Annotated in this window: 205 protein-coding genes, 2 tRNA genes and 1 pseudogene (2 of these 208 running past the window's edge); 118 read left to right on the forward strand and 90 right to left on the reverse strand. The window is 65.2% G+C overall.

The window, feature by feature from the left end:
* Window positions 1-404 carry the end of a serine hydrolase gene (locus FHR22_RS01525; RefSeq protein WP_166938215.1) on the forward strand. The gene continues 1,162 nt to the left of window position 1, outside the view, so the window shows 404 of its 1,566 coding nt (coding positions 1,163-1,566); its start codon lies beyond the left edge, outside the window; it ends in the stop codon at window positions 402-404.
* Window positions 405-432: 28 nt separating this feature from the next.
* On the opposite strand, the gene FHR22_RS01530 is transcribed toward FHR22_RS01525, so the two are convergent.
* From FHR22_RS01530 to FHR22_RS01540, 3 genes are read right to left on the reverse strand one after another with little or no spacing between them, the layout of a single operon-like run.
* On the reverse strand, window positions 433-1,815 hold the full coding sequence (locus FHR22_RS01530; protein WP_166938217.1) for an efflux transporter outer membrane subunit: 1,383 nt from the start codon (window positions 1,813-1,815) through the stop codon (window positions 433-435).
* Window positions 1,808-4,885 (reverse strand): efflux RND transporter permease subunit, encoded by a 3,078-nt coding sequence (locus FHR22_RS01535; RefSeq protein WP_166938219.1) that lies wholly within the window; start codon window positions 4,883-4,885, stop codon window positions 1,808-1,810. The genes FHR22_RS01530 and FHR22_RS01535 overlap by 8 nt, the downstream gene beginning before the upstream one ends.
* A gap of 1 nt (window position 4,886) precedes the next feature.
* Window positions 4,887-6,026 (reverse strand): efflux RND transporter periplasmic adaptor subunit, encoded by a 1,140-nt coding sequence (locus FHR22_RS01540; protein WP_341786528.1) that lies wholly within the window; start codon window positions 6,024-6,026, stop codon window positions 4,887-4,889.
* 114 nt (window positions 6,027-6,140) lie between these two features.
* Here FHR22_RS01540 and FHR22_RS01545 point away from each other — a divergent pair, with 114 nt between their 5' ends.
* Window positions 6,141-6,800 carry a TetR/AcrR family transcriptional regulator gene (locus FHR22_RS01545; protein ID WP_279588390.1) on the forward strand — a complete coding sequence of 220 codons (660 nt, stop codon included), beginning with the start codon at window positions 6,141-6,143 and terminating at the stop codon, window positions 6,798-6,800.
* Between the two features lie 153 nt (window positions 6,801-6,953).
* Here FHR22_RS01545 and FHR22_RS01550 read toward each other — a convergent pair whose 3' ends face one another.
* On the reverse strand, window positions 6,954-7,718 hold the full coding sequence (locus tag FHR22_RS01550; RefSeq protein ID WP_166938223.1) for a sulfite exporter TauE/SafE family protein: 765 nt from the start codon (window positions 7,716-7,718) through the stop codon (window positions 6,954-6,956).
* A 283-nt stretch (window positions 7,719-8,001) separates the two neighbouring features.
* Here FHR22_RS01550 and FHR22_RS01555 point away from each other — a divergent pair, with 283 nt between their 5' ends.
* Window positions 8,002-11,166 carry a CHAT domain-containing tetratricopeptide repeat protein gene (locus FHR22_RS01555; protein WP_166938225.1) on the forward strand — a complete coding sequence of 1,055 codons (3,165 nt, stop codon included), beginning with the start codon at window positions 8,002-8,004 and terminating at the stop codon, window positions 11,164-11,166.
* A 119-nt stretch (window positions 11,167-11,285) separates the two neighbouring features.
* On the opposite strand, the gene FHR22_RS01560 is transcribed toward FHR22_RS01555, so the two are convergent.
* Together FHR22_RS01560 and FHR22_RS01565 are read right to left on the reverse strand one after the other, a co-directional pair.
* A complete protein-coding gene (locus FHR22_RS01560; protein WP_166938227.1) occupies window positions 11,286-12,224 on the reverse strand; it encodes a hypothetical protein in 939 nt (312 codons plus the stop codon).
* Window positions 12,225-12,317: 93 nt separating this feature from the next.
* Window positions 12,318-13,589, reverse strand: coding sequence for a S8 family serine peptidase (locus tag FHR22_RS01565; RefSeq protein ID WP_243853411.1), 1,272 nt, complete (start codon window positions 13,587-13,589; stop codon window positions 12,318-12,320).
* 100 nt (window positions 13,590-13,689) lie between these two features.
* Here FHR22_RS01565 and FHR22_RS01570 point away from each other — a divergent pair, with 100 nt between their 5' ends.
* Window positions 13,690-14,178, forward strand: coding sequence for an RNA polymerase sigma factor (locus FHR22_RS01570; protein ID WP_166938230.1), 489 nt, complete (start codon window positions 13,690-13,692; stop codon window positions 14,176-14,178).
* On the forward strand, window positions 14,175-14,870 hold the full coding sequence (locus FHR22_RS01575) for an anti-sigma factor family protein (RefSeq protein WP_166938232.1): 696 nt from the start codon (window positions 14,175-14,177) through the stop codon (window positions 14,868-14,870). The genes FHR22_RS01570 and FHR22_RS01575 overlap by 4 nt, the downstream gene beginning before the upstream one ends.
* 21 nt (window positions 14,871-14,891) lie before the next feature.
* Here FHR22_RS01575 and FHR22_RS01580 read toward each other — a convergent pair.
* A tRNA-Thr gene (locus FHR22_RS01580) sits at window positions 14,892-14,967 on the reverse strand.
* 140 nt (window positions 14,968-15,107) lie between these two features.
* Complete coding sequence (locus tag FHR22_RS01585; protein WP_166938234.1) at window positions 15,108-15,980, reverse strand: hypothetical protein; 873 nt, start codon at window positions 15,978-15,980, stop codon at window positions 15,108-15,110.
* A 78-nt stretch (window positions 15,981-16,058) separates the two neighbouring features.
* On the opposite strand from FHR22_RS01585, the gene FHR22_RS01590 reads away from it, so the two are divergent.
* The 9 genes from FHR22_RS01590 to FHR22_RS01630 all read left to right on the forward strand — a co-directional run bounded on the left by FHR22_RS01590 (window position 16,059) and on the right by FHR22_RS01630 (window position 22,749).
* The gene (locus FHR22_RS01590; RefSeq protein WP_166938236.1) at window positions 16,059-16,634 is read left to right on the forward strand and encodes a NifU family protein; all 576 of its coding nucleotides are present in this window, start codon (window positions 16,059-16,061) and stop codon (window positions 16,632-16,634) included.
* Window positions 16,635-16,670: 36 nt separating this feature from the next.
* Complete coding sequence (locus tag FHR22_RS01595; protein WP_166938238.1) at window positions 16,671-17,264, forward strand: malonic semialdehyde reductase; 594 nt, start codon at window positions 16,671-16,673, stop codon at window positions 17,262-17,264.
* A gap of 22 nt (window positions 17,265-17,286) precedes the next feature.
* The gene (gene tsaB, locus FHR22_RS01600; protein WP_166938240.1) at window positions 17,287-17,904 is read left to right on the forward strand and encodes a tRNA (adenosine(37)-N6)-threonylcarbamoyltransferase complex dimerization subunit type 1 TsaB; all 618 of its coding nucleotides are present in this window, start codon (window positions 17,287-17,289) and stop codon (window positions 17,902-17,904) included.
* Window positions 17,901-18,371 carry a GNAT family N-acetyltransferase gene (locus FHR22_RS01605; protein WP_243853412.1) on the forward strand — a complete coding sequence of 157 codons (471 nt, stop codon included), beginning with the start codon at window positions 17,901-17,903 and terminating at the stop codon, window positions 18,369-18,371. The genes tsaB and FHR22_RS01605 overlap by 4 nt, the downstream gene beginning before the upstream one ends.
* Before the next feature lie 116 nt (window positions 18,372-18,487).
* Window positions 18,488-18,925 carry a Ros/MucR family transcriptional regulator gene (locus tag FHR22_RS01610; protein WP_166938243.1) on the forward strand — a complete coding sequence of 146 codons (438 nt, stop codon included), beginning with the start codon at window positions 18,488-18,490 and terminating at the stop codon, window positions 18,923-18,925.
* Window positions 18,926-19,054: 129 nt separating this feature from the next.
* On the forward strand, window positions 19,055-19,480 hold the full coding sequence (locus tag FHR22_RS01615) for a Fur family transcriptional regulator (protein WP_054586989.1): 426 nt from the start codon (window positions 19,055-19,057) through the stop codon (window positions 19,478-19,480).
* The gene (locus FHR22_RS01620) at window positions 19,452-20,246 is read left to right on the forward strand and encodes a 1-acyl-sn-glycerol-3-phosphate acyltransferase (RefSeq protein ID WP_166938245.1); all 795 of its coding nucleotides are present in this window, start codon (window positions 19,452-19,454) and stop codon (window positions 20,244-20,246) included. The genes FHR22_RS01615 and FHR22_RS01620 overlap by 29 nt, the downstream gene beginning before the upstream one ends.
* A gap of 7 nt (window positions 20,247-20,253) precedes the next feature.
* Window positions 20,254-21,603, forward strand: coding sequence for a tRNA (N6-isopentenyl adenosine(37)-C2)-methylthiotransferase MiaB (gene miaB, locus FHR22_RS01625; protein WP_166938247.1), 1,350 nt, complete (start codon window positions 20,254-20,256; stop codon window positions 21,601-21,603).
* Between the two features lie 135 nt (window positions 21,604-21,738).
* On the forward strand, window positions 21,739-22,749 hold the full coding sequence (locus FHR22_RS01630; RefSeq protein ID WP_166938249.1) for a PhoH family protein: 1,011 nt from the start codon (window positions 21,739-21,741) through the stop codon (window positions 22,747-22,749).
* Between the two features lie 148 nt (window positions 22,750-22,897).
* On the opposite strand, the gene FHR22_RS01635 is transcribed toward FHR22_RS01630, so the two are convergent.
* From FHR22_RS01635 to FHR22_RS01645, 3 genes are read right to left on the reverse strand one after another with little or no spacing between them, the layout of a single operon-like run.
* Window positions 22,898-23,758: a hypothetical protein gene (locus FHR22_RS01635; RefSeq protein ID WP_166938250.1), complete on the reverse strand. Its 861-nt coding sequence runs from the start codon at window positions 23,756-23,758 to the stop codon at window positions 22,898-22,900.
* A gap of 2 nt (window positions 23,759-23,760) precedes the next feature.
* Window positions 23,761-24,723: a hypothetical protein gene (locus FHR22_RS01640; protein ID WP_166938252.1), complete on the reverse strand. Its 963-nt coding sequence runs from the start codon at window positions 24,721-24,723 to the stop codon at window positions 23,761-23,763.
* Window positions 24,724-25,704, reverse strand: coding sequence for a toll/interleukin-1 receptor domain-containing protein (locus tag FHR22_RS01645; RefSeq protein ID WP_166938254.1), 981 nt, complete (start codon window positions 25,702-25,704; stop codon window positions 24,724-24,726).
* Window positions 25,705-26,232: 528 nt separating this feature from the next.
* On the opposite strand from FHR22_RS01645, the gene FHR22_RS01650 reads away from it, so the two are divergent.
* From FHR22_RS01650 to FHR22_RS01660, 3 genes are all read left to right on the forward strand, one after another.
* On the forward strand, window positions 26,233-28,494 hold the full coding sequence (locus tag FHR22_RS01650; RefSeq protein WP_166940634.1) for a TonB-dependent hemoglobin/transferrin/lactoferrin family receptor: 2,262 nt from the start codon (window positions 26,233-26,235) through the stop codon (window positions 28,492-28,494).
* A 20-nt stretch (window positions 28,495-28,514) separates the two neighbouring features.
* A complete protein-coding gene (locus FHR22_RS01655) occupies window positions 28,515-29,492 on the forward strand; it encodes a DUF6607 family protein (RefSeq protein WP_166938256.1) in 978 nt (325 codons plus the stop codon).
* 361 nt (window positions 29,493-29,853) lie between these two features.
* Window positions 29,854-31,344, forward strand: a complete 1,491-nt coding sequence (locus FHR22_RS01660) for a GGDEF domain-containing protein (RefSeq protein WP_166938258.1) — start codon at window positions 29,854-29,856, stop codon at window positions 31,342-31,344.
* 31 nt (window positions 31,345-31,375) lie between these two features.
* Here FHR22_RS01660 and FHR22_RS01665 read toward each other — a convergent pair whose 3' ends face one another.
* Window positions 31,376-31,756, reverse strand: a complete 381-nt coding sequence (locus FHR22_RS01665; RefSeq protein ID WP_166938260.1) for a DoxX family protein — start codon at window positions 31,754-31,756, stop codon at window positions 31,376-31,378.
* Between the two features lie 206 nt (window positions 31,757-31,962).
* Here FHR22_RS01665 and FHR22_RS01670 point away from each other — a divergent pair, with 206 nt between their 5' ends.
* The 7 genes from FHR22_RS01670 to FHR22_RS01700 all read left to right on the forward strand — a co-directional run bounded on the left by FHR22_RS01670 (window position 31,963) and on the right by FHR22_RS01700 (window position 38,161).
* Window positions 31,963-32,421 carry a carboxymuconolactone decarboxylase family protein gene (locus FHR22_RS01670; RefSeq protein WP_166938262.1) on the forward strand — a complete coding sequence of 153 codons (459 nt, stop codon included), beginning with the start codon at window positions 31,963-31,965 and terminating at the stop codon, window positions 32,419-32,421.
* Window positions 32,421-33,296 carry a sigma-70 family RNA polymerase sigma factor gene (locus tag FHR22_RS01675; RefSeq protein ID WP_166938264.1) on the forward strand — a complete coding sequence of 292 codons (876 nt, stop codon included), beginning with the start codon at window positions 32,421-32,423 and terminating at the stop codon, window positions 33,294-33,296. The genes FHR22_RS01670 and FHR22_RS01675 overlap by 1 nt, the downstream gene beginning before the upstream one ends.
* Window positions 33,297-33,612: 316 nt before the next feature.
* Entirely contained in the window at window positions 33,613-34,134 is a 522-nt protein-coding gene (ybeY, locus tag FHR22_RS01680) for an rRNA maturation RNase YbeY (protein WP_166938266.1), read from the forward strand.
* Between the two features lie 20 nt (window positions 34,135-34,154).
* The gene (locus tag FHR22_RS01685) at window positions 34,155-35,096 is read left to right on the forward strand and encodes a hemolysin family protein (protein ID WP_166938269.1); all 942 of its coding nucleotides are present in this window, start codon (window positions 34,155-34,157) and stop codon (window positions 35,094-35,096) included.
* A 227-nt stretch (window positions 35,097-35,323) separates the two neighbouring features.
* The gene (locus tag FHR22_RS01690) at window positions 35,324-36,481 is read left to right on the forward strand and encodes a glycosyltransferase family 4 protein (RefSeq protein WP_166938271.1); all 1,158 of its coding nucleotides are present in this window, start codon (window positions 35,324-35,326) and stop codon (window positions 36,479-36,481) included.
* 7 nt (window positions 36,482-36,488) lie between these two features.
* Entirely contained in the window at window positions 36,489-37,808 is a 1,320-nt protein-coding gene (locus FHR22_RS01695) for a replication-associated recombination protein A (protein ID WP_166938273.1), read from the forward strand.
* Window positions 37,808-38,161 carry an MmcQ/YjbR family DNA-binding protein gene (locus FHR22_RS01700; protein ID WP_166938275.1) on the forward strand — a complete coding sequence of 118 codons (354 nt, stop codon included), beginning with the start codon at window positions 37,808-37,810 and terminating at the stop codon, window positions 38,159-38,161. Before FHR22_RS01695 ends, FHR22_RS01700 begins: the two co-directional genes overlap by 1 nt.
* 277 nt (window positions 38,162-38,438) lie before the next feature.
* On the opposite strand, the gene FHR22_RS01705 is transcribed toward FHR22_RS01700, so the two are convergent.
* The 4 genes from FHR22_RS01705 to FHR22_RS01720 all read right to left on the reverse strand — a co-directional run bounded on the left by FHR22_RS01705 (window position 38,439) and on the right by FHR22_RS01720 (window position 43,098).
* Window positions 38,439-38,849, reverse strand: a complete 411-nt coding sequence (locus FHR22_RS01705) for a GFA family protein (RefSeq protein WP_166938277.1) — start codon at window positions 38,847-38,849, stop codon at window positions 38,439-38,441.
* A gap of 79 nt (window positions 38,850-38,928) precedes the next feature.
* Window positions 38,929-41,226, reverse strand: coding sequence for a phosphoenolpyruvate--protein phosphotransferase (gene ptsP, locus FHR22_RS01710; RefSeq protein ID WP_166938279.1), 2,298 nt, complete (start codon window positions 41,224-41,226; stop codon window positions 38,929-38,931).
* A gap of 91 nt (window positions 41,227-41,317) precedes the next feature.
* On the reverse strand, window positions 41,318-42,061 hold the full coding sequence (locus FHR22_RS01715) for a hypothetical protein (protein WP_166938281.1): 744 nt from the start codon (window positions 42,059-42,061) through the stop codon (window positions 41,318-41,320).
* Window positions 42,062-42,093: 32 nt separating this feature from the next.
* The gene (locus FHR22_RS01720) at window positions 42,094-43,098 is read right to left on the reverse strand and encodes an NAD(P)H-dependent flavin oxidoreductase (protein ID WP_166938283.1); all 1,005 of its coding nucleotides are present in this window, start codon (window positions 43,096-43,098) and stop codon (window positions 42,094-42,096) included.
* 189 nt (window positions 43,099-43,287) lie between these two features.
* On the opposite strand from FHR22_RS01720, the gene FHR22_RS01725 reads away from it, so the two are divergent.
* Window positions 43,288-43,458 carry a YezD family protein gene (locus tag FHR22_RS01725; protein ID WP_166938285.1) on the forward strand — a complete coding sequence of 57 codons (171 nt, stop codon included), beginning with the start codon at window positions 43,288-43,290 and terminating at the stop codon, window positions 43,456-43,458.
* Window positions 43,459-43,560: 102 nt separating this feature from the next.
* A complete protein-coding gene (locus FHR22_RS01730; protein WP_243853413.1) occupies window positions 43,561-46,095 on the forward strand; it encodes a TonB-dependent receptor in 2,535 nt (844 codons plus the stop codon).
* A gap of 119 nt (window positions 46,096-46,214) precedes the next feature.
* Here the strand turns inward: FHR22_RS01730 and FHR22_RS01735 are convergent, their stop codons facing one another.
* On the reverse strand, window positions 46,215-46,370 hold the full coding sequence (locus FHR22_RS01735) for a hypothetical protein (RefSeq protein ID WP_166938287.1): 156 nt from the start codon (window positions 46,368-46,370) through the stop codon (window positions 46,215-46,217).
* A gap of 352 nt (window positions 46,371-46,722) precedes the next feature.
* On the opposite strand from FHR22_RS01735, the gene katG reads away from it, so the two are divergent.
* The gene (gene katG, locus FHR22_RS01740) at window positions 46,723-48,912 is read left to right on the forward strand and encodes a catalase/peroxidase HPI (protein WP_166938289.1); all 2,190 of its coding nucleotides are present in this window, start codon (window positions 46,723-46,725) and stop codon (window positions 48,910-48,912) included.
* A gap of 116 nt (window positions 48,913-49,028) precedes the next feature.
* Here the strand turns inward: katG and FHR22_RS01745 are convergent, their stop codons facing one another.
* Window positions 49,029-50,663 (reverse strand): DHA2 family efflux MFS transporter permease subunit, encoded by a 1,635-nt coding sequence (locus FHR22_RS01745; protein WP_208417441.1) that lies wholly within the window; start codon window positions 50,661-50,663, stop codon window positions 49,029-49,031.
* Window positions 50,664-50,718: 55 nt separating this feature from the next.
* Here FHR22_RS01745 and FHR22_RS01750 point away from each other — a divergent pair, with 55 nt between their 5' ends.
* From FHR22_RS01750 to FHR22_RS01760, 3 genes are read left to right on the forward strand one after another with little or no spacing between them, the layout of a single operon-like run.
* Window positions 50,719-51,312 carry a TetR family transcriptional regulator gene (locus tag FHR22_RS01750; protein ID WP_166938291.1) on the forward strand — a complete coding sequence of 198 codons (594 nt, stop codon included), beginning with the start codon at window positions 50,719-50,721 and terminating at the stop codon, window positions 51,310-51,312.
* Complete coding sequence (locus FHR22_RS01755; RefSeq protein ID WP_166938293.1) at window positions 51,309-51,725, forward strand: PaaI family thioesterase; 417 nt, start codon at window positions 51,309-51,311, stop codon at window positions 51,723-51,725. The genes FHR22_RS01750 and FHR22_RS01755 overlap by 4 nt, the downstream gene beginning before the upstream one ends.
* Window positions 51,722-52,831: an HlyD family secretion protein gene (locus tag FHR22_RS01760; protein WP_341786529.1), complete on the forward strand. Its 1,110-nt coding sequence runs from the start codon at window positions 51,722-51,724 to the stop codon at window positions 52,829-52,831. Before FHR22_RS01755 ends, FHR22_RS01760 begins: the two co-directional genes overlap by 4 nt.
* 319 nt (window positions 52,832-53,150) lie before the next feature.
* Here FHR22_RS01760 and FHR22_RS01765 read toward each other — a convergent pair whose 3' ends face one another.
* From FHR22_RS01765 to FHR22_RS01795, 7 genes are all read right to left on the reverse strand, one after another.
* Window positions 53,151-54,956, reverse strand: a complete 1,806-nt coding sequence (locus tag FHR22_RS01765) for a CocE/NonD family hydrolase (RefSeq protein ID WP_166938295.1) — start codon at window positions 54,954-54,956, stop codon at window positions 53,151-53,153.
* A gap of 265 nt (window positions 54,957-55,221) precedes the next feature.
* On the reverse strand, window positions 55,222-55,629 hold the full coding sequence (locus FHR22_RS01770) for an RcnB family protein (protein WP_166938297.1): 408 nt from the start codon (window positions 55,627-55,629) through the stop codon (window positions 55,222-55,224).
* Between the two features lie 66 nt (window positions 55,630-55,695).
* Window positions 55,696-56,349 carry an outer membrane protein gene (locus FHR22_RS01775; RefSeq protein WP_166938299.1) on the reverse strand — a complete coding sequence of 218 codons (654 nt, stop codon included), beginning with the start codon at window positions 56,347-56,349 and terminating at the stop codon, window positions 55,696-55,698.
* A 72-nt stretch (window positions 56,350-56,421) separates the two neighbouring features.
* A complete protein-coding gene (locus tag FHR22_RS01780) occupies window positions 56,422-56,715 on the reverse strand; it encodes a hypothetical protein (RefSeq protein ID WP_166938301.1) in 294 nt (97 codons plus the stop codon).
* A gap of 210 nt (window positions 56,716-56,925) precedes the next feature.
* On the reverse strand, window positions 56,926-59,283 hold the full coding sequence (locus tag FHR22_RS01785) for a TonB-dependent receptor domain-containing protein (protein ID WP_166938303.1): 2,358 nt from the start codon (window positions 59,281-59,283) through the stop codon (window positions 56,926-56,928).
* On the reverse strand, window positions 59,270-60,235 hold the full coding sequence (locus FHR22_RS01790; RefSeq protein ID WP_166938305.1) for a FecR family protein: 966 nt from the start codon (window positions 60,233-60,235) through the stop codon (window positions 59,270-59,272). The genes FHR22_RS01785 and FHR22_RS01790 overlap by 14 nt, the downstream gene beginning before the upstream one ends.
* Window positions 60,225-60,791: an RNA polymerase sigma factor gene (locus FHR22_RS01795; protein ID WP_208417442.1), complete on the reverse strand. Its 567-nt coding sequence runs from the start codon at window positions 60,789-60,791 to the stop codon at window positions 60,225-60,227. Before FHR22_RS01795 ends, FHR22_RS01790 begins: the two co-directional genes overlap by 11 nt.
* A gap of 846 nt (window positions 60,792-61,637) precedes the next feature.
* Here FHR22_RS01795 and FHR22_RS22730 point away from each other — a divergent pair.
* The 13 genes and pseudogenes from FHR22_RS22730 to FHR22_RS01860 all read left to right on the forward strand — a co-directional run.
* Window positions 61,638-61,898: pseudogene (locus FHR22_RS22730) on the forward strand (BapA/Bap/LapF family prefix-like domain-containing protein); the annotation flags it as partial.
* Between the two features lie 166 nt (window positions 61,899-62,064).
* The gene (locus FHR22_RS22615) at window positions 62,065-64,185 is read left to right on the forward strand and encodes a hypothetical protein (protein WP_341786530.1); all 2,121 of its coding nucleotides are present in this window, start codon (window positions 62,065-62,067) and stop codon (window positions 64,183-64,185) included.
* Window positions 64,182-66,782 carry a BapA/Bap/LapF family large adhesin gene (locus tag FHR22_RS22620; RefSeq protein ID WP_166937677.1) on the forward strand — a complete coding sequence of 867 codons (2,601 nt, stop codon included), beginning with the start codon at window positions 64,182-64,184 and terminating at the stop codon, window positions 66,780-66,782. Before FHR22_RS22615 ends, FHR22_RS22620 begins: the two co-directional genes overlap by 4 nt.
* A 210-nt stretch (window positions 66,783-66,992) precedes the next feature.
* Window positions 66,993-68,201 carry a TolC family protein gene (locus FHR22_RS01815; protein ID WP_243853415.1) on the forward strand — a complete coding sequence of 403 codons (1,209 nt, stop codon included), beginning with the start codon at window positions 66,993-66,995 and terminating at the stop codon, window positions 68,199-68,201.
* A complete protein-coding gene (locus FHR22_RS01820; protein ID WP_341786531.1) occupies window positions 68,198-70,342 on the forward strand; it encodes a type I secretion system permease/ATPase in 2,145 nt (714 codons plus the stop codon). The genes FHR22_RS01815 and FHR22_RS01820 overlap by 4 nt, the downstream gene beginning before the upstream one ends.
* Window positions 70,339-71,526 carry an HlyD family type I secretion periplasmic adaptor subunit gene (locus FHR22_RS01825; protein ID WP_166938311.1) on the forward strand — a complete coding sequence of 396 codons (1,188 nt, stop codon included), beginning with the start codon at window positions 70,339-70,341 and terminating at the stop codon, window positions 71,524-71,526. Before FHR22_RS01820 ends, FHR22_RS01825 begins: the two co-directional genes overlap by 4 nt.
* The gene (locus FHR22_RS01830; RefSeq protein WP_208417444.1) at window positions 71,523-74,633 is read left to right on the forward strand and encodes a UDP-N-acetylmuramoyl-tripeptide--D-alanyl-D-alanine ligase; all 3,111 of its coding nucleotides are present in this window, start codon (window positions 71,523-71,525) and stop codon (window positions 74,631-74,633) included. The genes FHR22_RS01825 and FHR22_RS01830 overlap by 4 nt, the downstream gene beginning before the upstream one ends.
* 69 nt (window positions 74,634-74,702) lie before the next feature.
* Entirely contained in the window at window positions 74,703-75,197 is a 495-nt protein-coding gene (locus tag FHR22_RS01835; protein WP_166938313.1) for a MarR family transcriptional regulator, read from the forward strand.
* A gap of 233 nt (window positions 75,198-75,430) precedes the next feature.
* Window positions 75,431-76,015, forward strand: a complete 585-nt coding sequence (locus FHR22_RS01840) for a helix-turn-helix domain-containing protein (RefSeq protein ID WP_166938316.1) — start codon at window positions 75,431-75,433, stop codon at window positions 76,013-76,015.
* A 35-nt stretch (window positions 76,016-76,050) separates the two neighbouring features.
* Window positions 76,051-76,422 (forward strand): hypothetical protein, encoded by a 372-nt coding sequence (locus FHR22_RS01845; protein ID WP_166938318.1) that lies wholly within the window; start codon window positions 76,051-76,053, stop codon window positions 76,420-76,422.
* Window positions 76,423-76,464: 42 nt separating this feature from the next.
* A complete protein-coding gene (locus FHR22_RS01850) occupies window positions 76,465-76,917 on the forward strand; it encodes a hypothetical protein (protein WP_166938320.1) in 453 nt (150 codons plus the stop codon).
* A 106-nt stretch (window positions 76,918-77,023) separates the two neighbouring features.
* Entirely contained in the window at window positions 77,024-77,434 is a 411-nt protein-coding gene (locus FHR22_RS01855; RefSeq protein ID WP_166938322.1) for a winged helix DNA-binding protein, read from the forward strand.
* Window positions 77,435-77,572: 138 nt separating this feature from the next.
* Window positions 77,573-78,172, forward strand: a complete 600-nt coding sequence (locus tag FHR22_RS01860) for a septation protein IspZ (RefSeq protein WP_166938324.1) — start codon at window positions 77,573-77,575, stop codon at window positions 78,170-78,172.
* Window positions 78,173-78,178: 6 nt separating this feature from the next.
* Here FHR22_RS01860 and FHR22_RS01865 read toward each other — a convergent pair whose 3' ends face one another.
* Window positions 78,179-79,426, reverse strand: coding sequence for an aspartate kinase (locus FHR22_RS01865; RefSeq protein WP_166938326.1), 1,248 nt, complete (start codon window positions 79,424-79,426; stop codon window positions 78,179-78,181).
* Between the two features lie 221 nt (window positions 79,427-79,647).
* On the opposite strand from FHR22_RS01865, the gene ubiG reads away from it, so the two are divergent.
* Genes ubiG through FHR22_RS22225 form a run of 3 tightly spaced genes read left to right on the forward strand, consistent with a single transcriptional unit; the run spans window position 79,648 to window position 80,962 of the window.
* Window positions 79,648-80,373 carry a bifunctional 2-polyprenyl-6-hydroxyphenol methylase/3-demethylubiquinol 3-O-methyltransferase UbiG gene (ubiG, locus tag FHR22_RS01870; protein WP_208417445.1) on the forward strand — a complete coding sequence of 242 codons (726 nt, stop codon included), beginning with the start codon at window positions 79,648-79,650 and terminating at the stop codon, window positions 80,371-80,373.
* A complete protein-coding gene (locus FHR22_RS22220; RefSeq protein WP_341786532.1) occupies window positions 80,361-80,786 on the forward strand; it encodes a DUF1801 domain-containing protein in 426 nt (141 codons plus the stop codon). The genes ubiG and FHR22_RS22220 overlap by 13 nt, the downstream gene beginning before the upstream one ends.
* Window positions 80,783-80,962 (forward strand): YdeI/OmpD-associated family protein, encoded by a 180-nt coding sequence (locus tag FHR22_RS22225; protein WP_243853417.1) that lies wholly within the window; start codon window positions 80,783-80,785, stop codon window positions 80,960-80,962. The genes FHR22_RS22220 and FHR22_RS22225 overlap by 4 nt, the downstream gene beginning before the upstream one ends.
* A 141-nt stretch (window positions 80,963-81,103) precedes the next feature.
* On the opposite strand, the gene FHR22_RS01880 is transcribed toward FHR22_RS22225, so the two are convergent.
* The 7 genes from FHR22_RS01880 to FHR22_RS01910 all read right to left on the reverse strand — a co-directional run bounded on the left by FHR22_RS01880 (window position 81,104) and on the right by FHR22_RS01910 (window position 91,500).
* On the reverse strand, window positions 81,104-81,775 hold the full coding sequence (locus tag FHR22_RS01880) for a glutathione S-transferase family protein (RefSeq protein WP_166938328.1): 672 nt from the start codon (window positions 81,773-81,775) through the stop codon (window positions 81,104-81,106).
* Between the two features lie 70 nt (window positions 81,776-81,845).
* Entirely contained in the window at window positions 81,846-82,280 is a 435-nt protein-coding gene (locus tag FHR22_RS01885) for a hypothetical protein (RefSeq protein ID WP_166938330.1), read from the reverse strand.
* Between the two features lie 166 nt (window positions 82,281-82,446).
* Window positions 82,447-87,006 carry a glutamate synthase large subunit gene (gene gltB, locus FHR22_RS01890; protein WP_166938332.1) on the reverse strand — a complete coding sequence of 1,520 codons (4,560 nt, stop codon included), beginning with the start codon at window positions 87,004-87,006 and terminating at the stop codon, window positions 82,447-82,449.
* A 62-nt stretch (window positions 87,007-87,068) separates the two neighbouring features.
* A complete protein-coding gene (locus tag FHR22_RS01895; RefSeq protein ID WP_243853419.1) occupies window positions 87,069-88,301 on the reverse strand; it encodes a DUF2059 domain-containing protein in 1,233 nt (410 codons plus the stop codon).
* Between the two features lie 25 nt (window positions 88,302-88,326).
* Window positions 88,327-89,769: an NAD(P)-dependent oxidoreductase gene (locus FHR22_RS01900; protein WP_166938336.1), complete on the reverse strand. Its 1,443-nt coding sequence runs from the start codon at window positions 89,767-89,769 to the stop codon at window positions 88,327-88,329.
* A 159-nt stretch (window positions 89,770-89,928) separates the two neighbouring features.
* Window positions 89,929-90,729 carry an undecaprenyl-diphosphate phosphatase gene (locus tag FHR22_RS01905; protein WP_166938338.1) on the reverse strand — a complete coding sequence of 267 codons (801 nt, stop codon included), beginning with the start codon at window positions 90,727-90,729 and terminating at the stop codon, window positions 89,929-89,931.
* Between the two features lie 390 nt (window positions 90,730-91,119).
* Window positions 91,120-91,500: a MerC domain-containing protein gene (locus FHR22_RS01910; RefSeq protein WP_166938340.1), complete on the reverse strand. Its 381-nt coding sequence runs from the start codon at window positions 91,498-91,500 to the stop codon at window positions 91,120-91,122.
* Between the two features lie 207 nt (window positions 91,501-91,707).
* On the opposite strand from FHR22_RS01910, the gene thrS reads away from it, so the two are divergent.
* From thrS to FHR22_RS01925, 3 genes are read left to right on the forward strand one after another with little or no spacing between them, the layout of a single operon-like run.
* Entirely contained in the window at window positions 91,708-93,726 is a 2,019-nt protein-coding gene (thrS, locus tag FHR22_RS01915; protein ID WP_166938342.1) for a threonine--tRNA ligase, read from the forward strand.
* Window positions 93,723-94,580 carry a metallophosphoesterase gene (locus tag FHR22_RS01920; protein WP_243853420.1) on the forward strand — a complete coding sequence of 286 codons (858 nt, stop codon included), beginning with the start codon at window positions 93,723-93,725 and terminating at the stop codon, window positions 94,578-94,580. Before thrS ends, FHR22_RS01920 begins: the two co-directional genes overlap by 4 nt.
* Entirely contained in the window at window positions 94,577-95,335 is a 759-nt protein-coding gene (locus FHR22_RS01925) for a sulfite exporter TauE/SafE family protein (RefSeq protein ID WP_166938344.1), read from the forward strand. Before FHR22_RS01920 ends, FHR22_RS01925 begins: the two co-directional genes overlap by 4 nt.
* Before the next feature lie 135 nt (window positions 95,336-95,470).
* On the opposite strand, the gene FHR22_RS01930 is transcribed toward FHR22_RS01925, so the two are convergent.
* Together FHR22_RS01930 and FHR22_RS01935 are read right to left on the reverse strand one after the other, a co-directional pair.
* Entirely contained in the window at window positions 95,471-97,972 is a 2,502-nt protein-coding gene (locus FHR22_RS01930; RefSeq protein WP_166938346.1) for an ABC transporter permease, read from the reverse strand.
* Window positions 97,972-98,661, reverse strand: a complete 690-nt coding sequence (locus FHR22_RS01935; protein WP_166940650.1) for an ABC transporter ATP-binding protein — start codon at window positions 98,659-98,661, stop codon at window positions 97,972-97,974. Before FHR22_RS01935 ends, FHR22_RS01930 begins: the two co-directional genes overlap by 1 nt.
* A gap of 41 nt (window positions 98,662-98,702) precedes the next feature.
* Here FHR22_RS01935 and FHR22_RS01940 point away from each other — a divergent pair, with 41 nt between their 5' ends.
* Complete coding sequence (locus FHR22_RS01940) at window positions 98,703-99,416, forward strand: arylesterase (protein WP_166940652.1); 714 nt, start codon at window positions 98,703-98,705, stop codon at window positions 99,414-99,416.
* Between the two features lie 28 nt (window positions 99,417-99,444).
* Here FHR22_RS01940 and FHR22_RS01945 read toward each other — a convergent pair whose 3' ends face one another.
* The 6 genes from FHR22_RS01945 to FHR22_RS01970 all read right to left on the reverse strand — a co-directional run bounded on the left by FHR22_RS01945 (window position 99,445) and on the right by FHR22_RS01970 (window position 104,048).
* Complete coding sequence (locus tag FHR22_RS01945) at window positions 99,445-100,089, reverse strand: MOSC domain-containing protein (protein ID WP_166938348.1); 645 nt, start codon at window positions 100,087-100,089, stop codon at window positions 99,445-99,447.
* A complete protein-coding gene (locus FHR22_RS01950; RefSeq protein ID WP_166938350.1) occupies window positions 100,086-100,415 on the reverse strand; it encodes a YnfA family protein in 330 nt (109 codons plus the stop codon). Before FHR22_RS01950 ends, FHR22_RS01945 begins: the two co-directional genes overlap by 4 nt.
* A gap of 376 nt (window positions 100,416-100,791) precedes the next feature.
* Entirely contained in the window at window positions 100,792-101,250 is a 459-nt protein-coding gene (locus tag FHR22_RS01955) for an outer membrane protein (RefSeq protein WP_166938352.1), read from the reverse strand.
* A gap of 215 nt (window positions 101,251-101,465) precedes the next feature.
* On the reverse strand, window positions 101,466-102,710 hold the full coding sequence (gene rlmN, locus FHR22_RS01960) for a dual-specificity RNA methyltransferase RlmN (protein WP_208417446.1): 1,245 nt from the start codon (window positions 102,708-102,710) through the stop codon (window positions 101,466-101,468).
* Window positions 102,711-102,783: 73 nt separating this feature from the next.
* Window positions 102,784-103,128: a hypothetical protein gene (locus FHR22_RS01965; RefSeq protein ID WP_166938354.1), complete on the reverse strand. Its 345-nt coding sequence runs from the start codon at window positions 103,126-103,128 to the stop codon at window positions 102,784-102,786.
* Window positions 103,129-103,304: 176 nt separating this feature from the next.
* Complete coding sequence (locus FHR22_RS01970) at window positions 103,305-104,048, reverse strand: SDR family oxidoreductase (RefSeq protein WP_166938356.1); 744 nt, start codon at window positions 104,046-104,048, stop codon at window positions 103,305-103,307.
* 115 nt (window positions 104,049-104,163) lie between these two features.
* Here FHR22_RS01970 and FHR22_RS01975 point away from each other — a divergent pair, with 115 nt between their 5' ends.
* From FHR22_RS01975 to FHR22_RS01985, 3 genes are all read left to right on the forward strand, one after another.
* Window positions 104,164-104,568, forward strand: coding sequence for a winged helix-turn-helix transcriptional regulator (locus tag FHR22_RS01975; RefSeq protein WP_166938358.1), 405 nt, complete (start codon window positions 104,164-104,166; stop codon window positions 104,566-104,568).
* Window positions 104,569-104,644: 76 nt separating this feature from the next.
* On the forward strand, window positions 104,645-105,376 hold the full coding sequence (locus tag FHR22_RS01980) for a hypothetical protein (RefSeq protein WP_166938360.1): 732 nt from the start codon (window positions 104,645-104,647) through the stop codon (window positions 105,374-105,376).
* Window positions 105,377-105,447: 71 nt separating this feature from the next.
* Complete coding sequence (locus tag FHR22_RS01985; RefSeq protein WP_208417447.1) at window positions 105,448-106,149, forward strand: methyltransferase family protein; 702 nt, start codon at window positions 105,448-105,450, stop codon at window positions 106,147-106,149.
* Between the two features lie 17 nt (window positions 106,150-106,166).
* Here the strand turns inward: FHR22_RS01985 and FHR22_RS01990 are convergent, their stop codons facing one another.
* Window positions 106,167-106,496, reverse strand: a complete 330-nt coding sequence (locus tag FHR22_RS01990; RefSeq protein ID WP_166938362.1) for a UrcA family protein — start codon at window positions 106,494-106,496, stop codon at window positions 106,167-106,169.
* A 157-nt stretch (window positions 106,497-106,653) separates the two neighbouring features.
* On the opposite strand from FHR22_RS01990, the gene FHR22_RS01995 reads away from it, so the two are divergent.
* The gene (locus tag FHR22_RS01995) at window positions 106,654-107,535 is read left to right on the forward strand and encodes a LysR family transcriptional regulator (protein ID WP_166938364.1); all 882 of its coding nucleotides are present in this window, start codon (window positions 106,654-106,656) and stop codon (window positions 107,533-107,535) included.
* Window positions 107,536-107,714: 179 nt separating this feature from the next.
* Window positions 107,715-108,266, forward strand: a complete 552-nt coding sequence (locus tag FHR22_RS02000; protein ID WP_166938366.1) for a DUF4189 domain-containing protein — start codon at window positions 107,715-107,717, stop codon at window positions 108,264-108,266.
* Between the two features lie 499 nt (window positions 108,267-108,765).
* Here the strand turns inward: FHR22_RS02000 and FHR22_RS02005 are convergent, their stop codons facing one another.
* Window positions 108,766-109,263, reverse strand: coding sequence for a hypothetical protein (locus FHR22_RS02005; RefSeq protein WP_166938368.1), 498 nt, complete (start codon window positions 109,261-109,263; stop codon window positions 108,766-108,768).
* 172 nt (window positions 109,264-109,435) lie between these two features.
* Between FHR22_RS02005 and dnaN the strand changes: the two genes are divergently transcribed.
* Window positions 109,436-110,551, forward strand: a complete 1,116-nt coding sequence (gene dnaN / locus FHR22_RS02010; protein ID WP_166938370.1) for a DNA polymerase III subunit beta — start codon at window positions 109,436-109,438, stop codon at window positions 110,549-110,551.
* 112 nt (window positions 110,552-110,663) lie between these two features.
* Here the strand turns inward: dnaN and FHR22_RS02015 are convergent, their stop codons facing one another.
* Entirely contained in the window at window positions 110,664-112,004 is a 1,341-nt protein-coding gene (locus FHR22_RS02015; RefSeq protein ID WP_166938372.1) for a PQQ-dependent sugar dehydrogenase, read from the reverse strand.
* Between the two features lie 180 nt (window positions 112,005-112,184).
* Between FHR22_RS02015 and FHR22_RS02020 the strand changes: the two genes are divergently transcribed.
* Entirely contained in the window at window positions 112,185-112,400 is a 216-nt protein-coding gene (locus tag FHR22_RS02020; RefSeq protein WP_166938374.1) for a hypothetical protein, read from the forward strand.
* 18 nt (window positions 112,401-112,418) lie between these two features.
* Here the strand turns inward: FHR22_RS02020 and argC are convergent, their stop codons facing one another.
* The 3 genes from argC to FHR22_RS02035 form a co-directional block, all read right to left on the reverse strand.
* Window positions 112,419-113,345 (reverse strand): N-acetyl-gamma-glutamyl-phosphate reductase, encoded by a 927-nt coding sequence (gene argC / locus FHR22_RS02025; RefSeq protein WP_166938376.1) that lies wholly within the window; start codon window positions 113,343-113,345, stop codon window positions 112,419-112,421.
* A 3-nt stretch (window positions 113,346-113,348) separates the two neighbouring features.
* Window positions 113,349-114,293 (reverse strand): C40 family peptidase, encoded by a 945-nt coding sequence (locus FHR22_RS02030; protein WP_341786533.1) that lies wholly within the window; start codon window positions 114,291-114,293, stop codon window positions 113,349-113,351.
* 75 nt (window positions 114,294-114,368) lie between these two features.
* Window positions 114,369-115,793 carry a leucyl aminopeptidase family protein gene (locus FHR22_RS02035; RefSeq protein ID WP_166938378.1) on the reverse strand — a complete coding sequence of 475 codons (1,425 nt, stop codon included), beginning with the start codon at window positions 115,791-115,793 and terminating at the stop codon, window positions 114,369-114,371.
* Window positions 115,794-116,118: 325 nt separating this feature from the next.
* Between FHR22_RS02035 and FHR22_RS02040 the strand changes: the two genes are divergently transcribed.
* From FHR22_RS02040 to FHR22_RS02055, 4 genes are all read left to right on the forward strand, one after another.
* Window positions 116,119-116,952: a DUF3298 and DUF4163 domain-containing protein gene (locus FHR22_RS02040; protein ID WP_166938380.1), complete on the forward strand. Its 834-nt coding sequence runs from the start codon at window positions 116,119-116,121 to the stop codon at window positions 116,950-116,952.
* A gap of 13 nt (window positions 116,953-116,965) precedes the next feature.
* A complete protein-coding gene (locus FHR22_RS02045; RefSeq protein ID WP_166938382.1) occupies window positions 116,966-117,901 on the forward strand; it encodes an SDR family oxidoreductase in 936 nt (311 codons plus the stop codon).
* Between the two features lie 23 nt (window positions 117,902-117,924).
* Window positions 117,925-118,107: a DUF3008 family protein gene (locus FHR22_RS02050; protein WP_166938385.1), complete on the forward strand. Its 183-nt coding sequence runs from the start codon at window positions 117,925-117,927 to the stop codon at window positions 118,105-118,107.
* Window positions 118,108-118,209: 102 nt separating this feature from the next.
* Window positions 118,210-118,746: a hypothetical protein gene (locus tag FHR22_RS02055; protein ID WP_208417448.1), complete on the forward strand. Its 537-nt coding sequence runs from the start codon at window positions 118,210-118,212 to the stop codon at window positions 118,744-118,746.
* Between the two features lie 3 nt (window positions 118,747-118,749).
* Here FHR22_RS02055 and FHR22_RS02060 read toward each other — a convergent pair whose 3' ends face one another.
* Window positions 118,750-120,294, reverse strand: coding sequence for a flavin-containing monooxygenase (locus tag FHR22_RS02060; RefSeq protein ID WP_425057404.1), 1,545 nt, complete (start codon window positions 120,292-120,294; stop codon window positions 118,750-118,752).
* Window positions 120,295-120,479: 185 nt separating this feature from the next.
* Here FHR22_RS02060 and FHR22_RS02065 point away from each other — a divergent pair, with 185 nt between their 5' ends.
* From FHR22_RS02065 to FHR22_RS02075, 3 genes are all read left to right on the forward strand, one after another.
* A complete protein-coding gene (locus FHR22_RS02065) occupies window positions 120,480-121,604 on the forward strand; it encodes a DUF47 family protein (RefSeq protein WP_166938389.1) in 1,125 nt (374 codons plus the stop codon).
* A 15-nt stretch (window positions 121,605-121,619) separates the two neighbouring features.
* Window positions 121,620-122,633, forward strand: a complete 1,014-nt coding sequence (locus FHR22_RS02070) for an inorganic phosphate transporter (protein WP_166938391.1) — start codon at window positions 121,620-121,622, stop codon at window positions 122,631-122,633.
* A gap of 72 nt (window positions 122,634-122,705) precedes the next feature.
* Complete coding sequence (locus FHR22_RS02075; RefSeq protein ID WP_166938393.1) at window positions 122,706-123,170, forward strand: DUF1579 domain-containing protein; 465 nt, start codon at window positions 122,706-122,708, stop codon at window positions 123,168-123,170.
* 9 nt (window positions 123,171-123,179) lie between these two features.
* Here the strand turns inward: FHR22_RS02075 and FHR22_RS02080 are convergent, their stop codons facing one another.
* The 3 genes from FHR22_RS02080 to rimO form a co-directional block, all read right to left on the reverse strand.
* Window positions 123,180-124,658: a DUF4403 family protein gene (locus FHR22_RS02080; protein ID WP_166938395.1), complete on the reverse strand. Its 1,479-nt coding sequence runs from the start codon at window positions 124,656-124,658 to the stop codon at window positions 123,180-123,182.
* Between the two features lie 656 nt (window positions 124,659-125,314).
* Window positions 125,315-125,755, reverse strand: a complete 441-nt coding sequence (locus FHR22_RS02085; RefSeq protein WP_208417449.1) for a SecDF P1 head subdomain-containing protein — start codon at window positions 125,753-125,755, stop codon at window positions 125,315-125,317.
* 120 nt (window positions 125,756-125,875) lie between these two features.
* Window positions 125,876-127,246 carry a 30S ribosomal protein S12 methylthiotransferase RimO gene (gene rimO / locus FHR22_RS02090; RefSeq protein WP_166938398.1) on the reverse strand — a complete coding sequence of 457 codons (1,371 nt, stop codon included), beginning with the start codon at window positions 127,244-127,246 and terminating at the stop codon, window positions 125,876-125,878.
* A gap of 183 nt (window positions 127,247-127,429) precedes the next feature.
* Between rimO and FHR22_RS02095 the strand changes: the two genes are divergently transcribed.
* A complete protein-coding gene (locus FHR22_RS02095; protein ID WP_166938400.1) occupies window positions 127,430-127,756 on the forward strand; it encodes a DUF423 domain-containing protein in 327 nt (108 codons plus the stop codon).
* A gap of 193 nt (window positions 127,757-127,949) precedes the next feature.
* Here the strand turns inward: FHR22_RS02095 and FHR22_RS02100 are convergent, their stop codons facing one another.
* From FHR22_RS02100 to FHR22_RS02125, 6 genes are all read right to left on the reverse strand, one after another.
* Window positions 127,950-129,005 carry a potassium channel family protein gene (locus FHR22_RS02100; RefSeq protein ID WP_166938402.1) on the reverse strand — a complete coding sequence of 352 codons (1,056 nt, stop codon included), beginning with the start codon at window positions 129,003-129,005 and terminating at the stop codon, window positions 127,950-127,952.
* A 5-nt stretch (window positions 129,006-129,010) separates the two neighbouring features.
* Window positions 129,011-130,084 (reverse strand): M23 family metallopeptidase, encoded by a 1,074-nt coding sequence (locus FHR22_RS02105; RefSeq protein WP_166938404.1) that lies wholly within the window; start codon window positions 130,082-130,084, stop codon window positions 129,011-129,013.
* A 79-nt stretch (window positions 130,085-130,163) separates the two neighbouring features.
* Complete coding sequence (surE, locus tag FHR22_RS02110) at window positions 130,164-130,928, reverse strand: 5'/3'-nucleotidase SurE (RefSeq protein WP_166938406.1); 765 nt, start codon at window positions 130,926-130,928, stop codon at window positions 130,164-130,166.
* 129 nt (window positions 130,929-131,057) lie between these two features.
* Window positions 131,058-132,341, reverse strand: a complete 1,284-nt coding sequence (gene serS / locus FHR22_RS02115) for a serine--tRNA ligase (RefSeq protein ID WP_166938408.1) — start codon at window positions 132,339-132,341, stop codon at window positions 131,058-131,060.
* Between the two features lie 42 nt (window positions 132,342-132,383).
* Window positions 132,384-132,848, reverse strand: a complete 465-nt coding sequence (locus FHR22_RS02120; RefSeq protein WP_166938410.1) for an SRPBCC domain-containing protein — start codon at window positions 132,846-132,848, stop codon at window positions 132,384-132,386.
* 16 nt (window positions 132,849-132,864) lie between these two features.
* Window positions 132,865-133,203 carry an ArsR/SmtB family transcription factor gene (locus tag FHR22_RS02125; protein ID WP_166938412.1) on the reverse strand — a complete coding sequence of 113 codons (339 nt, stop codon included), beginning with the start codon at window positions 133,201-133,203 and terminating at the stop codon, window positions 132,865-132,867.
* Between the two features lie 291 nt (window positions 133,204-133,494).
* Here FHR22_RS02125 and FHR22_RS02130 point away from each other — a divergent pair, with 291 nt between their 5' ends.
* The 3 genes from FHR22_RS02130 (at window position 133,495) to FHR22_RS02140 (ending at window position 136,101) form a co-directional block, all read left to right on the forward strand.
* Window positions 133,495-134,418: a hypothetical protein gene (locus FHR22_RS02130; protein ID WP_208417451.1), complete on the forward strand. Its 924-nt coding sequence runs from the start codon at window positions 133,495-133,497 to the stop codon at window positions 134,416-134,418.
* Window positions 134,419-135,129: 711 nt separating this feature from the next.
* Window positions 135,130-135,591, forward strand: a complete 462-nt coding sequence (dksA, locus tag FHR22_RS02135) for an RNA polymerase-binding protein DksA (protein WP_166938414.1) — start codon at window positions 135,130-135,132, stop codon at window positions 135,589-135,591.
* 111 nt (window positions 135,592-135,702) lie between these two features.
* The gene (locus FHR22_RS02140; protein WP_166938416.1) at window positions 135,703-136,101 is read left to right on the forward strand and encodes a PilZ domain-containing protein; all 399 of its coding nucleotides are present in this window, start codon (window positions 135,703-135,705) and stop codon (window positions 136,099-136,101) included.
* Between the two features lie 35 nt (window positions 136,102-136,136).
* Here the strand turns inward: FHR22_RS02140 and FHR22_RS02145 are convergent, their stop codons facing one another.
* Window positions 136,137-136,295, reverse strand: coding sequence for a YdcH family protein (locus FHR22_RS02145; protein WP_166938418.1), 159 nt, complete (start codon window positions 136,293-136,295; stop codon window positions 136,137-136,139).
* Window positions 136,296-136,453: 158 nt separating this feature from the next.
* Between FHR22_RS02145 and FHR22_RS02150 the strand changes: the two genes are divergently transcribed.
* Complete coding sequence (locus tag FHR22_RS02150) at window positions 136,454-136,618, forward strand: YdcH family protein (RefSeq protein WP_208417524.1); 165 nt, start codon at window positions 136,454-136,456, stop codon at window positions 136,616-136,618.
* A 292-nt stretch (window positions 136,619-136,910) separates the two neighbouring features.
* Window positions 136,911-137,375 carry a DUF1465 family protein gene (locus FHR22_RS02155; RefSeq protein WP_243853422.1) on the forward strand — a complete coding sequence of 155 codons (465 nt, stop codon included), beginning with the start codon at window positions 136,911-136,913 and terminating at the stop codon, window positions 137,373-137,375.
* Here the strand turns inward: FHR22_RS02155 and FHR22_RS02160 are convergent, their stop codons facing one another.
* Both FHR22_RS02160 and FHR22_RS02165 read right to left on the reverse strand, forming a co-directional pair.
* Window positions 137,376-138,446: an alpha/beta hydrolase family protein gene (locus FHR22_RS02160; RefSeq protein WP_166938423.1), complete on the reverse strand. Its 1,071-nt coding sequence runs from the start codon at window positions 138,444-138,446 to the stop codon at window positions 137,376-137,378.
* 13 nt (window positions 138,447-138,459) lie between these two features.
* Window positions 138,460-139,545, reverse strand: coding sequence for a DUF2332 domain-containing protein (locus FHR22_RS02165; protein WP_166938425.1), 1,086 nt, complete (start codon window positions 139,543-139,545; stop codon window positions 138,460-138,462).
* Window positions 139,546-139,584: 39 nt separating this feature from the next.
* On the opposite strand from FHR22_RS02165, the gene hisG reads away from it, so the two are divergent.
* From hisG to FHR22_RS02195, 6 genes are all read left to right on the forward strand, one after another.
* Window positions 139,585-140,274, forward strand: a complete 690-nt coding sequence (hisG, locus tag FHR22_RS02170; protein WP_166938427.1) for an ATP phosphoribosyltransferase — start codon at window positions 139,585-139,587, stop codon at window positions 140,272-140,274.
* Complete coding sequence (gene hisD, locus FHR22_RS02175; protein WP_166940666.1) at window positions 140,261-141,553, forward strand: histidinol dehydrogenase; 1,293 nt, start codon at window positions 140,261-140,263, stop codon at window positions 141,551-141,553. The genes hisG and hisD overlap by 14 nt, the downstream gene beginning before the upstream one ends.
* A gap of 7 nt (window positions 141,554-141,560) precedes the next feature.
* Complete coding sequence (gene nusB, locus FHR22_RS02180) at window positions 141,561-142,007, forward strand: transcription antitermination factor NusB (protein WP_166938430.1); 447 nt, start codon at window positions 141,561-141,563, stop codon at window positions 142,005-142,007.
* 149 nt (window positions 142,008-142,156) lie between these two features.
* On the forward strand, window positions 142,157-143,086 hold the full coding sequence (gene thiL / locus FHR22_RS02185) for a thiamine-phosphate kinase (RefSeq protein ID WP_166938432.1): 930 nt from the start codon (window positions 142,157-142,159) through the stop codon (window positions 143,084-143,086).
* A gap of 398 nt (window positions 143,087-143,484) precedes the next feature.
* Window positions 143,485-144,558 carry a tetratricopeptide repeat protein gene (locus FHR22_RS02190; protein ID WP_166938435.1) on the forward strand — a complete coding sequence of 358 codons (1,074 nt, stop codon included), beginning with the start codon at window positions 143,485-143,487 and terminating at the stop codon, window positions 144,556-144,558.
* A 187-nt stretch (window positions 144,559-144,745) separates the two neighbouring features.
* Entirely contained in the window at window positions 144,746-146,863 is a 2,118-nt protein-coding gene (locus FHR22_RS02195) for a sodium-translocating pyrophosphatase (RefSeq protein WP_166938437.1), read from the forward strand.
* A gap of 356 nt (window positions 146,864-147,219) precedes the next feature.
* Here FHR22_RS02195 and FHR22_RS02200 read toward each other — a convergent pair whose 3' ends face one another.
* Window positions 147,220-148,038, reverse strand: coding sequence for an SDR family NAD(P)-dependent oxidoreductase (locus FHR22_RS02200; RefSeq protein WP_166938439.1), 819 nt, complete (start codon window positions 148,036-148,038; stop codon window positions 147,220-147,222).
* Between the two features lie 315 nt (window positions 148,039-148,353).
* Between FHR22_RS02200 and FHR22_RS02205 the strand changes: the two genes are divergently transcribed.
* On the forward strand, window positions 148,354-148,884 hold the full coding sequence (locus FHR22_RS02205; protein ID WP_166938442.1) for a CarD family transcriptional regulator: 531 nt from the start codon (window positions 148,354-148,356) through the stop codon (window positions 148,882-148,884).
* Between the two features lie 472 nt (window positions 148,885-149,356).
* Here FHR22_RS02205 and truA read toward each other — a convergent pair whose 3' ends face one another.
* Both truA and fmt read right to left on the reverse strand, forming a co-directional pair.
* Window positions 149,357-150,097, reverse strand: coding sequence for a tRNA pseudouridine(38-40) synthase TruA (truA, locus tag FHR22_RS02210; protein WP_166938444.1), 741 nt, complete (start codon window positions 150,095-150,097; stop codon window positions 149,357-149,359).
* A 114-nt stretch (window positions 150,098-150,211) separates the two neighbouring features.
* A complete protein-coding gene (gene fmt / locus FHR22_RS02215; RefSeq protein WP_166938446.1) occupies window positions 150,212-151,132 on the reverse strand; it encodes a methionyl-tRNA formyltransferase in 921 nt (306 codons plus the stop codon).
* Window positions 151,133-151,305: 173 nt separating this feature from the next.
* On the opposite strand from fmt, the gene recR reads away from it, so the two are divergent.
* Together recR and def are read left to right on the forward strand one after the other, a co-directional pair.
* The gene (gene recR, locus FHR22_RS02220) at window positions 151,306-151,902 is read left to right on the forward strand and encodes a recombination mediator RecR (protein WP_166940668.1); all 597 of its coding nucleotides are present in this window, start codon (window positions 151,306-151,308) and stop codon (window positions 151,900-151,902) included.
* 31 nt (window positions 151,903-151,933) lie between these two features.
* A complete protein-coding gene (gene def, locus FHR22_RS02225; RefSeq protein WP_166938449.1) occupies window positions 151,934-152,467 on the forward strand; it encodes a peptide deformylase in 534 nt (177 codons plus the stop codon).
* A gap of 168 nt (window positions 152,468-152,635) precedes the next feature.
* Here the strand turns inward: def and grpE are convergent, their stop codons facing one another.
* Both grpE and hrcA read right to left on the reverse strand, forming a co-directional pair.
* Window positions 152,636-153,196: a nucleotide exchange factor GrpE gene (grpE, locus tag FHR22_RS02230; RefSeq protein ID WP_166938451.1), complete on the reverse strand. Its 561-nt coding sequence runs from the start codon at window positions 153,194-153,196 to the stop codon at window positions 152,636-152,638.
* Between the two features lie 4 nt (window positions 153,197-153,200).
* The gene (hrcA, locus tag FHR22_RS02235) at window positions 153,201-154,244 is read right to left on the reverse strand and encodes a heat-inducible transcriptional repressor HrcA (protein WP_166938454.1); all 1,044 of its coding nucleotides are present in this window, start codon (window positions 154,242-154,244) and stop codon (window positions 153,201-153,203) included.
* A gap of 90 nt (window positions 154,245-154,334) precedes the next feature.
* Between hrcA and FHR22_RS02240 the strand changes: the two genes are divergently transcribed.
* The 7 genes from FHR22_RS02240 (at window position 154,335) to FHR22_RS02270 (ending at window position 159,775) form a co-directional block, all read left to right on the forward strand.
* A complete protein-coding gene (locus FHR22_RS02240; protein WP_166938456.1) occupies window positions 154,335-155,135 on the forward strand; it encodes a dienelactone hydrolase family protein in 801 nt (266 codons plus the stop codon).
* A 47-nt stretch (window positions 155,136-155,182) separates the two neighbouring features.
* Window positions 155,183-155,902: a ribonuclease PH gene (rph, locus tag FHR22_RS02245; protein ID WP_166938459.1), complete on the forward strand. Its 720-nt coding sequence runs from the start codon at window positions 155,183-155,185 to the stop codon at window positions 155,900-155,902.
* Between the two features lie 70 nt (window positions 155,903-155,972).
* Complete coding sequence (locus FHR22_RS02250; RefSeq protein ID WP_166938462.1) at window positions 155,973-156,374, forward strand: DUF559 domain-containing protein; 402 nt, start codon at window positions 155,973-155,975, stop codon at window positions 156,372-156,374.
* The gene (rdgB, locus tag FHR22_RS02255; protein WP_166938464.1) at window positions 156,371-156,997 is read left to right on the forward strand and encodes an RdgB/HAM1 family non-canonical purine NTP pyrophosphatase; all 627 of its coding nucleotides are present in this window, start codon (window positions 156,371-156,373) and stop codon (window positions 156,995-156,997) included. The genes FHR22_RS02250 and rdgB overlap by 4 nt, the downstream gene beginning before the upstream one ends.
* Before the next feature lie 57 nt (window positions 156,998-157,054).
* Window positions 157,055-157,570 (forward strand): DUF2239 family protein, encoded by a 516-nt coding sequence (locus FHR22_RS02260; protein WP_166938466.1) that lies wholly within the window; start codon window positions 157,055-157,057, stop codon window positions 157,568-157,570.
* Window positions 157,571-157,629: 59 nt separating this feature from the next.
* Entirely contained in the window at window positions 157,630-158,775 is a 1,146-nt protein-coding gene (gene hemW, locus FHR22_RS02265) for a radical SAM family heme chaperone HemW (RefSeq protein WP_166938468.1), read from the forward strand.
* Between the two features lie 106 nt (window positions 158,776-158,881).
* On the forward strand, window positions 158,882-159,775 hold the full coding sequence (locus FHR22_RS02270) for a tyrosine-type recombinase/integrase (protein WP_166938470.1): 894 nt from the start codon (window positions 158,882-158,884) through the stop codon (window positions 159,773-159,775).
* Window positions 159,776-160,032: 257 nt separating this feature from the next.
* On the opposite strand, the gene FHR22_RS02275 is transcribed toward FHR22_RS02270, so the two are convergent.
* The 4 genes from FHR22_RS02275 to rsmI are packed head-to-tail and all read right to left on the reverse strand — an operon-like array spanning window position 160,033 to window position 162,834.
* Window positions 160,033-160,641 (reverse strand): DedA family protein, encoded by a 609-nt coding sequence (locus tag FHR22_RS02275; RefSeq protein WP_166938472.1) that lies wholly within the window; start codon window positions 160,639-160,641, stop codon window positions 160,033-160,035.
* A gap of 24 nt (window positions 160,642-160,665) precedes the next feature.
* Entirely contained in the window at window positions 160,666-161,616 is a 951-nt protein-coding gene (gene gshB / locus FHR22_RS02280) for a glutathione synthase (RefSeq protein WP_166938475.1), read from the reverse strand.
* Window positions 161,617-161,626: 10 nt separating this feature from the next.
* Window positions 161,627-161,977 (reverse strand): YraN family protein, encoded by a 351-nt coding sequence (locus FHR22_RS02285; RefSeq protein ID WP_166938478.1) that lies wholly within the window; start codon window positions 161,975-161,977, stop codon window positions 161,627-161,629.
* Complete coding sequence (gene rsmI / locus FHR22_RS02290; protein WP_166938480.1) at window positions 161,974-162,834, reverse strand: 16S rRNA (cytidine(1402)-2'-O)-methyltransferase; 861 nt, start codon at window positions 162,832-162,834, stop codon at window positions 161,974-161,976. The genes FHR22_RS02285 and rsmI overlap by 4 nt, the downstream gene beginning before the upstream one ends.
* 10 nt (window positions 162,835-162,844) lie before the next feature.
* Between rsmI and FHR22_RS02295 the strand changes: the two genes are divergently transcribed.
* Together FHR22_RS02295 and infC are read left to right on the forward strand one after the other, a co-directional pair.
* On the forward strand, window positions 162,845-164,032 hold the full coding sequence (locus tag FHR22_RS02295) for a penicillin-binding protein activator (RefSeq protein ID WP_341786535.1): 1,188 nt from the start codon (window positions 162,845-162,847) through the stop codon (window positions 164,030-164,032).
* Window positions 164,033-164,202: 170 nt separating this feature from the next.
* On the forward strand, window positions 164,203-164,739 hold the full coding sequence (gene infC, locus FHR22_RS02300) for a translation initiation factor IF-3 (RefSeq protein WP_166938482.1): 537 nt from the start codon (window positions 164,203-164,205) through the stop codon (window positions 164,737-164,739).
* Window positions 164,740-164,787: 48 nt separating this feature from the next.
* Here infC and FHR22_RS02305 read toward each other — a convergent pair whose 3' ends face one another.
* Window positions 164,788-165,489 (reverse strand): NRDE family protein, encoded by a 702-nt coding sequence (locus tag FHR22_RS02305; protein WP_166938484.1) that lies wholly within the window; start codon window positions 165,487-165,489, stop codon window positions 164,788-164,790.
* A 140-nt stretch (window positions 165,490-165,629) separates the two neighbouring features.
* Between FHR22_RS02305 and FHR22_RS02310 the strand changes: the two genes are divergently transcribed.
* Window positions 165,630-166,067, forward strand: a complete 438-nt coding sequence (locus tag FHR22_RS02310) for a hypothetical protein (RefSeq protein WP_166938486.1) — start codon at window positions 165,630-165,632, stop codon at window positions 166,065-166,067.
* A gap of 180 nt (window positions 166,068-166,247) precedes the next feature.
* On the opposite strand, the gene FHR22_RS02315 is transcribed toward FHR22_RS02310, so the two are convergent.
* The 4 genes from FHR22_RS02315 to uvrB all read right to left on the reverse strand — a co-directional run bounded on the left by FHR22_RS02315 (window position 166,248) and on the right by uvrB (window position 170,786).
* Window positions 166,248-167,768: a S10 family peptidase gene (locus FHR22_RS02315; protein WP_166938488.1), complete on the reverse strand. Its 1,521-nt coding sequence runs from the start codon at window positions 167,766-167,768 to the stop codon at window positions 166,248-166,250.
* Window positions 167,769-167,864: 96 nt separating this feature from the next.
* Entirely contained in the window at window positions 167,865-168,158 is a 294-nt protein-coding gene (locus FHR22_RS02320; protein WP_208417453.1) for an addiction module antidote protein, read from the reverse strand.
* Window positions 168,133-168,498 carry a type II toxin-antitoxin system RelE/ParE family toxin gene (locus FHR22_RS02325; RefSeq protein ID WP_166938493.1) on the reverse strand — a complete coding sequence of 122 codons (366 nt, stop codon included), beginning with the start codon at window positions 168,496-168,498 and terminating at the stop codon, window positions 168,133-168,135. Before FHR22_RS02325 ends, FHR22_RS02320 begins: the two co-directional genes overlap by 26 nt.
* 101 nt (window positions 168,499-168,599) lie before the next feature.
* A complete protein-coding gene (gene uvrB, locus FHR22_RS02330; protein ID WP_166938495.1) occupies window positions 168,600-170,786 on the reverse strand; it encodes an excinuclease ABC subunit UvrB in 2,187 nt (728 codons plus the stop codon).
* Between the two features lie 91 nt (window positions 170,787-170,877).
* Between uvrB and FHR22_RS02335 the strand changes: the two genes are divergently transcribed.
* The 9 genes from FHR22_RS02335 to FHR22_RS02375 all read left to right on the forward strand — a co-directional run bounded on the left by FHR22_RS02335 (window position 170,878) and on the right by FHR22_RS02375 (window position 179,188).
* On the forward strand, window positions 170,878-171,396 hold the full coding sequence (locus FHR22_RS02335; RefSeq protein WP_166938497.1) for a DUF3617 domain-containing protein: 519 nt from the start codon (window positions 170,878-170,880) through the stop codon (window positions 171,394-171,396).
* A gap of 172 nt (window positions 171,397-171,568) precedes the next feature.
* Complete coding sequence (locus tag FHR22_RS02340) at window positions 171,569-172,108, forward strand: DUF3617 domain-containing protein (RefSeq protein WP_166938500.1); 540 nt, start codon at window positions 171,569-171,571, stop codon at window positions 172,106-172,108.
* An 846-nt stretch (window positions 172,109-172,954) separates the two neighbouring features.
* Complete coding sequence (locus FHR22_RS02345) at window positions 172,955-174,715, forward strand: tetratricopeptide repeat protein (protein WP_166938502.1); 1,761 nt, start codon at window positions 172,955-172,957, stop codon at window positions 174,713-174,715.
* Between the two features lie 138 nt (window positions 174,716-174,853).
* Window positions 174,854-175,090, forward strand: a complete 237-nt coding sequence (locus FHR22_RS02350) for an acyl carrier protein (RefSeq protein ID WP_003039428.1) — start codon at window positions 174,854-174,856, stop codon at window positions 175,088-175,090.
* A 169-nt stretch (window positions 175,091-175,259) separates the two neighbouring features.
* The gene (gene fabF, locus FHR22_RS02355; protein WP_166938505.1) at window positions 175,260-176,522 is read left to right on the forward strand and encodes a beta-ketoacyl-ACP synthase II; all 1,263 of its coding nucleotides are present in this window, start codon (window positions 175,260-175,262) and stop codon (window positions 176,520-176,522) included.
* Window positions 176,523-176,678: 156 nt separating this feature from the next.
* Entirely contained in the window at window positions 176,679-177,620 is a 942-nt protein-coding gene (mltG, locus tag FHR22_RS02360) for an endolytic transglycosylase MltG (RefSeq protein WP_166938508.1), read from the forward strand.
* A gap of 26 nt (window positions 177,621-177,646) precedes the next feature.
* Window positions 177,647-178,399 carry an alpha/beta fold hydrolase gene (locus FHR22_RS02365; protein WP_166938510.1) on the forward strand — a complete coding sequence of 251 codons (753 nt, stop codon included), beginning with the start codon at window positions 177,647-177,649 and terminating at the stop codon, window positions 178,397-178,399.
* A gap of 166 nt (window positions 178,400-178,565) precedes the next feature.
* Entirely contained in the window at window positions 178,566-179,051 is a 486-nt protein-coding gene (locus FHR22_RS02370; protein WP_166940672.1) for a 2'-5' RNA ligase family protein, read from the forward strand.
* A gap of 60 nt (window positions 179,052-179,111) precedes the next feature.
* Window positions 179,112-179,188, forward strand: a tRNA-Met gene (locus tag FHR22_RS02375).
* 176 nt (window positions 179,189-179,364) lie between these two features.
* Here the strand turns inward: FHR22_RS02375 and FHR22_RS02380 are convergent.
* From FHR22_RS02380 to FHR22_RS02395, 4 genes are all read right to left on the reverse strand, one after another.
* The gene (locus tag FHR22_RS02380; RefSeq protein WP_166938512.1) at window positions 179,365-181,266 is read right to left on the reverse strand and encodes a M61 family metallopeptidase; all 1,902 of its coding nucleotides are present in this window, start codon (window positions 181,264-181,266) and stop codon (window positions 179,365-179,367) included.
* 57 nt (window positions 181,267-181,323) lie between these two features.
* Window positions 181,324-182,874 (reverse strand): amidase, encoded by a 1,551-nt coding sequence (locus FHR22_RS02385; protein ID WP_208417454.1) that lies wholly within the window; start codon window positions 182,872-182,874, stop codon window positions 181,324-181,326.
* Window positions 182,875-182,889: 15 nt separating this feature from the next.
* Entirely contained in the window at window positions 182,890-184,932 is a 2,043-nt protein-coding gene (locus FHR22_RS02390) for a S9 family peptidase (RefSeq protein WP_166938514.1), read from the reverse strand.
* Window positions 184,933-185,067: 135 nt separating this feature from the next.
* Window positions 185,068-187,785 (reverse strand): TonB-dependent receptor domain-containing protein, encoded by a 2,718-nt coding sequence (locus tag FHR22_RS02395; RefSeq protein ID WP_166938517.1) that lies wholly within the window; start codon window positions 187,783-187,785, stop codon window positions 185,068-185,070.
* A 303-nt stretch (window positions 187,786-188,088) separates the two neighbouring features.
* On the opposite strand from FHR22_RS02395, the gene FHR22_RS02400 reads away from it, so the two are divergent.
* The gene (locus FHR22_RS02400; protein ID WP_166938519.1) at window positions 188,089-188,775 is read left to right on the forward strand and encodes a GntR family transcriptional regulator; all 687 of its coding nucleotides are present in this window, start codon (window positions 188,089-188,091) and stop codon (window positions 188,773-188,775) included.
* A 368-nt stretch (window positions 188,776-189,143) separates the two neighbouring features.
* On the opposite strand, the gene FHR22_RS02405 is transcribed toward FHR22_RS02400, so the two are convergent.
* Both FHR22_RS02405 and FHR22_RS02410 read right to left on the reverse strand, forming a co-directional pair.
* Window positions 189,144-189,743, reverse strand: a complete 600-nt coding sequence (locus tag FHR22_RS02405; RefSeq protein ID WP_166938522.1) for an FMN-binding negative transcriptional regulator — start codon at window positions 189,741-189,743, stop codon at window positions 189,144-189,146.
* Window positions 189,744-189,765: 22 nt separating this feature from the next.
* Window positions 189,766-191,004 carry an SLC13 family permease gene (locus tag FHR22_RS02410; protein ID WP_166938524.1) on the reverse strand — a complete coding sequence of 413 codons (1,239 nt, stop codon included), beginning with the start codon at window positions 191,002-191,004 and terminating at the stop codon, window positions 189,766-189,768.
* 328 nt (window positions 191,005-191,332) lie between these two features.
* Here FHR22_RS02410 and FHR22_RS02415 point away from each other — a divergent pair, with 328 nt between their 5' ends.
* Window positions 191,333-192,658 (forward strand): malonyl-CoA decarboxylase, encoded by a 1,326-nt coding sequence (locus tag FHR22_RS02415; protein WP_208417455.1) that lies wholly within the window; start codon window positions 191,333-191,335, stop codon window positions 192,656-192,658.
* A complete protein-coding gene (locus tag FHR22_RS02420; protein WP_166938529.1) occupies window positions 192,655-194,172 on the forward strand; it encodes a malonate--CoA ligase in 1,518 nt (505 codons plus the stop codon). Before FHR22_RS02415 ends, FHR22_RS02420 begins: the two co-directional genes overlap by 4 nt.
* 83 nt (window positions 194,173-194,255) lie before the next feature.
* Here the strand turns inward: FHR22_RS02420 and FHR22_RS02425 are convergent, their stop codons facing one another.
* Entirely contained in the window at window positions 194,256-195,164 is a 909-nt protein-coding gene (locus FHR22_RS02425) for a LysR substrate-binding domain-containing protein (protein ID WP_166938531.1), read from the reverse strand.
* A 124-nt stretch (window positions 195,165-195,288) separates the two neighbouring features.
* On the opposite strand from FHR22_RS02425, the gene FHR22_RS02430 reads away from it, so the two are divergent.
* Together FHR22_RS02430 and amaB are read left to right on the forward strand one after the other, a co-directional pair.
* Window positions 195,289-196,587 (forward strand): NAD(P)/FAD-dependent oxidoreductase, encoded by a 1,299-nt coding sequence (locus FHR22_RS02430; RefSeq protein WP_166938533.1) that lies wholly within the window; start codon window positions 195,289-195,291, stop codon window positions 196,585-196,587.
* Between the two features lie 22 nt (window positions 196,588-196,609).
* Complete coding sequence (gene amaB, locus FHR22_RS02435; RefSeq protein ID WP_166938536.1) at window positions 196,610-198,145, forward strand: L-piperidine-6-carboxylate dehydrogenase; 1,536 nt, start codon at window positions 196,610-196,612, stop codon at window positions 198,143-198,145.
* Here the strand turns inward: amaB and FHR22_RS02440 are convergent.
* Window positions 198,111-199,130, reverse strand: a complete 1,020-nt coding sequence (locus FHR22_RS02440; protein WP_341786537.1) for a helix-turn-helix transcriptional regulator — start codon at window positions 199,128-199,130, stop codon at window positions 198,111-198,113. The genes amaB and FHR22_RS02440 overlap by 35 nt on opposite strands.
* A gap of 354 nt (window positions 199,131-199,484) precedes the next feature.
* Between FHR22_RS02440 and FHR22_RS02445 the strand changes: the two genes are divergently transcribed.
* The 4 genes from FHR22_RS02445 to FHR22_RS02460 all read left to right on the forward strand — a co-directional run bounded on the left by FHR22_RS02445 (window position 199,485) and on the right by FHR22_RS02460 (window position 205,564).
* Window positions 199,485-201,743: a TonB-dependent receptor gene (locus FHR22_RS02445; protein ID WP_166938538.1), complete on the forward strand. Its 2,259-nt coding sequence runs from the start codon at window positions 199,485-199,487 to the stop codon at window positions 201,741-201,743.
* Window positions 201,744-201,832: 89 nt separating this feature from the next.
* Complete coding sequence (locus FHR22_RS02450; RefSeq protein WP_166938540.1) at window positions 201,833-202,876, forward strand: alpha/beta hydrolase; 1,044 nt, start codon at window positions 201,833-201,835, stop codon at window positions 202,874-202,876.
* A gap of 32 nt (window positions 202,877-202,908) precedes the next feature.
* Complete coding sequence (locus FHR22_RS02455; RefSeq protein WP_166938542.1) at window positions 202,909-204,147, forward strand: metal-dependent hydrolase family protein; 1,239 nt, start codon at window positions 202,909-202,911, stop codon at window positions 204,145-204,147.
* Window positions 204,148-204,160: 13 nt separating this feature from the next.
* Complete coding sequence (locus tag FHR22_RS02460) at window positions 204,161-205,564, forward strand: FAD-binding oxidoreductase (RefSeq protein ID WP_166938544.1); 1,404 nt, start codon at window positions 204,161-204,163, stop codon at window positions 205,562-205,564.
* Between the two features lie 27 nt (window positions 205,565-205,591).
* On the opposite strand, the gene FHR22_RS02465 is transcribed toward FHR22_RS02460, so the two are convergent.
* Window positions 205,592-206,833 carry an MFS transporter gene (locus tag FHR22_RS02465; protein WP_166938547.1) on the reverse strand — a complete coding sequence of 414 codons (1,242 nt, stop codon included), beginning with the start codon at window positions 206,831-206,833 and terminating at the stop codon, window positions 205,592-205,594.
* Between the two features lie 90 nt (window positions 206,834-206,923).
* On the opposite strand from FHR22_RS02465, the gene FHR22_RS02470 reads away from it, so the two are divergent.
* On the forward strand, window positions 206,924-207,691 hold the full coding sequence (locus tag FHR22_RS02470) for an AraC family transcriptional regulator (protein ID WP_166938549.1): 768 nt from the start codon (window positions 206,924-206,926) through the stop codon (window positions 207,689-207,691).
* A 24-nt stretch (window positions 207,692-207,715) separates the two neighbouring features.
* On the opposite strand, the gene FHR22_RS02475 is transcribed toward FHR22_RS02470, so the two are convergent.
* Complete coding sequence (locus tag FHR22_RS02475) at window positions 207,716-209,041, reverse strand: MFS transporter (protein WP_166938552.1); 1,326 nt, start codon at window positions 209,039-209,041, stop codon at window positions 207,716-207,718.
* Between the two features lie 175 nt (window positions 209,042-209,216).
* Here FHR22_RS02475 and cyoA point away from each other — a divergent pair, with 175 nt between their 5' ends.
* From cyoA to FHR22_RS02510, 7 genes are read left to right on the forward strand one after another with little or no spacing between them, the layout of a single operon-like run.
* Entirely contained in the window at window positions 209,217-210,398 is a 1,182-nt protein-coding gene (gene cyoA, locus FHR22_RS02480) for a ubiquinol oxidase subunit II (RefSeq protein ID WP_166938554.1), read from the forward strand.
* A 16-nt stretch (window positions 210,399-210,414) separates the two neighbouring features.
* Window positions 210,415-212,421: a cytochrome o ubiquinol oxidase subunit I gene (gene cyoB, locus FHR22_RS02485; RefSeq protein ID WP_166938556.1), complete on the forward strand. Its 2,007-nt coding sequence runs from the start codon at window positions 210,415-210,417 to the stop codon at window positions 212,419-212,421.
* A 3-nt stretch (window positions 212,422-212,424) separates the two neighbouring features.
* Entirely contained in the window at window positions 212,425-213,066 is a 642-nt protein-coding gene (gene cyoC, locus FHR22_RS02490; protein ID WP_166938558.1) for a cytochrome o ubiquinol oxidase subunit III, read from the forward strand.
* Window positions 213,063-213,437 (forward strand): cytochrome o ubiquinol oxidase subunit IV, encoded by a 375-nt coding sequence (cyoD, locus tag FHR22_RS02495; protein ID WP_166938560.1) that lies wholly within the window; start codon window positions 213,063-213,065, stop codon window positions 213,435-213,437. The genes cyoC and cyoD overlap by 4 nt, the downstream gene beginning before the upstream one ends.
* On the forward strand, window positions 213,434-214,159 hold the full coding sequence (locus FHR22_RS02500) for an SURF1 family cytochrome oxidase biogenesis protein (protein WP_166938562.1): 726 nt from the start codon (window positions 213,434-213,436) through the stop codon (window positions 214,157-214,159). Before cyoD ends, FHR22_RS02500 begins: the two co-directional genes overlap by 4 nt.
* Window positions 214,156-215,463: an ATP-binding protein gene (locus FHR22_RS02505; protein WP_166938564.1), complete on the forward strand. Its 1,308-nt coding sequence runs from the start codon at window positions 214,156-214,158 to the stop codon at window positions 215,461-215,463. The genes FHR22_RS02500 and FHR22_RS02505 overlap by 4 nt, the downstream gene beginning before the upstream one ends.
* Complete coding sequence (locus tag FHR22_RS02510) at window positions 215,460-215,993, forward strand: response regulator transcription factor (RefSeq protein WP_166938566.1); 534 nt, start codon at window positions 215,460-215,462, stop codon at window positions 215,991-215,993. The genes FHR22_RS02505 and FHR22_RS02510 overlap by 4 nt, the downstream gene beginning before the upstream one ends.
* 15 nt (window positions 215,994-216,008) lie before the next feature.
* Here the strand turns inward: FHR22_RS02510 and FHR22_RS02515 are convergent, their stop codons facing one another.
* The 5 genes from FHR22_RS02515 to FHR22_RS02535 all read right to left on the reverse strand — a co-directional run bounded on the left by FHR22_RS02515 (window position 216,009) and on the right by FHR22_RS02535 (window position 221,266).
* Complete coding sequence (locus FHR22_RS02515) at window positions 216,009-216,632, reverse strand: FMN-dependent NADH-azoreductase (protein WP_166938568.1); 624 nt, start codon at window positions 216,630-216,632, stop codon at window positions 216,009-216,011.
* Window positions 216,632-217,111, reverse strand: coding sequence for a MarR family transcriptional regulator (locus FHR22_RS02520; protein WP_166938571.1), 480 nt, complete (start codon window positions 217,109-217,111; stop codon window positions 216,632-216,634). The genes FHR22_RS02515 and FHR22_RS02520 overlap by 1 nt, the downstream gene beginning before the upstream one ends.
* Before the next feature lie 7 nt (window positions 217,112-217,118).
* Window positions 217,119-219,341, reverse strand: coding sequence for a TonB-dependent receptor (locus FHR22_RS02525; RefSeq protein ID WP_166938573.1), 2,223 nt, complete (start codon window positions 219,339-219,341; stop codon window positions 217,119-217,121).
* 136 nt (window positions 219,342-219,477) lie between these two features.
* Window positions 219,478-220,743 (reverse strand): acyl-CoA dehydrogenase family protein, encoded by a 1,266-nt coding sequence (locus tag FHR22_RS22625; RefSeq protein WP_166938575.1) that lies wholly within the window; start codon window positions 220,741-220,743, stop codon window positions 219,478-219,480.
* Window positions 220,744-220,807: 64 nt separating this feature from the next.
* The gene (locus tag FHR22_RS02535; RefSeq protein ID WP_166938578.1) at window positions 220,808-221,266 is read right to left on the reverse strand and encodes a MarR family winged helix-turn-helix transcriptional regulator; all 459 of its coding nucleotides are present in this window, start codon (window positions 221,264-221,266) and stop codon (window positions 220,808-220,810) included.
* A 194-nt stretch (window positions 221,267-221,460) separates the two neighbouring features.
* On the opposite strand from FHR22_RS02535, the gene FHR22_RS02540 reads away from it, so the two are divergent.
* The gene (locus tag FHR22_RS02540; RefSeq protein WP_166938580.1) at window positions 221,461-223,011 is read left to right on the forward strand and encodes a putative bifunctional diguanylate cyclase/phosphodiesterase; all 1,551 of its coding nucleotides are present in this window, start codon (window positions 221,461-221,463) and stop codon (window positions 223,009-223,011) included.
* A 189-nt stretch (window positions 223,012-223,200) separates the two neighbouring features.
* Here the strand turns inward: FHR22_RS02540 and FHR22_RS02545 are convergent, their stop codons facing one another.
* Window positions 223,201-225,480: a TonB-dependent receptor gene (locus FHR22_RS02545; protein ID WP_166938583.1), complete on the reverse strand. Its 2,280-nt coding sequence runs from the start codon at window positions 225,478-225,480 to the stop codon at window positions 223,201-223,203.
* Window positions 225,481-225,852: 372 nt separating this feature from the next.
* Between FHR22_RS02545 and FHR22_RS02550 the strand changes: the two genes are divergently transcribed.
* The gene (locus tag FHR22_RS02550) at window positions 225,853-227,370 is read left to right on the forward strand and encodes a carboxylesterase/lipase family protein (protein WP_166938585.1); all 1,518 of its coding nucleotides are present in this window, start codon (window positions 225,853-225,855) and stop codon (window positions 227,368-227,370) included.
* A 28-nt stretch (window positions 227,371-227,398) separates the two neighbouring features.
* A protein-coding gene (locus FHR22_RS02555) for a glycoside hydrolase family 1 protein (protein WP_166938588.1) crosses the window boundary here: on the forward strand, window positions 227,399-228,103 show its 5' portion. It continues 642 nt past the right edge of the window; only the first 705 of its 1,347 coding nucleotides appear in the window; it begins with the start codon at window positions 227,399-227,401; the stop codon falls past the right edge of the window.

Raw genomic sequence — 228,103 nt, forward strand, 5'->3', positions numbered from 1 at the left:
ACGCCTTTATCGGCGGCCCCGCCACCGATCACAGCGCGGTGATGAAGCAGGCGCTGGAAGATACGGCGCGGACCGCACAGGAAAAGGCGGCGGCTGCGGCACCATCATCGGCGGCGGCGGCGCCCGCGCGGCTGCCGCTCGATCGCTATGCGGGCACCTATTCGAGCGAGCTGCTCGGCGACGTCGTCATCACGCTGGCGAACGGCAAGCTGATGCTCGCGCGGCCCCAGGCCACCGCGGTGCTCGAACATGAGCGGAGCGACATGTTCAAGGCGCAGTGGAGCAGCCTCGCCCAGAAGAGCATTTTCGGCGAGACCCCGGCGGGGTTCACCTTCGGCGCGGATGGTGCGATTGCGACGCTCGACCTCGGCGGCGACACGTACGCGCGCAAGCACGGTCAGTAATGGGCGGCCAGATAGGCGGTCGCTGGCTTTAACTCCAGCCGCCGCCCAAGGCCTTGAACAAATCGATCCGCGTCGAACCCAGCTGCTGTTCCGATGCGGCGAGCGTCGCGCGCGCCTCGATCAGCGATTGCTGCGCGATGACGGTGTCGAGCAGCGACACCGATCCGGCGCGATAGCGGGCCTGCGCGAGGTCATAGGCGGTCTGCGCCCGGTCGCGTGCTTCGGTCAGCGCGGCGTTGCGCCGTTGTCCGGCATCGTAGCGTGCCAGCGCCTGCTCGACCTCCTTGAGCGCGCCGATCACCTTGCCGTCGAACGTCGCGAGCGAAGCATCGCCCTGCGCTTCGGCCTGCCGGACGCGCGAACGGGCGACCGCCATATTGGGGAAGCTCCACGACAGCAGCGGCCCGAGCGAGAAGCTGAAGCTATCGCTTCCCTTCACATCGTCATTGCGCAGGAAGTTGCCGCCCGCGCCCAGCCGGATCTGCGGATAGAGATCGGCGGTCGCCACCCCGATCCGCGCCGTGTCGGCGGCCAGGCGGCGTTCGGCTTCGCGCAGATCGGGGCGGCGGCGGAGCAGCGCATTGCCTTCGCCGACCGGCAGCGCGGCGACCGGCGCGGGGATCCGGGTGCAGCTTTGGGCCGCGGCGGGAACGTCGCCCGGCTGGCCGCCGAGCAGCGCCGCGAGTTCGAGCAGCGCGACGCGGCGCCGGCCCTCGACCTCGGGAATTGCGGCGCGCGCCGTGGCAACATCGCCCGCCGCGCGTTCGACTTCCAGCCGCCCGACCGATCCGGCTTTTTGCTGGGCGGTGACGATGCGCAGGCTTTCCTCTGCCGTTTCGAGCGACGTGACCGCGATCGCGGTCGAGGCGCCAAAGGCACAGGCGTCGCCATAGGCGCGCGCGGTTTCGGCCGCGACGGTGACGCGCACCGCATCGCGCACCGCTTCGACCGCTTCGGCGTCGGCGCGCGCCGCGCCGATCACGCGGCCGACGCGTCCGGACAGATCGACTTCCCACGACAGGGCCAGCCCGCCGCTATGCGTCCATTGCCGCCCGCCCGCGGGTTGCGCGATGCCCCCGGCAGCGTCGCCATAGCTGGTGCCGCCGCTGAGTTCGGTGGCCGGCAGCCGCCCGGCGCGGGCTTCGCCGAGTACGGCATCGGCCTTGGCGAGATTGGCGTTGGCGACGCGCAGGTCGGTATTGGCGGCGAGCGCGCGCGCGATCAGGCCGTCGAGAACGGGGTCGTCGTAGAGCCGCCACCAATGATCGGGCAGGTCGGCGGCGCCATCGATGCCCAGCGCGGCGGTTGTATAGCCGCCGGCCGATTTCACCACCGGCTGCGGCGGTTCATAATGGGGGCCGACCGCGCAGCCGGTGGTGCAGAGCAGGATGAGGGAAAGCAGTTTACGCATATGCGACCTCCGCCTGTGCGAGTTCGGTTTCGCGCGCGCTGTGCGACGCCGCGCGATGATCCCTGGCGATCAGGCTGTAGATGGTGGGAAGAACGAAGAGAGTGAACAGCGTGCCGACCAGCATACCCATCACCACCACGATGCCGATGGCGAAGCGGCTGGATGCCCCGGCGCCGTTGGCGAACAGCAGCGGAACGAGCCCCGCGACCATCGCCGCGGTGGTCATCAGCACCGGCCGCATGCGCACCGCCGCCGATTTGCGGATCGCGGCGATCCGGTCGAGCCCCTCCTGCTTCTGGATCTGGTTGGCGAAGGACACCATCAATATGCCATGTTTCGAAATCAGCCCGATCAGCGTCACCAGCCCGATCTGGGTATAGATGTTGAGCGTCGTGTAACCGAGCCACAGCGGCACCAGCGCGCCGCAGATGGCAAGCGGGACGGTGACGAGGATGACCAGCGGATCGCGGAAGCTTTCGAATTGCGCCGCGAGCACCAGGAAGATCACGATCAGCGCAAAGCCGAACGATATCGTCAGCCGGTCGCCCTCGGTCACATATTGGCGGCTGTCCGACAGCCAGTCGACGCTGGTGCCCGCGGGCAGCGGCTGGCTGTTGAGGAAATCGACCGCCTGTCCCATCGTCACCCCGGGGGCGAGGATCGCCGACAGCGTCGCCGAGTTCATCTGGTTGAACTGCGACAGCCGGTTCGCTTCGGGGCGCACCTCCACTTTGGTCACCGTCGACAGCGGTACCAGCGTGCCCGACGCGGTCTTGACATAATATTGGCCCAGATTGTCGGGGGTCAGCCGCTGCGCGGCGGGAACCTGCGCGATGACGTCGTACGACCGGTCGTGCCAGTTGAAGCGGTTGACGTAATTTTCGCCCACCATCGTCGCCAGCGTATCGGCGACGGCTTCCATGGTGATCCCCATTTCGCCGGCCTTGGCGCGGTCGATGCTGATCCGCGCTTCGGGGCTGTCGAAGGCGAGGTCGCTGTCGACGAAGGCGAACAGCCCGCTTTTCCAGGCGGCGCCCTTTACCTTTTCCAGCGCTGCATAGAGCGTGGTGAAATCGTCGGACGAGCGGATGACCATCTGTACCGGCAGCCCGCCGCTCGACGCAGGGAGGGCGGGCGCCTGAAAGGCGGCGGCATAGACGCCGGTGATCCCGGCGCCCTTGGCGTTGAGTTCGGCCTGGACCGCATCGGCACCGCGTTCGCGATCGTCCCATTCCTTCAGGATGACGCCGCCGAATCCGTTGTTCAGGCCGTCGGTGCCATTGTCGAACCAGCTGCTGACATATTCGGGCAGCCCGCGAAACATCCGCTCGACCTCGTGCGCGTAGCGCGCGGTATAGTCGACATTGGCATATTGCGGTGCCTTGGTCTGGACGAAGACATAGCCCTGGTCCTCCTGCGGCGCGAGTTCGCGCTGCGCGCCGGTGAACAGGATGACGATCGCGCCCAGCACCACCGCGCCGACCAGCATCACCGCCGGCCGCGCCGCGAGCGTCGCGCCAAGCAGGCGGCCGTAGCTTTGCGTCGCGCGCTGCATATTATGCTCGATCGCGCGCGACAATTTGCCCTCGTTCATCTGGCTGTTGAGCAACAGGCTGCTCATCATCGGCGACAGCGTCAGCGCGACGACCCCCGACACGACGACCGATCCGGCGAGCGTGAAGGCGAATTCGCGGAACAGCGCCCCGGTCAGCCCGCCCATCAGGCCGATCGGCGCATAGACGGCGGCAAGCGTCAGGGTCATGCCGACGACCGGCCCCACAATCTCGCGCGCGCCGAGCAGCGCGGCGCGGACCGGCGACAGGCCCTCCTCGATATGACGGTGGATATTCTCGACGACGACGATCGCGTCGTCGACGACGAGCCCGATCGCCAAAACCATCGCGAGCAAGGTCAGAAGGTTCAGCGAAAAGCCGAAAGCCAGCATCAGTGCCGCGGTGCCGACCAGCGACAGCGGGATCGTCACCACCGGGATCAGCACCGCGCGCAGCGAGCCGAGGAACAGGAAGATCACGATGACGACGATCACGATTGCCTCGACCAGCGTATGGCTGACCTCGTCGATCGAGGCATTGACGAAATGCGCGACGTCGAACTGGCTGATCACCTCGACACCCGGCGGCGCGACGCGCTGCATGTCGGGGACGAGCGTCTTGACCGCCTTGACGATTTCGAGCGGATTGCCGTCGGGGGTCGGCGTGATGGCGATGGTGACCGACCGGCGGCCCGAGGTCATCGCGCTGCTGTCATAATTTTGCCCGCCGATCTCGACCGTCGCGACGTCGCCCAGCCTGACGATGCCGCCGTCGACGCGCTTCACCACCATCTGGCGGAAGGCATCGAGGTCGCGCAGGTCGGTGCCGGCGGTGATATTGATCGCGGTATCACTGCCCTTCAGGCGGCCCGGCGCGGCCTGGACATTGTTCGCACGCAGCGCGGCGGCAATATCGCTCGCCGACAGGCCGCGCGCCGCGAGGCGTACCGGATCGACCCAGACGCGCATCGCCAGCGTCTGGCCGCCACTGATTTCAGCCGATGCGACGCCCGGAACCGCGGTGATCAGCGGCTGCGCGATGCGGCTGGCGAAATCGGTGATCTGCGGGACGGGCAGGGTGTCGCTGACGAAGGCGAGATATTGCACCGCCGACGCCCCGTCGGTCATCTTGGTGATGACCGGATCATTGGCGCCCGCGGGCAGGCGAAATTTCACCTGCTGCACCTTGGCCAATATCTCGGTCATCGCGCGGTCGGCGTCGGCATTGAGCACCAGCTTGGCCTTCACCTGGCTCTTGCCGAGGGTCGAGGTCGACGTGAGATAATCGATGCCGTTCGCGGTCGCGATCGCCTGCGCGATCGGGGTGGTGACAAAGCCCTGCATCACGTCCTGCGTCGCGCCGGGATAGCCGGTGTCGACGACGATCGTCGCGCTTTCCATGTTCGGATATTCGCGTACCGGAAGCGAAAACAGCGCGGCGCCGCCGACGAGCAGGATCAGCAGGCTGACGACCACCGCCAGGATCGGGCGGCGGATGAAAATGTCGGTGAAGGCCATCTCAGCGACCCCCCTTGGCCGGCGCCGGACGCGCCGGTGCCAGCGTGACCGGGGCGCCGGGCTGGACGCGCAGCTGGCCGTTGATCACGACGATGTCGCCGGGGCGAAGCCCGCTGGTCACCACGACCTTGTCGCCGAAGCGGCGGCCCGTGGTGACGGGGATTACCTCCGCGATGCCGTCCCGGCCGGTCTTGCCCGGCTTGACGCGCGTCATGCTGTCGCCCGAGGCCGAGGTCTGGATTGCGGTCGCGGGAACGACCAGCGCCCCGGCGATCGGCGGCAGCGCCAGCCGGGCGGTGACATACATGCCGGGGCGCAGCGCCAGGCCCGGATTGGGCAAGGTCGCCTGGACCATGATATTGCGCGTATCCTTGCCGACCTGCGGTTCGATCGCGGTGACGCGCGCGGTGAAGCGGCGGTCGGGCCAGGCGTCGGAGACGACGTCGACCGTGGCGCCCGGCTGCAATCGGGCGAAATCCTGCTGCGGCAGCGCAAAGTCGACATAGAGGCTGTCGAGCGCGGTCAGCGTCGCCACCGCATCGCCCGGATTGAGATATTGGCCGAGGTTGACCTGCCGGACGCCCAGCGTGCCCGCAAAGGGCGCTCGAAGCTGTTTCTGGACGATCCGGGCGTCGATCTGCCGGACCGCAGCATTCGCCTGTGCATGCTCGGCGCGCCGCTGTTCCAGCAATTCACGCGGTTCGGCGCCCGATGGCGCCAATTCTTGCGAACGGGTCAATTGCAGCCCGGCGAAATCGGCCTTTGCCCTGGCCGCGGCGCGGTCCGCGCGCTCGGGCGCGTCGAACAATTGCACGAGCAACTGGCCGGCGCCGACCCGCTCGCCCGCGGCAAAGCGGATCGCGGTCACGCGGCCGGCCACTTCGGGCGCGAGCACGACCTCGCGCACCGCGCGCAGCGAGCCGACCGCCTCCAGTGCGGCGGGGACTTCGGTCGGCGTAACGACGATCGTCGTCACCGGCACCGGCGGCATCTGGCCGGGCGCCGTCTCGCCGGTTCGGGCGGAACGCCAAGCATAGAGGCCGCCCGCGAGCAGGAGCAGCACGCCGCCGACGAGGAGCAGCGAACGCCAGCGCAGCGCGCGAGGGGGCGTGATTTCGAGGGGAGAGTCGGAGGGGGACACGGAGGACCTTTCAGAATTCGACTATGAGTCGATATTATTGCGAATGATTATTAATAATGCGAGCGGCCGTCAAGAGGGTCGCATTCGCGGCGCGGAAGCTGCTAGGCTGCCTGGATGTCAGGAAGAGCATTCATCCGCGGCAAAAGACCGTCGGCGCGGCCCGTTCGCCGACCCCCAAGGCCGCGTGCAACCGGCCCGCTTCCGCCGAGCAAGGCCGATCTGCGCCGCGCCCAGCTGGTCCAGGCGGCGATTGCGTTGATGGTCGACGAGGGGCTGCCGGAAAGTTCGATCGACGACATTGCCGCGCGGGCGGGCGTCGCCAAGGGAACATTCTACCATTATTTCGTGAGCAAGGCGGCGCTGATCGACGCGTTGCGCAGCCATTTCAGCGATGCCTTTCAGGCGAGCGTGGTTGCGGCTGTCGATGCCCGCCCGCCCGGCGACTGGGACGGCCGGTTCGAGGCATGGATCGTTACGGCGACAGAGGCCTATTTCGATATGCACGCCCTGCATGATCTGGTTTTCCACGGGCCGGCGATGCCGCAGCGTCAGGCACTCGATGACACCGACATCGTCCGGCATCTCGCGGCGCTGGTGGCCGAGGGGCAGGCGAGCGGCGCGTGGCATCTGGGCGGGGAGGAACCGGCCAGGGTTGCCGCGCTCATCTTCCACGCGATGCATGGCATGGCCGATGACGCGCTGGCGGCGGGCCGATCGGCGGGCCAGCTCGGCCCGCTGATCGCGCGGCTTTCGAAGCGCATGCTGGCGGGCTGAAGAGCCCATATTTCCATGCTGTGCGTGCAAGACATGCTCCCGTTCGCGAATCGTGGAGCACCTCCATAAAAGCTCAACCTAAGTTAAGGTAAAGCAATAAATCGCCGGTGGTATGGATCTCCGGTCGCACGGCCTCGCCGCCGCGCCCATTCCCTATCCGCTATAGGCGCGAACGAAAAATATGACCGTGGTGGCGCCGGTCACCAGCAGCGTCCAGATGCGCACGGCGCGATGACTGAGCCGTTTGCCGATCACCGCGCCCAGCCAGCCGCCGACGATCGAGCCCACCAGCATCGGCAGGCAGGCCCACCACCACACCATCGCAAAGCCGATGAAGACGAACGCCGCCGCGAGGTTGGCCACCCCGAGCATCATGGTCCGGATCGCAAAAAGTTCGCGCGGGCGGATGTTGGCGAGCAGGCCATAGAGCGCGGTCGTGATCAATCCCACCCCGCCGCCGAAATAGCCGCCATAGACGCCGAGCAGCGCCTGAACCGCGAGCAAAGTCGGCCTGCCGATGGTGACGCGCGCATGAAGCCAGTCGGCGGCGCGCTTGCCGAACACCATCACCGCGAAGGCGAAGAGCAGCAGCCACGGGATGATGATGTCGAACGTCTCGGTCGGGGTCAGGACGAGCAGCAGGCTGCCGATCAGCCCGAAGGAAAAGGTCAGCGCTGCGAGCAGCCGGACCGAAATGCCCGCAACCGGGCCAAGTTCATGGCGATACGCCCAGGCGCTGGTTCCCGCCCCGGGGAGCAAGGCGACATTCGATGTGGCGTTGGCGATATTCGCCGGCAGCCCGAGCGCGATCAATACAGGGAGCGTCGCGAAGGTGCCGCCGCCAGCCAGCGCGTTCATGGCGCCGCCCAGAATACCCGCACCGGCGGCGATGAATATCGTCGATGGATCGATCACCATGTCACTCCGCCCCGGCCATCATCGACCGGCTGAACGCGCCTTTCGCCGGGATGGCAATAGCGGTCAAGGCGCCGTCATCGCTAGGGTCAGGACCTGGTCGCGCGATTGCGGGTCGGGGAAGCCCGCGCCGATCGCGGTCGTGTATATGATCGGCCGGCATGGCGCCCTTGAGATGTCGAACAAAATGCGGTGCGTGTCACGGCGACCCTGAGTTTACTCCGATATGGTCCGGCGCTAACATCGTGCCATGGTCGGACGCCGCCTTATGCCGTGGCTTGCGCTGTTGGCAGCGACGAGCGCTTCATCGTCCGCCGCCCAATTCATCCCGCGTCCTGCGATGATCCCGGGCGAGATCGCTGCCCGGCGCGTGGCTGCCGATCAGTCCGGTCCTACTCCGGCCCAGCTCGACCAGATACTGGCTCTGGAGCGCGAGGCCCGGATCGACCAGCCGTGCAACACGGCCTCCGAAAAGATCCTGGAAACCCCCCGCCGCACCCTGCTGCGCCTATATGAAGAAACCTACGGTCCCGGGCATCCGGCGACGGCGCGGCCATTGCTGTCGCTGCTTTGCCATCTTTCCTACAATGGCAAAACGGCCGCCGGCCTCGCCGAACGCGAACAATTCATCGCCCGGCTCGTCGCCATCGGCCGGGACAGGGCGCAGCCGGCCACGCTGTTCGCCGGTCTCGACGCGCGGTCACAGCTCCGGATCGAAGGCGGGAATTTCGATGGAGCGATCGAAGATGCGACCGAAGCCCTTGGTCTCGCACGTCGCCTGTTCGCGGACTGGCCCGAGATCGGCGCGTCGAGCGCGGGCCTGCTCGCCTCGGCGTTCGAGGGTGCGGGCCGGACGACCGAAGCCGAGCCGCTGCGGCAGGAACAGGTCAATTTGCTGCAGCCGATCAAGGGCGGCGACCGCTTCGCGCTGGCCGCCGCCTATGAACAACTCGCCAATAATTTCGTGAAGCAGATGCGGATGGCGGACGCCAAAATCTGGTTCTCCCGCGAACTGGATCTGTTCGAAGCCGAATTGCCCGACGCCGATGACAGGCAGTTGACCAACGTCGTTCTCTATTCACAAAAGCTGTTCTGGACCGACCCCGCGCGCGTCGAGGCGTTGTACCGCGCGGTGCTGGAACGGCAGGAGGCGGCGCCGGCGAGCGACGACAAGCGCAACTGGATGACGATATGGAACCTCGCCAAGTCGGCGCGGGTTCGCGGCGACCCTGACAGCGCGATCGGCTACCAGCGCCGCGTGATCGCGGCCATGGGGCCGGGGGTCGGTCAGGGTTTCGCGCTGGAACTGGCCGCCATGCTGTCGGATCGCCGCGAGACCGCTGCCGAGGCGGCGGGCATTTATCATCGGGCGCTGGAACAGGATCCCGACAATCCCGCGCTGATCGAGAGTTATGGCAGCAGCTTGTGGATGCTCGGCCGGTTCGCAGAAGCCCTGCCGATGCGCAAACGGGCGATCGGGATCGCCAGCGCCCGTTATGGACCGGGCCATCGTGAGACGTTGCGGCTCGTCCAGAATCTCGGCGTCGCCTTGTGGATCGAAAAACGGCCTGCCGAGGCGCGGCCCTATTATGAAGACGTCCTCGCCGGATACCGGTCCGAGCTTTCGGCCCTCCCGGAAACGGCGAACGCCGAATATCGCCGTAACCTCAGCGGCTTCATCAGCAGCAAGGCGAGCGACCTGCTGAAACTTTATTGGACCGACCGCGCGAACCCGGGGCAGGGCGGCGATGCTGCCAGTCGCGCACGGGGATTCGCGGTCGCGCAGCTGGCGCACCCGTCGGTTTCGAGCGCCGCGATCAGCGAGACCGCGGCGCGCTCGCTCGCGGCGCGCGCCGGCAAGGGGGAGATTTTCGCGCGATGGGCGGCGGCGCGCGATCGCGTCGTCGCGCTCGATCAGGCCATCACCCAGGCCGCGCAGCGTGGCACCGGCGGCGACGACGACCGGGTCCGGTTGCTGGGCGAGCGCGCCGCCGCCGGCCAGTCGCTGGCTGTCGCGGCCGCCGTGCTCACCGGCGAACTGCCCGATATCTTTGCCACCCTGCGGCCTGAACCGGTACCGCTGGCCGAGGTAACGGGGGGTGGGCGCCGCCCCCCGCTTCTCCGCAAGAACGAAGCGCTCGTCCTGCTTTATCCGGGGATGCCGGATGCGCGCGGCGAGATGAGCCGCGGCGTCGTCTTTGCCGTCACCCGCGAAGGGTCGGCGTGGGCCGAAATTCCCGTCGATGGTGCCGACCTCGCCCGGACGGTCGGCGACCTCGACGGCCAACTGGGCGACGGCCAGTTCTCCGGGGCGACCGCGCTGGGTACCGCGGAGGATCCGGCCGGCTTCCTGCGCTACGATCGCGGTGCCGCGCATCGCGTGTATCGGGCGCTGTTCGGCGATCCATCGATCGCCGGGCTGCTCGACGGCAAGGATCGCTGGATCGTGGTGCCGGAAGGGCCGCTGCTTTCGCTCAACTTTTCGGCGCTCGTGTCGGGCTCCCCCGAGGGCGGTGCGGCCGGCGATATCGATCCGGCGATGCTGCGGGCAACGAAGTGGCTTGGTCTCGAGCGGATCATATCGGTCATCCCGTCTGTCGATGCGCTGCGCACGGCCCGCCGGAGCGCCACGGGAGCATGGTCTGCCGGTACCTTCTTCGGCCTCGGAGACCCGGCATTTCGTGGCATCGCCGACCCGGCGCCGAAGCCGGTGCCTGCGCGCACCCGTGGCGGTCCGATCGGTTCTTTGACGACAAAGGGCGTCGCGCATCTTTCGCGCGAGCGATTATACCGCGACGGCATCGCTGATCCGGCCATGCTCGGAAAGCTTCCGCGGCTCGACTATAGCGCTGCCGAAGTGCGCGAGATTGCCAGGCTTTTGGGGGCGTCATCCGATCGGCAAATCCTTCAACTCGACGCGACACAGGCGCGGGTCCAGCGCGGCAGTTCGGACGGAACGCTTCGCGACAGCTCGGTTGTCCTGTTCGCCACCCACGCCCTTCTCGGCGGCGATTTCAATGGCGCGCTGTCAGAGCCTGCCCTCGCGCTGACGCCGGGGGCACAGGTCGGAGGAAAGCTCGACGCGGGCAATGATGGGCTCCTCACGGCCTCCGAGGTGGCGCAGCTGCGGTTCAATTCTGCGCTCATCATCCTTTCGGCTTGCGATACGGCGGCCGGTTCCAACGGCGGCGACGGGTTTAGCGGGCTGACGCGATCTTTCCTTCTCGCCGGCGCGCGGGCGGTGCTGGCAACCTATTCGCCCGTCGTGGACGAGGTCGGCGAGCGAATGACAACGACCGCCATAGCAGGTCTGAGGGGCAGAAACGATCTTGCCGGGGCGTTGCGCGACGCGATGCGCGAGGTTGCCGCGGATCGCTCCTTCGACGCGCGGGGGGCCTCGCTCGCGCACCCCGCCGCATGGGCCGTCTATGTGGCGATCGACCCTTCTTAGAATCAAGATCCGCGGTGGGCCGCTCGCCATGCCGACAGTTGGCCGACAGCAATTGGCCGGGTTCAGAAAAAATGCGTCGGCGCTATGGCCGACGCATTCCGTCCCTTCGGGTGGGCGCTTTAATCGTTGCGCGCATGGCCGCGTTCGGCACGGCTCCGCTTCTGCGATGCCTGCGGGGCGGGCTCGCCGGCGGGCCGGGCAGCGGATGCACTGCCTGCGCCCTCCTGTTGCTCGGCGCTCTCTTTCAGCTGGCCTTTGGTCATGCCGGTGACCAGCACATCGCCCGACCCGGCAAAGTTCGCCGCGGGAAGCGTCGCGACGCGGTTGCCGACCTCGACCGCCACCGCCTGCACGACCCCGCGGCCCGTCTGGCGCAGTTCCTGAACATGGCCGATCACCTTCCCGCGCGCGTCGGTCACCGCCATGCCGGGTTCGACTGCGAACATGCCGGTGCCGCTCGCTGCGCCGCTGCCCGCGGCCGCCAGTTGTCCAAGGCTGCCCTGAAAGCTGCCCGCCGCTGAACCGGCGGCGCTTGCGGTGCCCGGCACGCCCGGCAGCGCGCCGCCGGCCTGATCGCGGACATGGCCCGCCGCGCCGCGTGCGGTGCCGGTCAAGGTCGAGGCCGCGCCCTGGCTGGAGCTGACGGCACCGTGCGCGGTCTGGCCGATATAATCGGTGCCGACCGCCTGCGCATCGAGGCTGCCATTACCCGAAGCGCTGCCCGAGCCGTCGGCATTGCCGCGGACCGGATTGCCGAGCAGATTGCCATTGCCATCCGCCGACCCCTTGCCGTTCGCACCGGCATTGCCCTTGCCTTGGACGCGGCCCGAGCGGCGGTCGATATGGGTTTCGCCGCGACCCGAGCCGGTCAGCTCGCCAGTCGAACCGATCGTGCCACCGATAGGGCCGGTCGGGTTGGCAAGCGTCCCGCCAAGCGTGCCGCCGAGGTTGCCGCCCAGGCCGCCGCTGCCACCGAGCAGCTGCGCCGAGGCCGGCGCGGAAAAGGCCATTGCCGACGCGGCCAGCGCGATAGCGGAGATGAAGATATGTTTTGCCATTGTTCTACTCCCGAGATTGCGGCCCGGAGGGGTCGGGCCCGAGGAAAGAACGATGGCGGGTTCGATCTTCTTCCAAAAAAATTCAGGATATGATCAGCGACCGCCGCAGCTGCCGCAAATCAGCCCATGACCATAGATCTTGTCGCGCCCGGGCTTCCCCATGTCGCGCGCTTCCATGACCAGCGACGAGATCGCCGGGGCGATGCGGTCGATCGCGGGCGCGGGATAAAGCAGCGCTAGCCGGCCGGCCACCAGCGGTGCGGCAAAGGAGGTTCCGCGCAGCCGGTCGGTACTAGCCACCCCCGTCGCCGCCAGCACGGCATCGCCGGGCGCCGCGAAATCGACATGAAGCGCACGGCCCGCCTCGGGCAGGGCGCGCCCCTTCGCATCGACGCCGGTTACGGCTAATACCCCGCGATACGAAGCCGGATAGGCTGGCGGCGCGGCGGGGCCGTCGTTGCCGACCGCGGCGACGATCAACATCCCGCGCTGCTGCGCGCGCGCGATCGCCGCGGCCAATAATTTATTGTCGGGTCCGACGAGGCTGATCGTCGTCACCGCGATCCCCTTCTGCACGAGCCAGCCGAGCGCGCGGGCAATGGCGCTGGCATTGCCGCCCGCGGGATCGGTGCCATAGACGTCGGCCGAAACGATGTGCTGACCGGCGGCCGCACCCCGAACCGTCCCGGTGCCGGCCAGCAGCGAAGCGACCGCGGTACCGTGGCGGCTGGCCGCGGGCGCTCCACGGGCGAAGCCACGCTGTTCGACCCGCCCTGCGACCGAGGGATGCGCGGCCACGCCGCCGTCGATCAGGCCGAGGCTTGCCGTGGCGGCGGGCGCAGCGGCGGCTAGCGCGCTCTGCGGCAACGCCCCGCCGGGCCCGCTCACGAAATAGATATTGTCGACATCGACCTCGGCATCGGGAAGCAGTTTCGCAAGCTGTTTGCGCGCCCGGGCGAGGTTCCGCCCCTCGGGGACATGAAATCGCGCGATGTCGAGATCGAGCCCCTCGATCCGTTCGCGGTCGATGAGCGCGAAGCCGTCCTTTGCCGCGCGCGCGATCATCGCGGAGTCGACGCCGTTCGCAACCAGGACCCCTCGCACCGCGGGCTCGCCGCGTTCGTCGAGTTCGATGCTGTCGCGATTACGCCGGACAAGCGAGGCGATCCGGTCGAGCCGGACCCCGGGCAACCGGTCGCCCGCCGAAATCAGCGGCTGCGTATCGATATCGGGCAGCGATGGCACCGTCCGTATTGCGCCAGGGAGCTGGACCTGCGGCAAGGCGACCTGCGCGGCCACCCGCTGGTCCGCCCCGCCGGCCATGACGCAGACCGCCGCCAGCAATATCGTCGCAAATCGCATCATCAATCTCGCGTCCGTTGTTCTTTGACGGAAAAATTTAGCAGGATGCGGAAGAAACGATAGAAGGTCGTCGTTTCTTCCTCGAACAATCGAAAAGGCGACAATGCGCTTCGAAGAGGAACTGGTCGAACTGCTGCCACGGCTGCGCCGTTTTGCGCGCGGGCTGGCGCGTGATGTCAGCGACGCGGACGATTTATGTCAGGCTGCGATCGAACGCGCGCTGAAGTCGCGGGAACAATGGCAACAAGGAACGAGACTGGATAGCTGGATGTACCGCATCACGCGTAATCTCTGGATCGATGAGCGCCGCGCCGCGGGCCGCCGCGGTATTCACGCGCCGATCGATGACGCCGTCACGCAGGTCGCGGGCGAGGGCGCCTCCGAGGTCGAGGCGGGCGCGCTGCGCGGCGATGTCGACGGCGCGATGGCGCACCTGCCCGACGAGCAGCGCGAGGTGGTGATGCTCGTCCTTGTCGAGGGCTATGCCTATCGCGAGGCGGCAGAATTGCTGGAGATACCGATCGGCACGATCACCTCGCGCCTGGCGCGCGGGCGCGAGACCTTGATGCATTTGCTGGGAGAAGCGGCATGAGTTTCGACTCGACCATGGTCGCGGCCTTCGTCGACGGCGAGCTGGACGATCTCACCGCGCGGCGTATCGAGCGTGAAGCCGAAAGCGACATGGCGCTCGCCGCCGAAATCGCGCGCCATCGCGTCCTGAAAACGAAGCTCAAGGCTCATTTTGCGCCGGTGGTCGAAGAGGCGGTTCCAGAGCGTTTGCGGGCGCTGCTCATCGAACCAAAGATCAGCAACAGCCTGTCCTCGCGCCGCGAGGCAAGGCGGGCGCGTTTCGCTCCGATCCACTGGGGTGCCATCGCGGCAGCGCTGGTGCTGGGACTGACGATCGGCCTCAAGCCCTGGATGCCCGTCGCCGATGTCGGCGACGCGAACGGTGCGCTCGTCGCGTCGGGCGCGCTTGCCACCGCACTCGACACACAGCTCGCATCGAACCAGCGCGCGGGCGCCGCGGTGCGCATCGGACTGAGCTTCCGCGACAAGCAGGGGCGCACGTGCCGCAGCTTCGAAGGCCGCAAACTTTCGGGTATCGGATGCCGCGACCAGGGCCGCTGGGCGCTCGAACGCACGCTGACCGGTCAAGCCGGCAACGACTATCGCCAAGCTTCATCGGGTGCGCTTGCGGCCGATGCTGCAGCGATGATGGCAGGAGACCCTTTTGATGCCGCCACGGAACGGGCGGCGCGCGATAGAGGCTGGAGCGACTGACCGGAACGCCGCGTCCCGGACTGGTGCCGGCTGTCAGACTCGAACTGACGACCTACCGCTTACAAGGCGGTTGCTCTACCAACTGAGCTAAGCCGGCGCGACGTTTGCGCCCCTAGAGCATTTTCCGGCCCGATGGAAACATCTGACGGTCAGAAAATTCGACCAAAGCGGAAAATGCAGACTTTCCGGCCCGAAGCAAATGAACCGGCGGCAAAAAATCGTAACATCGAGTCCGGTTCAGACGATGCCGAAGGTCCAGCCCTCGGTGCGCGCGAGATCGCCGGTCAGCGGAGCGGGCGACCAGCGGGCCGGATCGCCGGCGATCGTGCGGAGCCAAGCGGCGGCGAGCAAGGCGTCGCTCGCGTGGTCGCTCACCGGGCCATCGATGCCCGCAGGCGGAGAACTGAGCACCGCGAGCGCGGCGTCGAGTGCGCTGCCGTCGCGAATCTTGCTGCGCCCCGGCGCCATTCCCGCGGCGCGCGCGGCGAGGCTGGTGTAAATTTCGACAAGCAGTGGCCCGCGCGCGGGCACGGGATCGAGCGGCCAGAGCGGAATCCGGCCCCGCAGCCGGTGGAGCAGCCGCATTCCCGCCAGGCTGGCCTTGCCGACCTGCGCCGCGCCGACGAGATTGAAATTGCTGACGCTCGCCGCCTGCTTCGTCACGCGCTGATGCTGTTCGACCACCCGCAGCCGTCCCGCGCCGGGCTCGAACAGGTCGCCGGTGTCGCCCCGGCCGTGGCGAAAATGGCGGCGCGCGTCGGGATGGGCGAGGAAGGCGGCGATCTCATAATGCGGATCCCCGGCGGCGAGGCGTTCGACCAGCGCCCATAATCCGGGCAAATCGACGGGGCTTTCGCCCCATTCGGGAAAATAGGCGCCCCGGTCGGCAAAGGCGAAGGCGGCGGAAAAGTCGAAACCGATCAGCATATTCTCGCCCGCTGCAGCGACCGCTTCGAGCCAGCCCAATATTTCGGCCCGCGACCAGACATGGGCCGGACGCACCAGCGCGGGCGCATCGCCGCCGCTCGCCACCGCCAGCGCGATCCCCGGTTGCCGCGGCCCGCGAGCGCCCGACCAGTCGAGGGCGGCGAAATGGGTGAAGCGGCGCATTCCTGACCCTAGCGCATCTATAGGGTGGCGCATCTATGTTATCTTGCACAAAGCGCCGCCGCGTCCCACATGCAGCCCATGCTGATCGAAACCGAATCGACGCCCAACCCCGCGACGCTCAAATTCCTGCCCGGCCAGGCGGTGATGGCGACGGGAACGCGCGACTTTGCGAGCCCCGAAGAGGCCGAAGCATCGCCGCTTGCGCGCGCGCTATTCACCCTCGGCGATGTCACCGGCGTCTTCTTCGGCCGCGACTTCGTGTCGGTGACCATCGCGCCGGGCAGCGAGTGGGCCGATGTGAAACCCGACGTGCTCGGCATCGTGATGGATCATTTTCTTGGCGGTTTGCCGCTGTTTCACCCGGCGGCAGCCGGCTTTTCGGTCCCTGCGGAAGAAGAGGCCGGCTTTGCCGACGATCCCGCCGACGCCGACATCATCGAGCAGATCAAGGAACTCATCGAAACGCGGGTTCGTCCCGCGGTCGCGAACGACGGCGGCGACATCGTCTATCGCGGTTTCGACAAGGGCAATGTCTATCTGAAGATGCAGGGCGCCTGCGCCGGCTGTCCGTCGTCGACCGCGACGCTGAAGAACGGCATCGAATCCCTGCTCAAACATTATGTTCCCGAAGTCACGGCGGTCCACGCCGTCTGACGGGATCTGCCCAACCCACCGACAGGAGAATGCCCGATGAGCGAGCCGCTTTCCGATAGCGCCCTCGACCAGCTGTTTCGTACCGCGCGCACCTATAACGGCTATGTCGACAAGCCGGTGTCGGAAGACCAGTTGCACGCGATCTGGGACCTGGTGAAATTCGGCCCGACGAGCGCCAACAGCCTGCCGGCGCGGATCGTCTGGTGCGTGTCCGACGAAGCGAAGCAAAAGCTGGCCGCGCTGGCGATGCCCGCCAATGGCGAAAAAATCCTCCAGGCTCCGGTCACCGCGATCATCGCCATGGACCATGAATTTTACGAAAATCTTCCAGACCTCTTTCCTCACACCGACGCGCGCAGCTGGTTCGCCGGCAACGAGGCGCTTGCGCAGACGACGGCCTTTCGCAATGCCAGCCTGCAGGGCGCCTATTTCATTCTTGCGGCGCGCGCGCTCGGCCTCGACACCGGGCCCATGTCGGGTTTCGACAATGCGGCGGTCGACGACGCCTTCTTCGCCGGCCAGCCCAGCGTGAAGAGCAATTTCATCTCGACCCTCGGCTATGGCGATCCGGCGAGCATCTTCGAACGTAGCCCGCGGCCCGATTTCGGCCGCTTCAACCGCGTCGTCTGAGCGGGCCTCCGCGCGTCTTTCCATGCGGCAACTGGTCATCGATTCGGCAAGCGAGGCCTGTTCGGTGGCGTTGCTCGATGCGGGGGTGGTCGTCGACCGTCGTCACGAGGTCATTGGCCGTGGCCATGCCGAACGGCTGGTCCCGCTGATCGCCGAACTGGATGGTGGCGGCCGTGCAGACACGCTCTTTGTCGGGTGCGGTCCCGGCAGCTTCGCCGGCGTACGGATCGGGGTTGCCGCGGCGCGCGGGCTGGCGCTGGGCTGGCGGATCCCGGTGCGCGGCTTTTCGACCCTCGCGCTCGTCGCGGCGGGGGCGGCGGAAGAGGCCGCCGCTGCGGGCGGCGCGCTCGTCGTGATGGAGGGCGGGCATGGCCAATGGTTCGTCCAGCCCTTCGCTGCCGACCTGACGCCGCGATCGGCGGTGCGCTCATTGCTTCCCGACGATGCGATCCTGATCGACGATGCCCTCGTCGTCGGCAATCGTGCCGAAGCCTTCGTCGCGCGGCGCGGCGCGGGGCGTGCATTGCCGTTGCTGCCCGACGCGCGCGCCTTTTCCCTCCTGCCCGGTGGCGCGCTGTTCGACGATCCCAGCCCGATCTATGGCCGCGCGCCCGACGCCAAGCCGATGGGGACCGCATGACCGGGTTTCGCCTCGCCACCGCGCGCGTCGCCGATCTGTCGGCGGTGATGCGCGTGATGGATGGCGCCTTCGATCCCGTTTATGGCGAGGCATGGAGCGCCGCGCAGTTGCTGACGCTTTTCGCCTTGCCGTCGGCGCGCGTCTGCCTTGCCTGGGACGCCGACCTGCCGTGCGGCTTTTCGGCGGCGCGCATCGCCGGGCCGGAAAGTGAATTGTTGCTGCTCGCCGTCGACCCCGATGCGCGGGGACGGGGCGTTGGCAAGCTGCTGATGGACGATTGGCAGCAATGGGCGGCGTCTGCGGGTGCCGACGACTATTTCCTTGAAATGCGTGCCGACAATGATGCCGTTCATCTTTACGAAGCTGTGGGCTTTTCGGAATGCGGGCGCCGGCCTGCCTATTACCGCGGCGGCGACGGCATCCTTCGCGACGCGATTACCATGCGGCGTGCTCCCCGACTGATATAACTTAGTATTCTACCGTTGCGGCTTTGCCGCCAATCTGGCATGAATATCGGCGGGTCGAAGAAGAATCCTAATATTCGCAACCCTATTCTTCTGGGAAATAGCAAGGAAACGCTCTTATGTCGGATCAAACCGATACATCTGAAATGCTCGTGACGCTGACGGCCGATATTGTCGCCGCGCACGTCAGCAACAATAGCGTCGCGATCTCCGATCTCGCGGTGCTGATCAATAATGTCCACGCCGCGCTCTCTAATCTTGGGCATCAGGAAGTTCCTGAAGAAAAGCCCGTGCCGGCTGTTTCGATCCGCTCTTCGGTAAAGCCCGACCATATCGTGTGTCTCGAGGATGGCAAAAAGCTGAAGATGCTGCGGCGCCACCTGATGACGCACTATGGCATGACCCCCGACGATTATCGGGCCAAATGGGGCCTGCCCGCCGACTATCCGATGGTTGCACCGAACTACGCCGAGCGGCGACGCGTGCTGGCCAAGGAAATCGGCCTCGGTACCAAGGGCCGCGGCGGCGGACGCAAGCCCAAGGCCAAGCGCGGCTAAACGCTGGCGACAAGCTTATAATGGCAAATGGGGCGGCGCCATATCGGCGCCGCCCTTGTCCTATCGGCGGCGCGACCCTATACAGATTTCAGAACAAAGATACGGCTGCATATTGCAGGAAAGGCCCGCATGACCGGTTCCATCGACCTTGAAGCCTTGTGCCACGAAAAGGGGCTGCGCATCACCGAGCAGCGCCGCATCATCGCCCGTGTGATCTCCGATTCCGAAGATCATCCGGACGTCGAGACGCTTTATGAACGCGCGTCGAAGATCGACAGTGGCATCTCGATCGCCACCGTTTACCGCACCGTCCGCCTGTTCGAAGAAGCGGGCATCCTCGATCGCCATGATTTCGGCGACGGCCGCTCACGATATGAAGCCGCGCCCGAGGCGCATCACGACCATCTGATCGACGTCGAAACGGGCAAGGTGATCGAATTCGTCGATCCCGAACTCGAGGCGCTGCAAAAGGTGATCGCCGAACGACTGGGCTTCCGCCTCGTCGACCATCGCATGGAGCTTTACGGTGTCTCGCTCGATCGCAAGCGCGACTGACCGCGCGTCGGTCAACTGGCGATCGATCGTCCGCCTCACCTTGATGGTGCTGGCGCTGCTGTTCCTGATCGTGCCGCATCTTTGCTACCGCGCCGTCGGGCGCCCGTCGCCAATGGTGATGGCGTTCCTGAACGCCGCCGGCTGGATCGCGGGACTGCGCGTCCGGACCACCGGCACGCGGCTGCGGCGCAATGTCCTTTTCGCGGCCAATCATTTGAGCTGGCTCGACATATTGGCGCTCGGCGGCGCAGCGCGATCGGCCTTTGTGTCAAAGGCCGAGGTCGAAGGCGTGCCGCTTGTTGGCTGGCTCGCCGACCAGAACGGCACCATCTATGTCCAGCGCGAGGCGCGGCGCGAAATCCAGGCGCAGACCGACAGCCTGCGCGGCGCCCTCACGCGCGGCCGCCCGGTGACCTTGTTTCCCGAAGGAACGACCGGGCCGGGCGACGGGCTGCTGCCTTTCCGCGGTTCGCTGTTCCAGGCGGTGATACCGCCGCCGCCGAACCTGCGCATCCAGCCGGTGTTTCTCGATTATGGCGACGAGGCGACGGGCATTGCTTGGCAGGATCCCGAATCCGGGCTCGACAATTTCAAGCGGCTGATCGCGCGCAAGCGCCCGATCCCGCTGACCATCCATTATCTCGACCCGCTGCCGGCCGAGGTAACGCACGACCGCAAGGCGATCAGCGAAGCGGCGCGCGCGGCGATCGCTCGCCGGATGGCCGAGGTCGGCCGCCCTTCCGCCGCGGCGCTCCATCGCCTATAGCGCGCCGATGAAATCCGACTCTTCCCAAAACCCTGCCAAGACCTTCCACGTCAAATCCTTCGGTTGTCAGATGAACGTCTATGACGGCGAGCGCATGGCCGAGATGCTGGGCGCCGAGGGTTATGTCGCCGCAGCCGAGGGCGCCGACGCCGATCTCGTCGTGCTCAACACCTGCCACATTCGCGAAAAGGCCGCCGAAAAAGTCTATTCGGATATCGGCCGGCTGAAGCGGGCCGACGGCAGCCGCCCGACGATCGCCGTCGCCGGCTGCGTCGCGCAGGCCGAGGGTGCCGAGATTGCGCGCCGTGCACCTTCGGTCGATGTGGTCGTCGGTCCGCAGGCCTATCACCGGCTGCCAGACCTGATCGCCCGCGCCGCGCGCGGCGAAAAGGCGGTCGATCTCGACATGCCCGCCGACAGCAAATTCGGCGCGCTGCCAGCGCGTGCCGGCGGCCAGCGCCCGACCGCCTTCCTGACGGTGCAGGAAGGCTGCGACAAATTCTGCACCTATTGCGTCGTGCCCTATACCCGCGGCGCCGAGATCAGCCGGCCGTTCGCCGATCTGATCGCCGAAGCGCGCGCGCTCGTCGCGGGCGGCGTGCGCGAAATCACCCTGCTCGGCCAGAACGTCAACGCATGGGACGGCCAAGATGACAAGGGCAGGGCGATCGGCCTCGACGGGCTGATCCGCACCCTCGCGAAAGAGGATGGGCTCGAACGTATCCGTTATACGACCAGCCATCCCAACGACATGACCGAGGGGCTGATCGCCGCGCATGGCGAAGTCGAGAAGCTGATGCCCTTCCTCCACCTGCCGGTGCAGGCGGGCAGCGACCGCATCCTCGCCGCGATGAACCGCAGCCACAGCATCGACAGCTATCTGGGGATCATCGAGCGCGTCCGTACGGTGCGCCCCGACATCGCGATTTCGGGCGACTTCATCGTCGGTTTCCCTGGCGAGAGCGACGCCGATTTCGAAGCGACGCTCGCTATCGTCCGCGCCACCAACTATGCGATGGCGTACAGCTTCAAATATTCGCGCCGCCCCGGCACGCCGGCCGCGACGATGGCCGGCCAGATCGACGAAGCCGTCCTGAACGACCGTCTTCAGCGCTTGCAGGCCTTGCTCAACGAACAACAGCGCGCGTTCAACGAGGCGACCGTCGGCCGGACGACGCGCCTGCTCCTCGAACGCAAGGGCAAGCTCGAAGGTCAATTGATCGGCAAGTCGCCCTGGCTCCAGTCGGTGCATGTCATCGCGCCGGGGCTCAAGATCGGCGACATGGTCGACGTGCGCATCACCTCGGCCGGCGCCAACAGCGTCGGCGCCGAAGCGCTCACGGAAGAGGTCGCCTAGTGCCGGCTCGGAATTTGTGTGTCCCCGCGAAGGCGGGGACACATCTCCTTCCGTCGCATTCCGACACCACAGGAGATGGACTCCCGCTTTCGCGGGAGTACACAGTTATTGCACCAAGCTAGGAGCCTTGCCCATATGTCCAAACGCCCGCTGACCGCCTCCACCCCCGCCGAACCCGGCGACCGCGTCCGACTGACCGCGGAATTCGAGCGAACGCAGCTTTTGGGCATTCTCTTCGGCGAATTCGACCGCAACCTCGTTGCCATCGAAAACCGCCTTGGCGTATACATCTCCGCGCGCGGCAACCGCGTGCAGATCGAGGGCGAAGCCGAAGCCGCGGCGCGCGCGCGCGACGTGCTGACCGAACTTTATAACCGCATCGAACAGGGGCAGGAGGTTGACGCGGGGCTCGTCGACGGGGTGATTGCCATGTCCGCGCAGCCCACGCTGGCCGGCATCATCCGCCATGACAAGGACGAAGCGGCGCCCGTGGTGATGATCCGCACGCGCAAGAAGACGATCGTCCCGCGTGCGCCGTCGCAGGTCCCCTATATGCAGGCGCTCGCGCGCGATGAGATCATCTTCGCGCTGGGTCCGGCGGGCACCGGCAAGACCTATCTCGCGGTCGCGCAGGCGGTCGCGCAGCTCATCACCGGCAGCGTCCAGCGGCTGATCCTCTCGCGCCCTGCGGTCGAGGCGGGCGAAAAGCTCGGCTTCCTTCCCGGCGACATGAAGGAAAAGGTCGATCCCTACCTGCGCCCGCTTTACGACGCGCTTCACGACTGCCTGCCCGCCGAACAGGTCGAGCGCCGCATCGCGTCGGGCGAGATCGAGATCGCGCCGCTCGCCTTCATGCGCGGGCGCACGCTGGCCGATGCCTTCATCATCCTCGACGAAGCGCAGAATACGACGATCCCGCAGATGAAGATGTTCCTGACCCGCTTCGGGATGAACAGCCGCATGGTGATCTGCGGCGACCCCAAGCAGGTCGATCTGCCGCTTCCGGCAAGCTCGGGCCTCGCCGACGCGGTCGGCCGGCTCGAAGGGGTCGAGGGCATCAACGTCAGCTATTTCACCAGCGCCGACGTCGTCCGCCACCCGATCGTCGGGCGCATCGTCGATGCCTATGAGGGGCCGGGCGCGTAGAGCGGGTGGCCTTGGAATAAGCTGCGTGCTCCCGCGAAGGTGGGAGCCCATCTCCGGTCAGTGCTATTTTATACCCACCGGAGATGGGTCCCCGCCTTCGCGGGGACACATGACACTTCTACGGCGCTTTACTCAATGGCGATCTGCCTCAACTCCCGACCTTTTTGAACGTCACTGGCGTCGATCCGCCCGCCGGCACGATCTCTCGCGTCCCCTTGCGCACCGTCCCGTCGGGCCAGCGGACCTGATAGACGAAGCGGCCCGACATGCTCCGGGTGACGCCGGTTTCGACCTCATTCCATTTACAGGCAAAGCGGTCCCACGGATCGGGCTGCTTGCGCACGCAGACCTTGAAGGCGAAGGCGCTGATCATCCACAATTCGCCGGCCGTTGGCTCGGTGCGGAATTTTACGCCGGGCGCTGGGCTCGGGCGAACCGCGCTCGGCCGTCCGGGGCTGTTCGGCGCTGCCATCGGCGGCGGCGAGCATTCGCGATATTCGAAGACCGGCGACAGCGGCGCCTTGGCGTCCGCGCGTGCGGCCTCGAGCGCATCGGCCAGCACGGTATAGGGATCGCCGTTCGTCGCCCTCTCATCGGCCCTGGCGATCGATTCGCGTTCGAAAGCCAGCAGCGGTTCGGCATAGATGCTGGCCGGGTAGTGAATCCGCTGAAGTTCGGTGCGCAGCCGGGCGGTTTCCAGCGCGACATAGCCATATCGTGCGAGCAGCGGATCGGAGCCTTCGGCCCGCGGTCGCTCGGTATCGCACGCGACCAGATTATAGGATTGCTCGGGTGTCGCGGGCAGCACCCCGGCTGGCCGCGGAAATTCGGCAACCTGCGCTTCGGCGGCGATGCGGATGTCGTAATAGCCGTCGGGATACCATTCTTGCTTCGGCACGGTCGCCTCCAGCGCCTGCATCGCGGCGCCATCGTCGGGCGCGGCGTCCTGCGCCGCCGCGGCGGCCGGGCTCGTCAGCGCGAGCAGCGCCGCCAGCGTCCGTCCGCTCATCTTCAGCTCCCCGTTTTCTTGAAGGTCACCGTCGCCGCGGTGTCATCGTCGTAATTGGGGACGATATCGCGCGTCCCCTTGCGCACCGTTCCGTCGGGCCATTTGACCTGATACACATAGCGGCCCGACAGCTGCTTCTCGACCCCGGTCTCGATCTCGTTCCATTTGCATGCGAACCGGTCCCACGGATCGGGCTTCTTGCGCGTGCAGACCTTGAAGGCGAAGGCGTTGATCAACAGCACCTCGCCCTGCGGCGGCAGCGTCTTGACGATCACCGCGCTGCCTTCGCCGGCACCGCAGCCGCCGTCGGCGAGCACCTTGGGCAGCTTTGGCGCCAGCCGCTGGCGGTTCGCCTCGACCGCCTCGGCAAGGATCATATAGGGATCCTTGTAAGTTTCGCTTTCGCCCACGCTGTCTTCGGCCGCCGCCGCGGCCGCATCCGCCGCCGCTTCGGCCGCCTCTGCGTCCATGGCGGCATCGGCGGCCGTCTGATCGGCTGCCATGGCGGCCGTTATCTCGGCGTCGGACATCGGGTCGGGCGCGGTCTTCGCTTCCTCGATCTTCGCCCGCTCGAATGCCAGCAGCGGTGCGGCATAGAGTGCGGGCGGATATTTCATCCGCTCGAACTCGCCGCGCAACCGCGCGACCTCCAATGCCACCGGGCCATAGCGCGCGGTCAGCGGATCGGTTTCGTCGAGGCTGACAAATTCGGCATTGCAATCGATCACGTCATAATAAGGTGGCTGGCCGTCGCCCCAGTCCATCGTCAGATTGTCGCGCGGGAAATCGACGATCTGCCCCTCGGCGGCGATCCGGATGTCGTAATAGCCATCGGGGTACCAGCTTTGCGGCGGAACCTTCGCTTCGATCGCTTTCAGCCCGGCGGCGTCGAGCGGTTCCTTCGCGGCCGCCGTCAACGGCGACGCGATCGCCGCCATCAGCATCAGCATCCTTGCCTTGCGCATCTATCCCTCCTGTTTCAGTCGTCGCGGCCCGCCCATCCATCCCGCGACCAGCAGCGCCGCCGCCATCGCGGCAAGCGCCCATGCCGCCGCGAGGATCAATTTCACCCGTCCGATCGATGCCGCGGTCCACAGTGCCGCCGGATCATAAGCCGCGTCGGCGAGCGCGTCGGACGGCAGGTCGGGGCATTCGCTCTCGAAAACCAGCCGGGCATCAGGGGTGCATTCGCTCCCGCGCACCAGCGGCGCGCCATTCTCGCCGGCGACGACATAGGCGCTGTGCGCCCAGCCATAGGTGGCGGCGGCAGCGAGCAGCATTGCCAGCAGGGCGCTGCGCATCGCGCTCCGGGACCATAAACCAGCCCCGCCGCTTGCGACCGCCCCGGCGGGGATGACAAGCGCGAGCAGCGCGGCGAGCCAGCCCGCCGGCGACTCCGGCGGCGCCAGCCCGCCCAGCCATGCCGCGAGCAGCAACAATGCCAGCACCGCGCCGCCAGCCCCGGCGCGCACCAGCGCATTGTTCCAGTTGAGGCTCTTCGCCCCGCGCGCCTTGCGCGGAATATAATCGCCGCGCCCCGCCACGCCGCTCACCAGCTGGTCGATCACCTCGCCCAGCCGCGTAATATGGTCTTCGACCGGCGGCGACAGCGCGTCGAGCCAGTGCGGGACGCTCATGAAATATTCGAGGCTGCGTTCGGGCAGCACATCCTCGATGCGAAAGGGGATGATCGGCATGCCCAGGTGCACCGCGCGCTCGACTTCGCGCAATATCTGCGGCGACGCGTTGGCGTGCTGCGAAAAGACGAGGACAAAGACGCTGGCCTCTTTCAGTCCGTCGATAATCGCTTCGCCCCACGCCGTGCCCGGGATGATGTCGCGCGGTGCGATCCAGCAGCGATGCCCGCGCTCTTCGAGCAGCGCACACACCATGTTCGCGACCGTCCGGTCCTTCGACGAGTAACTGATGAAAACCTGTGCCGCCATGGGCCCCCCGCACGGCATCATGCCGCGCGCGGCGGGGAAGGGCAATCGGGGATCTCGGCTTGCTTGCCGCGCCTGTGGAGTCGCTCTTCGCATCGAGGCTGGGTGAAGGGGTGACGAAGTGAGAGGCAGGAAGCGGCCGATTGCGGACGCTAGCCAAATAACCGTCGCCCCCGCGAAGGCGGGGGCCGCTGGCAACCTTGCGCTCGGCCGATTGCGGCCAGTTAAGGGTTGGACATGCCCCCGGCATGTCCAAGAATGGTCCGGGGGACCATTCGACCCTTCACTCCTTCGCGGGGGCAACGGTTATGGATGGTTAGCGAACGTCCCGCTCACCACCCCAAAGCCGGCATTCTCCACGGCGCGCAAAGGACAAATCATCGCCTTGGCGGGTACGCCACACGCGCCTGGCACCTCCCGCAATTCACGCAAACGATTATCAATAGCATAATGCTTGACCTCTCGCGCCGCCGCCCCTAATGCGCCGCTATTGCGAGTCAGTCGCAATCAACAAGGGGAAGAAATTTGACTATGGTCCGTTCGCCGTCCGCCTTCCGTTTTGCCACGGGCAGCGCACTGGGCTTCGTGCTTGCCGCTGCTGCGCAGCCCGCGGCGGCGCAGGACAATGACGGCGACTATTGGGCGGCGCGCAAGAACCAGATCGTCGTCACCGCGACGCGCACCGAAGCGAAGGCCGAGGATGTTCCGGTCACGATCACCGTCAGGACCGCCGAACAGATCGCCGACGAGCTGGTCACCGACATCCGCGATCTCGTCCGCTTCGAACCCGGCGTCAGCGTCCAGCGCCAGCCCGCGCGTTTCAATGCAGCGCTCAGCGCGACCGGCCGCGCCGGCAACGACGGCTTCAACATCCGCGGCATCGGCGGCAACCGCGTGCTGATCCAGGTCGACGGCGTCCGCGTTCCCGACGGTTTCAGCTTCGGGGCGCAGGCGGCGGGGCGCGGCGATTATGTCGACCTCGGCCTCATCAAGTCGGTCGAAATCCTGCGTGGCCCCTCGTCGGCGCTCTACGGCAGCGACGGGCTCGCCGGCGCGGTCAGCTTCGTTACCGCCGATCCCGCCGATTTCCTCCAGAACGGCAAGAATGTCGGCGGGCTCCTGCGCGCCGCCTACAGCAGCGCCGACAAGGAATTCAGCGAGACCGCGATCGTCGCCGGGCGCAGCGGCGACTGGTCGATCATGGGGGCCTATACCCGCCGCGACTATAACGAACTCGACAATAAGGGGACCGTCGGCGGCACCGGTGCTGCGCGGACCCGGCCCAATCCGCAGGACGGCCGCTCGAACGCCGCGCTCGCCCGCATCGTCTACGACCCCGCCAACGGACATAAATTGCGCCTGACCGGCGAATATCTCGATACCCGTCTGTTCACCGAAGGGCTCACCGGCCGCAGCGCGACGGTCGAACTGCTCGAGGCCGTCGATACCGGAAAGCGCAAGCGCGTGTCGCTCGACTGGAGCTGGGAAGGCGAGGGCGCGATCGATTTCGCGCGCGTCGCGCTCTATTGGCAGGACGGCGAGGATGTGCAGTTCACCGACGAGGACCGCACCCCCGCCGCCGACCGCGAGCGGCTCAACACCTTCGAAAACCGGGTGATCGGCGCCTCCGCCGACGCGCGCGCCGACTTCGCGACCGGTGCGATCACCCACCGCATCGTCTTCGGCGGCGACATCAGCAAGACGCGCCAGCGCGGTCTGCGCGACGGTGTGTTGCCGACCCCGCCCGACGTCTTCCCGACGCGGGCCTTCCCGACCACCGACTTCACGCGCGGCGGGCTATTCGTCGGCGACGAGATCGGTATCGCCGACGGCCGCCTGCTCCTCTATCCCGCGCTGCGCTTCGACTGGTACGACCTGTCGCCGCGGAACGACGCGCTCTTCCCGGGCGCTGCGGCGGCGGATCAGAGCGGTTCGCGCGTGTCGCCCAAATTCGGGGCGGTATGGAAGCTCAACGACACGGTCCGGCTGTTCGCCAACTATGCGACGGGTTTCAAGGCGCCCGAACCCAGCCAGGTGAACCAGTTCTTCGAAAATCTCGCCTTCGGCTACACGTCGCGGCCGAACCCCGACCTCGGGCCCGAACGGAGCCAGAGCTTCGAGGGCGGCGTGCGTTTCGCGTCCGATGCAGTCAGCCTCGACCTCACGGCCTTTTCGGCGCGTTACAAGGATTTCATCAGCCAGGAGGTCGTGGGGGGCAGCGGCACCTTTGCCGATCCCGCCATCTATCAATTCATCAATCTCGATCGCGTCCGGGTCAAAGGGGCCGAGGCGCGGTTCGAGGGGCGAGCGTCGTCCGGCCTATATACGACGCTCGCCCTATCCTATGCGACCGGCACGCAGCGTGGGCTTGGTCAGGAGCGGCTGCCGCTGCAGTCGATCGATCCGCTCAAGCTCGTCGCCGGGGTCGGTTATCGCGCGCCGGGCGGCCGTTTCGGCGGTCAGCTCATCATGACCCATAGCGCTGGCAAGGACGTGTCGCGGACCGTCGGCACCGACGTCGATGGCGATTCGACGACGATCTGCAACGGCGCGCCCTGCTATCGCCCCGACAGCTTCACCATCCTCGATGCGACCGCCTTCGTGCGTATCGTCGACGCGCTGACGCTGCGCGCCGGCGTCTTCAACATCCTCGACAGGAAATATAGCTGGTGGAGCGATGTCCGGGGCCTCGCAATGGGCGGAACGGCGGTAAGCCCGACCATCCCGGCGAGCGCCGATGCCTATACCCAGCCCGGCCGCAACGCCAGCGTGTCGCTGAGCTTCCGCTTCTAAAAAACAGAAGGACTGCACCGATGACATATTATCGCACCATCGCCGCCGGCCTGCTGCTGCTGTCGGCCGCGCTGCCGGTCGCCGCGCCCGCACATCCGCCGATCGCCGCCGAAGCGGCCGCCGCCAGTTTCGAGGCGGACCGCGCCGACATCCTCGCGATGGCGGGCAATTACCGCGTCAGCTTCAACATGCAGGAATCGACGCGCTGGGACCCCGATTACGAAGTCCTCGAACCCAAACGCTCGGGCGGCAACGAAGTCGTGCGCGTGATCGAGGATACGGGGCGCAAGATCGTGCTCCAGCACATGCTCGTCATCACCGGCGACGACGACAAGAGCATGATCATCAAACATTGGCGGCAGGACTGGGAATATGAGCCCGCGAAGCTGCTCGTCTACTCGGACCGCAACATATGGAAATGGGAAGACGTCCCCGAAAAGATGCGCACCGGTCGCTGGTCGCAGACCGTCTGGCAGGTCGATGACAGCCCGCGCTACGGCGGCTGGGGCCAGTTCGAAACCCAGGCAGGTGTCCGCCGCTGGCGTTCGAACTGGACATGGCGCCCGCTGGCGCGCCGCGATGCGGTGCGGAAGCCCGTTTACGACCGCTATTATTCGATCAACCGCCACCAGCCATCGCCCGACGGCTGGGTCCATTGGCAGGACAATACGAAGATGGGGATCAAGGACGGCAAGCTGGTGCCGATCGTCCAGGAATATGTCCTCAACACCTATATCAAATATGATCAGTATGACGTGAAGGCGGCCGACGATTATTGGGCCGCGACCAAGGATTACTGGGCCGCGGTCCGCGCCGAATGGGACCGCGTCGCCGCCGCCAAGGGCGGCATCGCGATCCAGGAGGAAGCCGAAACCGGCACCGTGATCAGCGGGCGCCTGCTGACCATGGCCGACGAGGTGCAGGAAAAGAAGCTGACCACCGAAAAGGCGATCGCCGAGGCGAAGAAGCTGATCGAGACGAATACCCGCAAGCTCTGACGAATTTCATCATGCAACGCCCGACTGGGGCGGCCCGGGAGGGCCGCCCCCATTTTGCGGGGTGACAGGGTGCGGGCCTCCGGGATGCGGGTGTCCGGTCGCGGCCGGAAGTGGCCATGTCCTTTTTCGTCACCCCGGACTTGATCCGGGGTCCCGCTTGATACCGAAACTGCCGATGCTCCCCAAGAAAAGCGGGATCCCGGGTCAAGCCCGGGATGACGAGGATGGGCGAAGCAACGTCTGCTCACCACCCAAAACCGGCCATCGCCATAAGAATCCACACCACCGCCATCCCGTACCAGCGACATTATTTGCTAACCGGTACATGCCATCGTCGGTCCGATATTGTATTGGACAGCCGATGCCCATTCAAAGCCAAGAGGATAGCGGCGCTGCGCCGGGGCCATGGCAGGCCTTCCCGATGCGCCTGCAGGCGGCCTTTCTGCCGTTGCTTTTCGTTGTGCTGCACGGTGCCCTGCTGATCGTCGGCGGGCGGCATGCCTGGCTCGTCTCGCTCATCTTTCTCACCCTCGCGCCGTTGATGGCGGGCGCCGCCTGTCTCTACCGGGCGCGGCAGGGCGGCTTTGCGAGGGGCTGGCTCGCGCTGGCGATCGCGATGCTATTGTGGGCCGGCGGCATGGCCGGCAACCTGTTCAGCGGGATCGTGCTCGATAGCTGGTCGGGGGTCGGCGCGCTTAGCATGCTGCTGTTTATCCTCTACGGGGTCCCGATCATCCTCGTCCTCGCGGTGCCCGAACGCGAGCCCTGGCCCGTGCGCCTGATCGATGCCGCGCTGGCACTGGCGCTCGGTTATCTGTTCTTCCGGCACACCTTTGCGCTCGCGTCGATGGCGGACACGAGCGCGGCGAACGTCGTCAGCCTGCGGCTGATGTTCGACATCGAAAACCTCTATATCGTCCTGTTCGCCCTGATCCGCTTTCATGCGAGCGCCAATTCCGCACAGCGCGCCTTTTTCGGCAGTCTTGCGATATATGCGCTGCTTTATCTGGCGACCGCTGCCTTCATCAATCACCTGCATTCGGACGTCTATTACGGACAATGGCCCGACCTGGCGATCGGGCTGCCCTTCCTGATCCTCGCGGGGCTCGCGCTGGCGGAAAGCGGCGGGGCGGTGTCACGTGCCTCGCGCGGGTTCGAACAGGTGGTGCGGGCGGGCGGTCCGTTGATGCTTCCCGCGACCCTGCTGACCGTTTCGGCGGTGCTCGTCCGCACCCATCCGCTCCACGCGATCGCCGGCTGTGCCGCGGCGATCCTTGGCTATGGCCTGCGCACCATCTGGGTGCAGGTCCGCCACCTCGACGTCCATGACCGGCTCGAGCGGCTGACCCTCGTCGATCCGCTGACCGGACTGGGCAACCGCCGGCAATTCGACGACAGCCTGCGCCGCGAATGGGCGCGGGCGCGGCGGACGGGGCAGGGGGTCGCGCTGCTGATGATCGACGTCGATCATTTCAAAATGCTCAACGATGCCTATGGTCACCCCGTCGGCGATCGGCGGTTGCACGAGGTCGCCGAGGCGCTCGCTGGATGCGCGACGCGCGGCGCGGATATTGTCGTGCGCTATGGCGGCGAGGAATTTGCCGCGATCGTGCCCGCGGTGACGCCGGAGCAGGCGACGCTGCTCGCCGAGGTCATGCGCATCGCGGTCGAGCGGCTGGATCTGCCGTCCCCGGCACCCGCCGGGCGGGTCACCGTCAGCATCGGGGTCGGCCATATCGATCATGTCGCGGGCGACGACGTCGCCGCACTGACCGCGGCCGCCGATGCGGCGCTCTACGAAGCGAAGCAGCGCGGCCGCAACCGGACGATGGCGCACGCCGCGGCGCGCTAGATTTTTGGCCGGCGGGCCGTCGCCGGCACCGTCATCTTCTCGCCTGGCCGTCGACGCTCCAGATACCGGCGCCGCGGGTCGCGATGAACAGGAAGATGAAGCAGTACAGCACCGCCGCCTCGCCGCCGTTGACGATGGGATAAAGGCTCTTGCTGCCATGGGCGATCCAGTACGCCGCGGCCGCCATGCCGCTGGCGATGAACGCGGCGGGGCGGGTGAACAGGCCGATGATGATCAGCCCGCCCGCGACCAGCTCGATGGTGCCCGCCGCTTGCAGCAGCGGATTGAGCGGCATCGGAAAGGCCACCGGAAAGCCGAAGAATTTCTGGACGCCATGCGCCAGGAAGAGCAGGCCCGCGACGATGCGCAGCAGTGCATAGGCCTGTTCGCCAAATCCATCGAGAAACTTCATCGATAATCCCCTCCAGTGAAAGACGGGGCGATGCTAGTGCCGCTTCGCGGGCTGTCAAAGCCATTGTCCGAAACATATCGTTTCCAGAGGGATGCCCCGGCCGCGACCGGAAAAAACCGGGCGCCGCCGGAATTTTTTCCGGGCCCATGTCACATCTCCCGATCCTGTTTCGTCATGCAGGTACAACCGAACAAAGGAGACATGACATGACGCAGGTAACCGACCCCTTCGCCGCCTCGCCGCAGCTGATGAAGCAGTGGATGGCGGTCAGCCTCGCCGCGCAGAACAGCCTCGAGCCGAGCCTGATCGAGCTGGTCAAGATCCGCTCCTCGATCCTCAACGCCTGCGCCAACTGCATCAATATGCACACCATCGAGGCGCGCGCGAAGGGCGAGAGCGAGCAGCGCATCTATCTGCTCGCGGCCTGGCATGAAGCACCCGTCTACACACCGCGCGAACGCGCCGCGCTCGCCTGGACCGATGCCTTGACGCGCCTGTCGCAAGGGCACACACAAAAGGCGGCGAAGGCCGGGCTCGAAGCGCATTTCACGCCGGAGGAACAGATGAACCTCACCGTGATGATCAACATCATCAATGGCTGGAACCGCATCGCGGTCGGCTTCGACCTCTGGTACGAGGGCGGCGCGCCGGCGAAGGCCGCCTGATGACGGGCGAAGGCATCCCCGGCGAAACGGGTGCGGCGGATGCGGCGGTCAGTTTCGACCCGCTGCGCCCCCTCCTGATCCGCGTCGCCTACCGCATGCTCGGATCGGTCGCCGATGCCGAGGATGTGGTGCAGGATGCCTTCATCCGCTGGCTCGGCACCGACCGTAGCGAGGTGCGCGAGCCCGCGGCCTTCCTGCGGCGGACGGTGACGCGGCTGTGTCTCGACCAGCTCAAGTCGGCGCGGCGCCATCGCGAAACCTATGTTGGCCCCTGGCTTCCCGACCCGCTCGTCGAGGAGGAGGAAGAGGACGACGTCACGCTGCCGCTGATGCTGGCGCTCGAACGCCTCTCGCCTCTGGAGCGCGCCGCCTTTCTCCTCCACGATGTCTTCGGCGTCGGTCTGGACGAGGTCGCGGCGACGATCCGGCGCGAGCCTGCGGCAACGCGCCAGCTCGCCGCGCGGGCCCGTGCGCATGTCCGCGAAGCGCGCCCGCGCTACAGGCTCGAAAAGGCGCACGGCATGGAAATCGCCAACGCCTTTTTCGCCGCTTCGCGGAGCGGCGACATGGGGGCGCTCGGCGCCTTGCTCGCTGCCGATGTCGGCATGTGGTCCGACGGCGGCGGCAAACGCCCCGCCGCGCTGATCCCGGTGCTCGGCTTCGACACCGTGATGAAGCTCCATCGCAGCCTGGCCGTGATGTTCGGCAAATATGGCTCGACGCTCGTTCACGCCGGCATGATCAACGGCCTGCCGGGTTTCGTGACGCGCGAGGCCGACGGCGAGCTTCAGACGACGGCGCTGGAGATCGAGGACGGGCGGGTTACCGCCATTTATGTCATGCGCAACCCCGACAAGCTGCGGCATGTGCATTGAGGCGGATTTCGGCCGGAAGCGGACGTTCCCCATTTCGTCACCCGGACTTGATCCGGGGTCCCGCTTGACTTCGAAACCTGCGTTACCTTCAAAAAAGCGGGATCCCGGGTCAAGCCCGGGATGACGAAGATGTGTGGAGCTCATGGCCGTTCCTCACCCCAAAACCGACAGCCGCCCGCACCAACTTTTCGCTGTCCTACATCGTAGCGCCGTTATAGCGTCGCGCCATGATTGCCTACCCGCCTTTTCCCCGCGAAACGCGATTCCAGTGTGAAGTTGCGCAGTTTTCCGCCGATTTTCTGCGTGGCGTCGCGCCATGCTGAGCGTCGAAACCCACGCCGCCACCCCATGGCCCGATGCCATCGACTGGGAAGCGCGGGCAGGCGAGGCGGCGGCCGCCGCGCTGGCGCTCACGCCCTATGCTTCGCTTGCCGACGCGGCGCCGCTCGTCGAAATCGCGATCCGGCTGACCGGCGATGCCGAGGTTCACGCGCTCAACCGCGATTTTCGCGGCAAGGACAAGCCGACCAATGTGCTGTCCTTCCCGCAGGTGCAGGATGATCTGCTCGAAGGGCTGTCGAACAGCGATGCCAAAGAAACCGGGGGGGGCGAGATTTTACTCGGCGACATCGTGCTCGCGCGCGAAACCTGCGCGCGCGAAGCCGAAGAGAAGGGGGTTTCGCTGATCGATCATGCGACACACCTGATCGTCCACGGCACGCTCCACCTCGTCGGCTATGATCATATGGACGACGCGAGTGCCGCCGCGATGGAGGCATTGGAAGTGAAAGCGCTTGCATTGCTGGGCATCGCCAATCCATATGCGGACTTGGATTAACTTGGGGAAACACGACACACATGCCCGACGACCAGGGGTCTTCGAACCGATCGGAAGAGGACAGTAGGTCCGGCCTGCTGGCGGGCCTCAAGACATTGCTGTTCGGCGGCAACAACGAACCGTCGCTGCGCGAGCAGATCGAGGACGTGATCGACGAGGCCGAGGAAGAAGGACAGGAACGGCGCGGCAGCAGCATCGTCGGCGACCTGTCGCCCATCGAGCGCAAGATGCTGCGCAACCTCCTCCATTTCGGCGAGCAGACGGTCGACGATGTCGCGGTGCCGCGCGCCGACATCGTCGCGATCGCCGAAAGCGCAAGCTTTGCCGAAATCGTCGAGCAATTCGCCGAAGCCGGGCACAGCCGCCTGCCGGTCTATCGCGAAAATCTCGATGAAGTCGTGGGCATGATCCACGTCAAGGATGTGTTTGCGGTACTCGCCGAGGGCCGTGCCCCGCCGCCGCTCATCGACCTGATCCGCCAGCCGCTCTATGTCCCGCAGTCGATGGGCGTGCTCGACCTGCTCGCCGAAATGCGCGCCAAGCGCACCCATCTTGCGATCGTCATCGACGAATATTCGGGCACCGAGGGGCTGTTGACGATCGAGGATCTCGTCGAGGAAATCGTCGGCGAGATCGAGGACGAGCATGACGACGAACCCACCGCGCTCTTCGCGCCCGGCGACAATGGCTGCTGGGAGGTCGAAGCGCGCGCCGAACTCGACGATATCGGCGAGGCGATCGACGCGCGGCTCGCCGAGGTCGACGAGGATGTCGACACGCTCGGCGGGCTTGCCGCCGTGCTCGCCGGTCATGTGCCCGAGGTCGGCGAAATCCTGCTCCACCCGAGCGGCTGGCGGATCGAGGTGACCGAGGCCGACGAGCGCCGCGTCCACCACCTGCGCCTGCACCCCCCGGTCGAGGTCGACCTGGAAGCCCCGTCGGAGCGCACCGAGGATTATTGACACGCCGGGGTCGCCCGCTGGTGGTGGCTGCTTTGGTTGAGATATCTCCTTCGTCACCCCGGACTTGATCCGGGGTCCCGCTTGATGCCGAAAACTGCCGGGTGCCAACAAAAGCGGGACCCCGGATCAAGTCCGGGGTGACGACGAAAAGTCACTTTCGGCTTTTCAAGCTAGCTCACCGTCCGCGCCGATTGCCTTTGCGCCGCGATCGGACTAGCTGAGGCCGGATGGACGTTTCGGACCTTCGCATCGCCCTCTTCAGCGGCAATTACAATATGACGGTCGATGGCGCGAACAAGGCGCTCAATCGCCTTGTCGGCTATCTTCTGTCGCAGGGTGCGGCAGTACGCGTCTATTCGCCCACCGTCGCCAATCCCGATTTCGAGCCGACGGGCGATCTGGTCAGCGTGCCGTCGATGGCGATTCCCAATCGTCCCGAATATCGCATCCCGCTGACCTTCTCGTCGCGGGTTCGCGAGGATATCACACGGTTCGCGCCGAATATCCTCCATATCTCCAGCCCCGACCGCGTATCGCGGCAGGCGGCGGCATGGGCGCGGCGGCGGCGAATTCCCGTCGCCTGCTCGGTGCACACGCGCTTCGAAACCTATTTTCGCTATTATAACCTGTCGTTCCTCGAACCGATCATGGTCGCCTGGCTGCGCAAGCTCTACCGCAGATGCGACGCGCTGATCGCGCCGTCCGAAAGCTTTGCGCAGGTCCTGCGCCAGCAGCGGATGAACTATGACATCGGCATCTGGACCCGCGGCGTCGAGCGCGACGTCTTCAACCCCGGGCGCCGCGACCTGACGTGGCGCCGCTCGTGGGGCATCGCTGACGAAACGCCCGCGATCGCCTTCCTCGGGCGGCTGGTGATGGAAAAGGGCCTCGACGTCTTCGCCGATGCGATCGACCAGCTCGGCCGCCGCGGCGTCCCGCACGATGTCGTCGTGATCGGCGAAGGGCCGGCGGGCGAATGGTTCGAATCGCGGCTGCCGCGCGCCAAATTCGTCGGTTTCCAGGGCGGCGAGAATCTCGCCCGCGCGCTGGCGTCATGCGACATGCTGTTCAATCCGTCGGTTACCGAAACCTTTGGCAACGTCACGCTCGAGGCGATGGCGTGCGGGCTGCCGGTCGTCGCGGCGCGGGCTACGGGCAGTGCGAGCATCGTCAAGCATGGCCAGACCGGCTATCTCGTCTCGCCGGGTTCGATCACCAGCTTTGCCGACGATCTCGAAAATTATTGCCGCGACACCGCCTTGCGTGCGGCACATGGTGCCGCGGCCTTGCAGGAAAGCACCACCTATCAGTGGGACGCGATCAACCAGACGGTCGCCGATACCTATGTGCGGCTGATCCGGCAGAAACAGCGGCACGGGGGCTGAGACCGCAATGGCCAGCGACCTGTTCGGCGAAGATGTGCCCGCGCCGCCGGGCGGTGCCACGGGTCCGATACCGCTCGCCGAACGCCTGCGTCCGCGCATCCTTGCCGATGTCGTCGGGCAGGAGCATCTGACCGGTCCCGAGGGGGCGATCGGCCGGATGGTCGCGGCGGGGCAATTGTCTTCGATCATCCTCTGGGGGCCGCCGGGAACGGGCAAGACGACGATCGCGCGGCTGCTGGCCGAAGCGGTCGGCATGCGCTTTGCGCCGCTGTCGGCGGTCTTTTCGGGCGTCGCCGACCTCCGCCAAGCCTTTGCCGATGCCGAGAAGATGGCCGCGGCGGGCAAGCGGACGCTGCTTTTCGTCGACGAGATTCACCGTTTCAACCGCGCGCAGCAGGACGGCTTTCTGCCCTATGTCGAGCGCGGCACCGTGGTGCTCGTCGGCGCGACGACCGAAAATCCCAGCTTCGCGCTCAACGCCGCCTTGCTGTCGCGTGCGCAGGTGCTCGTACTGCAGCGGCTGGACGAAACGGCGCTTGTGACGCTGGTCGAACGCGCCGAGGCAGAGGTCGGTCGCGCGCTGCCGGTGACCGACGATGCCCGCGCCGGATTGATCGCCAGCGCTGACGGCGACGGCCGGTTCCTGCTCAATCAGGTCGAAACATTGTTTTCCGCGGCGATCGAAACCCCGCTCGATCCAGCCGAACTCGCGCAATTCCTTCATCGCCGCATGCCGGTCTATGACAAGGATCGCGACGGCCATTACAATCTGATCTCGGCGCTCCACAAGGCGCTGCGCGGTTCGGATCCGCAGGCGGCGCTCTATTATATGGCGCGCATGCTCGTCGCGGGGGAGGAGCCGCTTTATGTGCTCCGCCGCCTCGTCCGCTTCGCGAGCGAGGATGTCGGGCTGGCCGACCCGCAGGCGCTCGTCCAATGCCTCGCGGCGAAGGACGCCTATCAGTTCCTCGGTTCGCCCGAGGGTGAACTGGCGATCGTCCAGGCGTGCCTCTATCTGGCAACTGCGCCCAAATCGAACGCCGCCTATGCTGCGCAAAAGGCGGCGTTTGCATCGGCGCGCGACACCGGCAGCCTCGCGCCGCCCGCCAATATCCTCAACGCCCCGACCAAGCTGATGAAGGACCTCGGCTATGGCGCGGGTTATGAATATGACCATGATGCCGAGGGCGGTTTTTCGGGCGCCGACTATTGGCCCGAGGGCATGGGCGCGCAGACCTATTACCGGCCGACCGATCGCGGGTTCGAAAAGCGCATCGCCGAACGCATCGCCTGGTGGGACGAACAGCGCCGGACCCGGAACGGGTGATGGCGCCGGCGTTCGACAACTGGGATGATGTGGTCGCCTTCGCCTGCGCGCTTCCCGATGTCGAAATGCTTTCCTTCTACGGCACCCCCTGTCCCAAGCTGAACGGCAAGGCACTCGCATCGCCTGGGCGCGAGGCGGGGAGCTTCGCCGTCATGTGCAAGCCCGACGAGAAGGAAATCCTGCTCGAAACCGACCCCGATACCTTCTGGCAGACGCCGCATTACGAAGGCTGGCACGCGCTGCTCGTTCGCTTCGGCTCGGACGATCCCGAACGCGTCGCCACTGTCATCCGCCGCGCCTGGTGGGGCCGCGCGAAAAAAGCGCAGCGCCTGACTTTCAGCGAGCGGCCCTGAGAGAAGGGCGGCATGCTCGCGTCTTCGCGGTGATACGCCTTCATTTTATGACGATGATATCGTTTGCCAATCCAGGAAATGATGACGGCATTGGGGTGGGGAGCGGGCGTTGCTTCGCCCATCCTCGTCATCCCGGGCTTGACCCGGGATCCCGCTTTTCTTGGGGAGCACCGGCATTTTTCGAGATCAAGCGGGACCCCGGATCAAGTCCGGGATGACGATGAAGGGAACGTCCGGAAGCGGAGGCTGCTTTGCGGCTTTTCTTGTTCTGCAAACGTCAGCCCGGATAGCGTTCGAACGCCGGCATCTGGTCCAGCTTTTCCATCCAGCCGATGCGTTCGGCGGTCTGGATCTGCACCTGCGCCGGGATCAGGTCGGGGTCGTCGAGCGTCGCGGTCTGGACATCGATCTGACCCGGAAAGATCGCCTCGTTGGTGTAGAAAAGCCCGGTGCCGCAATGGCCGCAGAAGTGGCGGCGGCCATGCTCCGACGACGCATAGATTTTCGGCTCGCCGGCCATTTCGAGCGCGTCGCGGCTCACCAGCCCCCAGCCGACCAGCGGCGCGCCCGAATGGCGCCGGCAGTCCTGGCAATGGCACAGCGCATGATGCTCGACCGCGGTCGGCATCGAATAGCGGATCGCGCCGCAATGGCATTGACCGGTGGCGCGAGTGGCAGAATCATTCATGTGGCTCTCCTCTTTATCAGGAGAACATAACATAAACATTTTGCCAAAAGCAATTACCTGCCGGGTCAATCGCCCCCAGTCAATCGCCCAGGTCGACGCCGTGCGCGCTGGCCCAGGCCTGATATTGCCCGCGCGGGTCGGGCGCGGGCTGCGCGAGGATGGCGGGCATCGCTGCACGCAGCGCGCCGAGGTCGAGCGAGCGGATCATCGCCTTGACCGGGCCGACCCCCGCGGGGGTGATCGACAATCGCTCGATCCCGACGCCCAGCAACGCCATCGCCTCGAGCGGGCGTCCGCCCATCTCGCCGCATACGCCAAGCGCTACCTTGCTGCCCGCCACGATCTTCACGACGCGCGACAGGTAACGCATCACCGTCGGCGACAGCCAGTCGTAGCGTTCGGCCAGCCGGGGGTGCGCGCGGTCGGCGGCGAACAGGAACTGGGTCAGGTCGTTGGTGCCGATCGACAGGAAATCGAGGTGCGGCAGCATCAGGTCGAGCGTCTCGACCAGTCCCGGGACTTCGAGCATCGCGCCATAGCGGATCGCGACCGGCAATTTCTTGTTATGGCTCGCCAGCCAGGCGCGCTGACCGACGAACAGCGCGCGCGCCGCTTCATATTCCCAGGGTTCGGACACCATCGGGAACATCACGTTCAGCGTCCGCCCGGCGGCAGCCTCCATCAGCGCGCGCGCCTGCACCTTCAGCAGCCCTTCGCGTTCGAGGGCAAGGCGCAGCGCGCGCCAGCCCATCGCCGGATTTTCCTCCTGCGCGGTGTCGCCGGCATTCATATAGGGCAGCGCCTTGTCGCCGCCGATGTCGACGGTGCGAAAGATCACCGGCCGGTCGCCCGCGGCGTCGAGCACGTCGCGATACAGCCGTTGCTGGCGGTCGCGGGAAGGGAGCGTCGCCGACACGAGGAACTGGAACTCGGTGCGGAACAGCCCGATCCCGCGCGCGCCGGTCAGGTCGAGCGCCGCGACATCCTCACGCAGCCCGGCGTTGATCATCAGCTCGATCGGCACGCCATCCCTGGTTACCGCGGGCATGTCGCGCAGCGTCGCAAGGTTCGCGCGGCGCTTTTGCGAGATTTCGAGCTTGGCGTCGAACGCGTCGAGTATCGCCTGCGTCGGGCGGACCTGCACCGTGCCCGCGCCGGCGTCGATCAGCAGCAGGTCGCCTTCGCGGATCGAGGTACGCACGTCGCGGACGCGGCCAAGGACCGGCACCCCCATCGCGCGCGCGACGATGATGACATGCGCAGTCAACGACCCTTCCTCGAGCACCACCCCCTTCAGGCGGCGGCGGTCATATTCGAGCAGTTCGGCGGGGCCGAGATTGCGCGCGATCAGGATCGAGTCATGGCGCAGGCCCATCTGCGCCGCGGTCCCCATCTGGCCCGACACGATCCGGATCAGCCGGTTCGACAGGTCTTCCAGGTCGTGCATGCGGTCGCGCAGCAACGCGTCGTCGATCTGGCGCATCCGCATCCGGGTGCGCTGCTGCACCCGCTCGATCGCCGCCTCGGCGGTCAGGCCGCTGTCGATCGCCTCGTTGATCCGGCGCGACCAGCCTTCGTCATAGGCGAACATCTTGTAGGTCTCGAGCACCTCTTCATGCTCGCCGCCGACGCCGAATTCGGCCTGGCTCGTCATGCGGTCGATCTGTTCGCGCATCTTGTCGAACGCGGCATAGACGCGGTGGCGTTCGGCCTCGATATCGTCGGCGACCGTATGCTCGATCGTGATCCGCGGCTGGTGGAAAACCGCGATGCCCTGGCCCATGCCGTCGACCAGTTTCTGGCCGCTCAGCCGCTGCGCCGACTGATCGGTCGCCGCCGCGTCGATCCGCGCCGCGGTGTCGACCAGATCGGCGTTGGCGATGAGTTCGGACAGCACCATCGCGACGGTCTGCAGCGTTTCGATCTCGATATCGGCGTAACGGCGCGGGTCGCTATGCTGGACCGACAACACACCGACCGCGCGCTCGCGGCGGATGATCGGCACGCCGGCAAAGCTGTGGAACAATTCTTCGCCCGTTTCGGGACGATAGGAAAAGTCGGGATGCGCCGCCGCTTCGTCGAGGTTCAGCGTTTCGATCTGGTCGGCGATCGTGCCGACGAGCCCTTCGCCGAGCGCCAGCCGGGTGACGTGCACCGCCTCCTGCTTCAGCCCGCGCGTCGCATAGAGTTCGAGCGAACCGTCGCGCAGCAGATAGATCGAACAGACCTCGCTATCGAGGCATTCGCCGATGATACCGACGACCTGGTTGAGCTTGCTCTGCGCATTGGTGCGCGCCGCCATCACTTCGTGCAGCCGGGTCAGGATCGTGCGCGCTGACTGGGCGGCGGTGGAGGGCGGGGGTGGGGCATTGGTCATTGACCCCCTGCTAACAGAAGCAGGGGGTGAACGCCAAGGCCGCACGCAATTTTCGTATGCGGTGCCTTGCGCCGGCGCGGGGCGTCGGGCCCTAGCCGCTGGTCGGCGGGGTGGCGGGCGGGCCGACGGTGACCGACGTGTCGACCGGGACCGTCGTGGTCAGCGGCGCCGGGGCGCTCGTGATCGGCGGCGGCGGCGCATATTTGGCGTCCCATGCGACGACATCGGCCTGATATTTCGCATAGGCTTCATAGAAATCGAGAAAGGGCTGGTCGAGCCGGGCGAGATGCGCGGGGGCCTGTTCGACGACCTGCGCGGTCGGGGTCGACGACACGATCTGCGCGATCTCGTTCGCGCGCACGCAGAATTGGCGCTGTGCCGGCGGCTGGGCGAAATAGTTGAACAACTGCGTCGACAGGCGGTCGCGCGGGGCAATGCCGTTGTTGCCATTTTCCTTGCCGAGCTGGGTGATCACCGCCTTTTCGGTCGATTTGATCACCTTCGCATGCGCTTTGATGATGTTGTTGTACGACGAAACCAGCGTCGCTTCCTCAAGCCCGCGGCAGCCGATCGCGGCGACGTTGAGCGCGATCTTCATCTGCCAGAAGGCGCGGTCGCCGGTCATATTGCTGTTCGCGGTGACGAAGCGGCCGTCGATCCCGCGCCCGGGCAGGATCTGGGTGAGCGCGGCGCTGCCCGGGGGCATCGGACGCGGCGGCACGATAATGACGACCGGTGGCGGCGGCGGCGGGGGCGGCGGGGGGGGGGGCGGCTTCGTACAGCCGGCGACACCCGCCAAAAGCCCCGCCATGATGATCTTACGCGACAAATTCATGATACTCTCCCCAGCCGCAACAGCATGCGGCGTCAACCCCGAGCGTGCAAGGCCGCCTCGGCCTGTTGCACCAAAGCTGCGATAATATCGGCAACGCTTTCTTCCTGGGTTACCATACCCACAGATTGCCCTGCCATTAACGAGCCGTTTTCGACGTCGCCGTCGATCACCGCGCGGCGCAGCGCACCGGCCCAATAATGTTCGATCTCGAGCTGGGCCTCCATCATGTCGACCTCGCCGCGATCAAGGCGGCCCGCCACTTCGCGCTGCTTGACGGTGAACGCTTCGGTCCCCGCATTTTTGAGCGCGCGCACGGGAATGACGGGCAGGCGCGGGTCGATCTGTACGCTTGCAATCGCTTCGCGTGCGGAGGCGCGCAGGAAGGCTTTCTTGAAATTGGGGTGCGCGATGCTTTCGGTCGCGCAGACGAAGCGGGTGCCAAGCTGGACGCCCGAAGCGCCCATTTCCAGATAGGCGGCGATCGCTTCGCCGCGGCCGATGCCGCCGGCGACGAAGATCGGGACGTCCTCCGCGAGCGAGGGCAGGATTTCCTGCGCCAGCACGCTGGTCGACACCGGGCCGATATGGCCGCCGGCCTCCATGCCCTCGATTATCAGCGCGTCGACGCCCGACCGCACGAGTTTTTTGGCGAGCGCGAGCGTCGGCGCGAAGCAGATGACCTTTGCACCCGACGCCTTGATCGCCTCGAGGCTGCCCTTGGGTGGCAGTCCGCCCGCGAGCACGACATGGCCGACACCATGCTTCGCGCACACGTCGATCAGGTCGAACAATTGCGGGTGCATCGTGATCAGATTGACCCCGAAATTGCGCGTCGCCAGCGCTTTGGTCGCTGCAATCTCGGCGTCGAGAAGCTCGGGCGTCATCGCCCCGCACGCGATGACCCCGAAACCGCCGGCGTTGCTGATCGCGCTGACGAGGCTGCGTTCGGAAACCCAGCTCATCGCGCCGCACAGGATGGCGAAGTCGCTGCCGAGAAGCTCGGTTCCGCGCGCCATCAGATCGTTAATTTTGCTCATTGAAAGTGCCTTTGCCAGCACTGGGACTCGCGCGCAATCCCCGCTGTTATCGAGGCCTTCCCCCGCCATACGGCGGACTCGGCTTGGCGCTCCAACCCAACCTTTCGGCGCAGAAAGCAAATCAATCATTGTCTACTAAAAAACTTGATATAGGTTGCGCGCCGACTCAAAAACGAAGGGAAGGACAAGATGACCCATCCGAAAACCGAAGCGGAAAGCGAGCGCGAAGCCACGCCGCGCGCGGTGCAGACCGTGCTCGATGCGCTGGAAAAGCTGCGCTTTGGTGCGATCCAGCTGACCGTCCACGAAGGCCGCCTGGTGCAGGTCGATGTGACCGAACGGCACCGCTATCCCAACTGACTTACCGGCTCTCGAACGGGCCTCTTGCTTCATTTCACGTCGCAGACCGGACCGCCGGATGGGGCGATTTTCGCGCAACATTAAAAAACAGGGGAAATCACCATGACCGCAAAATATCCGTCAATCCGTCGCCGCGCGCACGTGTCTTCGCTGACGCTATCGCTGCTGCTCGCGTTCGGCGCCACGCCAGCCGCGGCTGAAGAGACCGCAGACAATGCCGGGGACGGCGCCGTCGCCGTGACCGCCGCCGGAACGGCCGACGCCGCCGCGCAGGTCGACGATGACGTCAGCCGCGGTGACGTGATCATCGTCACCGCCCGCCGCCGCCAGGAAACCGCACAGGAAGTGCCGGTCGCCATCTCGGTCATCAGGGGCGATTCGATCGAGGCCACCGGCAATTTCAACGTCGTGAAGCTCCAGCAGCTCGCGCCGACCTTGCAGGTCTATACGTCGAATCCGCGCAACACCTCGGTCAACATTCGCGGCCTTGGCGTGCCCTTCGGCCTCACCAGCGACGGCTTCGAACAGGGCGTCGGCATCTATGTTGACGACGTCTATAATTCGCGCGTCGCCGCCGCGACCTTCGACTTCCTCGATGTCGATCAGGTCGAAGTCCTGCGCGGTCCGCAGGGCACGCTGTACGGTAAGAACACGACCGCGGGCGCGATCAACATCACGACCAACCAACCGACCTTCGATTTCGAGGGCCGCGCCGAAGTCAGCGTCGGCAACCTCAATTACCGTCAGGCCAAGGCGGCGATCTCCGGCCCGCTCACTGACAAGATCGCCGCGCGCATCGCGATCGCCGCGACCAGCCGGCGCGGCACGCTCTACAACACGGTCAGCGACCGCTGGATCAACGAACAGGATAATCTGGGGCTGCGCGGCCAGCTTTTGTTCAAACCCAATGAAGATCTCAGCATCACCCTGTCGGGCGATTACAGCCGGCAAAATCCCGAAGGCTATGGCACCACCTATGTCCGCGTCGGCAAGACCCAGCGCGCGCCCGGCCGTCAATATGATGCGCTGGTCGCGGCGGTCAACGCCGCCAACCCCGGCCGCAATTACGCGGTGCCGAGCACCAATCCCTATGACCGGCTGACCGACCTCGACGCCAGCCTCAACGCCGGGAACAAGATCGGCGGCGTTTCGGCGCGCGTGAACTGGGATGTCGGTCCCGGTACCTTTACCTCGATCACTGCCTGGCGCTTCTGGGACTGGAAGCCCGAGAATGACCGCGACTTCACCGGTCTCTCGATCGTTTCGAAATCGCAGAATCCGTCGCAGCAGGATCAGTATAGCCAGGAATTCCGCTACAATTACGAAAGCGACAAGCTCGACTTCGTCGTCGGCCTGTTCGGTTTCAAACAGCGGATCGATACCCAGGGCACCGAGCAGCAGGGCGCCGACGCCAGCAAATGGAGCCTGACCGGCGCGCTCGCCAACGATCCCGGCGTCCTCGAAGGCCTGACCGCCACCAACACGCAATACCTCAAGAGCACCAGCGCGGCGCTGTTCGGCCAGCTGAGCTGGAAGGTGACCGACGCGCTGACCATCCAGCCGGGTGTGCGTGTCAACTATGACAAGAAATCGGGTTTTTATCAGCGTGTCGTGACCAATGGCGATGGCCAGGTCATCAATTGCACCCCGGCACCGAACACCACCCTTCCCGCCGTGCTTGCCGCGCAGTGCGGCGTCTATCAGCCGCAGGTCAGCGCGCCTTCGGACAGCGCCTGGAACTTCACCTACGACTTCAACGTGAACTACAAGGTCGCGCCGGATATCCTGGCTTATGCGACCTATGCCAAGAGCTTCAAGACGCTCGGCATCAACCAGAATGGCCTGCCGCTCAACGCCGACAACACGGTCAATTATGACGCCAGCACGGTAAAGCCTGAATCGATCAACCATTTCGAAGTGGGGCTGAAGACCCAGTTCTTCGACCGCCGGGCGACCTTCAACCTGTCGGCGTTCCGCACCGAGATCAAGAATTTCCAGGCGACGGTAAACGGCGGCCAGTTCGGCACGGTGCGCGGTTATCTCGCCAATGCGGAAAAGGTCCGGTCGCAGGGTATCGAGGCGGATCTCAAAATCGTCGCGAGCGACCGGTTCACCGCCTATGCGAACGGCGCTTACACCGACGCAAAATACAAGAAGTTCGTCAATGCCCCGTGCCCGCCCGAACTGTCGGGCGGTACGCTTCAGCCGAAAGATCAGCCCGCTGATTATTCGAATGCGGGCATTCCGAACACCGCCAGCCCGCGGCAATGCGATATTTCGGGCCAGCGCCTGCCCGGCGTGTCGAAATGGGCCTTCTCCTATGGCGCCGAGACCAATGTCCCGGTCACGCTGCTGGCGAAGGAAGGGCAGGTCTATCTGGGCGTCGACGGCAATTACCGGTCGAACTGGAATTCGAACGCCTCGCCGTCGATCTATACCAACGTCAAGGGCTATGCGCTGACCAACTTCCGCGTCGGTTTCCGCGCCGAAGGCTTCGACGTCTTCGGCTGGGTCCGCAATGCCTTCGACGTGAACTATGTCGAACTGCTGCAGGTGGCGCCCGGCAACACCGGCCTGATCGCCGGCACGGTCGGCGATCCGCGGACCTGGGGCGGGACGGTGAAGTTCAGCTTCTGAAGCGGTGCCCCGGCGAAAGCCGGGGCGTCGGTGCGGATATGGCGGTGGCGGTCATTCCCGTCATCGTCAAAAGAAAAGGGCCGCCCGCAAGGGCGGCCCTTTCTCATGCAGCGCCTGTATCAGCGCTGCTGCGGGTTCTGGCGGCCCTGATCGGGACGCTGTTCGCTGCCCGGCTGGCGGTTCTGGCCACCCTGCTGCTGTTGCTGGCGGCGCTGCTCTTCATCGCGATCCGCCTGCGGGTTTTTCTGGTTCTGCTGGTTGGGGTTGTTAGCCACTTTGCATCTCCTTTTGCCGCCGAAATATGTTGGTGCGGCTCCCGGGCAACCCGCCGGACTTGTTCGATGTTCCGGCCTTTCGCCGGGCCGTGGCAGATCCGCGATAGACGTCGCGGCGCTGCCGGCGCGCCCGCGTTAATAATCGGACCAGTCGATGACTATATTCAGCTTATTCGGTTAGGTCGATGGCGAGGGGCGGCCTATCCTCCCCGGGTTAGTGCGAAAGGATGGTGGCATCGACTCGACACTTGCCAACCCCGAACGGCCTCCGGGTGGCTTGCCTGCCGCCCGCGTCACGCGCCCGTAACCCGGCCGCGTCACATCATCATAAAGCAAAATGAGGAGAGACTGCATGAACGACCCCACCCCCATCGATCCTGCAAAAGGCTGTCCGGTCGGCAAAGACCGGTTTCGCGGCCTGCTCGGGCGCACGAACAAGGACTGGTGGCCCGATGCGCTGCCGCTCGAAATCCTGCATCAGGGCGGTGTTTCGCCCGATCCGATGGGTGAGGATTTCGACTATGCCGCGGCGTTCAAGTCGATCGATTATGCCGCGCTCAAGGCCGACATCACGGCGCTGATGACCGACAGCAAGTCGTGGTGGCCGGCCGACTATGGCCATTATGGCCCCTTCTTCATCCGCATGGCGTGGCACGCCGCCGGCACCTATCGTACCGCCGATGGCCGCGGCGGCGCCAATAGCGGGCAGCAGCGCTTCGCCCCGCTCAACAGCTGGCCCGACAATGGCAACCTCGACAAGGCGCGGCGCCTGCTGTGGCCGATCAAGCAGAAATACGGCAGCAAGATCAGCTGGGCCGACCTGTTCATCCTGACCGGCAATGTCGCGATCGAATCGATGGGCGGTCCGGTGTTTGGCTTCGGCGGCGGCCGCAAGGACGTCTATGAGGCCGAGCGCGACATTTACTGGGGCGCCGAGGATCTGTGGGTCAGCGAAGGCGTCCAGACGCGCATCGACGTCGAAAAGCAACTCGACCTCGAAAACCCGCTCGCGGCGATCCAGATGGGGCTGATCTACGTCAATCCCGAAGGTCCGGGCGGCAATCCCGACCCGCTGCTGTCGGCGCGCGACATCAAGGTGACCTTCGAACGCATGGCGATGAGCCATGAGGAAACGGTGGCGCTGACCGCCGGCGGCCACACCTTTGGCAAGGCGCATGGCGCAGGCGACGCCAGCCTGGTCGGCGAATCCCCCGAAGGCGCCGACATAGCGCTGCAGGGGCTCGGCTGGACCAGTACGTTCGAGACCGGCGTCGGCGCGCATGCGATCACCAGCGGGCTCGAAGGCGCGTGGGTCAACACCCCCACCGAATGGTCGGAGAATTTCTTCCGCCTGCTCCTCGACTATGACTATGAACTGGTGAAATCGCCCGCGGGTGCGCAGCAGTGGCAGCCGGTGAACCAGAAAGAAGAGGACATGGCCCCCGATGCCCATAATCCGGGCAAGAAGGTGCCGACGATGATGACCACCGCCGACATGGCGCTGAAGGTCGATCCCGAGTTCCGCAAGATTTCGGAGAAGTTCCGGAATGACCATGAAGCGTTCAAGGATGCCTTCGCGCGCGCCTGGTTCAAGCTGTGCCACCGCGACATGGGGCCCAAGGTCCGCTACCTCGGTCCCGAAGTGCCCGCCGAAGACCTGATCTGGCAGGATCCGGTTCCGGCCGGTTCGAAGCCCTCCGACGGCGATGTCGCATCGTTCAAGAGCGCGATCCTCGCCTCGGGGCTCAGCGTCGGCGAATTGGTCAAGGCGGCCTGGGCCTCGGCCTCGACCTTCCGCAAGTCGGACTTCCGCGGCGGCGCCAATGGTGCGCGCGTCGCGCTGGCGCCGCAAAAGGGCTGGGCGGTCAATGATCCGGCCGAGCTGTCGAAAGTGCTCGGCAAGATCAACGAACTGCGCGGCAATCTGTCGCTCGCCGATGCGATCGTCCTTGCCGGTTCGGCGGCGGTCGAAAAGGCGGCGAAGGATGCGGGCTTCAACGTCACCGTGCCCTTCACCGGCGGCCGCGGCGATGCGACGGCGGAAGGAACCGACGCCGACAGCTTCGATGTGATGGAGCCGAAGGCCGACGCCTTCCGCAACTATCTCGCCACCAAGCATAGCGTGCGGACCGAGGAACTGATGCTCGACCGCGCCTCGCTGCTCGGCCTGTCGGTGCCCGAACTGACCGTGCTCGTCGGCGGCCTTCGCGTCCTTGGCGCGAACGCGGGCGGCAGCAAGCATGGCGTGTTCACAACCCGTGTCGGCCAGCTGACCAATGATTTCTTCGTCAACCTGCTCGACATGGACACCCTCTGGGAAGTCGTCGACACCAGCGCCGACGAGGAGTTCATCGGTTACGACCGCGGCGGGCGCACCGAGCGCTGGCGCGCCACGCGCACCGACCTGATCTTCGGTTCGAACTCGCAATTGCGCGCGACCGCCGAAGTCTATGCCGAGAAGGGCCATGAGGAGAAGTTCGCGCGCGACTTCGTCAAGGCCTGGACCAAGGTGATGAACGCCGACCGTTTCGACCTCGCCTGATCTTCGGCCGCCGCTGCCCGCGCATCATGCCGCGGGGGCAGCGGCGCCGCACAAGACGACGGGTCGCGGGCCCGCCCCCGGGGACATGGGCCTGGGGGCGGGTCCTTGTTTTTGGATCAATGCGCGTCCGCCGGCGCCGGCCCGCCGATCGGCGGCGGCTTGCAGAAAGGCACCATGACCAGCGCCGCCAGGAACAGATAGGCCATCAGGCGGAACACATCGTCGAACGCCAGCGTCAGCGCTTCGCGCCCGACGATCCGGCCCAGCATGCCCTCCGCCATCTGCTGCGCCAGCGCGGGGTCGGACACGGTGCGCCCGATATGCTGCGCCAGCCCCGCCGCCGCCTCGTTCGCGGCGTCGGCCGAGCGGCCGAGCGCTTCCGACAACCGCAGCATATGGAGGCGCAGGTTGTCGCCGAGCCAGGTGTTGACGAGCGCGATGCCGATCGCGCCGCCGAGGTTGCGCATCAGGTTGAACAGCCCCGAGGCGTAACGCAATTCGGGTCCCTCGAAATTGCCCAGCGCCAGCCCGACCGACGGCACGATGCACAGCATGATCGCGAAACTACGCACGACCTGCGGCCAGAACAAGGCGGCAAAGCCCCATTCGGGGGTCATGAAGCTGAACATCCACAGGCCGACCGCGAACAGGCTGAGCCCGAAGGTGATGACGATGCGCTGGTCGACCTTTTGCGACAGCGCTGCGGCGATCGGCACCCCCAAGAGCTGCGCGAGGCCCGAGACGAACACCGTCGTGCCGATTTCGGCGGCATTATAACCCTGCACCCGGCCAAGGAAGATCGGCACCAGATAGGTGCTGGCATAAAGGCCGAAGCCGATCACCAGGTTGAACACGCAGGCAAAGACAAAGGTCGGTTTGCGGAACGGCGTCAGCTTGACGATCGGTCCCTCCGATCGAAACGAGCGTTCGAGGAACAGCCCGAAGGCGACGAACGACAGCCAGGCGCCGATTGCGATTTCGGGCTCGCTGAACCAGTCGTGCTTCGGCCCTTCCTCGAGCACGAATTCGAGCCCGGCGAGGAACACCGCCATCGACGCCAGATGCACCCAGTCGATGCGCCGCAGCATCGGCAGGTTCGGCCGGTCGATCCGCACCAGCGCGAGGACCGCGAACGTCACTATCGCGCCGGGCAAGACGTTGATGAAAAAGACCCAGCGCCAGCCCATCGCATCGGTGATCCAGCCGCCGACCGTCGGGCCCAATGTCGGCGCGAGCACCGACACCATGCCGAGGATGGCGGGGATCATCGCGCGCTGCTTGCCCTCGAACAGCATATAGCCGGTCGCGAACACGGTGGGGATCATCGCGCCGCCGACGAAACCCTGCACGGCGCGGAACAGAATCATCGATTCGATGCTCCACGCGAGCCCGCAGAATATGCTCGCGATCGTGAACAGCGCCGCCGACGCCGCGAACAGCCAGCGCGTCGACAGCGCCTGCGCAAGGAAGGCCGAAAAGGGGATCATCACCAGCTCGGCCATCAGATAGGCGGTCTGCACCCAGCTGATCTCGTCGGGGCCGGCGCTGAGCCCCGCCTGCACCTCGTTCAGCGATGCGGCGACGATCTGGATATCGATCAGCGCCATGAACTGGCCGAACGCCATCACCGCAAAGATCAGATATTTCCGGGCATCGGGCATCGCCGCCGGGTCGAACGGCGCGCCGTCGTCGGGTGAGGCGGGCGAGGCGGGGGCGGCGCTGGCGCCGGGAGAAAGCGGAATGGAGGCCATGGGTCTTGTGTCCTGTCGTCTTTATATTATATGCGTCATATAAAAGGAGACGCAAGTGCGCTATGCAAGTGACCACAAGGCCGAGACACGCGAACGGGTGCTGAAAGAGGCGGCGAAGGAGATCCGTGCCAAGGGGCCCGACAATGTCGCGGTCGCGGGCATCATGGCGCGCGCCGGGCTGACCCACGGCGGTTTCTACGCCCATTTCCCCTCGAAGGACGCGCTGGTGAAGGAAGCGATCGGGACGATGTTCGCCGACGCCCGCGCGCGCACCGAAAAAATCGATGCGAAGGGCGATCCGCGCGCGGTGCTGCGCACCTATGTCGATTTCTACCTCTCGCCCGCGCATCGCGACAGCCGCGACCGGGGGTGCCCGCTGCCGACGCTGTCGGGGGATTTCGCGCGCGCGCAGCCCGCGACGCGCGACCGCTTCGGCGCGGGGGTCGAAGGAATCGCCGGCCGGCTCGCGGCGCCGCTGGCGAAGCTCGGTTATCCCGATCCGGGGGCCGAGGCGCATGCCTTGCTGGCGCAACTCGTCGGCGGCGTCGCGCTGGCGCGCGCGGTCGGCGATCCGGCGCTGTCCGACGCGATGCTCGCCGACACGCACGCCAGCATCGCCCGGCGCTATGGACTGGAGACGGCGCAATGACGCTCGCCAAGATACAGGGGCTGATCGCATCCGGGGGGCGCCCGCCGATCGGTGAGACGCTGGGCTTTCAGCTTGTCGATGCCGGCGACGGCTGGGCGGCGTTCGAGGGGGTTCCGGGCCCCGAACATTATAATCCGATGGGCACGGTGCACGGCGGCTATGCCGCGACCTTGCTCGATTCCGCCTGCGGCATCGCGGTGGTGACCAAGCTCGCCGACGATCAGGCGATGACGACGCTCGAACTCAAGACCTCCTACCTCAAGGCGATGACCGGAAAGACCGGCAAGGTGCGCGCCGAAGGGCGGGTGATCTCGATCGGCCGCCGCGTCGCCTATACCGAGGCGAGCCTGACCGACGAGGCGGGGCGGCTGCTCGCCACCGCGACCTCGACCTTGCTGGTGATCAACCCGTGAACGCGCCGGTGACGATCGAGGTCGAGGCGCCGGTGCGCCGCGGCGTCGCGATACCGAAAAAGGCGTGGCAGGTCGGGCTGATCACGCTCGCCGTCGCGATGCTCGGCATCTGGTGGCTCACTTCGCCGCGCACCGCGGAATCGACCGACAACGCCTATCTGCAGGCCGACGCGAGCGAGGTCGCGCCGCGCGTCGGCGGGCTCGTGACCGCGGTGCTGGTGCGCGACAATCAGGCGGTGCGGGCGGGCGATCCGCTGGTTCGCATCGATGTCCGCGATTATGATACGCGGCTGCTGGCGGCCGAGGCCGCCGTGGCCGATGCCGATGCGCAGGTCGCAACCGCCCGCGCGACGCTCGCCTCGCTGGGCGCCGAACAAAAGCTCGCGGCGGCGCAGATCCGCTCGGTGAACACGCAGATCGCCGCCGCCGACGCCGAATATTCGCGCGCCACCGCGGACCGGCGCCGCTATAATGCGCTGCTTGCCGACGGTTTCGTGACCAGGCGCGATGCCGAACAAGTATCGGCGACCGCGGTCGGCGCGGCGTCGGCGGCGCAGCGCTCGCGCGCCGACCTTGGCGCCAGCGTCGAAGCGGCGGCGGTGACGCGCGCCAAGGGGCCGATCCTGTCGGCGCAGGTGCAGGCGGCCGAGGCCGAAGCGGCAAAGGCGCGCGCCGCGCTCGCGCTCGCCAGGCTCGACCGCGGCCACACGCTCGTCGCCGCGCCGATCGACGGGGTCGTCGGCAACCGCCGCATCCAGGTCGGCGACTATGTCCAGCCGGGATCGCGGCTGCTGTCGGTGGTGCCGGTGAAGGCGATCTATGTCGTCGCCAATTTCAAGGAAACGCAGACGCGCGAGATGCGCCCGGGGCAAAATGCCGACGTCTATGTCGACGCGCTGGGGCAGACGCTGCACGGGACGGTCGAAAGCCTCGCGCCGGGGTCGGGCAGCGAGTTTACCTTGCTGCCGTTCGAACCGGGATCGGGCAATTTTACCAAGATCGTCCAGCGCGTCGGGGTGCGGATCCGCCTCGACCCCGGGCAGGCGGCGCTGCAAAGGCTGCGCCCCGGGCTGTCGGTGACTGCGAAGGTACGCCTTCGCGGCTAGGGTGTGCCCGATTTGGCAAGCATAGTGCGACCGCCCTTATCGTCACCCCGGACTTGATCCGGGGTCCCGCTAGAACATGGCCTTCTGCCCCCGAATCGTCATCCCGGCGAAGGCCGGGATCTCGACTTTGCATGGAGAACGCTACGGTGAGATCCCGGCCTTCGCCGGGATGACGAGAATGAGGGGGGCGTGCCCCATTCGACTGATCATGCTCAAACGATTGGAAAAAGCGGGACCCCGGATCAAGTCCGGGGTGACGATGGTTTTTGAGGGGGCGACGACGGCCTTTGCAGATGATCCCGACCCCCGGCCGGCACCGTCAGCTATTCGGCTGCCCGATCGGGATCGTCAGCGCGCTGGGGTGCGCGGCGTCGTGATAGAGGCTGACGGTGACGGTCCGCGCATCGGCCATCGTTTCGTCCGCCACCGGCTTGCCGCTGTTGTAATTTTTCTGCCAGCCAAGCCCTTCGTTGGCGCGGAGCACCAGCCGCAGCCGGTGATCCTTGCGGATCAGCCGCGAGACGAAAAAGAAGCGGTCGAAGTCGTAACGCAGCGGCGCCTTGGTATCGATCAGCTTTTCGGTGCGCAGCCCTTCGCGATAGCGTGCGCGCATATGCTGTTCGGTCAGGAACATGCTCGATCCGTCGGGACCGATGTCATAGATTTGAACGAGGAAGTCGGTGTCGGGCTGGTCGATCGCGATCCAGGCGGCGAATTTGAAGAAGCCGCTGACCTCGGTATCCTGTTCGAACGGGTCGCTGTGATAGATGAGCTTGCCGCCCGCCCGTGCCAGCACCATCGTCTGGTCGAGCAGATGCGACTGGGTCAGCGTCGCTTCGAGTTTCGGGACGCTGAGGTCGCGGGGATCGTAGACATAATGATCGGGCTCGGCCTTGCGTGCTGGCTTGGGGCCCATTGTTCCCGACCGATAGACGCTGTCGGCATTGCCCGATGACTGCAGATGCAGCGTCTCGTGGCGCGCCGTGACGCCCTCGAGCGTGTCGGCGTAGCGCCATTCGTCGGCCACCATGACGTAGTAGGTGACCTTCTTCTGAAGGAACTCGGGCTTCGGCCCCCCCTCCATCGCGAAGGCGAACCATTCGCGGTGCAGCTTCGGCATGTCGATGACGCTGTCGGGGCCGACCTTGATCCCGAAAAATTCGGCCTTGGGCTTGCGGACCTCCAGATGGCCCCACGGGCCGATCACCAGATAATGCTGCGCCTTCGCCCCGGCCTGTTGCAGATGCTGGCGATGGAATTCGAGCGTGCCGAGCTGGTCGCCGTCATAGGCGCCGCACAGCGACAGCACGGGAATGGTCAGCTTGGCGAATTGTTCGGGGGTCGGATTGGCCTGATCCCAATATTCATCCTGGTGCGGATGCTCCATCCATTCGTCGAACGGTTTGGAATCGAGCCCGAAATATTGGGTCAGCTTGCGGAAGGGCAGGCCCGATTCCAGAAAGCGCAGAAACTCCTTCGACCAATATTCGCCGTCCTGATAGGCGATGATGCGCCCGGTATTGCCCCACACGCGGGTCAGCCAGGTCGCTGCGAAGTTGAAGAAGATATTGTAACGGATCGGGAAATCGAACCCGATATAGGCGGGCGCCGACGGCACGATCGTCGCCAGGCCGGCGGGATCGCCGCGCACGGTCCCCCATTGCGTATAGCCGACATAGGACAGGCCGCACATGCCGACCTTGCCGTTGCAGAAGGGCTGTTTGGCGATCCAGTCGACGATGTCGCGCCCGTCGCCGGGGTCGGTGACGAAGGGGCTGAACTCGCCCCCGGACTCGCCGCGGCCGCGCATGTCGACCGACAGATAGGGATAGCCGTTCGCCGAGAATGACACGCCCTCGGGATGATAGCCGTCGGCGGTATAGGGTGTGAGCGAGAAGATGGTCGGCCGCGCCGCCTGCAGCCCCCGCGGCAGATAGAGCGTCGCGCTGAGCTCCACGCCGTCGCGCATCGGGATTTTGATCCCGTACCGGACCTGCGGGGAAAATTCGGGTTCGGGCGGTCCGGCGGTGCCGTCGCCTGCTTTTGCCAGCGCCGCTTGCGCTTCGGCGGTGGATGCCACGGCAAAGGCGGATGCTGCGGCTAGAAGATATTCCCGACGGTTCACGCCATCCTCCTCCTCGATGGCGATTTCGTATATGATCTTCGTTGGCTTGCCTAGGCCTTTGGGTCGCCATTATCCGCAGAAAACAGCCATTTTTTCTGGGTCTCTGGCTTAGTTTTGATGGGGCGCTGCTGGCGATTCAGCCATGAAAAGGCCTGCGGAGCCGGGCGCTCAGGGCGCGGAGCTCCGCAGGCCATCGGGGCGGGCGGTTCCGGAACGAGGCGGGGAGGGAGGGGGGGTACGCCAGGTCCCGGCTGTGCCGCACCGATCAGCGGATCGCGTTGGCGACCACCGCGGCGACGATCCCCGATGTAATCGCGATCAGGACGGCGTCGTTCCCCGAACGGACATAATGATAGCCGCGCGGCGGCGGCCGCAAGCCGCGATAGCGGCGATAGTCGATCGTCTGATAGTCGCGCGCATAGCGGCGGTCGAAGCGATCGCCGCGGCGCCATTTGCGCCATTCGACCTGCCGGGCATGGCGCCGGCCGTCGTAACGATCGCGATCATGGCGGTCGCGGTCGTAACGATCGCGGTGGTCGCGGTCCCGGTCATGGCGATCGGACCGATGATCGCGCGAATCCCAGCGCCGGTCGTCGCGATGATCGCGCGCCTGCGCCGCTGCGGCGGGCAGCATCGCCGCCAGACACAGCGCAATCGTGGCAATTCTTTTCATAAGGGCGTTCCTGACAGGGAAGAGCCCGGCGCGGCGGGAGGTGTCGTCCCGCCGCGCCGCGACCGCTTAGAAACGGAAGCCGACGCCGGCGACGATCTGGTGCCGGTCGGTATCGACCTCGAACCGGTTGGTCGTGCCGCCGTCGCGGAATTCGAAATCGGCGTCGGTGTAGTTCGAATAGCGATATTCGACCTTCGCATAGCTGTTGCTGCCGATCGCATGTTCGACGCCGGCACCCAGGCGCCAGCCGTCGAGGCGGAATTTTTCCTTGCGGTCGATATCGCCGTTCGAGGTCAGCACGTTGAGATGCGCGTTGGTGTAGCCGCCCTTGGCATAGATCAGGGTCCCGGCGCCCGCCGCGAAGCCGACGCGCGCGCCGACATAGAGGTCGCGGCCCGGCGCGACCTTGCCATAGCCGAAGAAGTTCGGATCATTGCGATCGGACTTGGTCTTGCCGGTCGAATTGCTCCATTCGCCCTCGACACCGACGACGATGCGGCCGAGCGCGAGGTCGTAACCGGCATCGACGCCATAGAGGAAGCCTTCGGTGCTCTGATCGTCGCCATCGACGTCCGAATCCTCGGTGCTGCCCGGGCGGATGATGTCGAGCCCGCCGATCACCCCGACGCGCAGGCCGCTCGGTGCGTCCTGTGCCATGGCGGGGGTGGCAAACGCCGTCGCCGACGCGGCGAGCAGCAGGGATGTGATCATCTTACGCATTATATATATACTCCATCATTGGAATTACCGGTGGCCGCGCATAGCGTGCGCACCATATTTGGGGAGGGGAGATCAGTTGCGGACCGAGCGGCGGCGGCCGCGGTCGTCGACCCAGTAGCGGCCGCCGTTGCGGTCGCGGTAGACTTCGCGCTTGCGGCCATCCTGCGTGATGACGCCGATCGCGGCGCCGCCCGCAGCGCCGATCGCCGCGCCTTCGGCAAGGTCGCCGCCGGTGATCGCGCTGACCGCTGCGCCGCCCGCGGCGCCGATGAGCGCCCCGCGCACCGCGGCGCGCCGGTCGGCGTTGCTTGCGCAGCCGGCGACCGCGAGCGCGAGCACCGGGGCGAGAATCCATTTATTCGTCATATGTCCTCCGTAGACATGATCCAGTAAAGCGGCCCATCCCCGGCCCTGGCCTTGCAGATGAACCCGCCTGAACGACGCGCGCCGGTTGATCCGGCACGCCGTCTTTCACGCATAGGACACCGCCGGTCGCGGCAACCCCCACCAGAAATTTCGAAAGCGCCGGATTTTACGCAAATTCGCCGCGCGGCGGCGCGCGGAAACGCCCGATCGTCAGAAGGTCAGGTCGATCCCCAGCCGCAAGGTGCGCGGCCGCAGCGGCGTCGTCTGGTCGCGGCGAACGACCGAGAAGGGGTTGCCGAAAGCAAAGGTATTGCCCCTGGCGTTCGCGGCATTGTCGAGATTGAGCGACAGGATCGCGCGGCCGAAATCGAGCCCGACGCCGATGTCGATCGCGGCATATCCGCCCTGCGGGATATCGAGCGCCGACCCGACGCCCAGCCGCGACCGCCCGACGTAACGCGCCGACGCCCGGGCGTTCATCGTCAACCCGGGTCCCAGTTCATGTTGCCAGTCGGCCGCCAGCCGTCCGCCGGCCCCGGCGACGTTGGGAAGCGGCTGGCCATCGCCCGCCGGCACGGCTTCGCTGGCGGCGAGGCGGCTGCTGTTGACGAAGGCCGCGGCGGTCAGGACGAAGGCGGCCGTCGGGCGCCAGCGCAGTTCGGCGTCGACACCGAAGATCCGCCCATTGCCGACATTCGCCGTATAGGGGAGGCCGGAGACGTCGATCAGGTCGGCCTGCATATTATGCCAGATGTTGCGGAACAGCGCGGCGCGGAACGACAGCTTGCTGCGGTCGGTCCGGCCGATGCGGATGCCGAGTTCGTACATGTCGAGCGTATCGGGGCGATAGGTTTGCGCGACGAGGCCGATCAGCGTCGGATAGGCGGTCAGCCCGCCGGCCCGGAAACCCTGGTCATGGCGCAGGAAGGCGGAGAATGCGCCGCCCGGTTGCCAATCGAGCGCGACGGTGCGCGAAAAGCGCGCGCCGTCGCGATAGGATGCGGGGATATCGTCGACGACGGGATCGCGGACGAAGCTTTCGGTCCGCGCATAGGTCAGGCGCCCGCCGACGGTCAGCGACAGGGTCTGGCTCAGCGGCCGGGTGACCCGGCCATAAAGCGCGGTGTCGATATTGCTGTCGACCGACGCGACCTCGATCAGCGGCACGTCGGTGAAGCCGATCGCTTGCGAAACAAGGCTGTGGCTGTAGATCGCGCTGACCCCGATCACCCAGGGCGCGTCGCGGCTGCCGCCCGAGATACGGCTTTCGTGCGAGAGGATGGAGATTTTGCTCCGTTCCTCATACCAGCTTGGAATTTCGAACAATGCGCTGGCTTCGAAACGGGTTCGCAGATTGTGGCGGACCGCGGCGGTCGTCGAAACCAGTTCGGCGTCGCCGATCGGCTTTTCGGCGCGCAGATAGGCAAGCTGGTAGGCGCTGCGGAACGGCTGATCGAGCATCGGCTCGCCGCCTTCGCGCAGCCTATATTGCCCCGCGTCGCTTTCGACGCGTTGCCGGACATGGCCGATGTCGAGCGTCCAGCCATCGATCGCTTCGCCGCGCAGCGCGATCCGGTGGCCGTCGCTGCGCGTCGGATTGATATTGTTCGCGCCATGCGCCGGCGCGTCGATATAGCCCGCCCGCTCGCCGGCGGAGAGGGTGATCCGCGCCCCCCAGCGCCCCTTGGCGATCGGCAGGTTGAGCATCGCATTGCCTTCGCCGCCGAACCCGCCGCCCTGCGTATATTCGATCATCGTCGACGCCGCGCCCGCCGCGCGATCGAGGTCGGGGGTGTTGGGAACGAAGCGGATGATGCCGCCAAGCGAACCTGCGCCATACAGCGGCGCCTGCGGCCCGACGAGCACCTCGACCCGCCGCATGTCGTAAAGGTTCAGCGAGGGGTCGGGGGCATTATAGGTAAGCCGGACATCACCCAGATATTGCCCGGTCGCCGACTGGGTCGGGCCGTTGAAGCTGCTGTCGGCGACACCGCGAATGAAGACCTTTTCTCGCCCGCGCCCAAGGTTGGTCGCAGAAAGCGAGGGGAGGAGGCGCGTGATCGCCGACGTGCCGTCGGTGCCGTTGCGCGTGCTCCAGCCGCCGTCCATCTCGACGACGCTGACCGATCCCGGATAATGGTCGAGCGATCCCTGTCCCTTGATCCCGGTGACGATGATATCTTCGGTCGCCTCGATCACCGGCGGCGGGGTGGCGGGACGGCTCGGCGGACGGGGCGGCCGCGCCTTCACCGGCTTCGCGGCCTTTACCGGCGCCGGGACGATGCGCACCGTCCGCCCGTTCAGGAAACGCGCCTCGGCCCCGGTACCGGCGAGCGCGCGGCGGAGCGCTTCGCGCAGCGGGAAGCGGCCGCGCACGCCCGGTGAACGCCGTCTGGCGAGCTCGGGATCGGTCACCGTCACCGTCGCGCCCGATTGCGCGCCGACCTTGCCCGCGACGTCGCCAAGCGGGCCGGCTGCGATGTCGAAGCTTTGTGCCCGCAGCGGGGCGGCACTTCCCAGGCTGATCACGACCGCGGTAGCGGCGGCCCATCTCTCAATTCGGCGCACTTCGTGACGGTCCCATCACCCAGCCTTGCCCGCTCCGTTCGAGTTTGACGTCGAGCGCGATCGCCAGGCGGCGTAATTCGGCTTCGCCCGAACCCTCGATCTGCACATTGCCCGAAAACAGCCGGCCGGCCAGCGCCGGGTCGACGCGGATCGCGATCCCCTGCGCGCGCGACAGGTCGGCGGCAACGCGCGACAGCGGCGCGCCCGAATACAGATAGCGCCGGTTCTGCCACGAACCCACCGCCTCGACCGGGGTGTCGGACACGGTAACGTCGCCGCCGTTGGTGGCGACCAGCGACTGACCGGCGACGAGCGCGACGGTCTTGCCCGCGGCGCGATATTCGACCTTGCCCTCGGATACGGCGACGCGGATCTGGTCCCTTTCGCGCGTGACGTCGAATATGGTGCCGAGGTCGACGATGCGCACCTCGCCGACCGCAAGGACGAACGGACGCTCGTCGTCGTGACGGACGCGGAACAGCGCCTGTCCCTCGACCAGCGCCGCGGCGCGCGGATTGTCGCGGTCGAGAAGCAGCTTCGTCGCGCCGTTCAACGCGATATCGGTGCCTTCGTCCAGCTGCACCTGGCGGCGTTCGCCCGCCGCGGTCGCTACTTCGTAGCGCGGCGAGGTGAACGACGGCGTCAGCGTCAGCACCGCGGCGATCGAGGCGGCCAGCGCGCCGCCCGTCCACAGCAGGAAGCGGCGGCGCGGCGCGGGCGCGGGCAGAGGCAAGGGATCGACGTCGTTCGCCGGCTGTCCTTCGCCGAGCGCCGCGAGCAACGGGTCGATCCGCTCGTCGAGCGCTTCGACCCGGTCATAGGCCGCGGCGTGACGCGGGTCGGCCGCCATCCAGTCGGCGAATGCCTCCCATGCCGCATCGTCGCCATCGCGCAGCCGGACGTGCCATGCGATTGCGTTCTCGATGATCGGGTCTTGCATCTCAATGCTCATGACGCCCCCTTGCCTGCCTGAGATGCCGCGGAAGCGCATGATCCCCATCCAATAAAAGCTTCGTGCTCGCGATGGCCCCATAAGCGCGCGTCAGATGTTTCTCGACCGCGCTGACGCTGATCCCCAGCGTCGCCGCGATCTGTTTCTGCGCTTCGCCTTCGACCCGGAATTGCAGGAAAACCCACCGCGTCCGTTCGGGAAGCCCGTCGAGCGCCGCGCGCAGGATCGCAATCTGCTCGCGCTGGATCAGCTGCAGCTCGGCGGAGGCGCCGGGATCGATCTCGCGCATCTCCTCGCTGGTGGAATCGACCCAGTCTTCCTCGCGGCGGGTGCGCCTTTGTTCGGTGCGGCGATGGAGCTGGAACTGGTTCGACGCCATTTTGTACAGATAGGCGCGGGGGTCGGCGACGGGTCCGATCGCGTCGGTCGACAGCCGCAGCGAGATTTCCTGCAAAACATCCTCCGCCTCGGCCGCCGACGTCCCGCGCGCGATCAGGAACCGGTGCAGCGCCGGCCTGATCTGCATGAACGTCTGCATCAATCCGCTGCTCGACATGCTTGAATGATCTTCTCGGGAAATGTCGACAGCCTTTAGAGCGTATGTTCGCCTGCGTTACCCGGGCGCTGCGCAAGCGGCCGGGTTGCACATATGGGGACGATGGGAGATCGTCGAAGCTCCCGGCATCGACGCTGGCTACCCGAATCCACGCGGGCACCGGTCCGTATCGCGCCGGCCGCTGTATCGGATAATATGGTCCAGTCAATGAAGACTGCCCCGGCGGGCAGGGATCGCGGCTCGGTTCATTCCGTTTTCGGTGCAAATAGGCGCAGGCGGGCGCTGGCCATTTGCCGCCGCGGTGCGCATGGTGGCGGCGGCCCCGTCTTTCATCCCCCCTCCCTCGGAAGGCGGTGCCATTCTTCGTTCAACCCTCAACCTTGCCCCGCCGTCACCGGCGGGGTTTTTGCTGCGGCGCTCGTTCGCTGTGTGAACTTGCCACGCGGATGCCGGTTTTAGGGCGAATGTCCGCTCCCGGCTGTTAGCGGACGCACAGTCTTTAGCACCTCCCCTGAAGGGGAGGGGCTTGATTAAACAAACGTCCGCTCACCACCCCAATGCGGCCATCGTCCCCGGCCCGCCACCGCCGCCGCTCCATTTCGCCGCCCCGGTTGCCAGTCGCTTGCCGCCGATTTCCCGAGCAATATCGGGAATCTATTCCGAAAACGGAACTGCGGGCGGGTCTTTGTTGCAGCTTATTTTTTGTGCCGATATGCAATCAAATAGAAAATAATATTACGCGATTGCCTGGCGCCACATCTGGCGCCGGAAAGGTCAATGTTACTCGATCTCTAAATAGAGATTTCGGGAACGATGTTATTTGTGTTCGATTGATGGAGGAATATCATGGCAGCGGAAGTTTTCGACAAAGCAACTGCCGAATCCCGTTCCGTTTCTTTAGACGCCATCGATCTGGACAGCCCCAGCGTCGTCCGGCTGCAATTGAGCCGCGCCGACGTCGCTAATCTCGAGCGGCAGGGCGACGACCTTCTTGTCCGCCTGCGTTCGGGCGAAACCATCCGCATCGTCGATTTTTACGTCGCCGGCACCGACGGCGCCACCAGCGACCTGGTGCTGCAGGAACCCGACCACAGCATGTGGCTCGCCCGCCCCGGCGCGGGCCCGCAATTTTATGAAGTGGCGAACTGGGGCGAACTCGTCCCCGGTTCCTCCGTGGCGGCCGAAACCGGCGGCGGCGTCCTCATCCCGGCGCTCGGCCTCCTCGGCGGCGCCGGCCTGATCGCCGCCGTAGCCAGCGGCGGCGGGGGCTCGGATGATACCGACGCAGATGCAGATGCAGATGCAGATGCAGATGCTGATGCAGATGCTGATGCAGATGCAGATGCAGATGCAGATGCTGATGCAGATGCTGATGCTGATGCTGATGCTGATGCTGATGCTGATGCCGACGCCGACGCTGATGCCGATGCTGATGCTGATGCCGATGCAGACGCCGATGCTGACGCTGACGCAGACGCTGATGCCGACGCAGACGCAGACGCAGACGCAGACGCTGATGCCGACGCAGACGCTGATGCCGACGCAGACGCCGATGCCGATGCCGATGCCGATGCCGATGCCGATGCCGATGCCGATGCTGACGCCGACGCTGATGCTGATGCTGACGCAGACGCAGACGCTGATGCAGACGCCGATGCCGACGCAGATGCAGATGCAGATGCCGACGCGGATGCCGACGCAGATGCTGATGCCGATGCAGACGCAGATGCCGATGCAGACGCAGATGCCGATGCAGACGCAGATGCCGACGCCGACGCGGATGCCGATGCAGACGCAGACGCTGATGCCGATGCTGACGCAGATGCCGATGCCGATGCCGACGCAGACGCTGATGCCGACGCGGATGCAGACGCCGATGCGGACGCAGACGCAGATGCTGACGCCGATGCGGACGCAGACGCCGATGCCGACGCAGATGCTGATGCCGATGCCGATGCTGACGCCGACGCGGATGCAGACGCTGATGCTGACGCAGATGCTGACGCCGACGCCGACGCAGATGCTGATGCCGATGCAGACGCAGACGCAGACGCAGACGCTGATGCCGACGCGGATGCAGATGCAGATGCCGATGCGGATGCGGATGCGGATGCGGATGCGGACGCAGATGCAGACGCTGACGCAGATGCGGATGCAGATGCAGATGCTGACGCCGACGCAGACGCTGATGCCGACGCAGACGCTGATGCCGATGCCGACGCGGATGCAGACGCCGATGCGGATGCGGATGCGGATGCAGACGCTGATGCCGACGCTGATGCCGATGCAGATGCCGATGCGGATGCGGATGCGGATGCGGATGCGGATGCAGACGCTGATGCCGACGCTGATGCCGATGCAGATGCCGATGCCGATGCCGATGCCGACGCAGACGCTGATGCCGACGCGGATGCAGACGCCGATGCGGATGCGGATGCGGATGCGGATGCAGATGCTGACGCCGACGCTGATGCCGACGCGGATGCTGATGCCGATGCCGACGCGGATGCAGACGCCGATGCCGATGCGGATGCAGATGCTGACGCTGACGCTGACGCTGACGCAGACGCAGACGCTGATGCCGATGCCGATGCGGATGCAGATGCTGACGCCGACGCCGATGCCGATGCCGACGCAGACGCTGATGCCGACGCGGATGCAGATGCCGATGCGGATGCGGATGCAGATGCTGACGCTGACGCTGACGCAGATGCGGATGCAGATGCAGATGCTGACGCCGACGCCGATGCAGACGCAGACGCAGACGCTGATGCCGACGCAGATGCCGACGCAGACGCCGATGCCGACGCAGACGCTGATGCCGATGCCGACGCGGATGCAGACGCCGATGCCGATGCCGACGCAGACGCTGATGCCGACGCGGATGCAGACGCCGATGCCGATGCGGATGCAGATGCTGACGCTGACGCAGACGCTGATGCCGATGCCGATGCGGATGCAGATGCTGACGCCGACGCCGATGCCGATGCAGACGCTGATGCCGACGCAGATGCCGACGCAGACGCCGATGCCGACGCAGACGCCGATGCCGACGCAGACGCAGACGCCGATGCCGATGCCGATGCAGACGCCGATGCCGATGCCGATGCCGATGCGGATGCGGATGCGGATGCGGATGCAGATGCTGACGCTGACGCTGACGCTGACGCAGATGCTGACGCCGACGCAGACGCAGATGCCGATGCAGACGCAGACGCAGACGCTGATGCCGACGCCGACGCCGATGCCGACGCAGATGCCGACGCAGACGCAGATGCCGACGCCGACGCAGACGCAGACGCAGACGCAGACGCCGACGCCGACGCCGACGCAGACACCGAAGCCCCGGAACCCCCGACCGCCGATGTCGACGACGCCACCGGCACCACGGTGACCGGAACCGGTGAGCCGAATACGACGGTTACCGTCTACGCCCCCGACGGCACCACCGTGCTCGGTACGGGCACCGTGCTGCCCGGCGGCACCTACAGCGTGACGATCCCCGCGCAGACGAACGGCGAGGATCTGACGGTGACGCTCACCGATGCGGCGGGCAATGAATCGGGACCGACGCCGGCCGAAGCGCCCGACCTGACGGCGCCCGATGCGCCGACCGCCGATGTCGACGACGCGACGGGCACGATCGTGACCGGCACCGGCGAACCCGGCGCGACGGTCACCGTCTACGCCCCCGACGGCACCACCGTGCTCGGCACCGATACGGTCCAGCCCGGCGGCACCTATAGCGTGACGATCCCCGCGCAGACGAACGGCGAGGATCTGACGGTGACGCTCACCGATGCGGCGGGCAATGAATCGGGGCCGACGCCGGCCGAGGCGCCTGACCTGACGGCGCCCGATGCGCCGACCGCCGATGTCGATGACGCGACGGGCACGATCGTGACCGGCACCGGCGAGCCCGGCGCGACGGTCACCGTCTACGGCCCCGACGGCACCACCGTGCTCGGCACCGATACGGTCCAGCCCGGCGGCACCTACAGCGTGACGATCCCGGCGCAGACGAACGGCGAGGATCTGACGGTGACGCTGACCGACGCGGCCGGCAATGAATCGGACGGGACGCCGGCCGAGGCGCCCGACCAGTTCGATGCGTTCGACAATAGCGGCAATGCGGGGCTCGACCTTGTCCCGCTGTCGACCAATGTCGACGTCGGCGATGCCAATTATCTGCTGCTGGTTTCGCTACTCGATGTCGACCTCGGGCTCGACGTCGCCGGGCTCCAGCTGCTTGGCATCGAACCGGTGACCTTCAACGTCGAGGCGGGCCATGAACTCGATGCCCTGTTCGAATATGGCGGGCTGCTCGATATCGGGGTCGCGGCGGACTATACGATCATCCTGCAAAAGCTTGTCGATGGCCAATGGGTCAGCATCGACGGCGGGGGCGAGGCGACGCTGCTCGAACTCAACCTGCTCGGTGGTAACCTGTCCGCCTCGCAGAATCTCGATGCGGGCGAATATCGCGCCTTCGTGACCTTCGACGGACTGCTCGGGGCGGGCTTGCTCGGCTCGCTGGACGTGACCGGTGTCGACCATGACTATACGAACATCGTCGACATCGTGGCCGAAACCGCCGCAGGCAATGTGATCACCGATCCCAATGGCTCGGGCGAAATCGACATGGCGCCTCCGGGCACCGTCGTCCACAGCGTCACGGTCAATGGCGTCACCACCCAGGTGACGGCCGACGGGACGGAGGTCGACGGCGAACATGGAACGCTCGTGATCAATCTCGACGGCAGCTATGTCTACACGCCCGACGAGGATGCCGCGAACATCGGCCAGACCGAGACCTTTACCTACACGCTCCAGAATAGCGGGGGCGCGCAGGAAAGTGCGCAGCTGGTCATCGAAATCGGCAGCCCCGACGTGACGGGAGACATCGCCGCGACCGATGACGTGGCGACCGCGGGCGTGCAGTATGAAAATACGGTCGACGTCGTCGATACGCCGCTCTTCTCGCTGACCAACGGCATCGGCATCATCATTCCCAGCACCGATACCGATACGGGCGGCTTTACCGTTGCGCCCGACACGGTTTCGGACATGCAGGTGGTGATCGATACCAGCGAAGGCCTGAACGTCCTGCCAAGCTACACCGTCACGCTTCGCGACGGGGACGGCAATGTCGTCGGCGTTCCGGTGACCGTCACCGCGCTCGCCAATGTGCTGGGGATCGGGGCCGGGGCCATCGTGACCTTCAACGACCTGCCGCCCGACAATTATACCGTCACGGTGACGAGCACCAACACGCTCGGGCTGGGTTATACGTCGGCGGTGTCGGTCCATCAGGAGGTCACCAACCTGACCGAGTTCCAGGTCGATACGGTCAGCGGGATCGACGGCAATCTCCTCGCCAATGACGTGACCGGTTCGAACTTCACCTCGGTGCTGGTCGACAGCGGCGCCGGCTTCGCGGCGATCGGCAATACGCCGGTCACGCTGACCGGGGACTTCGGGACGCTGACGGTCGATGCGGGCGGCAATTATCATTACGAGCCCGATCCGAACCTCGGCTATTTCGATACCGATCAGGTCGATGTCTTCACCTACCAGATCCGGCATCCGAACGGCGACGTCGTCCAGGCCGAACTGTCGGTGACGGTTGATGTCAGCGATCCGGGCGACGTCTCGCCGCTGATGGCTTCGGTCATGTCGTTCGAAACCGGCGATACGATACCGCTCGACGGCTTCGATCCGTCCCACGCCGCCAGTCGCACGGCGCCTGCCGAGGCCGAGACGTTCGTCTATGATCTCTTCGAAGGAAAGGGCGATCTGGTCGAGGTGCTGGAGAATTATCTCGAAAAGAGTAACCTGGATCAGGAAAACAGCAAATCGGAAGAAACTACGCCAAAAGTCAGCGAAACATCCGAAATGGACCAAAATTCCATTCCAGTCGATGATCCTCTCGGTTTCCTGTCGCTAAATCCGGATGACGAACTTCATTCGAATAACCACCCGTTAATCTAATACTTTGAACATGACATCGGGAAGTGTGCTGAAATTTCAGTGCACTTTCCGATGTGTTTTTGTCGATATCCGGGACAAATGTTCGGAGGGTAGATGCCGATTCAGGGGCGGTACGGGCGCAAGGGGCGCGCCCGAACAGGTGGCAGGCTCTTGCTGGCGATAGCCATTTCGCCAGTCCTGTCCGGTGCTGCGGCACCCGATGCATCGCCGATGCTTTGGGAAACCGCGGTGCGCGAAGCGGTCGGATGGCATCCCTCGATTACGGAATCGGTCGGGCGGCTACAGGCCCGTGCCGAAGAAATCGATGTTGCCAAAGCGGGCTATAAACCGCAGATCAGCGCCGGGATCGGGTCGAGTTACGACAATATCACGCAAAGCCGGTGGCGGCCGCGGGCGAACCTGTCGGGGTCGCAGATGCTGTTCGATTTCGGCAAGGTGTCGAGTGCGGTCGACGCCGCCAGGGCGGGAACGCGGATCGGCCGCGCCGAATTGCTCATCGCGGTGGACAGCCTGATCCGCGACACCAGCTATGCCGTGATCGAAATCCAGCGCGATACGGTCTTGCGGCAGGTCGCGCTGGACCAGCTCGCGAGCATCCAGAGCATCAACGAACTCGTCCATCATCGCTATCGCCTTGGCGCCAGCACCAAATCCGACGCGCTGCAGGCGCAGGCGCGCGTCCAGGCGGCCGAGGTCACGCTCCAGGAAATCGAAGCCGAACGGCGCCGCTGGGAAAGCAATCTGGCCTATCTGCTCGGCCGCCCGAATGCGCCCGAACTGTCGCTCGATCCGCCGCAGGGGTTGTATGGCGCCTGCGAGCGGGGGGAGCCCGACTGGACGATGGTGCCTGCCGCCATGCAGGCGGAGGCCCAGCGCGACGCGGCCATGGCCGAATATAAACGCAGCAAGGCCGACGGCATGCCGACGATTTCCTTCGGCGCCGGCGGCGGCGCGGATATCCACGATCCCTTTTCGCGCCGCGCCGAATATAATTTCGGCATCAATGTTTCCAGCGCGCTGTACAGCGGCGGCGCGCGGCGCGCCCGCAGCCGCGGCGCCGCCTACACCCTCGGTGCGGCCGACGCCGCCGAGGCGCGGGTCCGCAACGAGGTCAGCCGCCTGCTCGCCGAAGCCGAACGGCAGGTGACCAGCCTGGCCGAAGTCGTCGACACGCTGACGGCGCGGCGGTCGAGCATGGACGAGACCGGGCGTCTCTACCGCCTCCAATATCTCGACATGGGAACGCGGACCCTCGTCGATCTCCTCAATGCCGAACAGGAATTGCATCAGGTGCGCTTCGACCTCGTCAACACGCAATATGACACGCGCCGCCTGCAGGCCGATTGCCTTTTCTATTCGGGCGTCCAGCGCGAAGTTTTCGGGTTGAGCGGCTCGACCGTCAGGGGGGTGGCGCTGTGACCGACGCGATGGCCTTGCCGACCCCCGTTTTCGGCGCCGAGCTGTGGGTCGAGGCCTTTGGCATCGTCGCCAGCCACTATCGCCTGCCCGGCCGGGCGGAAGACAGCAAGCTCGCCAGCCTGTGGCGCATGGGCGACGACGATGCCGAACGGATCCGCACCGTCGCGCGCGGCGCCGGGCTGCGCGTTCGCTTCCTGACGCCTCAGGACACGAAATTCAGTGCCGAGCGGCTGCCGATGATCGTCGAACTCGCCGATGGCGGGCTGGCGGTCGTCACCGCGATCGATGCGGCGGGCGAAGCGAGCGTTGCGATCATGGGCGAGGCCGGGCTGGAAAACAGCATCGCCGCCGACCGCCTCCTTGCATCGGCGGTGCGCTGCATCGTCGCGCGGCCGGCGCGGTCGGCGAAGGACGCGCGCGTCGATGCCTATATCCGCCCGTTCGAAGACCATTGGCTGCGCCGCATCGTCTTCAGGGACGCGCGATCCTATTCGCATATTCTCATCGCCTCGCTCGCAGCCAACACCCTCGCGCTGGCGGGGGTGCTGTTTTCGATGCAGGTTTATGACCGGGTCATCCCGGCCGAATCCTTTCCGACGCTCTACATCCTGTTCGCCGGCGTCCTGCTCGCCATCGGCTTCGACTTTCTGTTCCGCCGCCTCCGGATGCGGATCATCGACATTCTCGGCAAACGCGCCGACATGCGTATGTCGGATCAGGTTTTCGGCCATGCGCTGCGGGTCCGCAATCGCGATCGCCCGACATCGACGGGCGCTTTCATCGCGCAACTGCGCGACCTTGAACAGGTCCGCGAATTGCTCACCTCGACGACCGTCGCGGCGATGGCCGACATTCCCTTCTTCCTGCTGTTCCTCACGCTGCTCTGGTTCATCGCCGGCCCGCTCGCCCTCGTTCCGCTTTCGGCGCTGGTCCTGCTGCTGGTCCCGGGTCTGCTCGCCCAGCGCCGTTTGCGTGCCTATGCCAATGAATCGATGCGCGAATCCTCGCTGCGCAACGCGATGTTGGTAGAGGCGGTGCAGGGTCTCGAAGATATCAAGGTGCTGCAGGCCGAACACCGGTTCCAGCAGCAATGGAATCACTATAATGCGGCGGCGGCGGAGGCTCAGCTCAAATTGCGCGGGCTGACGAACAGCCTGACGGTCTGGACCCACAATGTTCAGAACGGCGTCTATGCCGCGACCATCTTTGTCGGCGCGCCGCTCGTGATGGCCGGCGACATCACCACCGGCGTTCTTGTCGCGTCATCGATCCTGGGCTCGCGCATGATCGCCCCGATCGCGCAGCTCAGCCAGATATTGAACCGGCTTCAGCAGGCGCGGGTCGGGATCAAGAGCCTCGACCAGATCATGGCGCTGCCGGTCGACAATCCCGATGACGAGCACCGGATTCAGGTGCCGGCCATCGCGGGCGGCCTCACGCTCCGGTCGGCGGTGTTCCGCTACGCCGATCCCAATTCGCCGCCCGCCTTGTCGGTGAGCGACCTCCACATCGAACCGGGGGAAAAGGTCGCCGTCCTCGGGCGCAACGGGGCGGGCAAGTCGACGCTGCTGCAGGGATGCTCGGGATTGCTCCATCCGGTGTCGGGAGAGGTGTTGCTCGACGGCCTGGCGCTTCATCAGATCGATCCCGCCGACGTCCGGCGCGACGTCGGCCTGCTCAGCCAGGGAAGCCGGCTCTTCTACGGCACGATCCGGGAGAATCTGACTCTCGGCCGTCCGCAGGCCTCGCTTCAGGAAATTTTGCAGGCGATCTCCATGGTCGGCGCCGACGACTTCATCCAGCGCTCGCGCAGCGGGCTCGAACAGGTGATCCTCGAGGGCGGCATCGGGCTGTCGGGCGGCCAGGTCCAGGCGCTGCTTCTTGCGCGGCTGCTGATCCGCGAACCGCAGGTTGTCCTGCTCGACGAGCCCACCGCCGCGATGGACGAGGCGACCGAGCGGCTGTTTCTCGAACGGTTCAAGCATTGGAGCCGCGACCGGACGGTGGTGATCGCGACGCATCGCATGCGGGTGCTCGATCTCGTCGACCGGATCATCATCATCCACAACGGCGCGGTCGCGCTCGACGAACCGAAGGCGGCGGCGCTGCGCACGATGCAGGCCGGGGGGAAGGCGGTATGACGGCGCGCGAAGCCCCCGATAGCTGGCTCTTCGACGACGATCAGGACGGCCGGCTCGCGCCTGCGGGCCGTCTGGTCTGGCTGCTCGCGGCCTTTTTTGCGGTGGCGCTCGCCTGGGCGTGGTTCGCCGAACTCGACGAGGTCGCGACCGGCAGCGGGCGGGTCGTGCCGACGTCGCGCGAACAGGTGATCCAGTCGCTCGAGGGCGGGATATTGACGAAGCTGTTCGTCCGGCAGGATTCGATCGTCAAACCCGGCCAGATACTGGCGCAGCTCGATCCGACCCTCGCCGGATCGACGGTCGAGGAAAGCGCTGCGAAATATCGCGCGGCGCTGGCGGCGTCGGCGCGGCTGCGTGCCGAGGTAAACGAGACGCCGATCGTCTTTGCCGCCGAACTCGACCAATTTCCCGATCTCAAGGCCGAACAGCAGCGCCTCTATCAGGCGCGCCGCAGCAGCCTCGCCAGTTCGCTCGGGCTGATCGATGAATCGCTTGCGCTCATTCGCAAGGAAGTCGGGATCGGCGAATCGCTGATCGAGGTCGGCGCGGCCAGCCAGGCGGAGGTGCTGCGCCTGAAGCGGCAGCGCGCCGACCTCGAGCTCAGAAAGGCCGATCTGCGCTCGCAATATATCGTCGAGGCGCGGCAGGAACTCGCCAAGGCGGACGAGGAAGTCGAGGCATTGGCGCCCGTTGTACGCGGCAGATCGGACACACTTGCGCGCCTCACCCTCCGCTCGCCCGTCCGCGGCATCGTCAAGAGCATCGAGGTATCGACCGTCGGCGGCGTCGTCTCGCCGAACGGAAAACTCATGGAAATCATCCCCTTGGACGACCGGCTGATGATCGAAGCGCGCATGGCCCCGCGCGACATCGCCTTCATCCACCCGGGCCAGCGTGCGACGGTGAAAGTCACAGCCTACGACTATTCCATCTACGGCGCCCTCGACGGCACGGTCACCACCATCTCGCCCGACACGATCCGCGACGAGGTGAAGCCCGAGATATTCTATTACCGCGTCTTCGTCCGCACCAAATCCGATGCGCTGGTGAACAAGGCGGGCAAGCGTTTTCCCATCGTGCCGGGCATGGTCGCGACCGTCGATGTCCATACCGGGCACAAGACGGTGCTCGAATATCTGCTCAAGCCGCTGAACCGCGCCCGCGAGGCGCTGCGCGAGCGATGACCGTGCCGCTCGTCCTCCATTTCGCTTCATTGCGCGCGGCGATGCCGGACGTCGGCGCGATCGTCACCAAGGGCGCCAAGCGGTTCGTACTTTTCGTCTCCTACACCGATGCGACGCGGCGGGCAGAGGTGTTTACCGCTGTGGGAGCGACGGCGGCCGATGCGTGGGAGCGGGCCGGCGCCGAACTGGCGCGCCGCGCCCCCGACGCATGCTGGCTGCGCGTCGACTGGATCGACGCCGTCGAGCAAAGTTCATGGGGGGCGCTGCGGGTCAGGCTGAGGGACATCAAGCGCAACTATTTCCGCCTTGGCATTTCGCTCGACGCCGATTTCGACCACGCCTTTCTGGAAACCGAGCTCAACGCCAATGCGATGCTCTATGGAGGCCCTAAGCAGGCGTCGGCGGTTCTGAACGAGGGCAATTTCTGTATCTATGCCGCGCAGCGTCACGGCCTGCGTGGGCTGCATTTCGCGGATGAGACCGCGATCTGGCTGTTCACGACGAAAGCGGCGTTCGTCGGCGAGGATGGCGTCGTCCATGCGCTGAGAGGCGATGGGCTCGACGCCGGGCGGCGTATGATGCCGGCGCTTGACGCGGAAAAGCTGACGGAACTGATCCGGAACGGCAGCGGCTATCTGGCGTCGCAAGTCGGCGCCGACGGGCGATTCCACTATGGCTGGCACCCCTGCTTCGACCGGCCGATCCAGTCGTACAACAGCCTTCGCCATGCGAGCACGCTCTATGCGATGCTCGAAGCCTGGGAGGTTACCCGCGATGCCGGGCTGAAGGCGGCGATCGATCGCGCCCTCGATCATCTTGTCACCGGGTTGATCCGGACGGCGATGTTGCCGGGCGGCGAACCGGCGGCGTTTCTTGTCGATACGGGGTCGGAGATCAAGCTTGGCGGCAACGCCGTTTCGATTCTTGCGCTGGTCAAGCATCGCGAGTTGACGGGCGACGATCGCCACGCAACGCTGCTCGACGGACTCGCCGCCGGAATCCTCCACATGCAGGACCCGGCGACGGGCAGTTTCCGTCACGTCCTGCACTATCCTTCGCTGAAGGTGAAACAGGATTTCCGTATCATCTATTATGAGGGCGAGGCGGCCTTCGGATTGATGCGCCTGTTCGGGCTCACCGGCGATCCGCGCTGGCTGGCCGCCGTCGAAAAGGCATTCGGCCATTTCATTCGCCAGCAGCATTGGCAGGCGCATGATCATTGGCTGAGCTATTGCGTCAACGAGCTGACGCTCCATTCCCCCCACGAAGCCTATTTCCGTTTCGGTCTCGACAATTTCAAAGACTATCTGGGTTTCGTCCTCGAACGGATCACCACCTTCCCGACCCTGCTCGAACTGATGATGGCGGCGGAGAAGATGGTCGTCCGGTTGCGTGCCGATCCAGCGCTCGCCCATCTGCTCGGCGGTATCGATATCCCGCGCTTCTACAAGGCGCTGCATCATCGCGCCCATTATCTGCTCAACGGTCATTTCTGGCCCGAGCTGGCAATGTTCTTCGCCGATCCGCAGAAGATCGCGGGCAGCTTCTTCATCCGCCATCATGCGTTCCGGATCCGGATCGACGATGTCGAACATTATCTCTCCGGCCTTATTGCCTACCGCAATTACCTGCTCGCCAGCGAAGCGCGCGGTTGCACGGAGCCCGAGGAGAGGACTCCGGATACCGCGTTGCGGCACTGGACGGCGTCCGATGTCGAGCGTGCGACCGGCGGGCGCTGGTCGGCACCTCCCGGATCCGCCTGGTCGGCGAGCGGTCTTTGCATCGCGCCGATGACGATGCGGCCTGGCGACATGGTCGCGGTCCGCCTTGCCGAGGGCGAAGTGGGCGTCGGTCAGCCGTGGCTTGCGCGCCTGCCGCATCCGCCCGCCGCGGTGATCGCCAATGACAGCGAGCAAAGCGCGGCGCTGAGCGGCGACAGGGTGAAGGTCGGTAACGTCAGCGCGGCGATCCTTGCGCTCGGCGCCTATGCGCGCGAACGCATGACCGGCAAGGTTCTGGCGGTGACGGGCAGTGCCGGCAAGACGACTGCAGTGGCGATGCTGGCGCACGCACTGGAGGCTTATGGAGCGGTCGGCCAGACGCGTCACAATGCCAATCTGCCACACGGTATCGCGTGGAATCTGGCATCTATTCCGTGGGATACACCACACGTCGTGCTCGAACTCGCAATCGGGCGGATGGCGCGCAACGCTCGGCTGGCGCGTCCCGACGTCGCAATCTTCACCAATATCCTGCCCGCGCACCTCGAACATCATCATGACCTCGCGACCGTCGCGACGCGCAAGAGCGCGATATTCGAGGGGATGGAGCGGGGCAGCGTGGCGGTGCTCAATCGCGACATGGCTGAATGGGAGCGCGTGCATATGGCGGCCAGGCTTCGCGGGCTGACCATCGTCCATTATGGCGCGTCCGACGGTTGTGACCTCCGGCTCCTCGAATATGATCCGGACGGCCATCAGGTTTCGGCGCTGATCCATGGCAGGAAGGTGTGCTATTTCCTCGCCGCCGCGGGCGAGCATATGGCGCTCAACAGCCTCGCGGTCCTCGCCGCCGTGGCGGCGACCGGCGACGATATCGAGCCTGCGATCGCCACTTTCGCCAGCTTCTCTCCTGTTGCGGGGCGCGGCGAGCAACGCGAATTGTGTTTCGGCGCGCGGCGCATAACGCTCATCGACGACGCCTATAACGCCAACCCGGGTTCGATGGCCGCGGCGCTTTCCCTGCTGGGGAGCACCGGCGGTGCCCGGCGGAAAATTGCGGTGCTTGGCGAGATGCGCGAGTTGGGTCCCGACGCCGCGGCCTATCACGCTGCGCTGGCGCCGCTGATCGCGGCGCATGGCATCGACCGCGTCCACGCCGTCGGGGCGCTTTATGAAGGCTTCTGGCGGGCGATATCCGAGGACCGCCGCGGATGCCTCGCAAACTCGGTCGAGGAGTTGCAGGCCGGCCTGCTCTCCGAATTGCACGACGGCGATGTGCTCCTGCTCAAGGGATCGCACAGCACGCTGATGCATGAATTCGTCGACTGGCTGAAATCCAGGTCCAACCCGTTGGTCGGACATCGGCAAGCAGAGGATGCCCTTTAGCTGTGGGGAGCTTTTTTACCGGGCCGAACGAGGTGATCGAAATTGGCTGAGCGAGGGAAGGAGCGACAGATGCGGGATAGACCGGACGATGCCCGGAAGGTGGTTGGCATAACTCCCAATCCCGGCGTCCTGCGTGCGGTCGAGGCGCTGTCGCGCGCCGCCGCGCGCAACAGCAGTGTTGCGGAAAAACTGCTTGTCGAGGGCGCCCGGCAGTTGTTGCGGGCGCGGCTGAAAATGGCGCGGATCGCACCGCCGGGCCTGTTGCGCGATTCGGCATGGGACATGATGCTGGAATTGTTCATCAGCGGGGAGGAGGGCGGAATCCTTTATGTGAAGCAATTGATGCTTGCATCGGGCGAATCCTCGACCGCCGCGATGCGCCGTATCGATCGGCTCGAAGAGGCAGGGTTCCTCGAAAGATTTCCCGACCCGCTCGATCGCCGGCGCGTCATCGTGCGATTAAAGGAGCGCGGACGCTCGGCGATGCTGGCGATGCTGGAACATGTGTTCGAACCCGACGCGCCGGTGGCGCATCACGAAGAAAGGGCCGGGGACAGGGGGTGAGCGCGGCGCTTCGCCTCTCGCTGCCCGCTGGCGGGGCGCGCTCTGCGCGTGGCGATTTCGCGCCGGTCGCGCGCAGACGACCGCGGGGCATAAGCAAATTTACGTTAGAGAAAAGTGGGATGCTGGATCATATCCGGTGTAAGGGGGGTTTCGTAGGGGAAACTTATGGTTCGTTGTCATGGCGGGATGCGGTGATAACGGCCGATCTTTCGGGTGCGAACAATCGAAGACGGATGAGCCAGAATAATTCACCACAAGATCCCGACACAGCCACGCCTGCAGGATTGAATGCGGGCGAGATTGCCTGTCTGAAAGGGGTGTCATCGGGTCTGGGTTCGAAGGAAATCGCGCGCAAACTCGATATATCGCCGCACACCGTGGATGCGCGGTTGAAGACCGCTTGCCGAAAACTTGGCACGAAATCCCGCTTTGTAGCCGCGAAAATCCTCGAGGAAGCGCGCGAGCCGTCGCCGTTCATCGCGGCGGCGGCGGGTGATACCAATTTGGTATATGAAATCTTGGACCTTCCAAGCGGGGCCGACGATGGCGACAAGGGGCCATCGGCGAGGGAAGGCGACGGCCTCGACGATCTCGAACGCAAGGGCCTGCGACAACCGGAATCGACACGTGATTCCGGGACAGGGAAGTCTTGGCTCGAGCCTTCGCGTCCGATCGCCAACTTCTTTGGGGGCGAAAACAGGCTTTCGATCTGGCAGCGTATCATCGTCATCGTGATGATCGCTCTGGCTGCCGGACTTACCTTCGGCGTCCTTCTGAACGGGTTCGCCGGCGTATCGAAGCTTTTATCGTCCCCATGAGGGGCCTGCCGTCAAAGGGGGCCGGGGAGTGGAATATGCCCAAGGAACGTCTCGTAATTGCCAAAAAGGTTGCGACCCAAGTGCATGCAACGGAAGCCGCGATCGACGCAGCGATCGCAAAACTCGGGGAACTTGTGACCCTGCTTCCGGAAGCGCAGGCGGCGGCGAAACTGTCGCCGGTCGCGAGCGATGCATCGTTCGGATATCTTCATCTGGCGATTGCCGGCCTGTTCGATGGCCGGACCAATATGGTCGCGCTCCACAACGAACTTTCGAGCGTCAAGGACAAGATGGGGCTTCGCAATGTCGTCGTCGGCAATGGCGATCTTGGCAAATTGCTGCCGAACAGAGGACAGGTCGCAGAAGCGGATGCGGCGCCGCTGATCGACCAAGCCCGGGCAGCCTGATGGCTTTGTGGGACGGCGTGAACGCGTGAGCGGCCGACACCTGTGATCTGGGGACTCGTCTACCTCTTCTCGCTCCTCGCTGTGCTCGCCTATGTACTGCGCACCGGGGAGCGGGAAACGAGTTTTGCCATATTGACGGTGGTAACCGCTTCGCTGCTGACATTGGTCGGCCTGATCATCTCCGACTCGCGCTTCGATATCTTCAGCCTGCTGGTTACCGTGCTCGATTTCGGGATGCTGGTCGTCTTTTTGGGCCATGCGCTTGTCAGCCGGCGCTATTGGACGCTTTGTTTGCCCGCCTTCCAGCTTCTGACCTGCATGACGCATGTCATGAAATATGTTCTGCCGGACTTGTGGCCGCGCCTCTATTCGGCGGGGCAGGGCTTTTGGGCTTATCCGCAGATTCTGGTCATATTGCTGGCCACGATGTGGGTCAGGGCGGCCGCCAAGGCTCAGCGCGAAGCGGATAAGTCGGCGGATAGACCCGAGCCCTAGATCGGCGTCACGCCCTGGAACCGACAAGCGGCGTCTTCTTTGGGCTTCATGGTCAAGGCAGACTGTTCCTCCCGGGAACCTCCGCTCAATTGTGAAACGGAATTTTATGACCGACTGGATTGGCTTTGCCGAACAGCCATCAAATCGCAAGCGGACCTCGGTGTCCGCGGGAAGGCGGCTCGATCCCCAGGAGCGCGCACGGCTTGTGCGCGACTGGATTTGGAAGCGGCGTCATCGCGAACATTTCTTCCCCGCGGACCTGTTTGCCGATCCGGCGTGGGACATGCTGCTCGATCTCTATGCCGCCCATTATGAGGGGCAGGCTGTTACGATCTCCAGCCTCTGCATTGCCGGATCGGTGCCGGCGACGACGGCTCTGCGCTGGATCAAACTGATGATCGAACAGGGCTGGTTCGTACGGACGACCGATCGTGACGATGGCAGGAGATCGTTCATTCACCTGAGCGAACACGCCGTTTCGCAGCTCGATACCTATTTCGATACGTCGTTGAACTAGCGTCCCGCAGCGGCAGATGTTAACACTGTAAATTTTACTTGACGGCTGCCGCAGATGATGTTTACATCGACAACATTGGATCGTTCCTCGCTCGCTACGGCTCCCCAAACCGCGGGCAACACAGGAAAGGATGCGGATATGAGGTCGCTGTTATACGCCGTCGGGCCGCTGCTGTTCGACTCGCTGGGCGTGATCGTCTTTGCCATATTGCTCGGCTTGGGGACCGACCTCGTCGTTGCGACGATCGCGGGTACCGCTGCGGCGGTCGCCGTGGTCGGCACGGAAATGGCGCGTGGGAAACGCGTGGCGGCGCTGCAATGGATCAGCCTCGCGATGGTGCTCTTTTCCGCCGCCGCGACGATGCTGACGGGCGATCCGCGCTTCGTCATGGTCAAGCCGAGCGTCGTTTACCTGATCGTCGGCGCGGCGATGCTGCGCCGCGGCTGGCTGAACCGTTATATCCCGCCCGAGCAACTAGCGCTGGTCGGCGATGTAATGGACCGGTTCGGATATATTTGGGCGGGCATGATGTTCGCGACCGCGATCGCGAACCTTGTCATCGCCGTCGCTTTCACCGCGTGGTGGCCGCTGTTCGCAGGGGTGTTTCCGCTGGCGTCGAAGCTTGGCCTTTTCGCCATTCACTTCGCGGCCGTGCAGCTGGTCGGCAACAAACGCGCGCGGAAACAAGGGGAAGGAACGACCGAGCGCCCTTTGGCACCGATCCTCGCCGCTGAGTAGGAAATCCTACTCGGCGTCGAGGCCATAAGCGGTGTGGAGGACGCGCACGCCGAGTTCGGTCTCATCCTCGTCGATCAGCACGCTGACCTTGATCTCGCTGGTCGAAATCGCCTGGATGTTGATGCCGCGGTCGGCCAGCGCGCGGAACATCGTGCTGGCGACCCCGGCGTGGCTCTTCATACCGACACCGACGACGCTGATCTTCGCGATCTTGTCGTCGCTGATGATGCGGTTGAAACCGATCTTGTCCTTTGCAGCTTCGAGCAGGTCGATCGAACGGAGCAGGTCGACGGCCGGGACGGTGAAGGTGACGTCGGTCTCGCCCTTTTCGCGGCCGACATTCTGGATGATCATGTCGACGTTGATCCCGGCCGCGGCGAGCGGGCCGAAGATGTTGGCGACCGCGCCGGGCTTGTCGGGCACGCGCGTGACGATGATCTTCGCCTCATTCTTGTCATGGGCGATCCCGGTGATCAGCTGCCGTTCCATCTGATGTTCCTCTATTTCCTCGTCGCTGACGATCATCGTGCCTTGCTTGGGGGCCTCGTCGCCTTCGACGAAGCTGGAGAGGACCTGCACGCGCACGCCCTCCTTCATCGCGAGCCCGACCGACCGGGTCTGCAGCACCTTGGCCCCGACGCTCGCGAGTTCGAGCATTTCTTCATAAGTGACAAAATCGAGCTTGCGCGCGCGGGCGACGATGCGCGGGTCGGTGGTGTAAACGCCGTCAACATCGGTGTAGATGTCGCAGCGGTCAGCCTTCACCGCCGCCGCGACCGCGACCGCGCTGGTATCCGATCCGCCGCGGCCCAGTGTCGAGATGCGGCCATCGTCCATCATGCCCTGAAAGCCTGGGATCACCGCGACTTCGCCCTTGGCCATCGCCGCGCCGAGCGCGCCGGTGTCGATATCGGCTATGCGCGCCCGCGCATGCGCTTCTTCGGTGCGGATCGGCAGCTGCCAGCCGAGCCAGCTTCGCGCCGGGGTGCCCATCGCCTGCAACGTCAGTGCCAGCAGCCCCGAGGTGACCTGTTCGCCCGCGGCGACGACGACGTCATATTCGGCGGGGTCGTAGCGCGGGTTCGCCTCGCGGCAGAAATTGACCAGCCGGTCGGTTTCGCCCGCCATCGCCGAGACGACGACCGCAACCTCATTGCCATTGGCGACTTCGCGCGTGACGAGTTTCGCCACGGTGCGAATCCGCTCGGTACCCGCCATCGACGTGCCCCCGAATTTCATCACGATCCGCGCCATGTCGCCCCGCTTTCCCGTCCTGGTTTCTGCCGCGCCTTTTTCAAGCATTTCTGCGGCGCTCGCGCTGTTAGGCAAGGGGGAGGGCGATGGCAAGGCGGCGATCATCGCGCGGCGATATATTTTCTTGCCGGAGGGAAACCGAAACACGGTTTTCTGTCGATGATCGGGCAGGCGAGGGTAATTTTCTTGCGCTGGACTGGCCGCAGTGCCAAATCGCGGGGATGAACGCCGCGACGATCAACCCGCACGAAGCCGCCCATTTCGGTGCGCTGGCCGCCGACTGGTGGGATCCGCACGGGTCGTCGGCGATGCTTCACAAGCTGAACCCGGTACGCCTCTCTTACATCCGCGCGCGGATCGACGCGCATTGGCATGGCGATACGCGTGCGCGTCATCCGCTCGCGGGCCGCACCGCGCTCGACGTCGGGTGCGGGGCCGGGCTGCTCGCCGAACCGCTGGCGCGTCTGGGAGCCCAGGTGACCGGTGTCGACGCGGCGCCCGAAAATATCGCTGCCGCCCGCGACCATGCGGCGGGGCAGGGGCTGGCGATTGCCTATCATGCCGGCGAGCTTGCCGCGCTGCCGGCGGCGACCTTCGATCTCGTCACCTCGATGGAGGTGGTCGAGCATGTCACCGACCCGGCCGCGTTCATCGGCGAGCTTGCGGCGCGGCTGGCGCCGGGCGGGCTGATGATCTTGTCGACTCCCAATCGCACGATGCTGTCGAAGCTGCTTCTCGTCGAAGCGGCCGAGCGGATCGGCGCGGTGCCGCGCGGGACGCACGACTGGGATCAGTTCCTGCGGCCCGAGGAACTCACGAAATTGCTCGCAGATGCGGGGCTGGAGGTCACCGACCGCACCGGCCTGTCGCCGTCGCCCGCCAAGGGGTTCAAGCTCGGCGGCAGCGAGGTGCTGAACTATCTGGTCGCGGCGCGGTGGCCGGCGTAAGCCGCGATCCGCGCGTCGACGCCTATATTGCGGCGCGGCAGGCCTTTGCCCGGCCGATCCTGAACCATCTGCGCGAACTGGTGCACCGGCATGCACCGGGAGCGGAAGAAACGCTGAAATGGGGCGTGCCGCATTTCGGGCTGAATGGCCAGAATCTCGCGGGCATGGCGGCGTTCAAGGAGCATGCGACCTTCGGCTTCTGGCGCGATGAAGAGGTCACGGGCTCGCCGCGCGACACCGGTGCGATGGGGAGCATGGGGCGGCTTGCGACGCTGGCCGACCTGCCCGGCGACGAGCAGATGGCCGCCTGGATCGCCAAGGCAGCGGGCTTTGCGGCGAGGGCAAGCCCAAGCGCCCGGCGCCGACGCCCAAGGCGGCGCCCGACCTGCCCGCCGATTTGGGCATCGCGTTGAAAGCAAACGCTGCGGCGCAGGACCATTGGGATGCTTTCTCGCCCGGCAAGCGGCGCGACTATATCGAATGGGTGCTGGAGGCGAAGCGCGAGGAAACGCGCGTCAAGCGGATCGCGACGATCGTCGCGCAAGTCGCCGAGGGTAAGGATCGCAATTGGAAATATAAGGGCTGTTAGGCCAGCCGCTGCCGTCGCTTAGACGTCGGGCTCGTCAGTGGATGCCGAGAACAGCCCGGAAAATGCGAGGATCAAGGCCGTGGCGACGCCCATGATGATCGCGATCCATGCACCGATCATGACATATCTCCCATTTCCGCGTCAGAAATCGACATCCTCATAATATTTCGGCGGCGTCACGATCTCCATCCGTTCTGCCAGAAGGGGGCGAAAGGAGGGGCGCGATTTCAGGCCCGAATACCAGCCCTTCGTCTGCTCATGTCCGGTCCAGTCGATGCCGCCCAGATAGTCGGCGACCGAGATATGCGCGGCCGCCGTCAGGTCGGCGAGCGTCATCGTCGCCCCGGCCAGCCAAGTGCGATGGTCGATCAGATAATCGACATAGTCGAGGTGATTGTTCGCTGCCTTCATCGCCTCGCGCAGCGCGCCGCCATCGGGCGGCTGGCGATGGACGATGCGTTTCTGCATCCGCTCGAAAAGCAAAGGTCCGGTCACTTCATAATAGAAATCCTGGTCGAACCAGGCGACCAAGCGGCGGATTTCGGCGCGCTGCGCGGCGGTGCCGTTGATCATCGCCTTGCCTTCGACGGTTTCCTCGAAATATTCGGCGATCGCATTGCTGTCGATCAGCACCTGGCCGCGGCCTTCGTCGACCATCACAGGGGTGCGGCCGGCGGGGTTCAGATCGATGAATTCGTCGCGGCGCTCCCACGGCGATTCGCGCACGAGGTCATAACCGACGCCCTTCTCGCCCAGCAGCAGGCGAACCTTGCGCGAAAAGGGACAGAGCGGGAATTGGTAAAGTTGCCACATGTAGCTGGCATAGCGGCAGCAACCCCGCGGGCGCAACGGCTATGGTGCGGCGCTGCGCCGGGATTGTGGATCAGCGGCGGGCCGCGTCGCGTTCGCGTTCCCACTGCGCGGCCATGTCGCGCGCCATGTCCTTGAGCACGGGGGCGTAAGCCGCGAGCGCCGAGGCGGCATGACCCGCCATCCGCGTGCTCGCGCGCACATCGTCGCCAAGCCGTGCGGCATAATAGGGATCGTCGTGCCCCGCGACTTCGCCGAGCGTCGCATCGCGGGGAATATAAGCGGCGTCGGATTCGGGATCGACGCGCGCTACCGCTTCGGCGAGCGGGCCGACGTTGAGTTGCATCAGGGCGCCGACGAGCGCGGTGACGGTGTCGGCCATGCGATCCTGCGCCGCCGGATCGTTCAGCGTCGCGACGGCGCTTTGCATCTGGCCATCGGCGGCGGCAGCCGGGAACGGCGCAGCGAGCGCGAGCAGGGGAAGGGCGGCAAGGGTCAGGCGGGTCATTGGGTCATCCTTTCGAAGGACGCATATTCCATCAAAGCCGCATTGCTACCGGATCGACGCTTTCGCTGGGCTGAACGGTGGGCAGCGATGCGATGAAGTGCCGCGAGCGCGCGATAGAATATTCTCGTCATCCCGGCCGTCGCCGGGATGACGATTGGAACGCATTCTACTCAGCCGCGACCACCTCGACCTCTTCCTCGTTCAGCGAATGGGTGAGCCGGCTGATCATTTCCTTCGGGCAGACCTGCCAGAAACGCTCTTTCCAGCGGTCCCAGTCGGCGAGGATCTCGTCGGACCATTTGCTGCCCGTCGCCTTGGCATGATCTTCGATCAGAGCCCGGAGCACGCCTTCCCAATGCGAACTGGCAAGGCGCTGCCAGACGATCGATTCGCCATTGGCATGGCGTTCGAAGCTTTCGTCGCTGTCGAGGATGAAGGCCATGCCGCCGGTCATGCCGGCGCCGAAGTTCGATCCGACGGGTCCCAGGATCACCGCGGTGCCGCCGGTCATATATTCGCAGCCGTTGGCGCCGCAGCCCTCGACAACGACTTGCGCGCCCGAGTTGCGGACCGCGAAACGCTCTCCCGCCTGGCCCGCCGCGAGCAGGGTGCCCGCGGTCGCGCCGTAAAGGACGGTGTTGCCGATAATGCTGTTGTGCTGGCTGACCAGCGGGCTCGACACCGTCGGGCGCACAATGATCCGCCCGCCCGACAGGCCCTTGCCGACATAATCATTGGCGTCGCCGAACACTTCCAAGGTGATGCCGCTGCACAGGAAGGCGCCGAGCGACTGGCCGGCGGTGCCGCGCAGGCGGACCTGCACATGGTTGTCGGCGAGGCCCTTCATGCCGAAGCGTGCGGTGACCTCGGCCGACAGGCGCGTGCCGACGGCGCGATGCGTGTTGCGGACGTTATAGGTCAGCTGCATGCGTTCGCCGCGATCGAACAGCGGCTTGGCGTCGTTCAGGATCTGCGCATCGAGGCTGTCGGGCACCGGGTTGCGGAAGTTCGGTCCCTGCGACCGGCGCTCCTCGTCGGGGGCGTCGACCTTGGCGAGGATCGGGTTGAGGTCGAGGTCGTCGAGATGCTCGGCGCCGCGGCTGACTTGACGGAGCAACTCGGTACGGCCGATCACCTCGTCGAGGCTGCGGCAACCGAGCTTGGCCAGGATTTCACGCACTTCCTCGGCGATGAAGGTCATCAGGTTGATGACCTTTTCGGGCGATCCGGTGAACTTCTGGCGAAGCTTCTCGTCCTGCGTGCAAACGCCGACGGGGCAGGTATTGCTGTGGCATTGGCGCACCATGATGCAGCCCATGGCGACAAGGCTCAAAGTGCCGATGCCATATTCCTCGGCGCCGAGGATCGCGGCGATCACGATGTCGCGGCCGGTCTTGAGGCCGCCGTCGGTGCGCAGGCGGATGCGGTGGCGCAGCCCGTTGAGCGTGAGGACCTGGTTGACTTCGCTGAGGCCCATCTCCCACGGCGTGCCGGCATATTTGACACTCGTCTGGGGCGACGCGCCGGTGCCGCCGGTGTTGCCCGCGACGAGGATAACATCGGCATGGGCTTTCGCGACGCCCGCCGCGACAGTGCCGATGCCCGCCGAACTGACGAGCTTGACGCAGACGCGCGCCTTCGGATTGATCTGCTTCAGGTCGTAGATGAGCTGCGCCAGATCCTCGATCGAATAGATATCGTGGTGCGGCGGGGGCGAAATCAGCGTCACGCCCGGCGTCGCATGGCGCAGCCGCGCGATGAATTCGGTGACCTTGAAGCCGGGCAACTGGCCGCCTTCGCCGGGCTTGGCGCCCTGCGCGACCTTGATCTCGATCTCGTCGCAGGCGCCGAGATATTCGGCGGTGACCCCGAAGCGTCCCGACGCGATCTGCTTGATGTTGCTGTTGGCGTTGTCGCCATTGGCATAGGGCTGATACCGCTCGCTCGCTTCGCCGCCTTCGCCCGACACCGCCTTGGCGCCGATGCGGTTCATCGCGATCGCCAGCGTTTCATGCGCTTCGGGCGACAGGGCGCCGAGCGACATGCCGGGGGTCACGAAGCGCTTGCGGATTTCGGTGATCGCCTCGACGCTGTCGAGCGCGACGCCTTGGCTGGGATAGTTGAACTCCATCAGGTCGCGCAGATAAATGGGCGGCAGGTCGGCGACCCCGCGCGCGAACTGCAGGTAGGTCGAATAGCTGTCGGTGGCGACCGCGGTCTGCAGCAAATGCATCAGCTGCGCCGAATAGGCATGGGCTTCGCCGCCCGCGCGCTGGCGGTAGAAACCGCCGATCGGCAGGGTCGTGACGCGGGCGTCGAACGCCGCGTCATGCTTCTCGACCGCGTTGATGAACAGCGACTGATAGCCCTCGCCCGAAATCTTCGCCGGCATGCCGGGGAAGAGGTCATTGACGAGCGCGCGCGACAGGCCGACCGCTTCGAAATTATAGCCGCCGCGATAGCTGGAGATCACCGCGATCCCCATCTTGGCGAGGATTTTGAGCAGGCCATCGTCGATCGCCTTGCGAAAGCGCAGGCGGCAATCGTCGAGCGACAATTCGCTGCCGAACAGGCCGCGCGCCTGCCGGTCGGCAATTGCCGCTTCGGTCAGATAGGCGTGGACCGTGGTTGCGCCGACGCCGATCAGCACCGCGAAAGCATGCGTATCGAGCACTTCCGCCGAACGGACGTTGATCGAGGCGTAGCTGCGCAGACCTTTTCTCACGAGGTGCGTGTGGACGGCGGCGGCGGCGAGCACCATCGCCATGCCGACGCGGCCTTCGCCGATATTCTGGTCGGTCAGGAACAATTCGCTGCGCCCGGCGCGCACCGCGTCCTCGGCCTCGCGACGAACACGCGCGATCGCCTCGCGCAGCGTTGCGGCGTCGCCGCCGGCGGCAAAGGTGCAGTCGATGTCGGCGACCGCATCGCCGAAATAGGCGCGCAGCCGATCCCAATCGTCGCCGACGAGCACGGGCGAATCGATCGCCAGCACGTGGTCGCTCTGCCCCTTTTCGTCGAGGATGTTGGCGAGGTTGGCAAAGCGCGTCTTCAGGCTCATCACGTGCCGCTCGCGCAGACTGTCGATCGGCGGGTTGGTGACCTGGCTGAAATTCTGGCGGAAGAATTGCGCGACATGGCGCGGCTTGTCGGAAATGACGGCGAGCGGCGTGTCGTCGCCCATCGATCCGATCGCTTCCTTCGCATCCTCGACCATCGGCGAGAGGATGAGTTCCATATCCTCCATGGTCAGCCCGGCGGCGACCTGGCGGCGCAAAAGCTCGGGACGGTCGAAGACCGGCAGGCTAGACTTGCCGCCCTTCGGTAGGTCGCCCATCGTCCGAAAACCCTTGACGCGCGCCGGATAATCCTGCGCGTCGGCGATCAGATCCTTGATCGCGCGATCTTCGTACAGGACGCCCTCGTCGAGGTCGACGGCGATCATCTGGCCGGGGCCAAGGCGCCCCTTCTTGCGGATGCTGGCTTCGGGCAGCAACACCATGCCGCTTTCCGACCCGACGACGAGCAGATTGTCGGCGGTCAGCGTGTAGCGCAGCGGACGGAGCGCATTGCGGTCCATGCCGGCAACCGCCCAGCGGCCGTCGGTCATCGCGAGTGCGGCCGGGCCGTCCCACGGTTCCATGACGCTCGCGAGATAGGAATAGAGCGCGCGATGGTTGTCGGGCACGTCGCATTCATTCGTCCACGCTTCGGGAACGAGGATCAGCTTGGCGGTCGGGGCGTCGCGGCCGGCGCGGCACAGCGTCTCGAACACCGCGTCGAGTGCGGCGGTGTCGGATGCGCCCGCCGGGATCACCGGCTTGATGTCTTCACTATGCTCGCCGAACGCGAGGCTTGCCATCTTGATCTCGTGGCTCTTCATCCAGTTCTTGTTGCCGCGGATCGTGTTGATCTCGCCATTATGGGCGAGACAGCGGAACGGCTGGGCCAGCCACCATTGCGGAAAGGTGTTCGTCGAATAGCGCTGGTGAAAGATCGCGACGCGGCTTTCGAACAGCTTGTTCGTCAGGTCGGGGTAGAAATCGGCCAGGCTTTCGGCGAGGAACAGTCCCTTGTAGATGATCGAGCGGCACGACAGGCTGCAGATGTAAAAGTCGGCGATCTGCGCCGCGATCACCTTTTTCTCGATCCGGCGGCGGACGAGATAAAGCTGCTTTTCGAACTCGGCGAGCGACTGTTCGTCAGGCCCGAGTTCTTTGTTGCCGCTTTGCGGCAAGGGCGGACCCGCGATCATGATCTGCTCGATCTCGGGGCGCGTGCGCTGCGCCTTGTCGCCGATCACCGACACATCGACCGGCACCTGGCGCCAGCCATAGATGGTGAAGCCCGCGTCGATGATCTCGGCCTCCACGATCGTGCGGCATTCTTCCTGTGCGCCCAAGTCGGTGCGCGGCAGGAAGACCATGCCGACCGCGAGGCGGTTCGGGCGCACCTTGTGGCCTGACGCGGCGATCGCATCGTCGAAGAAACGGACCGGCAGGTCGACATGGATGCCCGCGCCGTCGCCCGTCTTGCCGTCGGCATCGACCGCGCCGCGGTGCCACACCGCCCGCAGCGCCTCGATCGCCGCCTCGACGACGCGGCGCGATGCCTTGCCGTCGGTCGCGGCGACGAGCCCGACGCCGCAGGCGTCGGATTCCATATCGGGACGGTACATGCCCTCGGCGGCAAGCCGCGCATGGTCGGGCGTGGGGTAGTGGGTCATCTTTGCAGTCCTGGTTCCGTTTTATCGTCATCCCGGCGACGGCCGGGATGACGATATCCGTGCTATTTCTTCTTCTTGCGGGCGTTGGCGATGGCCTCGTCGGCGGCTTGCTGCGCCGCGAGCGAGGCGTTTTCGGATGCCGTTTCAAGGTCTTCGACGCGTTTCACATCGGCGGCGGACCAATTGCTGCGGTCATAGGCCGGATCGTCGACAGCAACCGCGGCGTCGGCCGCCGCTTCCGCTGCGTCGGCGGCCGCGGCGTCAGCGTCCACGGCGTCGGCGGCCGCATCGACGGCATAATCGTCGGCCGCCACGGCATCGACGGCAACCGCATCATCCGCCATCGCCGCGTCGTCGGTCGTCGTCGTTTTCCACTCGTCGCGATGGTCCTTCAGCGTCTTGACGTCGACCTTCATCAGCTTGGCGAGTTTCGACAGCTCGGCATCGCTGAGGTCGGTAAACGCCTTTTCGGCCGGAAGGTCCTTCATGTCCTTTTCGATCTGCGGCCCGCGGTCGATGAACTTGTTGATCAGCGGCGGCACCGCCTTGATCACCGACAGCATCACTTCGGGGTCGGCCTGCATCGCCATCCAGTCATGGGCATAAGCGGTGCCGGTCGGGGTCGCGAGGAAGCTGTTGAGGTCGCCAAGCTGCGCGGCCGAGAATTTGCGGGCATAGGCCTTGGCCATGCCTTCGCGCATCGGCGGCTCCATGTCGCCGAGCACTTCGCTGATCAGCGGCTTGATCACCTTGTTGATCTGGTCTTCGCGTTCCTGGCGGTGCGGGTCGAGGATATCCGCGATCTTGCCCTTGGTCGCATCGTCGAGCGCCGCGATCTTCTCGCTCTCGACCCCGGTCTTGATCGAGATCATGAGGTCGGAATCGCCGCCCATCTCGCCCATGATGGTCTTGAACATCTTGCCATAGATATTGTCCATCATCCGCTCGAGGCCACCCGAGGGGATCAGCGCCGCCGTCGTCTTTTGCGCGAGCGCGAGGCGCGCGGGCTCGATCGGCGGCAGGTCGCTGGTGTCGAACATCTTTTCGACCATCGCGATGGCTTCATCCATTTCCTTCTGCATCTTGGCCTTCTGCCTTTCGGCATAGGCCTTGCTGTCGAGGTCTTCGGTCACGGTTTCGTCGGGATTCGGGATCGAAACCTCGGGCACGGCGGCTTCCGCCGGCGCGATCGTGACTTCGACCGCATGCGGTTCCTGGAGCATCGCCATCGCGGGCACGCCCAGCGGCAGCATCGCGATCGTCCCGGCGAGCAAGACGGATTTGAACGACGGCATCATGAATTTCCTTCCCTGTTGGTGGTCATGCTGCCTTCTTTTCGCTTTTCGCTTTGACTTTCAACCATTTCGACATTTGTTCGCTGACATCGCGGCCGTCGCGGATGCCCCAGACGACCAGGCTGGCGCCGCGCACGATGTCGCCTGCGGCGAAAACGCCGGGCAGGCTGGTCATCATCGTCTGATGGTCGACGCGCAGCGTGCCCCAGCGCGTGACCGACAGATCGGGCGAGCCGAACAGGTGGGGAAGCTCCTCGGGATCGAAGCCTAGCGCCTTGATCACCATGTCGGCGGGCACGTCGAAGCGGCGGCCGGGATCGACCTCGGGGCTGCGGCGGCCGCTCGCGTCGGGCGCGCCGAGGCGCATGCCCGCGACCGCAACTTCCTTGACCTGCTTGTCGGCGGTGAAGCTTTCGGGGGCCGAGAGCCAGACGAATTCGACGCCTTCTTCCTCGGCATTCGAAACCTCGCGCTGCGAGCCCGGCATATTCTCGCGGTCGCGGCGATAGAGGCACTTCACCGATTTGGCGCCCTGGCGCACCGCGGTGCGGACGCAATCCATCGCGGTGTCGCCGCCGCCGATGACGACGACATGCTTGCCTTCGGCGTTGAGCCGGCCGTCGTCGAAGGCCGCGACAGCATCGCCGAACCCCTTGCGGTTCGAGGCGATGAGATAGTCGAGCGCGGCGATCACACCGTCCGCGCCGTTGCCGGGGACGTTGATCTCGCGCGCCTTGTAGACGCCGGTCGCAATCAGGATCGCGTCATGCTTTTGCCGTAGTTTGTCGAGCGTCGCGTCGCCGCCGACATCGAAACCGAGATGGAAATGGATGCCGCCTTGCTCCAGCCGCTCGACGCGGCGCATCACCACATCCTTTTCGAGCTTGAAGCCGGGGATGCCATAGGTGAGCAGGCCGCCGGCGCGGTCGTGCCGGTCATAGACATGCACCTCATGCCCCTGGACGCGCAGATATTCGGCGGCGGTGAGGCCAGCGGGCCCCGCACCGATGATGCCGACCGACTGGCCGGTCGCCTTGCCGGCGTGGATCGGCTCGACCCAGCCTTCGGCCCAGGCGGTGTCGGTGATATATTTTTCGACGCTGCCGATCGTCACCGCGCCATGGCCCGAAAATTCGATCACGCAATTGCCTTCGCACAGGCGATCCTGCGGACAGATGCGGCCGCAAATCTCGGGCATCGTCGAGGTCGCGTTCGACAGCTCATACGCCTCGCGCAGCCGGCCCTCGGCGGTCAGGCGCAGCCAGTCGGGAATATGGTTGTGCAGCGGACAGTGCACCGAGCAATAGGGCACGCCGCATTGCGAGCAGCGCGCGGCCTGTGCGTCGGCGTCGGGCGCCGCATAACGCTCGGCGATCTCGTGAAAATCGCGGGCGCGCTCATCGGGCGAGCGCTTGTCCGGATAAGATTGGTCGCGCTCCACAAACCGGAGCATGCGATCGGCAGCCATGCAGTATCCCCTTCGTTGAAGGGGCAGATGCATGGCCGGACCGAGCGTGTCACCAAAGAAATGCCAGTTAAGTCAGTATTACTGACCTAAAATTGCAGCTCGCCAGGACGGATTTGATTTCTTGCGCAATTATCTTTCGCAGATAGTAAAATATCGGCCCTATCTCATGGTCAGCCACGCCAGCGCCGCGACACCGACGATGATTCGATACCAAGCGAAGGGGGTGAAGCCATAACGGGTCACCACCGCAAGGAAGGCCTTGATCACCGCCCAGGCGACGATGAACGAAACGAGAGCGCCTACCGCGATCAGGCCAAGGTCGTTCGTCGTGATCGCATCGCGATGCTTGAACAGTTGCAGCACGGTCGCGCCGGTGAGCGTCGGCAGCGCGAGGAAGAAGCTGAACTCGGCAGCGGTCTTGCGATCGATGCCGAGCGACATCGCGCCGAGGATCGTGGCGCCCGACCGGCTGACCCCCGGGATCATCGCGATGCACTGGACCAGCCCGATCAGGATCGACTGCCGCGTCGACAGGTTCGCGACGCCGCCGCTTTCCTTCGGCTTGGCGAAGCGCTCGACGAGCAGGATCGCGATGCCGCCAATAATCAGCGCCCAGGCGACGATGACGGCATTTTCCAGCATGACCTCGATATAGTCGCCGAAGGCGAGGCCGAGGATCACCGCGGGGAAGAAGGCGAGCAGCAGGTTGCGCACGAAAGCGATCGCGACCGGATCGCGGCGGAAGAAGCCGGTGAACATGTCCCAGAATAATTTCCGGTACAGCACGACGATCGCGAGAATCGCCCCGGGCTGGATCGCAATATTGAAGATCGCCCAGCGCGAAGCGTCATAGCCAAGCAATTCGGTCGCCAGAATGAGGTGTCCCGTCGACGAGACGGGCAGGAATTCGGTCAGCCCCTCGACGATGCCGAGGATGATTGCGGTCAGCCAGATGCTCATCGGGCTTCGCTCCCCGGCTGGCGGCGCGCGGCCAGGGAAGGGAAGGCGGGCGGATCGATGAGGGTCATGGGAATCCTGCGCTGACGGTGAAGATAAGCGAAAGGGCGCCCGACATTCGCCGGACGCCCCAGTCCTGTTCCCGACCTACGCAGGCGAGGCCGATTTTGCCAGCCGCTATTTCGGTTGGCGGTCGGCATAGTTGCGCAGGCGCGCATCATGGCGCGTGGCTGCTAGCCGCCGGTAGCGGACGCTAGCCAAATAATCGTCGCCCCCGCGAAGGCGGGGGCCGCCGTCGGCCTGGCGCAAGGTTGCCAGCGGCCCCCGCCTTCGCGGGGGCGACGGTTATGGATGGATAGCGAACGTCCGCTCCCACCTCAAAACTGCCGCCGTTTATGCCCCAGCCTCGCCCGCGCCGCGATGACGCAGCCGCCAGTTGGCGAGGTGCGCTCCGGCCAGCCCCAGCGCGCCGATCGAGGTCAGCAGCCGGTCGGCGGCCGCCGGATCGGCAACCGCGATCCATCCCTCATGTGCCGCAAGCCCGGATGCAAGCAGGGTCAACCCCGCCGCTGCCCAAAGTCCCGGTCCCATCCGCCGGTGCCGCCTCCAGCCGTCGTGCATCGCGACCAGCGCCGCCGGCGCCGCGAGGATCAGGATCGCGGCATGAATCCCTTCGGGCAGTGCGAACCAGCGGCTCAGCGCCGGGGCGAGCAGGATCAGCAGCGGCAGAGCAAGGCAGTGGACGAGGCAGGTCAGCGACAAGCCGATGCCCATCAGGTCAGCGAGGCGCGGGCGGGATACAGGAAGACACATGGGGAGACTTTCGCGAGCGGAATGCGCTGCCCAGATAATGATACATTATATCATTGCAAGCGCGATTGCGAATCCGCCCCTTGCCGGCCCTATCGCATGCTGGCAAAGGGGCGCAGTTTTGGTGCCCTTTTGGTGCCAGTCCAGCCCGCCAGGAAGGCCAATTTTTCGATGTCCCAGATGATCCGTGTCACCCTTCCCGATGGCTCTGCCCGTGAAGTCGTGCGCGGGACTACCGCAGCGCAGATTGCGGCCGACATCGGACCCGGCCTCGCGAAGGCGGCGCTCGCCGCAAAAGTGGGCGGCGAACTGCGCGACATCATGCGCCCGCTCGAGGAAGATACGAACCTGTCGCTGGTGACGAGCCGCGACGAGGCCGACGCGCTCGAACTCTTCCGCCATGACTATGCGCATGTGCTGGCCGAAGCGGTGCAGAATCTGTTCCCGGGCACGCAGATCACCTTCGGTCCTTCGACGAACGACGGCTTCTATTACGACTTCGCCCCGACCGCCGAGCATGGCCCGTTCCGCGACGACGAACTGCCGTTGATCGAGGAGGAGATGCGCAAGATCATCGCCGCCGATCTGCCGCTGACGCGCGAGGTTTGGGACCGCGACAAGCTGATCGCCAAGTGGCAGGCCGAGGGCGAGACCTTCAAGGCCGAATGGGCGGCCGAACTGCCTGCGGGCGAGGAACTGACCGTCTATCGCAGCGGCGGCCAAGAAGGGGTGGGGGGCTGGATGGACATGTGCCGCGGCCCGCACCTCGCATCGACCGGCAAGCTCGACCCCGCCGCGTTCAAGCTGACGCGCGTGTCGGGCGCCTATTGGCGCGGCGACCAGAAGAATGCGCAGCTTTCACGTATCTATGGCACCGGCTGGCTCAACAAGAAGCAGCTCGCCGAACATCTCGTCCGGCTGGAGGAGGCCGCGAAGCGCGACCATCGCAAGATCGGGCGCGAGATGGACCTGTTCCACCTGCAGGAAGAGGCGCACGGCAGCATCTTCTGGCATCCCAAGGGCTATCGCATCTACCGCGAGCTCGAGGCCTATATGCGCCGCGCCATCGATGGTGCCGGCTATCAGGAGGTCAAGACCCCGCAGGTGATGGACGCCAAGCAGTGGGAGCAGTCGGGCCATTGGGGCAAATATCGCGAGAATATGTTCGTCATCCCCGACGAGGTGCCGAATATCGAGGACGAAGGCCCGATCGTCTCCGACGGTGCCGAGTGGATGGCGTTGAAGCCGATGAACTGCCCCGCGCATGTCCTGATCTTCCGTCAGGGGATGAAGTCGTACCGCGACCTGCCGCTGCGCATGGCCGAAATGGGCTGCTGCCACCGCAACGAGCCGCACGGCGCGCTCCACGGCATCATGCGCGTGCGCCAGTTCACGCAGGACGACGGCCATATCTTCTGCCGCGAGGACCAGATCGTCGAGGAAGTGCGCGCTTTCTGCCAACTCCTCGACCGCGTCTACCGCGAACTCGGGTTCGAGAAATATTCGGTGAAGCTCGCGCTGCGCCCCGAAAAGCGTTTCGGCACCGAAGAGATGTGGGACAAGGCCGAGGCCGAACTGCGCGAAGCCGTCGCGCGCGCAGGGATGGCGAATGAGGATTATGGCTGGGAAGAATTGCCGGGCGAGGGCGCCTTTTATGCGCCCAAGCTCGAATTCCACCTGACCGACGCGATCGGCCGCACGTGGCAGTGCGGGACGATCCAGTCCGACCGCGTGATGCCCGAACGCCTCGATGCGTCATACATTGGTGAGGATGGCGAGCGCCACCGCCCGGTGATGCTCCATCGCGCGATTCTCGGCACGTACGAGCGCTTCATCGGCATCCTGATCGAGCATTTCGCCGGCCGCTTCCCGACCTGGCTCGCGCCGGTGCAGGCGGTCGTCGCGACGATCGTGTCCGACGCCGATGCCTACGCCAAGGACGCGGTGGCACAGCTCACCGCGGCGGGCATTCGCGCCGAAAGCGACGTTCGCAACGAAAAGATCAACTATAAGGTCCGCGAACACAGCCTCGCCAAGGTCCCTTACTTGCTCGTCGTCGGCAATCGCGAGGCCGAGGAAGGCACTGTGGCGATCCGCACGCTTGGCCAGGACGGCCAGCGCATCATGCCGCTCGCCGAAGCGATCGCGATGCTGAAGGGCGAGGCAACACCGCCCGACCTGCGCGATTGAGCGGGAGGCCGAAGCGCCGCGGGCGGGTCTGGCTGATCGGCCTGCTGCTTTTCGCGCTGGCCATCGTCGGCAAGGGGCTGTGGAACGCGCGCGCCGAACCGATCGTCCGTACCGCGACGATCGCGGTTGCCGGCTGGCCTGCGGATACACCGCCGATGCGCGTGCTGCTGATCTCCGACACCCATGTCGCGGGACCCGACATGCCGCCCGAGCGGCTGCGCGCTATCCTGCGCCGCTTGAACCGGCTGAAGCCCGACCTGATCCTGCTCGCCGGCGACTTCCACAGCGGCAAGAATGTCGCGACGCGGCATTATTCGGCGGCGGAGGTCACCGCACCCTTTGCCGAAGCGAAGGCGCGGCTCGGGGTCGTCGCGGTGCTCGGCAACCATGATTACTGGTTCCAGCCCGAACCGATCGCCAGGGGCATGCGCGCCGCCGGCGTGACAGTGCTCCGTAATGGCGCGGTTCGTCGCGGCCCATTGATCGTCGGCGGGGTCGATGACGAGGTGACGCGCCACGACAATCTGAAGCGCACTTACGCGGCGATGGACAGGCTGGGCCCGGGCCCGCGCATCCTTGTCACGCACAGCCCCGACATCGTTCCCGAACTGCCCGCGCCGGTCGCGGCGGTCTTCGCGGGCCACACCCATTGCGGGCAGATCGCGCTGCCGGTCGTCGGCGCGCTCAGCTATGCCTCGCAATATGGCGACCGCTTCGCGTGCGGCGCAATGACTGACCATGGGCAAAGACTGTTCGTCGGGGCGGGGCTGGGAACGAGCATCCTGCCGCTCCGCTACGGCGTGCCGCCCGACGTCTGGCTCGTCACCCTCGGCCCGCCGGAAGCTGTGAAATGAGCCTGCAGACGCTCGTCGGCCTCGCGCCGCTGACCGTCGCGGGCGCGGCGGCGATGACCTTTGGCGCTGCTTATGTGCGCGGGCTGACCGGTTTCGGCATGGCGATCATTCTCGTGCCGCTTTTGGGGCTGATCATGACCCCCGGCGAGGCGGTGGTGCTCGGTATCTTGCTGCAACTGCTGATCGGACCGGTTGGAATCCGCATCATCCTGGCCGATGCCGACCGCGCGACGGCGCTGCCGATCGCACTGCTCGCGATGGCGACGACGCCGATCGGCATGGTCGCGCTCCACGCGACGACGCCCGATCTGGCGCGGCTGCTGATCACCATCGTCGCGGTTGGCGCCTTTGTTGCGGTGCTGCTGCCGAAACAGGCCGCGGGACACCGGCCCGGCCGGGGCGCGGTTGCGGGCACGGGGATCGCATCGGGGATCCTCACCGGTTTTGCCGCGATGCCGGGGCCGCCGGTCGTGCCTTTCTACCTCCGTCGGCATCTGGAGCCGAAGGTCGCGCGCGCGTCGATGCTGCTGATCTTCTTCGGCACCGCCATCGCCGGCACGCTCGCGGCGCTGTGGGTCGGTATCGCGACACGGCGGCTGTTCCTGCTCGCGGTGATCCTGTTCGTGCCGATGTGGCTCGGCAATTATGTCGGCGCGCGCCATTTCGGCCGCGTGCCCCCGCACGTTTGGCAGGCGATGGTAGCGGTCGTGCTGGGCGTCGCCGCGGTGTCGGCGGTGGTCCGCCTGCTCAATTAGAGCACATCGTACGAAATCTGAATCAGTCCGTATCCCCGAGCGAAGACGAGGGGCTCGTTCGAGCGAAGCGAGAAGCCGTGGCGTTGCCGCCTCGACTTCGCTCGGGGAGGCGGCGCCGATTAAAGGCTCGATACTCTAAAGACTGCGCAGCGCCTGCGCGGGCTTCGCCGACAGCAAAGGCCAGCTTCCCGCAATCCCGATCAGGAACGACAGACCCGCGCCGCCGATCAAGGTCGCGCCGACGATCAGCGGATCGGGCGCGAAGGTAAAATCGAACAACTGCGTCACGACATACCACGCCCCCGCAAGCCCCAGCCCGAGCGCGAGCACGGCAAGAATCGACGCCAGCACCGCATATTCCAGCCCCTGTGCCCCCAATATCTGGCCGCGCGTCGCGCCGAGCAGCTTCAGGATGACGCTGTCATAGACGCGCCGCTCGCGGCTCGCGGCGATCGCGCCGATCAGCACCGCGATGCCGGCGAGGATCGCGATGCTCGCCGCCGCGGCGATCGCCTGGCTCATCTGGGTCAGCAATGTCGTGACCTGCGACACCACGTCGCGCACCGCGATCAGCGATGCCGAGGGAAAGGCACGCGGGATGCTGCGCGCGAGTTCGCTTTCGGCTTTCTCCCCGACCGCGACGGTCGCGACCATATTGTGCGGCGCGGCGTCGAAGGTGCCGGGCGAGAAGACGAGCACATAGTTTAATCCGAAATTATCCCACTGGACGGTGCGGAACGATGCGACCTTCGCCTGCACCTCGACCCCCAGCACATTGACCGACAGCGTGTCGCCGAGCCCCAGGCCCAGCGATGCCGCCACCTCCTGCTCGACGCTCACCAGCGGCGGGCCCTTGTAATCGGCCGGCCACCAGCTGCCGCCGACCAGCTCGCTGCCGTTCGGCAGCGCCGCGCTGTACGTCAGCCCGCGATCGCCGCGCAGCACCCACGCGCCCTCGGGCAGTTCGGCGAGTTCGTCGACGCGCTGGCCGGCAAATTCGGTGACGCTGCCGCGCAGCGCCGGGATCAGGTTGATCGCCGCCGCCGGTTCCGCGGCGGTCACCAGCGAACGGAAACGCCCAACCTCGCCGCGCGGCACGTCGAGGACGAAGAAGCTCGGCGCGCGCTGCGGCACCGTCCGCGCGATTTCGGCGGTGATGCTCGTCTGGATCGCTGCCAGCGTGACGAACAGCGTCAGCCCGAGCCCGAGCGCGACGACAAGCGCGCCGGTCGCGGCGCCGGGGCGGTGCAGGTTGGCCAGCGCGAGGCGCAGCAGGGGCCGGCGCGGGCGCGGCATGCGGCTCGCGGTGTGGCGGACGAGCCAGCCGAGCCCGACCAGCACGACGAGCAGGCCGACCGCCGCGCCGATGAAGCCAAGCGCGAACAAAGGCTCGCGCGCCGTCGCCACCGCCAACGCGACGATGGCGGCAAAGGCGGCGGCCACTGCGATCAACGTCCGCCGGTCGATCCGCCCAGCGCTGTCGACCGTCGCGCGATAGAGGCCGGCGGCGGGAATATGCCGCGTCGCGGCGAGCGGGGGCAGGGCAAAGGCGATCGCGATCAGCAGGCCATAGGCGGCGCTGACCGCCAGCGGCAGCGGATAGAGCGCGAAGCCCGGCCGCACCGGCAGCACGTCGCCCGCAACCCAGCCGATCGCCGCGGGCATCATTGCGCCGACGACCAGCCCGGCGGCGATCGAAACCGCCGCGACCGCGAGGATCTGCAGGCCATAGATGCGCGCGACAGTGCCGCTGTCGGCGCCGAGCACCTTCAGTGTCGCCAGCCCCGGACGCTTGCCCGCCAGATAGCTCGCGACCCCGTTGCCGACCCCGATCCCGGCGATCACCAAGGCGGCGAGCCCGACGAGCGACAGGAATTGCCCCATGCGCTCGATGAAGCGCCGCGTGCCCGGTGCGCCGTTGCTGCGGTCGGTGATGTCCCAGCCCGCGTCGGGGAATTCGGCGGTCAGCGCCTTGCCGACCGCTTCGGGATTGGCGGCGCCGGGCAGGCGGACGCGATATTTGCTTTCGTACAGGCTGCCGGGCTGGATCAGCTGCGTCGCGGGCAGGTCGCCAAGGCCGATGATCGCGACGGGGCCGAGCGTGAAACCTTCGCCCAGCCGGTCGGGCTCGTCGGCGATGATGCCGTCGATCCGGAACGCCTTTTCGCCGAATTTCACCTGGCCGCCGACATCGAGGTCGAGCCGTGACGCCAGGTCCTTGCCGATCCAGATCGCGCCCGGCGGCGGCGGACCGCGGCGCGCGCCGCTCTCCAGCCGCATCGTCCCATAGAGCGGATAGGCGCCGTCGACCGCCTTCAATTCGGATAGCAGCGCGTCGCCGTCGGGATCATTCGCCATCGCGCGCAGCCGCACCGTCGCCGATGCGGTGCCGGCGCGGTGGAAACCCGCCATTTCTTCGCGCGTCGCCTGCCGCTGCGGCAGGCTGAATTGGACGTCGCCGCCAAGGATCGTCTGTCCGCGCACCTCGAGTTCGGAGGTGATGCCGCGCGTCAGGCTGCCGATCGCGGCGAGCGTCGCGACGCCGAGGAACAGGCAGACGGCGAGCAGGCGCAGGCCGCGGATCCGCGTCGCGAGATCGCGCCGCGCGATCCGCCAGAGGGTGGCAAGGGGGAGCATCAGGCTTGCCGTTCCTCGATCCGGCCGTCGTGCATCACGACGACGCGGTCGCAATGTTCGGCCAGTTCGGGATCGTGCGTGATGATCAGCAAGGTTGCGCCGAGCGCCGTACGCCGCGCAAAGATCAGGTCGATGATCGCATGGCCCGTCGCGGTGTCGAGATTGCCCGTCGGCTCGTCGGCAAAGATGATCGCGGGCGAACTCGCCATCGCGCGCGCGATGGCGACGCGTTGCTGTTCGCCGCCCGACAGCTGCGCCGGATAATGCGTCAGCCGGTGGCCGAGTCCGACCGCTTCCAGTTCCGCCGCCGCGCGTCCGAACGGGTCGGCGATCCCCGCCAGTTCGAGCGGCACCGCGACATTTTCGAGCGCGGTCATCGTCGGCAGCAGGTGGAACGCTTGCAGCACGATGCCGACGCGCCCGCGCCGTGCGCGCGCCAGATCATCCTCGTCCATCGTCCCGAAATCGAGCCCCGCGACCTTGATCGTGCCGCCGCCGGCGCGTTCGAGCCCGGCGAGCACCGCCATCAGCGAGCTTTTGCCCGACCCCGACGGGCCGAGCAGCGCGACCGACGTGCCCGCTTCGACTTCCAGGTCGACGCCGCGCAATATTTCGACCGGGGCCTTGTCGCTCCCCAAAGTCAGCGTCACATTATGGGCGGCAATCGCCAGGTCAGGCGCCAAGGCCATCTGGGGTCGGAGCGCGTCGGTCAAGGAAGGACCCTTTGGAAATGAGAACGGCCGGATGGCGCTCTTACGCTTTATATGGCTCTGCCATCGCGCTTTGCCAACCGCTTGCCGCATGCGGTTCCGCCGATGCGCCCACCGCAGCGACGACCGATAGGGGCTCGGCAAAGGCGGCGCCTGCGATCCCCGCCGGCGCGCCGCTGATCATCACCTTCGGCGACAGCCTCTATGCGGGTTACCAGCTCGGCCCGAAGGAAGGCCTGGCGCCGCAGCTTCAGGCGGCGCTCGCCGCCGACGGCGTCGTCGCGCGCGTCCAGAGCGCGGGGGTGTCGGGCGACACGACCGCCGCCGGGCGGCAGCGGCTGACCTATGTGCTGGGCAATGCCAAGGCCAAGCCGGCGCTGGTGCTGCTTGGCCTCGGCGGCAACGACATGCTGCGCGGCATCGGCCCCGACCAGACGCGCGCCAACCTCGACGCGATGCTGGCCGAACTCCAGCGCCGCAAAATTCCGGTCCTCCTGACCGGCATGGTCGCGGCGCCCAATCTCGGCGCCGATTATGCCAAGGCTTTCAATTCCATCTATCCCGAACTTGCCGCCAAATATGATGCCAGCCTCTATCCCTTCATCCTCGACAATGTCGTGGGGAAGAAGGAACTGATGCTCGGCGACAATATCCACCCCAATGCGGACGGGGTGAAGGTGGTGGTTGCCGGGCTGGCGCCGCTGGTCGAGGACGCGCTGCCGGACGCGGAATAACGGCATCGATCGCAATAATGGTTGGTTTTTAGCCCAGCAGCTTCGCCGCTCGCGCCCGCCAGGTGGTCGCCAGCGCGTCCATCGCGGCAAGCACCCGTAACGCATCGGGCTCGCGTTTGCCGCCACCGGCGATCAGCAGCGCGAACACGCGCTCGACGCTCCATTCGGGCAGCGGCCGGTCGATCAGCGTCAGCCTGTCGCCCGCCGCAACCGCGCCTTCCTCGATCACCCGGTAATACCAGCCGCTCCGCCGCGTCTGGACCACCGTCGCCGGCACGGTGGCGATCCCGAAACGGTGCCCGAGCTTCCAGCACGGCTGCCGTCCCTGGCTGATCTCGACCAATGCGCTCCCCAATCGAAAGCGGTCGCCGACACAGGCTTCGCTCTCGATCAGCCCGGCGGTCGAGATATTCTCGCCAAAGGCGCCCGCAGCGCCCAGCAATTCATGCTCGCCGAGCGCTTCACTCCACCAGCTATAATGGTCGCGCGGATAATGGTGGATCGCCTTGTCGGGGCCGCCATGCACGGTCAGGTCGGCCTGTTCATCGCCGCCGATGCCGAGGAAGCCGATGTGCCGCGCCCCGTCGACCGGCGCCTTGCCGATCGCGCTCGCCTCGCTCCCGCGGAACGCCACCGCCTTGCCGGTCAGCACCGCGTCGATCGCATAGCTCATAGGGCGGCGCCACGCGGCCCGAAGAGGATGATCGCCGCGCCGCCGAGGCAGACCGCGGCGCCGATCAGGTCCCAGCGGTCGGGCTTCGCGCCCTCGACCGCCCACAGCCAGACGAGCGCCGAGACGATGTAGACGCCGCCATAGGCCGCGTAAGTGCGTCCGGCATGATCCGATTCGACCAAGGTCAACAGCCAGGCGAACAGTGCCAGCGACGCCATGCCCGGGGCGATCCACCAGATGGATTTGCCCAGCCGCAGCCAGGCCCAGAAGGCAAAGCAGCCCGCGATTTCGGCGAGCGCGGCTCCGATATAGGCGAATGCGGTCATGCGCTCACCGTGGCGGCGCCGGCGCTGAAAGAAAAGCGGATTATCGGCGCGGAGCGGAAAGATGGGTGCAGACTGCGGGGAGGGCGGTGATGGCATGAGCGGGTTGTGGCCGGTAGTGCCCTCTCTTTTATCGTCACCCCGGACTTGATCCGGGGCCCCGCTTGAAGTCCAAGACGGATTATGCGGTCAAAAAGCCGGATCCCGGATCAAGGCGGAAGAGCCACGGGTCTCATCCGCGGATGACGAAGGTGAGTGGAGCTCGTGGCAGTTTCCCACCCCCAATGCCGACATCCCGCCTCCCCATCGCTAGACCCCAAAACAAAAAGGGGCGACCCGCAGGCCGCCCCTTTCCGTTTCCCATCGCTGTTCCGAAAGATCAGAAAGCGAAGCCGACGCCGGCAGCGAAGCTGTCGAAGTCGCTGAAGTTGCCGATGAACTGGTGGCGATATTCGACCTTGCCGTACAGGTTGTTGCCGAACTTGTGCTGGTAGCCGGCACCGATGTACGGGTCATCGATGTCGCTGAAGGTGTAACCACCGGCAGCATAGAGCTTGCCGGCATCGCCGAGCTTGGCGCCCAGGCGGCCACCGGCCGAAAACTGAACGTCGAAGCCGCTCTTCAGAACCTTGTCGCCTGCGACTTCCGCACCGGCGAAAGCGGTCGAACCGAGGTCGAAGTCGTAACCCGCGGCAACACCGAGCGTGGCGTCGTCGAGGCCGCTGCCGGTCACATAACCGCCGCGCACTTCGACGCGGGCTTCGCCGCCTTCAGCGGCCATGGCGGGAACGGAGACGGCGGCCGAGAGGAGAGCGGCGGCAACTGCGAATTTCTTCATTTTATTTTCCTTCATTCTGGACAGGACCACGCCCTTTGGGTCGCGGCCCGCGCCCTAAATGGCGTTTTCGGCTGTCGCTTCAATGAACAGATCATTCAGAATGTGACAATTTTCTTACCTGTGTTATTTTTACCACACGGTACAGAAAATCTCAGCCTTGACCCGCGGAAATCTATCGATTTTCCGCGTAGGTGACGCCGGGAAAAGGATGGGCTTCAGCCCAGCGCGGCCTGTTTTTCCTCGGCGATGCGGTCGAGTTCGGCGCGCGTCGGCTTGGTCGCGGCGCTTTTGAGCTGGCCGCACGCGGCCATGATGTCGCGGCCGCGCGGGGTGCGGACGGGCGCCGAAATTCCGCTCTTGAAAATCAGGTTGCTGAACGCGCGTACCCGCTCGGGCGTCGAACATTCATACATCGCGCCCGGCCAGGGGTTGAAGGGGATCAGATTGACCTTCGCGTGCAGGCCATATTCCCTGATCAGCCGGACGAGCTCGCGCGCATCGTCGTCGCTGTCGTTCTTGTCCTTCAACATCACATATTCGAAGGTGATCCGCCGCGAATTGCCGGCGCCCGGATAATCGGCGCACGCCTGCAGCAATTCCTCGATGCCATATTTGCGGTTGAGCGGCACGATCTCGTCGCGCACTTCCTTCGACACCGCGTGGAGCGACACCGCCAGATTGACGCCGATCTCGTCCCCCGCGCGCGCCATCATCGGCACGACGCCGCTCGTCGACAGCGTGATGCGCCGCCGCGACAAGGCCAGCCCGTCGCCGTCCATGACGATCTTGAGCGCGCCCTTGACCTCGTCGAAATTATACAGCGGTTCGCCCATGCCCATCATCACGATGTTGGTCAGGATGCGGCCGTCGGCGGTGTAATGACTGCCTTCTTCTTCATCATCATCCTCGGGGTCGGGGCCAAAGCCCGCCATCGTCCCCTTGGGCCATTCGCCCAGTTCGTCGCGCGCCAGCATCACCTGTCCGACGATCTCGCCCGCGGCGAGGTTGCGGACGAGGCGCATCGTGCCGGTGTGGCAGAAACGGCAGTTGAGCGTGCAGCCGACCTGGCTCGACACGCACAGGGTTCCCCGGTCGGCGTCGGGGATGAAGACCATCTCATATTCCTGGCCGTCGGCGGCGGCGAGCAGCCATTTGCGCGTGCCGTCGCTCGACACCTGCGCCTCGCGCACCGTCGGGCGGCCGATGATGAAACGGTCGGTCAGCCACGGGCGCATCGTTTTGGCGATGTCGGTCATCGCCTCGAAATCGGTGACGCCGCGGTGATAGATCCAGTGCCAGATCTGCTTGGCGCGCAGCTTTGCTGCTTTCGCATCGAGTCCCGCCTCGACGAGCACGCCGCCGATCGCGTCGCGGGTCAGTCCGACCAGGTCGATGCGGTTGCCGCCGCGCAAGGGGACGGTGCCCGTCGTAACGGGGTCGATATGGCCGGGGATCTGCATGATGGCCGGCCATATAGTCGCGATGGGCCGCAAGCGCAATCATGCGCCCTCTGCCGGCCCATCTTAGGCTCTGTCAGGCGCCGTTATATCCGACCAGCGCGTCTTCGAACTGGTCGAGCGGGCCGACCGGTTCCTTCGGGGGGGCGCCGTCGACCTGCGGAAAGATTGCGTCGAGCCGGCGCTTCAGCGTGTCGTCGAACGTCGTCCGGTTGCCGACCCGCGCATTGCACACGGTCAGTTCGGACTTGATCGCGCCCTTGATTCTCTCGAGCCCATCGGGGGTCAAGATGCCCGCCTTGAGCAGTTCCTCGCAAAGCTGGATCAGCCCGACGGTCGTTGCATGCGCGCGGAGGCCGATAAAATCGAGCGTCCGGTGCCGCTCGCGTGCCGCTGCATCGCATTGGGTTATGGCATTCATTCCGCCAACTCTCCTCTCCACCACACCTCGGATCGCGCGCGCCCTTTATGGGCGTCTCGGCGGTCCGGGGGTGATCATGCGCGCACTGGCGGGGTCCGGCAAGAGGCGATGTAATATAATGTCACATCGGGACGTCAAAACAGGTGCGTCATTGCGGACCCCGGAGCGCTCGGCGGTTACAGCGTCTTCAACATGTCCAGCACCTGATCGAAACTCCCGTTCGCTTCGGCGCGGCGCAGCGGCAGGACGTTCTGGACCAGAATTTCCTCCGGCATCGGCTCGCTCGCGAACAAGGCCATCACCTCGTCGGCGAAAGCGTCCAGCGGCATATAGTTTTCGCGGGTCGACTGGCCGGGGGTCAGGTCGGTGCGCACCGCGGGCGGCGCCAGTTCGATCACCTCGATCTTGCCCGCAAGCTGGACGCGCAATGCAACCGAATAGCTGTGCATCGCCGCCTTGCTCGCCGAATAGGCGGGCGCCTTGGGAAAGGGCACAAAGGCAAGGCCCGACGTCACATTGACGATCGCGGCATCGTCCTGCGCCGCCAGATGGTCGACCAGCGCGTCGATCAGCCGGATCGGGCCGAGGATGTTCGTGACGACGGTGGTTTCGGCGTCGGCGAGGTCGCGCTTGGCGTCTGCTGCCTCATACATCATCACCCCGGCGTTGTTGACGAGGACGTTGAGCGCCGGGAACTTCGCGACGATTTCTGCGGCGAACGCCGTGATGGCTGCTGGGTCGGTCACGTCGAGCGCCATCGCGTGCATGTTCGCGCGCCCGGCGACCGCGCCCGCCAGCTTGCCGGCGTTGCGGCCGGTGACGATGACGCTGTTGCCCGCGTCGTGCCAGCGCTGGGCGAGCGCGAGCCCGATGCCCGAACCGCCACCGGTGACGAGGATGGTGTTGCCTGTGGTTTTCATCGCTTTCCTCCTTTGTGGGATGGTGATGCAGCGCAAATAGCGTTATACTCTCCAAAAGAAAGAAGGCACCCAAAAGTACCATAGTTACCGAAAAGAGAGATTTGGATTTTCCGCCATGCCGACGCCCGATAAAATATCCTATGATCCGCACGCGCCGGTCGATCCGCGCGTCGAAACGCTCGTCAATGAACTCATCGGCCGGGTCGCCGACAAATGGACTCTCCTCGTGCTCGAGGAGTTGGAGGATCACGGCACCTGCCGCTTTACCGAATTGTCGCGCCGCGTTCCGGGTATCAGCCAGAAGATGCTGACGCAGACGCTGCGCCAGATGGAGCGCGACGGCCTGCTCGTGCGGACGGTGCATCCGGTCGTTCCGCCGAAGGTCGAATATTGCCTGACCGATCTCGGCCACAGCCTGGGCGAAGCTTTTTGCGGAGTCTGGGTGTGGGCCGAAGCCAATCTGGAAAGGGTGGCACGCGCACGGGATGCGTTCGACACGGCGCGAAGCGAGACCGGCTGACCATCTATGTTATGACCCCGATCACATGCGGTGCCGCGCGCTGTGGTAGAGGCCCGCGATCATCGTGGAGAATGACATGCGCACCGCTTTTCTGATCGCCTGCTTCATCCTGCTGGCATCGCCCGCCGCCGCATCGGCTCAGCCCGAGGCGAGTGGTACGGCCGAAGCCCCGGCTGCCGCATCCTGCCGGCCCGGCGAACGGCCGACCAGCTATCAGCAAGGCTGGCCGCAAACGAGCGACGCGATCTGCGACTATGATTTCGCCGAGGCGAATCGCCGCCTCGCGAACCTCCTCGAACTGCCCGCGGGCGCCGCGAATATCGAGGTGTTGAAGGGCCTGCTCGACGTCCCGCACTTCAACCTGCGCGACGGCTATGAACCCAATGAATTCTATGTCGTCAACGCTGGCTATCTGGCGATTCTCGCCGGCCGCGACGGCTGGGACATGGTCATCGCGGCCAGCGCGGACCGGCGCGAAGGCGCGTGGGGGAGCAAGACGCATTTCGGCGCCAAATTCCTGTCGACCGTGCCGTCGCCGCAACTCGATGTGCGGACGAACCCCGGCTGTCTTTCGGAGGCGGCTCTCCTCGACCGCGCGATCGCCGCGGGCTGGCGTTACGTCCCCGGCGGCACGCAGAGCGGCACCGCCGGCCCGATCTTCGTTCCCGGCGCGCTGGTCAAGGACGATGGCCGCAGCCTTGTGCTCGCCAAGCTGTCGCGCACGACCGCACTGCCGCCGCGCGAAACCCTCGAAGCGACCTGCGCCTGGATATTTTCGTTCAACGAAATGGTCGAAATCCGGAACTGAACGCCCACGCATCGCGTCTGGATCGAAGATACACCCAGGGCGTTGAAAGGGCGCTGCCGGAGGAGAATGCCATGGATGCCCCGCAAGACCCGCCGCCGATGTCGCGTGGCAAGGCTGCCATCTATGCGATATCGCTTCCGCTCTCGCTCCTGCTCCTCCTCTTCCTCCCCGCCGGATCGCTGTCGTGGCGCGCGGGATGGATTTTCGTCGCGGTGCTCATCTTCGGCTTCGGCTTCTCGGCGCTTGTGCTCGCGCGCATCAATCCGGTGATCTATCGCGCGCGCAGCCGCTTTCAGCCGGGAACGAAGGGCTGGGACAAGGCGCTGCTCGCCGTCATCCTGCCCGCGATGGTCGCGATCCTGCCGGTCGGGGCGCTCGACGCCGGGCGTTTTCACTGGTCGTATGTACCGCCTTCTGCCGTCGCGCTTGGTTATGCGATGTTGCTCGCGGGCATGGCGATCACCGCCTGGGCGCAGGCGGTGAACCCCTTTTTCGAACCCGGCGTGCGCATCCAGTCCGAACGCCATCAGCATGTGATCGACACCGGCCCCTATCTCTTCGTCCGTCATCCGGGCTATTCGGCGGCGATCCTGCTCTTTGTCGGCATGGCGCTGGCGCTGGCATCATGGTGGGCGCTGGCGCCGGCCCTGATCGCTTCGGCCTTCCTCATCCTGCGCACCGCATGGGAGGACCGCCTGCTGCACGCCGAACTTCCGGGCTATGCCGCTTATGCGCAAATTGTCCGGTGGCGATTGTTTCCGGCCCTTTGGTAGCTTGGCCGGCCCGCCGGTCAGTTGCGGATCGAACTGACGCGGATCAATCCGTCGCGCGCGGCATTGGCGATCGCCAGTTCGGCCTGCGCCGAGGCGAGGACGCGCGTGTCGCGGCGGCATTCGCGAACATCGTTCTTGCCTTCCAGATCAAAGTCGGACGCGGTGCCGCACACCGCGACGACCGCACGCCAGATTCGGCGGTCGAGCGTTTTGGCGCCCGCCTCGGTCCTGAGGTCGAGGTCCTTGTGCGGCACCGTCACGGTCTGGCTCGGACGTGCCGATTGGGCGAGCGCGGGCTGGCCGAACGAAGCGGCGGCCACGGCGGCGAGGATCAGAAGCTTTTTCATCTCATGTCTCCATCGACCGGCTGGGAAGGGGAGGAGGGGAGGAAGCCGGTGAGGCGATAAATAGTCGATGCGCCGCGCCCGAAGGAGCAACGATGTTGCAAAGACATTCTGCAAAATTGCAGAATGCGGCGCGGGCGCGTATGACGCAAAAGACGCCATGTACGATTGGAACGACCTCAAGGCTTTTCTCGCGGTGGCCGAAACGGGCAGTACGCTGGCCGCGGCGCAGACGCTGCGTGTCAGCCAGACGACCGTTGCCCGGCGTATCGCGGCGCTTGAGAGTGCGACGGCGCTCAGCCTGTTCGAGCGGCGGCAGGCCGGCTATGCGCTGACCCCGGTGGGTGAGGCGATGCTGGCGAGCGCGATTGCGGTGCGCGATGCCGCCGATCGCTTCGGCGAAGCCGCGGGTGCGCGGTCGCGCGACGCGGGCGGCACGGTCAGCCTGACGACGATGGAAATCTTCGCGGTGACCGTCCTGCCGCCGATTCTGCGCGACCTGCGCACCGCGCATCCTGGCATCCATATCCGTCTCGACACCGCCGACGAGCCGCGCGACCTCGCCGCCGGGGCGGCCGACATCGCCATCCGCAGCAGCAAGCAGCCAACCGGAGCCGGCCTGGTCGGGCGGCGGATCGCGGACAATCCCTGGACGCTTTATTGCAGCCGCGATTATGCCGGCCGTCACGGCATCCCGCACAGCCGCGCCGAACTCGCCACCCATCCCTTCATCGGCGGCGGTGGGGGGGTCTGGGAACCCTATCAGGCATGGCTGCGCCAGTACGGGCTCGAAGAGTCGGTGGTAATGCAATATGATACGGGCAGCGGCCTGCTCGCCGGGGTCCGCTCGGGCATGGGGCTCACCATATTGCCCGCCTTCCTCGCCGACCGCGAACCCGACCTGATCCGCTGCATCCCGCCCAAGCGCGAGGATACGACGGGGCTATGGCTGCTGACGCACGAACGCCTGCGTCACGTCCCGCGGGTCCGTCTGGTCCTCGATTTTCTCGCGGCCGAACTGACGAAGCTCGCGCGCGGCTGAAATGGGCTGACCGGTCTGTCGACCGGGATTTTCACAAGCTTTCATTTCACTCACTCTGTGTCGGCGGTCACAGCGGGCGCCGCCATGGCGGGCCAGTCTGGCGCTACGCATGGAGATGTGATGACCCGCCAGACCGTTTTCCCAGCCCGATTTTCCGTCGTTCGCATCGGGCCTTGCCGATGACACGCCGCGTGCTGCCGGCGCTCTCGCTCGCTGCCATCTGCCTCGGCCTGATCGCCAGCGGTCCCGCTGCGGCGAAAAAGCGGTCGGCCGACAAGCCGGCCGATACCCCGGCCTATCAACAATGTCCCGACGGCACGACGGTGGAGACCGACGAATTCTGCCCGCCGCCCCCGCCTCCGCCCCCTCCGCCCCCGCCCCCGATTGTCCAGCCGCCCGTTCCGGGCGAATGGGCTTCCAACTGGGGTGCGATAGCCGTTGACAGCGCGAGCGGAATCGTGGGGACCGCCGCCGGCTTCGCCCGGAGTGTCACGGCGGAAGAAGCTGCGCTCGACGACTGCCGCGCCAGGGGCGGCAGCACCTGCCTTTTCGGCTATTCGTACAAGGATGGGTGCGTGGCCATGGTTCAGGGCGACAAGACCTATTTCTTCGAAAGCGCGCTGACCGCAAGTGATGCCGAAAGGCGAGGCCTCGATCGCTGCGATGCCGGTCAGACCGGTTGCCGCGTTCGTTTGTCGGCCTGTACCGCCGCGACCTTCATTCCCTATTGATCGGGCCGGTTCCGGCGGCAAAAATCGCTGTCCTACATTATCCCGCTGACTTAGCTTTCTCGGCTATGACATATCGTGCCTCGTTCCCGTTCTTCCTTGCCTCTGATCCGGTGGGCATCGACACGCGCGGAATATGCAATTCCAGTGTGAAGTTGCGCAGTTTCCCGCGGTTTAGAAAAGGCGCGCTTTTCTCCTTCTTCGGCATCCGGGACTTGATCCGGGATTCACTTGGCGCGGCGGTCGCGAAGGGACCCCGGATCAAGTCCGGGGTGACGAAAGCCGGGGCAAAACGCGATTTCAGTGTGAACTTAGGCGGATTTCCGCCGCTTCTCTCCGACGACTCGCCGCCTTTCCCCGGCGCAGGCCGCGGCCCGCGGGCTCGCACGACGGCGCGCAAGGCTGCTGGCTTCCGGCCTGCGCCGGGGAACAGGCTGAGCGTCCGTTAAAAGGTCATTCCAGTGTGAAGTTACGCAGAAATCCGCCACTTCTCCACCGCGCCTCAACGCAGCCTTGCGCATCCCAGCGCCGCCGCATCGATCGCGGTAGCGGCGCCGCGCAAGCGATAGGTGTCGGCGATCGCGCCGCCGGTCGCCGTGCCGCTCTCGACGCTCATGCTCGGCGCCGATCGCATCGCGGCGATGATGGCGGCGTCCATGCGCGCGTCGCTCGCCCAGCCGTGCGTGCCGTTGCCGGTCAGGATGAAGCGGCGGCTGCCGATGGTCAGGCGCAACTCGCGGCCCGGGCCGCGTTCCTTCGACAGCCGGACATAAAATTGACCGCGGATGCGCGATCTGGGCCAGTAACCGATGCTGGCATAGGGTTTTACCCGCGGCGTGCCGATCGTCGCGGCGGGGGCGGCGATCGCATAGCAGCGCGCCGTCGCGGCGTTGCGAAAGGCGCCCCAGCCGTCGAAGATGCCCAGCGCGGTACGCGGCGCGGCGGATGCCGCTACCGGGACCGCCGCCAACAGGACAAAAATGGGAAGCAGGCGCCGCATTGGCCCTCGTTTGCGCGATTGGGGATGCTTTGCAAGCATGGCTTGCACGGCGCCGTGCGTTCGTTAAGGAAGGTGGACATTTTCAGGGACCGGGAATCGGGGCGGCGAATCGCCTCCGACCCTCTGCCCCTCAGGGACTTTTCCCGCGAAGCACAGGGATGGCGAATTCAGAATGAAAGCGACGATCGAACGCGCAGTGTTGTTGAAGAGCCTCGGCCACGTCCAGTCGGTGGTCGAACGGCGCAATACCATCCCGATCCTGTCGAACGTCCTCATCGAAGCCGACGCGTCGGGGCAATTGAAATTGATGGCGACCGACCTCGACCTGCAGGTGGTCGAAACGATCGCGGCAAAGGTCGAAACGGCGGGCACGACCACCGTGTCGGCGCACACTTTGTTCGAAATCGCGCGCAAGCTGCCGGAGGGGGCCGAGGTCAGCCTCGCCGCCGCGGAAGGCAAGATGCAGGTCAAGGCCGGCCGCTCGAACTTCAACCTGCCGACCTTGCCGCGCGACGACTTCCCGGTGATCGCGGAGGGCGACCTGCCCACCAATTTCGAACTGCCGGTCGCCGAACTGATCCAGATCATCGACAAGACCCGCTTTGCGATCTCGACCGAGGAAACGCGCTATTACCTCAACGGCATCTTCCTGCATGTCGCCGAAGACGCGTCGGGCCCGGTGCTCAAGGCCGCGGCGACCGACGGCCACCGTCTCGCGCGCTACACCGTCACGCGCCCCGAGGGCGCGAACGCGATGCCCGACGTCATTGTGCCGCGCAAATGCGTCGGCGAAATCCGCAAGCTGCTCGACGAGGCCGAGGGCAATGTCGAAATCAGCCTGTCGGCAAGCAAGATCCGTTTCCAGCTCGGCAACGCCGTGCTCACCTCGAAGCTGATCGACGGCACCTTCCCCGATTATAGCCGCGTCATCCCGACCGCGAACGACAAGCTGCTGAAGGTCGACCCGAAGAGCCTGTTCCAGGGCGTCGACCGCGTGTCGACGATCGCCAGCGAAAAGACCCGTGCGGTCAAGGTCGGCCTCGACAAGGACCGTATCACCCTGTCGGTCACCAGCCCCGAAAACGGCACCGCCGCCGAAGAATTGGCCGCCGCCTATGACAGCGACGCGATGGAGATCGGTTTCAACGCCCGCTATCTCAGCGACATTTTGGGCCAGGTCGACGGCGACAGCGTCGAACTGCATCTGGCCGACGCCAACGCCCCGACGCTGATCCGCGAAAGCGAGAAGAGCCCGGCGCTGTATGTCCTGATGCCGATGCGGGTGTGATAGCCCTCAGATTAAAAGTCGTCGCCCCCGCGTAGGCGGGGGGCCGCTGGCAACATGGCGCTACGCCCATAGCGGCCCCCGCCTGCGCGGGGGCGACGGTTTATTTCCTCGTTTACCCCGCCTTCGCTACCCGCCAGATCGTGTTGCCGGTATCGTCGGCGATCAGCGCGCTGCCGTCCTTGGCGACCTTCACATCGGCCGGACGGCCGCGGGTCGACTTGCCGTCCTTGGCCAGGAACTGGTCGAGCAGGGTGATCGGCAGTGCGTCGAGCGGCTTGCCATTGGCGCCAAACTTGACGAACACGACGTCATAGCCGGAGACGGGTTCGCGGTTCCATGAACCATGCCGGGCGACCAGCGCGCCGTTCGCCCAGCGTTCGCCCAGATCGAGGCCTTGGGTGAAGGTCATCCCCAGCGGCGCGGTGTGGGCGCCGAGGCCATAGTCGGGGCGCTTGACATATTGGCGACGGTCCTCGGCTTCGGGCTCGACGCGCGGGTCGATGAACCCGCCCCAATAATACCAGGGCCAGCCATAGAAATCGCCTTCGCCGATATCGGTCAGATAGTCGGGAACCAGGTCGCTGCCCAGCATGTCGCGTTCGTTGACCACGGTCCACAGCCGGTCGCTGCCCGGATAGAAGCCAAGCCCGACGGGGTTGCGGATGCCGGCGGCGAAGGTGCGGACATATTTATTCTCGGGGCGAACCTCGAGGATGCTGGCGCGGCGGACTTCATTGCCCATGCCCTTTTCGCCGATGTTGCTGTCGGCACCGACGCCGATATACAGCCAGCCGTTGGGCGCCGCGGCAAGGCTCTTCGTCCAGTGGCGGTTCGTGCCCTTGGCGGGCAGGTCGACCAGCTTTTCACCCTTGCCGCTCATCTTCGTCTCGCCCTCGACATAGGGAAAGGCGAGCAGCGCGTCGGTGTTGGCGACGTAAAGCGTCTTGCCGACCAGCGCCATGCCGTATGGCGAGTTGAGTCCGCTGATATAGGCGGTCTTCACCTCGGCCTTGCCGTCGCCGTCGGCATCGCGAAGCAGGGTGATGCGGTTCGCCGATTTGCCGCCGGCGCCGGCCTTGCCCATCAGCGTGCCCATGATCTTGCCCTCGACCCCCGACGTGTCGCGCGGCGGGCTCTGCGCCTCGGCGACCAGCACGTCGCCGTTGGGGAGCACGAGCATGTTGCGCGGATGGTCGAGCCCCTCGGCAAAGCGCGCGACGGTCAGCCCCTGTGCCGCGCGCGGTGTCTGTCCGGCGGGCCAGCTCGTCGCTTCGGGGACATTCGTCGTCGGGAAGCTCTCGGTCTTTTGCGATGCCATCACCGGCACCCGGCCGCTCAGTTCGGCGGTCGAAAAGCGCGCGACGTCGGGGCGCGACATGACATAGAGGGTGATCCCGCCGATGATCAGGATCAGCAGCAGGGCGAGGGCGGCATATTTCAGGATCTTGCGCATGACCCATGTCTACACGGGCAAGGCGCGGCGGCAAAGAGCCGAAACGCGGATGGCCGCGATGGGCCTGGTTAACAGGTCGGCTATGACAGTTAACCTTACCTGTTTGTTCATCACGGTTGGGAACGGCGCAGTGATGGCGGGGCGCTATCAGGGGCCGTCACGCAACCGACCGGGAACCCGATGCAGCTGCCAGCCCCATTTCTTGCCGATCGCGGAGCGGTCGATGACGCCCATGCGCTGATCGCCCAGCATGGCGAGGAGGCAGGCTATGCGGCGGCGGCGCGTGCCGAACAATATCGCATGCTCGGCAACCACATCTATTTCGCGCGCTGGCGCCAGATAGAGCGGCTGATCACCTATTTGTCGGTCGAGGACGTGCTCGACACGGTGCACTAGGCGCCAGGTCGATACAACCTAAAGCCGCAGGCCCGCGGTTTCGGGCAAACCCGCCATGATATTGAGGTTCTGGACGCAGGCGCCGCTGGCGCCCTTGCCCAGATTGTCGAGCCGCGCGACAAGCCGCGCCTGGCTGCCATCTCCGCTGCCGAACACGAACAGCTCGATCCGGTCGTCGCCGGACTGCGAACCGCGTAGCAGCATCTCGCCATCGCTCGGCGCGTCGCCCATCACGACGACCGGGCTTCCGGCATAAAATTCGGCCAGCGCCGCACGCAGCGCATCGGGCGTCGCGGCGCCAGGTATCGCGGCGAGCGGCAGCGGGACTTCGACCACCATCCCGCGGTGCGCCGCGATAACCGCGGGCGAAAAGAGCGGGGCGATCGACAAGCCGCAGCGCGATTGCATTTCGGGCACATGCTTGTGATCGAGCGTCAGGGCATAGCCCCGCCACGCGATGTCGCGGTCCTCTTCGAACCGTTCGATCAGTGCCTTGCCGCCGCCCGAATAACCGCTGACCGCGTTACAGCTATACGGCCAGTCGGCGGGGAGCAGCCCGGCGCGGACCAGCGGGGCGACGAGCGCGATAAAGCCGGTGGAATAGCAGCCGGGATTGCTGACCCGCGCGGCTGCGGCGACCGCATCATGGCCGCTGACCTCGGGAAAACCATAGATCCAGCCGGGCGCGACGCGATGCGCGGTCGATGCGTCGATCACGCGGGTGGCCGCGTTGTCGATCATCGCGACCGATTCGCGTGCAGCATCGTCGGGCAGGCAAAGAATGACGAAATCGGCGTCGTTCAGCGCCTCGCGCCGCGCCGCGGCATCCTTGCGGCGCGCGTCGTCCAAGGTCGCGAGCGCGAACTCGCTCCGCCCGGCCAGCCGCTCGGCGATTTCCAGGCCCGTCGTTCCCGCCGCGCCGTCGATGAAGACCGTTTTTGTCATGATTTATCGCAGTCGTTTTATGCCGCTGACCGCGGGTTCATGGCCTTTGGCGGCCGAACGCGCGATCACGTCGGCGAGGGGTTCGGTGCGGACCTCCATCCATTGGCGGCTCGCATGAATGATGACCCGGTCGTCGGCCATGATCCCGACATGCCCGGGAAAGAAGACAAGGTCGCCGCGGGCAAGGCCGGAAGGAGCGACATCCTTGTCGGCGCCGAGCGATGCGAGTTGCAGGTCGCTGTCGCGCGGCAACTGCACGCCCGCCATGCTCCAGGCGAGCTGGACGAGACCCGAACAGTCGATGCCCTTTGCGGTGCGGCCGCCCCAGACATAGGGGGTCCCAATGAGTTCCTCGGCGACCGCGGCGGGGTCGTCATGCTGCGCGCTAACCTCGATCATCGCGGCCAACGGCAGGAAGCCGTGCGACGTCGTAAGCCATTCGCCGTCGGCTTCGCCCATGACAAGCGCGCCGCGCGGCAGGATCGCCGAACCGCCGGCAGCTGCATCCGGACTGCTGTGCAGGATCGCCTCGGCGGCGTGGACCCGGTGTGTCGGCGCAATCGGAGCGCCGAGCGCATCGGCGGCGAGATAGCCGACATAATGATCGGCCAGGCTGTATCCCCACGCCCAGCCGCCGGTCAGGTCGAGCAGGGCGAAGCCTTCGCCGAACAGCAATTCGCTCGTCTGTTCGGCAGCGAGCGACGGCGTCGCGCGGAGGGTTGCGGCCGGCAACACGCCGCTGCGCATCATCGGCGCGGCATAATGCGGCGCGAAATGCTGCCCCGCCACCGAGATATCGGCCAAGTCGGGGCGGATCGCGACGATGCGCGGATCGAACGTCTGCGACGTACCGGTCAGGCCAAAGCGATCGCGACCGGCGCCAACGACGCCGGGGCGCCCCATGCGCACGCGGTTTGCCGCCAGATTATCGCCATTCTTCGCTGTCACATGCCGTCCTGTAGAAAGTCGTCACCCGCCCCCGGCGGACAATCGCGGCGCATTAGACCAGCAGGCCGGTCTTTATCAAGACGCTTCGCCCCCGGCGCGACTCTGGGCGCGGCGGTCGTAGCGGGCTTGCAACATCGCCCATGCGGCGCGCAGGCCCAGCGCGGCACCGCCCTTCGGCCGGCCGGGTTTCGCCGATGGCCGCCACGCGAAGGTATCGAAATGCGCCCAGGGCGTCCCGTCGGGAACAAAGCGTTTCAGGAACAACGCCGCGGTGATCGATCCCGCAAAAGCTGAACTGCCCGCATTGCCGAGGTCGGCAATGTCGGTTTCGAGCAGGTCGGCATAGCCGTCCCACAGCGGCATTCGCCACAGCGGATCGTCACGTTCGGTCCCGCCCTTCAGCATATCATCGGCAAGGCTGTCGTCGTTTGAGTAGAGCGCCGGAAGATCGGGGCCGAGCGCGACGCGTGCGGCGCCGGTCAGGGTCGCAAAGTCGACGATCAGTTCGGGCTTGTCTTCGCCCGCCTTCGCCAGCGCATCGCCGAGCACCAGCCGGCCTTCGGCGTCGGTGTTGCCGATCTCGACCGTCAACCCGAGCCGGCTTTTCAATACGTCGCCGGGGCGGAAGGCGTCGGCCGAAATCGCGTTCTCCGCCGCGGCGACGAGGCAGTGAAGGCGGACCGGCAGGCCCGACGCCATCACCAGTTCGGCCAGCGCGAGCACATGCGCGCCGCCGCCCATGTCCTTTTTCATCAGCCGCATGCCCGCCGAGGGCTTGATATCGAGCCCGCCGCTATCAAAGCTGATACCCTTGCCGACGAGCGCGACGCGCGGGTGATTGTCCTTGCCCCAGACGACCTCGATCAGCCGCGGCGCGTGCTGCTTTGCGGCGGCGCGTCCGACCGCGTGGATCATGGGATAGCCCTGTTCGAGCGCCTCGCCCTTGGTGACCGTCAGCTTGCCGCCATGCGCCTTGGCGATACGCTCGGCTTCCTTCTCGAGCCCGGCCGGACCCATATCGGCGGCGGGCGCGTTGACGAGATCGCGGACAAGCGCGGTCGCGCGCGCCTCGGCGACCACCGGCGCGATAGCGCTGACGTCGGTCGTCAACAGCACGCGCGGCCCCTTGTTCACCGTCTTCGCACGATAGGCGTCGAACCGGTATTGGGCGCTCATCCATCCGAACATGGCTTTGCCCGGCTGCTGTCCCTCGAGGCGATAGCGTCCTTCGGGCAGGATTTGGCCAAGCTTGGCCAGGCACCAGGCCGACAGGCTGCCGGCATTCGCGACCGTGGTCACGACCGCCCAGCGTTCGGGATCGTCGCCGGGCAATATCGCGTGGACAAAGGCGTCGGGTTTGAAGCCGACCGCGGCGAGATGCGCGCGTTCGCGGGCGCTGCGCCCCTTCAGCCAGCCATCATAGCTTTGCTTGTCGACGAGGTGGATGGGGCGGGCGTCCTGCCCCTTGTCGGGCTGGATCATGTCGGAATAATCGATCATGATGGTGGTGATAGAGTCTGTCCTGTTGAGATTGAGGCGTCGAGATTGCCCTGGGAAGCCCGCCGGCGAGGAGCGGCGTGCCGCAGGGGCTGGCGGCCCCTGCCAGCGACGCGACGAAGTCCGGCGGGCTTCCCAGGGCAACCGCTCCGCGGCGGGCCGATTTTGGCCCAGGGCCGCGTCGCTCGTCGGTTACTATGCTTCGGCATGGCTCCCTCCTCGCTCCTTGCCCTGAGCCAAAATCGGCTCCGTCTCGACGCCTCAATCTCAACAGGACAGACTCCTAGGCCGACAGGGAAACTTTGTCGATTCCCGGCGTTGTTGCGGCATGACGAACATCCATCGCTATCGCGCCGTCGCGCTCGCACTCTCGGGCGCGCTGATTTTCACCGCCTGCTCCGAGAAGAAGGACACGCCGGCCGAAAAGGCCGCCGCCGCGACCGTCCCCGGAGCGCCGCCGGGTGGCGCCGCCGATATCGCAGCGAAAAATGCGCCCGCGTCTGACGTCAAGGAAAAGAACGACCTGGTCGAATTCGCCTATAGCTATCCAAGCGAAGCCGCACAGATCCCCAAACTCGCCGCATGGCTCGACAATGATCGCGCGACCAAGCGCGAAGCACTCGTGACCGCGGCGCGGCGCGATCGGGAAGCGGCGGAGAAAGACGGGTTCCCTTATCACGCGCACAGCCACCTGCAGAAATGGCAGCGCGTGACCGCGACGCGGCGTTTCGTCAGCCTGTCGGCGGAAATCGACACCTATATGGGCGGCGCGCACGGCATGCAGAGCTTCGATACGCTGCTTTGGGATCGCAATCACGCGACTCAGATCAAGCCGCTCGACATGTTCACCAGCGGCGAGGCGTTCGACAAGGCGGTGAACGACGATCTGTGCGCCGCGATCGAACGCGAGAAGGCGGTAAGGGGCATCGAATGGGTGCGCGGGGGCGACGACCCCTTTGGCAAATGCCCTTCGGCGTCGGCGCAGACGGTGTGGCTCGGATCGTCCGACGGGCGTTATCTCGATCGCCTGACGATTGCGATCGGCCCTTACGAAATCGGTCCCTATGCCGAGGGCAGCTACAAGATCAACCTGCCGATGTCGGCGGCGCTCGCGAACGCCGTCAAACCCGATTTTGCCCGCGATTTCCTGCCGACGAAGTAAAGGAGAAGGGGTGATGGTGAAGCAGCCCAAGGCCGGCAAGGTCGGTGAAACACCCAAGGAAAAGAAGGGTAAGGCACGCGCCGCCGCCAAGCTGCGCAAAGCGGTCGGCGGCGCCAAGTCGATTGCCAGACCCTTGTCCGACCGCGAAACCGACCTCGACCGGGCGCCCCGATGGCAGCCGCGGTATCCAGGGTCGGGCCGGCTGGATGGCAAGGTAGCGATCGTCACCGGCGGCGACAGCGGCATCGGCCGCGCCGTCTGTGCGTTGTTCGCGCGCGAGGGGGCCGACATCGCGCTCGTTTACCATAGCAACAAGGATGACGCCGCCGACACCGTCGCGATCGTCGAGGCCGAAGGACGCCGGGCGATTGCGATCAAGGCCGATGTCGGCAAGCCCGACGCCGGCGAAAAGGTGGTCGCGCGCGTGATCGACAAGCTCGGCCGCCTCGACATATTGGTGAACAATGCCGGAGAACAGCACCCCGCCGCCGACATTCGCGATATCAGCGCCGATCAACTCCAGCGCACCTTCGCGACGAATATCTTCGGCATGTTCTATCTGGTGCAGGCCGCACTGCCGCATCTTCGGAAAGGCGCGGCGATCGTCAATTGCACCAGCGTGACGATGTACCAGGGGTCGGAAGGGCTGCTCGACTATAGTGCGACGAAGGGCGCAATCACCGCTTTTACCCGGTCGCTCAGCGAGAATCTGGTCGGTAAGGGGATCCGCGTCAACGCGGTCGCCCCCGGCCCGATCTGGACGCCGCTCAACCCGGGGGGCGGGGCGCCCGCGCAGAAGGTCGAGAGCTTCGGTGAAAGCACGCCGATGAAACGCCCCGGCGAACCCAATGAGGTCGCACCCGCCTTCCTGTTCCTGGCGTGCGACGACAGCAGCTATATGTCGGGCCAGGTGTTGCATCCCAACGGCGGTACGATCGTTAACGGATAGCGGGGGCAGACAGGAGACTTGTCATGCCAGCCAAATCCAAGGCGCAGCAAAAGGCGGCCGGTGCCGCGCTGAGCGCGAAGCGCGGCGACACGCCGAAGTCGAAACTCAAGGGCGCCTCGAAGCAGATGGTCGACAGTATGACCGAAAAGCAGCTTGAGGATTTCGCCAAGGGATCGACCAAGGGTAAGCCCGAGCACGCCGACTAGCTCTGCCGGGCTGGATTATCCGGATGAAATCGGCCATTCCTTCGCTGATAAGGCCATCAGCAGGGGAAGATGATGCGTCGTTTCCATCGATATGGCTGTGCGGTGGCAATGTTCGCTGCGCTGGGCGGATGCAGCTTTCAGGCCGCGCTCGACAAGCTTGTCTCTCCCGAGCGGCAGAAGGAAGTCGTCGCGATTGCCGAGCGCTTCTGCGCAGACCCGGCCAATGTCAAATTCATCCTTCATCCCGAGATCGCCAATTCGACGATCGAAGCGGCGCCCGCGCTGCCGCGCGAATGCCCCGAGGGCAAGGCGACATGGCAACTCGCGTCCTACAACTGGAAGACCAATGTCACGCCGGGGCTGAAACAGCGGCAGGAAGAGGTCGTCGTGGTGGGCACCAGCGCGGGCAAATGGACGACGGTATCGCTGCGCTTCTATGCCGAGAATGACGGGCCGATGCAGGTCGCCGAATGGAATGTGCTCGGCAGCAAGACGAAGCCGCCGGCGCTAGCGTTTGTCGAGCAGTATGAAGCCGGGGCGCGGACGATGCGGATCGCCCTTCCTATCCTGCTGCTCGCAATCGGCGGGATCATATTCTGGCTGGTCCGGCGGCACCGCGCCAAAAAACGGGCCGCCTGACCGCTATTCGGCGGCTTCGAGTTCGGGCGCCGCCGCACGCGGCGCCACCGCACCGGCGTTGGTGAAGCTCAGCACGCCATCTGCGATCGCACCGGTGCGCATGTCGACGCGGTCCTGCACATAATTCTGGCTGAGCCGCCACGGCAGTGTGGCCGTGCTCTTCGGCATGATGTGCAGCGAACGCTGGATATAACCCGACGAGAAGTCGAAGACATTTTCCTCTTCGAGGCTCGCCGGATCGGCGAGCACCGGGGTTGCGACGCTGGTCCCGGTATCGCGCATATGGTTGAGCACGCGGCAGACATATTCGGACACGATGTCCGCGCGCAGCGTCCAGCTCGCATTGAGGTAACCGAAGACGGCCGAAAAGTTCGGCACGTTCGAAAACATGCATGCCTTGTAATAGAAATGGTCGTGCCAATCGACGGGGGCGCCGTCGAGACGCACCGGGATCTTGCCCGCGACCGCGAGCTTGAGCCCCGTGGCGGTGATGATGATATCGGCGTCGAGATGCTTGCCCGATTTAAGCTGGATGCCGGTCGCGTCGAACTTCTCGATATGATCGGTGACCACCGATGCCCTGTCGGCCTTCATCGCCTCGAAGAAATCGGCGTCGGGGACCAGGCACAGCCGCTGATCCCAGGGATCATAAGGCGGGGTGAAAGCCTGTTCGTCGTACCGGTCGCCGAGCGCTTTCTTGAGGCGCGTGGTCAGGAAATTCTTCACCTTGTCGGGGCGCGTCCGGGCGCGGCGAAAGCTGATATCCTGCAGCTTCACATTCTTGTAGCGGGTGATCTTGTAGGCCAGCTCTTCGGGCAGAATCTTGCGGAGGAAATTGGCGAAGCCGTCCTTGGCCGGCCGGATGAAATACCAGGTCGGCGTGCGCTGGAGCATCGTGACGTGGGCGGCTTCCTTCATCGACGGGACGATGGTGACCGCGGTTGCGCCCGATCCGATCACGACAACCTTCTTGCCCTTATAATCCAGGTCCTTCGGCCAGAATTGCGGGTGGACGATCTGGCCCTTGAAATCCTCGCGGCCGGCGAACTGGGCATCGAACGGCTCGTCATAGTCGTAATAGCCTGACCCGAGGTAGAGCCAGCGCGCGGTCGTGGTCGACGCGGTGCCGGTGGCGTCCTCCATCGTCACCGTCCAGCGTGCGGCGGCACTGTCCCAATCGGCACCGACGACCTTGCTATCGAAGCGGATACGCTCGCGGATATGCCGTTCATCGACGATCTGATTGAGATAGTGCAGGATCGAGGGGCCGTCGGCGATCGACTTTTCATGCTTCCAAGGTTCGAAGACGAAACCCAGCGTGTGCATGTCGCTGTCCGAACGGACGCCGGGGTAGCGGAAGAGGTCCCAGGTGCCGCCGAGTTGCGCGCGGCGCTCAACGAGGGCGAAGCTGCGGTCGGGGGAGTTCATCTGCAAATGCACGGCCATGCCGATGCCCGAGATGCCGGCGCCGACGATCAGCACATCCTGATCGACCGGTGCCGATTTGGTATCCGCGGGGCGTTCCATCGTCGCCGTGCCTGCCATCATCCTGTCTCCCGACTATGTTTGAGGGGTAGATTACGCACCGCGTTGCATTTTGCAATCGAATTGACAGGGGTGAAAGTAGCCGCGTTTCGAAGCATCCTTGTCGCTGTCACATAATTGTCATAGGGGGCGTAGCTCGTTTCAACCCGCGCCTTGCCGCGGCCCTATTCCTGGAAAGGACAGAGCAAATGCGCCAGATCGCCGTCCTTCCCTATCGGTTCGGCGGCCCCGCACAGGACGGGCCGACCGAAATATTGCTGATCACCTCGCGCGAGACCAAACGCTGGGTGGTGCCCAAGGGCAATCCGCTGACGGGGATGGAGCGCCACGCCGCCGCGGCGGTCGAAGCCGAGGAGGAAGCGGGCGTGATCGGCGCAGTGTGTCCGACCTCGATCGGCAGTTATGAATATCGCAAACGCCGCGCCAACGGCGCCTCGATCATGTATAATGTCGAGGTGTTCCCGCTCGCCGTCACGCGCGAATTGTCCGACTGGAAGGAAATGGATGAGCGCGAGCGCCAGTGGTTCTCGTTCGACGACGCGGCAGCGGCGGTCGAGGAGCCCGATCTTCAGGCGATGATCCGCTCCTTCGGAGACAGCGGATTTCGCGCCGCCGCGCGGACGAGCGGGGTCGTCCAGAATGTTGCAGAAAAAACAGGGGTAAGCCGGATGTTCGCTTGGTTTCAGCGTTTGCTGCCGCGCCAGGGAAATTTCTTCGAATTGTTCGAAAGCCACGCCGCGACGCTGGTTGCCGGCGCCAATGCGCTGTCGCGCCTGCTGCAGGGCGGCGAGGGGATGGCGGATCATATCCAGGAAATTGTCGAGCGCGAACATGATGCCGATGCGATCACGCGCGAAGTGCTGCAGACCGTCCGCCGCACCTTCCTGACGCCGTTCGATCGCAGTGCAATCACCGACCTTATCGCCTCGATGGACGATGCGATCGACGAGATGCAAAAGACCGCGGGCGCGGTCGATCTGTACGACGTGACCGAGTTCGAGCCCGAGATGCGCGATATCGCCGGCATCATCGTCGACGCTGCGCGGCTGACGGCGGAAGCGCTGCCGCTGCTCCGCAATATCGGCGCCAACGGAGCGCGCCTCCACGAACTGACCGAGCGGCTCGTCCGCATGGAAGGCCATGCCGACGAAATCCACGCCGCCGGGCTCAAGCGCCTGTTCCAGGAACATGGCGAGGCGAACACGATCCAGTTCATCATCCAGCGCGAACTGTACAGCCACCTCGAACGCGTCGTCGACCGGTTCGAGGATGTCGCGAACGAAATCGACGGCCTGGTCATCGACCACGCTTAAGCGGGGGCAGGCATCATGCACGAACTCGCTTTCCCGCTTCTTGTCGGTCTTGTCCTGCTCGCGCTGGCGTTCGATTTCCTGAACGGTCTGCACGACGCCGCGAACAGCATCGCGACTGTCGTCGCGACGCGGCTGCTGCGCCCGGTGCAGGCAGTGCTGTTCGCGGCCTTCTTCAACTTTGCCGCCTATTTCCTGTCGGTCATTTTTCCCGAACTCCACAAGGTTGCCGAAACCATCGGCAAGGGGATCATCGACAAGGATCTGGTGACGCCGGCGGTGGTGTTCGGTGCGCTCGTCGGCGCGATGTTCTGGAACGTCGTCACCTGGCTGAAGGGCATCCCGTCGTCGTCGAGCCACGCGCTGGTCGGCGGTATCGTCGGTGCGGGCGTCGCGCACGCCGGTTTCGAAGGGATCGAGTGGACCGGGCTCAACAAGACGGTGATCGCGATCTTCCTGTCGCCGCTGCTGGGCATGATGCTCGCGATGCTGGTGATGCTGGTGAGCAGCTGGGCGCTGCGCCGCGTGACGGCCAGCTTTGCGGAGAAGACCTTCCGCCGTCTGCACCTGCTGTCGTCCGCTGCCTATTCGATCAGCCACGGGTTGAACGATGCGCAAAAGACGATGGGGATCATCACCGTCCTCCTCTATTCGACCGGCTATCTCGGCGGCGAATTCCACGTGCCGCACTGGGTGGCGTTCAGCTGTTATATCGCGATCGCGCTCGGCACGCTGTCGGGCGGGTGGAAGATCATCGAGACGATGGGCGGCCGCATCACCAAGCTGTCGCATCATCAGGGCTTCGCCGCCTCGACCGGCGGATCGATCATGGTGTTCACCGCCAGCCTGCTCGGCATCCCGGTGTCGACGACGCACACGATAACCGGCAGCATCATCGGCGCCGGCGTTGCGCGGCGGGCGAGCGCGGTGCGCTGGGGCGTGGCGGGCAATGTCGTCGCGGCATGGTTCATCACCATCCCGGCGAGCGCGGTGGTCGCGGCCACCTTCTACGCCATTACCCGCCTGTTCTGACCCCGGCGGGGTTGTATTTACATGAGAACGTAATAAGAACGATCCGCGCAAGGGAGCGGAGGAGCGTGGGTCATGGCGGGTGATTTCGATTTCGAATTCGGCAGCTGGCAGGTGAAGCATCGCCGCCTCAAGGCGCGGCTTGCCGGCTGCGACGAATGGGAAGAATTCGACGGGACCTGCGAGACCCGGCCGATCCTGGGTGGCAACGGCAATGTCGAGGACAACGTCATCCATATCCCCAGCGGCTCTTACCGTGCCATCGCACTCCGCTCCTATGATCCGGCGCAAGCCAGCTGGGCGATCTGGTGGCTCGATGCACGCAGCCCGCATGCGCTCGACGTGCCCGTGGTTGGCCGGTTCGCGGATGGCGTCGGCCATTTCTATGCCGACGACAGCCATGAAGGCCGCCCGGTCCGATTGCGTTTCATCTGGAGCCGCACCGACACGCCGTCGCCGCGCTGGGAACAGGCGATGTCGGCCGATGGCGGCGAAAGCTGGGAAGTGAACTGGACGATGGATTTCGTCCGGCGATCATAGGACTGTCTCTCATTTCGCCGGCCGATAATCGACGCTCGCCCCGCCGATCATGCGCACGGGCAGGTAAAGGCCGTTGCCATAGGCGGTGATCTCGCCGATCTCGAAGCTGTCGACGCGGGTGCGGATGACGAAGGCGCCCTCGCGCCGCTGGTCGATCGCGCGCTTGATCTTCCCTTGCAGTTTTTCGAGGTCGTGGGTGAAATTCTGCGTCAGTGCCCCGGCGATCAGCGGCGCGAAGCCCTCGCTCTCGGCAATCCCGAGCAAGAGGTCGCCCTTCAGCCCGTCGGTGTTGCCGCTGACCTGGAGGTCGATGAAGCGCACCTCGGCCGACCCCGGGGCGTTGACCGGGCGTGCGGTCACCCAGACGCGGCCGCGCGTCGGCTCGCGCTTCGCGCCTTGCGCGAGCGCTTCGATGTCGATCCCGACCGCGATCCGGTTGTCGGGCGCGCCATAGGCGGTGATCTTGCCGAACTTCGCCATCACCGGGCCGATGGCGGGGAGATCGAAAGGCCGCGCCGATCGCTTCACCAGCGCGCGGTGGATCACCGGTTCGAGCTGCGCATAATCGGCGATGACCGGGACGCGGACGTCGAGGTGCGGCTTCGGTGTTTCGCGGACGAGGCGCGGCAGCGGGGTGGGCTCGGGATCGTCGGGGCGGCCCGAAACAAAGGTTTCGGTGATCGCCTCCAGCCCGAGGTTGAGCCGCATCTGCTGTCCGTCGAGGCGATAGCCGCCATAGAGGATGCGCTGCGGCGTCACGCGCATCCACACCGGCGGGTTTTCGCGATTGAGTTCGAGCGCGGTGAAGCTTTGCCGCCAGACCTCCGCCGCCTGTTTGCGGATATCGATCTTGGCGATTTCGCGATTTACCTCACGCTCGACGTCGCGCACGACGGGCTTCAGCTTCGCGTCGGCCTCGTCGGTGAAGGTGATCCGCTTGCCGAGGAAATCGATCCCCGGCGCGTTGGTCCAGCCATAGCCGATCCGCGCCTTGCCCTGCGTCCGCCAGTCGGGGGTCAGGTCGATGCGGATCCGCGCATGCGCCATCGCCGATCCGGTTGCGGTCTCGCCCTTCAGCACCCCGCCGACGTCGCGGGCGCTGATTCGGGCGTGGAGCGGCACGTCGACGACGATCTCGCTGCCTTCGCCGCGCAGCCGCAGCGGTCCGCGCGTCACCTGCCCGACGATGGTGCAGGAGATCGGCGGCGTGACCTTGACCTTCTTGCCGAAGACCTTGACCCGCTGCGGCTTGACGCAGGCGCGCTCGTGCCGGTTGATCGTCCACAGCGTCTTCGGCACGGCGCGTTCGAGCGCGGTCTTGAGCGAGGCGGTACTGGCGTTGATCGGAACCGCGATCAGCGATTTTTGCGTGGGGGAGGGCGCCTTGTCGGTCGCGCGCGGCGGTGCCTCGACCTCGGTCTTGCGGTCGCAGGCGGTGAGCGACGCGGCGAGCAGCAAGGTGGCGGTGGCGATGTGGATCGGTCGCATGCGGTGCCCCTGATGGGTTTCTGCTGGTTATAACGGCGGTCGGGTTAAGGCGTTCCTTGCGGGGAGGGAGAGAGTGAAAGGGGCGGAAATCTGCGCAACTTCACACTGAAACAGCATAAAGCCCGGCATCCGCCCGCACCGTCAGCAACGGCAGCGCCAAAGGGATCGCGGATCAGGTCCGGGATGACAGAAAGGGAAGCGGGCATCGCTGTAAAAAGCGCGGAAAACTGCGCAACTTCACACTGAAAATCATGTTTCGTGCCGATATCGCTCCACCCTGTCGTCACCCGGGACTTGATCCGGGACCTCACCAGGCAACCGCGAAAAGCGGGACCCCGGATCAAGTCCGGGGTGACGAAAGAGAAGAGGGGAGGCGATATGGGAAATGGCGCAAAACTGCGTAACTTCACTCTGAAATCGATAGAGGCGCGGTCGCCATTCGGGCTGGCGATGCGCCCCGGGACAGACTCGAAAGCGGCAAAAGATACGCTTGAGCGGCGCGCAATTGTCTCCTTCGTCGCCTTAGGCGAGCGGCCGCGTGACGGGGCCGTCGCGGATCGGGGAGACCGGGAAAGGGAGGCAAGGCACGGCATGCGCCAAGGCTAATCGGGCGCGATTTTGTAGGACAGCGTTTTTTGACGCTTGAGCGCCGCCCCTTATAGGGTCGCCCCCTCGCTTCGCGCGCATTGATGCAGTGTCGTTTGAAGAACCTGCAGCTCTTCGAGAGTGGACCCCGAAATTTGCAGGCTACCGGCGGTGATCGGCTCGTTGACGATCGGCGCGATCACCGTCTTGCCGTTGAAGCGGAGAGGGAGCGGACGGCCCACCATGTTCGTCGTCAGCTCGGCGAGTGCAGCGCGCAACGGCCCGTCCAGATCGATGATCAGCACGGGCAGGCCGCTCCACTCATCTTGCGACAGCCGCGCGTTGACGAGTTGCGACCCGCAGATCGCCAGCGGACCGATCCAGATTCCCGGGCCGCATTCGGGCGCCTGGTCGCCGGCACCGCAACGCGGCTCGATCGGCTGCCCGTGCTCCGTCGCCGGGGCCGCGGGCATTGGTTCGGCGGCGAGCGACGGGGCGGCAATCAGCGACAAGGCGAGGATCATTGTCGATCGGAAAAAAGTCATGGTCGCTTGCCCGTTGCTGCCGCCGTGAAATTGCGGGTGCATAGTGGACCAGCGAACCGGCGAGCGCCAGTCCGATACAAAGGCTGTTTATGCCGTCACGACCCCGAACAGATCATGCTCGTCGGCGTCCTCGATCGCGACATCGACGATATCGCCGGCTTTCAGCGTCGCCGCCACATCGCGCAGATAGACATGGCCGTCGATTTCGGGTGCGTCGGCCTGGCTGCGGCCGGTCGCGCCGATGCTGCCGTCTTCATCGGCTTCGCCGACCTCGTCGATGATCACCGGCAGGGTGCGGCCGATCTTGGCTTCGAGCTTGGCAGCGCTGATCGCGGCGGTCTTGGCCATGATGCGCTGATAGCGTTCTTCCTTCACCTCTTCGGGCACCGGATCGTCGAGCGCGTTCGCCTGTGCGCCGGCGACGGGTTCGAAGCGGAAGGCGCCGACGCGGTCGAGCTGCGCCTCGTCGAGCCAGTCGAGGAGATACTGGAAATCGGCCTCGGTTTCGCCGGGGAAGCCGACGACAAAGCTCGAACGGATTGAAATGTCGGGCGCGATGGCGCGCCAGCTCTTCAGCCGTTCGAGCACTTTCGCCTCGTTCGCGGGGCGCTTCATGCGCTTGAGGACGCTCGGCGCCGCGTGCTGGAAGGGGATGTCCAGATAAGGAGTCAGCAGCCCCTCGGCCATCAGCGGGATGACCGCGTCGACGTGCGGATAGGGATAGACATAGTGCAGGCGGACCCAGGGGGCGCCCCCTTCGCTGGTCTTCAGCTGACCGAGTTCGCGCGCGAGGTCGGTCATATGGGCGCGGACTTCGCGGCCGTGCCACGGACGCGGGTCGTGGCGGATGTCGACACCATAGGCCGAGGTGTCCTGGCTGATCACCAGCAATTCCTTCGTCCCGGCGGCGACGAGCTTTTCGGCTTCGCGCAGCACCGCGTCGATGCGGCGGCTGACCAGTTTGCCGCGCAGATCGGGGATGATGCAGAAGGAGCAGCTATGGTTGCAGCCTTCGGAAATCTTGAGGTAGCTGTAATGGCGCGGCGTCAGTTTCAGCCCGCCCTCGGGCACCAGATCGATGAACGGCCCCTGCGTCGGCGGCGCGGCGTCGTGGACGGCATCGACGACCTGCTCATATTGGTGCGCGCCGGTGACCGCGAGCACGTTGGGGAAGCGGGCGCGGATGACCTCGGCCTCGTTGCCCATGCAGCCGGTGACGATGACGCGGCCGTTTTCGGCCATCGCCTCGCCGATCGCCTCGAGGCTCTCCTCCTTCGCCGAGTCGAGGAAGCCGCAGGTATTGACCAGCACGACGTCGGCGCCCGCATAATCGGGCGACAGGCCATAGCCGTCGGCGCGCAGCTTGGTCAGAATCCGTTCGCTGTCGACGAGCGCCTTCGGGCAGCCGAGCGACACCATGCCGACTTTCGGCTGGGCGGGAAGAGTCTTGGTTGTCATGATTGGTGCGGCGCATAGGGGATTTTTATGGGTTTGTCACGCCTCCGGCGCTACTAACCCACTTCGTCACCCCGGACTTGATCTGGGGTCCCGCTTGTCAAGGTTACTGAGCGGGACCCCGGATCAAGTCCGGGGTGACGATGAATGAAAAATCATGCCCTCTTTCGAAAAGGACAAGGCAATATGATCGGCCTATTTGCAGCCCTTTCCGCAGCGATCGCCGTCGCGGCGGGCGCGTTCGGCGCGCATGGTGCGGCGGGGCAGCAGGAGGCCGAATGGCTGCGCACCGGCGGGCTGTATCAGCTGATCCACGCGGTCGGCGCGCTGGCGGTGATGAACGTCGCGCGCGGGGCGGCCGTCCTGCTGCTCGCCGGCGGCGCGATCTTCGCCGTCACCCTCTATGCGATGGCGCTGGGCGGGCCGCGCTGGCTGGGCGCGGTGACGCCGATCGGCGGAACCTTGCTGATCGCCGGGTGGCTGTGGGCCGGCTGGCTGTTCTGGCGGGGTTAGGGTGGTCGGTGAAAACACCTTCCGTTCGTCCTTAGGAGGGGCTGAGCTTGGCGAAGACCCGTCTCGAAGGACTGCGACGTCGCAATCCTTCGAGATGCCATTTCGGCAAGCTCAATCCTGTCCTGAGCGACTGCCGCAGGCAGGCAGTCGAAGGGGGCTCCTCAGGACAAACGGTCCAAATAGTAGAACCGATTTAACCCCCCGCCACATCCGCTTCGCATAGCTCGCAGTTGATGACCTCGACCACCAGGTCGCCGTGCTGGAGGCTCTTCGCCTCGGCTTCCCAGAAGCCATGGGGTTTGCCGCCGCGATAGATGCGCAGGCCGCGGCCGCCGCTGGCGAGTTCGTCGAGGCTGTGCCCGACCTCTTCGCCGCTGACCGGGCGCTCGCGCAGCTGGACGCGGCCGCCGACGCCCGCCAGGTCGGCCATATAGTCGGCGACATGCGCGCCCTGCGCCGATCCGGCGAGCAGCAGGCCGGTGAAGCTGACCGGGTTGATGACATTGTTCGCGCCCGCCTGGCGCGCGAGCAGTTCGTTATCCTGGGTGCGGATGACGACGCTGATCGGTACATTGGGTGCGAGGTGGCGGACGGTCAGCACCATCAGGATCGAGGTGTCGTCGCGCCCCGCCGAAACGAGCACCGATTGCGCGCGCGCGATATGGACGTCGATCAGCGTCTCGTCGCTCGACGCGTCGCCTTCCAGCACGTTGCAGCCCATCGCCTCGGCGGCGTTGATCCGCCCGCGATTGGTATCGATCACGACGATGCACGCCGGGTCGGTGCCGCGTGCGATCAGTTCGCGAACGGCTTCGGAGCCGCTGATGCCGAAGCCCAGCACGACGATATGGTTGGTGAGTTTTGCCTGGATGCGGGCCATACGCCATTTTTCCCATGTGCGCTTGATTGCGAATTGATAGGCGGTGCCGACGAAGATGAAGAGCACCGCGACGCGGATCGGCGTGACAATGACCGATTCGATCAGCCGCGAGCGGTCCGACACCGGCGCGATATCGCCGAAGCCGGTCGTGGTGACCGAGATCATCGTGAAATAGACAACGTCGAGGAAGCTGATCTGCCCGTCGTGGCTGTCGCGCAGGCCGGCGCGGTCGATCCAGTGGACGAGGACGACGAAAGCGATCAGCAGGAAAGCGATGCCCAGCCGCGTGACGACGTCGGCCCAGATCGGCCATTTGCTCATGCGGCGCAGCGGGTTGAACCGGTGCTCGAAGGACGTGCGGCGGGCCATCGCCCCTATCTTGGCGGCAATTGCTTCAGTGGGTCAACCGGAATGCGATTCTTGCGGAGCTGGAAATGGAGCTGCGGCGACTGGACCTGGCCGCTGGCGCCGGCGCGGCCGATGACGTCGCCCGCCTTGACCGCCTGGCCGCGTTGGACGTCGATCCGCCCGGCGTGGCCATAGGCGCTGACCCAGCCGCCGCCGTGATTGATCAGGATCAGCCCGCCATAGACGCCGATCTGGTCGCCGGCATAGGCGACGACGCCGGGCGCGGCGGCGTGGATCGGGGTGCCGGTCGCGGCGGCGATATTGATGCCGTCGTTGACCTTGCCCGGCGCGAGCGGGCCGAATTTGGCGATGATCTTGCCGGTGAGCGGCCACAGGAAGCGGCCGGAGAAGGCGGCCGGTTCGGCGATGGCGGTGATGACGGGTTTCGCCGGGGCGGCGCTGGCGGCGGCCGGACGCGCCGCGGCGGCGATCGCCGGCTGGCTGCCGGTCGCGATATCGTCGATGTCGAGCTTGAACGCGGCGGCGCGGGCGGCGACGTCGATTTCTTTCGGCGGCAATGCGCGGGCATGCGAGGGCAGGCGCAGGCGCTGGCCGATGCGCAGGATATAGGGTTCGGACAGCGCGTTGATCGTGATGACCTCGCCCCAGTCGACGCCATAGGCGGCCGCGATGCCGATCCCGGTCTCACCCGTCGCGACGCGATGATACAGGCCCGCAGGAACGCGCAGCTGCTGTCCCGGCAAGAGCGCGTAGGGCGGCGCAAGATCATTCTCCATCGCCAGCGCCTCGGAGCCGACGCCGGTCATCGCGCCGATCGCGCGCAGCGTGTCGCCGCGGCGGACCGTATAAAGACTCCCGCCGACCCATCGGGCGTTGGCGACGACCGGCTGCAGCGTCCAGGTCGGCCGGGCGTCGCCCCCCGTCACGTCCTGGCGGATGTCGCTTCCGGGTTCGCCAGCGGAAGCGTCGGTGGCGGGCGGCGCGGCCGGCCGCGCGGGTCCGGGCGCAGCCGGAATGCAGCCGGCGAGCGAAAGCACGCCCAGCGGCAACAGCCACAGCCTGTAATATATTCCCCCCATGCACCCTCTTTGCCAAATGTGGCGGGCCATGGCTAGGCTTGTGTGCCGCGCTGGGACAGATTTTGACGATGAAGGGAAATCAGGCGGTGTAGGCGCTCCGCAGCCCGGCCAGCGAGGCGTCGTGGGTCAGGTCGAGCTGGAGCGGGGTGACCGAGATATAGCCGTCGTCGATCGCCTCGAGATCGCTGTCGTGGCCGAGGCTATGTTCGATGCCGTGCAGGCCGAACCAATAATAGCGATAGCCGCGCGGGTCGGTGCCCTCGACGATCGAGCTGCGGCCATAGTCGTGGAAACCCTGACGGGTCACGCGGATGCCGCGGACATCGGCGGCGGGAATCGCGGGGAAGTTGACGTTGATCAGCGTGCGCGGCGGCATGTCCATGTCGATGAGCGGCCGCAACACTTTCGCGCCCCAGGCTTCGGCGGCTGCGAAGGGGACGCTGTCGCCCATGCCTTCCTTCGCATAAACCTGGCTGAGCGCGATCGAGCGGATGCCGGCCAGCGCACCTTCGATCGCGGCCGAGACGGTGCCCGAGTATGTGACGTCGTCGCCCAGATTGGCGCCGCGATTGACCCCCGACAGGATCAGGTCGGGCTTTTCGAGCATCAGCTTGCCGATCGCCATCATCACCGAATCGGTCGGCGTACCGCTGCACGACCAGCGGCGGTCGCCGTGCTGGCGGATGCGCACCGGGCGCGACAGGGTGAGCGAGTGGCCGGCGCCCGACTGTTCCTCGGCAGGGGCACAGACCCAGATGTCGTCGCTGAGCTGGCGGGCGATCGCTTCGAGCACCGCCATGCCGGGAGCGTGATAGCCGTCGTCGTTGGTGAGGAGGATGCGCACTTTCAAATCCTTCTTACATTTCCGTTTTTCCTGAGGAGCCATTGAGCTTGTCGAAATGGCATCTCGAAGGACCGATGCTTCGAGACGGGTCTTCGCCGGGCTCAGCCCCTCCTCAGCACAAGCGGCTCTCTAATTCTTCGTCGGTTCCAGCTTCGTGATCCCGCCCATATAGGGCAGCAGCACCGTCGGAATATCGACGCTGCCGTCGGCCTGCTGGTAATTTTCGAGGATCGCGACCAGCGTCCGCCCGACCGCGAGGCCCGAGCCATTGAGCGTATGGACGAACTCGTTGCCCTTGACGCCGTCGCGGCGGAAGCGCGTGTTCATGCGCCGCGCCTGGAAATCGCCGCAGTTCGAACAGCTCGAAATCTCGCGGTACGCATTCTGGCCGGGCAGCCAGACTTCGAGGTCGAAGGTCTTGCGCGCGGCGAAACCCATGTCGCCGGCGCAGAGCAGCATGCGGCGATACGGCAGTTCGAGCGCTTCGAGGATCGCTTCGGCGGCGCGCGTCTTGCGTTCGAGCTCGGCGTCCGAATCCTCGGGACGGGTGATCGAGACCAGCTCGACCTTCCAGAACTGGTGCTGGCGGATATAGCCGCGCGTGTCGCGCCCCGCCGACCCCGCTTCGGAGCGGAAGCAGGGGGTGAGCGCGGTCATGCGGACCGGCAGGTCGGCTTCGGGCAATATCTCCTCGCGCACCGCGTTGGTCAGGCTCATTTCCGAGGTCGAGATCAGCCAGCGGCCGTCGGTGGTCTGGAACAGATCCTCGCGGAACTTGGGAAGCTGCGTCGTGCCGAACGCCGCCTCGTCGCGCACCATCAGCGGTGTCGCGCATTCGGTGTAACCCCCCTCGATCGTCTGGCGGTCGATCATATATTGGCCGAGCCCGCGCTCGAGTCGCGCCATCTGCCCTCTCAGGAAGGCGAAGCGCGCACCCGACATCTTCGCCGCGGTTTCGAAATCGAGCCCGAGCGCGGGAGCGAAATCGGCATGTTCCTGCGGCGCGAAGTCGAACGTCCGTGGCGTACCCCAGCGCGACATCTCGACATTGTCCTCCTCGTCGGCGCCCTCGGGCACGTCGGCGGCGGGCAGGTTGGGAAGCGCGGCGAGGATGTCCTGAAGCGCGGCAAGCTGCGCGCGCTCGGCGTCTTCCTTGGCGGGAAGCGAGGTCTTGAGGTCGGCGACCTCGGCCTTCAGCGCCTCGGCACCGTCCTTGTCGCCCTTTGCCATCGCCTGGCCGATCAGCTTCGACGCTTCGTTGCGGCGTGCGAGCGCCGACTGGATATCGGTCTGCAAGGCGCGCAGCGAGGCGTCGGCGGCGAGGATTTGCGCGGACAAAGGTTCGAGACCGCGGCGGGCGAGGCCGGCGTCGAAGGCTTGCGGGTCGTCCCGGATCAGGCGGATATCGTGCATGGCCGCGCTATGGCGTTGGCGCGCGGGCGGTGCAAGCCTGTCTTACCGTTCCAGCAGTGCCGCCAATTGTCCGAGTGCGGCGCCCCAGCCTTCGTAAAAGCCCATTTCATCATGCTTGCGGCTGTCCTCGGCGGTCTTGTGCAGCACGCGCGATGTATAGAGGGTGCCGCCGTTCTTTGCCTCGAAGGTCAGGATCGCGGTAATCGCGAGCCAGGGTTCGATCGGCTGCCAGCCTTCCTTGAGTACGGTGGTGAAAACCAGGCGTTGTTCGGGGATCGCTTCGAGGAAACAGCCTTCGACATGCGGCTGGAAATCGGCGGCGCCTTCCTCGCGCATCTGCGTCTCGAAACTGCCGCCGGGGCGAAGGTCGAGCGTGACGACGCGGCAGGAAATCGGCGCCGGGATCCACCATTTTTCGAGATTGGCGGGGATGCTCCACGCATTCCACACCGCAGCGGGCGGCGCGGCGATCTGGCGCGCGATGGTGAGGGTGGTCTTGTCGTTCATGCCGATGGCTCCTGCATCATGTCGTGGGGGGATTATGCGCTTCGACGAAGGCGGCGAGGCGGTCGGCGCGGCCCTGCCAGACCGCGCGCTGTTCGGCGAGCCAGTGCTCGGCCGCCGTCAATCGGTCGGCGTTGATATAGCAGGTGCGGACGCGACCCGCCTTTTCGGACCGGATGAGCCCCGAGGTTTCGAGCACCGACAGATGCTTCAGGAAGGCGGGAAGGCCCATCGCGAAGGGCTCGGCCAGCCGTTTGACCGGTGCCGCGCCGTCCAGCAGGCGGCCGATCACCGCGCGCCGGGTCGGATCGGCAAGGGCGTGGAATAATGTGTCGAGCGCGGCTTGTTGGTTTGCCATATGGTAAAGTATAGCGATAGTTTACTCAATGGCAAACCATTTTGTCGAGGGGAGTTGTCTGCTTTGGGGTGGGGAGCGGACATATAGCCCTCTCCCCTTCAGGGGAGAGGGTTGGGAGAGGGGGACGTGGCCAAACCCCTCTCAACTCCGGCTAGCCAGCAAGCTGGCAAGCCTGCGTATCTCTCCCCTAAAGGGGAGAGAGTAATCCGTGGAACGGCAGCTACCGGCCGAAACCTGCCAGCCCCTCGCCGCGCATAAAAAAGGGCCGCCCCGAAGGGCGGCCCCGAATTGGTGGCCGATGATCCGGCCGCCAGTGGATGGCGTTATGCCGCGTCCTGGTCGCTGCCGCTCTGGTTGGCGGCGCGGCGGCGCGCGACGAGCGCGGCGGCGGCGGCACCGAACAGCAGCATCATCGGCGGCGCCGGCACGGGAGTCGGATCGCCCGACGATCCGCCATGGCTGCTGCTGCCGTTCGAGCTGGACGAAGAGGAAGATGACGACGAGCTGCTCGACGAGGAAGATGACGAGCTGCTGGTCGTCCCGAAGCTGCTGCTGCCGCCGGTCGCGCCCGAAGAGGTCGCGCCGCTCGACGAACTGCTGCTCGACGACGAGGATGACGAGGAGCTGGACGAGCTGCTGCTCGAGCTGCCGCCCTTCGACGAGCCGCCCCAGCCCGAGCTGCCATGCGAGCTGCCGCCCTTCGATGAGTTGCCATGCGACGAACCACCGTGCGAACTGCCGCCATGCGAGCTGCCGCCCTTCGACGAGTTGCCGCCGCCCGACGAGGACGAGCTCGACGAGGAGGACGATGAAGACGAAGAGCTCGACGACGAACTGCTGCTCGACGAAGTGGAGACGTTGCCCGACGAGGTCGACACATTGCCCGACGAGGTGCTGACGTTACCCGACGAGGTCGAGACGCCGCCGGTCGAAGTGCTGACGCCGCCGGTCGAGGTCGAAACACCGCCGGTCGAGGTGCTGACACCGCCGGTCGAGGTCGAAACGCCCGACGAGGTGCTGCTCGTCGTGCTGAGGCCGCCGGTGGTCGTCGAGGTGACCACGACGCTGCCGCCGCCACCGCCGCTGCTCGATCCGCCGAAGAAGCCGCCGAAGAAACCGCCGCCGAAACCGCCGCCAAAGCCGCCGCCGACAACCGTGACGCCGCCGCCACCGCCGCCGCCTTCAAAGCCGCCGCGCTGCGGGAAGGGTGCATAAGGGATCGGGGGCAGGGGAATCGTCTGCGTCACGACCTGCGTCTGCGGGGTCGCGGTGCGGATGACGCGCTTCGTCGTCACGACGCGGCGAACGCGCTTGACCGGCTTGCGCGCGGCATGGCGTTTGCGCACGACCTTCTTGGGGCTGCACGGCGTGCAGGATTGCGCCTTGCGCACCTGTGCGGCCGCGGGGACGTCGGCGATCTGCATCGCGCCGCTCCCGATGATCGCGCCTCCGCAAGTGCAGGCGCAGAGCTTGGCGAGGGCCATTCGGACAGACATAGGTTTCTCTCTCTTTTCCCGTTGCAGGTGCCCCAGCGCCACCGCCGACACCCCGATACACCGTTGAATGCAGCCAAAAGGCCAAAGCTTTATGAACGCGGCAATTGCGTTAACCCCGTTTGACTGTCCGGCTTCGGGAATTAGGCCGCAGAATCAACAGAAATGACGCATTCTGTACCAAAACAGCACAAAAGAGATTGAATTTCCATATGGATAGTTAATTTCCGGCCCTATTCGGGTCGAATATCCGATCGATCGCACTTCGGCAGAATCACCAAAGGCTGCCCGGTTCAGCCCCGCTTCAGCGGCCGGACCGCATGCCGCTGCTTCGGCGCTTGTGTCGCAACCGGTGGCTGGTTATAGGCGCGGCGCACTCCCTGGATCGTCATCCTCGGCGATCAGGCGACAGGAAAGGACGCGGAAGGCCCCTATGCCAACCCAGATAGCCGATGTTGGTGCCGACGCGCTCCGCGAAGCCAAATCGAACCTCGATTCGGATTATATTCCCCGCGACGACGAAGAGTTTATGAACGAGCGGCAGCAGGAATATTTCCGCGGCCTGCTGCTCGCCTGGAAAAAATCGATCCTGTCCGAATCCGAATCGACGCTGGCGCATCTGCAGGACGGGCCGCTACGCGAACCCGATCTGGCCGATCGCGCGTCGAGCGAGACCGATTGGGCGATCGAACTTCGAACCCGCGACCGCCAGCGCAAGCTGATCGCCAAGATCGATTCGGCGATCCGCCGCATCGACGAGGGCGAATATGGCTATTGCGCGGTGACGGGCGAGCCGATCTCGCTCGCGCGGCTGCAGGCGCGGCCGATCGCGACGATGACGCTCGAGGCGCAGGAGCGCCACGAACGCAACGAGCGTATCTCGCGCGAGGATTGATACGCCGGCCGCGCTGATCGCGCGGTGTTCATTTACGTTTCGGCCATTTACATTTCGGCAAGAGCTCCATTCTAGATTCGCCGCCTCACGCAAGCGAGGAACGGGTTGCAGATGGATTCGCGCGGACCAGCATCTTTGGACGAGGAAGTGTCGGCGCTGTCACGCGGTGCCGACCGCGACAGCCTGTTCATGCAGGCCGGTCTGACGATTCCGGGGCATGCCGCGCCGGTCGTCGTGCGCGTGCGCAACCTTTCGTCGGGCGGCATGCTGGCCGAAAGCGCGGCGCGGGTGACCGCGGGTGCGGTGGTCGAAGTCGATCTGCGCAACGTCGGGCCGGTTCCCGGGCGGATCGTCTGGGTCGGTGAGGGCAAGTTCGGGGTCGCGTTCGACCGGCCGGTCAATCCGCAGGCGGTGCGTCGCCAGGTGGTCCAGAAACAGGATTTGCCGCCGCATCTCTCGCGGCTCGGCCAAGCCGGCCAAGCCGGCAAGGCCATCTACCGCCGGCGCTGAAACAGATCAGCCGGCGGTAGCGACCGGATGGCCGATCAGGCGATCGTGACCATCTCTTCCTTGATTTTCAGCTTTTGCTTTTTCATCTGCGCCAGCACGCCCATGTCGGGGGCGGGTCGGCGCTCTTCATTCGCAATTTTCTCGTCGAGGTCCGCGTGGCGGGACTTCAGGGCGGAAAGGTGCGAGGTGCTCATTGGCCGTTCTCCTTTTCGACTCGATCGGGATGGCGGAGTAAATCACGAATCACGCCGATTGTCGTGACGATTCGTCCGGCCGGTCCCCGTTGCGGACGGGCCGTGATCATGGCAGGAGGGCGCGCGTGAACCCCGAAGAAATCGCCCAGCGCCTCGAAATGCTTCGTATCGAACATCGCGATCTCGATGCCGCGATCATCGCGCTCGGCGATGCGACGGTGCCCGACCAGCTGCAACTGGCCCGGCTGAAGAAACGCAAGCTGCGCCTGCGCGACGAGATCGCCTGGTGCGAGGACCAGCTGGTGCCTGATATTATTGCCTGAGCGAGGGTGGCGGATCGGCGGGTATCGGCCGGTAATTGCCATTTCCTTCGTCGTCACCCCGGACTTGATCCGGGGTCCCGCTGGACGTCGAAACCTGCGTTACCTTCAAAAAAGCGGGATCCCGGGTCAAGCCTGGGATGACGAAGGTGAGTGGAGCTCATGGCCGCTTCCCACCCCAAAACCGCCCTTCGCCCGTCCTGTCCAGGTTCGTACAGCCAAAAGATGGTTAGCGCCATTGCTACGGGGGCGGCCGCCATGGCATCCCCTTTCTGCAATTTCGGGGCGAAGAAAGATGATGGCGTTCGGTCTGCCGGTGCAGCGTGCCCAGGTTGAAAATCTCTATGTCGAGGCGATGCTGCTCGCCGACGAGGCGCATGCAGCGTTTGCGGTACAGCGCGACCTTGGCCGGATCGAGGCGGGCCGGACAGGCGGCAACAGCGTGCAACTCGTCAGTCTGGCCTGCGAATCGCTGAAGACGACGACGCGGCTGATGCACATCATTGCCTGGCTGCTCCACCGCCGGGCGATGATCGCGGGCGATCCGGGGGCCGGCGCGGGCGACAGCGCGGCGCGGATCGGCGCGCCGGTCGCCGCCGACTGGGACGTCTGCCTGGATTTCGATCCGGCGACCCGCCGGATCATCGCGGCGAGCGAGCGCTTGTTCGAACGCATCGCGGCGCTGGAAGCGGGATGGGACGAGCCGCAGGCGGTGACCCCGGTGCAGCAGTTGCTCGCACAGCTCGAAGCGCGGCTGTAATCAGCCGCCGGCCAGTGCCTGCCGGGCGAGCCAGCTCGCCAGCACCGCGATATATTCGGGCGCGTCCGCCCGTTCGGTGCCGTCATATTTGGGGTCGAGCGAAATTGCCTTGTCCACCGACATTTGCATCGCATGGTCGGCGCCCGCCACGACATGGACGGCCATCTTCGGCATCCGCGCGGCGACGGCTTTCAGCCGCTCGACCGAATGGGCAACGGGCACCACCGCGTCATTGGCGCCGTAGAGGATGAGCAGGGGGACGGTGACGGCGGTCAGATTGGTGAGCGGATCATTTTCGATTTCCCTGCGCCAGCCCGAAACCTCGCGATCCTTGATCGTCTCGCCCATGTAGAGATATTTGAACCAGGCTTTGGTCTTGGCCGCATCGATCAGGCGCTGGGCGGCGTCCTTGCTCGCGGTGCCGCGCATATAATCGTCGACCGCCTTTCGCGTCGCGACCATCTGGTCGATGTCCGCCTGCGAATAGCCGTTCGCGCGCAGGTGATTGGTCGAGGAGAAGATCATCTGGACGTCGGCGGTGGCGACGGGCGCCGATACCGAAATCACGAAGGCGATATCGGGGCTTCGCGACGCCGCGAGCGGGGATATCCAGCCGCCCTGGCTCAACCCCCATGTCCCGATACGCCGCGGGTCGATGCGCGGATCGCTCTTCAGGCTCTGGACGGCGGCGATCGCGTCGTCGGCGAGGATCGTGAAGTCGCCGCCGGCATTTTGCGTGCCCGACCGGCCCGAACCGCGGCGGTCATAGGTGAAGACGGCGATACCCAGCGCGGGCAGCATCGCTTTCAGATGGTCGTAGAGCGAAGCATCGCCGAGCGGCGAAGAGGCGCTGTGGGTGACCACGACCGCCGCCACCGGCTTGCTGTTCCGCGGCAGATAGAGCGTTCCTGAAAGTTCGGTGCCCCCGCTGGTGAACCGGCGCGCCTCGGTGATGACCACGGTCGTCGCAGGCGCGCTCCACGGTGCGGCCGGCGCGGTTTGGGCCACCGCGCCCGGCAGGTGGAGGCCGAGAAAGATCATAAGGGCGCAGAGGGCGGGGAGCGGACGCATCGAGAGGGCCCTTCTAGGGAACTGCCATCCACTCGACCCACGCGCCGTGCGCATGGGCGCGGCCAAGCATTTTGGAGGTCTCGCCGCCCGGCCAGTAACGCACCGCCAGTTCGTGATAGTGCATCGTCCGGTTCGCTTCGAGCGCCACCCACGCGAGCGGCCGGTCGGCGGTTGCGCGTTTGCCCGCTTCCTCCATCGCCGCTGTCACGCGCGCCTGCTGGTCGGCGGGGACATATTGCCAGACGATCGAGTGCATCAGCAGCCGCGTCGTGCCGGCGGCTTGCGGTTTCGCGAGCTCGGCCTCGACGAAGTCGGCGGCATTGGCCTTGACGAGGTTCGGTTTTTCGCTGTGCGCTGCGGTGATAGCCGCCTCCATCCGCGCGAAGCGGATCGCGTGCTCGGGCCAGATATAGGCCTTGAGCCGCAGCGCCTGCGCCGGGTCGGTCAGGTCGACCGGGGCGACATCGCAGCCCTTCAGGCTCGCGATGTCGATCTTGTGCTGGGGCGGATGGTGGCCGCGCCATTCGGGGGTGAACGCCATCGCGCCCGGCTGCGGCCCGACCTGCACCCCGCCAAGGTCATAATGATAGCGATCGAGCATCAGGTTGATCCCGGCGCTCGACCCGATTTCAAGGCATGCGAAGCGCGGCGGCAGCCCCTGGTCGACGAGCCACAGCATCGCGGCGATGAAATTCGACGAGCGCCCCGCTTCGTTGGTCTGCGGCGGGCCGTCCAGCCAGGGCAGCAGCGCCGCCTCGTGCCGCCGCACGACCCCCGCGACGATCCCGGCGTCGTTGATGTCGTCGGCATCGGCATAGACGGGCGCGAGTTCGTGCGCCGCGCCCGCGAGGTGCAGGGCGTGGATCCCGCCGGCGGCGCGGAGCGGCAGCGCGTCGGCGAGCGGGGCGCCTTGCCATTCGGCGATCCGCCGCGCGAATTCGGTCGCCGGGGCATCGAGCAGCGCGCCGAGCGCCGCGACGATCCGCGCGGTGACCGGCGCATCGTTGGCGCGGCAATAGACGGCCTGGTTGGCAAAGGCGGTGCGAACCGCCGCAGGTCCGGTTTCGGCCATGTCGACCATTTGATAGCGCTCGCTCATTGCCCTTTCTCCCGGGCCCGCTTATGGGCTGGCGCGCTTATGCCCGAACCGATCATCTTTGCCATCCCGAAAGGGAGGATTCTCGACGAAGCGCTGCCATTGCTGGCGGCGGTCGGCATCGAGCCGGCGGCGGATTTCTTCGACAAGAAGAGCCGCGCGCTGGTGTTCGCGACGAACCAGCCGCATATCTCGCTGATCCGCGTGCGCGCGTTCGACGTCGCGACCTTCGTTGCGCATGGCGCCGCGCAATTGGGCATCGTCGGGTCGGATGTGATCGACGAGTTCGCCTATTCGGAACTGTACGCCCCGGTCGACCTTGGCATCGGCCATTGCCGCCTGTCGCTCGCGGGGCCGGAGGGCAGCGCGCCGCCGGGCGCCAACGAGCTTGGGGGCGAAAGCCATATCCGCGTCGCGACCAAATATCCCGCGATCACCCGCCGCTGGTTCGAAGGGCAGGGCATCCAGGCGGAATGCATCAAGCTCAATGGCGCGATGGAAATCGCGCCGAAGCTGGGCCTTGCGTCGCACATCGTCGACCTGGTTTCGACCGGGCGGACGCTGGTCGAAAATGCGCTCGCCGAGCAGACGGTGATCAGCGAAGTGTCGGCGCGGCTGATCGTCAATCGCGCCGCATTCAAACTGCGTTCGGCCGACGTGCCGGCGCTGGTCGAGCGTTTCCGGCAAGCCGTGGGTGAAACCCGCCAAAATGGGCGCGATGCGGCGGCTTGACGCCTCCGCGCCCGGCTTTGCGGCCGATTTCGACGCGCTGGTCAATGATCGGCGCGAAAGCGATTCCGACGTGTCGGCCGATGTCGCCGCGATCATCGCGCGGGTAAAAGCCGAAGGCGATGCGGCGCTGGCCGATTATACCGCAAAGTTCGACCGCTTCGATCTGAACGCCAGCGGATGGAGCATTTCGAAGGAGGAATGCGCCGCCGCTTATGACGCGCTGACACCCGAATTGCGTGACGCGCTGAATCTCGCGGCGACGCGCATCCGCGCCTATCATTCCGCGCAGCTTCCCGAAAATCGCGACTACCGCGACGAAAGCGGCGTGCGCCTCGGCGCGCGCTGGGGCGCGGTCGACGCGGCAGGCGTCTATGTGCCCGGCGGCCGTGCTGCCTATCCGTCGTCGGTGCTGATGAACATCCTGCCCGCCAAGGTTGCGGGGGTCGAACGCATCGTGATGATGACCCCGACCCCGGGCGGCGAGATCAACCCGGTCGTGATGGCCGCGGCGCATATCGGCGGGGTCGACGAAATCTGGCGCGTCGGCGGCGCGCAGGCGATCGCCGCGCTCGCATATGGCACCGAGAGAATCGCGCCGGTCGATGTCGTCACCGGCCCCGGCAATGCCTGGGTCGCCGAGGCGAAGCGGCAGGTCTATGGCGTCGTCGGCATCGACATGGTTGCGGGGCCGAGCGAGATCGTCGTCGTCGCCGACGCACAGAACGCGCCGCACGTCATCGCCGCCGACCTGCTGAGCCAAGCCGAGCACGACCCGACAAGCCAGTCGATCCTGTTCACCGACGACGGCGATTTCGCCGATGCGGTGGCGTCCGCTGTGGCCGATGTCATTCCGGTCCTGTCGACCGCTGCAACAATGCGCGAAAGCTGGGACGCGAACGGCGCCGTCATCGTCGTGCCCGCGCTGGCGGACGCGATCCCGCTTTGCGACCGGCTGGCACCCGAACATCTCGAACTCGCGGTCGATGCCGCCGAGGCCGATGCGCTGTTCGCCAGGGTGCGCCACGCGGGTTCGGTGTTCCTCGGCCGTCAGACGCCCGAAGCGATCGGCGATTATGTCGCCGGTCCGAACCATGTGCTGCCGACCGGCCGCCGCGCGCGCTTTTCGAGCGGGCTGTCGGTCACCGACTTCATGAAGCGCACCAGCTTCCTCGCGCTCGACGATGCGTCGCTCGCCGCGATCGGTCCGGCGGCCGTTGCACTGGCCGGCGCCGAGGGGCTTCCCGCCCACGCGCTCAGCGTCCAGAACAGATTGAAGTAGAAGAGTCATGAACAAACGCACCCAGTCCCGCTCCGCCGCCCGCCTCGCCGCCGTCCAGGCGCTGTATCAGCACGAGATGGAAGCGACCCCGGTTCCCAAGCTGATCCATGAATTTCATCAGCACCGCATCGGCGCGATCATCGAAGACGCCGAATATGCCGACGCCGACATTCCCTTCTTCGACGATATCGTGAAGGGCGCGCTGGCGCGCCTGCCCGAAGTCGATGCGGCGATCACCGCGCGGCTCGCGAGCGGCTGGACGATGGAACGGCTCGACCGCACGATGAAGGCGATCCTGCGCGCCGGCACCTATGAACTCATCGCGCGCAGCGACGTGCCGGTCGGCGCCGTGGTCAGCGAATATGTCGATGTGGCGAAAGCCTTTTTCGACGCGCGCGAGGCGGGGTTTGCCAACGGGTTGCTCGACGCGATCGGTAAAGCGGCGCGGGCCTGAAAAATGCCATGTGCTCCCGCGAAGGCGGGAGCCCATCTCCCGCCAGCGCCAATTTTAACCGGCAGGAGATGGATCCCCGCCTTCGCGGGGATACGCGCAAATTTAACTAGCTGTTTATTTCGGGGGCTGAGGGCATTACGATTTTCGTAATGAGCGAAGCTGATTTCATCGCGCGCCTGCGCGCCATCGCGACCGACCCCGCCGCGCGCGGACTGGCCGACGATACGGCGGTGTTCGAAGGCCTCGTGCTGACCCACGACATGATCGTCGAGGGCATTCATTTCCTCCCCGACGACACGCCGCAGGATGTCGCGTGGAAACTCGTCGCGGTGAACCTGTCCGACCTGGCCGCAAAGGGGGCCGCGCCGCTCGGCGTCCTGGTCGGCTATAGCCTGGGCGACGACGCATGGGACGCAGCCTTTGTCGAGGGGCTCGATGCGGCGCTGCGCCGGTTCGGGATCATCCTGCTCGGCGGCGACACGGTGCGCGTTCCGGCGGGCGCGCCGCGCTCCTTCGGGCTGACCGCGATCGGCCGGGCGCCGGAAAGCGGCGCGCCGCCGCGGAGCGGGGTCCGGCCCGGCGACCAGCTGTGGGTGACGGGGTCGATCGGCAACGCCGGGCTCGGCCTCGCGATGCGGCTGGGGCAGGTCGAACCGAACGAGACCTGCCTGACCGCCTATCGCCGCCCCCAGCCGCAACTGACGTTCGGCCAGGCGGTGGCGCGTCATGTCCATGCCATGATGGATGTGTCCGACGGCCTGCTGATCGATGCCGAGCGCATGGCGCACGCAAGCGGGTGCGACCTGACGTTGATGCTCGAATCGATCCCGCTGTCGGCGGCGCTGCTCGCGGTGCGGCCCGATGTGCTCGATACGCGGCTCGCCGCCGCGACGGCGGGTGACGATTATCAACTGCTCTTCGCCGCCGACCCCGGCGAGGCGGCGGCGATCCGCGAGATTGCGGCGGGGCTGAACGTCGCGGTGACGATGCTGGGCCACGCCGGGGTTGGCGAGGGTATCACGCTCACCCACCGCGCCCAGCGCATCGCACCGCCTGCCAGCCTCGGCTTCATGCATTAGGCCGCGTGGACAAATTGGAATGTCGGTTATTGGCCGGAAGTGGGCGTCCTTTTCCTTCGTCACCCCGGACTTGATCCGGGGTCCCGCTTGATGTCGCAAACTGCCGGCGCCCCAAAAAAAGCGGGATCCCGGGTCAAGCCCGGGATGACGAAAAAGGGCAGGAAGCGGCCGGTGGTGGCGATTATGATATCGTCATCCCGGCGGAGGCCGGGATCTCGGCCCTGGATCGAAAACGCGCCGGTGAGATCGTGTTTCAGAGTCACGCACCCTTCGCCGGGATGACGAACCAAGCAAGGGCAGTTCAGGAATTTCGCTTTGAAATCCGTTTGATGGCGGGGCACAAGGGCGGCAACCGCGGCCATCCGCCCGGCAGGCATGGCAAAGCGGAAAGGCATATCATGGTCGACCCAAAGAGCAGGCGGCGATCCTCCGCTCGCATGATGGCGGCGGTGCTGTCGTTCTGTTTCTGGTGTCTGTCGCATCCCGCGCAGGCGGCACATTCGCCGGAGCCGCCGGTCGGTGCCTTGCAGGCGCAAACGGTCGCGAGCGATCCCGAGCCGGCAGAAAGCGAAGCACCGTCCGATCAGGCCGCTGCCTGGGCCGGCGATTGCGAAGCGAAAGACGGGGAAGCGAGTGACGGGGAGGCATGCCGGCGGCTGGCCTATCTTTACCGCGAAGGCGACGGCGTCGCGCAGGATGAGGTTCGCGCGGTGTGGCTTTTCGCGCGCGGCTGTCATCTGGGCGATCTGACGGGCTGCACGATGGCGGGCTTTGCCTATGGCGAAGGGAAAGGGGTCGAGCTTTCGCACGAAAAAGCCGCCACCTACTACGCCTTCGCGTGCGACGGCGGCGAGGGGACGGCCTGTTCCAACCTCGGCCTTTCCTATATCAACGGCGATGGTGTTCCCAAGGATCCGAAGCGGGCGGCGCGGCTGTTCAAACGCTCGTGCGAGCTGGAAGATATATCGGGCTGCACGAACCTCGGCGCATCCTATTCGCTGGGCAAGGGCCTCGCGCCGAATCAGCGCGAGGCGGCGCGGCTTTTTGAGCGCGCGTGCCAGGAGGACGACCAGCACGCCTGCTATAATCTGGGCGTTCTTCACCGCGACGCCCTGGGCATGCCGCGGAATTATAAACGGGCCTATGCGCTGTTCGAGCAAAGCTGCGAGGCCGACGAGGCGTCGGGGTGCGGCAATCTGGCGATGCTGATCGACGACGGGCGCGGGGTGCGCCGGAACCGCGGCCGCGCCCTCGAACTGTTCGATCGCGCCTGCGACCTGGGCGAAGCCGAAAGCTGCTTTTCGCTCGCGCGTGCCTATCAGACCGGCAAGGGGATCGCGCGCGATATTGCGAAGGCGATCCTGCTGCTCGAACGGACGCTCGAGCTCGACCCCGATACCAAATCCGCCGTCAGCGCGCGCAGGGCGCTGGCGGAGGCGCGCGGCGCGGAGGCCGCAGGCTCGACGCCCTAGATATGACAATATCACGGCAAACTGCGGAAAAACCGGGGTTGCCCTTGGCTTTCTTTCTTCCCATAACTCGGCGTCCAAATTTGGGGCGGTCGCATCAGGGGAGAGAGCGAACCGGCATCAATAAGTCGGACGTGCTCGACTGCTAACCTTGCGTCGCCCTTCTTCAATGGGGAAGGAACAGTCACGCATGAATCCGGTTTTGATCGCGATAGCGTGCGGCCTTTTGGCCGTGCTCTATGGATTCATTACCTCGCGGCAGGTGCTCAGCGCCTCGGCGGGTAATGAAAAAATGCAGGAAATCGCCGCCGCCATCCAGGAAGGCGCCAAGGCCTATCTGGGCCGCCAATATCGCACCATTGCCATCGTCGGCGTCGTCGTGGCCGTCTTGGTCGGGGTTTTCCTCGGCGCGATCTCGGCGACGGGCTTCGTTATCGGGGCCGTCCTGTCGGGGGTTGCCGGCTTCGTCGGGATGAATATCTCGGTGAAAGCCAATGTCCGCACCGCGGCCGCGGCGCAAACCGGGCTTCAGGCAGGCCTGACCATGGCATTCCGCGCCGGCGCGATCACCGGGCTGCTCGTGGCGGGCCTCGCGCTCCTCGCGATTTCGGTCTTCTTCTGGTATCTGATCGGCCCCGGCGGCTACACCGTTGGCGGTGATGACCGTACGGTCGTCGATGCGCTCGTCGCGCTCGCCTTCGGCGCCTCGCTGATCTCGATCTTCGCGCGCCTTGGCGGCGGCATCTTCACCAAGGCAGCCGACGTCGGCGCCGATCTGGTCGGCAAGGTCGAGGCCGGAATTCCCGAGGATGATCCGCGCAACCCTGCGGTGATTGCCGATAACGTCGGTGACAATGTCGGCGACTGCGCCGGCATGGCCGCCGACCTGTTCGAAACCTATGTCGTCACCGTCGGTGCCACCATGGTGCTGATCGCGTTGCTGCTGAAGGGCGCGGGCGATATGCTGTTGCCGCTAATGACGTTGCCGCTGCTGATGGGCGGCGTCTGCATCATCACCTCGATCATCGGAACCTATTTCGTCCGTCTTGGCGGCGGCAAGAACGTCATGGGTGCGATGTACAAGGGCTTCCTCGTCACCGCGGTCCTGTCGATCCCCGCGATCTGGTTCTCGACCAGCTATGTCCTCCAGGGCGACATGGCGACCGACATCACCGGGACCGATTTCAACGGCAGCGACCTTTTCTATTGCTCGCTGCTCGGGCTTGTCATCACCGGGCTGATCATCTGGATCACCGAATATTACACCGGCACCAATTATCGCCCGGTGCGCAGCATCGCCAAGGCGTCGGAAACGGGTCATGGCACCAACGTCATTCAGGGCCTTGCCATCAGCCTTGAATCGACCGCGCTGCCGACGCTCGTGATCTGCGTCGGCATCGTCGTTGCCTTCCAGACCGCGGGCATCGTCGGCATTGCCTTTGCCGCCACCGCGATGCTCGCGCTCGCCGGCATGGTCGTCGCGCTCGACGCTTATGGTCCGGTCACCGACAATGCCGGCGGCATTGCCGAAATGGCGGGCCTCGACGATTCGGTGCGTGAAAAGACCGACTTGCTCGACGCCGTGGGCAATACGACCAAGGCGGTGACCAAGGGCTATGCCATCGGATCTGCGGGTCTCGCGGCGCTGGTGCTGTTCGGCACCTACACCGCCGACATCAGTGAATATTCGGCCAAGCTCGGTTTGACCGAGCCGCTGACCTTCTCGCTGTCGTCGCCCTATGTCATCGTCGGGCTGCTGCTCGGCGCGCTGTTGCCGTACCTGTTCGGCGCCTTCGGCATGACCGCGGTCGGCCGTGCGGCGGGCGAGGTCGTCAAGGATGTTCGCGAGCAGTTCAAGAACAACCCGGGCATCATGACCTATGAGAGCAAGCCCGACTATGCGCGTACGGTCGATCTGGTGACCAAGGCGGCGATCAAGGAAATGATCGTGCCCAGCCTGCTGCCGGTGCTGGCGCCCATCGTCGTGTTCTTCGTGATCCGCGGCGTGGCCGGTCCGGCCGCGGCCTTGGAAGCGCTCGGTGCGCTGCTGCTCGGCGTGATCGTCGGCGGGCTGTTCGTCGCCATCTCGATGACCTCGGGCGGCGGCGCATGGGACAATGCGAAGAAATATATCGAGGACGGTAACCACGGCGGCAAGGGCAGCGATGCCCATAAGGCGGCCGTCACGGGCGACACCGTAGGCGATCCCTACAAGGATACCGCAGGCCCGGCGGTCAATCCGATGATCAAGATCACCAACATCGTGGCGATCCTGCTCCTCGCGGCGCTGGCGCACGGCGCGGCGTAAGCCGCGCTGCCGTCAAGGCAAAGAAAAGCCCCGCCGGAGCGATCCGGCGGGGCTTTTTCTATGTCGGCTTTGGGGTGGGTGGCGAGCGGTCATCGCGCCTTGTCACGCTGAACTTGTTTCAGCATCCATGGCCTGAGCTCTCACCCCACGCAGCGCCAAAGGAAACGGCAGGCCATGGACCTTGAAACAAGTTTCCAGCCCTCCCTCGTCATCCGCGGAGGAGACCCGTGGTTCGTCCGCCTTGACCAGGGGTCCCGCTTTCTGGGGCACTGTCATTTTTCAACGTCAAGCGGGACCCCGGATCAAGTCCGGGGTGACGAAGAATGGAACGTCCGCAACCGGTCGTTAGCCGTCGTTCAGGACGCGCTGGCCGCCTTCATCTGCTGCGCATAGCCCGCCTGCACCATCGCGCTCATCCGGTCGAACAGCGCGTCGGGATCGCTGCGCCGCAGCGCGGCCGTCGCGGCTTCGGCGCCTTCGGCAACGACCAGTTCGCGCGTGCCCGCCTCGACCGCGCTCAATATCTGTGCCGCCGCGAAGTCGGGCGACAGGCCATTGTCGATCGCCGCATCGCTCGTCCCGCGCACGCTGCCGTCGGCGTTCAGCGCGTTGCGGCTGACGTTGGTCGCGACCGACCCGGGCGCGACGACGAGTATTTTCAGCCCCAGATGCTCGTTTTCGGCCCGCACGCTATCGTGATAGCCGATCAGGCCGTGCTTCGCCGCGCAATAGGCACTGCGCAGCGGCACGCCTGCAATGCCCGCGACGCTCGAAATCGCGACGATCTGTCCGCCGCCCGCGCCAACCATGCGCGGCAGCAGCGCCTGCGTCAGCGCGATCGGCGCGAGCAGGTCGACCGCGACAATCTGTTGATAGACCGAAAAATCGGTTTCGATCGCAAGGCTGCGCTGCGAGATGCCGGCGTTGTTGACCAGCCCGTCGATGCGCCCGCCCCAATTCCACGCCAATTCGGCAAGTCCGGGAATCGCGGCATAGTCGGTCGCTTCGAACGGCAGGATCATCGTCCCGGCACCGCAGTCTTTTGCGACGGCTTCAAGCGCGGCGATATTGCGGCCCGACAGGATCAGCCGTGCCCCGCGCGCCGCGAGCGCACGGGCAAGTGCCGCGCCGATGCCCGACGAAGCGCCGGTAATCCACCATATTTGATCCTGCATGACGGCTCCCACTCTCTGTTTCGTTTCAACTTGAAACGGGTGTGAGGAGCCGTCAAGCCACCGCTTCAGCGCATTTCCGTGCAGGGGTGGCAATTTTGTTGCGAATCTGTTATAATTAATAACAACACGCTGACATTCCGCCTCTTCCCGCCGCTTGGGCTGGGGCACATTCGGCGTTTCCGATGGAGCCATATCCCTTGACACGCTGACTGGCGAGCGCCGCCCGATATGCTGATCCCCCTCAAAACCGAGGGCGGGATGCACCGGTGTTGTCGCACTTTCCAGCCGCGGTCAAGACAGCAGAAAGGAATTTGCATGTCCGCAAGCACGCTTTTGTTCGAAGTCGGTGATTATGTCGTTTATCCTAAACATGGCGTGGGGCGCGTCATCGAGTTGCAGCGGTCGGAAATCGCCGGCATGCAGCTCGAGCTTTACGTCCTGCGCTTCGAAAAGGAAAAAATGACGCTTCGCGTGCCGACGAACAAGGCGGAAGGCGTGGGCATGCGCAAGCTGTCGTCGGACAAGACGCTGAAGGAAGCGCTGCAGGTGCTGACGACGAAGCCGAAGGTCAAGCGCACCATGTGGTCGCGCCGCGCGCAGGAATATGAAGCGAAGATCAATTCGGGCGACCTCGTGTCGATCGCCGAAGTGACGCGCGACCTGTTCCGCGCCGACGACCAGCCCGAACAGAGCTATTCGGAACGCCAGATCTTCGAAGCGGCATCGAGTCGTCTCGCGCGCGAACTGGGCGCGATGGAAGAAAGCGACGAAAAGACGGCGCAGGCGAAGATCCTCCAGATACTCAACGAGCATGCGCCGCTCTATTACGCCGAAAAGGCAATCTGAGCTTCATACCTAGCGATAGGGAAGAGGGCGGTCCGCGAGGGCCGCCCTTTTTTGTTGCGCGATCGTAGCGATTGCAAATTCAGGACGAGGCGATCCGCTATCGGCTGGTTGCAGCCACCCCATTCACCGTCACCCCGGACTTGATCCGGGGTCCCGCCTGACGTCGGGAACTGCCGGGTCCCTCAAAAGGCGGGATCCCGGGTTGAGGCGGAAGAGCCACGGGTCTCCTCCGCGGATGACGAAGGGAGGGCTGGAAGCGGCCGGTTGCTGCCGTTTGCATTTTCTATCGGTGTCATCCCCGCGAAAGCGGGGACCCAGAGCGGTATTGCGCAGCCTTGGGTCCCCGCTTTCGCGGGGATGACAAAGATTAGGTGTGCATGACGAACTTTGAACGTCTGCTCACCATCCCAAAGCGGACGTCCTTTCGCGCCGGGAAAGGTCGGGGGTGACCGGCTTGGCTGCCGATGCACGATCACGGGTAGGTCGCGCTCACGAAATACAGCCCGTCGGGCGGGGCGTTCAATCCCAGCGCGCCCCGGTCCGCCGCGTCGAGCGCCGTCTTCAGATCGCGCGCCGACCATTTGCCATGGCCGACCAGCGCGAGGCAGCCGACCATCGAGCGCACCTGGTGGTGCAGGAAGCTGCGCGCCGCAGCCTCGATGATCAACTCGTCGCCGTGGCGGCTGACGGTCAGCTTGTCGAGCGTCTTGACCGGGCTTTGCGACTGGCAATGCGCCGAGCGAAAGGTGGTGAAATCGTGGAGCCCGATCAGCTGCTGCGCCGCGGCGTGCATCGCATCGGCATCAAGCGGCCGGGCGACCTGCCACGACAGCCCCTTGTCCCAGGTCAAAGGGGCGCGGCGGTTGACGATGCGATATTCATAAGCGCGCCCGGTACAGGCAAAGCGGGCGTGCCAGTCATCGGGTACGATGTCGCATCCGACGATGGCGACCGGCGCGGGGCGAAGCTGGGCGTTGAGCGCCTCGGTCAGTTTGAACGGGGTCAGCGGCTTTTCGATGTCGACGTGCGCGCGCATCGCGATGGCATGAACCCCGGCGTCGGTGCGCCCGGCGCTGAACACCTGCACGGTTTCGGCGGTGAAGCGGTGGATCGCTTCTTCGATTGCCTGCTGGACGCTGGGGCCATGCGCCTGTCGTTGCCAGCCCATATAGGGGCGGCCGTCATATTCGATGGTGAGAGCGAAGCGGGTCATGAGAGGCGGTCATCCTGAAATTCGTCATGCCGGACGTGATCTGGCATCCATGGGGCTTGGCGCAGCTATGGACCCCGGATCAAGTCCGGGGTGACGAAAACCGCAAATAGAACATCATGCCAGCCGCGTCCCCTTCGCGATGGCGCGGCCGCGCAGCAGTTCGCCTGCGTCCATTACGGGCTTGCCGGCACGTTGCGCGCGCACCGCCCGAACCGCACCGGGGTTACACGCGATGGTCAGCGCATCGTCGAGCGTGATGCCGGGGGTGGCGCCCGCAACCGTATCCGAAGGGTGGGCAACCTCGGCGGTCAGGATCTTGTACCGCTCGCCATCGAGTTCGAAGAAGGCGCCGGGAATCGGATTGAACGCACGGACCTGCCGCTCGACCTGTACCGCGCTGGTCAGGAAATCGAGCCGCGCCTCGCTCTTGTCGATCTTTGCCGCGTAGGTCACGCCCGCGTCGGGCTGCGCTTCGGGGGTGAAGGCGTGGAGGTCGCTCAGCACCTTGACCATCATCAATGCGCCCATTTCGGCGAGCTCGTCGGTCAGCATGCCGGCGGTCTTGCCTGCGATCGGTGTCGTCTCGACCAGCCGCATCGCGCCGGTGTCGAGTCCCGCGTCCATCTGCATGATCGTCACGCCGGTCGCGGCGTCGCCCGCCAGGATCGCGCGCTGCACCGGCGCCGCGCCGCGCCAGCGCGGCAGGATCGATCCGTGGACGTTCAGGCACCCTTCGCGCGGGGCATCGAGGATCGCCTGCGGCAGGATCAGGCCGTACGCCGCGACCACCGCGACATCGAGATCGAGCGCGGCGAATTCGGCCTGCGCCTCCTCGCTCTTCAGACTCTTCGGCGTGCGGACAGGCAGGCCATGCTCCGCGGCCCAGACATGCACCGCGCTCTGCTGCAGCTTCTTGCCGCGCTGCGCGGGGCGCGGGGGCTGGCTATAGACGGCCGCGATGTCGTGCCCTGCGGCATGAAGCGCGGCAAGCGTCGGCACCGCAAAGGGCGGCGTTCCCATGAAGGCGATGCGCATGGGTGCGGGCTTTGGCGGAGGATGCGGCGAAGGGCAAGGATCTCGCTTGCCTCAATCGTCATCCTGGCAAAGGCGAAAGCGGGACCCCGGATCAAGTCCGGGGTGACGAAGGGGTTATCCGGGGTGACGAAGGGGTTATTGTGCACCGATTGCACAGCCACTACCACAAGCTCATGGCCTCCACCGAAATCGAAGCGCTCGTCCAGCAACTCGCCCGCCTGCCGGGGCTTGGCCCGCGTTCGGCGCGGCGCGCGGTGTTGCACCTGATGAAGAAGCGCGAAAGCAGCTTTGCGCCGCTGCTCGCCGCACTCCAGACGGTGTCCGAACGGCTCGTCACCTGCGGCATCTGCGGCAATATCGACACGCAGGACCCGTGCGCGATCTGCGCCGACCCGCGGCGCGATGCGCGGTCGCTGTGCGTCGTCGAGGAAGTGTCGGACCTGTGGGCACTCGACAAGTCGCGGCTGTTTCCCGGCAAATATCATGTGCTCGGCGGCCGCCTCTCGGCGCTCGAGGGCATTCGCCCGCAGGACCTCAGCATCGACGCATTGGTCGCGCGCGTCGCCGCAGGCGGCATCGACGAGGTGGTGCTGGCGATGAACGCGACGCTGGAGGGGCAGACGACGGCGCATTATCTGGCTGAGCGGCTCGAGGGCTATCCGGTGCGGCTGACGCAGCTCGCGCATGGTTTGCCGGTAGGCGGCGAGCTCGATTATCTGGACGAAGGGACGCTGGCGCAGGCGCTGCGCGCGCGGCGACCAGTGGGTTGACGTCGGCCATGCGAATTCATACCTGCACGCCATGGCCATCCTACCCATCATAGAGACTCCCGATCCGCGGCTGCGCGTCATTTCGAAGCCCGTCGAGACGTTCGACGCCGAGCTCAAGACGCTGGTCGCCGACATGTTCGAGACGATGTACGACGCTCCCGGCATCGGGCTCGCCGCGATCCAGGTCGCGGTGCCGAAGCGGATATTGGTGATCGACCTGCAGGAACCCGACCCCGACGACGAAGAGGGCAAGAAGGTGATCCGCGAACCGCGGGTCTTCATCAATCCCGTCTTTTCGGATGAGAGCGAGGAGCATAGCGTCTATTCGGAAGGTTGCCTGTCGGTCCCCGAACAATATGCCGATGTGACGCGCCCCGCCGAAGTCACCGTCGATTGGCAGGACGAGGATGGCAAGCATCATCAGGAACGCATGACCGGGCTGATGGCGACGTGCATCCAGCATGAGCACGACCATCTGGAGGGCATTTTGTTCATCGACCATCTGTCGCGGCTGAAGCGCGACATGGTGCTGAAGAAGCTCGCGAAGATGCGCAAGGCGGCTTGAATCCCTCTCCCCATGGGGGAGAGGGCAGCGAGACTCGCGAGCTTGTTCGCTGGTCGCAGCGGGTGAGGGCGCTTCGGCGCGAGGTGTCCAGACCCTCACCCAGCTCCAGCTAGGCGGCAAGCCGCCAAGCCTTCGTACCCCTCTCCCCCAAGGGGAGAGGGTTTTTTATCAGCCCGCCTTCGCCACGCCAACCATGGCGGGGCGCAGCAGCCGGTCCTTCATCATATAGCCCGCCTGCATTTCCTGCACGATCGTGCCGGGTTCCTTGTCGCTGGGGATTTCGAGCATCGCCTGATGCTGGTTGGGATCGAGCGGCAGGCCGACCGCGGCGATGCGGGTGATGCCGTTGCGTTCGAACACGCTCAGCAATTCGCGTTCGGTGGCTTCAAGGCCGGTGATCAGCGGCTTGATCGCCTCGTCGGCGCGCTGCTCGGCGCTGAGCGCGGCGAGCGCGCGGCCGAGGTTGTCGGCGACCGACAATATGTCGCGCGCGAACTTGGTCGAGGCATAGGCATGCGCGTCGGCAATTTCCTTGTCCTTGCGGCGCGTGACATTCTGCGTCTCGGCGCGCGCATAGAGGAGGTCCTGCTGCAGGCCCGCGACCTGTTCGGCGAGACTGGCGATCTCGTCAGTTTCGCTCGGGGCTTCGGTCGCGGCGGCTTCCGCCGCGACATTTTCGGGGGTCAGCGCGTCGTCTTCGACGGGCGTGTCATTGTCGTTGTTCGTCATAAACCTATCGTATCAGTCTGGAGAGCGATTGAGCGGTGAAATCCACCATGGGAACGATACGCGCATAGTTCAAGCGCGTCGGGCCGATTACGCCCACCACGCCGACCACGCGCCCGTCGCTGCCGCGATAGGGCGCGGCGATAACCGACGATCCCGACAGCGAGAAGAGCTTATTCTCCGAACCGATGAAAATTCGCGTCGCGGCGCCCTCGCGCGCGCTGTCGAGCAGTCCTGCGATGTCCTGTTTGGTTTCGAGTTCGTCGAGCAGCTGGCGCACCCGGTCGAGGTCGCCGAGCGCGCTTTCGTCGAGCAGATTGGCCTGGCCGCGCACGATCAGCACGGGCCGGTCGGTGCCGTCGGACGACCAGATCGCGAGGCCGCGCGACACCAGATCCTGCGCCGCGCGGTCGATCGCGATGCGTTCGGCCTCGATCTCGTGCCGCACCCGCGCCATCGCCTCGGCGAGTGTCAGTCCCGACAAGGTGGCGCTGATATAATTTCCGGCCTCGGTCAGCGCCGACTGGCTCAGCCCCGGCGGCACGTCAATGACGCGATTTTCGACCGCGCCGTCGCCCGCGACGAGGACGACGAGCGATTGCGTCGCCGACAGCGGAACGAAGGCCACCTGTTTCAGCACGCGTTCGTGCTTGGGCACGAGGACGAGACCGGCGCACGCCGACAGCCCCGACAGCGCCGATGTCGCCTGCGCGAGCGCGCTTTCGATCGGTCCGGCGTCGGACAGGCTCGCCTCGATCTGCGCGCGGTCCTCGGCCGACGGTTCGGCGACCTGCATCATGCCGTCGACGAACAGGCGCAGCCCCTGTTCGGTCGGCATGCGTCCCGCGCTGGTGTGCGGGCTCGACAGCAGGCCATATTCCTCGAGATCCTGCATCACGTTGCGGATCGACGCGGGCGACAGATTGAGCGCCGCGAATTTGGACAGGGTGCGCGACCCGACCGGCTGCCCGGTTTCCAGATAGGCGTCGACGACCAGACGGAACACATCGCGGGCGCGCGTGGTGAGTTCGGTGATCGGCGGCGTGGTCATGGGGGGAATCTAGGGACGGGGAGAGGAAGGGGCAAGCTTTGCTGGTCAGCGCGGGCAAGTCGCGTTAGCCTTTCCGACGGGGAGGACAGCATGACGACACGCCCGCTTACCCAGGATGATCCGCTCGACGACTTCGGCCATCGCGAGATGACGCTGCTTGGCGGCCGGCATCGCGTCTACACCATGGGCAGCGGCCCTGCCGTCATCGTGATGACCGAAATGCCGGGGATCAGCCCGCATGTCGCGCGCTTCGCGCGCTGGGTGCGCAATGCGGGCTTTACCGTCTATATGCCGCATATCTTTGGCAAGGACGGCGCGGTGCCGCGCATGCCGGGCGCCTTGTTCACCATCGCCGGTGGTTGCATCAGCCGCCAGTTCCGCGCGCTGGCAGCCAATGAAAGTGCGCCCGCGACGCAGTGGCTCCGCGCGCTCGCGGCGCAGGCGCATGGCGAATGCGGCGGCAAGGGGGTTGGCGCGATCGGCATGTGCTTTACGGGCAATTTCGCGCTGTCGATGATGCTCGAACCCGCGGTCATCGCCCCGGTGCTCGCGCAGCCGTCGCTGCCGATGACCAAGCCGGCGGCGATCCATATCGCGCCGGACGAGCTCGCGGCGGTCAAGGCACGGATGGTTGCCGAAGATCTGACCGTGCTGGCCTATCGGTTCGCGGGCGACAAATTCTGCCAGGCAGCCCGCTTCGCCGCCTATGAAGACGCGCTCGGCGACCGCTTTATCGGCAAGGTGTTACCTGACAGCGCGGCTAACCCGGTCAGCCCGATGAAGAATCCGCACAGCGTCGTCACCATCCATCTGATCGACGAGGCGGGGCAACCGACGGTGCAGGCGCGCGACGAAATCCTCGATTTCTTCAAGATGCGGTTGAGCGAATGAGGGCGGCGGCCTAAGGGCGGCGGCATCATCATTTGAAAGGATTCTTCATGCGCCCTTCCGGCCGCGCCCCCGACCAGATGCGTCCCATCGCCCTCGAGACCGAATTCACCATCCATGCCGAGGGCAGCGTGCTCGTGTCGTTCGGCAACACCAAGGTGCTGGTGACCGCGAGCGTCGACGAAAAGGTGCCGCCGTTCCTGCGCGGCAAGGGGCAGGGCTGGGTGACGGCCGAATATGGCATGCTGCCCCGCGCGACGCACACGCGCGGCAGCCGCGAGGCGGCGAAGGGCAAGCAGTCGGGCCGGACGCAGGAAATCCAGCGGCTGATCGGCCGCAGCCTGCGCGCCGTCGTCGACATGAAGAAGCTGGGCGAGCGCCAGATCGTCATCGATTGCGACGTGATCCAGGCCGACGGCGGCACGCGCACCGCGTCGATTTCGGGCGCGTGGGTCGCGCTGCGCCTCGCGGTCGACAAGCTGCTCGCCGCCAAGACGATCGCCGAAGATCCGATCGAGGACAAGGTGGGCGCGATTTCGTGCGGGATCTACAAGGGCACGCCGGTGCTCGACCTTGATTATGACGAAGATTCGGTGGCCGAAGCCGACGGCAATTTCGTGCTGACCGGCCGCGGCCAGATCGTCGAAGTGCAGGCGAGCGCCGAGGGCGCGACCTACGACGAGGAAGGCCTGCTCCGCCTGCTGCGCCTCGCCCGCATCGGCTGCGCCGAGATTTTCGCGGCACAGGACAAGGCGGTAGGGCGGTCGTAGCTTTCCTCTCCCGTCGGGAGAGGAAGCGAGACTTGCCAGCTTGCTGGCTAGTCGCAGCAGGTGAGGGGATGTGTCCGGGCAGCCGCACAAATCGTCAACGCCAATCGCGCGAAAATTGCGGCGCGCGGAAACCGAGGCCGAAAAGAGGCTTTGGCGCGTACTTCGGGCGCGCCAATTCCTTGGTTTCAAATTTCGCCGGCAATCGCCCATTGCCGGTTTCGTTGCTGACTTCTTGTGCGAAGAGCTGCGGATTATCATCGAGGCGGACGGCGGGCAGCATGCCGAAAATGCTGCCGACATCGACCGGACCGCGCGCCTGCAAGCGGCTGGCTATCAAGTCATCCGATACTGGAACAATGACATTATGAGCAATCTGGAAGGCGTTTTGGAGGATTTGCGCGGGCGTGTGCTTGCCGTCGCCAACGGCAGACCCCCTCACCCAACCCTCTCCCAAGGGGAGAGGGCTTTGTGACCCGCAAACTGCAACCCGGCCGTCTCGTCATCGCCAGCCACAATGCGGGCAAGGTGCGCGAGATAAGGGCGCTGCTCGAACCGTTCGGGATCGAACCGGTGTCGGCGGGCGACCTTGGCTTGCCCGAGCCCGAGGAGACGGGGACGAGCTTCGTCGAAAACGCGCTGCTGAAGGCGCATGCGAGCGCGGCGGCGGCGGGGCTGCCGGCGCTGGCCGACGACAGCGGGCTCGAGGTCGCGGCGCTGGGCGGGCGGCCCGGCGTCTACACCGCCGACTGGGCCGAACGCCAATGGTATGAAGGCGAGCCGGGGCGCGACTGGTATATGGCGATGGGCAAGGTCGAAGGCCTGCTCGCCGAACAAGGCGCCGATGTCGATCGCAGCGCGCGCTTTGTTTGCACGCTCGCGCTCGCCTGGCCCGATGGACATGCCGATGTTTACGAAGGTGCCGCGCAGGGCAGCCTGACCTGGCCGCCGCGCGGGCTGCTGGGCTTTGGTTATGATCCGGTCTTCGTTCCGGTCGGCAACTCCCTGACTTACGCGGAAATTGATCCGACGGAAAAGCATGCGATCAGCCATCGTGCGGACGCTTTTGCGAAGCTGGTCGCGGGCGCCTTCGCATAGCCTGAATTATACCCGGATAATATTGACAGAGTTTTTATCCGGGTATAATGGGTCGCCATGACTCACGAACATCACAGCGTCACCGCCTTTCTCGGCGACACCAAGCTCGCTTCCGGAAATCGCGAAACCGTCACCCGGACGATCGAGGAGCGCTATCCCGGCGACCTCGGCGCGATTCTCGTTTTCGACGATATGTCCGGCCGGCTCACCGATCTCGACTATTGGGACGCCGCGACGGCTGCCCCGGCGCCCTCCGCGGGCCGCCCGCGGCTTGGCGTGAAAGCGCGCGAGGTCACGCTGCTGCCGCGCCATTGGGACTGGCTTGCGGCGCAGCCGGGAGGGGCGTCGGCGACGCTGCGGCGGCTGGTCGAAACTGCGAGCCGCGACGCGCCGGACGCAAAGCAGCGCAAGGAGGCGGCTTATCATTTCATGAGCCACCTCTGCGGCGACCGGCCGGGTTATGAGGACGCGCTGCGCGCCTTGTACCGCGACGATGACGAAGGGTTTTTCGCCACCGTGGCGGCATGGCCCGACGATATTCGGGCCCATATCGCGCAGATGCTGAAGCGCTGAAACGGCGGATGGGAGATTCCGGCTTTCGCCGCCATGACGAAAGGGGGTAGGGGCGCCGCATGGCCGACCCGCTTGCCCTTTATGTCCATTGGCCGTTTTGCGTGTCGAAATGCCCCTATTGCGACTTCAACAGCCATGTGCGCGAAAGCGTCGATCAGGCGGTGTGGCGCGCGGCGTTGCTTGCCGATCTGCGGTACGAGGCAGGGTTGCTGCCGGGGCGCACCGTCGGATCGATCTTTTTCGGCGGCGGCACACCGAGCCTGATGCCGCCTGCAACGGTCGCGGCGGTGATCGCGGCGGCAGATGAAGCCTGGGGGCTGGCCGAAGCTGTCGAGATCACGCTGGAGGCCAATCCCAATTCGGTCGAAGTTGCCAACTTCGCCGCGCTCGCATCGGCCGGGGTCAATCGCGTATCGATAGGGGTTCAGAGCTTCGACCCGCAGGTGCTTGAATTTCTTGGCCGCGCGCACAGCGGCGATGAGGCGCGCCGGGCGATCACCGCGGCGCAGGATCATTTCGCGCGTGTCAGCTTCGACCTGATCTACGCCCGGCCGGGGCAGTCGCTCGCGGCATGGGAGGCCGAACTTCAGGGCGCGCTGGCGTTCGGCACCGATCATCTTTCGCTCTATCAGCTTACCATCGAACCCGGCACGCGCTTTGCGACATTGGCGGCAAAGGGCGACCTGACGATTCCCGACGGCGACACCGCCGCCGACCTGTTCGACGCGACGCAGGCGATAACGCGCGCCGCGGGGCTGCCGCGCTACGAAGTGTCGAACCATGCGCGCGCCGGGCAAGAGAGCCGCCATAATCTCGCTTACTGGCGCTACGCCGATTATGCGGGCATCGGCCCCGGCGCGCATGGCCGACGGCTCGGACAGGCGACCGAGCGGCACAAGAAGCCCGAAAATTTCGTCGCCGCGGTCGAGCGCAACGGTCATGGGCTGAAGGTCGAGAGCGACCTGCCGCCGCACGAGCGCGCGACCGAGGCGATGCTGATGGGGCTGCGGTTGACCGAAGGCATCGACCTGGCGCGGATCGAAGCGCGCAGCGGATTGCCGCGCGACGCATTTCTGGATGCGGAAACGGCGGCACGGCTGGCGCGGCAGGGGCTGATGCGGCAGGTAGGCGACACGCTTGCGGTGAGCGACGATGGCATATTGCTGCTCGACTCGATCCTTTCCGAGGTGGTGCGGACCGGCTAGTTAAAGCAGGCTCCGTTCGCATCGAGCGAAGTCGAGATGCCCATCGTTCGTCCATGCCTTCGCGGTGTCTCGACTTCGCTCGACACGAACGGATTGGGAAGGAATTGTGTTGGCGCAAGATTTGATCCGCGACTGGGATGCCCATCTGGCGCATGAAAAGCGCCGGTCGGAGCATACGCGCCGTGCCTATATCGCGACGGCGACACGCTTCTGCGCCTTTCTGTCGAACCACCATGGCGGTGCGGTCGATGCGCACATGCTCAAATCGCTGACCGCCAACGACTTGCGCGCCTATCTTGCCGCGCGCCGGGCCGAGGGGCTGGGCAATACGTCGGCGGCGCGCGAGCTGTCGGCGCTGCGCGGTTTCCTGCGCTTCACTGGCGGATCGGGGGCGGTGGTGCCGCCATTGCGCGGGCCGCGGGTCAAGAAGGGGCTGCCGCGTCCCGTTGCGCCCGCCGAGGCGATGCAGCTTGCGCAGGATGTCGAGGATAATGCCCGCGAGGGCTGGGTCGGCGCGCGCGATTTCGCGCTGCTGCTGCTGCTCTATGGCGCTGGCTTACGGATCGGCGAGGCGCTGGGGCTGACGGGTGCGGTGCTGCCGCTCGGCGAGACGCTCCGCGTCACCGGCAAACGGAACAAGACGCGCATCGTCCCGGTCCTGCCAGCGGTGGCCGCCGCGGTTTCCCGCTATGTTGCGGCTTGCCCATGGCCGATCGCGAAGGACAGCGCGTTGTTTCTTGGCGCGCGCGGCGGCCCGCTGGCGCCCGGGGTCGTCCGCGCCAGCGTCCGCGCCGCGCGCCGCGCCCTGGGGCTTCCCGAACGCACGACCCCGCACGCGCTGCGCCACAGCTTCGCGACGCATTTGCTGGCGGGCGGAGCGGATTTGCGCAGCCTGCAGGAATTGCTCGGCCATGCGAGCCTGGCTTCGACGCAGGTCTACACCGCGGTCGATGCGGCGCATTTGCTCGATATCTATCGCAGCGCGCATCCGCGGGCGTGATCGGCGAGCAACAGAAGCTCGCTTCGACTTACCGGGGTGTTCGTTTGCCCTTGGTGCGGCTTGTCAGGTGGAAAAGCCGGCAGCGGTCGCAGCGGTACGGTCGGAGCTGAAATTCGGAACGCCGAACGACCGCGAGCGCTTCCTCTTCCGATCGATAGGAATGCTTCTTTACGCAAATGCTCAATCTGGTGCGCACGCGGTCTCTTTGGTGAGGATCAACGACGGCCGCTTATCAAACATCGGCGGGCAAATCCCGATCATTCGCCTTTTGCCTTCGGCTTCCAGGTGATGACGCGCCAGATATAGATCAGCACCAGCGATCCGATCGCGACCAGCGCGACGGGGCCGACAAAGGCGTCGAGGTTCGCGAACTTCCCGCCGAACCAGTTGCCCGCGCCTGCCAGGGCGGCGATCCAGATCGTCGATCCGGCGGCGGTCCAGATCAGGAATTTCGCCTGGTTCATCCTCACCATGCCGGCGGGGAGCGACACCATCGTCCGCGCGACGGGCATGAAGCGTGCGAAAAAGATTATCGCGGGGCCGTATTTCAGAAAGAAATTGTGCATCCGTTCGACCTCGGCCCAGTCGAGCGTCAGCCAGCGGCCGTGGCGGTCGATGAAGGGTTTGAGCCGCGCATAGCCGATCCAGCGTCCGATGCCGTACCAGACCCAGTTGCCCGCGGTCGTGCCCGCGACCGCGACCGCGACGAGGGTCCAGAAATCGAAATGGCCCTTGGCGACGCCGATGCCGCCGAGGCCCATGATCACTTCGGACGGGATCGGCGGGAAGACGTTTTCGAGGAACATGAGGATGAAAATCCCCATATAGCCCCAGCCCTGGATCAGGTTCAGGATGAAATCGGTCATGACAGGGGTAACGCGGCGGCTGCGTCAACCGATCCGGCGAACGATCGCGTCCCAGATCATGCCCGCGGTATCGCTGTTGTTGAAACGGTCGATCGCGACGATGCCGGTCGGTGAGGTGACGTTGATTTCGGTCAGCCATTCGCCGCCGATCACGTCGATGCCGACGAAGACCAGCCCGCGTTCCTTGAGGCGCGGTCCCAGAATGTCGCAGATTTCCTGCTCGCGCGGGGTGAGTTCGGTCGCCTCGGCATAGCCGCCGACCGCGAGGTTCGAGCGGAATTCGCCTTCGCCGGGTTTGCGATTGATCGCGCCCGCGACCTCGCCGTCGACCAGCACGATGCGCTTGTCGCCCTTCGCGACGCTCGGCAGGAACTGCTGGACCATGAAAGGCTCGGGCCAGACCTGCCCGAACAGTTCGACGAGCGCGCCGAGATTGCCGCCATCGGCGTCGATCTTGAAAACAGCCTTGCCGCCATTGCCGTGGAGCGGCTTGATGACGACCGCGCCATGGCGCGCTTGGAAATCCTTCACCGCGTCGAGGTTGCGGGTCACCATCGTCGGCGGCATGAATTCGGGAAAGTCGAGGACGAACACCTTTTCGGGCGCGTTGCGGACCGAAACCGGATCGTTGACGACCAGCGTTTCGTGCGCGATCCGCTCGAGCAGCCAGGTGCCGGTGAGATAACCGAGGTCGAAGGGCGGATCCTGTCGCATCAGCACGACATCGACGTCGCGGCCAAGGTCGAGCAGCACTTCGTCGCCGAACGTGTAATGGGCGCCCGCCTCGCGCTTCGCTTCGGTGATGCGGTGCGCCCTGGTGGTGAGGCGCCCGGCCTCCCACGTCAGCCCGCGGACGTCGTAGTGGTAAAGCTCGTAGCCGCGTTCGAGCGCTTTCAGGATCAGGTGGAAACTGCTGTCTCCCCCGATGTTGATTCCGTCCATCGGGTCCATTTGCACGGCGGCGCGCAGGGTCATTATGTCTTCCTCAGGGTTGCCAGACGTGGACCAGATGGCGCGGCAGGCGTCCCGGCGCAAGGAGCATCACGTCGATGCGGATATCATCGCGTGGCCGGATGAAGCGGGGACTCAGCATTTCCGCCGCCGCGGCAACACGGCGCAGGCGATATGCGTCGATCGCGAAATCGAGATCCTCGATGCGGTCGCGCCACTTGACCTCGATGAAGGCGATGGTGCGCCCGCGCCGCGCGACCAGGTCGACCTCTCCCGCGGGAACGCGCAGCCGTTCGCCCAATATACGCCAACCGTGCAGGCGCAGCCACCAGGCCGCGCGGCGTTCGGCCTTGCGTCCGCGAGCTTCGGCGGCGGCGCGGTTCACCCGCCCTCTTTCAAGGTCAGCGCGCGGGCATAGGTCTCATGCCGGTCGAGTCCGAAGCGTTTGGCGACTGCCTTCGCCGCCTGTGCGACGGGCTTGCCGGCCATCGCTTCGCGCAGCGCGGCGTCCAGTGTCGCATCGTCGGCCGCTTCGGCGATCGCCGCGCCGGGCGGGCCGACGACGACGACGATCTCCCCCTTCGGCGGCGCATCGGCGTAGCGCGCGGCGAGGTTGCTGAGCGTGCCGGTGACGCATTGTTCGTAGAGTTTGCTGATCTCGCGCGCGACCGCGGCCTCGCGATCGCCCAGCCCTTCGGCCATTGCCGCCAAGGACGCCGACAGGCGCGGTCCGCTTTCATAAAAGACCAAAGTCGCGCGCAGTCCGGCAAATTCGGCGAGCGTGTCGGCGCGCGCCTTGGCCTTGTTCGGCAGGAAGCCCGCGAACAGGAAGCGGTCGCTGGGCAGCCCCGACAGGGTGATCGCGGCGATCGCGGCGCACGGGCCGGGCAGGGTGGTCACGTGCCGCCCCGCCCCGCGCGCGTCGCGGACCAGCTTGTATCCGGGGTCCGAAATCAGCGGGGTTCCGGCATCCGACACGAGTATGACAATTTCATCGGCCATTCGCGCAACCAGAGCGGCGCGGGTGCGTTCGTCGCTATGATCATGATAGGGGGTCATCGGCACACGCAAACCAAGATGGGCGAGAAGCTTCGCCGTCACGCGCGTATCCTCCGCCGCGATGACGTCGGCGGCGGCAAGCGTCGCCGCGGCGCGGGCGGAGATGTCGCCGAGGTTGCCGATGGGCGTCGCAACGATATAGAGTCCGGGCAAGGGAGAATCTGAGATGGTCGAATCCGGCATGACGCCGAAAATGGCAGAAACTGCTACCGAGCGCCAAAACAATGCGGCGTCGCGGCGAAAAATGCTGCGCACGATGGCAACGCTGGCGATGGCAGGGCTGCTGGCGGCGTGTCAGGTCGTTCCCAAGTCCGACGGGCCCGCGACCCCGCCGCCGCCCGACCGGCCGGCCGACGACATCGGTCCGGGCTTGCCGACCGACACCGACCGCCACCGCGTCGCGCTGCTCGTCCCCGAAACCGGTCCCAACGCCGATGTCGGCATGGCGATCGCCAATGCGACGACGATGGCACTGCTCGATTCGCGTACCGAAAAGGTCCGCATCACCACCTATGACACCGCGCTCGGCGCCGCGGCCGCGGCGCGGCAGGCGGTCGCCGACGGCAACAAGCTGATCCTCGGCCCGCTGCTGAGCGAGGATGTCGCGGCGGTCGCGCCGATCGCGCGCGCGGCAAAGGTGCCGGTATTGAGCTTCTCGAACGACAGCAGCGTGGCCGGCAACGGCGTCTTCATCATGGGCTTCGTCCCCGGCCAGTCGGTCGAACGCGTCGTCGCCTTCGCGCGCGGCAAGGGACATGTCCGCTTCGGGGCGCTGGTGCCCAAGAATGTTTATGGCGACCGGTCGGCGGCGGCGTTCCGCGCCGCGGTGACCGAAGCCGGCGGGACGCTGGTCGCGGTCGAAAGCTATGATCGCAGCGCCACCGCGCTGACCGGCGCGGCGCGACGGCTGGCCAGCGGCGGCGCGATGGACGCGGTGCTGATCGCCGACAGCGGCGGCAATGCGATCCGCGCGGTGCCGGTGATCAAGAGCAGCGGCAACAAGCAGATCCTCGGCACCGAACTGTGGAATACCGAAGCCTCGCTGGGCAGCAATGCGGCGATGCGCGGGGCGTGGTTCGCCAGCGTGTCGGACGGGCTCTACGGCCAGCTCGCGGGCAAATATCGCACCCGTTTCGGGCGGGCGCCCTATCGCCTGGCGAGCCTTGGCTATGATTCGGTGCTGCTGACCGTTCGCATTTCGCGCGACTGGAAACCGGGCACCAGCTTTCCGGCGAACAAGCTGCTCGCCGCGGATGGCTTTGGCGGCATCGACGGCATCTTCCGCTTCAACAACCGCGGCATTGCATTGCGCGCGCTGGAAGTGAGCGAGGTCGGTGCCGGCGGATTCCGCGTCGTCGATCCCGCGCCGACGAAGTGGTGATCGTGAAAGGCGTGGCATAGCCGCCACAGTCGGACGAAAAAGCGGCGGGCAATCCGGTGCCGCAGCCTTTACGTGCGCCGCGCGTTCACTATATGGACATTGCGCGCGCTTCGTGCCGATTCCGCGCGCCCGTCATGAATGACTCAGGAGATACAGCTATACCACCGCCCATGACTCGCCGCCCGATGGACCGAATGCCGCCCAAGAATGGCCCGCGATACAATGAATTCATCGCCTCCCCCAAGGTCCGCGTCATCGACGACGAAGGCGAAAATCTGGGCGTCATGCTGACCGCCGAAGCGATCGAACAGGCGGCCTCCGTCGGGCTGGACCTCGTCGAAGTATCCCCGAACGCCGATCCGCCGGTGTGCAAGTTCCTCGACGTGGGCAAGTTCAAATACGAAGCCCAGAAAAAGGCGAATCTGGCGCGCAAGAGCCAGAAGACGCAGGAAATCAAAGAGATCAAGATGCGTCCGAATATCGATGATCATGATTTCGACGTGAAGATGCGCAAGGTGTTCGACTTCCTCGGGGAAGGCGACAAGGTCAAGATGACGATGCGCTTCCGCGGCCGCGAGATGAGCCACACCCAGCTTGGCCTCAACGTGCTGCAGCGCGTCGCCGAACTGACGTCGGAAATCGCGAAGGTCGAGGCGCATCCGCGCACCGAGGGCCGTCAGATGCTGATGGTCATCGCGCCGAAATAGGTTGCGATTTCAGCTTTCGTTATCCCGGCCTTTGCCGGAAGGACGAAATCAGGAACCGATATGAAATTGGAGGGCGGTCGTTCCGGCGGAACGCCCGCCCGCTTCATATCGGCGCTCGATCATGCGGGCGTGGCCGTCGGCGGCGACCGCGACCAGCGTCGAGGCGCGGGTGCCGTATATGTCGCCGCGCAGGAACAGCGCCGGGCCGTCCTCGGCCATCAGCGTATCGAGCAACGCTTCCGGATCCGTGCCGGCATCGGCAACGGCCTGGAGTGCGAGGCGCAGCCGCTCGGCGCGGGGGCAGGGGCTGTCGACGGGCTCGTTGGCGAGCGCCTGGACGCCGGCGCCCAGCGGCATGATCAGCGGCACCGGCCGGTTGGTCAGCAGTCGCGCCGCGCCGCCGTTGACCGCGAACAGGTTGAAGGCGTTGAAGCGCGGCAAATCCGTCGTCGCCGGCTCGGCGAAGCGCCCCGAACCGTGCAGCATGTCGGTCACCAGCGCGCCGCGCGATTCCTTTGCCGGATCGGGCATCGCACCGCGGACGTTGGTCACGACGACGGCGCGCCCGCTCGGCCGGTGCAGCCCGAGCCAGGTGCCGCCCGCCTGCAGGTCGCGCCCGGCGGCGATCCCGCTGCCGTCTTCCCATGGATGGAGCGGCGCCGCGGGCCGCGCGTGAAATTCGTCGCGATTGCCGACCAGGATGAGCGGCCATTGCGGATGGGCATGGTGAGCGAGAGCAACGACACACATGCGGTGCATATCGTCATGCACCGCCCGCTTGCCAAGCCCCCAATCCGCCGTCCGGGCTGTATTGTGCTGCTATATCACCGCATTGCTGACGGCCGCAAAGCATGATAGTTTTGCGCGATTTTTCAGCAGGGGAGGCGAATATGACCGAAGTGCGTAAAACGCCGTGGCATTTGTGGCTGGTGGGTGGGCTGACCCTGCTCTGGAATCTGTTTCCGGCGGTCGATTTCACCCTAACCAATATGCAGAATGGTTTCTGGCTGTCGCAATATAATGAAGAACAGCGCACCTTCTTCCTGAGCACCCCCGCCTGGGCAAATGCCTGTTGGGCGCTGGGCGGCTTCGGATCCTTCATCGGGTCGCTGCTGCTTCTGCTGCGCTCGCGCTACGCGCTCACGGCCTTCATCGCGTCGGCCGTGGGGCTGGCCGGGGTGACCTATTATCAGCTGGTCCAGAATGGCGACACACTGAAGCGGCTGCTCGGCGACGTGCCGCTCTATACCAGCATCGTGGTCTGGGTGGTCCTGCTCGCGCTGATCTTCTACGCGCGGGCGATGAAGGCGCGGGGCGTGCTGCGCTGACGGGGGAATGACAGGTTTCGGCTGGGAGTTGCCGTCCTTTTCATCGTCACCCCGGACTTGATCCGGGGTCCCGCTTGGCGCCGAAAACCGCTGGTGCCTTCAAAAAAGCGGGATCCCGGGTCAAGCCCGGGATGACGAAGGTGAGTAGAGCTCATGGCAGCTCCCCACCCCGATGCCGACCTAACGCCCCCGAATAAACGCGCGGATATCGGCCGATAATTTGTGGCGGTCCTCGTCGCGGATATACATCATGTGGCCGGCGCCATAATATTGATATGAGATGCGATCCTGCGGGATGCCGGTGCGCGACAGCGCATATTCGGCGGCGAAAAAGGGCGTCGCGAAGTCGTAATAGCCCTGGCCGACGAAGACGCGCAGCCCGCTATTCTCGCGCAGCGCCTGCCCGATATAGGGCGCGACGTTGAGGTAGGCGTTGCTGTCGCGCCCGCCGATCCGCCAGTCCCACGGACCGACATTGCCGATCGACTGATATTCGCGGGTCGTCTTGAACCCCAAGGTGTCGCGGCTCCAGCTGTTGATCGCGGCAGTATAGCTCGCGTCGATGCCATAGAAGCTCGGATCATTGTCGGGGCTTTCGCCGGCATTGTCATAATCCTTGCCGGTGTAGCGGCTGTCGAGGCGGCCGATGGTCAGCCCGCGGTCGCGCAGCAATTCCTTGTAGAAGCGGTCGGGCGTCACGCGCAGGTCGGCGCTTTCGAGATAGGTTTCGCTCAGACCCGTGAAGCGCGCGAGTTCGCGGCGGATTTGGGCGCGTTCCTCGCCCTGCAACTTCTGACCCTTCAGCAGCGCCGAGGCATAGGGGCCGATCGCCCATTGTCGTGCTTCCTCGGCGAAAGCTTCGACCGAGGTGCCGCTTGCCTTGCCGTGGAACATCGCCGTCGTCGCCATCGACGGCAGGTTGGTGATATAGCTCAGCTCGTTGCCCGGCGTGTCGGCGCCGGCGGCGAAATCGAGCACGGTCGAGATGAGGATGATGCCGTTCAACGCGACGTCGTTGTACGTCTCGTTCATCAACTGGTTGGCGACCGCGGCCGATCGCGTCGTGCCATAGCTTTCGCCGCCGAGGAACTTGGGGCTGTTCCAGCGGCCGTTTTCATTGAGCCAGCGGCGGATCACCTCGGCGACGGCCTTGGCGTCCTGTGTCACCCCATAATAATCCTCGGGCTTCGCCTTGCCGATCAGGTGCGAAAAGCCGGTGCCCGGCGGGTCGATGAACACGACGTCGGTGACGTCGAGCAGCGCGTCGGGGTTGTCGACGATCGGATAGGGCGGGGCGCCGTCGTCGCGCGCGTCGCCGGGGATCGCGACGCGCTTCGGCCCGAATGCGCCCATCATCAGCCACACGGTGCCCGACCCCGGGCCGCCGTTGAACAGGAAGGTCACCGGGCGGCTGGGGTCGCGCGGTTCCTTGACATAGGCGGTGGTGACGATCGCCGCCTCGGCGACGTCATCCTGGTTCTTCAGGATCGTCTCGCCGATCGTCGCGGCATAGTTGACGCGCTGGCCGCCGAAAGTGCCGCTGAGCTTGGTGGTATGGACCTGCGGTTCATAGTCGTCGGCGGGCTTGTCGGCCTTGGCCTTCTGGCTCGCGGCGCCGTCTGCAGGCTTGTCCTGCGCGTGGAGGGCGGCGGGCACGGCAAAGGCGAGCGCCAGGGCGATGAGCGACAGACCCGATTTCATTCGACATTCTCCCCGTTAGGGCGCGGACGCTAAGCCGCGCGCGGGGAGGGGGCAAGGGTGCTGGTCGGCTCGATAGGGGCTTTGGTCGAAGGGTGGTCAGGCGGCCTTCTTGGGCTGCACCGATAATTCGAGACCCAGGGCATCAAGGACGGCGGTCAGCGTCTGTAGCGTCGGATTGCCATTTTCGGACAGCGCATTGTAGAGCGCCTGTCGTCCGAGTCCGGTCTGCCGCGCAATCTCGGTCATGCCCTTCGACCGGGCGACATCGCCCAGTGCGCCGGCAATATGTCTCGCGTCATTTCCTTCCATCGCCGCTTCAAGATAGTAGCGGATGTCCTCGGCGGTCTCGAGATAATCGGCCGGATCAAAGGGGAGCGTTTTCAATGCCATCATTCGCCTCCGTTGCCAGCGCCTTGGCCTTTGCAATGTCGCGCGCCTGACTGTCCTTGTCGCCGCCCGACAACAGCAAGAGCAGCCTGTCGCCCTGCCACATATAATAGATTCGATATCCAGGTCCGAAAGCGAAGCGCAATTCGTGCACATCGTCGCCGACGGACTTCGTGTCTCCCATATGGCCGAGCGCAAGCTTTTTAAGACGATCGACGATTCTGGGCATCGCCGACCGATCCCGCAACGTCCGCAGCCATTTTTCAAATTGCGGCGTTTGCCGAAACTGAATAACTTGTCCTGTATACAGGACATATGGGGAATTGTCAATCGGTTCGTCCATGGGCGATCATCCTTTCGCGGATCGCGTGCCATGGTACTTTGGCGGGTGTTACCGCCGTCAGCCAGTGGGGGAGGGGCTGGACTTGTCCGAAACGGACGCGATCACCGCCCCCACTTCGTCTTGCTTTGCTTCCCGAACCGCCCCTTGCGCGTCCCTGGCTTGCCCTCGTTCGAGCGCCCGACGCGCGGTGCGACCTGCTGGTCGGCGGGCAGGCCGAGCTCGTCGGCTTCCAATCGGCGGATCTCGTCGCGCAGGCGCCCGGCTTCCTCGAACTCCAGGTCTGCCGCTGCATCGCGCATCTTCTTTTCGAGGTCCTGAATATAGGCGCGCAGGTTATGCCCGACCATATGCGCCGGCTTGTCCTCGCCGATGTCGATCGTCACCTGATCCTTCGACGCGACATGCGCGATGATGTCGCCGATGTTGCGCTTGATCGTCGTCGGGGTGATGCCGTGCTCGGCGTTATACGCCTCCTGCTTTTCGCGGCGGCGGTCGGTTTCGCGCATCGCGCGTTCCATGCTGCCGGTGATGCGGTCGGCGTAGAGGATGACGCGGCCGTCGACGTTGCGCGCGGCGCGGCCGATCGTCTGCACCAGCGACGTTTCGCTACGCAAAAACCCCTCCTTGTCGGCGTCGAGGATCGCGACGAGCCCGCATTCAGGAATGTCGAGTCCTTCGCGGAGCAGGTTGATACCGACGAGCACGTCGAACACCCCGAGGCGGAGGTCGCGGATGATCTCGATGCGCTCCAGCGTCTCGACGTCCGAGTGCATGTAGCGGACCTTCAGCCCCGCTTCGTGGAGGAATTCGGTCAGATCTTCGGCCATGCGTTTGGTCAGCGTCGTGACGAGGGTGCGATATCCCGCCGCCGCGGTCGCCTTCGCTTCCATGATCAGGTCGTCGACCTGTTCCTCGACCGGCTTGATGAACACCGGCGGGTCGATGAGGCCGGTGGGGCGGATCACCTGCTCCGCGAACACGCCCTGCGTGCGGTCCATTTCCCACGTTCCCGGCGTCGCCGACACGCTGACCGTCTGGGGACGCATGACGTCCCATTCGGCAAAGCGCAGCGGCCGGTTGTCGATGCAGCTGGGCAGGCGGAAGCCATATTCGGCGAGCGTGATCTTGCGGCGGTGATCGCCCTTCGACATCGCACCGATCTGCGGGATCGTCTGGTGGCTTTCGTCGACGAAGAGCAGCGCATTATCGGGCAGATATTCGAACAGCGTCGGCGGCGGCTCGCCGGGCAGGCGGCCGGTCAGGAAGCGGCTGTAATTTTCGATCCCTGCGCAACTGCCCGTCGCGGCGATCATCTCAAGGTCGAAATTGGTGCGCTGTTCCAGCCGCTGCGCTTCGAGCAGGCGGCCCTCGGCTTCGAGTTCCTTCAAACGCTCGGCAAGCTCGTGGCGGATCGCCTCGCTCGCCTGCTTCAGCGTCGGGCCGGGGGTCACATAGTGGCTGTTCGCATAGATGCGGACATGGTTGAGGTTGGCGATCTTCTTGCCGGTCAGCGGGTCGAACTCGGTGATTTCCTCGATCTCGTCGCCGAAGAAGCTGACGCGCCAGGCCATATCTTCATAGTGCGACGGGAAAATCTCCAGAGAGTCCCCCCGCACGCGGAAATTGCCGCGCGCGAAGGCCTGGTCGTTGCGCTTGTACTGGAGCGCGACGAGTTTGCGAATGATCTCGCGATTGTCGGCCACCTGGCCCTTTTTGAGGTCGAAGATCATCGCCGAATAAGTCTCGACCGAACCGATGCCGTAGAGGCACGACACCGACGCGACGATGATCACATCGTCGCGTTCGAGCAACGCCCGCGTCGCCGAGTGGCGCATGCGGTCGATCGCCTCGTTTACCGAGCTTTCCTTCTCGATATAGGTGTCGCTGCGGGGAACATAGGCTTCGGGCTGGTAATAGTCGTAATAGCTGACGAAATATTCGACCGCATTGTTCGGGAAAAAGCTCTTGAACTCGCCATAGAGCTGCGCCGCGAGGATCTTGTTCGGGGCGAGGATCAGCGCCGGGCGCTGCAGTTCGTCGATGACCTTCGCCATGGTGAAGGTCTTGCCCGATCCGGTGACGCCGAGCAGCACCTGGTCGCGCTCGCCATCGAGGGCGGTCGAGACCAGTTCCTTGATCGCGGTCGGCTGGTCGCCCGCGGGTTCATAGTCGCTAACCAGTTCAAATCGCTTGCCGCCTTCGACCTTGTCGGGGCGCGCGGGACGGTGCGGCACATAGTCGGCCGCGGTTTCGATTTCATCGAGCGATGTACGAATCTGAATTGCCATTGCTGCCAATATGGTATCGATGGAGCGGGTCCACAATCGCAATGAATCACAACAAGAAGAGCCCCCGCATTAAAGTCACAGGAGACAGGGTATGAAAAAGATTATGACGATCGCGGCGCTCGGCATCGCGTTGGCCGTATCGGGCTGTGGCAAGAGCGAGAATGCCGGCGGAACCGTGAAGCGCGAAGCCGGTAACTGGAAGACCGACATCAAGCTGGTGAAGTTCGAAGTTCCCGGCATGCCCGAGGAAATGAAGTCGGGCATGAAGCAGATGATGGAAGGTGCCAGCGGCATGGACCAGTGCTTCACGCAGGAACAGGTCGACAAGGAGGATATCGCAGCCGAACTCGCCAAGGGCCCGGGCAATGGCGGCGAGTGCACCTGGTCGAAGAAGAATGTCAGCGGCGGCAAGGTTGATGTCGCGGGCACCTGCAAGGCGAATGGCCAGACCGTCGACATGGCGATGACCGGCACGATCGAGGCGAAGAAGAACGACGTCACGATCACCACCAAGGGCAAGATCCCGACGGGGGGCGACATGGAAATGGTCATGCAGATGACCAGCGTCCACACCGGCCCGTGCAAGCCGGCGGGCACCGCGAAGAGCTGATCGCGGTCCGGTTCGAAGACCGGGTTCAGGAAAAGGGGCGTTGGCTGCTGCCGGCGCCCCTTTTCCTTGGTCTGCCGATCTTTTCCTGACCTCTGTGCATCATCGTCGAAATTTGGCGCAACCATATATCGGGAAAGGGGTTTTCGCTTTGCTCAACAGGAGGATGGAGCCCATGAAGAAGTTCGTTACGGTTGCGGTAATCGGTGTTTCGCTGGCACTCGGTGGCTGCGGTAAGTCGGATAGCTCGGCGGATGCCGGCGCCGAAAAGACCAGCGGTGTAGGCGCATCGTCGTCGGGTCCGGTCAAACGCGAAGCCGGCAACTGGAAGACCGACGTGAAGCTGGTCAAATTCGATATGCCGGGCGTGCCCGCGAATATGAAGGACCAGATGGAAAAGCAGTTCGCCGCGGCGAGCGGGACCGAACAATGCGTTACGCAGGCACAGGTCGACCAGGAAAATGCGGCCGATGCGCTGTCGAAGGGTTTCGGCGAAGCCTGCACCTGGGCGAAGAAGGAGATCGGCGGCAGCAAGATCGACGTCGCTGGCACCTGCACCTCGAACGGCCAGAAGGTCGAGCTGGCGATGAACGGCACCATGGAGCCGAAGAAGAGCGACGTGCTCGTCACCTCCAAGGGTCCGGCGCCGACGGGCGGCCAGATGGAAATGCAGATGCAGGTCACCAGCACCAATATCGGTCCCTGCAAAAGCTGAGATCCGGGCATAGCCCTGTCTCAGGAGCGCGCGGCCGAACGGCCGCGCGCTTTTTTTGCGTGCGGAGCCGCGGCGGGAGTGACCATCATCGGCCGATTGTTGACGTTTATAACCATTGTCACCCCGGACTTGATCCGGGGTCACGCTTGAACTCGAAAACTGCAGAGCACTTCAAAAAAAGCGGGATCCCGGGTCAAGCCCGGGATGACAAATGGGGAGGGCCGAAAGCCGCCGGCGACGGTTAGTCAGCGTGGGAACGGTTGCTCCACCCCACGCAGACGCCACCCGAGCGCCGCGATCCAAATCGCGCGGCGTCTGGTGCCATTTTCGATACGATACTAAGCTTTATGCTTTCCGTATCGGCACAGCATGATAAAGCGATCCTGTAAGAAAGGTCGCAGAGGATTTCGAAGGGAAGCGGACTCGCCGGGTAGAAAGCAGGTGGGGCTGCATCCCACCCGGCGAAGTCTCAGTGCATGAAGCCGGAAGATATTCCGAACGGTGCCAGGGACCAGCTCGCACCTTTCGACCCACCGGCTTCAATCCGTCCAACTGAGATCATGTCTCAGACCAGACCGCGGCGCTGTGGGGGGACACCGCGACAATATGAAAATTACAGAAACCGGTGACAGATTGCAGTTACATGAGGTCACGTAGCGGGGTGTAGCAAGTTGATAACCGTTCGTTAACCTTGTTCGACGCTTTTCCGGGCCGTTTGCCGCGGCCGTTTTGAGATTTGAGGGAGCGTGGCGCGTTTGTTACCGTTACGAGGTAGTAACAATGGCTGGCTGCGTTTTGTGATTGGCGTATCTACCGCACCGCTCGTCGGAGCATTTGAGGGGTAGCATGGACCACGCGAAAGCGAACGATACACAGGATAGCGGCGAGACCGACCGGATCATCGTGCAGGAATGCGAGCGGCTGCTCGAATCGCCGATGTTCATCCGTTCGCCCGTCCTGTCGCGGCTCCTGCAATTCCTTGTCGAACATCGTCTGCGCGGCGGACGCAGTGCGCCCAAGGCCTATGCGATCGCAACCGAGGCGCTGGGCCGCAGCGCCGATTTCGATCCCGCAGTCGACAGCTATCCGCGCGTCATGGTCGGGCGCCTGCGCAGCCTGCTCGACCGCTATTATGCCGACACACCATGGGTCCACCGGCTGCGGGTGCCGCAGGGCAGCTATGAAGTCGTCGTCCAGCATCGCAACGCCCCCCCGGCGCGCTCGCCCGAAGAGCGGAGCGACGCGGCGGAGGGGACGGGCGCCGATCAGGCTGCGCCTGCCGATCGGCCGCCGCCCGGCGGGCCGTCGCGCGCCATATCCGGCCGGCATCCCCTGCGCTGGGCCGCCGCGATCGTGATCGTCGCGCTCGCACTGCTTGCCGGATGGTGGTTCACGGCCGGAAAGGGCAAATTGCTCGCCTCCGAGCCCGTCGCGATGCCGCTGCTCGACGTCAGCGCGCCGCTCGCGGGCGACAGCGGACCATCGCGCGCGCTTGCCCGCGCGCTCGATGGCAAGCTGCGCGACGGCCTTCGCCGCTTTGATCTCGTCGACCTCCGCAGTGCCGGCGCGCCGGGCGATACGGCGGCCGGAAGCCGCGTCGACTACCGCCTCGACACGTCGCTGGTGCGGACGCTCGAAGGCAATGTGGATGTCACGCTCGTGCTCAACCGCGTCGCCGACCAGCGTACCATCTGGTCGCAGCAGCTTCGTCTGACCGCCGACGAGGTGCCCGAATTTGCCGCGATCGACCCCGCGATCGCGCAGGTCGCTGGCGATTTCGGCGTGATCGTGCGCGACCAGGTTCAGCGCGAGCCCGACAATTTCAGTCCGGGCTTTCCGTGCCTCGCCCAGTTCAATCGCATGCGCCAGATGCGCCATGCGCAGGGGCGCGAGCAGGTCGACGCCTGCCTCCGCGTGTCGCTCAAGGCCAATCCGACCGATCCGGTGACGCTTACCGCGCTGTCGCTCCTGCGCTTTGGCGACTGGCAGCCGCGGCGGCAGACCAAGACCGGACAGCAAGCCTTCGCCGAGGCGCGGTCGTTTGCCGAACAAAGCTATCAGAACGGCCCGAGCAGTTCCGCCGGCCTGTTCGCGATGGCGCGCGCCAATTTCTATTCGGGCAATTGCGCCGCGGGTAATGCGATGGGCGACGGGGCGATCCGGCTCAATCCCTATGATGCCGATATCTCCGGCTTCCTCGGCCTGTTCAAGACGACCTGCGGCCAGATGGAGGAGGGGGAGGCGTTGCTGCGCCGGTCGCTCGCGCTCGATTCCTCCTATCCCGGCGTGCCCGCGGTAACGCTGGCCTTCCTGCTGTCGCAGCGCGGCGAGCAGGGTGAGGCGCTGTCGATCCTCGATCATATGCCGTCGCCGAGCAACATGGAGCCGCAATATCTGATGGTGCGTTCGGTCGTCCTGGCGAGGTCGGGCAACCTGCTCGAAGCGCGGCGCCAGTGGCAGCGCCTGCTCGACTATACGAAGCAGCCGGCCGCCGCGCCGCCCGAACAGGTGCTGCGCCAGTTCGTTATCACCCCCGTGGTGATCCAGCGCGCCTCCGCGGCGCTGCGCGAAGCGGGCGTGGCGCCTGCGACGAAACCCCTGCCGTGAAACACTTGCCTTGATGGTGCGATATCAGGCAGAAAGCACGCGGCGCCAACCATCCGGCGCCAGCCCTCTTGCCAGCCCCGCCGCCGCGCACTAGGGCAAACCCCGACATTCACGGCTTAGTCAGAAAAGGAATAGCGCATGAGCGATTCGGCCGAAAAGGTTAAAAAGATCGTCGTCGAACATCTGGGCGTCGAAGCCGACAAGGTCACCGAAGAAGCGAGCTTCATCGATGATCTGGGCGCAGACAGCCTCGACATCGTCGAACTGGTGATGGCGTTCGAAGAAGAATTCGGCGTCGAAATCCCCGACGATGCGGCGGAGAAGATCGCGACCGTCAAGGATGCGATCGACTATATCGAAGCGAACAAGGGCTAATATGGCTCTGTCCGGCGTGGCCGGACGCGGCGGCGACGCCGCCCACGCGTTTCCGGCTTCCCGGTCCCGAGCGTTCGCGCGCAGTGGCCGGGAAGCTTTTTTTATGGATATGCGTCTTCTGAAATGACGCGGCACCCCGCGGGGACGGGGGCCGATGAAAGGAACGATTATGCGCCGGGTTGTGGTGACGGGTTTGGGTTTGGTGACGCCGCTTGGCGCCGACGTGGAAACCACGTGGAAAAATCTGATCGCCGGCAAATCGGGCGCCGGTACCATCACCCATTTCGACGCATCGGACCAGAAATGCACGATCGCGTGCGAGGTCAAGGGCCCCGACCATGAATATGGCTTCGACCCCGGCAAGCGCGTCGACCACAAGGTGCAGCGCCAGGTCGATCCGTTCATCATCTTCGGCATCGACGCCGCGGGCCAGGCGCTCGAGGATGCGGGCCTCACCGATCTTACCGAAGAACAGAAGGTGCGCGCCGGCTGCTCGATCGGATCGGGCATCGGTGGCCTGCCGGGCATCGAGAGCGAAAGCCTGCTGCTCGCCGAAAAGGGGCCGGGCCGCGTCTCGCCGCACTTCGTCCATGGCCGCCTGATCAACCTGATCTCGGGCCAAGTCAGCATCAAATATGGCCTGAAAGGTCCGAACCACGCCGTCGTCACCGCCTGTTCGACCGGCGCGCATTCGATCGGCGACGCGGCGCGGATGATCAAGGACGACGATGCCGACATCATGCTCGCGGGCGGCGCCGAGGCGACGATCTGCCCGATCGGCATCGCCGGCTTCGCCCAGGCGCGCGCGCTCAACATGAGCTACAACGACCGCCCCGAACAGGCGAGCCGCCCCTATGACAAGGACCGCGACGGCTTCGTGATGGGCGAAGGCGCGGGCGTCGTCGTGCTCGAGGAATATGAGCATGCCAAGGCGCGCGGCGCCAAGATCTACGCCGAAGTCGTCGGCTATGGCCTGTCGGGCGACGCCTATCACGTCACCGCGCCCGATCCCGAAATGGACGGCGCCTTCCGCTCGATGAGCGCGGCGCTCAAGAAGGCGGGCATGACCCCCGCCGACATCGACTATATCAACGCGCACGGCACTTCGACAATGGCCGACACGATCGAACTCGGCGCGGTGAAGCGCCTGTTCGGCGACGCGATGGGCAATGTATCGATGAGCTCGACCAAGTCCGCCATCGGACATCTGCTCGGCGGTGCCGGCGCAGTCGAGACGATCTTCTGCATCCTGGCGATTCGCGACCAGATCGTCCCGCCGACGCTCAACCTCGACAATCCCGACGAAGGCACCGAGGGTGCCGACCTCGTCCCGCACGTCGCGAAAAAGCGCAAGGTCAAGGCGGCGCTCAACAACAGCTTCGGTTTCGGCGGCACCAACGCCAGCCTGATCGTCAAGGCGGTCGAAGACTGATTTCTTTCGTCATTGCGAGCGGCGAAGCCGCGTGGCAATCCAGAGTGTGCGCTAACCGCTCTGGATTGCTTCCCCCGGCTTTCGCCGGGGTCGCAATGACGGGAAGGGGACCAGGGTAAAGTCATCATATTCTAAGCGCCGAATAGGGAGAATCTGGTGCATTCGTTCCGTTGGCTGACGATTGCGATCTTGGCCCTGTTGCTCGCCGCCTGTTCGGGTGGCGCGCCGCGCGATGCCGTGGTCGTCATTCCGCAGGGGGCGAGCATCGCGAAGGCGGGCGAACTTCTCGAAACCGCGGGGGCGGTATCTGCCTCGGACTTCCGTAACCAGGCGCGCTTCTTCGGCTCCGACGACCCGATCAAGCCCGGCGAGTATAAGATCGAAAAGGGGATGGACGCAGGCGACATCCTGAAATTGCTCCAGTCGGGCAAGACGATCCAGCGGCTGGTGATGATCCCCGAGGGCATGCCCTCGATCATGGTGTGGGACCGGCTGATGGCCGAGCCGCGGCTGAAGGGCAAAATCCCGGTGCCCGCCGAAGGCAGCATCCTTCCCGACAGCTATGCCTTCACCACCGGCGAAAGCCGCGCCGCCGTGGTCAAACGCATGCAGGCGGCGATGGACAAGGCGTTCGCCGAACTGTGGAAGAAGCGCAGCCCGCGCACCGCGGTCAAGGATCGCAACGAGGCAATGACGCTCGCCTCGATCGTCGAGAAGGAAACCGGCGTCGCCGCCGAGCGCCGCACCGTCGCGGGCGTCTACACGAACCGCCTCGCGGTCGGCATGAAGCTTCAGGCCGACCCGACGATCATCTATCCGATCACCAGGGGCAAACCGCTCGGCCGCCGTATATTGCGCTCCGAAATCCAGGCGGTGAACGGATATAACACCTACAGCATGATCGGCCTGCCCAAGGGACCGATCGCCAACCCCGGCAAGGCCTCGATCGCCGCGGTGCTTGACCCCGAGGCGAACGACTATCTCTTCTTCGTCGCCAAGGGCGACGGCGGCCACATCTTCGCGCGGACGCTGTCCGAACATAATGCCAATGTGCAAAAATGGTACCAGCTGCGGCGCGAGCGCGGGGAGATGGAATAACCGCGCGGTTCGAGGAAGGGATTCGAATGACCACGGCAAAGCTCTTCCTCCACGGCGTCCCCGACAGCCCCGCCATCTGGCGCCCGCTGCTCGCCATACTCGACCTTGGCGCGACCCCCGTCGCGGTTCCCGCGCTCCCGGGCTTCACCGCTCCGCTCCCCGCCGGCTTCCCCGCGACGAAGGAAGCCTATGCCGGCTGGGCGATCGGGCAAGCCGAAGCGCTGTTCGCGCAACATGGCCCGATCGACATCGTCGGCCACGACTGGGGCGCCCTGATCACCCAACGCGCCGCGATGCTGCGCCCCGATCTGATCCGGAGCTGGGCGATATCGAACGCCGTTATCGATCCCGATTATCGCGGGCACCGCCTCGCGCGCATCTGGAATACCCCGGTGCTCGGCGAAATCTTCATGGCGCTGAGCAAGCCCGCGAAGCTTGCCGAGGGGCTCGCGGCGGCGGGCATGCCCGCCGACATCGCTGCCGAAGAGGCCGTACAATGGGCGAACAAGGACAAGCGGCGCGCGATCCTGAAGCTCTACCGCTCGGCGAAGGGGCTGAGCTTCGCGCACGACTGGGCGCTCGACATCCCGAAACTGCCCGCGAACGGCGCGCTGGTCTGGGGCGAAGGCGATCCCTATGTCGAGTTGTCGGTTGCGCAACGCTACGCCGCGAACACCGGCACGCCACTGACCGTGATCGACGGGGCCGGGCATTGGGCCATTGCCGAGCGCCCGCACGCGGTGGCGGCGGCGCTCACGGCTTTCTGGAACGGGCTTTGATCGATATATCCGATCATTGTGAGCGGCGCACTCAATTTGACCCCGGTGTCATTCTTTGGTTGAGGGGATGCGCGCTGGCATCCCGCAGAGCCGCGCGATAGCCGGCCCGGACATCCCCCCTCCCGTCCCGGCCGCTGGCGCCGTGCCCATCATCGTGACCGCGACGATGGGCACGGCGGACCAGCGTCGGTTCGATGCGCTGCGCGCCGCGCATTTTCCATCCGATCGCAACCATCTTACGGCGCATATCACGCTCTTTCACCAGCTGCCGCCGTCGTGCCGCGACGAGTTGACCCGGCTGATCCGCGCGATCGCCGGCGACACGCCGCCGCCCGCCGCGATGCTTCGCGAGGTCTATTCGCTCGGTGGCGGGGTCGCGTACCGGATCGAGAGCGCCGACCTGCTCGCAATCCGTGAACGCATCGCCGATCGCTTCTTCGGCGCCCTCTCCGCGCAGGATCGGGGCACGCCGCGCCTTCATATCACGGTCCAGAACAAGGTGGCGCCGGGGCAGGCAAGGGCGCTGCTCGCCGAACTGTCGGATGCGTTCCGCCCCGGCCCGCTCCCGATCGCGGGACTCGCCGCGCATGACTATCGCGGCGGCCCGTGGGAGCCAGTGTTTGCGGCTAATTTTCGGGGGCGGCGCGCATGATATTGACCGCGGCTGCGGCCGTGCCTATAGGCGCTGCTCGCCCACGCGGCGACCCTTTGGGGCGGAGTAGCTCAGCTGGTTAGAGCACCGGAATCATAATCCGGGTGTCGGGGGTTCAAGTCCCTCCTCCGCTACCAATAAAATCCGGGCCTTTCTGTCGATTTCAGCCACTTTGGCCAGCGGAACAAGCCGGAAACGGTTTGCATCGTGTCGATATGTGCGCCGGTTCTTACTCATTAGCCTTCCTGGCGCCCTAGGTCGGCGATAGCGCCCGCCATGTCCCGCGGCATCTCCGTGCGATGGGCGGCCGACGTCAGCGCGGTGCCAGCAGCCGGTCCAGCCCAGCCTCTTCGGTGCCGGTTTTTTGAAGGCGCGGATAGCGCAGGCCGCCGCTGTAGTTGATGGCGACATCGCGGTAGCGCGTGCCGCTTTTCACCAGCAGTCTGATCGGCGTATTCGTCCCTTTTGCGCCCTTGATCGCCTCGATCAGCCGCTCCTCCGAATATTCGCGGCCGGCCACCGCGACCAGGGTGTCGGCGACATCCAGGCCCGCTTCAAACGCCGGCGAATCCCATGTTACCGCGCTGATCGCTCCCGCTTTTCCCATCACCAGCCCCAGCGAATAGCTGAGGTCGGTTTGACTGCGGCTCTTCTGCAGATTTTTGAACGCCGCGGTCGGCTCGTCGGTATACACGAGACGATACCCATTGGTGTCGAAACCCGATAGCGGGGCGCGCGCGTCCAGACCCTCGAGCCGCGCCCTTAGCAGGCTCGCCCAGTCATAGGGGTGAACGGCGTTCAGCGTCGCGACCACCTGATCGAAATCATAGGTCAGCACGCCCCAATCCCCGTCGCGCATTCCGAAAAAGGCGTGCGCGAAATCATCGAGCGATTTTGTTCCGCCCGACTGTTTGCGCAGGGTCGCATCGACCTCGAGCCACAATAGCAGGCCTTCGTTGTAATAATCCTCCGACCGCTGCCAGCTGACCCAGCCTTTCGGACGGCGCCGCGCGATGATGGGATCGTTGGTGGTGTCGATCAACGGCCGCCATGTCCGGGCCGGGCGATTGTCGAGGTTGGCGGCGATGTTCGCCAGCATATCGAGTGTATCCTGTTTCGATACCATCCCCGACCGTGCCTGAAGGACATATCCCCAAAATTGGGTCTGTCCCTCGTAAACCCAGAGCAGGGAATCGCGCATCGGCGTCCTGAAATCCGCCGTCCATGCATCGGCGCCGCGGCGAAACTTGCCATTCCAGCTGTGGGTCAGTTCATGCGGCAGCAGATTGCGCGATCCCGGTCCGTCTGCCCATTTGGTGAAGTAACCCGGCTTGACCCCGTTTTCGGAACTGCGGTGATGCTCCAGCCCGATTCCGCCCAGCTCGTCGCTGATGGCCAGCAGAAACTCATAACGGTCATAATGCTGGGCGCCGAACAGCTTCGCCGACTGTTCCACGAGCTTTCGATGTGCTTCGATCTGCTCGGGTTTCGCTTCCAGCTCTCCCGGCTCGTCGGCAAAGACATTGAGGTCCACCCGATCGGACAATTTCCATTCGCGATAATATCGGCCCGCAAAGACCGGTGAATCGACGAGCGTCTCATAGTCCGTCTTTTCATACACATAATCGCGCCCCTGCCGCTTGGCAGGCAGTCCGGCGACCGCGACCCAGCCTTCGGGATAGGTCGCCGTGACCTGCACCGGAATGCGGCGGGTAAAATATCCTGCGGGATAGAGGCTGACATGATTCCATTGCAGGTTCAGCATGTTCGGCGCGACCACGATGCGGCCCTGATCGGGTTTGGTCGGGGAGGTGAATTGAAACTCGATATCCAATTGGCTCGCGCCTCGCGGCACCTCGATATGGAACGCCCACATGTCCACCGGGTCGCGCGTCCAGCGGACCGGCTTGCCGCCCGCCCCGATTTTCAACCCGGTCAGCTTCTCAATCTGTCCGGCGGCCGAATGCGCGCCTGGAAGCCATGCCGGCGACAGCAGCACCATCGGTCCGGCCCTGGTCACCGGAATCGTCTGTTTCACGCGAAAAATCGCCTGCTGCACGTCGGTCGCGTCGACTTTCAGCGTCATCATCCCCGGGAAATCGACATCGCGCGCAGCGGGTATCCGGTCCTCGATCGGCACCGGCTGCGGCGCGGAATTCCGAGCGGTGGCGGGTGTCGCGAAGAGCAGGGCGGCAAGAGCAAGCGGGCGAAGCATGGAAAGCGTTCCGATCAGGGGTCGATCCGGTGCTACCGCAACCGGGAGGCGGCGACTCTAGCGAAGGGCAGGCGGTTTGGTCCGGGCGATCCACGGCGAGGCTTGCTCATAAGCATGGCCCAGTTGGAGAACCGCGAGGTCGGCATTGCGCGGACCGATCAGCTGGATGCCGATCGGCAGGCGATGCGCGCCGCCGAAGCCGGCGGGGATTGCCAATACCGGCAATCCGGCCATCGTCGGGGGAAGGGTAACCTCCATCCACCGATGGTATGAGTCCATCTTGATCCCCGCAATCTCGCGCGGCCAATGTTGCTCCGCCTCGAAGGGGAAGACTTGCGCCGTCGGCAACGCGAGAAAGTCGAACGTCTCGAATGCTTTGCGAAATGCCTCGAAAATCCGCGTCCGTCCTTCCGAGGCTTTGGTCAGTTCCGGGGCGGTCAACCGTTTGTAGCCCTCCACCTCCCAGACGGCCTCGGCTTTCATTTGCCGCTGCTTCTCCGGATCGTCATAATAACCCTCCAGATCCGCCCCGACCGACCAATGGCGCAGCGTCACGGCAGTGCGCCACATCGCGCCCGGATCTTCTGCCAATTGCGCTGCGTCGACCCGCATCCCGATGGCGCGAAAGGCAGACAGTGCCTGTTCGCAGGTCTGCATGATACCCGCCTCCATCGGCAGCGCGCCGCCGAGATCGCCGAGCCAGCCGATACGCTTGCCCTTCCAGTCGCGGTCGAGCGGCTGAGCGAATATCGCCGGATCGTCCTGTTGCGCGAAGGGCGCGCGCTTGTCCGGCCCCGCCTGCACCGACAGGAGCAGCGCCAGATCGCTTACGCTTCGGGCCATCGGACCCGAGGTCGCAAAATTTTGCCAGAACAGGTCGCTGTTCGGAATCGACGGCACGCGGCCCCACGACGGGCGGAATCCGAAGATATTGTTCCAGCCGGCGGGATTGCGGAGCGACCCGCCGAAGTCGCTGCCGTCGGCGAGCGGGACCATTCGCAAGGCGAGCGCAACCGCCCCGCCGCCGGTGCTGCCGCCCGCCGACTTCCGCGGGTCGAAGGCGTTGCCCGTCGTCCCGAAAACGGGGTTGTACGAATGCGATCCCAGTGCAAACTCGGGGACGTTGGTCTTGCCGACGAAGATCGCCCCGGCATTGCGCATCCGGCCGACAACCAGCGAGTCCGCCGACGGTACATTGTCCTTCAGGATCGGTGAGCCTTGGGTGAACCGGAGCCCCTTCGCCGCAGCCGTGTCCTTGACCGCGTGCGGAAAGCCGTGAAGTACGCCCCCGAAGCGGCCCGCCGCCGCTTCCTCGTCCATTGCGGCCGCCTGCTTGAGCGCATCCTCGCGGCCGATGCGCGACACGATCGCATTATATTCCGGGTTCAGCGCATCCACCCGGGCGATGTGCGCCGCCATCAGTTCGCGCGCGGACACATCCTTCTTCGCCAGCGCGCGCGCCAGCGCCACCGCGCTCATGTCGAGAAGGTCACTCATCTGACCAGCTCCCCTTTCCGCGGCCAGCGCCGGGCCGGCGGCGACGAGCGCAGGCACGGCCGCCAATATCTCGCGGCGGGTGGGCCCGGCAGGAATATGGGCGCTCTTCATCCGGTCTATCTCCTGTCACAAATGCTCGTCGTACCAGGCAAGCACCCGGCGCTGTATGTCGAGCTGGTGCTCATATTCGAATATCCTGTGCGGTTCGCGCGGATAGGCGATCATCCGGGCCTCTTTCCCCAGCAGGCGCAAGCCGCGATAAAAGCCCTGGCCTTGCGCAAGCGGTACACGCCGGTCTTCCTGTCCGTGCAGGACGAGGACCGGCGTGGTCACGCGATCGACCGCCCGCATCGGTGACGATGCGTCCATCTGAGCGATGCCGGAAGGCGGCATGCCGAAATAGGATGTGATGAAATCGGGCGTATCGGTCGCGAGTGCCGCACTATACTGGTCGGTCAGGGCGGCGCCGACCACCGCCGCCTTGAACCGCGTGTCGTGCGTCACGGCCCAGGACGTCATGAAACCGCCATAGCTCCAGCCGCCGATTCCCAATCGTGCCGGATCGGCGATCTTGCGTTCGACCAGCAAATCGAGGCCGTCGGTAATATCCCGATAGTCGCGGGTGCCCCAACCGCCGACGACGCCGCGCGCAAAGCCGGTTCCCTGGCCGGCAGAACCGCGCGGGTTGGGAAGCAACACGACATAGCCGTGGCTCGCCAGCACCTGTGCCCAGTCGATCCAGCTTCCCTGCCAGCTTGTTGCCCAGCTGTCGTGCGGCCCGCCGTGCGCGAGAACAACCGTCTTTGCCGGGGTGCCGGGAACATGGCCAGGCGGCGTGACGAGCACGCCGTAGATCGGCCGGCCATCGAGGCTGCTCTTCCAGCTGAGCTCCTCGGTCCTGCCGATTTTCCATCGGCGCATCTGGGGATTGATGTCGGATACGAGCCGCAATTTGCCGCTCGCGTAAACCCAGATATCGGCGGCGCGATCGGGCTGGCTGCCGGCAAGCGCGATACTGCCGTCATCGGCAACGGAAAAATCTCCGATCCGTCCGTCAAAGGCAATCAGCGGGCTGAAACGGCCGGTCGCAACATCGACGCGAAACAGCGTGTCGCGCGTATGGACGACCGTTCGGGCGAGCAGCGTGCGATTGTCGGTGGACCATTGTACCTCGCGGATCGTTCCGTCGATGGTCGCGCCAAGCTGCTTGACGGCCCCGGTGTCGATATCGGCGACGAAGGCACGGATCCCGATCAGCCCCTCTTCGGGGGCGGTGAAAGCGAGGCGTTTTCCGTCGGGGGACCAGCTTCCGGTGCTGAAAACATTGTCGAACAGCTTTTTCTGAACCTGGCCCGTGGCGGCATCCAGCACCAGCAGTTCGGAATGATAGAAGAGATCGTTAAGACCCGATGTGGCGGCGGCCCGAACCGCCAGGCGCTTGCCATCGGGGGCCCAGCTCACCTCCGAGATATTGCGCTGTGCCACGGCGACCTGCCGCAGGCTGCGCGAAGCCAGGTCGAGAATCCACAGTTGCGCAAGGTCCTGTGGCGCATCGATCTCGACCCAATCGCGCTTCGCCGCCCGTTCGGCTTTTGCCTGAGCGGAAAGCGGAGGCGGCGCAAGGAATGCAATGCTGCGTCCGTCGGGAGACCAGCGAAAACCGGCAATGTCGCGCCCGATTGCCGTCAAGGACTGCGCCTCGCCGCCGCCCTTGGCAGGGACCAGCCACAGCTGCCGGGACGGTTCGACAGCCGGGGGCGCGCCGCTGTCGAACCGGTTCGAGAGGAAGGCGATGCTGCTGCCATCGGGTGACCATTGCGGACTGCGTTCCAGCACCGCATCGCCGCCCGTCAAACGGCGGGCGGGCGTGCTCCTGTCTGCCGGCGCGACCCATATCTCGGACCGGGAAGGGCGCGAGTTGGCGATTGTCGGCTGGGTGACATAAAGGATCTGCCGGCCATCGGGTGATATCTCCAGATCGCCGACATCGGTGAGACCCATGATGTCATCGGGAACGATCGGCTGCGACCGGACGGCCCGGTCCGGATTCTCGGCGCGGGCGGGTTCGGATAGGGCGGGGCCGAGAGACGCGGCGACGACCATCAGGCACCCGGCAAGCATATTTGTCCGCAACGGCCCCGATCGACGCAGCGTGCCGCCATGGGTCATATCATCAAACTCCAAATCAACATGATATCCGGACCATTTGCCGGGGGAATTCCGCGGCGGAGGTGGTCTCCGTCCGCGGAAGCCCGTATCTGTCCGGCGTTCACCTGCGGCGAGCCGATACCGGTCCCCTCAAGGTCAGAACTCCAGCCGCGCGCCGACCGACATATAACGCCCGACCACGTCATAATAGGGCGAGAAACCCGAACTGAGCGGCGGGGCCTTGTCGAACAGATTGGAGATGCTTCCGTAGAGTTCGAAATCCTTGCCTTCGCTGACGGGGATCTTCTGGCTCAGTTGCAGGTCGACATAAGTATAGGCCGGGATGCGGTTGTTCGTCAGCGCGGGAAGCGTGCTGTTCCAGAATCCGGAGGAAATATAGCGGGCCCGCACCGTGCCGCTGAAGCCATCGCTCGCATAGCTTATCGAGGCATTCGCCCTGATCCGGGGGACGCCGTTGACGAAGGCGGTTCCTTGCGTCTTCACATAGTCGATCTTCGTGACGCCATCGTCGGTGCTGAAATTATTCACCCACGTTCCGATCAGGCGAAAGATGACCCGCCCGTTGGCCGCGTTGTTGACCGGCATGGAATAGGCCACCTCTGCATCGACACCATCGGTCTTGAACTCCGAGAGATTAACCTGCGAGGATGAAATGCTGTCGATCAGACCGTCGCTGCCGCGGGTGATGTAGCGGCAAAGGCTCGTGTTGCCGGCGAAGCAGCGATCGACGATGGCCTGTCCCCCGATCGAGGTAATGACATCCTTGATCGAAATGTTGAAATAGTCGATCGAAGCCGTCAATCCCCGCATCGGCGCGGTCGTAAAACCGGCGGTCCAGGTATCCGCACGCTCGGGTTCGAGCGTCGCGTTGCCGCCGCCGTAGACGAGCGTGCTGTTGCTGCCGTTGCCCGGATTCTGCGGATCGATAATGCCGATGTAGCCAACGGTCGGTGTCGAATAAAGCTCGGTCAGGTTGGGGGCGCGAATGTCGCGCGAGCGGGTGACGCGCCCGATCACGCCCGGCACGAACTCGTTGGTCAGGCCGACTTTCCACGACCAGATCGTGCCGCTGGTATTGTAATCGGACGCCCGTACCGCGCCGTTCAGTTCCAGCTTGCGGAGCAGCGGCACGTCCTTGACGACCGGGACGACGATTTCGCCGAATGCCTCCTTGATATTATATTTGCCGCTGAAGCCGCTGAAAAAGAAGGTGCTGAAGGCTTGAGCGGCGTCGAGTTCGCCGACTTTGGCGGCCGTCGAGAGATTGCGGCCCTCTGCACCGATCGCGATCGACACGGGGCCGGCGGGAAGCTCGAAAGGCTCGCCGCGCAAGGACACGCCATAGGTATCGAGCTTGTCGAGGACGTCCGACCTCGGCGTCCCTGTCACATAATCGATCGCAGCCTGCGAGGGGGCGCCCACGCCGAACAGGTTGATCGGTACGCAGCCGCTATTCGGATTGGTAAGCGTGATGCGGCAGATCGGGTCGTCGGTGGCCGGGTCGATCACCGAGTCGACGGCTCTCGCAAAATTCTGGGTGATCAGGAAGCCGGGGGTACGCAGCTTGTTGCGATATTCGCCGTGGCTGTAATAGGCGCTATACCGCCAACGTCCGTCGCCGAAGCTGCCGTCGAGTGCGATCGAGCCCTGGATGTTACGCCGGTCGACATCGACATCGGCGAACGAAAGATCGTCGTTGAAGCGGGAAAGCGTGAAGCTTGTCTGTCCCGCGTTCGCCATCGCCAGCCGCGCGGCGTCGTTCAGATATGCGTTGTCGGAGTTGATGGTAATATTGTCGCTATGGCTGCCGAACCAGACATAGTGGTTATAATAGCGCGAGTAGCGCATATCGACACTGAGCTTGAGCGTATCAGTCAGTTCGTACGACGCCTTGGCCATCACCGCATAGCGCCGTTGCGGGGTGATCAAGACGCTTATGTCATCGTTGGAAGCGCCTTCGCCGCCGATCATGTTGGAGCCGACGATGGTTCCGAGGTTGGGCGTGCGCAGGCTTCCGTCGGGGTTGAAGCCAAATCCCTTGAGCACGCCCGACGTGATGAAACCGCCCCTCAAACGGGTCGCATGGCCGACGTCGGGCGTAAGTGTATTGTTGACGTTGGCAAAGCGCGCCGTATTTTTGCGGGCGGTTTTGGGAACGATGCCGTCATTGTCGACATATTCCGCGCCGATCACGAAGTGCCCGCGCCCGTCGGCGAAGGAGGTGCCGAACTTGCCCTCGAACCGGATCTGCCGCGCATCACCGCGTGACGATATTCCGGCCTCCGCGCCCAACCGAATGCCTTCATAACCGCCATCGGTAATCATGTTGACCACCCCGGCAACGGCATCGGAACCCCAGGCCGCGGAAGCGCCGCCGGTTACGATATCGACGTTTTCGATCATGATCGAGGGCACGGTGTTCAGATCGTCGCTGACCAGGCGTCGGCCGTCGAGCAGGATGAGCGAACGCCTGTCACCAAGGCCGCGGATGTTGATCGGAAAGCGGCCGGCATCTGTATTCGTGCTCGACGTTTGCGGCGACGCTGCCGCCTTGAATTGCGGCAGGTCGGCGAGCGCCGCGCCGATGTTGGTCCGGCTCACGATCTGCAGATCTTCCTGCGTCAGGCGTAGCAGCGGGGTAGGGGATTCAAAGCCCGGGCGATCGATGCGGGTGCCGGTAACGACGATGTCGCCGCCGCTCTCCTGACCCTGGGCCTGAGCGGCTTCATCGGCGTTCGCGTCGGGGGCGGATTGCGCTGCTGCGAACCCCGGAGTCCCGGTGGCGAAAAGAGCGGCCGAACAACCGGCGAACCAGATCGCCTTGCGTCCCGCACGAGACTTCCTCTGCAACATATGATCCCCTTCCCAAAGTCTGTTTTCCCGGCGCTCTGCGGCGCAAGGCGGAGTGCGTCTTCGCGACTCCGGCGCTGCAATATACAAAAATTACCGCCAATGGCAATCATGGTATACGCATATTTCAAATTACCTATATCAAGTATACCAAATTGTGCAATTTATGCGACCATGTAGACGCTTCGGGCGAAGCCAAAATGTCATGGCGCATACACGATCCGCCATTATGCGCTGCACGAGAACACAAGATTGCCGAGGGCCAAAAAGATTGTACAATTATGGGCGCCTGTCAGGGGAGATCGGATGACCAACACGCATGCAAACGAACCGTTGCTTTCCGAGCGTATACGCCGATCGCTGGCGGACGAGATCGCGACGGGCGCACTGCGTCCCGGGACGCAGCTCGACGAGCAACAGGTCGCCCAGCGTTTTGGAACGTCCCGGACGCCGGCTCGCGAGGCGCTGCGTCAACTGGCGATGGATGAACTGGTAGAGGTCCGTCCGCGGCGCGGCGCCGTCGTAGCCGAATTATCGGTCGAGCGATTGATCGACATGTTCGAAATGTCCGCCGAAATGGAGGCGCTCTGCGTCCGGCTGGCGAGCAATCGCATGCATCCGCTCGAACGGGTCCGTCTTGCCCGCCTGCACGAAAGTTCGGCCGCCCTGATTGAGGCGGGGGATGTCGAGGCTTATGCGGCGTTCAATCTCGCCTTTCACGAAGCAATCTACAGCGCAACGCACAACAGCTACATCGCGGAGCAGGCGCTGGCTTTGCGCAACCGCATGGCGGGCTTCCGCCGTGCCCAGATGTTCGAACCCCAACGTTTCCGCCGTTCGTTTGAGGAGCATCGCGATATTCTCGACGCCGTCATGCGCGGCGATGGCGAAGAGGCGGCGCGGCGTATGCGCGCGCATCTGATGAATGCCGCCGGTGCGCTCGAACGCCATGCGGCCACGCTGAGCGCGAGCGGCGAGGATGTCGAAGCCTAGCGGCCGAGCGGGACAATCCGGGACCGGCGGATATTGGCGGGGCGCTGCGCCGAGGAACCAGTCTATTGACCGCCGGCGCCAGTCGATAACGCGCCCTAGGGTCAGGACCCATTAATTCCGCATTCGAGGCGTCGAAATGGCGAAGATATCGGGCCTGGGCGGGTGCAGCGGGTAGCATCGCTACCCGCAAGGCCGCCCAGGCCTGAGATCGAAGCCATTTCGGCGTCGCTTCGCGATTTGACCGATTTTGCCCAGAGCAGCGTCGAAAAGCCTTGAAATATTGACATATTCCTTCGCCTTTTCTCCTCGCTCTGAGCAAAATCGCTTCAAACCTCGAACGCGGAATTAATGGGTCCTGACCCTAGCCATCACAATCTTTCGGTGTTGAATCGCGTCATCCAGGCGGCCGTTGCGGTGTCGGGCAGGCGCGCCAGTATATTTTTCAGCACATCGGGTTTTTCATCCTGCCCCAGTTTGAATTTGCCTGACCGGCTGACCACGCGGGCCCGGAACCCCACGATCTTCTTCATCATCGTCTGATAGCGTGGGCCGAGTTCGCCGGCATGCCAAGGCTCGTGGCGCCCTCGCTCCATCTCGTCGATCAGCATCGTCAGAGCCGATCCGGTGAAAGCATCGTCGAACATGATTTCCGCTTCGATGCGCAACTGCGCGTAATTCCATGTCGGGGCCCAATCGCGCAGGCGAGCGTGTTCAGGGCTGATATAGGCATCGGGTCCCTTGAAAAGGATGGATGCGCGAGGTCGCCGTTCCAGCGCGGAATGAAGCGGATTCAATCGCATGAGATGCCCGATCAGTTCGACAAGCTTTCCCTGTTCGTCATAGCGCCCGACGAGCGGAAGGAGGCTTGCCTCCATGCCGTCCGCGCCATCGGCGCAAACCCACGCCAGCGGATAGGCGTCGAGCAACGCGCGTATATCGGCGTCATCGAACCGCTCGAATATCGACATCCGGTTTCTCCTTTAACGGGGCTCACGCCAGAAATACAAAGATGAACCAGGCTACCAGCGGTCCAAGCAGAGCGACGATTGCGCTGTAGCCGAGCAACTGGCGGACCAATCGTTCGCGGATCGGTTCGGCGGCATTGGCCACGACAAGCGCACCATTGGTGGAAAAGGGGGACGTATCGACGATTGTGGTCGCGATTGCGATCGCCGCCACCGTACCGATGGCGCTGACCTCTCCATGGTCGAAGAAAGGTATTGCGAGCGGTACGACGATGCCCAGCAAGGCGGTTGACGAAGCGAAGGCCGAGACGATGCCGCCGAGATAACAGAGCAGCAAAACGGCAAGCAGCGGCGACCCGATGCCGGCGATGAGTTCGCCCGCCGCACTGACGGTCCCCACCCGCTGGAGAAGCGCGACATAGGTCACGACGCCCGCGATCAGGAGCACCGTCGACCAGGCGACGCGATCGACAGCGCCTTTTTGCGAGCGCGGTGCCACGATAGCGAGAAATGCGGCCGCGACCATGCTCGCCACACCGATGTCGATGCCGAATGCGATGGTTGCGATCGCCATCGCTCCCAGTGTCAGCAGGGTCAGCGACCGTTCGCGTTCGATTTCCGGCGGCGGCGCTTCCGGCACCTGGGCCTTGTCAGGCGCTTCGCGAAGCAGGCGCAGGCCGCCCAGGAACAGGAAGATCAGAATGGCCACAGCGAGATTGAAAAACAGGCTGGCGAAAAACAGCATGAGCGGTTCGGGAGCCACCCCGTTCATTTCGATCACGCCATTGGTGATTCCGCCATAAACGGACGTCGGCGAGAAGGCGCCGGCCTGGGCCCCGTGAATCGTCATCAGCCCCATCATCAAGGGGCTGATTTTATGTTGGGCGGCGAAACGCAGCGCGACCGGCGCCACGATCGCAACGGCCGCCGGACCGAGCGCGCCGAACGAGGTGAGAAGCGCCGCGGCAATGAAGACGACCCAAGGCATCGCAACCGCGCGATGGCCGAACATGCGTGTGAGGCCGTGCACGACCCATTCGATTGCGCCGTTGCGTTCGGCAATGGCGAACAGGAATGTCACACCGACCAATATGACGACCAGATCGCCCGGAAAACCGGCCAGCACCTCCTTGGCGGGAATGTCGATAAGCGTCGCACTGACCAGAAATGCTGCCGCCAAGGCCAGCAATCCCATATTGATCGGCCGTAACGTCGCAATCAGGAACACAAGGGCGAGCGTTCCGACCAGGATGAGGTGGGTCAAATTATCCTCCCGTCGGCCGCATTTCGCGGCGCAATCATTTCTGCAGTGGGTGCGGTGTCGAGCGCGGTTGGCGCGGTCAGCTCATATATCGCTCAGAACGTCACGGGAACATCTCTCATCCCGATTGCGCTGGCAGCCGCCGATGCGATCCGCGCGCAGGGGATATTCGTGTCGTTATGCCGCCGTGGCAGCCAAAACATGTTGTCATGATCCTCTCCGGGCAACTTCGTGTTGCCTTTTATTTCGTATACACATATTTCCATATGCCGCTATACCGTATACATAACGCGACGATATTTTGTCTTTGGTATCACGAATGAGAGAGTGGATGGACCGTTCCTCGCTGACCGACCTTCTGCAGAAATTCTCGCTTCAGGGGCGGGACTTGCTGCGCAGGCACGTGCCGTTCATCGCTGCCGGCGCAGCCGGCCCGGCGCGCTCGCGGGTCGAGACGCTGTGCGATATGGCCCGCGACCTCATATCGAATCGGGGCGAGGCATCGGGGGTCGCGATCGCCTCGGACCTGCTGCGCCTGTACGAAGCAGCGAGCGAAGCCGATCGCGCCGGCTTTTTCGCGGTTCTTGCACAAGGCTTCAATCCCGACCGGCCGGCGCTTTTGTCGGCTTGGGCGAAATTTCAGGCACAGGGCTGGAGCGCCTACCCCGATCTCGCGAGCGCGATAGAGGCGCCGCGGCAGGAACTTTTTAGGCGTCTGAACCTCGCGCCGGGAGGCACCGCCGCCCTGGTGCGCATGCGCGCCGATTTGCTCGCCATGAGAGACCTGCCCGGCGCGGCGCTGGTGGAAGCGGATCTCGCCCACCTGCTACAGTCATGGTTCAACCGCGGATTTCTGACGATGCGAGTGATCAACTGGTCGTCGCCGGCCAGCCTGCTCGAGCGCGTAATCCGTTACGAAGCCGTGCACGATATCCGCGACTGGAACGATCTGCGCAGCCGGCTCGACCCGTCCGATCGACGCTGTTACGCCTTTTTCCATCCTGCGATTCCTGATGATCCGCTGATTTTTGTCGAAGTCGCTCTCACAAACGGCGTTCCGGACAGCATCCAGAATTTGCTCGCGGCGGATCGGGTGCCATCGCAGGGTGCGGATGCCACGACGGCCGTCTTCTATTCCATCAGCAACTGCCAGCCGGGTCTGCGGGGCATTTCGTTCGGCCATTTCCTGATCAAGCAGGTTGCCACCGATTTGAAGCGGGAGATTCCTGGCCTGGAGCGTTTCGTCACGCTTTCCCCTATTCCCGGCTTCATGAAATGGCTGCGCGCCCATGATCGCGCATTGGCCGGGGAGGAGAGCGATCATATCGAAGCCTGTCGCGACCAGCTGATCGCATGTGCTCTTCGGTATTTTCTCGAGAGCAAGGATGAGGAGGGGCGCCCCATCGATCCGGTCGCCCGTTTCCATCTCGGCAACGGGGCGCGGCTGGAACAACTGAACTGGATGGCCGACAGCTCCGAAAAAGGATTGCGGCAGAGCGCGGGCATGATGGTCAACTATCTGTACGATCTTCCCGCGATCGAGGAACTGCACGAACGATTTGCCAATCGTGGCTCGATCGCCATCGGCAGGCCTTTTCGGCAGCTGATTTCAAAACTCGAACCCGATTATGGGAAGATGATGGAACGACAGGAATGAGCAACCTCTACAGCCGCCTCGCGGCGGAATTTCCGGCGAATCGTGGCCGTGTCTTCGCCTGGCTCGCCGACAGTCGCTCGCTGAGCTATGGCGGCGTCGAGGCGGAATCGGCGCGCTACGCCAACGCGCTCCGCGAACTGGGGGTCGGTATCGGGGATCGCGTCGCGGTACAGGTCGAAAAGAGCGCCGAAATGTTGCTGCTGTATCTCGGCTGTTTGCGGCTGGGGGCCGTCTTCCTGCCGCTCAATACCGCATATACTGCGGGTGAACTCGAATATTTCGTCGGCGATGCCGAGCCGGCGCTTCTCGTCTGCGACCCGGCGGCGGCCAGCGTGATCAGCGCGCTGCCGGCCGCTGGGAGCATGAAGGTGGAGACGCTCGATGCGGCAGGCGACGGCACGCTTGCCGAACTGGCACGAAGGGCTTCACCCGTCTTCGCGACCGTGGCGAGAGATGACAATGATCTCGCCGCGATTCTCTACACATCGGGCACGACGGGGCGGTCGAAGGGCGCGATGCTGAGCCACGGCAACCTTGCATCGAACGCCTTTGCGCTGCGGGACATCTGGCGCTTTGCCGCGGACGATGTGCTATTGCACGCGCTGCCGATTTTCCACACCCATGGGCTGTTCGTGGCAACGAACGTCATGCTGGCGTGCGGCGGATCGATGATCCTTCTTCCGCGATTCGAGGTCGGCGAGGTCATGGCAACGCTCCCGCGCGCCACCGTCATGATGGGCGTTCCTACCTTCTATATCCGCCTGCTCGGCGAGGCGGGGTTCGGTCGCGAACTGGTTTCCCACATGCGGCTGTTCATATCGGGGTCCGCTCCCCTGGCGCCCGATGTCCATCGTGAGTTCGAGGCGCGGACCGGTCATGCCATCCTCGAGCGCTACGGCATGACCGAAACGAATATGAATATATCCAACCCCTACGACGGCGAACGGATTCCGGGGACCGTAGGGCTGCCGCTGCCGGGGGTCGAAATCCGTATTGCGGACTCCGCGACGGGCCGCGTTCTGCCGCAGGGGGAGGTCGGAGTCATCGAGATTCGCGGGCCCAATGTGTTCAAGGGCTATTGGCGTCTTCCCGAGAAGACCGCGGCCGAGTTTCGCGACGGGTTTTTCATATCCGGCGATATGGGGCGCATCGATCAAAACGGATATATTTCCATCGTCGGACGCGAAAAGGATCTCATTATTGCGGGTGGACTCAACATTTACCCTGCGGAGGTCGAGGATGTGATCGGAGCACTGCCAGCCGTACGAGAGGTGGCGGTGATCGGCCTTCCGCATCCTGATCTGGGGGAGGCGGTCGTGGCGGTGATCGTCCCGCGCGACGCCGCATTTGCCGATGCCGCGGCGATTTCCGATGCGCTGCGCGACAAGCTTGCCCGGTTCAAGCAGCCCCGGATGGTCCTGTTCACCGATGAGCTCCCGAAGAATACGATGGGGAAAGTCCAGAAGGCCGAGCTGCGCAAGCACCATGCCTGCCTGTTCGCATCGCGCGGTTGAGCAGCAAATCGGCCCCGAATGCCGGCAATTCAATATGCGCGCCCGGGAGCGGACAGTCTGCAAACGGCCGGAACGCGGCAAATTCAATCGTTCGAGCAGGGTTGGGCTCCACGCATTTCCCGCAGGATCCATGTCCGGAAAAGCTCCAGCGGCGGGTGATCATCATGGGTGTCGGGCCACGCGAGATAATAGGCTTCCGGGCTTTCGTAGCGACGATCGACGGGCATGACGAGTTCGCCGCGGTCCAGCTCGCGCCCGATCAGGCTTTCGGGGAGGAGCGCAATGCCGAGGCCTGCGCGTGCGGCCTCGACGAGGAGAAGGAACTGGTCGAAGAGCATGCCATGCACTTCGCCCGGATCGACTCCCATCGCGGCAAACCAGCGCTCCCATGCGTCGGGACGCGAGACGAGATGGAGAAGGGGGGCGGCCACGAGGTCGGCCGGCCCCTCGCACGCCAATTCATCCCTCAATTGGCGGCTGCAAAGCGGCACGAGCTGCTCGTTCATCAGGAAATCCAGCCTGGCGCCCGGCCATTCGGGCGGGCCGAAATGGATCGCCGCATCGACGGTGTCGAAACGGAAGTCGAAGGGGGCTGCTCGCGTCGTCAAATTGATGCGGATCTCGGGCTGCCCCGACAGAAACCGGGGCAGGCGCGGCGTGAGCCAGCGTGCGCCGAACAGCGGCAGCACCGCGATATGCAGCGAACCGCCATCGGGATTGGCCCTGAAGCCTAGTGTCGCATTCGAAATCCGGTTCAACGCATCGCGGATTTCGCGCGCATAGGCCTTGCCGGAAAGCGTGAGATAGACCTTCTGCTTCTCGCGCTGGAAAAGCGGCGCCCCCAACATCTCCTCCAATGCCCGGATCTGCCGGCTGACGGCACTTTGGGTGAGCGAGAGCTCGCGCGCCGCGAGGGTGAAGCTCTGCGTCCGGGCTGCCGCCTCGAACGCATAAAGGAGGGCGGTCGGTGGCAGGAAACGCCGGGGGATCATGGTCATTCCATTTCAGAACAGGATGTCCCGGAATGCTCGTTTGATCAGGGCATATGGTCAAGCGATAATTCCAGTGTCGCATGAACCGGCTTGATCGCGGTGGGACAGGAGAGGGGCGCAGCAGATGGTCGGCTATTCGCTCAGCCATGGCTTATGGGGTGCCTCGGCGCCGCCCGCGCCCCCGACCGCTTCGCTCTCGTCCGACATCATCGCCGACGTCGCGATCGTGGGCGGCGGCTTTACCGGCTGCTCGGCCGCCTATCATCTGGCGAGCGCCGGTGTCTTTGCGGTTTTGCTCGAAGCCCGGGACATCGGCTTCGGCGGGTCGGGACGCAATGTCGGGCTGGTCAATGCCGGGCTTTGGGTCATGCCCGACGATCTTTTGGCATGCCTCGGCGACCGATATGGCGGGCGGTTGCTCACCCAGCTTGGAGATGCCCCGCGTCTCGTTTTCGATCTGGTCGAGCGCCTTGGAATCGATTGTGAAGCGACGCCTCGGGGGACACTTCATTGTGCTGTCGGAACGCGCGGCCTTGCCGAGATATCGGAGCGTGCGCGACAGTGGAAAGCGCGCGCCGCCGACGTGGAATTACTGAACGCGGCAGGCGCCGGGCGCCTGATCGGCAGCCGGGCCTATACGGGAGCCCTGCTCGATCGCCGGGCGGGAACGATCCAGCCGCTCGCCTATGTCCGCGGCCTTGCCGACCACGCGATGCGCGCGGGCGCGCGCGTTCACACCCAGTCTCCGGTGATCGATTTTTCAGACATGGGGGCGGCGTGGAAAGTGACGACGCCAGGCGGCAGCGTCATCGCGCCGTGGGTGATCCTTGCTACCGACGCCTATTCGGACCCGGCCTATTCGGACCCGGCATGTGCGGGCTTGCAGCGCGAGCAGGTCATGCTGCCCTATTTCAACCTCGCGACGCGGCCGCTGAGCGAGGGCCAGTTGTCGGAGATCCTGCCCGGCGGGCACGGCGCCTGGGACACGAAATCGATCCTGTCGTCGTTTCGGCTCGATGCGCGCGGCCGCCTGGTCTTCGGAAGCGTCGGCGCGTTGCGGAGGGGAGGCCGGCGCATTCACGCCGACTGGGGCAAGCGCGAGCTCAAGCGGCTGTTTCCGGGGCTCGGCGCCGTCGACTTCGAACATGGCTGGTACGGCATGATCGGAATGACCGACAATGCGATGCCGCGCCTGCACAGGCACGGCCGCAATATGGTCTCGATCAGCGGTTTCAACGGGCGCGGCATTGCGCCCGGCACAAGTTTCGGCCGCGACCTGGCTCGCCTCGCTTCGGGGCAACTCGCGATCGAGGACCTGTCGCTACCGTTGACGGAGCGGCGCGATGCGCGGTTCCGCTCGGCGCGCTCCGCCTTTTATGAAGCGGGCGCACAACTCGCGCATTTGTCCGGCTCCCGATTTTGAACTGCAACTTGAGGATGAAGCAATGACCAACACGCTCGCCGCCGAAACCCGTCATATTCTCGCCAATATCGGGGTCGATCCAGCCGGGCTTGCGGGCGGCAGCCTGACCGTCCGTTCTCCGATCACGGGCGAGGTCATCGCCGCCGTGCGCGAGACGACAGCGGCCGAGGCGGAAGTCGCCATCGCCGCCGCCGCCCAGGCCTTTCTGGCGTGGCGTAACGTGCCCGCACCGCGGCGCGGCGAGTTCGTCCGCCTGCTCGGCGAGGAATTACGGCGATCGAAGCAGGATCTTGGCCGGCTGGTGTCGCTCGAAGTCGGCAAATCATTGTCCGAAGGACTTGGCGAAGTACAGGAGATGATCGACATCTGCGACTTCGCCGTCGGCCTCTCGCGCCAGCTTTACGGTTTTTGCATTCCGTCCGAACGCGTCGAACACCGTTTGACCGAGCAATGGCACCCGCTCGGACCGGTCGGGATCATCTCGGCGTTCAATTTCCCGGTCGCGGTCTGGAGCTGGAACGCCGCGCTCGCGCTCGTCTGCGGCGATAGTGTGGTGTGGAAGCCTTCCGAAAAGGCGCCGCTGACCGCCATTGCAGTCCAGGCTATCGTGGCGCGCGCGCTCGGCAATTTTGGCCCGGATGCACCAGCGGGGCTGGCCGGCCTGATTGTCGGCGGCCGCGAACTCGGCGAATTGCTCGTCGACGATGCACGCTTACCCCTGGTTTCGGCGACGGGTTCGACGCGCATGGGCCGTACCGTCGGCGAACGCGTCGCGCGGCGGTTCGGCAAATCGATCCTCGAGCTTGGCGGCAATAACGCATCGATCGTGACGCCGTCGGCGGATCTCGATCTGACGCTGCGTGCCGTCGCATTCGGTGCGATGGGCACCGCCGGCCAGCGCTGCACGACCTTGCGCCGCCTGATCGTTCATGAAGAGATTTATGACAATCTGGTCCCGAAGCTGGCGCATGTCTACCGCAACATCGTCATCGGCGACCCGCTCGCGCCCGGGACGCTCGTCGGACCCCTGATCGACGGCGAGGCGTTCGCGGCGATGGAGCGCGCGCTCGACGCGGCGCGCGCGGCCGGCGGCAGGGTCCATGGCGGGGGCCGCGTTGATGTCAACGGAAACGCCTCCTTCTACGCGCGGCCCGCCCTTATCGAAATGCCCGAACAGGCAGCATGCGTCCGCGAGGAAGTGTTCGCGCCGATCCTCTACGTCCTCAAATATCGCACGTTCGACGAAGCGGTCGCGCTGCAGAACGATGTGCCGCAAGGCCTGTCTTCGTCGATCTTCGCCACCGACATGCGCGAGGTGGAACATTTCCTGTCTGCCGGCGGATCGGATTGCGGCATCGCCAACGTCAACATGGGCACATCGGGCGCCGAGATCGGCGGCGCTTTCGGCGGCGAGAAGGAAACCGGCGGCGGGCGCGAAAGCGGCTCGGACAGCTGGAAAGCCTATATGCGGCGCCAGACCAACGCCATCAACTATGGCCGGACCCTGCCGCTCGCACAGGGCGTTACGTTCGACGTCGATGCCGGAGAGACGGCGTGAGTTCGCCGCGTCGGCGGAGCTTGGACGGCGTCGTGCCGAAATGGCGATGCACCGCGACCGCGAAGCTCGACGAACGGTTATAACCGACGGCATAGGCAATCTGGGTAATGGGATCGTCACCCTCGCTCAGCAGTGCGAGCGCCCGCTGCATGCGCAGATCCTGAACATAGTCGAAAACCGACTGGCCCAGGATTTGACGGAAGCCGGTGCAAAGCGCGCTGCGGCTTAGCCCCACTTCGGCCGCAAGTTCTTCGAGCGACGGCGGCGTGACATAATTCGCTTCCAGAAACCGCTGCGCTTTCACCACCCCGCGGGCGGTCAGCTTGGTGGTTTCGGGCGACTGAAAACACTCGCTCTGGTCGAACGCCTCGAGCGCCTGGCAGACGATCTCGAGCGCTTTCGATTGCAGGAAGATGCGGCGGCGGCGGCCGTCGAGAGGGCAGGTCTGGACATCCTCAAGACAGCGCAGCATGGCGGCGCTGAGCGGCAAGGCGCGTCCTGACGTCCGTTGCAGGTCGCCGTCGAGGAAAGCTTGCAGCAGGGCCGGCAGTTCGTGCGCGCTCCCGGCATACAGCGTCTTGAGCACTTCGCGATGCACGACGATGTAGATATAGCGCGCGACGCCCGCGAGCGTGACCTCGGCAGGAGGTTGGTGCGCCGGCTCGATGACGAGGACGGTGCTTGGCGCCTCGAAGCTGAGCGGCTCCCCGGCAAAGGGCACATATTCGCCGTCGCCATTGCTGGCGAGGTAGATCAGCAGGCTGTCGGGCGCGTTGAAATAGGACGACTGCGGCGTCGCATATTCGGTCTCCGCAAAGGTGACGAAAAACCCGTCGGTCAGGCCGCAGAATTCATAGCGGCCGCTCCCGAAGGCCTCTTTCATTTGCCAGCGGTAGTGACTGTCGCTCAGCGGTTCGAACGTCTCGATCAAATGACCGGGATATTCGATCCGGTCGATGGCGTAATCCGCGACGGCATATCGCACAGAGTTCTGCACGGCGTCTTTCGCCGGAGGCGGAAAACGCCGCATCGGAGCCACATGGGAACCCGTCCGGACGTCGCTGTCGGTAGTGCCGGTCATGGCGGAAGCTTGTGCACCTTGGCCGCCCGCGTCAAGGCGTACATCCCGTCGCCTCATAGCCGCTGGTCGGTTTTCGCGGCGATCGCGCGCGATCTGGCGGCGCGCGATGCTCTTTTGGCGGTTCGGAAAAGCCAGGCGGCCGGTCATCGATTAGCTTGCCCTTCAACGCATCGCCGCTGCGCCAGTGAAAGCCGGTCAGGAGCGAATTGTGAATGCTGGCACGGGAACAGTGCTGATGAACGTTGGGGGATGAAGCCTATGCGGACAGGGACCAAATCGATCGGACTTACCTCGGCGAGCTTGCTGGGCTTATGCGTCATGGCGACGGGTGCGGCGGCGCAGACGGCGGCATCCCCGGACACGGATTCCGTCGAGGCGAGCACGGGCGAAATCGTGGTGACCGCGAGCAAGCGCGAGCAGAAGCTGCGCGATGTGCCGTCGGCGATCACCGTGCTCGGCGGCGACACGCTCGCCAATCTGGGTGTCCAGTCGGTCCGCGATTATGCAACGCTGACGCCCGGGCTGGCCATTCAGGACAGCGGCAGTCCCGGCTATGGCAAGATCTTCATCCGCGGCCTGACCACCGGCAGCCTCCAGCAATCGGCGACGACGGTCTATTATATCGATGACGTCCCGTTCACCGCGAGCTCGGCCAACGGCGGCGGCGCCTTCATCGCGCCCGATCCCGAGCTGACCGATATCGAGCGGATCGAGGTGCTTAAAGGTCCGCAGGGGACGCTTTACGGCGCTTCCAGCCTTGGCGGTGTCATCCGGCTCGTATCGAAGAGCCCCGATGCCTCCGGGTTTTCGGGCAGCGCCCGGGCCGAGATGACCGCGATCGACGGCGGCGGGGCCGGTTTTTCGGCCAGCGCCACGCTCAACCTGCCGCTGGTGACCGACCGTCTCGCCCTCCGCGCCACGGGCTTCTACCGCGAAGCGCCGGGCTTTGCCGACAATATCGGCACCGGTACCGACAACGTCAATCGCAGCCGGTTCAAGGGCGGGCGCCTGGCGCTCCGCTGGACGCCCACCGATCGATTGACCTTCGATCTTGTCGGCCAGTTGCAGGACATCGACACGCGCGGCCCCGCGCTCGAAACCAGCGTCGCCGGCACCCTGACCCCGCTCTACGGCGAACGCAAACATAGCAATTTCTTCGACGCCCCGACGCAGGTGCGCTACCGGCTGGCCTCGGTCACCGGCCGGTACGACACCGACCTGGGCCAGATCATCGCCACCGGCGCCTATCTCGAGAGCAAGTTGCAGACCGAGGTCGACCTGACCTCGACCTATGCGCCCTTTTTTCCCGTGTTCGCCTCGGTCGGTTATGTCTATCCGGCGAACACCGGCGTTGCCGTCGTATCGACGATCCCGGCAGTCAAGAAGACCGCAGAGCTGCGGTTCGTGTCGCGGCGGCTGGGCGGTATCGAGTTCGTCGCGGGCGGCTTCTACACGCATGAACGCGTCGCATCGCCGACCGATGTCATCGCGCGCGACATGGCGACCAATGCCCGGCTGCCCGGACCGCTGGGCACGATCATCACGACGCCGATCAACGATACGTATGAAGAGCTGTCCGCCTTCGGCAATCTGACCGTCTATCTGACGGATAATCTCGATGTCACCGGCGGGCTGCGTTTCGCGCATAGCACGGAGGACTTCAATGCCTCCTATGGCGGCGTATATTATACGGCGTTCCTGGGCGGTCCGGTCGCGCTTCCGCCCGTCCACTCGAGCCACGACCAGCTCACCTATCTCGCGACGCTGCGCTGGCGGGCGACCCCGACCCTCAGCTTCTTCGCCCGCGCGGCGAGCGGCTATCGCCCGGGCGGCCCGCAGGTCGCCGCGATCGTGCCCCCCGGCGCCCAGACCCGGATCAATCCCGACACGGTCTGGAACTATGAAGTCGGACTGAAGGGCGATTTTCTCGACCGGAAACTCAGCCTCGAAGCCTCGGTCTACCGCATCGACTGGAACGACATCCAGCTCTACACCATTTTCAACAGTTCGCAGCTTCTGGCCAATGCCGGCAAGGCCAAGGTCGACGGCTTCGAGATACAGCTGGCCGCGCGGCCGACGGAGCTGCTGACCGCCACCGCCAATCTCGGCTATACCAATTCGCGGCTGGCCGAAGTCGATCCCGGGGTGACCGCCTATATCGGCGCGGTCGCGGGCGACCCCATTCCCCAGACGTCGCCCTGGACGGCGTCCGCCACCCTCGACCAGCTGATCCCGCTTGGCGGCGATCTCCAGGGCCAGCTCGGCGCGACATTCCGCTACCAGTCGCGCCGCTTCACCTCCTTCCCGGGCAGTATCTCCGATCCCAACATGCGCCTGCCGGGGCGCACCACCTTCGATCTGCGCGCGGGGCTCAGCTACCGCAACTATCAGCTGCAGCTGCGCGCCGAGAATATCACCGATCGCAAGGGAATCGCGAACTACCTGCCCGGCGCGCCCGCATCCTCCTATCTGATGCGGCCGCGCAGCTTCACGGTTTCGGTGAGTAGCAAATTTTAGACGCCCTTGGCCGCCCATGCTCACCCGGGCCGCCGGGCGGTCCCGGGTCAGCGCCGTTTTCGCCGCACAAACATATAAAAGGATTTCGGATGACCACGCCTATAGACCGTCCAACGGCCCCGCCGATCGGTAGCGACCTCGTCACGGAAGCTGCCGTGGCCGCCATCGCGCCTGCGAGCGCTGCCGCCAGGGAAGCGGACGGCCGCATCGGATCGGCGACGAACCAGCCCTTCGATTTGACCGAGGCGACGCCGTCGTTCGGCGCCCTTTTCCCCGCCACCCGATATTTCGAGATCGATTCGAAAATCGCCGGCGCGCGTTTTTCGGCCTGGGTCACGCCGCCGGCGCAATATGACGCCGACCCGGCACAGGCCTATCCGGTCGTCTATCAGGTCGACGGCAATCTGTTCTTTCCGACAACGGCGCCCCTGCACCAGCCGGGGCAGAGCGACAATATGTCGCCGCAAATTCCCTTCATCCTCGTATCCGTCGGCTATGGCGTGCAGGAAAGCCATGCATGGCCCTGGCTGCGCGTTCGCGACCTGCTCCCGCCGGGAGAGCCGGTTCCCGAGCTCATGACACAAGCGGTCGAATTGACGGTGCAGGCCGGGCTTCTGGAGCAGGGGGAGGGCGATCGCTATCTTGAGATGTTCGCCAACCCGGCGGCGGACAAGTTTCTCGGCTTTCTGGAGCAGGAGTTGCACCCGCAACTGGCGAAAGCCTTTCGCATCGACGCCGACAATGTCGGTCTCTGGGGGGTGTCCTACGGCGGCTTGTTCGCAGCCTATGTCGCGATCAAGCGATCGGAGCTGTTCAAGCGTATCGGCGCCAGCAGCCCGGGTATCGTCGGCGAAGAAAGCCGGATTTTCGATCTTTACCGGGAAGCGGTCGCCTCGGGGCGCGATTATTCGGGCCGCCGGCTGCATATCACGCTCGGCGCGCGCGAACTGGCCGAACCAGGCATCTATCAGTGGCTCCTGGCCCGCGGCACCGCCCAGCTGCTCGGCGAGACCTCGCAGCATCCGTTGTCCGGGCTTGAGGTCTCGACCGAAATCATCCCGCTGGAAAGCCATTTGAGCGGCGGCGTGCCGGCTTGGTTCAGCTTCCTGCGCGCCTGCTACCGGCGCGGGTAGCAGGGCAGCGAAACAATATCGGTGAGGAAAATATGACCAACGTCATCCTTGAAAATGCGCGAATATTCGATGGTCATTTGGCGGACTGCGCCGAGGGCATGTCGGTGCTGGTCGAGGACGGCGTCATCCGCGAAGTGTCCGACCGCCCGATCGAGGCGGCCGGGGCGCAGCGGATCGACGTCGCCGGCAAGACCTTGATGCCCGGGCTGATCGATCTTCACATCCATGCCTATTTTTCGGATCTGAACGCAAAGCTCGTCGACAGCCGCGATGCCCCCTACCGGACCGCGCATGCCATCCACAAGCTCGGGCATGCGCTCGACTGCGGCTTTACCACCGTCCGCGACATCGGCGGCGGCGATTATCCGCTGGCCGCCGCCATCGAGGACGGGCTGATCCGGGCGCCGCGCTTCTTCTACGCGGGCAAGGTCCTGTCGATGACCGGCGGGCACGTCGATTACCGGACGCCGAACGAGCAACACCATACCCATGGCTATTGCTCATGCGGCTCGATGAACTGGGGCGGCGTCGTGGTCGACGGCGTCGACGCGTGCATCAAGGCGGCGCGCGAGGAGCTGCGCCGCGGCGCGCATTGCATCAAGATCGTCGCCTCGGGCGGCGTGATGTCGCCGAGCGATCCGATGTGGATGAACCAGTTCCGCGAGGACGAGACCCGGGCGATCGTCAACGAATGCATCGAGCGGCGGACTTATGTCTCGGCGCATTGCCATCCGGTCGGTGCGATCCGCCGCTCGATCGAGTTCGGCGTCCGCTGCATCGAGCACGCAACGCTCATCGATGCGGAGACGGCGCGGTTCGTGGCCGAACGCGGCGCCTTCGTCGTGCCGACGATGTCGGTGATCTTCGTCAGCATGGAGGTCGGCGGCGCGCTCGGCATGACGCCGGACAGCATGGCCAAGCTCAAGGTCGCGGCCGATGCGGCAATCGAAGGGCTTCAGCATATGCGCGACGCCGGGGTGAAGATGGGCTTCGGCACCGATCTGCTCGGCTCGACCTACGACCAGCAGTGCCGCGAGTTCGAGTTTCGCCGCGCGGTGTTCACCCCGCTCGAAATGCTGCGCCAGGCGACCTCGGTCGGCGCCGAGATCCTGATGCAGGACGGCAAGCTCGGTTGCGTGCGGCCCGGCGCCCATGCCGACCTCATCGTCGTCGACGGCGATCCGCTGAAGGATATCGGATTGCTTGCCGCGGACGGTCGCAAGCTCGATCTGATCATGCGTGCCGGCGAGATCGTGAAAAACCGTCTCTAGGGAAAATGGGAAGATGAGTGCTTTGGACGTAATTTCGGCGCGCGATCTGCCCGCGCAGGCGAGGGTGGCACTCGACGAGCATTTCGGCGATCGCGTCAGCTATTCGGAGGCGATCCGGTCGCAGCACGGCCAGAGCGAGGCGCATCATGCTGCGGCGCTGCCGGATGCGGTCGTCTTCGCCGAGAACAGCGAGGACGTGGTTTTCGTCGTCCGGCTCTGTTCGGCCCATGATGTCAAGCTGACGGCATATGGCGCCGGAACCTCGATGGAGGGCAATGCGATACCGCTATATGGCGGCATATCGCTCGACATGAGCCGGATGAACCGCATCCTCGCCGTCAATGCGGAGGATTTCGACGTCGTCGCCGAACCCGGCGTGACGCGGAATGCGCTCAACAACCATCTACGTGATCAGGGTCTGTTCTTTCCCGTCGACCCGGGGGCCGACGCGACGATCGGCGGTATGGCGTCGACCCGCGCTTCGGGGACCAACGCGGTCCGATACGGCACGATGCGCGAAGCCGTGCTCGGGCTGCGCGTCGTCACCGCCGACGGCCGGGAAATTCGCACCGCCCGCCGCGCCCGCAAATCCGCTGCCGGTTACGACCTCACGCACCTGTTCGTGGGCGCCGAAGGCACGCTCGGCATCATCACCGAGGTGACCTTGCGCCTCCACCCGATCCCCGAGGTGATCTCATCGGCAATCTGCAGCTTCGAAACCCTCGAAGGCGCGGCGGCGACCGTGATCCAGGCGATCCAGTGCGGGATACCGCTGGCCCGCGCCGAAATACTCGACGATGTCGCAATGGGGGCGGTCAACCGCTGGGCGAAGCTCGACTATCCCGAAAAGACGACCTTGTTCTTCGAGTTTCACGGATCGCAAACGGCCGTTGCGGAACAGGTCGCGACGGTAAAGGAACTCGCCGGCGGAAACGGTGGCGGCGGTTTCCAATGGTCCAACCTTCCCGAGGAACGGGCAAGGCTGTGGAAGGCGCGGCACGAAGCCTATTATGCGGCGGTCAACCTGCGTCCTGGCGCGGTCGGCTGGTCGACCGACGTGTGCGTGCCGATCAGCCGGCTCCCGGAATGCATCGCGGACACGAAGCGCGATCTGGAAGCGGCGTCCATTCCCGCCGCCATCCTCGGCCATGTCGGCGATGGAAATTTCCATGTCATCTTTTCGCTCGATCCCGCCGCGCCGCATGAAATGGCAGAGGCAGGCGACATAAACGCCCGCCTGATCGCCCGGGCATTGGCCATGGACGGAACCTGCACCGGCGAACATGGCGTCGGACTGGGCAAGCAGGATGCACTGGTGGATGAACTCGGCGACAGCGTCGATGTCATGCGCCAGATAAAGCGCACCCTCGACCCGCGCGGAATATTCAATCCCGGAAAAATCTTCGTCGCGGGCTGATGGTGGGGGAAGCTTCATACCGCACGGTCAACCCGTTCGCTGCTCCTTCTCGGAGCCGGGAAGCATGATCGTCGCAATGCCGAGAAGGGGCAGGTAGGCGCAGAATTTATAGACCCAGACGATGCCATGGATATCGGCCAGCTGGCCAAGCGCCGCGGCGCCGATCCCGCTGATCCCGAACATCAGGCCGAACATCAGTCCCGATACCAGGCCAACGCGGCCCGGCACGATTTCCTGCGCATAAACGACGAGCGCGGCAAAGGCCGACGACATGATCAGGCCGATCGAAATCGCGAAGATTGCGGTCCAGAACAGGTTGGCGTGCGGCAGGATCATCGCGAATGGCGCAACCCCCAGGAACGACACCCAGATGACCGCCTTGCGGCCGATACGATCCCCGACGGGGCCGCCGGCAAAGGTTCCGGCCGCCACCGCGGCGAGGAAGCAGAAAAGATAGAATTGGGATTCGCGTGCGGTCAGGTCGAAGCGTTCGATGAGGTAGAAGGTGAAATAGTTGGTGAACGCGCCGATATAGATGAACTTCGCGAACATCAGGACGCCGATCGCCGACAGCGCCCGAATGATGTCCCGCCGGCTGTGCGGAGAGGCTTGCGACGCAATCGCGGCGACGGCCGGGGTGCCGGCGGCCCTTATCCGCCACCGGGTGACGGCGAACAGCACCCAGATCGCCGCGATGGCGGCAAAGGCGAGCCAGCCGACCGCGGTCTGCCCGAACGGCAGGATGATCGCCGACGCCACCACCGGACCAAGGGCGGAGCCGGTGTTGCCGCCGACCTGGAAGGCTGACTGGGCGGTGCCGAAGCGTCCCCCCGACGCCATGCGCGCGACCCGCGAAGCTTCGGGATGGAAGGTTGCCGAGCCGACGCCGATGACCGCCGCTGCGAGGATCAGGGCCGGATAGCTTCCCGCCATGGCCAGCCCGCCGACGCCGATCAATGTGGCGAACATGCCGATCGGCAGCAGATAGGGCAGCGGCCGCTTGTCGGTGTAAAGGCCCACCCATGGCTGGAGCAGCGAGGCGGTGAACTGATAGATCAGGGCGATCCAGCCGATCTGCCCGAAGCTCAGATGATATTTTTCCTTGAGCATCGGATAGATGGCGGGAAGCACGGCCTGAATCAGATCGTTTAGCAAGTGGGCGAATGCGACCGCCCCGACGATCTGCACGACCAGCTTGGGTCCATCCTGCCGGGGCGCGGCGGGCATGATGTTCGGGACGATTGAGGGGGTGGCGGTCGTGTCGGTCATGGCGGGTGCTTTCGAATTTGTCCGGCGCCACTAACAACCCCATCTCTTTCCCGCTTTGTTGTATGAGCCAATCATTTCTGCGAATGGGACATGATGCAATTTCATCCCGACGAGAATGATCATGTGGCGCGCCCGCTCATCGCGATCGGGCACGATTATCCCGATTCCTACGAGCTGGCCGAACACCGCCACCGTCGCAGCCAGTTTCTGTATGCCGCGACCGGCGTGATGGCGGTGAATACGCCCAATGGGGCATGGGTCGCCCCGACCGAGCGCGCCGTGTGGATTCCGGCCGGGACGCCGCATTCGGTCCGCATGGTCGGCGCGGTGCAAACCCGCAGCGTCCTGATCGAACCGGGTGAGTGCGCGGGGCGGGGCGACCAATGCCAGGTCGTCGGGGTGTCATCGCTGCTGCGCCAATTGCTCCGCGCCGCCGCCGACGTGGCGCCCGAATATGACGTGTCAGGCCGCGATGGGCTGGTCATGCGCCTGTTGATGGCGGAGATCGACGATGCGCCGCTCATCCCGCTGGCAGTGCCATTCCCGTCGCACCCGGCGCTGGCGGAACATTGTCACGCCTTTCTGAAACAGCCGAATGCTGCCGCCTCGATCGACGAATGGGCCGACGCAATGGTCATGAACCGGCGCAGCTTCACCCGCCTGTTCCGGCGGGAAACCGGCATGAGCTTTGCGGCGTGGCGCCAGCAGGCGTGCCTGTCGGTGGCCTTGCCGAAACTGGCGGCGGGGGAGGCGGTAACATCGGTTGCCTACGACCTCGGCTATGATGGGCCGGGCAATTTTTCGACGATGTTCAAACGCGTGCTCGGGGTGCCGCCGAGCCGCTATCGGAAGCCGTAGCCGCGAGCGTGCATCGCGTCACCGTCAGCCGATCGTGCGCGCCAGTTCGCGGTTGAGCCAGAGCGCGACGAGCGTACCGATCGCGCCCGACAGCAGATAGGCACCGGCGGCGATCAGGCCGAACTGGCTCGACAGCCACAGCGCCACCAGCGGCGCGAAACCCGCCCCGAACAGCCAGGCAAGGTCGGACGTGAAAGCCGAGCCCGTATAGCGGTGACGCGGCTGGAAGTTCGATGACAGCGCGCCCGACGACTGGCCGAACGACAGGCCAAGCAGCGCGAACCCCAGGATCATGAACGCCGCTTCGCCGGCCTCGCCCGCGCCGAGCAGCTGCGGCGCAAAGCCGCTGAACGCCGCGATCGCGGCCGCAGTCGCGCCCAGCACGGTGCGGCGGCCAACCCGGTCGGCCAGATAGCCCGAGGCGATGATCGAGAGGATACCGACGACGGCGGCAACCGCCTCGATCATCAGGAAGCGCACCGGGGTCTCGTCGGTGAACAGGAAGACCCACGACAGCGGATAGACGGTGACCATGTGGAACATCGCGAAGCTGGCGAGCGGCGCGAAGGCGCCGGCGGCGATCACTTTCCAGTCCGAACGGATCGTTTCGAGCAGCGGCGCGGGTTCGAGCGCCTTGTCCTCGAACAGCTCGGCATATTCGGGGGTCACGACGATACGCAGCCGCGCGAACAGCGCGACGACGTTGATCGCAAAGGCGACGAAGAAGGGATAGCGCCAGCCCCAGGCGAGGAAGTCCTGCGCCGGCAGCGCCGAAATCAGGAACATGAACAGCAGGCTGGCGACGATCAGCCCGAGCGGGGCGCCAAGCTGCGGGATCATCGCATACCAGCCGCGCTTGCCCTGCGGCGCGTTGATCGCGAGCAGCGAGGCCAGCCCGTCCCACGAGCCGCCGAGCGCGACGCCCTGGCCCATGCGGAACAGCGCGAGGAGGAGCGCCGAGGCGATGCCGATGCTTTCATATCCGGGCAGGAAGGCGATCGCCGCGGTCGAGCCGCCGAGCAGGAACAGCGCGATGGTCAGCTTCGCGCCGCGGCCATAGGCGCGGTCGACGGCGGTAAAGATGATCGTGCCGACCGGACGCGCGGCAAAGGCAAGGGCGAAGATGGCGAACGACCATAAAGTGCCCTGAAGCGGGTCCATGTGCGGGAACACCAGCTTCGGAAACACCAGCACCGATGCGATCGCATAGACAAAGAAGTCGAAGAATTCCGACGTCCGGCCGATGATCACGCCGATCGCGATTTCGGCGGGGGCGATGCGATGCCCGTCGTCGTTCAGCGCCCGCGCATCGCGTTCGGCCTGGGTGGTGGGTGCGGTCTCGGCAGACATGGGTACGCGGTCCTGCATCGGGCGCTGCCATACAATATGCGGGCCGGCAACGCGATTCGGGGTTCAAGGGCAAGCGCCCCCTTCATGACTTCGCCTTTGCTTCATCGATCGCGGCGGGGGGATTGGACAAAATGTCCTATGTGCTGTGCAGCAAAGCGCGCCTAGTCGCGCGGATATGGCAACGCTTCTCCCTCGATTCCGGCGCCTGACGCCGCTTGTCCTGCTGCCGATGCTGTCGGGATGCGGCATGGTCGTGCTCGATCCCGCTGGCGACGTCGCGCGCCAGCAGGGCGATCTGATCGTCATCTCGACCGTGCTGATGCTGCTGATCATCGTGCCGGTCATGGCGCTGACGATCTTTTTCGCCTGGCGTTATCGCGCCGCGAACAAGCAGGCGACCTACAAGCCCGACTGGGACCATTCGACCCAGCTCGAACTGGTCATCTGGGCGGCGCCGTTGCTGATCATCATCTGCCTGGGCGCGGTGACCTGGGTCGCGACGCACCTGCTCGACCCCTACCGCCCGCTCGCGCGCACCGCGCCGGGGCAGGCGGTCGCGGCCGAGGCCAGGCCGCTCGACGTCCAGGTCGTCGCGCTCGACTGGAAATGGCTGTTCATCTATCCCGAACAGGGCGTCGCCGCGGTCAATGAACTGGTCGTTCCGGTCGACCGCCCGCTGCGCTTTCGCATTTCCTCCTCTTCGGTGATGAACAGCTTCTATATCCCGGCGCTCGCCGGGCAGATCTACGCCATGCCGGGGATGGAAACGAAGCTGCACGGCGTGTTCAACGAAACCGGCAGCTTTACCGGCTTTTCCGCCAATTATTCGGGCGCGGGCTTTTCCAACATGCGTTTTGCGGTGAAAAGCATGTCGCAGGCCGGGTTCGAACAATGGGTGGCCGAGGCAAAGCGCGCGCCGGGCGGCGATCTCGACCGCCTCGCCTATCTGCAGCTTGAAAAGCCGAGCGAGAAGGAACCGGTGCGCCGCTTCGCCGCGGTCGAGCCGCAACTGTTCGACGCGGTGGTCAATATGTGCGTCGAACCCGGCAAGATGTGCATGCACGACATGATGTCGATCGACGCCGCCGGCGGCGCCGGCATCGCGGGCATCGGCAATGTCCGCGACCTGTCCTATGACAAGTTCGCGGCGCGCGGCAGCACCGACATCGCGCGCTGGAGCATGCGTTATGTCGCCGCGCTGTGCAGTTCGCCGATCATGTCGAACGACAGGCCCGACGCGACCCCCGTCGACCTTGCGCCGCTCACCGGCGCCGGGCTGAAGCGTCCGGCCGCGCCGCCGCCGCCCGCCCAGACCGCGCTCAACGCGCCCGCCGCCGCTTCCCGCCCGCTGTCCTGATCCGGATCGAGATACCATGACCCCGCATCCCGCCCCCGAAGCCGGCCCGTTCCTCGGCCGCCTGTCGCTCGAAGCGCTGCCGCTGCACGAACCGATCCTCGTCGCCACCTTTGCCGCTGTCGTCATCGGCGGCCTCGCGGTGCTCGGCCTCATCACCAAATACCGGCTGTGGGGCTGGTTGTGGAAGGAGTGGTTCACCACCGTCGACCACAAGCGGATCGGGATCATGTACATGATCCTCGGCCTGATCATGTTCCTGCGCGGTTTCGCCGACGCGGTGATGATGCGCCTGCAACAGGTGTGGGCGTTCAACGGATCCGAAGGCTATCTCAACGCGCATCATTATGACCAGGTCTTCACCGCGCACGGCGTGATCATGATCTTTTTCGTCGCGATGCCGTTCATCACCGGCCTGATGAACTATATCGTCCCGCTCCAGATCGGGGCGCGCGACGTCAGCTTTCCGTTCCTCAACAATTTCAGCTTCTGGATGACGACCGCGGGCGCGGTGCTGTGCATGGTGTCGCTGTTCATCGGCGAATTCGCGCAGACCGGCTGGCTCGCCTATCCGCCTTTGTCGGGGATCGCCTACAGCCCCAATGTCGGCGTCGATTATTATATCTGGTCGCTGCAGATCGCGGGCGTGGGAACGACATTGTCGGGCATCAACCTGATCGTGACGATCCTGAAGCTGCGCGCGCCGGGCATGGGGCTGATGAAGATGCCCGTCTTCACCTGGACCAGCCTGTGCGCGAACATCCTGATCGTCGCCTCCTTTCCGGTGCTGACCGCGGTGCTCGCGCTGCTGACGCTCGACCGTTATGTCGGGACCAATTTCTTCACCAACGACTTCGGCGGATCGCCGATGATGTATGTGAACCTGATCTGGATCTGGGGTCACCCCGAAGTCTATATCCTCATCCTGCCTTTGTTCGGCGTCTTCTCCGAAGTCACCTCGACCTTCTCGGGCAAGAAGCTCTTCGGCTATACGTCGATGGTCTATGCGACGGTGGTCATCACCATCCTGTCGTACATCGTCTGGCTGCACCATTTCTTCACCATGGGATCGGGCGCCAGCGTCAACAGCTTCTTCGGTATCACGACGATGGTGATCTCGATCCCGACGGGGGCAAAGCTGTTCAACTGGCTGTTCACCATGTACCGCGGCCGCATCCGGTTCGACCTGCCGATGATGTGGACGGTGGCCTTCATGCTGACCTTCGTCGTCGGCGGCATGACCGGGGTGCTGCTCGCGGTGCCGCCCGCCGATTTCGTGCTGCACAATTCGCTGTTCCTGATCGCGCATTTCCACAATGTCATCATCGGCGGCGTCCTGTTCGGCCTGTTCGCGGCGATCAACTATTGGTGGCCGAAGGCCTTCGGCTTCAAGCTCGACGTCTTCTGGGGCAAGATCAGCTTCTGGTGCTGGGTCGTCGGCTTCTGGCTCGCCTTCATGCCGCTCTATGTGCTCGGCCTGATGGGCGTCACCCGCCGCATGCGCGTGTTCGACGATCCCAGCCTGCAAATCTGGTTCGCGATCGCGGCGTTCGGGGCGCTGGTGATCGCGGCGGGGATCGGCGCGATGCTCGTCCAGTTCGGGGTCAGCATCCGGCGGCGCAAGGAACTCGCCGACGACAGCGGCGATCCGTGGGGCGGCCGCACGCTCGAATGGGCGACCAGTTCGCCGCCGCCCGATTATAATTTCGCCTTCACGCCGGTGATCCACGATCTCGACGCGTGGCACGACATGAAGCGGCGCGGGCACCAGCGCCCGGTCACCGGCTTCCGCGATATCCACATGCCCGGCAACACCGGGGCGGGGATCATCCTTGCGGGGTTCAGCCTGGTGATGGGCTTCGCGCTGGTCTGGCACATCTGGTGGCTCGCGGCGCTCGGCTTCGTCGCCACGGTGGGCGGCGCGATCGTCCACACTTTCAACTACAAGCGCGATTTCCACATTCCCGCCGCGACGGTGGTCGCGGTCGAGGACGCGCGCACCCGCCAGCTGGCGGCCGGAGCCTGATCGATGAGCGCCACGACGATCACCACTGCCCCCACCACCATCGACGAGCCCGTCCGCTTCTACGACCTCGACGAGCATGCGCATCCCGAAGGGCATAGCACGATGCTGGGCTTCTGGATCTATCTGATGAGCGACTGCCTCATCTTCGCGATCCTCTTTGCCTGCTATGCCGTGCTCGGCGGCAATTATGCCGCGGGACCGGCGCCGAAGGACCTGTTCGACCTGAAACTGATCGCGCTCAACACCGCGATGCTGCTCTTCTCGTCGATCACCTACGGCTTTGCGGTGCTCCAGATGCAGCAGGGCCGGGTGAAGGGAACACAGCTCTGGCTCGCGATCACCGGGCTGTTCGGCCTCGGCTTCCTGGGGATCGAGCTCTATGAATTCCACCACCTGATCGAGCTCGGCGCGACGCCGCAGCGCAGCGCGTTCCTGTCGGCCTTCTTCACCCTCGTCGGCACGCACGGGCTGCATGTGACCTTCGGCATCGTCTGGCTGGTCACGCTGATGGTCCAGCTCGGCAAGCATGGGCTGGTCGCCGCGAACCGCCGCCGCGTCATGTGCCTGTCGATGTTCTGGCACTTCCTCGACGTCATCTGGATCGGCGTCTTCACCATTGTCTATCTGATGGGAGTGCTGCGATGAGCGCCGACCCGCACCACGCCGCCGACGCGCATCACGAAATCGAGATGCCGCACGCGTCGATGCGCGATTATGCCATCGGGTTCATCCTGTCGGTGATCCTGACCGCCATCCCCTTCTGGCTGGTCATGGAGCGGCCCTTTTCGGCCGGCGCGACCGCGGCGATCATCATGGGCTTCGCGGCGGTTCAGATCGTCGTCCATATGGTCTATTTCCTCCACATGACGCCGAAGGCCGAAGGCGGCTGGTCGATGACCTCGCTGATCTTCACCATCATCGTCGTCGTGATCATGCTCGCGGGGTCGCTCTGGGTGATGCACCACCTCAATACCAATATGATGCCGATGCCGCACGATCCGAGCCAGCTGCCGTGACGCGGCCGCGCCGCGCGGCGCTGGCCGCGGCGGCGCTGGTCGCCTCGGCGGGCCTGGCGGCGCTCGGCGTCTGGCAGGTCGAACGCCGCGCCTGGAAGCATGAGCTGGTCGCGGCGGTCGATGCGCGCATCCATGCGTCGCCCGTCCAGGCGCCCGGTCCCGGCGCCTGGCCGCGCATCGATGCGAAAGGCGACGCCTATCGCCGGATCAGCGCTACTGGCCGCTTCCGCCATGACCGCGCGACGCTGGTGCAGGCGGTGACCGCGCGCGGCGCGGGATATTGGGTCATGACCCCGCTCGAAACGCCCGCCTTCACGCTGCTGGTCAATCGCGGCTTCGTGCCGAAGGACAGGCGCGACCCCATGACCCGCGATGCGGGGAATGTCAGGGGCATCGCGACGGTGACCGGACTATTGCGCGTCACCGAGCCGAAAGGCGGTTTCCTGCGAACCAACGATCCGGCGGGTGACCGCTGGTATTCGCGCGATGTCGCGGCCATCGCCAAGGCGAGGGCGCTGAACAATGTCGCGCCCTATTTCGTCGATGCCGATGCTTCGCCGAATCCCGGCGGCTACCCGGTCGGCGGGCTGACCGTCGTGCGCTTTGCCGACAATCATCTCGTCTATGCGCTGACCTGGTTCGCGCTGTCGCTGCTCGCCGCCTTTTTTGCATGGCGGCTGTGGCATCCGGCGGCGCGCGGGTCCAATATGGCGGACGAATGAGCCAGCCTGTCCTCAACTCGACACCATTGCCGGAGGCCGACGCCGGGCGGCGCAACATGTCGCTGCTGATCCAGCTGCGCTGGCTCGCGGTCGGCGGCCAGCTTGCAACGATCCATGTCGTCGGCGGGATCATGGGGATCGCCTTGCCGCTGGCGCCGTTGCTCGGTGCAATCGCGATGCTGGTCGCGATCAACCTCGTCAGCCTGTTGCTGCTGCGCCGCGGGCGCGCGGTGACCAACATCGAACTGACCGCAACCCTGCTTTTCGACGTCGCGGCGCTCGGCTGGCAGCTCCATCACAGCGGCGGCCTCACCAATCCCTTCGCCTCGCTGTTCCTGCTGCAGGTCGTGATCGGCGCGATCCTGCTTTCGACCCGTTCGTCATGGGCGGTGGTCGCGGCGGCGCTCGCCGCGATCGCCGCGCTGCGTGTCGATCCGACGCCGCTGATCCTGCCCGCCCCTTATGCGAGTGACCCGATGGGGCTGTATCTTCAGGGCAGCCTGGTCTGCTTCGTGCTCATCGCGGTGCTGCTTGTCGCCTTCGTCACCCGGATCAGCCGTAACTTGCGCCAACGCGATGCCGCGCTGGCCGCCAGCCGCCAACGCGCCGCCGAAGAGGATCATATCGTGCGCATGGGCCTGCTCGCGTCGGGGGCGGCGCATGAACTGGGAACGCCGCTGTCGACGCTTTCGGTGCTGATCGGCGACTGGCGGGCGGCGCCGCGCCTCGCGCAGGACAGCGAATTGCAGGAGGATCTCAGCGACATGGAGGCTGCCGTCCGGCGCTGCAAGGCGATCGTCAGCGGCATATTGATGTCGGCGGGCGAAGCGCGCGGAGAAGCACCACAGCTCACCACCATCCGCCGCTTCCTCGGCGATATCGTCGCTGATTCGCAGGCGGTGCGCCGGCCCGGCGCGGTCGAGTTCAACGATCGCTTCGGCCCCGATGTCGCGATCGTGTCGGACCCGGCGCTGCGCCAGGTCATCGGCAACGTCATGGACAATGCGGCCGAGGTGTCGCCCGACTGGACCAGCATTTCGGCATCGCGCGACGGCGATATGGTGGTGATCGAGATCGCCGACGCCGGTCCTGGGTTCAGCGCCGAGATGCTGGAGAATTTCGGCCAGCCCTATCGTTCGACCAAGGGACGCCCGGGCGGCGGGCTGGGGCTGTTCCTCCTCGTCAACGTCGCGCGCAAGCTCGGCGGCGGGGCGAGCGTTGCCAACCGTGACGCGGGGGGCGCGCTCGTGCGTATTTTCCTGCCATTATCGGTGCTGGGGCGACCCGAAGGAGCAGAGGCATGACCGAACCCCGCCGTCTGGTGATCGTCGAGGATGACGAAGCCTTTGCCCGGACGCTGAAACGATCGTTCGAGCGGCGCGACTATGACGTGCGTGTCGCGCATGACCCGGACGAATTGACGGCGCTCCTCGCAAGCTTCCGGCCCGGCTATGCGGTCGTCGATCTGAAGCTCGGCGGGGCTTCGGGGCTTGTCTGCGTGCAGCAGCTGCGCGCCGCCGATGCCGCGATGCGCATCGTCGTACTGACCGGTTTCGCCAGCATCGCGACGGCGGTCGAAGCGATCAAGCTCGGCGCCTCCTATTATCTCGCCAAGCCATCGAACACCGACGATATCGAGGCGGCATTCGGGCGGACCGAGGGCAATACCGAAACCCCGCTCGACGGCCGGCAATCGTCGATCAAGACCGTCGAGTGGGAGCATATCCACCAGACGCTCGTCGAAACCGAATTCAATATCTCCGAAACCGCCCGCCGCCTCGGAATGCACCGGCGCACGCTCGCCCGGAAACTCGAAAAGCGCCAGATCCGCTGATGCCGTGACCTTGTGTCAAAGCGCGTCCGCCGCGTGCTCCAGTTGCGGCGTGAAGGAATCGATATAGGCCTGCCGATCTTCCGCCGACCGCCATGTCGTCGCGCAGGCGCTCAGGACGCGGATATCCGCCAGCCCCATCGCTTCGAACACATGCCGAAGATAGGGCAATTGGAAATCCGTCCGGTCATCCTCGTCCGTCGACGAGCGGGTGAGAATGAGCTGGACGGGCCGATCGCGGAGCAGGCCGATATGCTGGCGCGTTTCGGCATCGAAGCCAAAGGTTCGGCCCGGCTGCATCAGATTGTCGAGATAGCGCTTCATCGCCCAGGGCACCGAATAATTCCACATCGGGCAGGACAGCAGGATTTTGTCCGCCCGATCGAAGTCGCCGATCAGCCGCTCGGTCGCGACCCATGCCCGCTTTCCCTCTGCGGTCTGTGGTTCGCCGAACAGGGGCGCCAGCTTGTGAAAGGCATGGACGGCGCCGAACCCGGGATTGGCGCGGCCGTCGAACACGTCGACGTGGCGAATGTCATGACTGGGATGGCGGACGCGATAGCGTTCGAGAAACCGGGCCGCCAGCTTTCGCGAGTCCGACCGTTCGCCCTTCGGGCTTCCCGAAATATGAAGCACATTCATTATATTATCTCCCTGCCATGCGGCTCCCGGCGGTCGAGGTTGGCGATGACGCGGCGCAGCAGCCGTTCGAGCGCCGTCACCTCGGCTCCCGCGATGCCGTCCGTCGCGAGGATATGGATGTCGCGGGTGACCGAAAGCAGGGCGCTTTCCAGTGCGCGCCCGCGCGGGGTCAGGAAGACCAGCACCTCGCGGCGGTTGCCCGCATTGCGGCGGCGGTCGATCAATCCCTTCTTCTCTAGTTCGCGCAAGGTGACGGCGGCGGTCGCCTCCGACAGCGCCAGCCGTCCCGCGAGCTGGCGCTGGCAGATGCCGTTGCCGTGCCACAATTGCCGCAGGAAGCGCCATTGACCGGGCGATACGCCATGCGCGACGGTCTCCCGCTCCAGCTGCCGCTGGAACGAGCGGAAGGCGCGGCGGGCGAGGTCGTGCAGCGCTTCGTCGGTCCGCGCGCCGCACCCGTCCTTCCGCCGGCCCGCCACGGCCGCGTCAGAAGCCCTTGGTGATTTCCAGCGCGATCGTCCGCGACGGATTGACGAACACCGCCCAGGTCTGCGCGACGAGCGGCACGCCGAACGACTGGCTGAAAGATATTTTGTTCGTCAGGTTGCGGCCGATCAGCGCGATCTCGAGATCGTTCGCCTCCGACGCGATCGCCAGCCGGGCGTCGAGCTTGGTATAGCCCGGCATGATATTGTTGGGGTTGCGATCATCCTGATAGATGGAGGCGCCGGTATAGTCGGCGGCGACGCGGCCGGTCAGCGCCCAGTCCGGCGACACCGGCACCCGGACCTCGGCATAGCTGTTCCATTTCCATTCCGGCGCACGGGTCAGCCGGTATCCCGCAAGGTTCATCGTCGTGCAGCCGGCGGGCGCATTATAGACGCAGGCCGCGCCCGGATAGTCGGTATAATAGGCATCGAGATACGCGAGCGAACCGCCGATCGTCAGGAAATCCGCGACCCGCACCGACATGTCGCCCTCGATCCCGCGTGACCGGGCTTCGGCGGCGTTGCCGGTGGTGAAGGACGAACCGGTGAAGGACGAAACCTGCAAATTGGTGAAATCGGTCGTGAACGCCGCCATGTTGAGGTGGAGGCGATTGTCGAGCAGCCGCAGCTTGGCGCCGACTTCCCATGATTTCGCGCGTTCGGGTTCGAACTCGACCCGGCCGGTGAGGCCGAGGCGGCTGTCGTTCGACACATAACCGCCCCCCTTCGACCCGGTGGCGTAGCTGACATAGACTTGCGCCGCAGGACCGAATTTATAGCTGAGCTTTGCCGAATAATCCCACAATGCCTCGCTGCGCGAGCGGACGAAGACATAGCTGGGATAGGCGAGCACGCCCATTTCGCCGGCAATGCGCGCCTGTTTCGATTCACGGTTGTAGCGCAGGCTGCCGCTGAAGGTCAGCGCGTCGGTCAGGTGCCAATCGACCGCGGCGAAGGGGGAAAGGGCCTCGCTCGTCTGGTGGAAGGGCAAGCGCGCGGTCCCTTGCAACAGCGGGCCGATCGGCGGCGTCAATATCTTGTCGGCGCCGTTCCAGTAGATTTCCTGCAATATATCCGAGCGGGCGTAGAAATAGGAACCGCCGGCGATCAGGTCGACCGGACCGATCGCACCCGAGACGCGGATTTCCTGCGACATTTGTGCGCTGTTTTCGGTGTGGATCGAATCCGAAAAGCGGATCGGGCTGACGTCGATGTCGTTCTGCGTCCGCGCCCGGAGCCGCTGGTAACCCGAGATCGACGACAGCTCGAAGCCGCCGCCGAGGTCGAGCTTGGCGGTCAGCGTCAGGTTGAGATTGTTGGTGCGCGAGAATTCGGGATAGGTCGAACTTTGTGCGCGTTCGAAGGACGGACGCTCGGGCGGTCCGCCGACGGCGGCCGATGCGGCGCGGATCTGGTTGCAGAAGGTGCAGTTGCCGAGACCATTATAGGTCAGGTTGCCGCCCCTGTAATTATTTTCGCCATATTCGGCCTTGAGCAGGATCGAGCCGCCACCGCCCGCGGGTTCGAACAGCAATTGGCCCCGCACGCCGATATTGTTGTTGCTGTTGTCGTCGCGCCCGGTGACGCGATTATACATATAGCCGCCCTCATGCCCCGCCTGGAAGCTGAGCCGCGCGCTGAGGCTGTCGGTCAGCGGCCCCGACACGAAACCGCCGCCGCCATAGCCGCCATTCTCGAACTCGTAGCGGCCGCGCAGCTGGGCCTCGAACTGCCGCGTCGGGGCGCGGCTGATCACGCTGATCGCACCGGCGTTGGTATTCTTGCCGAACAGCGCGCCTTGCGGGCCGCGCACCACCTCGACCCGCGCAACGTCCATCATCGCGGTCTGCATCGATCGCGAGCGCCCCGAATAGACGCCGTCGATGAAGAAGCCGACCGACTGTTCGAACGCGAGGTTGCCGCCGCCCGAACCGAGCCCGCGCATCGACACGACGAAATTGCCGTTGGTCTGGTCGATCTGGAGGTTGGGGACGCTCGACTGAAGGTCGTTGAACTGGCGGATTCCCATCGCTTCCATGCCTTCGCCGCTGATCGCGGCGACCGACAGCGGGACGTCGAGCAGCGTCTGCTCGCGCTTCGTCGCAGTCACGACGATCTCGGCATCCCGGTCGGCGGGTGACGTATCGGTCTGGGCAAAAGCGGTGACCGGAACGGTCAGGCCGGCGAGCAGTAGCGAACGGAACAATATAATCCGGTTCATGTTTCCCTCCCATATCCGGGAGCTCCTTGCCCCGCCTCGAGGCGGATTGTCGGGGAGCTTCCCTGTCGTTGACGTTGTCGTTGCGTTGGCGTTTCTGTTGCAGTCTTGCTTGCGTGGAGCGGCGAATGCGTCGCGGTCAGTAGATCAGCGAATTGGGTTCCATCCCGAGCAGGGCTCGGCCGTGCAGTTCGGAGGCCGCGTCGATGTCGTAGATGACGTGGTTCGACATGACGTTGACGTCGCGCAGGTGCCGCTGCAGCGGGTTGCCGCGCATATGCGCCCCGGCGCCCGCCGCTTCGACCAGCGAGCGGATCGCGCCGCGGCAAATCTCGACCGCGCTCGCGATCTGCATCCGCATGAAGCTGCGCTGCTCGAAATTCGCCGGGACAGGCCCGCCCGCCAGTTCGACATTGCGGTTGACCGCGGCGCGCAGCAGCATCTCGGCGGTCGCGATCTGGACGTTCGCGTGACCGAGGCGCATTTGCGCGGCGGGCTTGTCCGCTTGCTTGTTCGTGCTGCCCGGGATGACCCGTTGCCCAAGCTGCTCGGCGAAGGTCGCGACCGCCGCGCGCCCGATCCCGACCGCGCCGATCGCGGCGGTGACGCCCAGGAACGGCGTCATCGGCTGACGATAGATCGGGTTATCGTAAAGCCGCGCACCATGGCTGGTTCCGGCGCGCATGTCGTTCATGTTCATCGTACGATATTCGGGGATGAAGGCGTCGGCGATGAACAGGTCGTGGCTGCCCGTGCCCTCCATTCCGTCGATGTGCCAGGTGTCGAGCACGACGACCTCGCTCGTTGGCAGCGCACAGAAGAGCGCGCGGCGATCGGGATCGTCGGGAATGGCGCAGGCCACCATCACCCAATCGGAATTCATGACCCCCGTGCCCCATTTCCAGCGGCCCGAAATGCGATAGCCGCCCTCGACCGGGATCGCCTTGCCCGGCGGCGCGGTCACCCCGGGGGCGATCACATAGGGGACATGATCGGCCCCGCCGCCGCCGAATATCTCATCCTGGAATGGCTCGGGGAATTGCGAGAGCATCCAGACATGCTCGACGCAGAAGGCAGCGACCCAGCCGGTCGAGGCGCAGCCCTCGGCGAGCGGCAGCATCGCGTCGAGGAAGCTGTCGACGTTGAACTCGAGCCCGCCATATTTGCGCGGCAGGAAATGATAGAAACAACCTGTTGCCCGGATCGCGTTCCAGACGGCGGGGACGGGGCGGCGTCCTCGCTCGCACTCCGTCGCGTGCCGCGCGAGCAGCGGTTTGAGCGCCGTGGTCCGCCGGACCAGTTCTGTGGGGGTAAGCACCGCCAGCCCGGCGCGCGACAGGAAATCATCTCCGGCCGGGATCGCCGGCTGCACCGTCGGGGGTAATTCCATGTCGGCCACTGCCACAATCTCCTCTCCAGTTCTGAAGGGGAGTTTGTCAGGTAAACTGACAAAGTCAATAGTATTCTAACTATTTCCCTTGGCGCGGCCGCAGGTCCGGAATCGGCCCCCAATCCGTCGCAATTGCGTCATCGAGCGCGCGCAGATGATCCTCCCCGATGCGGGCTTCGAGATGCCGGTGCAGTCCCTTCATGACCGTTTCGGCGGCATGACGCAGCGGCGACGAGTCGGGGTGAAAGGTGATTTTCTGCGCGCGCTTGTCGCGTGGATCGGGTTCGGCGATCAGGACGTTGCGCTCGACCAGCGTCGCGATCAGCTGGCTCATCGACTGGCGCGTGATTCCGAGGTTCGCGGCGAGCCGCGCGGGACGCGTTTCGCCCATCGCGATGTTCGCGAACAGCATCGATTGGGTGCGCGTCGGCGTCGGCCAGCCGTCGCGGCGCAGGTTGGACTGAAGCGCCTCGTCATACCAATAGACCGCTCGCAACAGGTGGATCATGGTCATGGGGTAGCTGGGTGGCTGCGTCATCGGTTGATTTGATCCTTTTTTGGAACCGGCTGGCGATGGACCGGAAAATCTTGTCGAAGATCGCATTTCTTTCCGCCTTCGCCGCAGTATAGGGATTTCGGCGGGGGCGGCGCAACGGGCGCTTAACCTGATGCGCCTACATCTTCCGGATCATGCCGCTACCCTTCGGACTCGATACATTAAGGACCGGCTTCATGCGCCACAGGGTCAAGATTTTCGACGCGGGGTTCATCTTCGTCGTGCTGCTCGCGGTCGGCCTCGTCGCCCTCGAAGTCGACATCATCCTGCATCAGGGCCATGTGACCCAGCACGAACAGACGATCGAACTCGACGAACTGCTGATTCTCGCCACGCTCTTCGTTTCGGGCGCCCTTTTCTACACCTGGCGCCGCGCCCGCGAGCATAAGCGCGAGAATGCGGCGCGGATCGCCGCGGAAGGCGAAGTGCTCCAGCTCGCGCTGCACGACCCGCTCACCGGACTGCCGAACCGCCGCCAGTTCGATCAGGCGCTGAAGGCCGCGCTGGAGGCGGTACCGGCGGCGCCCGAGGCGCATGCGGTGCTGCTTCTCGACCTCAATGGCTTCAAGAAGATCAACGACGTCCACGGCCATCCGGTCGGCGACCAGGTGCTGATCCATGTCGGTCTGCGCTTGCTGAGGGCGGCGCGCGAAGGCGATCTGGTCGCACGCCTCGGCGGCGACGAATTCGTCGTCCTTGCGCGCAATGTCGCGGGCCCCGACGGTGCGGCATCGATCGGCCTGCGGATATTGGAGGGCTTGACCGAACCGGTCGCGATCGGCGGATTGCGGCACCAGGTCGGCGCATCGATCGGCATCGCGCTCGCGCCGCAAGATGGCGTCAATGCCGAAGAATTGCTGCGCAAGGCCGATGTGGCGCTTTACCGCGCAAAGTCCGAGAAGAAATCGGGCCTGCATTTCTTCGAGGAAGCGATGGACGAGCGGCTGCGCGAGCGCGACCGGCTCGAAAAGGCGCTGCTCGCCGATATGGGGGGCGCCGCGTTTCAGCTCTTCTTTCGCCCTGCTGCCGGTGCCGGGGGCGCCGCGGTCGCGCGTTTGGAGGCGCAACTCGTGTGGCGGAGCGCCGAATTCGGCGACCTCGCGCCCGAGCGCTTCGTCCCCGTCGCCGAAGAAGCCGGCGTCCTCGCCGAACTGGTCGAGGGCGCGCTCGCACGCGCCTGCGCCGAGGCGGTGCAATGGCCCGCCACGGTGCGGCTGGCGTATAATCTTCCCGGGCCGCTGCTGCACGACGCCGGCCTTGCCGAGCGCCTGCTGTCGGTCATCGCTGGGACGGGGTTGTCGCCGGCGCGGATCGAACTGGAGATCGACGAAGGCGCGCTGGTGCGCGACACCGCCGCCGCGCACGCGCTGATCGGTCCGCTGCGCGAGGCCGGGGTGGCGGTCGTCGCCGATCATTTCGGGACGGGCTATTCGAACATCCAGAATTTGCAGAAACTCAAGCTCGACGGCGTCAAGATCGACCCCAGTTTCGTCGCTGCGATGGTCGAGGACAGCAAGGCAGCGGCGATGGTGCGGGCGCTGGTTGCGGTCGGTCAGGGCTTCGAGCTGTCAGTGCGCGCCGACGGCGTCCGCACCGCGGCGCAGGAAGCCGCGCTCGCCGCGCAGGGGTGTCAGCTTACCCAGGGCGACCTGTATGGCGGCCCGCTCACCGCCGCACAGGCGCTGGCGGCCGTTCGGGGCGGCGGGACCGGCATGTCAGGCGACTGATTGGAGCGGATTTGATCGTCAGGAAACGACCGGTTGCTGCCCTTCCTTTCATCGTCACCCCGGACTTGATCCGGGGTCCCGCTTGTCCTTGAAAACTGCTGGTGCCCTCAAAAAAAGCGGGATCCCGGGTCAAGCCCGGGATGACGAAGGTGAGTGGAGCTCATGGCAGCTCCCCACCAAAACCGCCGTCTAGAATTGCGCCTTCGCGCTGATCCCGATCGTGCGGACCGAATTATAGCCCCATTGCTGCTGGGTCGACGTGGCGCGGCGCAGCACCTGATCGACATTGTCATAGAAGATCGCGGTGGGGACCAGCTCGTTCGTGCAGTTTTTGCAGAACAGCGCCAGCTCGAACCCCGAATTGAGGCGCACACCGATGCTGGCCCCGAACACATCGGTCGCGCCCAGCGCGGTGGCCGGCGAATTGTTGGCGGAAAAATTGACTGCCGAGCGATGGTTGTAGCTGCCCTCGACAAAGGGCACCGCGCCGCCGGTTTCGGGGAATTCATAAATCGCCTGGACGGTCGAGGTGAAGCGGGCCGACGCGGGCGTACGCAGGCCCGCTGCGTCGAAGGTGCCGTTCGCGCCGCAGTTCGGCTGGCCCAGATAACAGGCCGCGCCGACATAGGAGCGGAACTTCGAATCGAGCCAGGTCGTGCTGGCGTTGATCGTCAGCCCGTTGACCGGCTTGACCACCGCGGTCGCCTCGACGCCCTGCGCGCGGACCCGGCCGGCATTGCCCACCGCGGTGACCCCGGTGCCGACGTTCAGCGCCTGGACCTGGAAATTCTTGAAATCCTCGCGGAACGCCGAAAGATTGAGGCGCAGGCGGCGGTCGAACAGCATTGATTTGATGCCGAATTCGATATCGCCGACGGTTTCGGGCAAGATCGCCAGATCCTGATTCGCGACCGCGAAGGTCGGGTTGAACGATGGCCCCTTATAGCCGCGGCTATAGGTCACATAGCTCATCACATCGGGGGTCAGCTCATATTGGGCGCCCAGCTTCCAGCTGAAATTGGTGGCCTCGAACGTCTGCCGCGCCGGCGGCGTGCGCGGGCCCAGGGTGGTGCCATAGGCGCGGTCATTCTGCCGCGTGTTGATCGTGATATAATCATTGGTCACGCGTCCGCCCGCGATCAGCTGCAGCGTGTCGGTCAGGTGGAGCTGGAACTGGCCGAACGCCGCGAGGCTGCGCAGCGTCTGGCGATAGGTCGCATCGCGGCCGAGCGCATTGGCGACGCCGCTGCCCGCCGAACCCTGTAGCACGGTCGCGGTGTTGAGTTCGGAGTAGAAGCCATAGACGCCGACCTGGCCGTCGATCATCCCGCCCGGCGCGATCGCGAGCCGCAGTTCGTTCGAATATTGGTTATAATTGCTGTCGTTGCGGTTGATGTTGAGCAGATCGGCGCTGGTGCCGTCGCTGTCGATCGAGAGCGACAGGTCAAAGGCGCGCCACGCCGCGATATTGCTCAGCGTCAGCGCGTCGGACAGGACGAAGGTCGAATTGAGCGAGACGCCATAGGTGTTGACGCTGCGATAGCCGTCGGCGTCGGACCCATATTCCAGATTGCCGGGCCCCGCGGTCACGCCGTCGCGCGTTTCGAGCGCTGGCCGGATCAAGCTGCCGGTCGCCGCGACCGAACGATAGCTGCGATCGAAAACGCCGCCGACGCCGCGCTCGCGGCTATAATCGCCGATCAGGTAGAAGCTGGCGCTCGCCGACGGCTCGAACAACAGCTTGGCCTTGACCGCGGTGCGTTCCTGATTGGCGTCGAAGCGCGCGGGCGATCCGGCCACCATGCCGGCGATCGGGCTCTGGTTCGAATGGAGCGCGTTGACGCGCAGACCCAGCGTTTCGGACAGCGGCACATTGACGGTGCCCTTGACGATGATACCCGAACCGTCGCCGGGCACCTTGTCGCGATGGTTCGCCTCCAGGCTGATATGGCCCTCGGTGCGGCTGAGGTTGGGGCGATTGCTGACGATATTGAGCAATCCCGCCGACGCGTTGCGGCCGAACAGCAAGCCCTGCGGCCCCTGCAGCACCTCGACCCGCGCGACGTCGTCGAGGATGCCGTTGCTCATGAACAGCGGTACGCCGAGCGACACTTCGTCGACCGAAACGCCGACGCTTGAATCGATATTCGGGCTGAAAACCATGCTTCCGACGCCGCGGATGCTGAACGAATTGTCGCCGCCGGTCGACAGGCTGGGCGCCGCCAGCGCGAGCTGCGACAGGTCGTTGAGCCGGCGCGAAGCCAGGTCGTCGGCGCTCACCACAACGACGGCGATCGGCACGACCTGGAGATTCTGCCGAGCCCGCTGCGCCGTGACGATGATCTCATCGACCTCATTCTTTTCTGCTGCACCATTCGCGTCGTCTGCGGATTGCGCGAAGGCGGGGGTGGTGGCGAGCAGGGTGGCGGCGGTAGCCAGGATCAACGTCTGCGAAGCGCGCTTTTTCATGATCTTCCTCTCCGGATCGGCTGCTCATGGATGCGGCAGCCCGTTTTCGTCGGCCTCTGCGGGCCGGGCGCTGCTTGCCTCGCCTGCCTCGCTACTGTCAATAAAATTAATTCATTCATTAATGAATATCTTTTATGGGCTGTTTGAGTGCGTCATTCTGCCCAGTTTTTCATGCAAAGGGGTAAGGGATGTTATGGGATATAATGTTCATTTAAGATTTAATGAATATATTGACCAAAGGTCGAGCTTGCTGCACGATGTGGGCTCATTTGCGGAAGCCGCGCCGACGAAGGATGCGGCAATAGGCAGGTCGACGAGTAAAGGGACGTTCGCGCGAAGGTGCGATCAGATCCGTGAAAATGGGAGATGATGATGAAGCGCATGCTGTTCGCGATGCTGTTTTCGACTTCGCTGGCGATCGCGCCCGGGGTCACCGCGCAAACCTCCGTCGCCACCGATGCGGGTCGGGTTGCCGGGGCCACGAACGGCGAGGTCATCATGTTCAAGGGCATCCCCTATGCCGCGCCGCCGGTCGGTCCGCTGCGCTGGAAGGCGCCCGAACCGACGGTGCCATGGACGGGCGTGCGCGATGCCAAAAGCTATGGCAACGCCTGCCCGCAGCTCGAGCGCAAGGAGGCTTGGGCCCAGGTCGGGCCGCAGAGCGAGGATTGCCTGTTCCTCAATGTCTGGCGGCCGAAAAAGCCCGGCAAATATCCGGTGATGGTCTTCCTCCATGGCGGCGGCTTCGTCTATGGCGCCGCAGGTGTGCCGCTGTACGAGGGTTCCGGGCTCGCCGCGCGCGGCGCGGTGGTCGTGACGATGAACTATCGCCTCGGCCGGCTCGGCTATTTCGCGCATCCGGCGCTGACGCGTGAGGACCCGGACGGCCGGCTCGGCAATTATGGCGTCATGGACCAGATTGCGGCGCTGCAATGGGTGAAGCGCAACGTCGCGGCGTTCGGCGGCGATCCCGATAACGTCATGCTGTTCGGCGAGTCCGCCGGGGCAGGCACGGTCCAGATATTGATGGGAGCGCCGGCAGCGGCCGGACTATTCCACAAGGCGGCGTCGCAATCGGGGTCGGGCGGCACGGTGCTGCCGCCGATCCGCGGCGGGGCGATCAATGCCGAAATGGTCGGCCAGAAATTCACCGACGATCTTGGTCTGAAGGACGCCACCGCCGAACAGCTTCGCGCCATTGCGGTGGCGGAGATCATCAAGGGCCGCGCCTTTCCGTTCATCGACGGCAAGGTCGTGACGATGAGCCCCGGCGAATCCTTCTATCAGAACAAGCAGATGCGCATCCCGCTGATCATCGGCTCGAACTCGAATGAATCGAGCCTCGGCGGCATGACCGAAGCGACGGCGAAGATGGTGCTCGGCGCCGCCTTCCCCGAACTTCATGCCGGCTATGTCGCGCTGACCGGCAAGGCGCCCGACGCGGCGGCGGTCGACCTGGCCGAGGGGCTGGGGTTCGTGCTGCCGTCGCTTGCGGTCGCCGACCAACATGCGGCGACGGGCAACAAGGCCTTCGCCTATTTCTTCGACCAGGTGCCGGTCGATCAGCGGGCAACCGCGGCAGGAACCGACCATGGCGGCGAGCTGGAATATCTGTTCGGAAACAAGGCCGCCGAGCATCGCTGGGATGCCGAGGATCTGAAGGTGTCGAAGCAGATGGGCGATTATTGGGTGCGCTTCGCCACGACCGGCGACCCCAATGGCAAGGGCGCGGTGAACTGGTCGGCGGTCACGACCCTGCCCACCAGCTATCTGGTCATCGACGCCAAGCCACATGCGGCGCGGCTGGCCCCGGTCGAGGAACAGGCCAAGGCGGCGGCGATGGCGGCGGCGATCAAGGCATGGACCGCACCGGCGCCCGTGAAGCCGTGACGCACGCCAAATCGAAACGGGAGAGCATATGACCATCACATCGAACCAGCCGACCCGGCGGCAAATCGTCGCGGGTGCGGCGGGCCTTGTCGCGGCCGTCGGCGCCCCCCTGTCCGGCGCCACTCCGGCCGGGGCGCTTGCCACGGCGGGGCGAACCGCGCCGAAGGGCTTCCTCTGGGGCACCGCGATCTCCGCGCACCAGAGCGAGGGCGGCAACACCGCGTCGGATAGCTGGCTGCTCGAAACGAACCGGCCGACCGCCTTCGTCGGCCCGTCGGGCGACGCCTGCGACAGCTATCATCGCTACGAGGAAGATCTCGACATCGCGGCTGGCCTGGAGCTCAACTGCTATCGTTTCGGTATCGAATGGGCGCGGATCGAGCCTGCCGAAGGCATGTTCTCCGAAGCGGCGCTCGATCATTATGCCCGCGTGCTCGAGGCGTGCCGCGCGCGGGGGCTGATGCCGATGGTCACTTATAATCACTTCACCGTGCCCTTGTGGTTCGCGATGCGCGGCGGGTTCGAGGTGGCGGACGGCGCCGACCTGTTCGCGCGCTTCTGCGGCCGCGCGACCGAGCGGCTGGGGCATCTGATCGGCATGGCGACGACGTTCAACGAAGCGAATATCCTGGGGCTGCGCAAGGTGATCCCGCGCTTCGCCAGCGACGCCGCGGCGGAAAACGCTCGTGCGATGATCGCGGCCGCCGCGGCACGGACCAACTCGCCTCAATTC

Origin of the sequence: Sphingopyxis panaciterrae (genome assembly GCF_011762125.1) — a bacterium.
Lineage (GTDB): Bacteria > Pseudomonadota > Alphaproteobacteria > Sphingomonadales > Sphingomonadaceae > Sphingopyxis > Sphingopyxis panaciterrae.

What these genes read in the sequence shown, in the direction of transcription:
- FHR22_RS01530 (WP_166938217.1), bottom strand. Translation starts at nt 1,815, where the DNA reads ATGCGTAAACTGCTTTCCCTCATCCTGCTCTGCACCACCGGCTGCGCG.
- FHR22_RS01535 (WP_166938219.1), bottom strand. Translation starts at nt 4,885, where the DNA reads ATGGCCTTCACCGACATTTTCATCCGCCGCCCGATCCTGGCGGTGGTC.
- FHR22_RS01545 (WP_279588390.1), top strand. Translation starts at nt 6,141, where the DNA reads ATGTCAGGAAGAGCATTCATCCGCGGCAAAAGACCGTCGGCGCGGCCC.
- FHR22_RS01550 (WP_166938223.1), bottom strand. Translation starts at nt 7,718, where the DNA reads ATGGTGATCGATCCATCGACGATATTCATCGCCGCCGGTGCGGGTATT.
- FHR22_RS01560 (WP_166938227.1), bottom strand. Translation starts at nt 12,224, where the DNA reads ATGGCAAAACATATCTTCATCTCCGCTATCGCGCTGGCCGCGTCGGCA.
- FHR22_RS01565 (WP_243853411.1), bottom strand. Translation starts at nt 13,589, where the DNA reads ATGATGCGATTTGCGACGATATTGCTGGCGGCGGTCTGCGTCATGGCC.
- FHR22_RS01570 (WP_166938230.1), top strand. Translation starts at nt 13,690, where the DNA reads ATGCGCTTCGAAGAGGAACTGGTCGAACTGCTGCCACGGCTGCGCCGT.
- FHR22_RS01575 (WP_166938232.1), top strand. Translation starts at nt 14,175, where the DNA reads ATGAGTTTCGACTCGACCATGGTCGCGGCCTTCGTCGACGGCGAGCTG.
- FHR22_RS01585 (WP_166938234.1), bottom strand. Translation starts at nt 15,980, where the DNA reads ATGCGCCGCTTCACCCATTTCGCCGCCCTCGACTGGTCGGGCGCTCGC.
- FHR22_RS01590 (WP_166938236.1), top strand. Translation starts at nt 16,059, where the DNA reads ATGCTGATCGAAACCGAATCGACGCCCAACCCCGCGACGCTCAAATTC.
- FHR22_RS01595 (WP_166938238.1), top strand. Translation starts at nt 16,671, where the DNA reads ATGAGCGAGCCGCTTTCCGATAGCGCCCTCGACCAGCTGTTTCGTACC.
- tsaB (WP_166938240.1), top strand. Translation starts at nt 17,287, where the DNA reads ATGCGGCAACTGGTCATCGATTCGGCAAGCGAGGCCTGTTCGGTGGCG.
- FHR22_RS01605 (WP_243853412.1), top strand. Translation starts at nt 17,901, where the DNA reads ATGACCGGGTTTCGCCTCGCCACCGCGCGCGTCGCCGATCTGTCGGCG.
- FHR22_RS01610 (WP_166938243.1), top strand. Translation starts at nt 18,488, where the DNA reads ATGTCGGATCAAACCGATACATCTGAAATGCTCGTGACGCTGACGGCC.
- FHR22_RS01615 (WP_054586989.1), top strand. Translation starts at nt 19,055, where the DNA reads ATGACCGGTTCCATCGACCTTGAAGCCTTGTGCCACGAAAAGGGGCTG.
- miaB (WP_166938247.1), top strand. Translation starts at nt 20,254, where the DNA reads ATGAAATCCGACTCTTCCCAAAACCCTGCCAAGACCTTCCACGTCAAA.
- FHR22_RS01630 (WP_166938249.1), top strand. Translation starts at nt 21,739, where the DNA reads ATGTCCAAACGCCCGCTGACCGCCTCCACCCCCGCCGAACCCGGCGAC.
- FHR22_RS01635 (WP_166938250.1), bottom strand. Translation starts at nt 23,758, where the DNA reads ATGAGCGGACGGACGCTGGCGGCGCTGCTCGCGCTGACGAGCCCGGCC.
- FHR22_RS01640 (WP_166938252.1), bottom strand. Translation starts at nt 24,723, where the DNA reads ATGCGCAAGGCAAGGATGCTGATGCTGATGGCGGCGATCGCGTCGCCG.
- FHR22_RS01645 (WP_166938254.1), bottom strand. Translation starts at nt 25,704, where the DNA reads ATGGCGGCACAGGTTTTCATCAGTTACTCGTCGAAGGACCGGACGGTC.
- FHR22_RS01650 (WP_166940634.1), top strand. Translation starts at nt 26,233, where the DNA reads ATGGTCCGTTCGCCGTCCGCCTTCCGTTTTGCCACGGGCAGCGCACTG.
- FHR22_RS01655 (WP_166938256.1), top strand. Translation starts at nt 28,515, where the DNA reads ATGACATATTATCGCACCATCGCCGCCGGCCTGCTGCTGCTGTCGGCC.
- FHR22_RS01660 (WP_166938258.1), top strand. Translation starts at nt 29,854, where the DNA reads ATGCCCATTCAAAGCCAAGAGGATAGCGGCGCTGCGCCGGGGCCATGG.
- FHR22_RS01665 (WP_166938260.1), bottom strand. Translation starts at nt 31,756, where the DNA reads ATGAAGTTTCTCGATGGATTTGGCGAACAGGCCTATGCACTGCTGCGC.
- FHR22_RS01670 (WP_166938262.1), top strand. Translation starts at nt 31,963, where the DNA reads ATGACGCAGGTAACCGACCCCTTCGCCGCCTCGCCGCAGCTGATGAAG.
- FHR22_RS01675 (WP_166938264.1), top strand. Translation starts at nt 32,421, where the DNA reads ATGACGGGCGAAGGCATCCCCGGCGAAACGGGTGCGGCGGATGCGGCG.
- ybeY (WP_166938266.1), top strand. Translation starts at nt 33,613, where the DNA reads ATGCTGAGCGTCGAAACCCACGCCGCCACCCCATGGCCCGATGCCATC.
- FHR22_RS01685 (WP_166938269.1), top strand. Translation starts at nt 34,155, where the DNA reads ATGCCCGACGACCAGGGGTCTTCGAACCGATCGGAAGAGGACAGTAGG.
- FHR22_RS01690 (WP_166938271.1), top strand. Translation starts at nt 35,324, where the DNA reads ATGGACGTTTCGGACCTTCGCATCGCCCTCTTCAGCGGCAATTACAAT.
- FHR22_RS01695 (WP_166938273.1), top strand. Translation starts at nt 36,489, where the DNA reads ATGGCCAGCGACCTGTTCGGCGAAGATGTGCCCGCGCCGCCGGGCGGT.
- FHR22_RS01700 (WP_166938275.1), top strand. Translation starts at nt 37,808, where the DNA reads ATGGCGCCGGCGTTCGACAACTGGGATGATGTGGTCGCCTTCGCCTGC.
- FHR22_RS01705 (WP_166938277.1), bottom strand. Translation starts at nt 38,849, where the DNA reads ATGAATGATTCTGCCACTCGCGCCACCGGTCAATGCCATTGCGGCGCG.
- ptsP (WP_166938279.1), bottom strand. Translation starts at nt 41,226, where the DNA reads ATGACCAATGCCCCACCCCCGCCCTCCACCGCCGCCCAGTCAGCGCGC.
- FHR22_RS01715 (WP_166938281.1), bottom strand. Translation starts at nt 42,061, where the DNA reads ATGAATTTGTCGCGTAAGATCATCATGGCGGGGCTTTTGGCGGGTGTC.
- FHR22_RS01720 (WP_166938283.1), bottom strand. Translation starts at nt 43,098, where the DNA reads ATGAGCAAAATTAACGATCTGATGGCGCGCGGAACCGAGCTTCTCGGC.
- FHR22_RS01725 (WP_166938285.1), top strand. Translation starts at nt 43,288, where the DNA reads ATGACCCATCCGAAAACCGAAGCGGAAAGCGAGCGCGAAGCCACGCCG.
- FHR22_RS01730 (WP_243853413.1), top strand. Translation starts at nt 43,561, where the DNA reads ATGACCGCAAAATATCCGTCAATCCGTCGCCGCGCGCACGTGTCTTCG.
- katG (WP_166938289.1), top strand. Translation starts at nt 46,723, where the DNA reads ATGAACGACCCCACCCCCATCGATCCTGCAAAAGGCTGTCCGGTCGGC.
- FHR22_RS01745 (WP_208417441.1), bottom strand. Translation starts at nt 50,663, where the DNA reads ATGGCCTCCATTCCGCTTTCTCCCGGCGCCAGCGCCGCCCCCGCCTCG.
- FHR22_RS01755 (WP_166938293.1), top strand. Translation starts at nt 51,309, where the DNA reads ATGACGCTCGCCAAGATACAGGGGCTGATCGCATCCGGGGGGCGCCCG.
- FHR22_RS01770 (WP_166938297.1), bottom strand. Translation starts at nt 55,629, where the DNA reads ATGAAAAGAATTGCCACGATTGCGCTGTGTCTGGCGGCGATGCTGCCC.
- FHR22_RS01775 (WP_166938299.1), bottom strand. Translation starts at nt 56,349, where the DNA reads ATGCGTAAGATGATCACATCCCTGCTGCTCGCCGCGTCGGCGACGGCG.
- FHR22_RS01780 (WP_166938301.1), bottom strand. Translation starts at nt 56,715, where the DNA reads ATGACGAATAAATGGATTCTCGCCCCGGTGCTCGCGCTCGCGGTCGCC.
- FHR22_RS01790 (WP_166938305.1), bottom strand. Translation starts at nt 60,235, where the DNA reads ATGAGCATTGAGATGCAAGACCCGATCATCGAGAACGCAATCGCATGG.
- FHR22_RS01795 (WP_208417442.1), bottom strand. Translation starts at nt 60,791, where the DNA reads ATGTCGAGCAGCGGATTGATGCAGACGTTCATGCAGATCAGGCCGGCG.
- FHR22_RS22615 (WP_341786530.1), top strand. Translation starts at nt 62,065, where the DNA reads ATGATACCGACGCAGATGCAGATGCAGATGCAGATGCAGATGCTGATG.
- FHR22_RS01815 (WP_243853415.1), top strand. Translation starts at nt 66,993, where the DNA reads ATGCTTTGGGAAACCGCGGTGCGCGAAGCGGTCGGATGGCATCCCTCG.
- FHR22_RS01825 (WP_166938311.1), top strand. Translation starts at nt 70,339, where the DNA reads ATGACGGCGCGCGAAGCCCCCGATAGCTGGCTCTTCGACGACGATCAG.
- FHR22_RS01830 (WP_208417444.1), top strand. Translation starts at nt 71,523, where the DNA reads ATGACCGTGCCGCTCGTCCTCCATTTCGCTTCATTGCGCGCGGCGATG.
- FHR22_RS01835 (WP_166938313.1), top strand. Translation starts at nt 74,703, where the DNA reads ATGCGGGATAGACCGGACGATGCCCGGAAGGTGGTTGGCATAACTCCC.
- FHR22_RS01840 (WP_166938316.1), top strand. Translation starts at nt 75,431, where the DNA reads ATGAGCCAGAATAATTCACCACAAGATCCCGACACAGCCACGCCTGCA.
- FHR22_RS01845 (WP_166938318.1), top strand. Translation starts at nt 76,051, where the DNA reads ATGCCCAAGGAACGTCTCGTAATTGCCAAAAAGGTTGCGACCCAAGTG.
- FHR22_RS01855 (WP_166938322.1), top strand. Translation starts at nt 77,024, where the DNA reads ATGACCGACTGGATTGGCTTTGCCGAACAGCCATCAAATCGCAAGCGG.
- FHR22_RS01860 (WP_166938324.1), top strand. Translation starts at nt 77,573, where the DNA reads ATGAGGTCGCTGTTATACGCCGTCGGGCCGCTGCTGTTCGACTCGCTG.
- FHR22_RS01865 (WP_166938326.1), bottom strand. Translation starts at nt 79,426, where the DNA reads ATGGCGCGGATCGTGATGAAATTCGGGGGCACGTCGATGGCGGGTACC.
- ubiG (WP_208417445.1), top strand. Translation starts at nt 79,648, where the DNA reads ATGAACGCCGCGACGATCAACCCGCACGAAGCCGCCCATTTCGGTGCG.
- FHR22_RS01880 (WP_166938328.1), bottom strand. Translation starts at nt 81,775, where the DNA reads ATGTGGCAACTTTACCAATTCCCGCTCTGTCCCTTTTCGCGCAAGGTT.
- FHR22_RS01885 (WP_166938330.1), bottom strand. Translation starts at nt 82,280, where the DNA reads ATGACCCGCCTGACCCTTGCCGCCCTTCCCCTGCTCGCGCTCGCTGCG.
- gltB (WP_166938332.1), bottom strand. Translation starts at nt 87,006, where the DNA reads ATGACCCACTACCCCACGCCCGACCATGCGCGGCTTGCCGCCGAGGGC.
- FHR22_RS01895 (WP_243853419.1), bottom strand. Translation starts at nt 88,301, where the DNA reads ATGCCGTCGTTCAAATCCGTCTTGCTCGCCGGGACGATCGCGATGCTG.
- FHR22_RS01900 (WP_166938336.1), bottom strand. Translation starts at nt 89,769, where the DNA reads ATGGCTGCCGATCGCATGCTCCGGTTTGTGGAGCGCGACCAATCTTAT.
- FHR22_RS01905 (WP_166938338.1), bottom strand. Translation starts at nt 90,729, where the DNA reads ATGAGCATCTGGCTGACCGCAATCATCCTCGGCATCGTCGAGGGGCTG.
- FHR22_RS01910 (WP_166938340.1), bottom strand. Translation starts at nt 91,500, where the DNA reads ATGGGCATCGGCTTGTCGCTGACCTGCCTCGTCCACTGCCTTGCTCTG.
- thrS (WP_166938342.1), top strand. Translation starts at nt 91,708, where the DNA reads ATGTCCCAGATGATCCGTGTCACCCTTCCCGATGGCTCTGCCCGTGAA.
- FHR22_RS01925 (WP_166938344.1), top strand. Translation starts at nt 94,577, where the DNA reads ATGAGCCTGCAGACGCTCGTCGGCCTCGCGCCGCTGACCGTCGCGGGC.
- FHR22_RS01930 (WP_166938346.1), bottom strand. Translation starts at nt 97,972, where the DNA reads ATGCTCCCCCTTGCCACCCTCTGGCGGATCGCGCGGCGCGATCTCGCG.
- FHR22_RS01935 (WP_166940650.1), bottom strand. Translation starts at nt 98,661, where the DNA reads ATGGCCTTGGCGCCTGACCTGGCGATTGCCGCCCATAATGTGACGCTG.
- FHR22_RS01940 (WP_166940652.1), top strand. Translation starts at nt 98,703, where the DNA reads ATGAGAACGGCCGGATGGCGCTCTTACGCTTTATATGGCTCTGCCATC.
- FHR22_RS01945 (WP_166938348.1), bottom strand. Translation starts at nt 100,089, where the DNA reads ATGAGCTATGCGATCGACGCGGTGCTGACCGGCAAGGCGGTGGCGTTC.
- FHR22_RS01950 (WP_166938350.1), bottom strand. Translation starts at nt 100,415, where the DNA reads ATGACCGCATTCGCCTATATCGGAGCCGCGCTCGCCGAAATCGCGGGC.
- FHR22_RS01955 (WP_166938352.1), bottom strand. Translation starts at nt 101,250, where the DNA reads ATGAAGAAATTCGCAGTTGCCGCCGCTCTCCTCTCGGCCGCCGTCTCC.
- rlmN (WP_208417446.1), bottom strand. Translation starts at nt 102,710, where the DNA reads ATGCAGATCCCCGGCCATATCGACCCCGTTACGACGGGCACCGTCCCC.
- FHR22_RS01965 (WP_166938354.1), bottom strand. Translation starts at nt 103,128, where the DNA reads ATGAATGCCATAACCCAATGCGATGCAGCGGCACGCGAGCGGCACCGG.
- FHR22_RS01970 (WP_166938356.1), bottom strand. Translation starts at nt 104,048, where the DNA reads ATGAAAACCACAGGCAACACCATCCTCGTCACCGGTGGCGGTTCGGGC.
- FHR22_RS01975 (WP_166938358.1), top strand. Translation starts at nt 104,164, where the DNA reads ATGCCGACGCCCGATAAAATATCCTATGATCCGCACGCGCCGGTCGAT.
- FHR22_RS01980 (WP_166938360.1), top strand. Translation starts at nt 104,645, where the DNA reads ATGCGCACCGCTTTTCTGATCGCCTGCTTCATCCTGCTGGCATCGCCC.
- FHR22_RS01985 (WP_208417447.1), top strand. Translation starts at nt 105,448, where the DNA reads ATGGATGCCCCGCAAGACCCGCCGCCGATGTCGCGTGGCAAGGCTGCC.
- FHR22_RS01990 (WP_166938362.1), bottom strand. Translation starts at nt 106,496, where the DNA reads ATGAAAAAGCTTCTGATCCTCGCCGCCGTGGCCGCCGCTTCGTTCGGC.
- FHR22_RS01995 (WP_166938364.1), top strand. Translation starts at nt 106,654, where the DNA reads ATGTACGATTGGAACGACCTCAAGGCTTTTCTCGCGGTGGCCGAAACG.
- FHR22_RS02000 (WP_166938366.1), top strand. Translation starts at nt 107,715, where the DNA reads ATGACACGCCGCGTGCTGCCGGCGCTCTCGCTCGCTGCCATCTGCCTC.
- FHR22_RS02005 (WP_166938368.1), bottom strand. Translation starts at nt 109,263, where the DNA reads ATGCGGCGCCTGCTTCCCATTTTTGTCCTGTTGGCGGCGGTCCCGGTA.
- dnaN (WP_166938370.1), top strand. Translation starts at nt 109,436, where the DNA reads ATGAAAGCGACGATCGAACGCGCAGTGTTGTTGAAGAGCCTCGGCCAC.
- FHR22_RS02015 (WP_166938372.1), bottom strand. Translation starts at nt 112,004, where the DNA reads ATGCGCAAGATCCTGAAATATGCCGCCCTCGCCCTGCTGCTGATCCTG.
- FHR22_RS02020 (WP_166938374.1), top strand. Translation starts at nt 112,185, where the DNA reads ATGCAGCTGCCAGCCCCATTTCTTGCCGATCGCGGAGCGGTCGATGAC.
- argC (WP_166938376.1), bottom strand. Translation starts at nt 113,345, where the DNA reads ATGACAAAAACGGTCTTCATCGACGGCGCGGCGGGAACGACGGGCCTG.
- FHR22_RS02035 (WP_166938378.1), bottom strand. Translation starts at nt 115,793, where the DNA reads ATGATCGATTATTCCGACATGATCCAGCCCGACAAGGGGCAGGACGCC.
- FHR22_RS02040 (WP_166938380.1), top strand. Translation starts at nt 116,119, where the DNA reads ATGACGAACATCCATCGCTATCGCGCCGTCGCGCTCGCACTCTCGGGC.
- FHR22_RS02045 (WP_166938382.1), top strand. Translation starts at nt 116,966, where the DNA reads ATGGTGAAGCAGCCCAAGGCCGGCAAGGTCGGTGAAACACCCAAGGAA.
- FHR22_RS02050 (WP_166938385.1), top strand. Translation starts at nt 117,925, where the DNA reads ATGCCAGCCAAATCCAAGGCGCAGCAAAAGGCGGCCGGTGCCGCGCTG.
- FHR22_RS02060 (WP_425057404.1), bottom strand. Translation starts at nt 120,294, where the DNA reads ATGATGGCAGGCACGGCGACGATGGAACGCCCCGCGGATACCAAATCG.
- FHR22_RS02065 (WP_166938389.1), top strand. Translation starts at nt 120,480, where the DNA reads ATGCGCCAGATCGCCGTCCTTCCCTATCGGTTCGGCGGCCCCGCACAG.
- FHR22_RS02070 (WP_166938391.1), top strand. Translation starts at nt 121,620, where the DNA reads ATGCACGAACTCGCTTTCCCGCTTCTTGTCGGTCTTGTCCTGCTCGCG.
- FHR22_RS02075 (WP_166938393.1), top strand. Translation starts at nt 122,706, where the DNA reads ATGGCGGGTGATTTCGATTTCGAATTCGGCAGCTGGCAGGTGAAGCAT.
- FHR22_RS02080 (WP_166938395.1), bottom strand. Translation starts at nt 124,658, where the DNA reads ATGCGACCGATCCACATCGCCACCGCCACCTTGCTGCTCGCCGCGTCG.
- rimO (WP_166938398.1), bottom strand. Translation starts at nt 127,246, where the DNA reads ATGACAACCAAGACTCTTCCCGCCCAGCCGAAAGTCGGCATGGTGTCG.
- FHR22_RS02095 (WP_166938400.1), top strand. Translation starts at nt 127,430, where the DNA reads ATGATCGGCCTATTTGCAGCCCTTTCCGCAGCGATCGCCGTCGCGGCG.
- FHR22_RS02100 (WP_166938402.1), bottom strand. Translation starts at nt 129,005, where the DNA reads ATGGCCCGCCGCACGTCCTTCGAGCACCGGTTCAACCCGCTGCGCCGC.
- FHR22_RS02105 (WP_166938404.1), bottom strand. Translation starts at nt 130,084, where the DNA reads ATGGGGGGAATATATTACAGGCTGTGGCTGTTGCCGCTGGGCGTGCTT.
- serS (WP_166938408.1), bottom strand. Translation starts at nt 132,341, where the DNA reads ATGCACGATATCCGCCTGATCCGGGACGACCCGCAAGCCTTCGACGCC.
- FHR22_RS02120 (WP_166938410.1), bottom strand. Translation starts at nt 132,848, where the DNA reads ATGAACGACAAGACCACCCTCACCATCGCGCGCCAGATCGCCGCGCCG.
- FHR22_RS02125 (WP_166938412.1), bottom strand. Translation starts at nt 133,203, where the DNA reads ATGGCAAACCAACAAGCCGCGCTCGACACATTATTCCACGCCCTTGCC.
- dksA (WP_166938414.1), top strand. Translation starts at nt 135,130, where the DNA reads ATGCCAACCCAGATAGCCGATGTTGGTGCCGACGCGCTCCGCGAAGCC.
- FHR22_RS02140 (WP_166938416.1), top strand. Translation starts at nt 135,703, where the DNA reads ATGGATTCGCGCGGACCAGCATCTTTGGACGAGGAAGTGTCGGCGCTG.
- FHR22_RS02145 (WP_166938418.1), bottom strand. Translation starts at nt 136,295, where the DNA reads ATGAGCACCTCGCACCTTTCCGCCCTGAAGTCCCGCCACGCGGACCTC.
- FHR22_RS02150 (WP_208417524.1), top strand. Translation starts at nt 136,454, where the DNA reads ATGCTTCGTATCGAACATCGCGATCTCGATGCCGCGATCATCGCGCTC.
- FHR22_RS02155 (WP_243853422.1), top strand. Translation starts at nt 136,911, where the DNA reads ATGATGGCGTTCGGTCTGCCGGTGCAGCGTGCCCAGGTTGAAAATCTC.
- FHR22_RS02160 (WP_166938423.1), bottom strand. Translation starts at nt 138,446, where the DNA reads ATGCGTCCGCTCCCCGCCCTCTGCGCCCTTATGATCTTTCTCGGCCTC.
- FHR22_RS02165 (WP_166938425.1), bottom strand. Translation starts at nt 139,545, where the DNA reads ATGAGCGAGCGCTATCAAATGGTCGACATGGCCGAAACCGGACCTGCG.
- hisG (WP_166938427.1), top strand. Translation starts at nt 139,585, where the DNA reads ATGCCCGAACCGATCATCTTTGCCATCCCGAAAGGGAGGATTCTCGAC.
- hisD (WP_166940666.1), top strand. Translation starts at nt 140,261, where the DNA reads ATGCGGCGGCTTGACGCCTCCGCGCCCGGCTTTGCGGCCGATTTCGAC.
- nusB (WP_166938430.1), top strand. Translation starts at nt 141,561, where the DNA reads ATGAACAAACGCACCCAGTCCCGCTCCGCCGCCCGCCTCGCCGCCGTC.
- thiL (WP_166938432.1), top strand. Translation starts at nt 142,157, where the DNA reads ATGAGCGAAGCTGATTTCATCGCGCGCCTGCGCGCCATCGCGACCGAC.
- FHR22_RS02190 (WP_166938435.1), top strand. Translation starts at nt 143,485, where the DNA reads ATGGTCGACCCAAAGAGCAGGCGGCGATCCTCCGCTCGCATGATGGCG.
- FHR22_RS02195 (WP_166938437.1), top strand. Translation starts at nt 144,746, where the DNA reads ATGAATCCGGTTTTGATCGCGATAGCGTGCGGCCTTTTGGCCGTGCTC.
- FHR22_RS02200 (WP_166938439.1), bottom strand. Translation starts at nt 148,038, where the DNA reads ATGCAGGATCAAATATGGTGGATTACCGGCGCTTCGTCGGGCATCGGC.
- FHR22_RS02205 (WP_166938442.1), top strand. Translation starts at nt 148,354, where the DNA reads ATGTCCGCAAGCACGCTTTTGTTCGAAGTCGGTGATTATGTCGTTTAT.
- truA (WP_166938444.1), bottom strand. Translation starts at nt 150,097, where the DNA reads ATGACCCGCTTCGCTCTCACCATCGAATATGACGGCCGCCCCTATATG.
- fmt (WP_166938446.1), bottom strand. Translation starts at nt 151,132, where the DNA reads ATGCGCATCGCCTTCATGGGAACGCCGCCCTTTGCGGTGCCGACGCTT.
- recR (WP_166940668.1), top strand. Translation starts at nt 151,306, where the DNA reads ATGGCCTCCACCGAAATCGAAGCGCTCGTCCAGCAACTCGCCCGCCTG.
- def (WP_166938449.1), top strand. Translation starts at nt 151,934, where the DNA reads ATGGCCATCCTACCCATCATAGAGACTCCCGATCCGCGGCTGCGCGTC.
- grpE (WP_166938451.1), bottom strand. Translation starts at nt 153,196, where the DNA reads ATGACGAACAACGACAATGACACGCCCGTCGAAGACGACGCGCTGACC.
- hrcA (WP_166938454.1), bottom strand. Translation starts at nt 154,244, where the DNA reads ATGACCACGCCGCCGATCACCGAACTCACCACGCGCGCCCGCGATGTG.
- FHR22_RS02240 (WP_166938456.1), top strand. Translation starts at nt 154,335, where the DNA reads ATGACGACACGCCCGCTTACCCAGGATGATCCGCTCGACGACTTCGGC.
- rph (WP_166938459.1), top strand. Translation starts at nt 155,183, where the DNA reads ATGCGCCCTTCCGGCCGCGCCCCCGACCAGATGCGTCCCATCGCCCTC.
- FHR22_RS02260 (WP_166938466.1), top strand. Translation starts at nt 157,055, where the DNA reads ATGACTCACGAACATCACAGCGTCACCGCCTTTCTCGGCGACACCAAG.
- hemW (WP_166938468.1), top strand. Translation starts at nt 157,630, where the DNA reads ATGGCCGACCCGCTTGCCCTTTATGTCCATTGGCCGTTTTGCGTGTCG.
- FHR22_RS02275 (WP_166938472.1), bottom strand. Translation starts at nt 160,641, where the DNA reads ATGACCGATTTCATCCTGAACCTGATCCAGGGCTGGGGCTATATGGGG.
- gshB (WP_166938475.1), bottom strand. Translation starts at nt 161,616, where the DNA reads ATGACCCTGCGCGCCGCCGTGCAAATGGACCCGATGGACGGAATCAAC.
- rsmI (WP_166938480.1), bottom strand. Translation starts at nt 162,834, where the DNA reads ATGCCGGATTCGACCATCTCAGATTCTCCCTTGCCCGGACTCTATATC.
- FHR22_RS02295 (WP_341786535.1), top strand. Translation starts at nt 162,845, where the DNA reads ATGGCAGAAACTGCTACCGAGCGCCAAAACAATGCGGCGTCGCGGCGA.
- infC (WP_166938482.1), top strand. Translation starts at nt 164,203, where the DNA reads ATGACTCGCCGCCCGATGGACCGAATGCCGCCCAAGAATGGCCCGCGA.
- FHR22_RS02305 (WP_166938484.1), bottom strand. Translation starts at nt 165,489, where the DNA reads ATGTGTGTCGTTGCTCTCGCTCACCATGCCCATCCGCAATGGCCGCTC.
- FHR22_RS02310 (WP_166938486.1), top strand. Translation starts at nt 165,630, where the DNA reads ATGACCGAAGTGCGTAAAACGCCGTGGCATTTGTGGCTGGTGGGTGGG.
- FHR22_RS02315 (WP_166938488.1), bottom strand. Translation starts at nt 167,768, where the DNA reads ATGAAATCGGGTCTGTCGCTCATCGCCCTGGCGCTCGCCTTTGCCGTG.
- FHR22_RS02320 (WP_208417453.1), bottom strand. Translation starts at nt 168,158, where the DNA reads ATGGCATTGAAAACGCTCCCCTTTGATCCGGCCGATTATCTCGAGACC.
- FHR22_RS02325 (WP_166938493.1), bottom strand. Translation starts at nt 168,498, where the DNA reads ATGGACGAACCGATTGACAATTCCCCATATGTCCTGTATACAGGACAA.
- uvrB (WP_166938495.1), bottom strand. Translation starts at nt 170,786, where the DNA reads ATGGCAATTCAGATTCGTACATCGCTCGATGAAATCGAAACCGCGGCC.
- FHR22_RS02335 (WP_166938497.1), top strand. Translation starts at nt 170,878, where the DNA reads ATGAAAAAGATTATGACGATCGCGGCGCTCGGCATCGCGTTGGCCGTA.
- FHR22_RS02340 (WP_166938500.1), top strand. Translation starts at nt 171,569, where the DNA reads ATGAAGAAGTTCGTTACGGTTGCGGTAATCGGTGTTTCGCTGGCACTC.
- FHR22_RS02345 (WP_166938502.1), top strand. Translation starts at nt 172,955, where the DNA reads ATGGACCACGCGAAAGCGAACGATACACAGGATAGCGGCGAGACCGAC.
- FHR22_RS02350 (WP_003039428.1), top strand. Translation starts at nt 174,854, where the DNA reads ATGAGCGATTCGGCCGAAAAGGTTAAAAAGATCGTCGTCGAACATCTG.
- fabF (WP_166938505.1), top strand. Translation starts at nt 175,260, where the DNA reads ATGCGCCGGGTTGTGGTGACGGGTTTGGGTTTGGTGACGCCGCTTGGC.
- FHR22_RS02365 (WP_166938510.1), top strand. Translation starts at nt 177,647, where the DNA reads ATGACCACGGCAAAGCTCTTCCTCCACGGCGTCCCCGACAGCCCCGCC.
- FHR22_RS02370 (WP_166940672.1), top strand. Translation starts at nt 178,566, where the DNA reads ATGGGCACGGCGGACCAGCGTCGGTTCGATGCGCTGCGCGCCGCGCAT.
- FHR22_RS02380 (WP_166938512.1), bottom strand. Translation starts at nt 181,266, where the DNA reads ATGCTTCGCCCGCTTGCTCTTGCCGCCCTGCTCTTCGCGACACCCGCC.
- FHR22_RS02385 (WP_208417454.1), bottom strand. Translation starts at nt 182,874, where the DNA reads ATGAAGAGCGCCCATATTCCTGCCGGGCCCACCCGCCGCGAGATATTG.
- FHR22_RS02390 (WP_166938514.1), bottom strand. Translation starts at nt 184,932, where the DNA reads ATGACCCATGGCGGCACGCTGCGTCGATCGGGGCCGTTGCGGACAAAT.
- FHR22_RS02395 (WP_166938517.1), bottom strand. Translation starts at nt 187,785, where the DNA reads ATGTTGCAGAGGAAGTCTCGTGCGGGACGCAAGGCGATCTGGTTCGCC.
- FHR22_RS02400 (WP_166938519.1), top strand. Translation starts at nt 188,089, where the DNA reads ATGACCAACACGCATGCAAACGAACCGTTGCTTTCCGAGCGTATACGC.
- FHR22_RS02405 (WP_166938522.1), bottom strand. Translation starts at nt 189,743, where the DNA reads ATGTCGATATTCGAGCGGTTCGATGACGCCGATATACGCGCGTTGCTC.
- FHR22_RS02415 (WP_208417455.1), top strand. Translation starts at nt 191,333, where the DNA reads ATGGACCGTTCCTCGCTGACCGACCTTCTGCAGAAATTCTCGCTTCAG.
- FHR22_RS02420 (WP_166938529.1), top strand. Translation starts at nt 192,655, where the DNA reads ATGAGCAACCTCTACAGCCGCCTCGCGGCGGAATTTCCGGCGAATCGT.
- FHR22_RS02425 (WP_166938531.1), bottom strand. Translation starts at nt 195,164, where the DNA reads ATGATCCCCCGGCGTTTCCTGCCACCGACCGCCCTCCTTTATGCGTTC.
- FHR22_RS02430 (WP_166938533.1), top strand. Translation starts at nt 195,289, where the DNA reads ATGGTCGGCTATTCGCTCAGCCATGGCTTATGGGGTGCCTCGGCGCCG.
- amaB (WP_166938536.1), top strand. Translation starts at nt 196,610, where the DNA reads ATGACCAACACGCTCGCCGCCGAAACCCGTCATATTCTCGCCAATATC.
- FHR22_RS02445 (WP_166938538.1), top strand. Translation starts at nt 199,485, where the DNA reads ATGCGGACAGGGACCAAATCGATCGGACTTACCTCGGCGAGCTTGCTG.
- FHR22_RS02450 (WP_166938540.1), top strand. Translation starts at nt 201,833, where the DNA reads ATGACCACGCCTATAGACCGTCCAACGGCCCCGCCGATCGGTAGCGAC.
- FHR22_RS02455 (WP_166938542.1), top strand. Translation starts at nt 202,909, where the DNA reads ATGACCAACGTCATCCTTGAAAATGCGCGAATATTCGATGGTCATTTG.
- FHR22_RS02460 (WP_166938544.1), top strand. Translation starts at nt 204,161, where the DNA reads ATGAGTGCTTTGGACGTAATTTCGGCGCGCGATCTGCCCGCGCAGGCG.
- FHR22_RS02465 (WP_166938547.1), bottom strand. Translation starts at nt 206,833, where the DNA reads ATGACCGACACGACCGCCACCCCCTCAATCGTCCCGAACATCATGCCC.
- FHR22_RS02470 (WP_166938549.1), top strand. Translation starts at nt 206,924, where the DNA reads ATGATGCAATTTCATCCCGACGAGAATGATCATGTGGCGCGCCCGCTC.
- FHR22_RS02475 (WP_166938552.1), bottom strand. Translation starts at nt 209,041, where the DNA reads ATGTCTGCCGAGACCGCACCCACCACCCAGGCCGAACGCGATGCGCGG.
- cyoA (WP_166938554.1), top strand. Translation starts at nt 209,217, where the DNA reads ATGGCAACGCTTCTCCCTCGATTCCGGCGCCTGACGCCGCTTGTCCTG.
- cyoB (WP_166938556.1), top strand. Translation starts at nt 210,415, where the DNA reads ATGACCCCGCATCCCGCCCCCGAAGCCGGCCCGTTCCTCGGCCGCCTG.
- cyoC (WP_166938558.1), top strand. Translation starts at nt 212,425, where the DNA reads ATGAGCGCCACGACGATCACCACTGCCCCCACCACCATCGACGAGCCC.
- cyoD (WP_166938560.1), top strand. Translation starts at nt 213,063, where the DNA reads ATGAGCGCCGACCCGCACCACGCCGCCGACGCGCATCACGAAATCGAG.
- FHR22_RS02505 (WP_166938564.1), top strand. Translation starts at nt 214,156, where the DNA reads ATGAGCCAGCCTGTCCTCAACTCGACACCATTGCCGGAGGCCGACGCC.
- FHR22_RS02510 (WP_166938566.1), top strand. Translation starts at nt 215,460, where the DNA reads ATGACCGAACCCCGCCGTCTGGTGATCGTCGAGGATGACGAAGCCTTT.
- FHR22_RS02515 (WP_166938568.1), bottom strand. Translation starts at nt 216,632, where the DNA reads ATGAATGTGCTTCATATTTCGGGAAGCCCGAAGGGCGAACGGTCGGAC.
- FHR22_RS02525 (WP_166938573.1), bottom strand. Translation starts at nt 219,341, where the DNA reads ATGAACCGGATTATATTGTTCCGTTCGCTACTGCTCGCCGGCCTGACC.
- FHR22_RS02535 (WP_166938578.1), bottom strand. Translation starts at nt 221,266, where the DNA reads ATGACGCAGCCACCCAGCTACCCCATGACCATGATCCACCTGTTGCGA.
- FHR22_RS02540 (WP_166938580.1), top strand. Translation starts at nt 221,461, where the DNA reads ATGCGCCACAGGGTCAAGATTTTCGACGCGGGGTTCATCTTCGTCGTG.
- FHR22_RS02545 (WP_166938583.1), bottom strand. Translation starts at nt 225,480, where the DNA reads ATGAAAAAGCGCGCTTCGCAGACGTTGATCCTGGCTACCGCCGCCACC.
- FHR22_RS02550 (WP_166938585.1), top strand. Translation starts at nt 225,853, where the DNA reads ATGAAGCGCATGCTGTTCGCGATGCTGTTTTCGACTTCGCTGGCGATC.